197 protein-coding genes, 2 pseudogenes and 1 riboswitch (2 of these 200 only partly in view) are annotated in these 230,686 nt (G+C 47.9%); of the genes and pseudogenes, 43 read left to right on the forward strand and 156 right to left on the reverse strand.

Features of this window, described 5'->3' with window-relative positions; genetic code table 11:
* From LHUE1_RS00540 to LHUE1_RS00550, 3 genes are all read right to left on the reverse strand, one after another.
* Nucleotides 1-1,233 carry the 5' portion of a hypothetical protein gene (locus LHUE1_RS00540; RefSeq protein WP_390882703.1) on the reverse strand. The gene continues 459 nt to the left of window position 1, outside the view, so 1,233 of the gene's 1,692 nt are visible here — the first part of the coding sequence; its start codon is at nt 1,231-1,233; its stop codon lies off the left edge, out of view.
* Nucleotides 1,234-1,488: 255 nt separating this feature from the next.
* Nucleotides 1,489-3,564, reverse strand: coding sequence for a GW dipeptide domain-containing protein (locus LHUE1_RS00545; RefSeq protein WP_049170197.1), 2,076 nt, complete (start codon nt 3,562-3,564; stop codon nt 1,489-1,491).
* Between the two features lie 132 nt (nt 3,565-3,696).
* Nucleotides 3,697-5,184: a glycosyltransferase family 39 protein gene (locus tag LHUE1_RS00550; protein ID WP_049170195.1), complete on the reverse strand. Its 1,488-nt coding sequence runs from the start codon at nt 5,182-5,184 to the stop codon at nt 3,697-3,699.
* A gap of 265 nt (nt 5,185-5,449) precedes the next feature.
* On the opposite strand from LHUE1_RS00550, the gene LHUE1_RS00555 reads away from it, so the two are divergent.
* Nucleotides 5,450-6,490, forward strand: a complete 1,041-nt coding sequence (locus tag LHUE1_RS00555) for an acyltransferase family protein (RefSeq protein WP_049170194.1) — start codon at nt 5,450-5,452, stop codon at nt 6,488-6,490.
* Nucleotides 6,491-6,559: 69 nt separating this feature from the next.
* Here the strand turns inward: LHUE1_RS00555 and LHUE1_RS00560 are convergent, their stop codons facing one another.
* From LHUE1_RS00560 to LHUE1_RS00610, 11 genes are all read right to left on the reverse strand, one after another.
* A complete protein-coding gene (locus LHUE1_RS00560; RefSeq protein WP_049170192.1) occupies nt 6,560-7,567 on the reverse strand; it encodes a glycosyltransferase family 2 protein in 1,008 nt (335 codons plus the stop codon).
* A 74-nt stretch (nt 7,568-7,641) separates the two neighbouring features.
* The gene (wecB, locus tag LHUE1_RS00565; protein WP_049170191.1) at nt 7,642-8,784 is read right to left on the reverse strand and encodes a non-hydrolyzing UDP-N-acetylglucosamine 2-epimerase; all 1,143 of its coding nucleotides are present in this window, start codon (nt 8,782-8,784) and stop codon (nt 7,642-7,644) included.
* 141 nt (nt 8,785-8,925) lie between these two features.
* Nucleotides 8,926-9,807, reverse strand: coding sequence for a hypothetical protein (locus LHUE1_RS00570; RefSeq protein ID WP_049170189.1), 882 nt, complete (start codon nt 9,805-9,807; stop codon nt 8,926-8,928).
* A 232-nt stretch (nt 9,808-10,039) separates the two neighbouring features.
* Nucleotides 10,040-11,440, reverse strand: a complete 1,401-nt coding sequence (locus tag LHUE1_RS00575) for a sugar transferase (RefSeq protein ID WP_049170187.1) — start codon at nt 11,438-11,440, stop codon at nt 10,040-10,042.
* A 127-nt stretch (nt 11,441-11,567) separates the two neighbouring features.
* On the reverse strand, nt 11,568-12,308 hold the full coding sequence (locus tag LHUE1_RS00580; protein ID WP_049170185.1) for a glycosyltransferase family 32 protein: 741 nt from the start codon (nt 12,306-12,308) through the stop codon (nt 11,568-11,570).
* 21 nt (nt 12,309-12,329) lie between these two features.
* Complete coding sequence (locus tag LHUE1_RS00585; RefSeq protein ID WP_152902740.1) at nt 12,330-13,085, reverse strand: glycosyltransferase family 2 protein; 756 nt, start codon at nt 13,083-13,085, stop codon at nt 12,330-12,332.
* A gap of 83 nt (nt 13,086-13,168) precedes the next feature.
* Nucleotides 13,169-14,104: an NAD-dependent epimerase/dehydratase family protein gene (locus LHUE1_RS00590; RefSeq protein ID WP_047105697.1), complete on the reverse strand. Its 936-nt coding sequence runs from the start codon at nt 14,102-14,104 to the stop codon at nt 13,169-13,171.
* Between the two features lie 239 nt (nt 14,105-14,343).
* Entirely contained in the window at nt 14,344-15,006 is a 663-nt protein-coding gene (locus LHUE1_RS00595) for an amino acid ABC transporter permease (RefSeq protein ID WP_010491536.1), read from the reverse strand.
* Nucleotides 15,007-15,021: 15 nt separating this feature from the next.
* On the reverse strand, nt 15,022-15,666 hold the full coding sequence (locus LHUE1_RS00600; RefSeq protein ID WP_047105698.1) for an amino acid ABC transporter permease: 645 nt from the start codon (nt 15,664-15,666) through the stop codon (nt 15,022-15,024).
* Between the two features lies 1 nt (nt 15,667).
* Nucleotides 15,668-16,492, reverse strand: a complete 825-nt coding sequence (locus LHUE1_RS00605; RefSeq protein ID WP_047105700.1) for a glutamate ABC transporter substrate-binding protein — start codon at nt 16,490-16,492, stop codon at nt 15,668-15,670.
* Nucleotides 16,493-16,543: 51 nt separating this feature from the next.
* Nucleotides 16,544-17,281: an amino acid ABC transporter ATP-binding protein gene (locus LHUE1_RS00610; RefSeq protein ID WP_025012879.1), complete on the reverse strand. Its 738-nt coding sequence runs from the start codon at nt 17,279-17,281 to the stop codon at nt 16,544-16,546.
* A gap of 99 nt (nt 17,282-17,380) precedes the next feature.
* On the opposite strand from LHUE1_RS00610, the gene LHUE1_RS00615 reads away from it, so the two are divergent.
* Nucleotides 17,381-17,515: a hypothetical protein gene (locus tag LHUE1_RS00615; RefSeq protein WP_279280271.1), complete on the forward strand. Its 135-nt coding sequence runs from the start codon at nt 17,381-17,383 to the stop codon at nt 17,513-17,515.
* A gap of 129 nt (nt 17,516-17,644) precedes the next feature.
* Here the strand turns inward: LHUE1_RS00615 and LHUE1_RS00620 are convergent, their stop codons facing one another.
* The 3 genes from LHUE1_RS00620 to LHUE1_RS00630 form a co-directional block, all read right to left on the reverse strand.
* Nucleotides 17,645-18,634 carry a DUF6681 family protein gene (locus tag LHUE1_RS00620; RefSeq protein WP_049170180.1) on the reverse strand — a complete coding sequence of 330 codons (990 nt, stop codon included), beginning with the start codon at nt 18,632-18,634 and terminating at the stop codon, nt 17,645-17,647.
* A gap of 20 nt (nt 18,635-18,654) precedes the next feature.
* Entirely contained in the window at nt 18,655-19,113 is a 459-nt protein-coding gene (locus LHUE1_RS00625) for a hypothetical protein (protein WP_049170179.1), read from the reverse strand.
* 260 nt (nt 19,114-19,373) lie between these two features.
* A complete protein-coding gene (locus tag LHUE1_RS00630) occupies nt 19,374-19,826 on the reverse strand; it encodes a Fur family transcriptional regulator (RefSeq protein ID WP_010491549.1) in 453 nt (150 codons plus the stop codon).
* A 111-nt stretch (nt 19,827-19,937) separates the two neighbouring features.
* Here LHUE1_RS00630 and LHUE1_RS00635 point away from each other — a divergent pair, with 111 nt between their 5' ends.
* Nucleotides 19,938-20,051: a putative metal homeostasis protein gene (locus LHUE1_RS00635; RefSeq protein ID WP_010491550.1), complete on the forward strand. Its 114-nt coding sequence runs from the start codon at nt 19,938-19,940 to the stop codon at nt 20,049-20,051.
* 65 nt (nt 20,052-20,116) lie between these two features.
* Here LHUE1_RS00635 and LHUE1_RS00640 read toward each other — a convergent pair whose 3' ends face one another.
* From LHUE1_RS00640 to LHUE1_RS00670, 7 genes are all read right to left on the reverse strand, one after another.
* Nucleotides 20,117-20,719: a nucleoside/nucleotide kinase family protein gene (locus tag LHUE1_RS00640; protein ID WP_049170175.1), complete on the reverse strand. Its 603-nt coding sequence runs from the start codon at nt 20,717-20,719 to the stop codon at nt 20,117-20,119.
* 114 nt (nt 20,720-20,833) lie between these two features.
* Entirely contained in the window at nt 20,834-21,241 is a 408-nt protein-coding gene (locus LHUE1_RS00645) for a GNAT family N-acetyltransferase (protein ID WP_049170172.1), read from the reverse strand.
* Nucleotides 21,242-21,446: 205 nt separating this feature from the next.
* Nucleotides 21,447-22,640 carry a C40 family peptidase gene (locus LHUE1_RS00650; RefSeq protein ID WP_049170170.1) on the reverse strand — a complete coding sequence of 398 codons (1,194 nt, stop codon included), beginning with the start codon at nt 22,638-22,640 and terminating at the stop codon, nt 21,447-21,449.
* Nucleotides 22,641-22,939: 299 nt separating this feature from the next.
* On the reverse strand, nt 22,940-24,211 hold the full coding sequence (gene tyrS, locus LHUE1_RS00655; RefSeq protein WP_049170168.1) for a tyrosine--tRNA ligase: 1,272 nt from the start codon (nt 24,209-24,211) through the stop codon (nt 22,940-22,942).
* Between the two features lie 383 nt (nt 24,212-24,594).
* The gene (locus tag LHUE1_RS00660; RefSeq protein WP_049170166.1) at nt 24,595-25,368 is read right to left on the reverse strand and encodes an HAD-IIB family hydrolase; all 774 of its coding nucleotides are present in this window, start codon (nt 25,366-25,368) and stop codon (nt 24,595-24,597) included.
* Between the two features lie 85 nt (nt 25,369-25,453).
* Nucleotides 25,454-26,398 (reverse strand): cation diffusion facilitator family transporter, encoded by a 945-nt coding sequence (locus tag LHUE1_RS00665; RefSeq protein WP_049170164.1) that lies wholly within the window; start codon nt 26,396-26,398, stop codon nt 25,454-25,456.
* A gap of 146 nt (nt 26,399-26,544) precedes the next feature.
* On the reverse strand, nt 26,545-26,904 hold the full coding sequence (locus tag LHUE1_RS00670; RefSeq protein WP_049170163.1) for an ArsR/SmtB family transcription factor: 360 nt from the start codon (nt 26,902-26,904) through the stop codon (nt 26,545-26,547).
* Between the two features lie 147 nt (nt 26,905-27,051).
* Here LHUE1_RS00670 and LHUE1_RS00675 point away from each other — a divergent pair, with 147 nt between their 5' ends.
* Entirely contained in the window at nt 27,052-27,981 is a 930-nt protein-coding gene (locus LHUE1_RS00675) for an FAD:protein FMN transferase (protein WP_049170161.1), read from the forward strand.
* A gap of 104 nt (nt 27,982-28,085) precedes the next feature.
* Here the strand turns inward: LHUE1_RS00675 and LHUE1_RS00680 are convergent, their stop codons facing one another.
* The 7 genes from LHUE1_RS00680 to LHUE1_RS00710 form a co-directional block, all read right to left on the reverse strand.
* Complete coding sequence (locus LHUE1_RS00680; protein WP_049170159.1) at nt 28,086-29,864, reverse strand: glycoside hydrolase family 13 protein; 1,779 nt, start codon at nt 29,862-29,864, stop codon at nt 28,086-28,088.
* A 329-nt stretch (nt 29,865-30,193) separates the two neighbouring features.
* Nucleotides 30,194-32,611 (reverse strand): glycogen/starch/alpha-glucan phosphorylase, encoded by a 2,418-nt coding sequence (locus tag LHUE1_RS00685; protein ID WP_049169320.1) that lies wholly within the window; start codon nt 32,609-32,611, stop codon nt 30,194-30,196.
* Nucleotides 32,612-32,760: 149 nt separating this feature from the next.
* The gene (gene glgA, locus LHUE1_RS00690) at nt 32,761-34,206 is read right to left on the reverse strand and encodes a glycogen synthase GlgA (protein ID WP_049169318.1); all 1,446 of its coding nucleotides are present in this window, start codon (nt 34,204-34,206) and stop codon (nt 32,761-32,763) included.
* A complete protein-coding gene (glgD, locus tag LHUE1_RS00695; RefSeq protein WP_047105716.1) occupies nt 34,199-35,368 on the reverse strand; it encodes a glucose-1-phosphate adenylyltransferase subunit GlgD in 1,170 nt (389 codons plus the stop codon). Before glgD ends, glgA begins: the two co-directional genes overlap by 8 nt.
* Complete coding sequence (locus LHUE1_RS00700) at nt 35,365-36,507, reverse strand: glucose-1-phosphate adenylyltransferase (protein WP_049169315.1); 1,143 nt, start codon at nt 36,505-36,507, stop codon at nt 35,365-35,367. Before LHUE1_RS00700 ends, glgD begins: the two co-directional genes overlap by 4 nt.
* 340 nt (nt 36,508-36,847) lie before the next feature.
* Nucleotides 36,848-38,908 (reverse strand): 1,4-alpha-glucan branching protein GlgB, encoded by a 2,061-nt coding sequence (gene glgB, locus LHUE1_RS00705; protein WP_213291519.1) that lies wholly within the window; start codon nt 38,906-38,908, stop codon nt 36,848-36,850.
* A 174-nt stretch (nt 38,909-39,082) separates the two neighbouring features.
* Nucleotides 39,083-40,264, reverse strand: a complete 1,182-nt coding sequence (locus tag LHUE1_RS00710; protein WP_213291518.1) for an RNA-guided endonuclease InsQ/TnpB family protein — start codon at nt 40,262-40,264, stop codon at nt 39,083-39,085.
* A gap of 590 nt (nt 40,265-40,854) precedes the next feature.
* On the opposite strand from LHUE1_RS00710, the gene LHUE1_RS00715 reads away from it, so the two are divergent.
* Nucleotides 40,855-41,886: a branched-chain amino acid aminotransferase gene (locus LHUE1_RS00715; protein ID WP_049169294.1), complete on the forward strand. Its 1,032-nt coding sequence runs from the start codon at nt 40,855-40,857 to the stop codon at nt 41,884-41,886.
* A 199-nt stretch (nt 41,887-42,085) separates the two neighbouring features.
* On the opposite strand, the gene LHUE1_RS00720 is transcribed toward LHUE1_RS00715, so the two are convergent.
* The 6 genes from LHUE1_RS00720 to LHUE1_RS00745 form a co-directional block, all read right to left on the reverse strand.
* The gene (locus LHUE1_RS00720) at nt 42,086-42,931 is read right to left on the reverse strand and encodes a sortase domain-containing protein (protein WP_080978093.1); all 846 of its coding nucleotides are present in this window, start codon (nt 42,929-42,931) and stop codon (nt 42,086-42,088) included.
* Nucleotides 42,932-44,055: 1,124 nt separating this feature from the next.
* Nucleotides 44,056-44,886, reverse strand: coding sequence for a YitT family protein (locus LHUE1_RS00725; RefSeq protein WP_049169292.1), 831 nt, complete (start codon nt 44,884-44,886; stop codon nt 44,056-44,058).
* A 134-nt stretch (nt 44,887-45,020) separates the two neighbouring features.
* Complete coding sequence (locus LHUE1_RS00730; RefSeq protein WP_049169291.1) at nt 45,021-46,952, reverse strand: fructose-1,6-bisphosphatase; 1,932 nt, start codon at nt 46,950-46,952, stop codon at nt 45,021-45,023.
* 353 nt (nt 46,953-47,305) lie between these two features.
* Nucleotides 47,306-47,707, reverse strand: a complete 402-nt coding sequence (locus tag LHUE1_RS00735; protein WP_010491576.1) for a Spx/MgsR family RNA polymerase-binding regulatory protein — start codon at nt 47,705-47,707, stop codon at nt 47,306-47,308.
* A gap of 685 nt (nt 47,708-48,392) precedes the next feature.
* Entirely contained in the window at nt 48,393-50,546 is a 2,154-nt protein-coding gene (locus LHUE1_RS00740) for an AAA family ATPase (RefSeq protein WP_217774520.1), read from the reverse strand.
* A gap of 373 nt (nt 50,547-50,919) precedes the next feature.
* Nucleotides 50,920-51,684, reverse strand: a complete 765-nt coding sequence (locus LHUE1_RS00745) for a tyrosine-protein phosphatase (protein ID WP_049169300.1) — start codon at nt 51,682-51,684, stop codon at nt 50,920-50,922.
* Nucleotides 51,685-51,843: 159 nt separating this feature from the next.
* Here LHUE1_RS00745 and LHUE1_RS00750 point away from each other — a divergent pair, with 159 nt between their 5' ends.
* Nucleotides 51,844-52,737, forward strand: coding sequence for an LCP family protein (locus LHUE1_RS00750; protein ID WP_049169288.1), 894 nt, complete (start codon nt 51,844-51,846; stop codon nt 52,735-52,737).
* Nucleotides 52,738-52,833: 96 nt separating this feature from the next.
* Here LHUE1_RS00750 and LHUE1_RS00755 read toward each other — a convergent pair whose 3' ends face one another.
* The 11 genes from LHUE1_RS00755 to rfbB all read right to left on the reverse strand — a co-directional run bounded on the left by LHUE1_RS00755 (nt 52,834) and on the right by rfbB (nt 65,191).
* Complete coding sequence (locus LHUE1_RS00755; protein ID WP_390882699.1) at nt 52,834-53,517, reverse strand: sugar transferase; 684 nt, start codon at nt 53,515-53,517, stop codon at nt 52,834-52,836.
* Nucleotides 53,518-53,683: 166 nt separating this feature from the next.
* Entirely contained in the window at nt 53,684-54,481 is a 798-nt protein-coding gene (locus LHUE1_RS00760; RefSeq protein WP_049169286.1) for a DUF4422 domain-containing protein, read from the reverse strand.
* Between the two features lie 98 nt (nt 54,482-54,579).
* Complete coding sequence (locus LHUE1_RS00765) at nt 54,580-55,677, reverse strand: glycosyltransferase (protein ID WP_049169285.1); 1,098 nt, start codon at nt 55,675-55,677, stop codon at nt 54,580-54,582.
* 2 nt (nt 55,678-55,679) lie between these two features.
* Nucleotides 55,680-56,828: a glycosyltransferase gene (locus LHUE1_RS00770; protein WP_049169284.1), complete on the reverse strand. Its 1,149-nt coding sequence runs from the start codon at nt 56,826-56,828 to the stop codon at nt 55,680-55,682.
* Nucleotides 56,829-56,861: 33 nt separating this feature from the next.
* Nucleotides 56,862-57,926 (reverse strand): hypothetical protein, encoded by a 1,065-nt coding sequence (locus LHUE1_RS00775; RefSeq protein ID WP_049169283.1) that lies wholly within the window; start codon nt 57,924-57,926, stop codon nt 56,862-56,864.
* A gap of 52 nt (nt 57,927-57,978) precedes the next feature.
* Nucleotides 57,979-59,340, reverse strand: coding sequence for an O-antigen polymerase (locus LHUE1_RS00780; protein WP_277848154.1), 1,362 nt, complete (start codon nt 59,338-59,340; stop codon nt 57,979-57,981).
* 82 nt (nt 59,341-59,422) lie between these two features.
* Nucleotides 59,423-60,862 carry a flippase gene (locus LHUE1_RS00785; protein ID WP_277848155.1) on the reverse strand — a complete coding sequence of 480 codons (1,440 nt, stop codon included), beginning with the start codon at nt 60,860-60,862 and terminating at the stop codon, nt 59,423-59,425.
* A 39-nt stretch (nt 60,863-60,901) separates the two neighbouring features.
* Nucleotides 60,902-62,020 (reverse strand): UDP-galactopyranose mutase, encoded by a 1,119-nt coding sequence (gene glf, locus LHUE1_RS00790; protein WP_049169279.1) that lies wholly within the window; start codon nt 62,018-62,020, stop codon nt 60,902-60,904.
* 87 nt (nt 62,021-62,107) lie between these two features.
* Nucleotides 62,108-62,854, reverse strand: a complete 747-nt coding sequence (locus tag LHUE1_RS00795) for a CpsD/CapB family tyrosine-protein kinase (protein ID WP_277848156.1) — start codon at nt 62,852-62,854, stop codon at nt 62,108-62,110.
* 15 nt (nt 62,855-62,869) lie between these two features.
* Nucleotides 62,870-63,784: a YveK family protein gene (locus LHUE1_RS00800; RefSeq protein WP_049169276.1), complete on the reverse strand. Its 915-nt coding sequence runs from the start codon at nt 63,782-63,784 to the stop codon at nt 62,870-62,872.
* A gap of 429 nt (nt 63,785-64,213) precedes the next feature.
* Nucleotides 64,214-65,191 carry a dTDP-glucose 4,6-dehydratase gene (gene rfbB, locus LHUE1_RS00805; RefSeq protein ID WP_049169273.1) on the reverse strand — a complete coding sequence of 326 codons (978 nt, stop codon included), beginning with the start codon at nt 65,189-65,191 and terminating at the stop codon, nt 64,214-64,216.
* Between the two features lie 290 nt (nt 65,192-65,481).
* Between rfbB and LHUE1_RS00810 the strand changes: the two genes are divergently transcribed.
* Nucleotides 65,482-66,201, forward strand: a complete 720-nt coding sequence (locus LHUE1_RS00810; RefSeq protein ID WP_049169271.1) for an SGNH/GDSL hydrolase family protein — start codon at nt 65,482-65,484, stop codon at nt 66,199-66,201.
* Nucleotides 66,202-66,371: 170 nt separating this feature from the next.
* On the opposite strand, the gene LHUE1_RS00815 is transcribed toward LHUE1_RS00810, so the two are convergent.
* The 15 genes from LHUE1_RS00815 to LHUE1_RS00885 form a co-directional block, all read right to left on the reverse strand.
* Nucleotides 66,372-66,872 carry a QueT transporter family protein gene (locus LHUE1_RS00815; RefSeq protein ID WP_277848157.1) on the reverse strand — a complete coding sequence of 167 codons (501 nt, stop codon included), beginning with the start codon at nt 66,870-66,872 and terminating at the stop codon, nt 66,372-66,374.
* A riboswitch (PreQ1 riboswitch) is annotated at nt 66,870-66,968 on the reverse strand. Its footprint overlaps the gene before it by 3 nt.
* Nucleotides 66,969-66,987: 19 nt before the next feature.
* The gene (locus LHUE1_RS00820) at nt 66,988-67,701 is read right to left on the reverse strand and encodes a 3-oxoacyl-ACP reductase (protein ID WP_049169267.1); all 714 of its coding nucleotides are present in this window, start codon (nt 67,699-67,701) and stop codon (nt 66,988-66,990) included.
* On the reverse strand, nt 67,698-67,922 hold the full coding sequence (locus LHUE1_RS00825) for a DUF2829 domain-containing protein (protein ID WP_049169265.1): 225 nt from the start codon (nt 67,920-67,922) through the stop codon (nt 67,698-67,700). Before LHUE1_RS00825 ends, LHUE1_RS00820 begins: the two co-directional genes overlap by 4 nt.
* Nucleotides 67,923-68,223: 301 nt before the next feature.
* Complete coding sequence (locus LHUE1_RS00830) at nt 68,224-68,535, reverse strand: helix-turn-helix domain-containing protein (RefSeq protein WP_010491620.1); 312 nt, start codon at nt 68,533-68,535, stop codon at nt 68,224-68,226.
* A 265-nt stretch (nt 68,536-68,800) separates the two neighbouring features.
* Entirely contained in the window at nt 68,801-69,430 is a 630-nt protein-coding gene (locus LHUE1_RS00835; protein WP_049169262.1) for a histidine phosphatase family protein, read from the reverse strand.
* Nucleotides 69,431-69,755: 325 nt separating this feature from the next.
* Entirely contained in the window at nt 69,756-70,736 is a 981-nt protein-coding gene (locus tag LHUE1_RS00840) for an ABC transporter ATP-binding protein (protein WP_049169261.1), read from the reverse strand.
* Nucleotide 70,737: 1 nt separating this feature from the next.
* On the reverse strand, nt 70,738-71,790 hold the full coding sequence (locus LHUE1_RS00845) for an ABC transporter ATP-binding protein (protein ID WP_277848158.1): 1,053 nt from the start codon (nt 71,788-71,790) through the stop codon (nt 70,738-70,740).
* Nucleotides 71,791-71,801: 11 nt separating this feature from the next.
* Entirely contained in the window at nt 71,802-72,800 is a 999-nt protein-coding gene (locus LHUE1_RS00850; RefSeq protein WP_025012999.1) for an ABC transporter permease, read from the reverse strand.
* Nucleotides 72,800-73,723 (reverse strand): oligopeptide ABC transporter permease, encoded by a 924-nt coding sequence (gene opp3b, locus LHUE1_RS00855; RefSeq protein WP_010491629.1) that lies wholly within the window; start codon nt 73,721-73,723, stop codon nt 72,800-72,802. Before opp3b ends, LHUE1_RS00850 begins: the two co-directional genes overlap by 1 nt.
* A gap of 149 nt (nt 73,724-73,872) precedes the next feature.
* On the reverse strand, nt 73,873-75,495 hold the full coding sequence (locus LHUE1_RS00860) for a peptide ABC transporter substrate-binding protein (protein ID WP_049169257.1): 1,623 nt from the start codon (nt 75,493-75,495) through the stop codon (nt 73,873-73,875).
* A 431-nt stretch (nt 75,496-75,926) separates the two neighbouring features.
* On the reverse strand, nt 75,927-77,360 hold the full coding sequence (locus LHUE1_RS00865) for an MFS transporter (protein ID WP_049169255.1): 1,434 nt from the start codon (nt 77,358-77,360) through the stop codon (nt 75,927-75,929).
* Nucleotides 77,361-77,742: 382 nt separating this feature from the next.
* Entirely contained in the window at nt 77,743-78,306 is a 564-nt protein-coding gene (gene efp, locus LHUE1_RS00870; RefSeq protein WP_010491634.1) for an elongation factor P, read from the reverse strand.
* Between the two features lie 241 nt (nt 78,307-78,547).
* Nucleotides 78,548-79,255 (reverse strand): LutC/YkgG family protein, encoded by a 708-nt coding sequence (locus LHUE1_RS00875; protein WP_049169253.1) that lies wholly within the window; start codon nt 79,253-79,255, stop codon nt 78,548-78,550.
* A complete protein-coding gene (locus LHUE1_RS00880) occupies nt 79,248-80,732 on the reverse strand; it encodes a LutB/LldF family L-lactate oxidation iron-sulfur protein (RefSeq protein ID WP_277848159.1) in 1,485 nt (494 codons plus the stop codon). The genes LHUE1_RS00875 and LHUE1_RS00880 overlap by 8 nt, the downstream gene beginning before the upstream one ends.
* On the reverse strand, nt 80,729-81,511 hold the full coding sequence (locus LHUE1_RS00885; RefSeq protein ID WP_047105741.1) for a (Fe-S)-binding protein: 783 nt from the start codon (nt 81,509-81,511) through the stop codon (nt 80,729-80,731). Before LHUE1_RS00885 ends, LHUE1_RS00880 begins: the two co-directional genes overlap by 4 nt.
* Nucleotides 81,512-82,171: 660 nt before the next feature.
* Here LHUE1_RS00885 and LHUE1_RS00890 point away from each other — a divergent pair.
* Nucleotides 82,172-82,738, forward strand: a complete 567-nt coding sequence (locus LHUE1_RS00890) for a hypothetical protein (protein ID WP_047105742.1) — start codon at nt 82,172-82,174, stop codon at nt 82,736-82,738.
* Nucleotides 82,739-83,147: 409 nt separating this feature from the next.
* Here the strand turns inward: LHUE1_RS00890 and LHUE1_RS00895 are convergent, their stop codons facing one another.
* The 5 genes from LHUE1_RS00895 to LHUE1_RS00915 all read right to left on the reverse strand — a co-directional run bounded on the left by LHUE1_RS00895 (nt 83,148) and on the right by LHUE1_RS00915 (nt 86,771).
* Nucleotides 83,148-83,480, reverse strand: coding sequence for a PTS lactose/cellobiose transporter subunit IIA (locus tag LHUE1_RS00895; protein ID WP_049172224.1), 333 nt, complete (start codon nt 83,478-83,480; stop codon nt 83,148-83,150).
* A 38-nt stretch (nt 83,481-83,518) separates the two neighbouring features.
* Nucleotides 83,519-84,619, reverse strand: coding sequence for a DUF871 domain-containing protein (locus LHUE1_RS00900; RefSeq protein ID WP_213291515.1), 1,101 nt, complete (start codon nt 84,617-84,619; stop codon nt 83,519-83,521).
* A 91-nt stretch (nt 84,620-84,710) separates the two neighbouring features.
* Nucleotides 84,711-85,121: a DUF3284 domain-containing protein gene (locus tag LHUE1_RS00905; RefSeq protein WP_049172226.1), complete on the reverse strand. Its 411-nt coding sequence runs from the start codon at nt 85,119-85,121 to the stop codon at nt 84,711-84,713.
* 61 nt (nt 85,122-85,182) lie between these two features.
* The gene (locus tag LHUE1_RS00910; protein WP_191978418.1) at nt 85,183-85,347 is read right to left on the reverse strand and encodes a hypothetical protein; all 165 of its coding nucleotides are present in this window, start codon (nt 85,345-85,347) and stop codon (nt 85,183-85,185) included.
* Complete coding sequence (locus tag LHUE1_RS00915; RefSeq protein WP_049172228.1) at nt 85,344-86,771, reverse strand: PTS sugar transporter subunit IIC; 1,428 nt, start codon at nt 86,769-86,771, stop codon at nt 85,344-85,346. Before LHUE1_RS00915 ends, LHUE1_RS00910 begins: the two co-directional genes overlap by 4 nt.
* A 518-nt stretch (nt 86,772-87,289) precedes the next feature.
* Here LHUE1_RS00915 and LHUE1_RS00920 point away from each other — a divergent pair.
* Both LHUE1_RS00920 and yaaA read left to right on the forward strand, forming a co-directional pair.
* The gene (locus tag LHUE1_RS00920; protein ID WP_049169863.1) at nt 87,290-89,512 is read left to right on the forward strand and encodes an alpha-galactosidase; all 2,223 of its coding nucleotides are present in this window, start codon (nt 87,290-87,292) and stop codon (nt 89,510-89,512) included.
* Between the two features lie 62 nt (nt 89,513-89,574).
* Complete coding sequence (gene yaaA / locus LHUE1_RS00925; protein ID WP_049169865.1) at nt 89,575-90,318, forward strand: peroxide stress protein YaaA; 744 nt, start codon at nt 89,575-89,577, stop codon at nt 90,316-90,318.
* A 345-nt stretch (nt 90,319-90,663) separates the two neighbouring features.
* Here the strand turns inward: yaaA and LHUE1_RS00930 are convergent, their stop codons facing one another.
* The 4 genes from LHUE1_RS00930 to LHUE1_RS00945 all read right to left on the reverse strand — a co-directional run bounded on the left by LHUE1_RS00930 (nt 90,664) and on the right by LHUE1_RS00945 (nt 95,024).
* Entirely contained in the window at nt 90,664-93,228 is a 2,565-nt protein-coding gene (locus tag LHUE1_RS00930) for an ATP-dependent DNA helicase (protein ID WP_277848160.1), read from the reverse strand.
* A gap of 40 nt (nt 93,229-93,268) precedes the next feature.
* Entirely contained in the window at nt 93,269-93,874 is a 606-nt protein-coding gene (locus LHUE1_RS00935) for a hypothetical protein (protein WP_191978406.1), read from the reverse strand.
* Nucleotides 93,875-94,007: 133 nt separating this feature from the next.
* Nucleotides 94,008-94,562, reverse strand: a complete 555-nt coding sequence (locus tag LHUE1_RS00940; RefSeq protein ID WP_160312067.1) for a CPBP family intramembrane glutamic endopeptidase — start codon at nt 94,560-94,562, stop codon at nt 94,008-94,010.
* 240 nt (nt 94,563-94,802) lie between these two features.
* Nucleotides 94,803-95,024, reverse strand: coding sequence for a hypothetical protein (locus tag LHUE1_RS00945; protein WP_049169868.1), 222 nt, complete (start codon nt 95,022-95,024; stop codon nt 94,803-94,805).
* A 493-nt stretch (nt 95,025-95,517) separates the two neighbouring features.
* Here LHUE1_RS00945 and LHUE1_RS00950 point away from each other — a divergent pair, with 493 nt between their 5' ends.
* A complete protein-coding gene (locus tag LHUE1_RS00950; protein WP_049169870.1) occupies nt 95,518-96,132 on the forward strand; it encodes a WxL domain-containing protein in 615 nt (204 codons plus the stop codon).
* A gap of 767 nt (nt 96,133-96,899) precedes the next feature.
* On the opposite strand, the gene LHUE1_RS00955 is transcribed toward LHUE1_RS00950, so the two are convergent.
* The 8 genes and pseudogenes from LHUE1_RS00955 to deoC all read right to left on the reverse strand — a co-directional run bounded on the left by LHUE1_RS00955 (nt 96,900) and on the right by deoC (nt 106,663).
* Nucleotides 96,900-97,712, reverse strand: coding sequence for a PfkB family carbohydrate kinase (locus LHUE1_RS00955; protein ID WP_049169872.1), 813 nt, complete (start codon nt 97,710-97,712; stop codon nt 96,900-96,902).
* Nucleotides 97,713-98,416: 704 nt separating this feature from the next.
* Nucleotides 98,417-99,724: a phosphodiester glycosidase family protein gene (locus LHUE1_RS00960; protein WP_053091146.1), complete on the reverse strand. Its 1,308-nt coding sequence runs from the start codon at nt 99,722-99,724 to the stop codon at nt 98,417-98,419.
* 416 nt (nt 99,725-100,140) lie between these two features.
* Nucleotides 100,141-101,697, reverse strand: a complete 1,557-nt coding sequence (locus LHUE1_RS00965) for a hydantoinase/oxoprolinase family protein (RefSeq protein WP_277848161.1) — start codon at nt 101,695-101,697, stop codon at nt 100,141-100,143.
* 2 nt (nt 101,698-101,699) lie between these two features.
* Nucleotides 101,700-102,785 carry a DUF917 domain-containing protein gene (locus LHUE1_RS00970; protein WP_049169878.1) on the reverse strand — a complete coding sequence of 362 codons (1,086 nt, stop codon included), beginning with the start codon at nt 102,783-102,785 and terminating at the stop codon, nt 101,700-101,702.
* A 32-nt stretch (nt 102,786-102,817) separates the two neighbouring features.
* Complete coding sequence (locus LHUE1_RS00975) at nt 102,818-104,068, reverse strand: cytosine permease (protein ID WP_277848162.1); 1,251 nt, start codon at nt 104,066-104,068, stop codon at nt 102,818-102,820.
* Between the two features lie 466 nt (nt 104,069-104,534).
* Nucleotides 104,535-104,774 (reverse strand): annotated as a pseudogene (gene mazE, locus LHUE1_RS00980) (type II toxin-antitoxin system PemI/MazE family antitoxin); the annotation flags it as partial.
* Nucleotides 104,775-105,107: 333 nt separating this feature from the next.
* Nucleotides 105,108-105,818 (reverse strand): GntR family transcriptional regulator, encoded by a 711-nt coding sequence (locus tag LHUE1_RS00985; RefSeq protein ID WP_049169880.1) that lies wholly within the window; start codon nt 105,816-105,818, stop codon nt 105,108-105,110.
* A gap of 125 nt (nt 105,819-105,943) precedes the next feature.
* Nucleotides 105,944-106,663 (reverse strand): deoxyribose-phosphate aldolase, encoded by a 720-nt coding sequence (deoC, locus tag LHUE1_RS00990; RefSeq protein WP_049169882.1) that lies wholly within the window; start codon nt 106,661-106,663, stop codon nt 105,944-105,946.
* A 173-nt stretch (nt 106,664-106,836) separates the two neighbouring features.
* Between deoC and LHUE1_RS00995 the strand changes: the two genes are divergently transcribed.
* From LHUE1_RS00995 to LHUE1_RS01020, 6 genes are all read left to right on the forward strand, one after another.
* Complete coding sequence (locus LHUE1_RS00995; protein WP_049169884.1) at nt 106,837-107,250, forward strand: PTS sugar transporter subunit IIA; 414 nt, start codon at nt 106,837-106,839, stop codon at nt 107,248-107,250.
* Nucleotides 107,251-107,262: 12 nt separating this feature from the next.
* On the forward strand, nt 107,263-107,757 hold the full coding sequence (locus tag LHUE1_RS01000) for a PTS system mannose/fructose/N-acetylgalactosamine-transporter subunit IIB (RefSeq protein ID WP_049169885.1): 495 nt from the start codon (nt 107,263-107,265) through the stop codon (nt 107,755-107,757).
* Nucleotides 107,758-107,775: 18 nt separating this feature from the next.
* Complete coding sequence (locus tag LHUE1_RS01005) at nt 107,776-108,639, forward strand: PTS mannose/fructose/sorbose/N-acetylgalactosamine transporter subunit IIC (RefSeq protein WP_049169887.1); 864 nt, start codon at nt 107,776-107,778, stop codon at nt 108,637-108,639.
* A 14-nt stretch (nt 108,640-108,653) separates the two neighbouring features.
* A complete protein-coding gene (locus tag LHUE1_RS01010) occupies nt 108,654-109,490 on the forward strand; it encodes a PTS system mannose/fructose/sorbose family transporter subunit IID (protein WP_049169888.1) in 837 nt (278 codons plus the stop codon).
* A gap of 141 nt (nt 109,491-109,631) precedes the next feature.
* Nucleotides 109,632-110,411 carry a class I mannose-6-phosphate isomerase gene (locus LHUE1_RS01015; RefSeq protein ID WP_152902735.1) on the forward strand — a complete coding sequence of 260 codons (780 nt, stop codon included), beginning with the start codon at nt 109,632-109,634 and terminating at the stop codon, nt 110,409-110,411.
* Nucleotides 110,412-110,659: 248 nt separating this feature from the next.
* Nucleotides 110,660-111,751 carry a restriction endonuclease subunit S gene (locus LHUE1_RS01020; RefSeq protein ID WP_279280291.1) on the forward strand — a complete coding sequence of 364 codons (1,092 nt, stop codon included), beginning with the start codon at nt 110,660-110,662 and terminating at the stop codon, nt 111,749-111,751.
* Between the two features lie 47 nt (nt 111,752-111,798).
* On the opposite strand, the gene LHUE1_RS01025 is transcribed toward LHUE1_RS01020, so the two are convergent.
* The 8 genes from LHUE1_RS01025 to LHUE1_RS01060 form a co-directional block, all read right to left on the reverse strand.
* Entirely contained in the window at nt 111,799-112,725 is a 927-nt protein-coding gene (locus LHUE1_RS01025) for a site-specific integrase (protein ID WP_277848163.1), read from the reverse strand.
* Between the two features lie 127 nt (nt 112,726-112,852).
* Complete coding sequence (locus LHUE1_RS01030; RefSeq protein ID WP_049169892.1) at nt 112,853-113,518, reverse strand: hypothetical protein; 666 nt, start codon at nt 113,516-113,518, stop codon at nt 112,853-112,855.
* A 34-nt stretch (nt 113,519-113,552) separates the two neighbouring features.
* Nucleotides 113,553-114,770, reverse strand: coding sequence for a restriction endonuclease subunit S (locus tag LHUE1_RS01035; RefSeq protein ID WP_213291512.1), 1,218 nt, complete (start codon nt 114,768-114,770; stop codon nt 113,553-113,555).
* Nucleotides 114,763-116,373, reverse strand: a complete 1,611-nt coding sequence (locus LHUE1_RS01040) for a type I restriction-modification system subunit M (RefSeq protein WP_277848165.1) — start codon at nt 116,371-116,373, stop codon at nt 114,763-114,765. The genes LHUE1_RS01035 and LHUE1_RS01040 overlap by 8 nt, the downstream gene beginning before the upstream one ends.
* 21 nt (nt 116,374-116,394) lie before the next feature.
* Entirely contained in the window at nt 116,395-119,268 is a 2,874-nt protein-coding gene (locus LHUE1_RS01045; protein WP_049170350.1) for a type I restriction endonuclease subunit R, read from the reverse strand.
* A gap of 182 nt (nt 119,269-119,450) precedes the next feature.
* The gene (locus tag LHUE1_RS01050; RefSeq protein WP_277848166.1) at nt 119,451-122,447 is read right to left on the reverse strand and encodes a restriction endonuclease; all 2,997 of its coding nucleotides are present in this window, start codon (nt 122,445-122,447) and stop codon (nt 119,451-119,453) included.
* A 27-nt stretch (nt 122,448-122,474) separates the two neighbouring features.
* A complete protein-coding gene (locus LHUE1_RS01055) occupies nt 122,475-124,403 on the reverse strand; it encodes a site-specific DNA-methyltransferase (protein WP_277848167.1) in 1,929 nt (642 codons plus the stop codon).
* Between the two features lie 155 nt (nt 124,404-124,558).
* A complete protein-coding gene (locus tag LHUE1_RS01060) occupies nt 124,559-125,365 on the reverse strand; it encodes a hypothetical protein (protein ID WP_049170346.1) in 807 nt (268 codons plus the stop codon).
* A 291-nt stretch (nt 125,366-125,656) separates the two neighbouring features.
* Between LHUE1_RS01060 and LHUE1_RS01065 the strand changes: the two genes are divergently transcribed.
* The gene (locus LHUE1_RS01065; RefSeq protein WP_049170344.1) at nt 125,657-126,853 is read left to right on the forward strand and encodes a transcriptional regulator; all 1,197 of its coding nucleotides are present in this window, start codon (nt 125,657-125,659) and stop codon (nt 126,851-126,853) included.
* Between the two features lie 252 nt (nt 126,854-127,105).
* Here LHUE1_RS01065 and LHUE1_RS01070 read toward each other — a convergent pair whose 3' ends face one another.
* Nucleotides 127,106-129,838 carry a YhgE/Pip domain-containing protein gene (locus tag LHUE1_RS01070; RefSeq protein ID WP_049170342.1) on the reverse strand — a complete coding sequence of 911 codons (2,733 nt, stop codon included), beginning with the start codon at nt 129,836-129,838 and terminating at the stop codon, nt 127,106-127,108.
* Between the two features lie 445 nt (nt 129,839-130,283).
* Between LHUE1_RS01070 and LHUE1_RS01075 the strand changes: the two genes are divergently transcribed.
* Together LHUE1_RS01075 and LHUE1_RS01080 are read left to right on the forward strand one after the other, a co-directional pair.
* Nucleotides 130,284-130,859 (forward strand): hypothetical protein, encoded by a 576-nt coding sequence (locus LHUE1_RS01075; RefSeq protein ID WP_241484814.1) that lies wholly within the window; start codon nt 130,284-130,286, stop codon nt 130,857-130,859.
* A gap of 18 nt (nt 130,860-130,877) precedes the next feature.
* Complete coding sequence (locus LHUE1_RS01080) at nt 130,878-131,183, forward strand: hypothetical protein (protein WP_241484813.1); 306 nt, start codon at nt 130,878-130,880, stop codon at nt 131,181-131,183.
* 164 nt (nt 131,184-131,347) lie between these two features.
* Here LHUE1_RS01080 and LHUE1_RS01085 read toward each other — a convergent pair whose 3' ends face one another.
* From LHUE1_RS01085 to LHUE1_RS01235, 31 genes are all read right to left on the reverse strand, one after another.
* Nucleotides 131,348-133,312 (reverse strand): PTS beta-glucoside transporter subunit IIBCA, encoded by a 1,965-nt coding sequence (locus LHUE1_RS01085; RefSeq protein ID WP_277848168.1) that lies wholly within the window; start codon nt 133,310-133,312, stop codon nt 131,348-131,350.
* A 1-nt stretch (nt 133,313) separates the two neighbouring features.
* Nucleotides 133,314-134,978 carry a glycoside hydrolase family 13 protein gene (locus tag LHUE1_RS01090; RefSeq protein WP_049170337.1) on the reverse strand — a complete coding sequence of 555 codons (1,665 nt, stop codon included), beginning with the start codon at nt 134,976-134,978 and terminating at the stop codon, nt 133,314-133,316.
* Nucleotides 134,979-135,053: 75 nt separating this feature from the next.
* Nucleotides 135,054-136,055 carry a LacI family DNA-binding transcriptional regulator gene (locus LHUE1_RS01095; RefSeq protein ID WP_049170335.1) on the reverse strand — a complete coding sequence of 334 codons (1,002 nt, stop codon included), beginning with the start codon at nt 136,053-136,055 and terminating at the stop codon, nt 135,054-135,056.
* A gap of 243 nt (nt 136,056-136,298) precedes the next feature.
* Nucleotides 136,299-137,777 (reverse strand): sucrose-6-phosphate hydrolase, encoded by a 1,479-nt coding sequence (locus LHUE1_RS01100; protein WP_049170332.1) that lies wholly within the window; start codon nt 137,775-137,777, stop codon nt 136,299-136,301.
* A 771-nt stretch (nt 137,778-138,548) separates the two neighbouring features.
* Nucleotides 138,549-139,730, reverse strand: coding sequence for an SAM-dependent methyltransferase (locus LHUE1_RS01105; RefSeq protein WP_049171347.1), 1,182 nt, complete (start codon nt 139,728-139,730; stop codon nt 138,549-138,551).
* Between the two features lie 98 nt (nt 139,731-139,828).
* Nucleotides 139,829-140,659 (reverse strand): acetyl-CoA carboxylase carboxyltransferase subunit alpha, encoded by an 831-nt coding sequence (accA, locus tag LHUE1_RS01110; protein WP_277848186.1) that lies wholly within the window; start codon nt 140,657-140,659, stop codon nt 139,829-139,831.
* Between the two features lie 20 nt (nt 140,660-140,679).
* Entirely contained in the window at nt 140,680-141,492 is an 813-nt protein-coding gene (gene accD, locus LHUE1_RS01115; protein WP_049171341.1) for an acetyl-CoA carboxylase, carboxyltransferase subunit beta, read from the reverse strand.
* Nucleotides 141,474-142,856 (reverse strand): acetyl-CoA carboxylase biotin carboxylase subunit, encoded by a 1,383-nt coding sequence (locus tag LHUE1_RS01120; RefSeq protein WP_049171338.1) that lies wholly within the window; start codon nt 142,854-142,856, stop codon nt 141,474-141,476. The genes accD and LHUE1_RS01120 overlap by 19 nt, the downstream gene beginning before the upstream one ends.
* Before the next feature lie 37 nt (nt 142,857-142,893).
* A complete protein-coding gene (fabZ, locus tag LHUE1_RS01125) occupies nt 142,894-143,334 on the reverse strand; it encodes a 3-hydroxyacyl-ACP dehydratase FabZ (protein ID WP_010491726.1) in 441 nt (146 codons plus the stop codon).
* A gap of 426 nt (nt 143,335-143,760) precedes the next feature.
* Nucleotides 143,761-144,198, reverse strand: coding sequence for an acetyl-CoA carboxylase biotin carboxyl carrier protein (accB, locus tag LHUE1_RS01130; RefSeq protein ID WP_049169117.1), 438 nt, complete (start codon nt 144,196-144,198; stop codon nt 143,761-143,763).
* A 5-nt stretch (nt 144,199-144,203) separates the two neighbouring features.
* A complete protein-coding gene (gene fabF / locus LHUE1_RS01135) occupies nt 144,204-145,424 on the reverse strand; it encodes a beta-ketoacyl-ACP synthase II (RefSeq protein WP_080978082.1) in 1,221 nt (406 codons plus the stop codon).
* Between the two features lie 22 nt (nt 145,425-145,446).
* Nucleotides 145,447-146,175 (reverse strand): 3-oxoacyl-ACP reductase family protein, encoded by a 729-nt coding sequence (locus tag LHUE1_RS01140; RefSeq protein ID WP_049169119.1) that lies wholly within the window; start codon nt 146,173-146,175, stop codon nt 145,447-145,449.
* Nucleotides 146,172-147,095 carry an ACP S-malonyltransferase gene (locus tag LHUE1_RS01145; protein ID WP_049169120.1) on the reverse strand — a complete coding sequence of 308 codons (924 nt, stop codon included), beginning with the start codon at nt 147,093-147,095 and terminating at the stop codon, nt 146,172-146,174. The genes LHUE1_RS01140 and LHUE1_RS01145 overlap by 4 nt, the downstream gene beginning before the upstream one ends.
* 26 nt (nt 147,096-147,121) lie before the next feature.
* Nucleotides 147,122-148,111 (reverse strand): nitronate monooxygenase, encoded by a 990-nt coding sequence (locus tag LHUE1_RS01150; protein ID WP_049169121.1) that lies wholly within the window; start codon nt 148,109-148,111, stop codon nt 147,122-147,124.
* Between the two features lie 23 nt (nt 148,112-148,134).
* Nucleotides 148,135-148,374: an acyl carrier protein gene (locus LHUE1_RS01155; protein ID WP_049169122.1), complete on the reverse strand. Its 240-nt coding sequence runs from the start codon at nt 148,372-148,374 to the stop codon at nt 148,135-148,137.
* A 68-nt stretch (nt 148,375-148,442) separates the two neighbouring features.
* Complete coding sequence (locus LHUE1_RS01160; protein ID WP_049169123.1) at nt 148,443-149,402, reverse strand: beta-ketoacyl-ACP synthase III; 960 nt, start codon at nt 149,400-149,402, stop codon at nt 148,443-148,445.
* A 15-nt stretch (nt 149,403-149,417) separates the two neighbouring features.
* A complete protein-coding gene (locus tag LHUE1_RS01165) occupies nt 149,418-149,867 on the reverse strand; it encodes a MarR family winged helix-turn-helix transcriptional regulator (protein WP_005684753.1) in 450 nt (149 codons plus the stop codon).
* 70 nt (nt 149,868-149,937) lie between these two features.
* Nucleotides 149,938-150,375, reverse strand: a complete 438-nt coding sequence (locus tag LHUE1_RS01170) for a 3-hydroxyacyl-ACP dehydratase FabZ family protein (protein ID WP_049169124.1) — start codon at nt 150,373-150,375, stop codon at nt 149,938-149,940.
* Between the two features lie 417 nt (nt 150,376-150,792).
* Nucleotides 150,793-151,761, reverse strand: a complete 969-nt coding sequence (locus tag LHUE1_RS01175; RefSeq protein ID WP_049169125.1) for an alpha/beta fold hydrolase — start codon at nt 151,759-151,761, stop codon at nt 150,793-150,795.
* A gap of 47 nt (nt 151,762-151,808) precedes the next feature.
* A complete protein-coding gene (locus LHUE1_RS01180; protein WP_049169126.1) occupies nt 151,809-153,005 on the reverse strand; it encodes an iron-containing alcohol dehydrogenase in 1,197 nt (398 codons plus the stop codon).
* 243 nt (nt 153,006-153,248) lie between these two features.
* Nucleotides 153,249-153,440, reverse strand: coding sequence for a hypothetical protein (locus tag LHUE1_RS01185; RefSeq protein WP_010491756.1), 192 nt, complete (start codon nt 153,438-153,440; stop codon nt 153,249-153,251).
* A gap of 730 nt (nt 153,441-154,170) precedes the next feature.
* Nucleotides 154,171-154,584, reverse strand: coding sequence for a MarR family winged helix-turn-helix transcriptional regulator (locus LHUE1_RS01190; RefSeq protein ID WP_277848169.1), 414 nt, complete (start codon nt 154,582-154,584; stop codon nt 154,171-154,173).
* Between the two features lie 161 nt (nt 154,585-154,745).
* The gene (locus tag LHUE1_RS01195) at nt 154,746-155,510 is read right to left on the reverse strand and encodes a zinc ribbon domain-containing protein (protein WP_049169128.1); all 765 of its coding nucleotides are present in this window, start codon (nt 155,508-155,510) and stop codon (nt 154,746-154,748) included.
* 195 nt (nt 155,511-155,705) lie between these two features.
* Nucleotides 155,706-156,794 (reverse strand): zinc ribbon domain-containing protein, encoded by a 1,089-nt coding sequence (locus LHUE1_RS01200; protein WP_049169129.1) that lies wholly within the window; start codon nt 156,792-156,794, stop codon nt 155,706-155,708.
* 243 nt (nt 156,795-157,037) lie between these two features.
* Nucleotides 157,038-157,787: a zinc-ribbon domain-containing protein gene (locus LHUE1_RS01205; RefSeq protein ID WP_065425653.1), complete on the reverse strand. Its 750-nt coding sequence runs from the start codon at nt 157,785-157,787 to the stop codon at nt 157,038-157,040.
* Nucleotides 157,788-158,178: 391 nt separating this feature from the next.
* Nucleotides 158,179-158,763, reverse strand: a complete 585-nt coding sequence (locus tag LHUE1_RS01210) for a MarR family winged helix-turn-helix transcriptional regulator (RefSeq protein ID WP_049169131.1) — start codon at nt 158,761-158,763, stop codon at nt 158,179-158,181.
* 92 nt (nt 158,764-158,855) lie between these two features.
* Nucleotides 158,856-160,637, reverse strand: coding sequence for an ABC transporter ATP-binding protein (locus tag LHUE1_RS01215; protein WP_191978399.1), 1,782 nt, complete (start codon nt 160,635-160,637; stop codon nt 158,856-158,858).
* 197 nt (nt 160,638-160,834) lie between these two features.
* Nucleotides 160,835-161,296 carry an NUDIX hydrolase gene (locus tag LHUE1_RS01220; protein WP_049169133.1) on the reverse strand — a complete coding sequence of 154 codons (462 nt, stop codon included), beginning with the start codon at nt 161,294-161,296 and terminating at the stop codon, nt 160,835-160,837.
* A gap of 89 nt (nt 161,297-161,385) precedes the next feature.
* Complete coding sequence (locus LHUE1_RS01225; protein WP_049169134.1) at nt 161,386-162,759, reverse strand: MFS transporter; 1,374 nt, start codon at nt 162,757-162,759, stop codon at nt 161,386-161,388.
* 143 nt (nt 162,760-162,902) lie between these two features.
* On the reverse strand, nt 162,903-163,199 hold the full coding sequence (locus LHUE1_RS01230; RefSeq protein WP_010491770.1) for an ArsR/SmtB family transcription factor: 297 nt from the start codon (nt 163,197-163,199) through the stop codon (nt 162,903-162,905).
* 162 nt (nt 163,200-163,361) lie between these two features.
* Nucleotides 163,362-164,051 carry a 2,3-diphosphoglycerate-dependent phosphoglycerate mutase gene (locus LHUE1_RS01235; protein WP_047106419.1) on the reverse strand — a complete coding sequence of 230 codons (690 nt, stop codon included), beginning with the start codon at nt 164,049-164,051 and terminating at the stop codon, nt 163,362-163,364.
* A gap of 238 nt (nt 164,052-164,289) precedes the next feature.
* On the opposite strand from LHUE1_RS01235, the gene LHUE1_RS01240 reads away from it, so the two are divergent.
* Together LHUE1_RS01240 and LHUE1_RS01245 are read left to right on the forward strand one after the other, a co-directional pair.
* The gene (locus LHUE1_RS01240; protein WP_049169135.1) at nt 164,290-164,496 is read left to right on the forward strand and encodes a hypothetical protein; all 207 of its coding nucleotides are present in this window, start codon (nt 164,290-164,292) and stop codon (nt 164,494-164,496) included.
* Between the two features lie 369 nt (nt 164,497-164,865).
* Nucleotides 164,866-165,891, forward strand: coding sequence for a zinc-ribbon domain-containing protein (locus LHUE1_RS01245; RefSeq protein WP_049169136.1), 1,026 nt, complete (start codon nt 164,866-164,868; stop codon nt 165,889-165,891).
* Between the two features lie 68 nt (nt 165,892-165,959).
* On the opposite strand, the gene LHUE1_RS01250 is transcribed toward LHUE1_RS01245, so the two are convergent.
* From LHUE1_RS01250 to LHUE1_RS01260, 3 genes are all read right to left on the reverse strand, one after another.
* Complete coding sequence (locus LHUE1_RS01250) at nt 165,960-167,057, reverse strand: serine hydrolase domain-containing protein (protein WP_049169137.1); 1,098 nt, start codon at nt 167,055-167,057, stop codon at nt 165,960-165,962.
* Entirely contained in the window at nt 167,047-168,123 is a 1,077-nt protein-coding gene (locus LHUE1_RS01255) for an AI-2E family transporter (RefSeq protein WP_049169138.1), read from the reverse strand. Before LHUE1_RS01255 ends, LHUE1_RS01250 begins: the two co-directional genes overlap by 11 nt.
* A gap of 90 nt (nt 168,124-168,213) precedes the next feature.
* A complete protein-coding gene (locus tag LHUE1_RS01260; protein WP_049169139.1) occupies nt 168,214-168,915 on the reverse strand; it encodes a class A sortase in 702 nt (233 codons plus the stop codon).
* Between the two features lie 236 nt (nt 168,916-169,151).
* On the opposite strand from LHUE1_RS01260, the gene LHUE1_RS01265 reads away from it, so the two are divergent.
* Nucleotides 169,152-169,562 carry a GtrA family protein gene (locus LHUE1_RS01265; protein ID WP_049169140.1) on the forward strand — a complete coding sequence of 137 codons (411 nt, stop codon included), beginning with the start codon at nt 169,152-169,154 and terminating at the stop codon, nt 169,560-169,562.
* A gap of 88 nt (nt 169,563-169,650) precedes the next feature.
* On the opposite strand, the gene LHUE1_RS01270 is transcribed toward LHUE1_RS01265, so the two are convergent.
* On the reverse strand, nt 169,651-170,592 hold the full coding sequence (locus LHUE1_RS01270; RefSeq protein ID WP_049169141.1) for a diacylglycerol/lipid kinase family protein: 942 nt from the start codon (nt 170,590-170,592) through the stop codon (nt 169,651-169,653).
* Nucleotides 170,593-170,807: 215 nt separating this feature from the next.
* Here LHUE1_RS01270 and LHUE1_RS14320 point away from each other — a divergent pair.
* Nucleotides 170,808-171,024: pseudogene (locus LHUE1_RS14320) on the forward strand (hypothetical protein); the annotation flags it as partial.
* A 33-nt stretch (nt 171,025-171,057) separates the two neighbouring features.
* Here the strand turns inward: LHUE1_RS14320 and spxB are convergent.
* From spxB to thrC, 11 genes are all read right to left on the reverse strand, one after another.
* Entirely contained in the window at nt 171,058-172,818 is a 1,761-nt protein-coding gene (gene spxB, locus LHUE1_RS01275; protein ID WP_049169142.1) for a pyruvate oxidase, read from the reverse strand.
* A 253-nt stretch (nt 172,819-173,071) separates the two neighbouring features.
* On the reverse strand, nt 173,072-173,977 hold the full coding sequence (locus LHUE1_RS01280) for a glycine betaine ABC transporter substrate-binding protein (RefSeq protein WP_080978084.1): 906 nt from the start codon (nt 173,975-173,977) through the stop codon (nt 173,072-173,074).
* A gap of 11 nt (nt 173,978-173,988) precedes the next feature.
* Nucleotides 173,989-174,840, reverse strand: coding sequence for an ABC transporter permease (locus tag LHUE1_RS01285; protein WP_010491791.1), 852 nt, complete (start codon nt 174,838-174,840; stop codon nt 173,989-173,991).
* Nucleotides 174,833-176,056 (reverse strand): quaternary amine ABC transporter ATP-binding protein, encoded by a 1,224-nt coding sequence (locus LHUE1_RS01290; RefSeq protein WP_277848170.1) that lies wholly within the window; start codon nt 176,054-176,056, stop codon nt 174,833-174,835. Before LHUE1_RS01290 ends, LHUE1_RS01285 begins: the two co-directional genes overlap by 8 nt.
* A gap of 354 nt (nt 176,057-176,410) precedes the next feature.
* Nucleotides 176,411-177,142, reverse strand: a complete 732-nt coding sequence (sfsA, locus tag LHUE1_RS01295; RefSeq protein ID WP_049169144.1) for a DNA/RNA nuclease SfsA — start codon at nt 177,140-177,142, stop codon at nt 176,411-176,413.
* Between the two features lie 162 nt (nt 177,143-177,304).
* A complete protein-coding gene (locus tag LHUE1_RS01300) occupies nt 177,305-177,766 on the reverse strand; it encodes a universal stress protein (RefSeq protein ID WP_010491798.1) in 462 nt (153 codons plus the stop codon).
* A gap of 48 nt (nt 177,767-177,814) precedes the next feature.
* A complete protein-coding gene (locus LHUE1_RS01305; RefSeq protein WP_047106406.1) occupies nt 177,815-179,074 on the reverse strand; it encodes a carboxylate--amine ligase in 1,260 nt (419 codons plus the stop codon).
* 220 nt (nt 179,075-179,294) lie between these two features.
* A complete protein-coding gene (locus LHUE1_RS01310) occupies nt 179,295-179,576 on the reverse strand; it encodes a type II toxin-antitoxin system HicB family antitoxin (RefSeq protein ID WP_047106475.1) in 282 nt (93 codons plus the stop codon).
* Between the two features lie 12 nt (nt 179,577-179,588).
* Nucleotides 179,589-180,539: a hypothetical protein gene (locus LHUE1_RS01315; protein WP_049169145.1), complete on the reverse strand. Its 951-nt coding sequence runs from the start codon at nt 180,537-180,539 to the stop codon at nt 179,589-179,591.
* Between the two features lie 171 nt (nt 180,540-180,710).
* On the reverse strand, nt 180,711-181,616 hold the full coding sequence (thrB, locus tag LHUE1_RS01320) for a homoserine kinase (RefSeq protein ID WP_049169146.1): 906 nt from the start codon (nt 181,614-181,616) through the stop codon (nt 180,711-180,713).
* The gene (thrC, locus tag LHUE1_RS01325) at nt 181,582-183,093 is read right to left on the reverse strand and encodes a threonine synthase (RefSeq protein WP_049169147.1); all 1,512 of its coding nucleotides are present in this window, start codon (nt 183,091-183,093) and stop codon (nt 181,582-181,584) included. Before thrC ends, thrB begins: the two co-directional genes overlap by 35 nt.
* Before the next feature lie 109 nt (nt 183,094-183,202).
* Here thrC and LHUE1_RS01330 point away from each other — a divergent pair, with 109 nt between their 5' ends.
* Nucleotides 183,203-184,402, forward strand: a complete 1,200-nt coding sequence (locus LHUE1_RS01330; RefSeq protein WP_049169148.1) for a homoserine dehydrogenase — start codon at nt 183,203-183,205, stop codon at nt 184,400-184,402.
* Nucleotides 184,399-185,745: an aspartate kinase gene (locus tag LHUE1_RS01335; RefSeq protein WP_049169149.1), complete on the forward strand. Its 1,347-nt coding sequence runs from the start codon at nt 184,399-184,401 to the stop codon at nt 185,743-185,745. The genes LHUE1_RS01330 and LHUE1_RS01335 overlap by 4 nt, the downstream gene beginning before the upstream one ends.
* 111 nt (nt 185,746-185,856) lie before the next feature.
* Here LHUE1_RS01335 and LHUE1_RS01340 read toward each other — a convergent pair whose 3' ends face one another.
* The 5 genes from LHUE1_RS01340 to LHUE1_RS01360 form a co-directional block, all read right to left on the reverse strand.
* Entirely contained in the window at nt 185,857-187,428 is a 1,572-nt protein-coding gene (locus LHUE1_RS01340) for a flotillin family protein (RefSeq protein ID WP_277848171.1), read from the reverse strand.
* Nucleotides 187,429-187,439: 11 nt separating this feature from the next.
* Nucleotides 187,440-187,829, reverse strand: coding sequence for a hypothetical protein (locus LHUE1_RS01345; protein ID WP_049169150.1), 390 nt, complete (start codon nt 187,827-187,829; stop codon nt 187,440-187,442).
* Between the two features lie 125 nt (nt 187,830-187,954).
* Nucleotides 187,955-188,998 (reverse strand): PTS transporter subunit IIC, encoded by a 1,044-nt coding sequence (locus LHUE1_RS01350; RefSeq protein ID WP_049169151.1) that lies wholly within the window; start codon nt 188,996-188,998, stop codon nt 187,955-187,957.
* A gap of 15 nt (nt 188,999-189,013) precedes the next feature.
* The gene (locus LHUE1_RS01355) at nt 189,014-190,006 is read right to left on the reverse strand and encodes a D-2-hydroxyacid dehydrogenase (protein WP_049169152.1); all 993 of its coding nucleotides are present in this window, start codon (nt 190,004-190,006) and stop codon (nt 189,014-189,016) included.
* A 43-nt stretch (nt 190,007-190,049) separates the two neighbouring features.
* Nucleotides 190,050-191,213, reverse strand: a complete 1,164-nt coding sequence (locus LHUE1_RS01360; RefSeq protein WP_049169153.1) for an aminotransferase class I/II-fold pyridoxal phosphate-dependent enzyme — start codon at nt 191,211-191,213, stop codon at nt 190,050-190,052.
* A gap of 417 nt (nt 191,214-191,630) precedes the next feature.
* Here LHUE1_RS01360 and LHUE1_RS01365 point away from each other — a divergent pair, with 417 nt between their 5' ends.
* Together LHUE1_RS01365 and LHUE1_RS01370 are read left to right on the forward strand one after the other, a co-directional pair.
* Entirely contained in the window at nt 191,631-192,335 is a 705-nt protein-coding gene (locus LHUE1_RS01365; RefSeq protein WP_049169154.1) for a TIGR00266 family protein, read from the forward strand.
* Between the two features lie 24 nt (nt 192,336-192,359).
* Entirely contained in the window at nt 192,360-193,175 is an 816-nt protein-coding gene (locus tag LHUE1_RS01370; protein ID WP_049169155.1) for an alpha/beta fold hydrolase, read from the forward strand.
* A gap of 158 nt (nt 193,176-193,333) precedes the next feature.
* Here the strand turns inward: LHUE1_RS01370 and LHUE1_RS01375 are convergent, their stop codons facing one another.
* Nucleotides 193,334-193,735, reverse strand: a complete 402-nt coding sequence (locus LHUE1_RS01375) for a pyridoxamine 5'-phosphate oxidase family protein (protein WP_080978087.1) — start codon at nt 193,733-193,735, stop codon at nt 193,334-193,336.
* A gap of 447 nt (nt 193,736-194,182) precedes the next feature.
* The gene (locus tag LHUE1_RS01380; RefSeq protein ID WP_049169158.1) at nt 194,183-194,776 is read right to left on the reverse strand and encodes a TetR/AcrR family transcriptional regulator; all 594 of its coding nucleotides are present in this window, start codon (nt 194,774-194,776) and stop codon (nt 194,183-194,185) included.
* 252 nt (nt 194,777-195,028) lie between these two features.
* Here LHUE1_RS01380 and LHUE1_RS01385 point away from each other — a divergent pair, with 252 nt between their 5' ends.
* From LHUE1_RS01385 to LHUE1_RS01395, 3 genes are read left to right on the forward strand one after another with little or no spacing between them, the layout of a single operon-like run.
* The gene (locus LHUE1_RS01385; RefSeq protein ID WP_277848172.1) at nt 195,029-196,159 is read left to right on the forward strand and encodes a YhgE/Pip domain-containing protein; all 1,131 of its coding nucleotides are present in this window, start codon (nt 195,029-195,031) and stop codon (nt 196,157-196,159) included.
* Nucleotides 196,153-196,911 (forward strand): YhgE/Pip family protein, encoded by a 759-nt coding sequence (locus tag LHUE1_RS01390; protein WP_277848173.1) that lies wholly within the window; start codon nt 196,153-196,155, stop codon nt 196,909-196,911. The genes LHUE1_RS01385 and LHUE1_RS01390 overlap by 7 nt, the downstream gene beginning before the upstream one ends.
* Nucleotides 196,912-196,926: 15 nt before the next feature.
* Entirely contained in the window at nt 196,927-197,898 is a 972-nt protein-coding gene (locus tag LHUE1_RS01395; protein ID WP_049169159.1) for a cation diffusion facilitator family transporter, read from the forward strand.
* A gap of 34 nt (nt 197,899-197,932) precedes the next feature.
* Here the strand turns inward: LHUE1_RS01395 and LHUE1_RS01400 are convergent, their stop codons facing one another.
* The 4 genes from LHUE1_RS01400 to LHUE1_RS01415 all read right to left on the reverse strand — a co-directional run bounded on the left by LHUE1_RS01400 (nt 197,933) and on the right by LHUE1_RS01415 (nt 203,114).
* A complete protein-coding gene (locus tag LHUE1_RS01400) occupies nt 197,933-198,301 on the reverse strand; it encodes an HIT family protein (protein ID WP_049169160.1) in 369 nt (122 codons plus the stop codon).
* Between the two features lie 99 nt (nt 198,302-198,400).
* Nucleotides 198,401-200,305 carry an asparagine synthase (glutamine-hydrolyzing) gene (asnB, locus tag LHUE1_RS01405; RefSeq protein WP_049169161.1) on the reverse strand — a complete coding sequence of 635 codons (1,905 nt, stop codon included), beginning with the start codon at nt 200,303-200,305 and terminating at the stop codon, nt 198,401-198,403.
* A 791-nt stretch (nt 200,306-201,096) separates the two neighbouring features.
* Nucleotides 201,097-202,167, reverse strand: coding sequence for a metallophosphoesterase family protein (locus LHUE1_RS01410; protein ID WP_049169162.1), 1,071 nt, complete (start codon nt 202,165-202,167; stop codon nt 201,097-201,099).
* A gap of 32 nt (nt 202,168-202,199) precedes the next feature.
* The gene (locus LHUE1_RS01415) at nt 202,200-203,114 is read right to left on the reverse strand and encodes a 1,4-dihydroxy-2-naphthoate polyprenyltransferase (RefSeq protein ID WP_049169163.1); all 915 of its coding nucleotides are present in this window, start codon (nt 203,112-203,114) and stop codon (nt 202,200-202,202) included.
* Nucleotides 203,115-203,192: 78 nt separating this feature from the next.
* Here LHUE1_RS01415 and LHUE1_RS01420 point away from each other — a divergent pair, with 78 nt between their 5' ends.
* From LHUE1_RS01420 to LHUE1_RS01450, 7 genes are all read left to right on the forward strand, one after another.
* Entirely contained in the window at nt 203,193-204,161 is a 969-nt protein-coding gene (locus LHUE1_RS01420; protein WP_049169164.1) for a polyprenyl synthetase family protein, read from the forward strand.
* Nucleotides 204,162-204,499: 338 nt separating this feature from the next.
* On the forward strand, nt 204,500-205,705 hold the full coding sequence (locus LHUE1_RS01425) for an acetate kinase (RefSeq protein WP_049169165.1): 1,206 nt from the start codon (nt 204,500-204,502) through the stop codon (nt 205,703-205,705).
* A 190-nt stretch (nt 205,706-205,895) separates the two neighbouring features.
* The gene (locus LHUE1_RS01430; RefSeq protein WP_047106386.1) at nt 205,896-206,783 is read left to right on the forward strand and encodes an ABC transporter ATP-binding protein; all 888 of its coding nucleotides are present in this window, start codon (nt 205,896-205,898) and stop codon (nt 206,781-206,783) included.
* A gap of 3 nt (nt 206,784-206,786) precedes the next feature.
* Nucleotides 206,787-208,058, forward strand: a complete 1,272-nt coding sequence (locus LHUE1_RS01435; RefSeq protein ID WP_049169166.1) for an ABC transporter permease — start codon at nt 206,787-206,789, stop codon at nt 208,056-208,058.
* 13 nt (nt 208,059-208,071) lie between these two features.
* The gene (locus LHUE1_RS01440) at nt 208,072-208,464 is read left to right on the forward strand and encodes a GntR family transcriptional regulator (protein ID WP_010491847.1); all 393 of its coding nucleotides are present in this window, start codon (nt 208,072-208,074) and stop codon (nt 208,462-208,464) included.
* Entirely contained in the window at nt 208,454-209,320 is an 867-nt protein-coding gene (locus tag LHUE1_RS01445; RefSeq protein ID WP_049169167.1) for an ABC transporter ATP-binding protein, read from the forward strand. Before LHUE1_RS01440 ends, LHUE1_RS01445 begins: the two co-directional genes overlap by 11 nt.
* A complete protein-coding gene (locus LHUE1_RS01450; RefSeq protein WP_049169168.1) occupies nt 209,313-209,957 on the forward strand; it encodes an ABC-2 transporter permease in 645 nt (214 codons plus the stop codon). Before LHUE1_RS01445 ends, LHUE1_RS01450 begins: the two co-directional genes overlap by 8 nt.
* Before the next feature lie 286 nt (nt 209,958-210,243).
* Here LHUE1_RS01450 and LHUE1_RS01455 read toward each other — a convergent pair whose 3' ends face one another.
* Entirely contained in the window at nt 210,244-210,435 is a 192-nt protein-coding gene (locus tag LHUE1_RS01455) for a hypothetical protein (RefSeq protein ID WP_049169169.1), read from the reverse strand.
* 120 nt (nt 210,436-210,555) lie between these two features.
* Between LHUE1_RS01455 and ald the strand changes: the two genes are divergently transcribed.
* The 5 genes from ald to LHUE1_RS01480 all read left to right on the forward strand — a co-directional run bounded on the left by ald (nt 210,556) and on the right by LHUE1_RS01480 (nt 216,824).
* Nucleotides 210,556-211,674 carry an alanine dehydrogenase gene (gene ald, locus LHUE1_RS01460; RefSeq protein ID WP_049169170.1) on the forward strand — a complete coding sequence of 373 codons (1,119 nt, stop codon included), beginning with the start codon at nt 210,556-210,558 and terminating at the stop codon, nt 211,672-211,674.
* A gap of 12 nt (nt 211,675-211,686) precedes the next feature.
* The gene (gene tdcB / locus LHUE1_RS01465) at nt 211,687-212,706 is read left to right on the forward strand and encodes a bifunctional threonine ammonia-lyase/L-serine ammonia-lyase TdcB (protein WP_049169171.1); all 1,020 of its coding nucleotides are present in this window, start codon (nt 211,687-211,689) and stop codon (nt 212,704-212,706) included.
* Nucleotides 212,707-212,831: 125 nt separating this feature from the next.
* The gene (locus tag LHUE1_RS01470; RefSeq protein WP_049169172.1) at nt 212,832-214,757 is read left to right on the forward strand and encodes an OPT/YSL family transporter; all 1,926 of its coding nucleotides are present in this window, start codon (nt 212,832-212,834) and stop codon (nt 214,755-214,757) included.
* A gap of 14 nt (nt 214,758-214,771) precedes the next feature.
* On the forward strand, nt 214,772-215,134 hold the full coding sequence (locus tag LHUE1_RS01475) for a PqqD family protein (RefSeq protein ID WP_049169173.1): 363 nt from the start codon (nt 214,772-214,774) through the stop codon (nt 215,132-215,134).
* Between the two features lie 262 nt (nt 215,135-215,396).
* Nucleotides 215,397-216,824, forward strand: coding sequence for a C69 family dipeptidase (locus tag LHUE1_RS01480; protein ID WP_049169174.1), 1,428 nt, complete (start codon nt 215,397-215,399; stop codon nt 216,822-216,824).
* A gap of 388 nt (nt 216,825-217,212) precedes the next feature.
* Here the strand turns inward: LHUE1_RS01480 and LHUE1_RS01485 are convergent, their stop codons facing one another.
* The 9 genes from LHUE1_RS01485 to LHUE1_RS01525 form a co-directional block, all read right to left on the reverse strand.
* Nucleotides 217,213-218,547: a dihydrolipoyl dehydrogenase family protein gene (locus LHUE1_RS01485; RefSeq protein WP_049169175.1), complete on the reverse strand. Its 1,335-nt coding sequence runs from the start codon at nt 218,545-218,547 to the stop codon at nt 217,213-217,215.
* A 217-nt stretch (nt 218,548-218,764) separates the two neighbouring features.
* A complete protein-coding gene (locus LHUE1_RS01490; protein ID WP_049169176.1) occupies nt 218,765-220,183 on the reverse strand; it encodes a DHA2 family efflux MFS transporter permease subunit in 1,419 nt (472 codons plus the stop codon).
* Between the two features lie 50 nt (nt 220,184-220,233).
* Complete coding sequence (locus tag LHUE1_RS01495) at nt 220,234-220,800, reverse strand: TetR/AcrR family transcriptional regulator (protein WP_049169177.1); 567 nt, start codon at nt 220,798-220,800, stop codon at nt 220,234-220,236.
* Nucleotides 220,801-221,011: 211 nt separating this feature from the next.
* Entirely contained in the window at nt 221,012-223,801 is a 2,790-nt protein-coding gene (locus LHUE1_RS01500; protein ID WP_277848174.1) for a cation-translocating P-type ATPase, read from the reverse strand.
* A gap of 263 nt (nt 223,802-224,064) precedes the next feature.
* Nucleotides 224,065-225,516 carry a glycoside hydrolase family 1 protein gene (locus LHUE1_RS01505; RefSeq protein ID WP_049169178.1) on the reverse strand — a complete coding sequence of 484 codons (1,452 nt, stop codon included), beginning with the start codon at nt 225,514-225,516 and terminating at the stop codon, nt 224,065-224,067.
* A 19-nt stretch (nt 225,517-225,535) separates the two neighbouring features.
* Nucleotides 225,536-227,383 carry a beta-glucoside-specific PTS transporter subunit IIABC gene (locus LHUE1_RS01510; protein WP_049169179.1) on the reverse strand — a complete coding sequence of 616 codons (1,848 nt, stop codon included), beginning with the start codon at nt 227,381-227,383 and terminating at the stop codon, nt 225,536-225,538.
* A 162-nt stretch (nt 227,384-227,545) separates the two neighbouring features.
* On the reverse strand, nt 227,546-228,406 hold the full coding sequence (locus LHUE1_RS01515; protein WP_049169180.1) for a PRD domain-containing protein: 861 nt from the start codon (nt 228,404-228,406) through the stop codon (nt 227,546-227,548).
* Nucleotides 228,407-228,546: 140 nt separating this feature from the next.
* Nucleotides 228,547-230,166: an amino acid ABC transporter ATP-binding/permease protein gene (locus tag LHUE1_RS01520; RefSeq protein ID WP_049169181.1), complete on the reverse strand. Its 1,620-nt coding sequence runs from the start codon at nt 230,164-230,166 to the stop codon at nt 228,547-228,549.
* Nucleotides 230,166-230,686, reverse strand: partial view of an ABC transporter ATP-binding protein/permease gene (locus LHUE1_RS01525; protein ID WP_049169182.1) — the final stretch only. Its footprint extends 1,168 nt past the window's final position; 521 of the gene's 1,689 nt are visible here — the last part of the coding sequence; the start codon falls outside the window, past its right edge — the gene reads right to left on this strand; the stop codon is at nt 230,166-230,168. Before LHUE1_RS01525 ends, LHUE1_RS01520 begins: the two co-directional genes overlap by 1 nt.

Consider the following 230,686-nt stretch of genomic DNA (forward strand, 5'->3'; position numbering starts at 1 on the left):
ATAAGCTCGGTTAAATAAATCACGTATTTCTGCCTGATTTTGCACCGAGGAGTCCGCACTAACAGCCAATTGATCACTTTGCCAAGCCGTTGCCTTCTCGTTGACCCATGTGTAACCGTTGATTAGATTCAATCCTGCAACACTGACAAAAAGCGCCGTCATTAGCCGTAACTTTTGTGAAACGATGTTGGGGACAAATCTCTGAACAGATAGAGCGGTCCCTAAGATAATCATTGTGAGCGCAATCACGTTAAATCGTTGTGGAAATTGAACGGTCTGAATAACCGGAAAATGGGTGGCCAAGAAATTCCATGGAAAGAGTGGCGAACTTAGCCATAAAAACAAAAGGCCATCAAGGTTGATGAGCTTCTCAGCGATGGTCAATTGCTTCCAACTCAGCCCAGCAAAAACCAGTTGCAAAACGATGATCGCAGACAAAACTAATCCCAGATCCAACCGTGTCATATTGCCAAGCGACAATCGTGAAGCACTACCGAGGAGATCTTCAACCCGATATGGCATGACAAGGCGTTCACTATGTAAATCCATGATGGCCGCAAGCGTGACCGCATTTAAACCTACAGCAACCGCAACGGCGCTTCCCGCAGCAACGACTGTTTGCCAACGATTCTTCGCTAAATACAGCCCCGGAATAAAGAAAACTGCAGCGCTTAAAACATAGATCAACGCTGTAAAATTCTGTACTGCCATTAAGATTGCTGCAGATAGGCCAAACAAAATCGGATTTATAGGTTTTTGGTGGTTTGTCACCATTCGAATCAGCGGAATAGTTGTGATAGGCAATAGCGCTGCTCCCCAGCCCCTCAATGCGGCATCTGTTACATAGAAGATTACTAACGGTGTCCCCATGTATAAGACGCCCGCGGCAAACGCTATTTGACGTTTAATTCGACAATACCGTGCCAAAAAGTACATGCCGCTGCCTGCCGTAAACAAACATAAAAAACTAGAAATAAGTTCAGCTCTAAACCAAGTTTTAACGATAACCAAGATAATACCGTGCAGATAGGCAAACGCACTGCCATAGACGGCATTGACGATTCGGCCAGATTGCTTAAATGAATAAATCGATTGGAAGAAATTAAATTTGCCGGTTTTGATTTGCATGGCAGCTTCATAAAAACGATTCCAGTGAAATTCCCAATCATCACCGACTGCCAAGGCATGGTAATTGATTTGTGGCGATAAAACAATCAGTGCCACCACCATCATAGCAGCAATCCATATCACGTCATGCTTCCATCCTGGCTTACTTGCTTCTTGCACGTTTATTCCTCCCCAAAATCGCCAACTTATCCAAGTATTAACTTACTCCCAATAGTTTACACGTTTCGACGTAAGAAGATAACCCTATCATTTTCTAACAGCGCCTTTTTCTTCATCAAAAAACGCCCCGCATCAACTGTAGAATGAATCTACTCGTCTTTGCAGGACGTTAAACCTCATGTGAGATAATCAGGTTTTTAACTATTTAACTGTCAAACCGCCCTTGTCAATCCAATATTCATGACCATCAGCAAACTTCACCTTGACATAGGTTCCGCGATCGGTCTTTTGCTCAACCGAGGCGTGAACCTTCTGTCCATCGTATTGCTTGGCATTATCGTTGCCGACAAGCGTACTGATGCTGGTGTGATATGGTCCATCACTGTAAAGACCATCAACACGGTCCTTTTGATTGATCGTCGCATCGTAATTAACATTATTCGTTGAAAGAATCGGACTTAATGACGAAAAGCTTGTAAGCGCGAGTTTATCCGTCCAATAAGTCTGACCGTTTGCTAAACGAATCTGTACATAGGTCGAATGCGTTGAACGAGAAGTCGTTGCTTCGGTAAGCACCTGAACCAACTGACCGTTTAATGACTTAGCGTTGTCATTACCGATTGCGGTTGTAGCTGAGGTGTGATAAGGACCGTTTGCATACAACCCGTCGGCACGATGACTTTGATCAACGATAGCAAGATAGTTCACGGATTTTTTGAGAAGAACCTTGTCATACCCTGAATTATCGCCGGTTTGCAAACCACGTTTATCAATCCAGAAGGTCTGCCCATCAGCTAAACGTACCTGGGCATAAGTCGTGCCGCCAGCTCTGCTGGTAGTGGCTTCAGCAATAACCTGAACCTTTTGGCCGTCATACTTAGTTGCATCACTGTTACCACCAGATGTTGCGGCAGAGGTATGGTACGGGCCGGCGGTATAAATACCATCGCCGCGACCTTGTTGTTCAATTGTGGCTGAATAGTCCACTGTCTGTTGCGAAACAATGCTGTCAAACGAAAACTGTGCGGTACCATTCTTATCAATCCAGAAAACTTTGCCATCCTGGGCTTTAACTTGCAGATAAGTGCCACGTGATGTAACGGTTTCAGCTTGAACGTGGACATTCTGATTGTTGTAATTGACACCATTAAAGTTAGAAATAGCAGTGGAAGCACTGGTATGATACGGTGCATCAAAATAAATGCCGTCTTTACGGGTATCCTGATTAACAATGGTGACATCATAATTTACAGATTTGGTTGACAGAATTGGATCATACGAAGGTGCTGGCGCAGCAACTGTATTTGGTTGCGTCAACAGGCCTGTATAATCAACTGAGACGTCAACTGGCTTGGATGCACCAGGCAGATAAGCCAGTGAAGAAAACTGCCATGCACCAAAGTCTTGATTCCACATCGAATTTGCACTTGGCGTATACGGATACTGTGCAATCCAGGTCCGATTCTGGCCAACTGTATCAGCCGCAGCCTTCATATAAGCAAAGTTTTTAAAAGTATACACGACGTGATGAGTATAGCCGCGCTGATTAAGAGTTTGCCAAAATGCGTTCAAATTCGCACTAACGTCCCCCCCTATATCAGCGGCCTCGAGATCAGCAATAACATTAGTTTCCTTACCAACATTCAATTTGTCAAGCACATTAGCAAAGTAATTTGCTTCAGAGACTGCTTCAGCGTTTGAAGCAAAATGAACATAGTGATAAACCGAAACTGTCATACCGGCATTACGTGCAAATTGAATTTGATCTGAAGCGGAAGAGTTTTCATAAAATGTGCCTTCAGATGTCTTAACAACGGCTCCTTTAACCCCAAGTGCGTGCAGCGTATTAAAGCTATCTTGATTCATCCAGCTTTGCCAGCTGGACACATCTACGACATCTGTCCGTGGTACTGACTTATCCCCAATGGTAAAGCTCATCACTGTCGGCGTCTGGGCCGCAAATGTCTGTACATTTGTCTGTGGTAATGCTGCCTGTAATGCTGCTCCGCCAGCTTGTGTGCTTGAGAATGATCGAGCGCTTGTCGCCGCATTTGCACCAGATGCAGTGCCACTATCAAGATTAGAATGTCCATTCATAGCAGGAACTGATACGGTTTGGTCCTGACTCGTCTGACTTGTTTGGGCGTTTGCACCTGTGCCTTCATCAGCTGCAGATACTGGTGTCCCTAAAACAAGCTGCGAAAACAGAATTGACGATGCAATCGCCGCAGATGCCCAAAATAACTTATTCTTCATTTTTTTCTCCTTTTTCCCCATAAGTAAACTCCTCCCCAAATTTTTCAAATTTCATAACAGGCTCATTATACATGGAGATCAACCGCATTTAAAGAAACAATATGATTACAAATTAACAGTTTCTTTATATTACAGACGTTTAGAACGCGTTGCTTAGCGTAATTCTTCAGAAAAATCGCGCGTAAACATTTTTTTCTGTATCTTTGTGAGCCACCCATAAAGCGCTGGTACTGCTAATAAAAACAAAACATAGTACTGCTCAAATCGGTATCGTGCTTGGGTTTCCATGAAGATATAGGCGAAGAAGAACATGCCGAAAACCACTGCCGGCAAAAGGTAACTGATCCGACTCGTCAACCATTTTTCGGTGACAACGCGTTTAAATGTTGCCAGAATCGTACCTGCGTAAATGACCATACCGGAGAAATTTAGCGACGAAATCAATAAGGGATGTTGATCAAGAAATGGTTGATTGCCGCCAAGATTATACTGATTATCCACATTGCCAATAAAGCCGGTGAAGCGTTTCATGATTTCTTGTATGTCCAAACCATGGGTAAAGACATACCGGAGTTTTTCAGCAGCTGCTTGTTTGTAAAGCGAATAATTAAAATGATATTCCTTTAGGTCATAGTAAAGTTGTGATTTTCGGGCGCTAGTCGTGTATTTCCCGCTAACGCCTTTGCCTGTCAGCCCAATCAAGAACTTGTAGTATGGATTGCCGCCCTTGATGCCATAAGGCGCTATACCAGAAAGAATAAATAGCTGATTAATGAGCCAGCCTAAGCCCCAAAAAGCTACTAGAAATGCAACGGTCTCAAGCAAACGCTGGCGGCTCTTTTGCTGAACTGCCTGAATGGCTAGTGTTACAACAATCGCAATTGCCACTACGACCGCTGTTGGCCGTAAAACCTGTGCAATCGTGATGCAGACAGCGGCTATCAACAAATTAGGCCAGGATCGACGCTTTAAAACAAAATAAACAGCCAATGCTTCAAGCAACAATCCCTCATGCTGATTGTTGATGATTCCTACCCCAATAAACGCAAATGGGAAAAAGGTAAACAGCGCTGCACCAAAGATAGCTCGATGGCCATCACAAAACAGTCTGATTGTTTTGTATAGCACTAAGGTTGTTCCCGTCATGACAAGCATTTCAACAATTTTAAAAAATAGCAGCCGCTCGCCAAACACACGCATTAACAGCGAAAGGTAATAGGCATAACCAATCTGGAAATTATAATATCTAAAATAATCACTCGGTCTAGCGGCTTGAGCCTTAAACGTACCGTTGACGATATCATGTGCACCTTCAAGCAAGACCTGATAATCGCTAACTGGTACTGGCCGAAAGATAAAGTTCCAAAAACTCAGAAACACAATGGCAAGCACCGTTAACAAAAGCAACGCTTGACGATCAGAAAGCTCCAACTGACTCAGCTTAAAGATTAAGAAAACGCCGACCAGAATACCCATGCCACCCAACACAAAAGCCGGCGTATCCCAAGCCGAACCCTGTAGTATTTGTATCTTAAAAAGACACAGTAAACAAAAGGCAAAAACAGCAACAAGCAGATATCGCCCAAGTTTATTGATTAATGCATTAATACTCTCTAGAAGAACAATTGTACGTCGTCCCATTCTCCACTTCTTCCCCTTCTTCTCGCATTTTAAAACGCCTCGTCATCGGGTTCATATACCCCATCTTGAATATCTATGTATAAAGACTGGCATCCAAGGACAATTTATGCGTCGTCAAGCTTTAATAACCGCGTGACAACTGCAATTATAGTTTGAGTAGACACCTGCCTCCCGGATAAATAGCTTCAAGGCCACGATTAACTCATGTTATACTGGATTTCGGGCATCGATATGACATCGGTTTATTAACGGAGGAACGTTTACTTTGGATCTTATTCTATTACCATTCATCGGCTTTTTATTTGCTAGCATACGTCCAAGTCAGAACCTTGAAGAAGGCCACCTGGGAAAAAGTGCCACTAACAACCTAAAAGGCATCAGCATCATCTTTATCATTCTGCATCACATCAATCAAGAGCTCAATGGTGTTAGCGGTACTTTCTTTGCTTCGCGACTAACCATGGCTGGTCGACTCGGCGTTGCCATTTTCTTTTTTGTCTCCGGTTACGGTATTATGCGGCAGTATCAGATCAAGGGGCCATCTTACTTAAAGAACTTCCTACCCCATCGTCTGCTGCCCATTATTTTACTTTATCTACTAGCAATGCTGCTTATCTTCCCGATCAAACACCAGCTGATGGGACTGACTTTTAGCCAAGCTGCCATTTCGATGACCAATGGCGCGCCGTTCGTGAATGACAGTTGGTTTGTCTTAGCAATTATTTTTTTCTACTTTGCATTTTGGCTCGGTATGCAAATCTCGCGTGGTCACTCGCTACCATTATTTGCCATTTTGTTTTTGTTGACCGGTCTTTACACGGTTTATATTTGGGATAAAGGCATGGGCGAATGGTTAGTCAACGCAGCCTTTGTCTTTCCGACCGGTGTCCTCTTTGCTTTTTATGAAGACCGCTTCATGCCGCTTATCCGCCGTTTCTATTTGCCGATCATGTTAGGGACGCTGACGGCATTTGCGCTTTTCTTTACTCTAGATGAAATGCATAATCAGTTAAGGTTCCGATTCTTTAGCGAAGTCTTCTTCGCTTTAGCTGTCATGATGGTCAGCTATCGCGTTGAGTTTTCGAGCAAGCTCTTTTTAATCAGCAGCGCATGGTCGTTAAACCTGTATCTGTATCATCCCTTCATCGCCAGCTGGTTACATACGATTCCCGCGATTGGTGCCCATAGCGTCGTCTACTCAATCATGGTGATCTTATTAAGCTATTTCGTTGCCGGAATCATTGCCTATGTACAAGTTACCATCAAACAACTGAGGTCCAAACGACTGGCATCAAGAAGTGCTTGATAAGTAAGCAAGCAGAAACAATTCAGGCCGACTTATGGCCTTTTTATTTTGCTCGTTTTAAAAAACAGTTTATGGTTTCCGCTGCTTTTCAACATCTTTGTCTGCTTTTGGCTGCTTAGATGGTTCATCATGCCAAGTCTGATCACTGATAATAAACCGCGGGCGATGCTTGGTTTCCAGATACGTTTTCCCCACGTATTCACCGATCACGCCTAAACTGAGCAGCTGAATGCCACCCAAAAATGAAACAATGCAAACAATTGAAGCCCAGCCAGCAACAGTAGCACCCTTAATTGCCATGATGACAGCCCAGATCGTACCGATGAAGCCTAAGATACTGACGACGGCACCCAGTTCGGCGATAAATACGATCGGCTTGATTGACAGACTCGTAACGCCATTAATCGCTAAGGCAATCATTTTTGACAGAGGGTAATGGCTCTTACCTGCCAAACGTTCGTGCCTTTCATAATAGACTGACGTACTTTTAAAACCAACAAGGGGGAACATGCCGCGCAGGAAGAGATTGACCTCCTTAAAATCGGCTAAATGTTGCAACACCTTGCTGCTGGCCAACCGATAGTCAGCATGATTGTAAACAACATCTACCCCCATCACGCGCAAGAACCGATAAAAAGCTTGGGCACTGACACGTTTGAACCATGAATCACTTTTTCGGTTAGAACGGACGCCGTAAACAACTTCACAACCATCTGCATAAGCCGCTAGCATATCGGCCATCGCGTTAAGGTCATCCTGACCGTCAGCATCAATTGAAATGGTTACATCGGCATGGTCCTTTGCAACCATCAATCCGGCCAAAACTGCATTTTGATGTCCGCGATTACGACTTTGTTGAATCCCCAAATAATGCGGATCTGTTTGGGCAAAGTTTTGAATTAACGGCCACGTTTGATCTTTTGAGCCATCATCCACAAACAGGATCCGGCTGGTTGCTGCGACCTTTTTTGCTTCAATGAACTCAGAAAGCTTGGCTAGAAATCGCGGAGCCGTGATTGGTAAGACTTTTTCTTCGTTATAACAAGGAATCACGATCCACAACACAGGAAGTGCCATCTTGTATCCCCCCTTGACACACGTTCGCCACCACAAGAATCTGTGGTGGCGAGTATGACGTGCATGTAACTCATTTACTTGAACGGTGCTGGTCGCGTTTCACGTTTTCCGAATTCATACAAAATCGCATCTAAAATCCGCTGCGAGGCGTGCCCATCGCCATACGGATTCTTGGCATCGGCCATGCGTTGATATTCGACTTGATCATCCAGCAACTGCAACATTGCTTTTTTCACCGTTTGCGGATCGGTACCGACTAGCTTCAAAGTCCCGGCCTGAACCCCTTCCGGACGCTCAGTGGTGTCACGCAACACCAAAACCGGCTTGCCCAGTGAAGGTGCTTCTTCTTGCACCCCACCGGAATCGGTCATGATGAAATAGCTGCGCGCAGCCAAGTTATGGAAGTCGACCACATCCAGCGGTTCAATCAGATGAATCCGTTGGTGATGACCTAAAATCGAATCGGCTGCTTCCTGAACCACCGGATTTAAATGCACTGGGTAAATGATCTCAATGTCTGGATGACTTTCAACCACATCCCGCATCACCTTGAAGACGCGCCGCATTGGTTCGCCTTGATTTTCTCGCCGATGCATCGTGACTAAGATCATTTTCTTGTTGGGATCAATCAGGTCCAGAACCTCGTGATGATAATCATCCTGAACGGTTTGATCGAGCGCATCAATCGCCGTGTTGCCGGTCACAAAAATCTGCTTGTCAGGATGATGTTCTTGTAACAAATTCGCGCGACTCTGAGCTGTCGGCGCAAAATACAGATCACTCAAAACATCGGTTAACTGGCGATTCATTTCTTCCGGATACGGGCTGTACTTGTTCCACGTGCGCAACCCCGCTTCGACGTGACCGACTTTGGTTTGTTGATAAAAGGCCGAAATACTAGCCGCAAATGTCGTGGTCGTATCGCCATGAACTAGCACAATATCTGGCTCTTCCTTGGCAATGATCTGTCCAAGCTTTAACAAAACATTGCTGGTAATATCCGCCAATGTCTGGCGTGATTTCATGATGTTCAAGTCGTAGCTTGGCTGAATATGGAAAATCGTCAACACCTGATCCAACATTTCGCGATGCTGGCCGGTAACCACGGTGACCTCCTCAAACTCATCACTACGCCGTTTAAGTCCCAGAACCACCGGCGCCATTTTAATTGCTTCCGGTCGGGTTCCGAATACCGTCATAACTTTGATCTTTGCCAAGTTGGCACCTCACTCTTTTTCTTGATTAAAAACCGCCGCTTGATTGCGACGGATATTTTTAAACTCAGAAAAAGTATAACAGATTATCAGGTTAGAATCTAAACGACCTGAGGCTTTTGCAACGCAAATCGACTTGTCACCTTAGCGTGTTGCAGTCCCTTCCTGGATCGTTTGCATGGGTTCCAGACCGGAGATCATGTACAAAGCATTGCCTTCTGTCCACGTAATTTGATTTTGCCGGGTATTCGCATTCGTTACCGCCAAGTCCACTGTTCCGTGTCCATCCGGTACAGGCAAGGCATTTTGGGCAAACCAGGAGACTGCCTGCTTGGCGAGCGGTAACGGATCTTCGCCATTGACCGTAGATGCTTTAACGGTCACGGTCCAGCGACCTTCATTCCAGGTCAGGTAGGATGATCCGGCTGCACCTTGACTCGCGGCATAAATACCATCTCCAATGGCGACTTGGCGCAATCCCTGCGTCGATCGTGCTGGGGCCACCTGCGCCTGTGCGTCAGCTGCACTCGCATACGTTTTCTTCTGAATGGCCAACTCGGCATTGATATTCTGCAAAGTTGGATCGTTATATGGTAACGCTGACTGCCCTGGACTGAAGAAAATCGAATAATTCGCTTGATCACCAGTTGCAAAGATATTTAAATGCTGTGAGTTTGCAACCGGGTATGAAGCAGGCCACTTGGCATTTGGAATCTGGTTAAATACAGCTTGTTTCAGTGTTGCCAATCTCTGGTCATTTGACGTTGTACCACTCGAGGCCGCTGTTGCAGCTTTTTGCCCAGTCTGACTGGTAGTTGAAGCAGCAATCTGACTACTCGATTGCGCGGAACTTTGACTTGCGCTAGTCTTCCCATTAGACTTTTTTGCTGATGCTTTTTTGGCCTTATGACTCGTCTGGCTAGTCTTAACAGATTCTTTTTGGCTGGTACTGCTTTGATTACTTTGCCCGCAACCCGCAGCAAAGACCAGCAGCAACACCGGTAGTACTAACAGCGTCTTCTTCATTTAAAACGCCTCCCCCTTAATATAACTTAAGTATATGCTTTAATTATAAATAGTTCACTTAATTGACGCACCTACTGGCGGGGAGAGCCAAGTTATTAAGAAAATCGTTAAACATTTAAACGTATGCAAAAATCGGCTCCGGAATAACAAACTTGTCTTTCCGGATCCGATTCATTCGAATATGCTATTAGTTCCACCGCCATTGACCAGCTTAAACACCGGATTTAAGCTATTACGACAGGTGGGTGATGTCCTGCTGAACCACCAAGTCATGCAACTTCTGACGTTCCGGTTCCGTGTCTTCCTCAAGTCCCTGCGAGGAAACCTTGTCAAATAAGACCTTAATGGTTTGTAGCAAAATACGGGCATCTAGAAAAATGCTGTAAGTCTTGATATACAGCAGATCAAACTTCAATTTACTGTGGTAGTCGGAAGCGTATTTGCCATAAACCTGCGCGTAACCAGTAATCCCGGCGCGAACATTATGACGCAGATAGTAATGCGGTTCCTGTTGGTTAAACTGATTGACGAAATACGGACGTTCTGGACGCGGCCCAACGATGGACATGTCACCTTTTAAAACATTAAAGATCTGTGGCAATTCATCCAATCGGAACTTGCGTAAATATTTACCAACGGGGGTAATCCGCGAATCATGTGCTTTAGCTAACACTGGGCCGGACTTTGCCTCAGCAGTTGCCGACATGGTACGGAACTTCAAAATCTTAAATTCTTTTTGATTCAGCGTAATCCGTGTCTGTTTATAAATCACCGGACCTGGTGAAGTTAATTTCACCAACAAAGCCGTGATCAACATAAAAGGTGATGCAACGATCAGCATCAACAAGGCAACGACAATGTCAAAAATCCGTTTAAGGACGGCACTTTCGGGCTTAATGCGAAATTGTGTGATACCCATGACGCTTTCATCTTCGAAATTCATTAGATTTGGCCGTAACATCATCAAGTTATCAAACGTTGATGGCAACAAGATGGTCTTTTCTTTTTTAATGATGATATCGATGATTTCCCGCCGTTGTTCATCGGGTAAGCTCTTGGTGAGATAGAAAATATCCACCTTATCAATAATCTTTTTGGCGTTCTCAACAAAGTGATCTGAGATAACGTAGGTTACTTTATGTTTGTTGTTCTTAGCAGAATGGAAGTTCTCCAAAACAGCAGGTAATTCATGTTCATACGAAAGCACGGCCACCTTGTAGTTACTCGTAAAGTGGATGTACATGTAATATATGAAAACGCGCCAAATACCAAGAATCAGAATACTAAGCACAAACGAATATGCAAGCACCAGTCTTGGAAATGCAAAGAACCGTCCCATGAACGTGATCATGGTTAATCCCAATATGGTAATCGTCTGGGCCAATACCGTATTGAAAATAATGTCACTGATTCGCCGATTATAGTAAACGTAGACGCCTAAGAAAAAGTTAACGAACAGAAAGAGCAGCGAAATGTAAATGGCTGAACCTTCATACATCTTAAAGTTCCATTCGGGAATCTCCGCACCAAACCGCCAGTAAAAGGCGAGCAATATACTTAAATTAAAAAGACCGACATCGCCGATCATCGTCAACAGTCGTTTAAGACCGTTCCATTCGGCACTTTGTTTCATACAGCAACCCTCTCAGTAAATATCTTTGGTTGAAAACAGCTCACTCATTATAGCATATGTTCGGTATTTGTCTGCTGCCACGAACAACTACTGGCAAGGCACTTGCGCCGAAACTAACGGGACAACATCATCGTTGATAAGGAATGCCATCTCGTTCAGCGCTTTTAATCCCACGCCGCGCAGAAATATCCGCCCACAAATAGGGAAACAGCACTTTGAAGAGATGCTTTAGCCGACCACGTAAGCCGACATTGGCGCTTCCCCATGAGTTATCGAAGAGATGTTCCATGTAGTTAGCATTTTGATTCCGACTTGCATATGTAAAATAGTCGCGTGGATAAACCACGATTCCCGGTTCCAACTCTTGACGCTGCCCATTCATTCGAAAATCAGGATAAAGTCGCATCAGGATTTTTGTCACAACCGGATTACTGGTCATCCTCTGCATATCATCCTGCAACTCAGGAAATTTCCGCCCAGCATAGACATCCAGGATTTCGGCTAACAGCGGCGTTTTGGCTTCGGCGCCGATAAACGATGTCAAAATACTATTATCGTATTGAAAACCCCAAACCATCTTATGGTTCAAAAATGGTTCAAGATCCTTCTTGATAATCATATCGGTGTCAAGATAAAATCCACCATACTGATACAAGACCGCGTACCGCAATTCGTCTGCAGCATAACCGAGCTTACCCGCTTGGTACATTTTTTCAGAAAATGCATATTTTTTCAAATCAAAGTTTTTGTCGTTCCAGAACTTGAATTCCCAGTCCGGCAGCTTCTCTTTCCACTCCTGAACCCGATCCTCGATAAACGATGGCGGTGTGCTGCCAAACCAGGCATAATGAATAATCTTAGGTATCATAGGCTTCCCCCTCTTTAAATGTCAGCGTTTGTCGGTAATACCCATCAGTGAATAATGCAAAAAGTAATATAAACTTTTAAAAATATTGAGATGTTCATGCTGCCGATAAATCGTCCATGTCCACTGAGCCGCCTGCAATTTGTTTGAACTCAGCGATGTCTGATGCTTCCGATATTGAGCCAAGATTCGGTCAGACGCAAGGTAGGCAAGCGTTCCGCCACGGGCAATCGACAACCAGCAAGCGTAATCTTCATGATTTATTTTAGGAAATGGATACTTTTGGGCAATTTCCCGAGTCAACATGACCGTCAATAGTCCGATCCGATTGCCTTTTAGCATTTCGTGGTAATCCAGACGGGCTTCAGAAATCTTACGCTCGCCGATTTTAGTGCCATGATCGTCCACCACATCGTACGAGCAATAAGAGAAGGCTGCTTGATGCTGCTGCATAAATGCGACCTGAAGCTTTAATTTATCGGGAAGCCACAAATCGTCGCTGTCCAAAAAAGCAACGTACTGCCCCTCAGCATTTGCCACACCAACGTTGCGGGCATTGGCAACACCCTGATTGTCATCGAGGTGAACAAACCGGATTCGACTGTCGCTAGCGGCCAACTGTTGACCGACTTCCGCTGTCTGATCAGTCGAATCATCGTCAATAATGAGCAATTCAAAATCTTTAAAAGTCTGGTCTAAAACTGACTGCACGGTCTTCGGAAGATACGCTGCAGCATTGTAAGCTGGCATCACAACGGAAACTACTGGTGTCTTAACCAAAATATCTCTCCTACAAGCATCAATTAAAGCAAACAACACGAAAAATGACCAGCCATCCGTTACGCGATGACCGATCAATCTTACTATTGAACCGACGCCACATACTTCGCCAGCCCTTCAGCAAGCGGCGTATGGGTCATGAAATCAAACTGATCCAGTTTAGCTGTCTGGGCATACGAATCGCGAATGTCACCCAAACGTGGCGCTTTGTGCGTCGCGTGAAGCGTTTTGCCAGTGAGCTTTTCGAGTTCCTTAGCCACTTGATTTAGACTTGTTTGCTTGCCATTTGCCACGTTGAAGACATCATCGCGCGCGCTTGGCGTTTCTAGCAAGCCGCGAATGGCATGCACCACGTCGCCGACATAGATAAAGTCGCGGGTTTGTTCACCATCCCCGAAGAATGTGAATGGCTTGTCCGCTTTCAACGCGTCCATCATAATTGACAGAACACCACTGTACGGCGATTTTGGATTTTGTTTTGGCCCGTAAACATTGAAAAAGCGGGTGCAGACCATTGGCATATCATATAAACGCCCGTAGTTTAAGACCGCGCGTTCGGTTGCGAACTTGTCGACCGCGTATTGGGTCAGCGGCTTAACCGCCATGTCCTCTTTCTTTGGCAGTTCAGGCGAATCGCCATAAACAGCGGCTGAACTGGCAAAGAAAAGTTTCTTGTAGGCGATCTTTTGTGTCCGCAAGGTTTCAATGATATTTAAATTGGCTTCCTGGTTAACCTGGTGGGTTGCGTATGGCCGTTCAACGGAATCGGCAACACTGGCAATGGCTGCCAACAGCACGATGTAATCGAACTGGCCTTCCATCAGAAGTTGGGACATGAAGGCATGATCGGTGATGCTATGTTCATAGAATGTAATCCGGCTGGAATCAGGAATGTTGGTTCGCAAGCCCATCGACAAATCATCGACAATGGTGATCGTATTATCGGGATCCGTTAACAACAGCTCGGTTAAATTGGATCCGATAAACCCGGCGCCACCGGTCACTAAGTAACTACTCAAGATAATTTCCTCCGTCTTGCTGGTTTTATTTCTCTCCTATGGTATCACAGCCGCGCCCGAACCACCGCAGCTTATACCAAATGTTAGGAAAATGATAAGAACCGTTCCAGATGGCATCCCGTTTACCAGTACCGCACCCGGAAAAATGAATCCGTCCCGCCATATACTAAATCGACTCTGGCAGCGCACATGGATGTGCTGTCAGAGCCGATTTTGATGATGTTCACCTGCTTAAAAACCTAGTTCGACTGCACCAATCGCCGATCCAACCAGCGACTTGCCAACGACAAGGCATAGTTGACAACAAAATACATCACAGCTAACGCAACAAACATTGGAATCATGTAGTTAATGTTCTGCCCATATATGATTTGCGCATGGTACGTCGCTTCTGGCAACAGGATAATTGTAGCCAGTGAGGTGTCTTTGACCAGTGAGATAAACTGGCTGACAATCGGCGGAATCATTTTCTTCAGCGCCTGGGGCATGATGATGTAGCGCATGGCCTGATAAAACGTTAAGCCATTGCTGCGGGCTGCTTCCATTTGCCCACGCGGGACGGCGTTGATGCCTGACCGGACGATTTCAGCCAGCATCGCCGATTCGAAAATGCTCATTGCCACTATGGCCGCAATGATGACGTTCAGGCGAATGCCGATTTCCGGCAGCGCAAAGTACGTAAAGAACAAGATCAGCAGCAGTGGCAAGTTCCGAATCACGTCAATAACAAAGCCGACAATCGCGGAAAAGTATTTAATGTTGACATAACGCGCTAAGCCTAAAATCACCCCGAGAACGAAGCTGAAGAAGATGGAAGCAACAGAAACTTCCAAGGTCACGCCTAGTCCCTGAAGCAGGTAGCGTAAGTTGATCCAAGAATACGCGTCGATAAAATTATGCATCAGTCCTGCTCCTTTCTATGCGGTGACCCACTTTTTCTCAAGATAACGCATCAGATAACTTAACGGCATGGTCAAGATGAGATAAAGGATCCCGACGATCAGGTAAGTATCGAACGTCGAAAAGGTCGTTGCCGCAATGAGTTTGCCTTGATACATCAGATCGAAGCCGGCAACGAAGGCCAGAACCGAACTGTTTTTAACCAAGTTAATGAACTGATTGCCCAGCGGCGGGATCACAATTTTAAATGCTTGCGGGAAAATGATCTGCGTCATCGCTTGCGTATAACTCATTCCGATACTGCGAGCACCTTCCATTTGGCCGCTGGGAACCGCTTCGATCCCTGCGCGTACGGTTTCGGCGATAAACGCACTCGTATAGATTAACAGGCCAATGGTGCCGGCGGTGAAGCCATCGATTTTGACGATAAACTGCGGCACGATCACATAGAAAGCCAACGTGATGACCAGCAACGGAATGTTCCGCACCACCTCGACATAAATTCGGCCGATGATACGCAGCGCCTTGAATGGGGAAATTTCCATCAACGCAAACAAGGTGCCGATGATCAGACTGCCGATCAATGCAAGAATACTGGCCGCCAAGGTATAGCCAAGTCCGGAAAGAAAGGTGTTCCAGTTATTGGTAAGAATCGACCACATATCATTCCACCTCCTTAAGACTGAACCCTGGCACATCGCCAAACCACTTTTTGATTAGCTTGGCATAGGTGCCGTTTTGCTTGAGTTGTTTGATCGCCTTATTGACCGCCTTGACAAACGGCCGCTGCCCTTTGTTAATGGCAATCCCATAAGGCTCCTTGGTAAAGGTGCCACCAGTAACAATGTAGCGGTTATCCTGTTCAGACATCCCGTACAAGATCCCATTATCGGTAGTAAGTGCGTCTCCTTGCCCGGACTTCAACGCGGTAAACGCTTGAGCATAATCGGCCAGCTGAAGCACGGTTGTCTCCGGCGCGGCTTTTTTGACGTTGTCGACCGAGTTGGAACCCTGAACGCCAATGACCTTTGTCCCTTTCTTCAGGTCCTTCACGGTTTTAATGGGACTGCCTTTTTTAACCAAAAGACTTTGGCCGGCATTAAAATAAACATCGGAAAAATCCAGAATCTTCTGACGCTCTGGGGTAATCGTCATGGTAGCGATCACGGCGTCAACGTTACCGCCTTTGAGCATAGGTACCCGGGTATCACTAGTCACCTGAACCAGCTGGGCGTTCCCCTTCTTGCCTAAAATCTGTTTGGTCACAGCTTTGGCCATATCAACGTCAAAGCCTTCGATTTTATCGGTTTTAATATTCATCAAGCCAAAAAGTCGGGTGTCGGCTTTAACGCCCCACACAATGGTATTGGTCGCCTTGGCATGGCTCAAAATATCCCGATCCGCGACACTTTTCCCGCAACTGCTAAGCGGTATCATCATTAACAACAACACCAGCGGCAGGAGCATGCGTTTCCACATCTTTTTCATTTAACACACCTGCTTTCATAAAGTATCCCATCCGTAACTGGTCTTGTTGGGCTAATGATTGATGATCTTACTGATGAATTCCTTGGCCCGCGGTTCTTGCGGATCATCGAAGAATTGGTTGACATCGCTGGAGTCGACCAGAATCTGGCCATCATCCATGAAAACAATCCGATTGCCGACGTGGCGGGCAAAGCCCATTTCATGGGTGACTACAACCATTGTCATCCCTTGCTCGGCGATTTTTTGCATAACATCCAGCACATCACCGATCATTTCCGGATCCAGCGCACTGGTCGGTTCGTCGAACAAAATGGCTTTCGGCTTCATAGCAAGACTGCGGGCAATGGCGACCCGCTGCTGCTGACCACCGGATAATTCACCCGGAAAACTGTCCGCCTTGCTTTCCAGCCCGACCATCTTAAGCAAATCGCGGGCTTCCTGTTCAACTTCGGCTTTATCACGCTTCAGCACCAGATCAGGACCGAGCGTGACATTTTGCAACACGTTCTTGTTGGCATACAGGTTAAAATGTTGGAAAACCATACCGACATTTTTACGGATGCGGTTCATATCGGTTTTCTTGTCGGCTAAATCAAAATCATTGACAATCAACTGGCCTGACGTGATCCGCTCAAGCCCATTGATGCAGCGCAACAAGGTGCTTTTACCAGACCCGGAAGGCCCGATTATCGTGACCACCTCACCACGATCGACTGTTAGATTAATATTTTTTAATGCTTGGAATTTGCCAAAATACTTGTTAACGTCATGAAATTCAATCATTGACATTTTGGAGGACCTCCTTGGGTTCACTAGCTCTTATCATGGATTTTACATAGAAAACTAATGATGCGCAAATATTTCTTTTAAAAATTGAGCATTTATTCGGTGGAAAAAACGAAAAATGCCGGTTTTTGGGACTTTTGCGGATGGGACCGCGATGTGGAAATTTGGTGTGCAGATATTGCAGAAACGGATGGCTTGTTTCTCGGCATGACGAAAAGGCTTTCGCACGCAACATAATATTTTATCTGTATTCACAAACAAAGCCAAGCAAAAAGCCGCGGCACCTCACCTTGACTGATCGTCAACGTGAAATGTCGTGACTTGCTGACACTATTTTCGTACGGGAAGTGACACTGTGTCACTTCCTTATTTCTGATGCCTTCTACTTTCTCGGGTTGGAAATTGCTGGGACTCTTGCTGCTCCAGCTTGGTCGTCGCATCGTCATCAAGGGCGTGGCGTCCTTCTCTGGTCTCCTGTGGCGCTTCTGGCTGGCGACCCGCCACTGGATGCGTGTCAGTGTCTGCCTTTTCTTGAGACGCTGCTGGCGACTTATCCTGATAAGCCAGCTGCACTGTCAGGCTGTATGGCTGCGATTCTTTACGCAACCCACTGCGACCCAATAACTTCTGCTCGCCGCCAATCAGAAAAACGTTGGCCGCCACCAGATGATAGTCCTGCGCCGCTTTTTCAACCGGCAACAAACCCACCCGCTCCACAGTTGCGATGGGTTTGGCAGTCAGCGCGTTTAAGCCACCGGTAATAATCAGCTGATCGTTGACATGTTGCAAATCAAAAAACGGCAACGGATAGGGTGCGCCAATAGCGAGAACCGGTTGCTGCGTCTCCTGCGCAACCCGTTCAATCGCTTTGTCGTCCAAGCCCTGATAATTCAAGCTCAAAACGCCTTGCTTAACCAAACTGGCAACCAATGCATCAAGATTCGCTTGTTGGTCATCGGTTAGCGTAACATCGGCCGTCAGCAGTTGCTCTTGAGAAAACACGCCATTAGCCGGTGCCGCGCCTAATTGCGTTTTCAGCTCATTTTCAACAGCGGTTTTCTTTGCACCATTGCTGCCCAGCCATTTTTCAACTGCTGGCGAAATATCGAATCGCGTTGTTTTGTTCGTAAAATAATAAAGGAAGTTCAACCCAATAAAATACAAAAAGACAACAAACGCCAGCAGGAACAACGCCCCGCGGATCCGAAAGTCCGGATAGCGCAGGTTTTCAATGGCAACATAGAGCAAGTAAAAATTAGCGAAAAATGCCACCCACGTGAAGGCCTTGCCTTTGGGTTTATCGGCAATGTTAAAGTAGCCCAGCACGCGGTTGATAATATCAATAACAGTTAACATGATTTCATCCTTTCCGCGGCTTATTGGCCATTCGTGCCGGTTGTGTCAGTTCCTTGATCAGTACTTGTCTGGTTCTGATCAGTCGTTTGCCCATTATTGGTGGAAGCGGTGCTTGGTGTGGACGTCACAGAAGATGTTGACGCCTTTGAGGTCGAAGTTGCCGAACTTGGTGTCGACGGTGCACTCGCGGTACTGGTCGTTTCGTTGTTGTTCTCCTCATGACTCGGCTGCGTCTGCGACTGGCTGGCGGCAGACGGCTGGGACGCTGAAGTTTGACTGGTTTCAGGCTTTGACGATGCTGAACGCGCGGCCTTAGAAGCCGATTCGGATTTTATTTTGGATACCAACGAACTCTGATCTGTTGCCGATTTAGGCTGATTGACCGGGTTAATCGTATTCACAATGTTATACGCACTAATCAAAACAATCAGCGAAACAATGGCAGTCGGCGGTAATAATGGCGGTGTTCGATAAGCCATGTAGCCAGCTCCTTTCATTCATCGTTTCATTTTACCCCAAAAGTAGCAGGAAGCACCTTAAGTTACCGCTAAAATTATACGCTACTTATAGCGTTGGCCAAAGTGGTGCGCTTTTCAACAATCGTGAGATGCTACCAATGCATGAGCCACATTTGAAACATGCAACACGACGCATAACTAAAAAAGACATCAGAGAATGGCTATCTCTGGTGCCGATACATCTACGGAGCACATCTGCGTGATTTACTTGCAACTGTTCGTTAGGCATTAGCTTCTTTTAAACTGTTCGCCCGCTTTTGGCATTCCGCGCACAAACCATAAAGTTCAAAATTGTGGCTTTGAATTTTAGCGCCCGGAACCTGATCTTCAAAGTAATTCAGCGGACACATTTTAAGTTCAATCACTTTGCCGCAGTTCGTACAGATAAAATGGTGATGATGCGGATGCTGGAAATCACACTGCAGTTTAACCACGATTTGGTCATCTTGCATGCGACTTTCCAGAATGCCCATTTCGATAAACGATTTGACGTTGCGATAAATCGTATCATGTGACACCCCGGGAAATTGCGTGCGCATATACCGATCCAGAATCGTGACGGCCGTATACCGATGCTGGTTCCTGCCCAGATAGTCCACCATTGACTCACGTTGTTTGGTGACCCGGTAACCGTGTTGTTTTAACTGCTTTAATGCAATTGTTGTGTTATCCATGGAAATAAGCTCCTTTGGCTTGACACTTTAACTTAAGACGTGTAATGTATCAAATCGTACTGATTACGATTAGTACCACTCAGTGTAACACGCCTGACAGGAGGAAGCAATATGGCTGAAAAAACCGATTATGCATCTGCCGCACGTCGTTTGAAAAGTAAGAATCCCAAAACCCGTTCACGCGCTAAACGTGTGATTAAGGCCGTTAAGAAACCGACTAAATAACCATTGACAGATACCAAAATAGAGTGAACGTGGCCTTTTGCTATCACATAGCGAAGGGCCACGTTTTATTTTCGTTCCGGATTCAGCGATATTAACCCGCAGCTTTTCAGCGCCAGGTCCTTCATGAACCGATCAACCTGTTCCCGTGCTTCATCCCAACTGTCATTTTTGATCACCGTCGCAAACGGCTTGAGTTCATCCGGCAAGGTTAAATCGCGCTTATATTCAGGACTCTTCAGCCGCGCCGCCACCATCGCCGGATCATCGCCGCGACCCAGTAAGCGATCTTTCAAAACAGTCGGATCATCAATGGTGAGGAATAATACCACAACCTCTTTAGGGAGCTCCTGAACATAAGTGATCGCCCCTTTAGTATCCAGGACAATACTTAAAAAAGGATGCTTCGCCCAATTTTTCTCGAGTGATTCATGTGAGGAACCATATTCATAGCCAGCATAAGTGACCTTTTCGATAAAATGTTTCGTTGCAAAACTTGCCGGCGTTTCAAAATAATAATCGACACCATTCTTTTCACCCTTACGAGCCGGACGGGTGGTGTGCGTCATAACGCGGTGAATTCGGTAGTTATCGCGCAAATACGCGCTCACCGTTGTTTTGCCGGTACCTGTTGCCCCTGTGATCACAATCAACTTATGCGCCGCTTTCATGATCCGCCTCCTTGAATATTGCCTCGATTGTACCAAATCAGCGCCGATTCGTCAGCTGAAAATCAACATTGAGCGGTATTTAAACGCCGAACCAAGCTAACCTTTGACGATGCTTCAGGCCAAATCTTGATAAAAAGCGACCACACCAAAGTGATCACTCGACACAAAGCCGATCTTCTCGTAAAAGGCGCGTGTGTCTGGCTGATCATCCGTTAACAGAACGCGCTGCCGCACTTCCGGATATTGATCGACCAATGCGTTCACCAATTGGCGGCCAATCCCTTGACGTTGATAGTTGGGAAGCACCAGCAGATCCTGAATAAAAAGAATCGTTTCACCGTCGCCCACTGCCCGAATCAACCCAACTAACCGGTCCCCATCAAAGGCACCCAGAACCATGAGCGACTGTGCCAAGGCTCGTTTTAGTTTTGCGGGATCGCGCGTGTACATCACCCATCCAACCGCTTGATATAAGGCCAATACAGCTTCGTCATCAAGTTTGCGATTGTCAATCTTGATCATTCTTTGTCCCCTCCTAGTGAGCGTAAATCTACGCTTAGTTCAAGCAATGATTCACACATAATTATCAGTTTGAGCATATTGTCGCATAGAACGCCGATGATAGGCTCACGAATCGCCCGATTATTTTGAACTTATTTTAAAGAAAAAAGACCGGCCACCATGACCGATCTTTGAAATATATATTTTGCAGGATGTGAACAACTAATTAAAGACGACGGCCAAATTCAGGTGCAAAGTAAGCCATACTTTGAACAGTGACACTCTGACCCGGTGCCGGCGCATGGATGTACTGGCCATTGCCGATGTAAATGCCAACGTGATAGGCACTGCCAACGCCGCCCCAGAAGACTAAGTCGCCGGCCTGAAGATCAGAAACTGCCACGTAAGAACCGAGCGTGCTTTGGGCTTGCGAAGTCCGTGGCAGGCTAACGCCGGCTTCTTTAGCAGCGTAGTAAATCAAACCTGAGCAGTCAAAGCCCGAAGGTGAAGTACCACCATAAACATATGGCACACCGATGTACTTAGCAGCGTTACTTGCGATGCTGCCACCGGAAACAGAAACTGTGCTGCTGCCAGCTGAAGCGGGTGCCGTGGAGGAAGTTACGCTTGTGCTGGAAGCATTGTTGCTTGCAGAAGCAGTGCTGGTGCTTGATGCCGTTGACGTCGAAGTGGTGCTTGCTGCGTCACTAACAGCCTTTTGTGCAGCGGCAGTCTTGGCAGCTTCTTCAGCGGCCAATTCAGCTAACTTGTCTTTATTGGCATCAATCATCTTTTGTGCCTCGGCAGCCGCTTTATCAGCATCTGCCTTCAAGCCATCAATCTTGGCCTTATCGCTTTCAAGTTGCGCCTTGGTTGCAACCAAGCTCTTTTGCTTAGCTTCCTGGTTAGCTTTCAGATCCTTGACTTTCGCCTCTGAATCCTTGACTGCCTGCAAAGCTTCGGTGCTAGCCTGGCTCAACTTGCTAACGGTGAAGGAACGGCCTACCAAGTCGGTCAAACTACTTGAATTCAAAATGAAATCAAAATAGACATTGCCAGTAACCGAATTGCCGACCCGTTTTTGCAAGGAGATCAATTGATCTTTCAAGTTGTTCTTGCGCTGGCTGGCTTCCTGATTGGCCTTCGTCAGCTGGCCGTCAAGATCTGTGATCTTAGCCTGGGTATCTTTAATCTCAGCCTCGGCCTTTTGAATCGCCAAAACCTTGTTGGAAACGTCATTGCTCAGCTTCGCGCTTTTATCGTTGGCTGCCTGAAGCTGTTTCATCAAGTCGTCGTTCTTCGCTTGCAAACTTGACTTGTCGTCTGCCGCGCGAACGGTTGTTGCTGCTACACCCGAAACCCCAACACCAGCTAATGTTGCAACGGTGATAGCGCCCGTAACTAATTGCCGTAATCTCATCTTTATCGCCACTCCTGCTTTCATTTTGTTCACAATTGTCACATTAACACTGAACTATTACAGGCTTGTTACAAGGCCGTTACCATCAGAATACTTTCGCAATTAAATCAACATTATTTTATGATCATATTGATAATTAGTTTACGCCCTAGTTATATTTTCGCGTTTGCATGCAAAAAAAACAGGAACAAAGCGCGGCTTCATCCCTGACTTTTTGCAGTGTTTGTCATTTAATTTTTACTGGTAAATTTTTTAGTTGGCAACGTTTACTTAGTTGACCCAACCATCAACGACATCGTTTATTTGATCTTAACCAAGAAGTACCGCTTTTTCCCGCGCCGAACGATGACATATTGCCCGTCGAAATGGGTGCTCGGGTCAACTTCAAAATCCAGCTCGCGTTGGCGGGTCCCGTTAATTGTGATCGCACCATTCTGAATGTCCTCACGCGCCTGGCGACGACTCGGTTCGATTTTAGTGGTATCTACCAGCCAAGTAACGATATTCTCTGCAGTTTTCGGCGCTTCCACCTTTGGAAACTGCTTAAATCCCTGCTTGATTTCTTCCGCGCTTAAGTCCGCGACATCACCGGAGAAAAGGGCGGCACTGATGCTTTCGGCTTGATCCACCGCTTTTTGGCCGTGAACAAACTTCGTAACGGAACGGGCCAATTCCCGTTGTGCTTCGCGTTTTTCCGGATGCGTTTTAGTCGCTTCAACCAATTCCGCAATGGCATCCCGTGACAGGAACGTGAAGAACTTGAGGAACTTTTCAACATCGGCATCATCCTGGTTGAACCAGAATTGATAGAACTCATACGGCGAGGTCTTTTCCGGATCAAGCCAAACCGCTCCGCCTGCGGATTTACCAAACTTGGTGCCATCCGCCTTGAGCATCAGTGGATTCGTGAGGCCGTAAGCACGGGCATCCGGGCCTTCGATCCGATGAATCAGGTCAATCCCCGCTGTGATGTTGCCCCACTGATCGGCACCACCAATTTGCAGCTGAACGTCTTCGTGCTTGAACAGATGCAGAAAATCAACCGACTGCAGAATCTGGTAGGTGAACTCGGTGTATGAAATCCCGGTTTCCAAACGGCTGGCTACAACTTCCTTATTCAACATGTTATTGACGGAAAATAGCTTCCCGTAATCCCGCAAAAAGTCCAGCATCGAGATTTTCGATAACCAATCATAATTATCGACAATCCGGAAATCTTCCGTGCCAAACAGATTCTCCATTTGGGCAGTCAATTTCTTTTTATTGGTGGCGATGGTGTCCATCGTCTGCAAAACCCGCTCGGAATTACGTCCGGACGGATCACCAATCGAGCCAGTCCCACCGCCGATAACGATTACTGGACGGTGGCCCATCAGCTGAAAACGCTTGAGAATCATAAACGGGATCAAATGGCCGACATGCAAAGAATCGCCGGTCGGATCCGTACCGCAATAGACACTGACCGCCTTCTCCTGGGTCAGCTTGCGCAAGCCTTCTTCATCTGTCAGTTGGTTCAGTGCCCCGCGCCATTTTAATTCGTCTAAAATCTTACCTCGTTGTGTTTCTGTCATCAGTCGATTCCCTCCTATTTGTCATGTGCGCGAGCCGCAATGTTTACGCTTCTTCATAACGCGTTCGCTGGTGCAGAAGCCGGCTCACGCTCAAAAAAAGTCGTCCCTGATCTTATCAATAAGATCAGGGACGACTTTCACCGCGGTACCACCCAAATTATGCTATGCATCACTCTCATGGATATCGGCATGACCCGCGGCCAGTATTTTTTGAGTTGTAATTCATGCTGTTAAGCGCAACGGTTCGCAGCAACCACCGTTTTTCTGAAGTCTACTTAACACCACTACTGCGGCTCAACTGGTAAATGATATGTCAAATTTTACCACAGGTTCGTGATTTGTACAGACCAGACATTCTAAGCTGAGCACTTTCCTCAATCTGCCTAATTTTTAAAGGACTCGTCCTTGAGCAATCCGTCTAAAGCTTTTAGAACGCCCTCATTTGATGCAGGATACCACTGATCAGGATGATCGATGCCTGCGCGTTTAGCAGTCAATAACGAACCGATCCAAACACTTATTTTAGCGTGCAGCAATAAAGCCCGATCATTTGAGTCGTTACCAAATGCCACATAGTCACCAGGAAACAGTGATTGTGCAGTCGTATACTTATTTACGTCGCGAGTGGTTAAATCAAGGTTATGTTCACCGAGAGAAGCCACTATAGATAACGATGTCTCAGTTTGCAGACTGTCAAAAAGTTGCACCATCTGTTGGTCAGTTAGATTTAGGAGGATAATCTTGATCGGCTGTAGGATATCCTTTAAAGGGCGTCTATGCGCCAAGTGCCCTGGGTCTAACTGTTTAAAAATGGGACTACCCGAACTTAAGCATGCCGCATAATCCCATGACCCATCAACAATGTAATCTAGTTTTTCTTTTGCAATAAGCGTTTTCACGTATTGATAATCATCATTGTCGATTGTTCGACAAAAAGTGATTTTCCCATGTTGAGAGACAATGGAACCATTACCGCCAATTAATGAATCATTAGCGAAAGGCCCCACAATAGGAATGAGGTCCCGGATCGGTCGTGCAGATGCAAAAACGACTTCATGACGCCGTTCTTTGAGCCGTTCAAGCAACATTAGAATACGTTGGTCAATTTTTTGTCCGTCAAAACTGAGCGTTCCATCAACATCAAAAATAAACTTCACAGCAAATCTCCTATAGTCACTAGTCTCTCAAACATGATTCTTTAAATTTATTTTTCAACCCACTGGTATCGTTCTGATCGCCGTATTAATTTTGCGGATCTTGCGGCGCATCATTCGGCGGCAAGTCGGCCGGATACGTTTTGACATCAGCGTCGAGAATATCATACTTATCCATCAGCTTCCGCTCAACCTGCTCGCCTAACTCATAAGAATCGGCAACGGTCATCTTGGGATCAACCCGAATGCCAATCGTGAGCAAAACTGCATCGCCAGCGTACCGGGCTTCGATGCTTTGAACGCCGAGGACGCCGGGCACTTGGGTGATGGTTTGCCGATACGCCGCAATTTTCTTGGTATCAAAGCCATCTGTCAGTTCAAAAATGGCATCCCGCAAGATGGTCCAAGCTGCATACAAAATCAAGACGCCGACAGCAAGCGCAGCCCCGCCATCAAGCCACAACCAACCGGCTTTGGCCCCCAAAATAGCCAGTAAAGTCCCCGTGCTGGTTGCAGCGTCTGAAAAACTATCCTTGGAAGCCGTCCTCAAAACACTACTGTTAAGTTGTTTGGCGCGAATATGATTCATTAACGAGATGGCGCCCATGGCTATTCCGGCCGCCAGACTCACATAAACTGCCAGTATGCCCGGAACCTGAACTTTGCCCTGGGCCCAAGCCTGCAAGCCGTGGTACCCATCCAAGACTACATCCGCGCCAACCACCAGCATAATCAAGCCGGAAAATAAGGTCGCGATTGTTTGAAACCGCCAGTGGCCAAAACGGTGCTCATTATCAGGTCGCTGCTGAGAAATTTGCAGCCCCCAAAGCAAGATAAGTGCCGAGGCTACCCCGGTCAGGTTATTCAACCCATCCGCGGCCAAAGCTCGAGAATGCGCCAGCTGGGCAATCCACAATTCAGCCACCGTCAAACCGCCATAAACAAATAAATTTAACGCGGCGGCATGCTGGGCGCTTTTAAGACGCGCAAATCGGCGCTGTTCATCTTTTAAAATATTGCGGCCAGCATCCATGCTAATCCCCCTTGTTGAATAGACTATTTAATAACTATTATAAAGCATCAATGTGGCCGTACCACCGTAAAATACTTGCTTTAAATGACGTAAGCGTTTTCTTACAAAACTTTTACATTCATCACGCCAAATCGCGGATCAGCCTCTCAGCTATCCTGTGATTCACCTGTCTCATATTCTTCCGTCTGCCGCCTTAACGCACTGGCCAGACGTTCTAACCGCGCAATGGTGTCGTCTAACGTTAAGTAGTAATAAATCATATTGCCTTCATGCCGGGATGCGACCATACCGATGTCCTTCAGCCGTTTCAAATGATGCGACGTTGCCGGTTGCGACAACCCAATCGCATCGGCCAGATCGCTGACCTTAACGCCTGAGTTATTCTTAGCGGCGCCAAGCATCATAATGAGCCTTTGACGATTCGTATTTGACAATGCGTTGAGATGACCGATATCTTGCTTAAATTCTTTTAGTGCTTCCTGTTGTGCCGAACTGTACGCCATGATTTACTCCTTCTAGTGACTTCCACTGCGAACCCCACATGAATCCGTTACCATTCACATCGAATATTACCTGAAATCGTAACGATTGCAACAAATATGCAAACCGTTCATACTGTAACCAAGAACTATCAACGACTTTGGAGGTGCACTATGACAACGACCACAACCTTTCACGGCTTAGGGGCGGATAACACGCTGACCATTTACACAGACGGCGCCAATGAACTTCTGAATCAAAGCGTCAGCATGATTCGCGCTTATGCCCATTTACTGTCGCTTTATGACGAAGAATCGCTGCTCGTCATGATCAACAATCAGGCCGGCAAAACGCCGGTTCACATCCCTGTCCGTCCGGTCTTCAATCTCATTGCCCAAGCGATTGCCTGGAGCAAGCGCGGACTTGGTTATAATGCGTTAATCGGTCCGATTGTTAAGCTGTGGCGAATTGGCTTTGCCGATGCCCGCATTCCATCGGCCAGTGAAGTCAGCGCTGCTTTAGCCTTAACCGATCCGAATCTGGTTGAACTGGATTCGGAAAATCAAACCGTTTTTCTACCCAAAGAAGGCATGGCGCTTGATCTGGGTGGGATTGCTAAGGGATTTATTGTGGATCAGGTTTACGACTTGTGGGACAAAACCGGTGTCGAAGGCGGTCTGATTGACTTAGGCGGCAACCAACGACTGGTCGGCAAAGCAGCCAGCGGGATTCCGCTATGGCAGTGGCCAATCGCCGATCCGCGGTATCCTGAAAAGCGCAGTATCGCGACCTTGACAACCGAGCCAAAAGCGGTGGTCACGACCGGCATTTTTGAACGCCAATCCAAAATCGCCGGCAAGGAATATCACCACTTAATCGACCCCAACACGGGCTATCCGGTTGAGTCCAACATGGCCAGCATCACGGTGGTTGCCGATAATGGCCTCCTGGGGGATGTGCTGTCCTCCATCGGCTTTTACGCCGGCATTCCGGCTGGGTATGACGCCGTCGAGGCAGAAGGTCAGGAAGCCATTTTCGTCACCAAAGAAACCCGCGTTTATCAGACTAGCGGCCTACGCGAAACCTTGGCCATTACGGTATAGTGCGCCGAAACAACATTAGAACACAAAAACAGCAACCAACTGCCGAAAAGCTGGGTTGCTGTTTTTTTAATGCCTGGATCAGTTATCAAAAACCAAACTTGCACCTAAAGTTCCTGCCAAATCACACTGCACGGTGGCACCATGGTTCCCACCGGTAACAATGCACGCAGATTCGCCGGAACTAGCTTGGTATTGGCGTCCTGTAACGCTTGCGGTGAACAAGTTGGGTTGGCCAGCACCACCAGCGTTTGCTCTTCATTCTGACGGACAAAGCCGAAGCTGTCCTCAAAAGTAAACGGAAAGAACGCAGCATCTACCGCCAATGCTGGTTGATCGATGCGGGTCTGAATCGCAATCTGATACAAGTCCATGATCTCATGATCTTCATGCCCCCAAGGATAAAAGGCACGGTTATCGGGATCCTTCCCTCCAGTCAGCCCGGCTTCGTCGCCGTAATACAGACACGGCACCCCTGGTAACCAATAGAAAAGCGAAACCAGTAATTTCAGCTTCTGACGATCGCCATTCAAAACCGTTAAAATCCGCGGCGTATCGTGGGTTCCGATGTTATTAAAATTAAAATCAAACGCATTCGGTGGATAATTTTCTTTTAACGTCATCAATTGCCGAACAAAACCGGCCGCGTTGAGCTTGCCACCGACAAAATCGATCAGCATCGACCGCAATGGGTAGTTCATGACGGCATTCAGTTCGCCACCTTCAAAATACTGGCGCCGCTTGCCATAAGCCTGCTTGTTAGACGCATCTTCCCACACCTCGCCAATCAAAACACGCTCCGGAAACTGATCAAGAGTACTTCGAATCTGCCGAATAAAGCCATCGGTCAGTTCGTCAGCAACATCCAGCCGCCAGCCATCAACGCCCATATCCGTCCAGTAACTGATCACGGAATCCTTTTTGGCGGCAATAAAGTTATGAAAATCCTGATTGTCTTTATTAATCGCCGGCAGATCCTTCACGCCCCACCAGCTATTGTAATCGTCCGGAAACCGTTTAAACGAAAACCACGATGCATACGGCGAATCCAGACTGTTGGCGGCACCGACGTCATTGTATTCATTCACCGCATTGAAATACCGACTATCCGCACCGACATGGTTAAAGACACCATCGAGAATGACATGCATCCCCTGCCGATGCGCCGCTGCCAAAAACTGTTTAAAGTCATGCAACGTGCCCAAGACTTCATCAATCGCGTAATAATCGCCGGTGTCATAACGATGATTGCTCCGCGCCTGAAAAATCGGACTGAGATACAACGCATTGATCCCACGCGCGGCCAACAGCGGCAACTTTTGCTGAATGCCAGCCAAATTACCGCCGTAAAAATCCCACCGGAGAACTTCGCCGTTATTCCCACGAATATACATCGGCCGATCCGACTGCCGCCCATAGATAAATGAATTAGCCTTAGGAGCATTCACATGCCCATCGGCGTTGCCATTCTGAAACCGATCCACAAAGATATGGTAAAAGCGGGCATTCTTGTACCAATCCGGCACAGGATCAAACGCATGCACCACGGTCAGCTGATAGCTAACCACATCCGCATTATCCGAATAAGTCTGCCCCAAGCCGCCATAACCACCGTCAACCGCACCAAACCGCTGACGACCTTCATCGGTTTGCAATTCAAAATGATAAAACCACAACCCCGAAGACGGCGGGGCAAAAGTAACCGTATAACCATTCGGACTCTGCGTCATCGGCAACGACTGCGCCTGATCCCACTGACCATCCGCAGCAATCACCAAAGACGCCTGCGTCACAGCACCATCAGCCTTAGCCGAAAAATGCACCAGCGTCCCCTCCCGAACAGCCCCAAACGGCCGCCGATCGGTAAATGAATCGAATTGAAACATGTGAACCTCCTGTTAACATAATAAGGCAACGCGCGATTAAACGCAGAGTGCCAAGGCGGAGCAATCGGAGGCCATATGGGGCTCAGCTGTGAAATTGTTGTTGGTGGGGCGCCCTTTGCCCCGCCTACAACAAGGCTGAGCTTTGAGACTCAGCGGGCTTTGCTGAGGCTCAAAGTCGTGCCCACAGCGTTCCAGCCCCATATGGCCGGAGATTGCGGAGTTTGGCGCGGAGTATAGGGTAGCACTGTCACACACACCAAGCTGAGTTGCCAGTGCCAAAGCGCCGGAGACTGCGGAGTTTGGCACGGAGCATCAGAGAACAAGTGAAACTAGCCTTCAGTATCCGTGCCATCATCTTCAGGCGTCTGCGGAACCACATGCCAAATCTCACGGCCATACCGCTGAACCGTAAAGTCCGCCGAGAACCGGCCACTCTCCGCAATATTAACCAACGCCTTCTTCGCCCAAAGCTCCGGCTGCTGATAAAGCTTATCCAACCGCGCATTAGCCGCCAGATAACTCTCAAAATCCGCCAGCACGAAATACTCGTCATTGTACATCAACAGCGCATTGTAAATATCGCGGCCTTCCGTCTCAATCCCCGGAATCTTCCCATTCACGAGCATATCCAACACGGCATGCAACCGCGGATCCTTTTCATAAAAGTCCCGCGACCGATAATCGCCGCGCTGGTAATACCCGGCAATCTCCTTTTCGGTTAACCCGAAGATCTCGATATTATCATCGCCAACCGCATTCTTAATCTCGATATTAGCCCCATCCAACGTCGCCAAGGTCAACGCCCCGGCACTCATCAGCTTCATGTTACTCGTGCCGCTGGCTTCCTTACCGGCAGTTGAAATCTGCTCGGAAATATCCGCCGCCGGAATAATCTTTTCAGCCATCGAGACACCATAGTTCGGCAAAAAGACAACCTGCAAATAAGGACTGACTTCCGGATCACTATCGACCATATCGGCCACTGCATTCATAACCTTAATGATTTCCTTGGCATACACATAACTAGGCGCAGCTTTTGCTCCAAAAATATGCAGCCGCTTCGGTCGTTTCTCGCCGCGCTTAATCGCCAAGTATGCGTCCAGAATTCCTAAAAGATGCAGCAACTGACGCTTGTAAGCATGCAGTCGTTTAATCTGCACGTCAAAAATGGCATCGGGATCGACTTTGACGTGCACGGTTTGGTCAATATACTTAGCCAATTCCCGCTTGTTCTCCGCCTTGGTCGCATTTAAATCAGCCAAAAACCGCGTATCGTCAATGTAGTCATGTAATTTACGCAGCGCCAATGGATTCTGCCGCCACGCCGTTCCGATTTTCTTATCCAACAAGTGCGCCAGCGGCCGATCGCCGATTTGAATCCAGCGCCGCGGCGTAATGCCGTTGGTTTTATTGTTAAACCGCTCCGGAAAAATCTGGAAAAGATCATGCAGCACATCTTTTTTCAGCAATTCACTATGAAGCGGCGCCACCCCATTCACCGCGTGCGAGCCGATGGTTGCCAGATACGCCATACGCACCTGCCCGTTACCCAGCGGCGCAATGCGGTCAATCATAGCTTGCCCAAACTGCGGTACAAACGCCAACCGGAAGCGGCGATCGATTTCCTGCACAATCTGATAAATCCGCGGCAATAACCCGCTGAACATATCAATCGGCCAGACTTCCAGTGCTTCGGAAAGCAACGTGTGATTCGTATAACTCATCACTTTGAGCGTAATGCGCCAGGCTTCATCCCAGCCCACATGCTCATCGTCCATCAACACGCGCATCAACTCGGGAATCGCCATCGCCGGGTGGGTATCGTTAATATGAATCGCCACTCGATCGGCAAACCCGGCCATGCTGTTGTGAGTTCGACGATAATGCCGGACAATGCTTTGAATCCCGGCACTCGTAAAAAAGTATTCCTGCCGCAATCGCAATTCCTTACCAGCATTATCCGAGTCATCCGGATACAGAATCTGGGTGATCTGATTAATCCGTTCGCGCTGTTCCAAGGTAAAATGCGGGCCAGCATTAATCGGCGCCTCAGCCGACCACAGCCGCAGATTATTGATAACGCCATTGCGATACCCAACCATCGCCACGTCATAAGGCACGGCCAAGACATCATCGGTATTATGATAAATCACCCGCAAATGGCCGCTGCGACTCGGCCGCAATTCGACCCAACCGCCAAACTTCACGGTGACGGCGCGGTTTTCCTTACGGGTCTCCCAAGGAAAACCATTGCGCATCCAATCATCCGGCAATTCGACCTGATAGCCATTCACAAACGCCTGCTTAAACAAGCCGTATTGATAGCGAATACCATTCCCGTTGCCAGCCATACCAACACTGGCCATGGCATCCATAAACGCCGAGGCCAGCCGGCCCAGCCCGCCGTTACCTAAGCCGGGATCCGCTTCCGCAGCAAAGATCTTTTGTGGATGCAGATCCAATTCCTCCAAGCCAGCTTCAACTTCATCCAGAATTCCGAGATTCAGCAAATTTGATTGCAGCAGACGGCCCGGTAAAAATTCGATCGAGAAATAAAAGACCTGTTTGGTTTCTTCCTCGTCATAACGCTCCTTGGTGTTAGCCCAGGGCTGGGCGATATATGACCGCGTCAGTAACGCAAGCGCCTGATAAAGTTGCTGCGAAGACAGATCTTCAATCGGCGCCGCATACAATTTCAAGGCCATATCTTTGAATTCCGTGATGAATTGTTCCTTCGTTAATGACATCAAATATACACCTCATCAAAATAAACAACCGTAATCGTTCGCCTAAACATGAATAACGAGGCCCAATCAAATCTCCGCCATCTTGGGTTAGACGTTGCCCGCCTTACCTGCTTCGCGTGCGATTCGACCCGACCTCGTTGATTGCCACCTCATGCTTTGCCTAAAATTCGGTCATACCCCTTCAAATACGCAGCTGCCGAATGATGCCAGTCAAAATCCATGGCCATGGCTTGTTGCTGCAGTCGAGCATAAACCTTAGGCTGATCCGCGTAAACATTTTTGGCCATTCGTAAGATTTTCGCAAAGACACCAGCATTGTACTCCCAGAAACTAAAGCCATTGCCGGCACCGGTTTCCGCGTTATACGGCGTCACCGAATCCCGCAGTCCGCCGGTTTCATGCACGATTGGCAACGTTCCGTACCGCATCGCCATCATTTGCGCTAAGCCGCTGGGTTCAAACGCACTCGGCATCATGAAGAAGTCGGCTCCAGCATAAATCCGCTGCGCCATCGCTTCGTCAAAATTAATCCGCACGGCTAACTGCCCCGGGAAGCGATCCTGCATCGACAGTAAATCTTCTTCAAGATCGCGATCGCCAGTTCCCAAGATCACAACTTGGACATTATTCTGCACCAGGAAGTTTTCCAAGGCATCGACCAGTAAGTCAGCACCTTTTTGCCGGGTTAACCGACTGACCATCGCAAACAGCGGATCGGACCGCTTCGGCAAATGCATCTCTTCTTGCAAAACGCGTTTGTCGTTGGCTTTGCCTTTTAAATTCTTGGCGTTGTAATGATACGCCAGATGCGGATCGGTTTCCGGATCATACACTTCCGCATCGATCCCATTCAGGATCCCGACTAATTTACCACTTTGTTTGCGTAACGTGCCATCCAAATGCTCGCCAAACGCCGGCGATTGAATTTCCTGCGCATAACTCGGGCTTACCGTCGACACTAAATCGGCAAAATTGATGCCGCCCTTAAGCCAGTTGACCGAGCCATCCTGAGCAAACCCATTGTCATTAAAACTCTGGCGGCCAATTTGAAAGACCGTGTCCAGAATTGACGGCGGGAACCATCCCTGAAACTGTAGATTATGGATGGTCAACTGAGTTTTAATGTTTTGATACGGGCGAATCCAGCCATACTTCTCCTTCAACAGCACCGGAATAAACGCCGTGTGCCAATCGTTGGCATGAATGATATCCGGAATCCACTCAATGACCTGCAGCATTTCGATCACGGCCATCTGGAAGAAACCGAACCGGCCGCCATCATCCCAGTAACCATACAGGCCATCGCGATCAAAATACTGGCGGTTATCGATCAGATAATACGTCACATCCCCCAGTTTAATCGTTTTAAGACCCACGTAAACCGGGCGACCACCCATCTCAAGTGTAAAATGGGTCAGGTTCTTAACCTTAGGCAGATACTTAGCCGGAAACTTTTTTTCGTAAAACGGAATGGCAACCCGAATGTCGACGCCTTGCTTTTTAATTGCTTTTGGCAAGGCATACGTGACATCACCTAAGCCCCCGGTTTTATAAAACGGAGCACTTTCTGCAGCAGTAAAAAGAACTTTAAGCACGAGCCGTCACTCCCTTACCATCTGGCTGAAAGACTTTCTGATTCTTGGCGAATACAAGCGGTTCTTCCGGGGTACCTTCCAAAGCCAGGTTTGGCCCGATAATCACGCCTTTGTCCAGAATCGCATATTTCACGCTGGAGCCAGTGCCAACCTTGCTACCTTGCATGACAATGCTGTGATCAACCAACGCATCGCGATGAATGTGGACATTGCGGAAAAGAATCGAGTGGTTGACGTCGCCTTCAATGAAATCACCGGTGCCGAGCAAGCTGTTCGTCACTTTCGATTCGGTTGAGAAATACGTCGGAATTTCGTTCTTATTCTTGGTTTCAATCGAGTTGGCACTGTAAAGCAACGCCTGATAATTCTGATCCTCCAACATGCTCATGTTAGCGTCATAATAACGCTGAATCGTATTGAGCTTCGCCAAAAAGCCGGTGTATTCAAACGCATTGGCATTATTTTGCAACACGGCTTCGCGCATGATCTGCGGCAGGCGCTTGAATGTCGGTGCTTCGGAAGCGTCGATCAGTAAATCAATCAGGTCAATGGTGCCAATGAGGTAAATGTCCATGAACGCCGGGATTTTGCCTTCTTTAAGGTGACCGCGGTTTTCCGATGCTGGCACAACTGAGCTGGCAGTCCCCAACTCGGTCATGTCCAACGTGAGATCCTCCGGCTGCATCGCCGTTTCGGGTAAATTCTTGTAAACGGCGGTGACGGGACTTTCACCGGCTTGATGGTACGCCACAATCGCGTCCACATCGACATTAGCGACATTTTGGGTGCCCATAATGATCGTGTACTGGGCGCTGCTCTTGCGCAGAAATTGCAGATAGTCATCATAATAACGGGCCCGCAGCTGCGGATCTTCGTAATCGCGGCCAGCCATATACGGATACGTGAAAATACCGCCCGTGATCTGATCCATGTTCCAGGTGGACCCGCTGCGGATGTGGTCGGTCACACTGCGCCCGGATTTAGGCAGGAAAATCGCCACACTGCGAACATTGGCGTGATCCAGTGATGACAGCGGAAAATCAATGAGCCGGTAGCGCCCTGCAAATGGCAGCGTGCCGATCGGGCGGGCTGCCGTCAATGGCTGAATTTGGTCGTCTTTTTCATTCAGATCAATGATTGCTGCTAAATCGCCTTTTCTCATTCTTTTTCAGTCCTTCCTAAAACTTCCCCGTAACCGACAACACTAATTTCGTTTGGTTTCCCGATGACTTTGCCATTATCGCCAATGATCGCATTTTCGCCGACAATCGCATGATCCACGGTGACGTTCTTGCCGATCACGGCGTTTGGCATGATCATACTATCTTTAATGACTGAACCTTCCCCAATCTTGACATTTTGGCTCAAGATGCTGTGTTCAATGGCACCGGCGACATAGCAGCCGTCTACGATCATCGAGCCGGAGACTTTGGCGGTTTTGGTCAGGAACATCGGTGGCAGTGCTTCGTTTTGGCTGAAAATACGCCAGTTACGATTGCCGATATTGAGTGGGTTGTTCGGATTTAGAAACTCCATGTTAGCTTCCCATAAGCTCTGAATCGTCCCGACATCCTTCCAGTAACCCCGAAACGCGTAAGCATAACTGGCTTCGTTATGGGTTAGATATGCCGGAATGACGTCATGACCGAAGTCTTCCATCGCACCATCTGTCGCGTAACTTTCGGTCAGGTATTGCTTGAGCGTTGGCCAGTTGAAGATGTAGATCCCCATGGATGCCAAGTTGCTCTTTGGCTTGGCCGGTTTTTCTTCGAATTCGATAATCCGGTCAGTGTCGTCGGTGTTCATAATGCCAAAACGCTTCGCTTCGTCTTTGGCGACGGGCATGACGGCCACGGTCAGCGATGCTTTCTTGGCTTTGTGGTAGTCCAGCATGGCTTGGTAATCCATTTTATAAATATGATCGCCGGATAGAATTAAAAGGTATTGCGGATTATAAGAATCGATATACGCAATATTTTGGTAGATCGCATGCGCCGTGCCTTCAAAGAACTTTTCGCCTTCGCTTGAGGCATATGGCTGCAGGATCGTGACGCCGGCGCCGCGTTCGTTCAAGCCCCAGCTAGCACCGTTTTGAATGTGGCGATTCAGTTCAAGCGGCTGGTACTGGGTGATGACCCCCGCGGTGTTTACCCCGGAGTTGGCTAAGTTGCTCAGGGTAAAATCGATGATGCGGTAACGGCCTCCGAACGGCACGGATGGCTTGGCAGTGGTTTTGGTTAATTTGCCTAAACGCGTGCCTTGACCTCCGGCTAGAATGATTCCCAACATTTCAGTACTCATGATTGCGGCGCATGTGGTGCGCCTTCCCCCCTTACTTCTTTATATAAAAAGGTTCTCTGATACACCGTGCCAAACTCCGCGATCTCCGGCCAGCTGGGGCTGGAACGCTGTGGGCACGACTTTGAACCCGCAAAAACCGCGGTTTCAAAGCTCGGCCTTGGTCTAAAACGGGAAAACCACCCGTTTAAGACCAATTTCACAGCTGAGCCCCATCTGGCCTCCGATCGCTCCGCTTTGGCACTAACTGATTCCCGACGCTTTTATTATTTTCTGTCTCATGAAGATGTACGAAAACATCCTGATAATCTATAGACAGTGGCACGAGCGAGCACGGAGAAGCTCAGAAGCTCTTGTTTTTCTTCACACTCAGCGATGTTGTCGGCGGCTGCGCCCGCGCTGGGGTTGTTCCCCAATCTTTGTGGTGACTGATCGCCTCGCGTTTTTGAGTGGCGATGGCTTTGGGTGATGGGCTGCCGGTGATTGCTGGCTGGTGCTTGCTTTGTTGTTTTGGTGGCTTGGGCAGTGGTGCCAGTTTTTTAGGAGCGATGAGCAAGGCGCCCATGGCTGGTAAGATGACGTCGAGCCAGGCCGGTTCGCCGTGGGTGTTGCCTTCTTTTGCCGTCAAAGTTGCCTGCCACTTGGTCCAGGTGCCGCCGAAGTCGATGTTTTCTGTGTTCAATAACACGGTGTACGTGCCTAGTCTTGGCACCGGGATCTTGAAGTGGTCTTTTTGGACTGGCACAAAATTCATTGCGACCACCGTAAAATCATCTGGTTGTTTACCGTAGCGGATGTAGCTCATGACATCTGGTTCGTCGGCCATGGTGATCTTAATGCCGGCTGGTTGATGATCTTGTTGCCACAGGCTTGGACGGGCGGTGTATAAATGATTCAACGTCTTCGTGAACCCTTGCATCTTCTTATTCATCGGATCTTTCAAGTCAACCCACTCAAGCTGGCTCCAGTCGCGCCATTCGAGGAACTGTCCCCATTCACTGCCCATGAATAATAGCTTTTTCCCGGGGAATGTCGTTTGCCAGACATACATGGTGCGTAAGTTAGCGAACTGATTGTACCGGTCGCCTGGCATTTTGTGCATCAGGCTCTTCTTACCGTGCACCACTTCATCATGTGAAAATGGTAAAACGAATTGTTCGTTGTACATATACATGAATGAGAACGTCAATAAATTCATATCACTGTGGCGATACACCGGATCTTCTTCAAAGAACTTGAGCGTATCGTTCATCCAGCCCATGTTCCACTTGTAATTGAAGCCTAGGCCGCCGGTGTTGATCGGCGCCGATACCTTTGGATAAGCCGAGCTTTCTTCGGCCATCATAAGCACATCGGGATGCTTAGCGAACACTTTGGTATTCAACCGCTTCAAAAAGGCAATGCCTTCGAGGTTGTCACGGCCGCCAAATTGATTGCGGTCATTTTCCTTGCCGGCGTCATAGTCCATGTACAGCATGTTGGAAACGGCATCGACGCGCAGCCCATCGAGGTGGCAATGATCCAGCCAATACATGGCGCTGGAAATTAAAAAGCTCTGAACCTGTGCCTTGCCTAAATCAAAATTCCAGGTGCCCCACCGAACATTTTCCGCACGGTGAGGGTCGGTGTATTCAAAGGTCGGCGTCCCGTCGAATTGTGCCAGCATATCGGTATTTTTAATAAAATGACCTGGTACCCAGTCCATGATGATGCCAAGCCCGGCTTCATGTGCGGCATCGACAAATCGCAGAAAGTCTTCGGGATCGCCGAAACGGCTGGTCGGGGCAAAATAGCCCATCAACTGATAGCCCCATGAGGCATCGAGCGGGTGTTCCATTAATGGCAGAAACTCGATGTGGGTGTAGCCCAAATCCTTCACATACGGGATCAACTTATCAATGGCGTCCTGATACGTCATGTACCCGCCATCCGGGCCGGCATTGGTGTCGCGAATGAACGAGCCTAAGTGCACTTCGTAAATCGTCAGGGGTTCGTCATACGGCCGCCACTTGCTGCGCTTGGCCAGCCAGGTATCGTCATGCCAAGTGATCCGGGGGACATCAACCAAACGTGCAGCACTGCCGGGTTTACGTTCAAAACCGAAGCCATAAGGATCGATCTTTTCGTGGGTCGCGCCGTCCGGACCAACAATCTGGTACTTATATAACTGATGTTTCTGGGCAGACAATTCACCGTACCAACAGCCGGTTTGCCCTTGGAGCTTCAGCGGGCTGCCATGCCAATCGTTAAAATCACCGACAACCTGGACCTGCTTGGCGTGCGGCGCCCAAACGAGGAATGACCATTTACCTGGTTCCACTTCATGTGCCCCAAACCGGTTGTAACTTTGAAAATCCTGTCCTGTGTTGAAAAGATATAACCAATCTTTTAATCCTTGGATCATGATCACTGCTATACAAAATGTGGAAGAATGTCTCTTTGACACCAATAAAAGTTTTATATATTTCCTTTCTTGATTGACAATCCTACATTTCATTTAGTCCCGTCAACAACGGTATTCCCACTCTGAAATAATTCAGCATGACAGTGACCGCCTCCTGAACTTTAAGGGTATAGCCTACCCCGTAACCTTTGATTTTGCATAAGCCACCAGATTCTCAACGGCGTTTTCGTCTCGCCGCAACTTCACCCCACACTGGTAACAATGATAGTCATCATGACCAGTTCGGTGTTTCAAATTGCCCCTCAGTGTGACGCGTTCATCAGCCGTTTTAACATAACCACAGCGGGAACAGCGTTGCGTACTGGGGTAAAACCGATCCGCTAGCACTAACGTATTGCCATACCAATCGGCCTTATACTGCATAATCACTTTGAACTTACCAAACAATGATCGATGCAGGTTCTTCGCGAGACGTTTATTCATGCGCATATGGTGATTGTCCAGATCCTCAATCCCAATTAGGTCATAATCAGTGACGAGCATAGTCGTAAACTTTTGTAGTAAATCCGTTTGAATCCGTTCAACTCGTTGGTATTGGCGCTTCAACTTGGTTCTCGTTGTGCGATAAGCCGCGGAGTTAAAACGCTTGGGATTTACTTTCCGTTTGCGGGCTAATTGGCGCTGATAATGAGCAATACGAGTGTAAAGCACTGGCAGACGGTCAGGCAGGGTGGGTTGAGTCGCATAACCAGTTGACGTTTGATAGTCAAACTTGCCGATGTTGGCATCAACCCCAGTGACAGTTAGAGCCGGCCGCTTTTCAACAAAAGTCTGAACCTCAATTGAAAAGGAGGCATAGTAACCATCAGCGTCTTGAACGACGCAAACTTGTTTCAATTCTCCTTGCCAGCGCGGTTGTTCGGCTAGTTTGATGTCATACCACGTTCCAGCACCATGAGGTTTATCTAAACGTAACTTGCCATTCACAAGTTGCGCCCGATCCGTTTTGAACGTTTTGCGAGATCGTTTCTTAGATTTCCAGTTGGGCTTATCGTGATCTGGCATCTTCGGATTGAAGTAGTTCTTCCACGCTTTGCTTAAATCATTTACCGCGAGCTGCAAAACTCGGGCGGACTGCTCATACTGCCAGTCGGCTTTATTCCAAACCAGCTCATTACGCACCTTGCGTTCGTTAGGCCGCAACGTTTTATCCGCCATCACTAGAGATGCGTCGTACATGGCATTCCAAGTTTCAAGAGCTTGATTCCAAACAAACCGCCGATAATTGAAAAGCCTTTCCAGTTCACGCCGCATGGTTGCATTGGGATAGAGCTTAATCTTATGCGTTTTAATCAAAAGTTGTCACCTCCTCTCAATTAGCTGGCTAAACACTACTCGGGAGAAAGCTTGAAGTAGACGTTCAAACCAATGCTAAATAGCGGTACGATGCAAGCCCAATAGATCACTAGAACTAAGTCTCTTAGCAATATATTTCGCTAGTTGGCTTGATTTGAACACATGAACACCTTCCACTTATTTATTTTGTTCACGTTGTACCGCTTAGTTCAATGTCCTTCAAAATATTTGAGTGTTGTTAACAACCTCCCCCATTCACATGATTCGGCGTGCTTCACCTTCATCACGTATCGCGAATATTCCCTATCGCCCCAAGTGTAACAGCAAGACATTCAAAAGGCTCAAGAAACGCTCACCTGAACACTTTTATAAATAAAACGATTAGCTACCGCCAAGAGGAATATAATCCCCCTACGCGTCTAATTGTAACCGCTTACGGGAGATATTAACAGTAAATACAATTTTTTCGGTTGAGTTATTTGTGAGAATCGCCTAAGATGGAACCTATATTATTTAATGGAATCGCAATGTTAACCAAACTGACCAAATCTGCTGGTCTAGTTAAGCACCCAACCACTGGAGGGATGACGATGAGCGTCGATATAGATTGGAACAACCTAGGATTTGATTACATGCAACTGCCGTATCGCTATGTTGCCCACTGGAAGGACGGTGCCTGGGATGAAGGCACCTTATCCACTGACCCAAATCTAAGTCTCAACGAAGGCTCCCCGATTCTGCATTATGGCCAAGGCGCCTTCGAAGGACTCAAAGCTTACCGTACCAAGTCCGGAAAAATTCAACTTTTCCGCCCTGATCAAAATGCCCACCGGCTACATAACTCTGCGGAAAAGTTATTGATGCCACCGTTTCCTGAAGACCGGTTCGTGGACGCGGTCAAACAGGTTGTAGCTGCCAACCATGACTACGTGCCGCCATATGGTACCGGCGCCACGCTCTACTTGCGGCCAATGCTCATTGGGGTTGGTCCCAATATCGGCGTTGCACCGGCAAAAGAATACATTTTTGACGTCTTTGCCATGCCAGTTGGTCCTTACTTTAAAGGCGGCATGGTGCCAACCAAGTTTATTGTGGCCGATCAACATGACCGCGCCGCCCATTATGGCACCGGTCAGGCTAAAGTCGGCGGCAACTATGCGGCTTCCTTGCAAGCCGGTAAGTTTGCGCATGAACACGGCTATGGCGATGCGATCTATCTGGATCCAATTGAGCATAAGTACATCGAAGAAGTCGGTTCGGCTAACTTTTTTGGCATTTCCAAAGACGGTAAAACTTTGAAAACGCCAAAGTCTCCTTCGATCTTGCCAAGTATCACGAAGTACTCCATTTTGACACTGGCGCATGACCGGTTCGGCATGAAGACCGAGGAAACCAAGATTGCCATTACAGACTTAGATCAATTTGGCGAAGCCGGCGCGTGTGGCACCGCCGCAGTCATTACGCCAATTGCCAGCATCACTTACAATGGCCATGAGCATGTCTTTTATTCCGAAACTGAAGTCGGTCCTTACACTAAGAAAATTTACGATGAGCTGACCGGCATCCAGTTTGGGGATGTCCCGGCTCCGGAAGGTTGGATTGTGGACGTGCCGGTTGACTAGCTGAGTTTTTGAACTTGTCATCACCGTGCCGTGCCAAACTACGCAATCTCCGGCCAAATTAAAAGCAGCCGTCAAGTTTTTAACTTGACGGCTGCTTTTTAATTCATGAGTATCGCGATCTTTCTAATGATGAAGGCTTAAAATAACTGCCTAAATTTCCTGTCATATTTTGGTGTCGATGTCCGTGCGGCGCTTTTCATTAGCGTGCAAAGGCAATCAGGCGCCAGTAGTCACCGACACATGTTTGTAAGGTGATGCGTTGACCACCGCCAGTACCGGTGATGTCATCCCACAGATCCTGACCATCCGCGGTGACCGCGTTCGGGTTAACGGTTGCTAACCGATAAACGTGATACGTGCGGGCTTGGCCGGCTGCATCCGTAACGGTGATCGGCGAACCAATGCCTAATGACAGCATTGCGGCAAACGCTCCAGGGTTGTGCCCGATAAAGTGCGTATTTTCGCCGCTGTTATTGCTGTAGTTAGCTTGACCGCCCCAAGTAGCAGCGCCATTAGCCGGCGCAGCATCCATGCTTTCGTTACCAATAATATACGGTACGGTCACCCCAGCAAACATTAAGACCCGACTCGCATAAGTTGGTGCGGGTTGAACTTGTGGTTTAACTGGTTGCGCTGGTGTAACGACTGGTGCTGGCTTTGCCTGTTGAACCGGTGCTGGTGTTGCTGCCGGTGCAGAGGCTTGCCTTGTCGACGGTGCGGCAGCTGGTTTAGCGGCTGGTGCTGGTGTGGAAGCAACTGATGCCTTTGAAGCTGCCGGTGCTGGTGTCGAAGCCTTGACTGCGGTTTGGGCAGCTGGCTGTTGACTAGCAACGGTACCTGAAGCAACTGACCAGCTCGGATGGGCAACCGATTGATTAGCCGGTTGTGAAGCTGCTGTGCTATTGAGCAAATCAACCTTTGTCGATGAACTCGTTGCGGCTGGTGTTGATGCTTTTGCTGCCGGCGCAGGAGCTTTCGTAGCTGGGGCTGTCGTCGTACTTGCGGCTGGTGCCGAGGTGGTTACCTTGGCTGGTGCTGCAGGCACACTGGAAACTTGGGTCTCGGTTGTTGCCTTGGTCGTTGTCACAGCGACAGCGGAAGAAGCGGTTGCTTTGCTAGTCGAAACCTGCGTTGAAGTTGCAGCAGGCTGCTTGGTCGTTGTTTTGCTAGTAACACTGGCGACAACGGACCACTTCGGATGGGCAACTGCCTGTCCAGCCGGTTGAACAGCCGCCGTCGCGTCAAGTAAATCAACGGCAACCGTCGTCTTCTTGGCCACCGCGGTAGCTGTTTGTTTGACAGTTGCAGTTTTAACGGCAGATACGGTCGATGCCGTTGTCTTAACAGCGGCGGCTATAGATGCGGCCGTTGCGCTTGCCTTAGTGGTAACAGCAGCTGTTTTAACTGCCGTTGTCTTAGCTTCGGTTTGACTTGCCGCTGAATTTGAAACCTGTAAACCAAAATACTTGAGTGAACTTACCGGTGCGTTTTTAACAACGGATACATGATATTGCGGTGTCGCCTTAACTTGCGTCGGTGACGCCGTTTGACTCGTCGTAACGCCTGAACCACTTGCTCCGTGCGCCAGCGCCCCTGTCTGTTCAACAGGCAGCGCCGCCAGTTTTGCATTGAGCAAATCGCTTGAAGCACTTACAGCATTAACTTTCTCCCTTGTTGTGATACGCGATCCGGCCACGTCTTGGTGCTGCATGTGAAAGCCGACAGCTGATGTTACCACCAGTCCGCTTGCCACAAGAGCGAAAGTCATCAGACTCTTGCGTAACATATAGACTCCCCCAGTCCATATTATGAAACTGACTTACCACATAAATTCTTTTTTAGAGATGGCCATCTCTTGTTTTAGATTATGCACAAATTAATATAGCGGGTAAACAAATACGCTTACCTTTTAAAAGTGTCTTTGTTATTTATAATCAAAATAATACCCAATATTTCGCTATTTTCGTTTTATTTGACCATATTATAAAAGAAATATTTTTGAAAGTTGGTTATGGGCGTTGACTAACGGCCGTTGTTTTTCGAGTACAGGTGCGCTTTTGAGGCAGACAAAGGTTAGCGTGATCTGTCCATGAAAAAACTCCCAGATGACAATCAAGTTTGTCACTGGAAGTCCCGTTCACATTGATATCATGCCTACAAATTGCTTGCTCAGATACTGCCGCCGTGCACTTCAGTCGCGGCGACGGTCAAAATAAATGCATGCGGATCGACGGCATGGACTAATTCAATCAGCTGCTTGAAGTTGCTCTGCTCGACAACCACCATCAGCATTTCTTTAGCTTCATCGGAAAAGCCGCCGACAACTTGCTGAACGGTTAAGCCATGGGACGTCTCATCGCGAATCTGCTGTTTGATTAGTGGCAGTTGGTCGCTCATGACATAGACCACCTTTTTGCGATCAAAACCGGTCTCGACATAGTTCATGACAAGGCTGGTGATCGTCAAGGCAAACACTGCCAAGATAAACGCTTCGACGCCAGAAACCGGGATGTTAAACAATGACACCACAATATCGGTGACTAACAACATCAGCGACGGTTTCAACCCGAAGTATTTTTTAAAAATCAGCGGCGGCACCGTGGTCCCGCCGCTTGAGGCATCCATTTGGTACAGCAACCCAACGCCGAACGCGAAAACGACACTGCCAACAATGATGGCCAGCAAGCGATCGGTCACTAGGTTGATCTCAGGCGTGAGCCACAACAACAGCGGCAACATAAAGCTGCCGAATAGAATCCGCTTAAGCGTGCTGCGATCAAGGAAAAACCATGCCAACGCCAGCATACACAAATTGACGCCCATCGTGGTGATTCCCACCTGAACACCGGCTACTTCCTGCACCAGAATGGCAATACCGGTTGCTCCACCTGCTGCCACCGCATGCGGCGCGTAAAACATATTGATGCTCACCGCAATCAGCGTGAGCGCAAGCATGATCCACAGCCATTTCAGCACAGGATGCCGCATCGTTTTCTGCATCAAGCCACCCTTTCCGTTTGGGGTTCATCCGTTTCTTATCATATTAATAATATACGGGAAAAGTAACTTGTTGACAAACGCGTTTGTTCAGAGCGCCAACATGTACGTTGTTTTAACTGATAGACGAGTTCTGTTTAATCTTCGTTACGCAGTTCAGCCAACCGCTGTTTCAAAACTTCGACTTCTGCTTGAAGCGCCGTGCCAATATCGGTTTCTGCCACCGTGCGACGGCGCGCCTCAGTTTCAACAACCCGCCGCGTGGAAATAATGTCGGTCAGATTGGCAATGGCATCCGCCTTCGTGGTAAACGGCTGATGGGTCACCAGCTGCATCCCATATGAATTGTCCAGCAACGTATAGCCGCCGATCCCAGTCGTCTTTTGATAAGGTTTGGAAAAGCCACCGTCAATGACAATCATTTTGTTATTCGCCATAATCGGATCGGTACCCTTTTTCACCGGCGTATGGCCATTAATCACGTGCCCGACTTCCGGATCGAGGACGAACTCCTCCAAAATTTTCTTGATAAAATCCGGATCCTTGCGCAAATGATAATAAGGATTGCGGCCTTCCACATGGGTCGCAGGATCCTTGATAAAGTACCGTTCAAACGTCGTCATGTCGTGCTTGCCAAAAAGCGGTGAATTCGGTCCGGTCCACAAATACCACAACAGGTCGGTCGCTAAGTCAGCCTTTTCATCTGGTTGACTGTATGCCAGGCGCAAGTTGGCTTCCAGCATGTCAAATAATTGGCGGCCGGCATAAGTGGTGCCGTCAATGGTCAAGCCGATAAAATTGCCATCTTCGTCCACAGGCACACACCCATGCAACAGCAGATTGCGATTGTAGCGCAAATACATACTGCCGCGATTGATCAGGAAATCCATGTGACGATGCAGCTTTTCGGAATGCGTGAACGACTCCACCAGCGAATCAATGACTTCCTTTTCCTCTGGCAATAAACGGTACGGATAGGCGGGATCGACCGTGGCAAAGCAGCCATTTTCAATCGGATAAGTATGGCCATTAAGGTCGATCGTAGTAAAATCCGGTGCGAGTTTATCCAGCAACAAGCGGTGATCCATCTCAAACTCGGGTCGCCGTTTAATCGTTGGACCCTCAAGCTTAAACTGAATCATCGCGATTGCTTGATGAATTTGGGTAATTTGCAGGCGCTCCGCCTCGGTAATTGGGCGATCTGACCGCCCCAACTTTGGTGAAAATGCCGGGTTATCCTGATAATATTGCTCCGCCAACCGCGCCAGGTGCCGCAAATTAATCCCATAAACGTCTTCCAGAATACTCAGGTTGTTATACCGCGCCGAAATCCGCACAAGATTGGCAATACACAACGCCGATCCCGCTGCGCCGCCAATCCATAAAATATCATGATTGCCCCACTGAATATCCACCGAATGCCGTTGGTCGCGCCGAATCAGACTTTCAACAACCTGATCCGGGGCCGGTCCCCGATCGTAGATATCCCCGACAATATGAAAATGGTCAACGGTCAGACGTTGAATCGTTCGGCAGGTGGCCTCAATCCATTCATCTGCCTGCTCCAAAACAATCAGGTTATGAATAATCTGCCAATAATAGGCCAACTTGTCCTGCATCGAAGCATCGTTATACAGCAGCTCTTCGGTAATATAAACAAACTCCGGCGCCATTGCCTTACGCACCTTCGAACGCGTATACTTCGTCGCCGTAAAGGCCAACAATCGGATCAGGCGCCGAAAAGTGGTCAGATACCACTGCTGCAGATCGTCACCATCCATCTCTTGATGAATCGCAGCCAACCGTTCAGACGGGTAATACACCAAAAACGCAAAGCGCTGCAATGTCTTCTCAGTCATCTCATCCCGAAAACAGGACCGAATCTTGCTTTTGACATTGCCGCTGCCATTGCGCAAGACATGCTGAAACGCATTATATTCCCCGTGGATGTCACTCATAAACGCCTCTGTCGGCTTCGGTAGATTCAAAATTGCCTCTAGATTGATAATCTCGGTTGCAATGGCTGGAATCGTTTGATATTTTGCCGTCAGCTCACTGTACAAATCCATGAAATAGCTTCCTTTCACGTAGACCAATTTTTGGCTCATGGCAATATGATAGCATATTTCAGGAAATTGTATACGGTTTCACCACTTTTTGAAGGAAATTCATCATATGACGGTGGTAGCACCATTAGCAACCGGAACATAACCACTGCTTTTTAATTGGAACTTTTCGAAAGATAAGCTGATTAAGGCAAACCGAAAACTATACCAACGATTCCAAGCTCAGTCGCTAAGTTTTGTTGATCCACTATTTTCAAAAGCGTACGCAAACAAAAAAAGTCTCATCTGCCAATGTCACAGACGGGACTCTTTAATGCATAAACCTAACTTATCAAAATTGTTCGTTGCCGAACCCTTCACACACTCGAAGTGTTCAGCAACGCTGCCCACAACTTTTGCCGCCGAACCTCGCGCGGTAGGAAGACGCGGACTGAATCTTGGTTAAACCCGAACAATAAGCGCCGATCGTCCACGATGATCGGCCGACGGAGAATGGCTGGCTGCTTAGATAACAAATCAACCGCTTCTTTAAGTGACAATGCATCAAAATCAACATCAAGGGCCTGAAACGCCTTTGAACGCCGTGAGACTAAACTATCGATGCCATCTTCCGATCGGGCCAACAGTTCCAAAATCTGCGCTTTGCTGATGCCTTGTTTCGACAACGAAATCTCCTCAAACGGCAGTCCGTTGGCTTCTAACCACGCTCTAGCTTCGCGACTCGATTTTGACGAACCTGATGTATACAACTTGATCATCCAATCACCCCTCAACAAAACGATAATATATCATTATCGTTTCTCTGCTAATACCACCCACGTGTTCAATGCTAACAACGTTCACAAGTCCTATGGTGATTTACTTACGACACCATTTTATTATCCTAATAATAATTTAACACATTCAGGCACTTATGACAATAAAGACACTCTCATGCTATGTGACTGGGATTTCAATCATTCAGGCATGCTGACCAAAATGAATCAGGTCGTTAAAAAATGAACGGTTGAAGTCAAAGTCCTGACCTACAATAATTAAATAACGGTGATAGTGCCTGAACGAGGGCTTGATTTAATTGTGAATTTTTAGCATGAAATCTGATATTTCAGTTTCATATCACCGGTTGGCTTACATCAAATTTAGCACAAGCTTATATCGCTTTCAATAACAATTTTTAAAAAAATAATTTGCGATTACTAACATTTAAATATTTTTGCCAAATATCAGTCCCTTAAAAGCCTTGTGCACAAGGCTTTTGCACTCCCTCAAGCAGACAAAAGATAAGATCTTCACCTGAAAAAGGACGTGCACAATTTATTTTAAAATTTATTATACAACTTTTTTGAGACCAAAAAAAGCCGCCAAGCGTTTTCACGCTTGACGACTATGAAGCATACCCAATCTAACGGGCGGTTTTAATTTAAATGTTTTGGCGAGATACGATTACTTTGCGCCAACGGCTTCTTTCTTAGGCTTGCCGCTGGTCGGCTGGGCTTCGCTGATGACGATGGTGTCGTCAACCAGATCCGCTTGCAACTTCTTCGCCTTGAGATGATCCAGATAGAAGTCAGTTACCTTATCACGAATATTACGTTCAATGACCCGCCGTAATGGTCGTGCACCCATCGCTTCATCGTAACCTTGGGCAATTAACCAATCCTTAGCTGCCGCAGTCACTGTTAATGTGATGCCCTTCTTAGCCAGCGTCTTGTTGACGTCTTCAAGCATCAGGTCAACAATCTTGCCTAAGTCCTTCTTGGTTAAGTGACTGAATTCAACGATGCCATTGAACCGGTTCAGGAATTCAGGACGGAAGTAAGGCGCCAACCGCTTCATTAAGTCTTCGTCCTTTTCCTTCTTGCCAGTTAACGCTTCGTTGCCGAAACCAGCGTTGGAAGTGGCAATGATGACAGTGTTCTTGAAGTCCACGACATTGCCTTGGCCATCGGTTAACCGACCATCGTCTAAAACTTGTAACAACAACGTCAAGACTTGTGGATCAGCCTTTTCGATTTCATCGAGCAGAACGATCGAATATGGATTCCGGCGTACTTGCTCAGTCAGCGTGTTCTTGTTGTCGTTGTAGCCAACGTACCCGGCACTAGTACCAATCAACTTGGATACCGCGGTACGATCGCTGTACTCAGACATATCTAAGCGGATAATCGCATCTTTGCTGCCGAAAAGATCCAGTGCCAACTGCTTGGCTAATTCAGTTTTCCCGACACCGGTTGGTCCAACGAACAGGAAGCTACCAATTGGCCGATTGCCTTCATCAAAACCAGCCCGATTCCGACGAATGGCCCGAGCGACCATATCAACGGCTTCATCCTGGCCAATGACCTTGCCCTTCAGACGCTTGCCAATGCCCTTCAGCCGTTCAATGTCAGACGCACCAAGCTTCGATACCGGAATCCCGGTCAAACGCTCAACCGCCGCAGCGACATCATTCGGCGTTGCCACAACAGGCTTCTCGTCGTTCGTTCCTTCAAGCTGATGTTGCTTGTCGGCAATCTCCTTCTTAAGGCTGGCGGCCTTTTCAAAGTCTTCAGCCTTCGCCGCTGCATCCTTTTGGGCGTTCAGATCCTTGATTTGTTTTTCCAGTTCAACCTTGTCGACAATCGGATGCTTGCTTGCCAGATGTGCCGCGGTCATATCGATCAGATCAATCGCTTTGTCAGGCAAAGAACGCTGTGGAATATACTGAATGCTGTAATCCACCGCTGCCTTTAAAACATTTTCCGGCAACTGAACGTGATGGTGTTGTTCGTAAAGCTTCTTGACGCCATCCAAAATCTTGACCGTGTCCGCAGCGCTTGGCTCGTTGATGGTGACATCATTGAACCGACGTGCCAACGCGCTATCCTTCATGATGGTATTGCGATACTCGTCTTGGGTGGTCGCGCCAATCACGGTAATCTCACCGCGAGACAATGCTGGCTTGATAATGTCAGCCAAGCCTTTGCCTCCGGATTCTTCGCCGCCAGTTGCACCGGCACCGAGAATTTGATGGATTTCATCAAAGAACAGAATGACATTGCCAGCAGCTTTCACTTCTTTGATCAGATTCTGAATCTTCTCTTCAAAGCTGCCACGATATTGTGTCCCAGCTTCCAGATTCGACAGATCAATCGACCAAATCTGCTTATCCTTAATCGCTTCAGGAACGTTACCCTTCACAATCGCTTGCGCTAAGCCTTCAACAACCGCCGTCTTGCCGACACCGGCATCTCCGACCAAAATCGGATTATTCTTCGTGCGCCGGCTCAGAATCTCGGCAGTCTCTTGAATTTCGTGCTCCCGGCCAATAACCGGATCAAGCAACCCATCCTTGGCTTCCTGCGTCAGATTGCGACCAAGCTTCTCAAGGATACCGCCCTTCTTGACGGCCTGTTCACCAGTGGTCGCAACCGGAATTTCATCGCCCTGCTTCGGCAACTGACCAGTCGCACGATACTGGGCAAATTCATCAGGCGTCATTTCGTGGCCATTGACCACATACCGGGCTGATTCACCTTTACCCATACCTTGAAGCATCTGATTAAAAATATCGTCCATATCATGATTGTTGAAAAACGGATCGTTAAAGTTTGCCATAGCTGAATTCCTCCTTGTTGGGAATGTGCGGGGAAAAGGCGGTGCGTTTGCGCGGAGAAGCTTGATACTTCTCTGAAACGCGCTCACCAGCCCAGAGACCTCCGTGTAAGGACCTTGGTCGCAATGACCAAACCCGGGTCATCACGCTCAAGGCCACTTACACTCCGACGCCTAACCGCGCCAGTTCACGCTCTACAAAAAAGTACTCCCAGACGCACTGGCAGTACTTTCGTGTCGAGCTTATTCACTTGGTGGCACTGATGCCGTTGCGCCTTTTCCTTGTTTACATAATGTATTATAGCACGAAATTAGCACTCGAACAAGGCGAGTGCTAATTATTTCAGAAATATTTTTATGCAAACAACTTAAAGTATCAATACCGCGACAGCAGCCGCTTTTCGACTTTCCGCTCATTAAACCGCACTAGCGGATCACCATTGACCAGCGCTCGGGCGTTGTCTTCAAAAATCTTAGCCTTCTTTTCACCACGTTTACGCTCCAGACGCTTGAAAGCTGCAGACATCTCATAACTACGACCAGGCAAGTGATGCGCGTCAGAGGCAAAGACATGTGCCAGTCCGGCATCAATAATATCCTCTGAAAATTGCTGAACCTTTTTGCCGAACGTTCCGACATAGCTGCTAGCAGTCACCTGTGCAAACGCGCCACGTTCAATCATTTGATATAGCAAACCCGGATGCTTCATTAGTCGTGTATTACGTTCCGGATGCACAATCACGGGCACCATTCCGCGTTGCATCACTTCGAACAACATATTTTGTGTGTAAAGTGGCACATCATCTGACGGAAATTCAATTAGGATATAATGGCCAGTCACATCACAAGTCAAAATGTCATGGTGGTCAATTGCTTCTAACAAATCGCCATTAATTCGAACCTCTTGGCACGGAAAAACAGTCAATGGAATATGCCGCTGCTCCAGCACATCCTGAAACTCATCAGTCAGCCGAATCACATCCGCTGCATGATTCGTATACCGTCCATTCATATGATGCGGTGTCATCAAGGCATGTGTGATCCCGTCAGCGACCGCTGCTTCCGCTAATTCCAATGAAGTCGTTAAATCTTTTGAGCCATCATCAATTCCTGGTAACATGTGGCAATGCACGTCAATCATCATTCAGTTCCCCTTCCAATACTCTCTAGTATCTAATGAAGCGCTGCCAACGTCAAATCGTTTTTTTGTAACAGTTTGTTAACGATTCGCAATAGATCAGCGAGATAGCACACTTTGCGGTATAATATCAAAAGATTACGGAGGAAATGAGGTCTAGAAATGAAAAAGATCCTAGTACGCGTTCTACTCGTCGTACTCGTTGCCGCTCTTGGGTTTGGCGGTTTCGTGTACTACATGGTTCATAATTCAACATCCCAAATTTATTCCTATAATAAGAAGACCAACAAATCTTCAGACGACAAAACCACCAGCGGAAAACCCGTTGCTTACTTACTACTCGGTACCGACACCGGTGAACTTGGCCGCTCCTATAAAGGCCGCACCGATACCATGATTGTGATGGTTCTAAACCCAAAGTCAAAGACAACCACCATGCTCTCGGTACCGCGTGACACCAAAGTTACTTTCGATGATGTCACCATCAAAATCAACGCCGCCTATTCCTACGGCTCCTCTGACACGGCCATGGAAGCCGTTGAGAAGCTCTTGAACATCAAACTAGACGGTTACCTACTTGTCAACATGAAAGGCCTAGAACAGATGGTAGATGCCGTTGGCGGCGTCACTGTCACCTCACCACTGAGTTTCGACTATGAAGGTAAGTCCTTTGTTAAAGGACAGTCTTATGACCTCTCAGGTAGCGATGCGCTGAAGTTCTCACGTATGCGGTATGACGATCCGCAAGGCGACTATGGACGGCAAATGCGACAACAGTTGATCCTTGCTTCAGTTATCAATAAGTTGAAGAAGAATCCCACGACTGTATTGAGTCAAAAGTTCCTTAACGCTGTTGGTAAGAACGTTCGAACCGATGTATCACTTGGATCGGTTAAGAATCTAGCAACAGCTTATCGTGATGCAGGTAGCAGCATTAAAAGCGATCAGCTGCATGGTACTGGTCAGAATATTGATGGACAGGCTTTTGAGGTGATGTCAGACACTGAGCTTGCCCGGGGACATGATGTGATTCAGAAGGCGTTAGACGCAAAGTGATGTGATACAAAAAGAGGCCGACGACTTGATACAGAATATATTCTGTATCAAGTCGTCGGCCTCTTTTTAGCGCAACCATAAAAAACAAACTGTAAATTAAAAAGCTCCATCAGCTTTGAAAATTGAAACAAGGTTTTTGCAAATAATCAATAAATCATAACTAAAGGAACGATTGGCAACATAGGAAAGCTCTAAGTCGGCTCTCTGCGGGTACCCGATCTTACTCCGCCCGCTAGCTTGCCAAAGTCCCATAGCGCCCGGTTTAGCAGTAAGCAGTTGATCAACATGCTGGCCATACTCGCGTAATTCACTTTCAACAACTGGCCGAGGGCCCACCATACTCATGTCACCCTTAAGAATGTTGATGAATTGTGGTAGCTCATTCAACGACGTCTTCCTGATAAAAATACCTAGTTTAGTGATCCGTGGATCTTTCTTAGGAGGTAACTTATAATTATTACTTACGTATTTATCGTAAAGAGTAGCGTCTTTATGTAAAACGTCCTCCGCATTAACAACCATGCTTCTAAACTTATAAATTTTGAATTTTCTACCATTCTGCCCAACACGAGTTTGTTTAAAAAACAATGGCCCTTTATTTCTACCGACTAAGCAAAAAGGTTCTAATATTAGTGCTGTCACAATGACTAACACCATTCCAAAGAGACCGCAAATAATATCAAACACCCTTTTTTCAAACAAATAGACTGACGAAACGTTAGCCGGCTCACTCTCTAAAACTTCGACTCGATGTTGAGTCTTCTCCAATTGTTTTTCCAAACTAATCTCCTCCAATATTAAAAGCGTTGGTGCTGCGAAACCCCCCAAAGATTTCCTCCCCATTTTAAGATATTCTTAACGAATGAGCAAGGTCTCCATTCAATGAAATGGAAATGAAATTCACGCCGAATTTCTAACAACTGGCGCAATTGCTATACCGGCTATTCTACTTGGTTCCGATGTGTGTGTCCAAATTAACATGTGTTCCCGTCAATTTATTTAAAATAAGATTGCGCGCTTTTCTGACGATGTGCTCGTTCTCCATAAAGATGACTGGGCATTCCAGGTACGTTTTGTTATTAGCTAAAAGCCAAGTATCCATTAGTAACTCGGCGAGAAAGCCCATCACGCGACTTTCATTGCCTTGAAGCTTAGAGAAATCAATTTTTGCTTCAACTGCAAACAGGATCGAAAACAGCCAAGAAGAATATGCCTTGAACTCTTCTCGACGCATGATAAACATATTAAACATGTGGGCTTGTTTCGAATGCATGACTTTTGAGAAGCTCTCGCGATATTCAGCTGGTTGCTGCGCAATAACCTCGTACAAAGCATCAATACCAATGGCACTATGGCTATGTCGATAATGGGACTCGATTGTTTCAATGTAATAGTTTCGTGGTTTAGGTACGATAATGCTAGATCGCTTTAGGAGATCTTCAATCTGAGACTCACGTAGGATCGATGAGAAGTCTTTTTTTTGTGCAAAAGAACGATTAGAAAAATATCGGCGATAGTGAACCAACCCAATTGCGTCTGCATTAAGATTTTGAGATGCCCAGTATATAGCAGTTACCTCGTTATAATGCGGATTCTTATCCGATATATTGATACCTTGGTCATCACGTTGATACCCATTTGGAATTTCTGAATGAAGACTGCTACCCACAAATATCGGCAAATACGCAGGATCTGAAGGCATATGGTATGGTTTATGAGTTGCAATAAGGACACTGATATGCATTTTTATAACGCTCCTTAATGATTGGCAAGCTTCTTGCAAGAAGAATAGCTTTATATCAAAATTTCAAGCAATTAAGCTTATAAAGCTTTAACATCTGCTTATTCAGAAAAAGCCACAAGAAACTGTTCGAGACGATTAAAATATGACTTAGAATAAAATTTAGAAACCGTACTAGGTAAGTCATCATGATTAAAGACTTTTTCTTTATTAATGATAGCAATCATCTTCTCTGTCAACATGCTTACATCACCAGGTCTGTAAAGATAACCATTGCTATCATTTACAATATCGGCAGGCCCGGTTGGACAGTCTGAACTAATGACTGGAATGCCTCTTGCAATTGCCTCGGCAAGCACCATCCCAAATCCTTCATACGTTGAAGTTAACACCAAACAATCAGCATGAGCTAGTTTATCGAGTGGTTGAGTCACCCAGCCGTGTAAAGTAACTTGGCTTGCAATACCTTTTTGCGCAATCAATTCTTTAAATTCTGACATATCTGGTCCGTCACCAAAGACATCCAAAGTCCATTGCTTTGTTAACTTATTTAGTTTGTTCAAGCCAAGCACAAGTTCTCTCAGATTTTTTTCGCCATCAACAAAAATTCGTCCACTATAAACAAACCTAGTAATACCATCCGTGGATGCTGGGATTACGTTTGTTGTTGGGGAAACGGGGTTTCCAACTACTCCAATTCTCGAAGCCTCGATGTTAATGTCATGCATCTGTTGCTGAATGCCTGTGCTAATAGCCAAATGATAATCCGCTTTTTGGAGATCATCTAGACTTACATCTTGTCCGTGAAGCAAGGAAAAATGAATCCAAGAAATTATTCTAAACTTTTTGTGAAATAGCCTTTTTAAAAATGCCACCTCATAAATTAGCTTTGTACTTAAACAAACTACCTCATCAGCAGACGTAAATAAAACTGCGAAAGCAAGCCAGATCGCTCCAAATAAATTCCGAATAGAGCGCCTATTTCTAAAGAGTTGAGCGAATTTAAACACTTTAACTTTCTTAGAGAAGGACGGGTACCAATGATCGCGCATTGATCCTTGTGGTAGGAGGAATGACATCTCAAAATCAGACGAGTGTTCGAAATGAGATATCCACTCATTAACGACTGTTTCGGTACCACCTTCACCAGATAAAAAAGGAAGGATTACAAGTGTTTTGATTTTTTCTTTGTCACGCATAACTATATGCTCTCCTCCTGAAGCAATAATTTATCAAACCATTGCTTTAAGATAGCTGCAGATGACACAATCGAGTATCCTGCCAAGTCAATTGATTCTATGTTTCGTTCACTGATATCATTACGGTTGACGGGTAATTTATCTAAGTATGAGCGTAGATTTTTGATCCACATTTTGGGCTCATTAAGTGGTAACGCCACAATACTATCAGTCAACATGACATCATGCGGAATCTGATCAGAAGCAACCACTTGAAGCCCAGAAGCCTGCGCTTCAAGTGGTACAAAACCAAACCCCTCAAACAGTGAGGGAAAGAGTAGGACGTCAAATGCTGTGTACCAATCATTCATAGCATCAGTATGTTTTATAAAAGAAACATCAGCATCTAGGCCTTTCTGATGGACTTCCTGTTCGAGTTTCTCACGAAGTTCGCCATTGCCGATAATTACCAAATGACTTTCCAAATGCCTATCATGCAGTTCTTCGAATATTTTTAGCGAGAAAAAAGGATTTTTGCGTTCAGTTAAGACACCCACCATACCAACAACCCATGTCTCATTACCTAATCCAAGTGACTGTCGCAAGTCATGGCGTGGCTTCTCTGAAAAAAGGAATTTGCGCAGATCGATGCCATTCTTCAAGACAATGCCTTGATTGTCTTTGCCAAACATCCATGCCAAGCTTTCATTTGACACACCTAACTTTAAATCACTGATCCTAGAAAAAATATGCCGACCTAACCTGTTCACGGTGTCTATGGTAGCCTTGAAAACATGCGATTTAATTGGTTTGCTGTAGTCAGTGTTATGCGATTGTACAACTATTTTTGCATTCGTAAAATAGTGTGCAAACACAACTGGCAAGAAATTCCAGGATGACGAAAAGTTGAAATGGATAATGTCATAAGATTGTTTATGCTGCTTACAAAATCGAGCCCAATCTATCCAGTGCTTCATAGGATTCTTTCCAACACGTGTAACATAATACACTGGCCAACCTAATGCGTTCGTTTCCTTTTCAAAGTCATGCTTGCCAGAATAACTAACACACTCAACTTTAACACCTTTTTTTGACAGCTGCTTGTATGTATTCATCATATAAACGGTCATGCCACTGCCGTATTGAAAATCCCCCACCAGCAAAACTTTCAACTATAAACTCCTCCTCGGATTCAACTTCCGTATTTAGACGAACGTGAGAACATCTTCGAGTGCCTTTTTAAACTGGGCACCTTGTCTCAATTGAAGTCCAAAAGAACGAACACTAGCGGTGAGTTCTGCATATTGTTCATCTGTTACCTGCTTTATTGCCGATTCTGCTTCGGCTAATGAGTTAACCGTAATACCAAGACGATGTTGGCTAACAAAATCAGCGATAGCAGCATTCTTCCAAACAACTACAGGAATGCCGCTTGCCAAGAACATAGAAGCCTTGAAAGGACTGTTGTACCGCAAATAATCACCCATAACGCCAGATATACCGTCAACCGATGATCCATCCCAAACCAGTCCAAACCCTCCCGAGAATTGCGCGGCTAATTCGTCTGAAGGGAAAGAACCGCGATAATCAAGGCTTTCAGGTAAAGCAAACTTAGAAGGTTTATTCCCGTATATCTCATAGTGAAATGTGGAATGAGTGAGTTTACTTAAAAAAGAAGATTTGTCCAAGTTACCTGCAAATATCATCGTTCGTTGATTCTTAAATGTTGGTACGTCAAGAGAATCAGCCAAGTGCTCATATAGTCCGAAAACGACAACTTTAGCGGATACTTTATTTGTATTTTCAATGAACTTGCGCATCGCATTTGTTGGCACCAAAATCCCCGATGCGAGTTTAAGTATCCTGAGTTCATTTCTTAGTGAACGTTGAGCATTGTTTGTATGCCCCATCCCCCCCAGCCCGACCGTTGGATCGATACGTAAAGAGTTGACATCATGGATAATGAATACAAGTTTGCAGCGTTTAGCGAATCGCAAATAATAAACAACCTGCAAGAACGCAGGATAAGAGATATACAAAGGATATTGTATAAAGATTGTATCTCCGGAACTAACCTGCTTAAAATAATTTGCTAAGGAACTGTAAGAAATCACTTTCCTACCAAGAAGATTCGGCAAAGAATCAATTGACCCCATATCAATAGACCCTAATGTCGAAAGTGTTTTAATAGTATCAGCAATCGGCTTACTTGCCGCAAATGCTTTGCCCCCTGCAGTGTTGTTAATAGATTGAATGTTAAAGTAGCTCATAAGTCCCCCCTACTTCCTGTCCTACCCAAAATGTTCATGTTTTTATGATTATCTATTTGCCCCTTGACTGCCGTAGTCCGGTCTCGAAGATAAAGAAATTTAAGAAGACCCAGAAAAAGATGATCAGCACAAACTGACGTGCAAATATCTGCTCAAAGAATTTATTTGAAAAAAACGAAAGTACAAGTGAGCTAACGATATTCGAATAGATTAAAATGCTGTATGGCACATGATTGGGGTTTTTTGTCACCCGAATGCGTTCAAAAAATAATTGGCTAATTCCTGCCATAATAGGAACTAACGTAAACACGCCCCAAATTCCAAAATCATACAGATAAGCATAGTATGTGGTATAAACATTTCCCAGATAGACACCGTTTACAGTTTGGTAAGGTAACGTTAACCCTTCCGGCGGTAACGTAAAGTTGAAGATCTTAGCAAACCATGGAAGAATGTTTACAAAAGTTTGGCTCCCCCAAACTGAACCCGTAACAGGAATAGTTGTAGTTCGTAAGAATATATCCAAATTTTTTATTTCTGCACCAATATAAACCGACAAGTAATCTAGACTATTAGAACCCGCATCACTTTCTCGTCCTAACATATTAGCGATTGGTGGAAATACCAGCAACACGATGGTACCGACAATCACAATACCGGCAATGAATTTCTTGTTGTTTGGTTTGGACCAGTTGCTTTTGGTTCTCAGTAAGCAATAGTAATAACAGAAGATTGCAATCAACACAACAACCATTTCTGTTCTGTCGCCCATTAACAACGTCGTCACAATGGCCAGCAAAACTATAAAGACATTTGAGAGCGAGAATTTATGAAAATAAACAAACTCACGGACTAGTAGATAACCAAAAAAGAATCCGCAACTTAACGAAAAATTCCTAATGATACTTACTGAACGGGGCAAAGTATTCCCATTAATTGTAAAGATCGTTTGCACCCTGACATAGTAAATGGCATCTCCTAATGACATACCACCGCCAATTTTTTTAATTTCATAAATTGTATAGAAAATACCAACTATCAATACAACCAAGATAAGAACGAGTTTCCATGTGGCAACTGTCCACTCCTCGATCTTTTCTTTTCCAACATTTAACTTTTGATTGTCTACTGCACGCGTTAGATCGTGCTCGTTCACTACCTGTTTTGACCGTATTGAACTAAAAAAAAGGTGGATAAACCATGTCACAAAAATGAATTCGAGACCGCCACCGACTAAAACCAGAACGGTTAACGAGGAAGGCTCTAAAAACCATTTTCCTGCATAAGCTAATGCCCATAAGCCACTAAATGCAAATGCACCTGAATATAAGACGGCAGGGGACATTAATTCTCGATTATTCAAAAAATACGCTGCAATTAGAATCAGAATTAAAGTAAAGGCTAATGGGAGCATTCTTTCTCCTTACATTCTCTATACTTATTTTTTACCATCATGTTTTGGGCCCGACGTAGGATCTTTCCTTGAAGCCAATCGATTAATGAAGCTTTTTTAAAGACGTGAGCATTCTCATCAATACCACCGGTCGAAACATGAACAGTGCTACCGTGTAGATCAAAGCGCCATAGATGATAGCTCCAAACAAAGCCGTAAGACTAGATAACGACAACACACTGATGAAAATCCGAACACTTACACCCATCACAAGAGCAGCAACCACGTATTTCCAAACTTCACGGAAAATGATATGAAGTCTGATCTGGTTTTTGACCTTTAAAAGTTGATAAACTGTCACGAGTAATTCTGACAGGACTGTCGCTATCATGGCTCCGTTGCTTCCCAAAATTAAAATGAGCGGGACATTTAAGATTATATTCGAAATTGCACCTAAAACAACCGAAGTCGCAAATGGTTTAAGTTGATTTGTTGGCAGTAAATATTGAACGCCTGTTGCATTACTAATTCCTATAAGAACAATAACAATTGATTCGATGACCAACAAATCTGAAACAGGGTCAAACCCTTTACCAAAAAAAATCCTTGTAAACACAGGCGCGATACCTGCCAGCCCCGTTGCCAGCGGGAATGCAATAACCAGAATAAAGTGCATCGACTTGTTTAGTGATTCTTCGACCTCATCGTGCTTTCCCATCGCAAAACTGTGCGCTGTGTGGGGTAAAAGAACCGTCCCAGTCGCAGTCACAATCGCTAGTATAATTTTTACAATCTTATCCGAGTTGTCATAAAAACCTGAAGCTTGGACACCGATTAATGCACCTAACATAGTCTTGTTAAGCTGCAAATAAACTTGCGTCGCAATTTGCGGTATAAACATCTCAAGTGTTGGACGCAAATGATTTATTAATTTTAAGTCTGATAGGTGAGGGAACCTAACATACCGTTTTAGATACGGAAGTAAGGTCATGTTCCCTAACACTTGTGAGCCAGTCAGAATCAAAATATACAAGCCAAGATCATTTTTAGTTTTGATCAATACAAAGATCAATATCAAAGAAATTATCTTCACTAAAGTATTTCTTAGTACAGTAATCCTGAATTCCTCAAGACCCTGGAAGAACCAGGAAACGTCAATGGCAGTTGCAACCAGCAAAAGGCCCTGGATCAAATAGAAAGTTTGATATTCCCCTGCTATTATGATGAAACCAATGTAGCATATCGTGGCAATGCTCGTTGTTCCGACACGAATCAATGTTAATTCCCAAAACAGACTTGAGAGTCTCTTAGGATGATCACGTTGGTATGCTACTTCGCGATTACCGTACATCGTCAGCCCAAGTGTGCCAAACAGCACAAAGTACTGAACAATTGAATTTGTGAAGGCGTTAATTCCGATTCCGGTTGGTCCAAGAACACGCGAAACATATGGGATCGTAACGATTGGCAATAAAAGGATAAAAACTTGATACCCCATGTTCCACAGGAGATTCTTGACAACTTTCGTGACGATCCACCTCATTTCCACGTATTATCAATTAAGAGTCAGTTAATTAGCAGTTTATTTCTTGTTAAAGAAGTCCCCTTGCAGAAACTGCAAAGCTGCTGCAATAACCTGATCCATATTGTAATAGCGATAGAGGCCCAAGCGTCCGCCGAAAGCAACCTGTGGTGTTTCCTTGGCAGCTAATTCGCGGTAACTAGTAAATAAGTGGTTATTTTCTGAGTTATTTACCGGATAATATGGCTCATCACCTTTTGACCAACTGGCAGGATATTCATGTGTTATAACCGTCTTGCCAGGATTACCTTTCCCAAATTCGAAATGTTTATGTTCGATGATCCGCGTAAATGGCGTTTCTGCATCTGTATAATTGACAACGGCATTTCCTTGAAAATTATCCATATCCAAAACTTCGGTTTCGAATCGTAAACTGCGATATTCCAAAGTCCCCAACTGGTAATCAAAGAACTGATCGATCATACCTGTATAAATAACCTTATCGTATTGGTTCAAGTATTCCTGTTTGTGATCCAAAAAATCGGTATTGAGTTCGACATGAATATTAGGCTGATCCAACATCTTCTCGACGATCTGAGTATAACCGCCCTCCGGAATGCCTTGATACCGATCGTTAAAGTAGTTGTTGTCATACGTCAACCTGACAGGCAAGCGGCGGATGATGAACGACGGCAGTTCTTTAGGGTCTCTCCCCCACTGCTTAGCTGTATAGTCCTTGATTAGCTTCCGATAAATGTCAATACCCACTAGCGAAATTGCTTGTTCTTCAAGGTTTTCTGGCTTTTTGCCAGCCATAGCCGCTCTTTGTTCGGCGATCTTTGCCTCTGCCTCAGCAGGTGTGATGACGCCCCACATTTTATTAAAAGTATTCATGTTAAAGGGCAGGTTGTAAATCTCACCTTTATAGTTGGCAATGACTTCGTTTGTATAACGGTTGAAGGTTGCAAACTGGTTGATGTACTCCCAAACTGCTTGATTGCTTGTGTGAAAAATATGGGCACCATATTTATGAACCTGAATGCCTTCAATATTTTCGGTATAAATGTTACCAGCAACATGTTCTCTTCTTTCAAGAACATCAACTTTGTCACCTTTTAGTGCGCGTTCTCGTGCTATAGTGGCCCCGAACAGGCCAGCACCAACGATCAATAACTTCATCGTTAATCCCCCAAATTAAACTAATGCGTATTTATTTTGAATATTGAGTTTGTTTATTCTGCTAGCAAGTCTCACTTTAAAAAGAGGTTACACGTTACTTTGATAGCCGTAGCCATAACCGTATCCGTAGCCTTTGTCACCATGTCGTGCTTTTACACGCTCGACTGATCCGAGAATTTTAGCTTTTGCTAATTTTAAGACTTCAACAGTTCGGCGCAAGTCGCTTTTTTGTGTCTGACCGATTTTAGTCACAATGACAACCCCATCTGTCTTTGGAACTAAAACCTGCACATCTGACACTGCTAAAACAGGCGGAGCATCTAAAACAACAATATCAAAGTTTCCCCGCGCCCAATCTAATAAATCTGACATCCGCTTGGAATTTAGCAATTCAGATGGGTTAGGCGGAATTGGACCTGAAGGAATAATGCTTAAGTTATCAACAAATGTTTCCTCTACAACTTCATCTGGCTTTGATTTTCCAGTTAGTACCGTTGTCACACCATCCAAGTTAAGCTTTCTAAAAGTTGCGTGAACGGTTGGCCGACGAAGATCTGCATCGAGCAACAGAACTTTTTTCCCTGCTTGGGCCCATGTAACCGCAACATTTGCTGAGACAGTAGATTTCCCTTCTAACATTGTAGAAGACGTAAACATCACGACCTGACACTTGTCTAAGGCAGCTGCTGCAAATTCAATGTTCGTGCGAACGGTCCGATATTGTTCAGACACGACATGTTTAGGTTCAGCATACGTAACTAACATAACCCCGTTTTTTTGGGATTCTTGGTCTTCTTGATTTCGTTTAAAACCAAACTTAAATAGCCAGTTCATTAATATCTTCCTCTCTTAAACTCGACGACGACTTCGCTGGGGAAGATTTGGTCCGTCAAAACTATCTACATCATCGTCATATTTTGCTTTTGTCGCCTGAATGACTTCATCAATATCTTTCATTCGCTGAACATAATTCACAGCACCCAAATCTACCAGTCCTAGTGAATCTGTTATGAAGTCGAGATCCTTAACGGTTTGGTCAGTTAGTTCACGAATCAATCCCCACATGAAGGCAATCAGAACCCCGATACCCAAGCCAACAATTGCAATTAAATTTAATCGTGGTGAAACAGGCGTCGAGTTAGCTGTAGCTTTTGAAACAACCGACACATTTGATATACTCATCATTTTTGCAATTTTTTGTTCAAACACTTTGGCAACTTCATTTGCAATGTCCCGAGCTCGAACCGGATCATTATCCTTAACATTGACCGTAAATACTTGAGAATTTTGTTGTGTTGATACGGAAACCATTTTAGCTAAATCGTCTGCTGTTAAGTTAGTATATTTTGCCGGTTCCAACTTGTACTTAGCCGGCTTAGCTTTTTCAACAACATATCGTTCCCGAACTCCTGTCGTCGCATTATACCGGGTGCCGTAAACAGCTTTTTCAGCTTTTTTTGTTATCACACGTTGCGGGCTTGTCAAATCATCAGCTACTGCCTGTAAGACGACTGGACGCGTAATAATATCTTTATATGTATTAATGATTTGCACATCAGCTTGTTGCGCATTTAATTGCATATTCGGATCATTATCCTGCTTCCGGTTAACCAAAAGCGACGTATCAGCCTCGTATTTCGGTGCTATAAGCGTCTTAGCACCAAAATAAGCCACAGCCATACCTAGAATGCCGAGAATGATCATTGCTAGAAAGCTGCGCTTGAGGATCTGCCACAACTGCGAAAGGTCGATCTGTTTGTTCATGAACTCTTTCCCCACCTAATTCAAAATTAAAAACAAATTTTTTTATGCGGACATGATAAGATGGTCCGCACTGAAGACAAAATCTAAAAAGCCACTCCTGAGCATAATACCTTAGCAAGTGACTTCAAGTCCACCCATTTTAAAATAGCTAGACACTTTTTGAACTGAATCAATTGTCGTCAAGTCAGAAAGGCACAAGCTATTATGCCATTATAGTAATCCTTGATAACGATTGTGTTACAGTCTCTTTACATTTTTTACGACGGTTGTCAAAATGACTGCGCGCTTTAATTATTTCAGCTTAAGTTCTGGCTTAAAATACAATCACGAATTCTAGAAACACCAAACCTGCATGCCATCAATGAGATCTAATTTACTTTTTCTCGTGAACTGGCAATGCCTGCCTGTTTTTGTCCTTCATATGCTTTTTTAAAACTTTGCTTTATCTAACAGTAAATTCCACCAGTTGCGATGTGTTATATACCAATTGATTGTATTGTCCAAACCTGCGTCAAAGGAGGTAATCGGTTTCCAGCCTAATTCAAGACTGATTTTAGTCGAATCAATGGCGTAACGCTTATCATGACCAAGCCGGTCCTCAACATATTCAATGCGATCTTTTGATAATCCCAAATGATCGACGATATTTTGCACGATCGTATTGTTGCTGCGCTCATTATGGCCACCAACGTTATAGATCTCGCCAGCCTGACCCTTCCTGAGAACTAAATCAAGTGCACGACAGTTGTCTTCCACATACAGCCAGTCGCGAATATTCTTGCCGTTGCCGTATATTGGTAGCTGTTTTCCAGTTAGCCCATGGGTAATCATCAAAGGAATCAGCTTCTCTGGAAATTGATATGGACCATAGTTGTTAGAGCTACGAGTTATGTTGACGTCGACCTTATAAGTCTCATAAAATGCACGCACACTCATGTCAGCGGATGCTTTACTAGCGGCGTAAGGTGAGTTCGGCTGTAACGCAGACTTTTCGGTAAAATAGCCTTGCTTACCTAATGAACCGTAAACTTCGTCTGTCGAGATCTGCAAAAACTTCAAATGCTTCCTTTTGGCTTCGGACAACAGCGTCAATGTCCCTTTAACGTTGGTTTCATAAAACACTTCAGGATGTTGGATACTGCGGTCAACGTGAGACTCGGCCGCAAAGTTAACGATGGCATCAATATGATACTGTTCAATCACATATGCCACCAACTCCCGATTAACAATGTTTCCGTGAACGAAGATGTAACGGCGATCATTTTGTAGATCCGCCAAGTTCTGTAAATTTCCAGCATAAGTTAATAGATCAAGATTGACGATAAGATCCTCGGGATGATTTTGTCGCTGAAATCGGACAAAATTACTACCTATAAAGCCAGCGCCACCAGTAACCAGTAAATTCATGGATGCAGCACCTTCCTTCCTGCCACTGTATGTCTCAGTAGTGTAACTCTAAACTGAAATTATTAAATCGTCTTAAATTTTAACACGGAACGCCTTTCGAAAAATCCTGGCCAGAAACTATTGGCTACAATCGAAGAGAGCCTTACGGATAAATACGCTCGAATTTGTCGATTATGACAATCTCTTTACAATTTCCCCCAAACCCGTCAGAATGACCCTAACTTGTAACCAGACTCATCTGGATTTTAGTTTAAAATAAAAGCAACGTAACTTTTGGGGGCTTACGGATCATGAAAAAACATACGCTGCGTTTGCGGGACTTGATATTGTGTATCGCGTTAGGTTTGTTGATTGCCGGCGTTGGTGGCTTCTTTTATTTCCGCCACTATCAATCTGAACAGGCGATTGCCGTTAACCAGCAGACGCGTCAACGCATTCAAAACGATTCCAAAGCTAAAGTTAAAAAAGAGAAGGTGCTGAATCAGTACCGGCTTTTTGGGCTAACTGATAGCGATATCACAGCGGCTAAGAACTTGCCTGTGACAGCCATCGGCGACTCAGTCATGCTAGGTAGCTCGGCTTACCTCAAGGTGTTGTTCCCGAAGATGTCGATTGATGCCGAAGTTGGCCGGCAAGTGCAGGCAGCGCCCGCGATTATCAGTCAGCTTAAGTCGGAAGGCAAGTTGGACGATACCGTCGTGATTAGCCTTGGTACGAATGGTCCGATGACGGAATCGGACATTAATGGCATTTTGGACCAGCTGGGCAGCAATCGCCAAGTGTTTTGGGTAACGGCGTATGCGCCGGGTAAAGCGTGGATTGATCCGGTGAATAAGCTGATTCATTCGGCGGCTAAGTCGCATAGCAATCTGCATGTGATTGACTGGTATTATCTGGCTGGCGGCAATGATGACTGGTTTGCCGATGATGGGGTTCACCCTAACGATGCCGGGCGTGTGCATTATTACACGTTGATCGCCAAGGATGTCATGCAGACGCTTAAGAAGTAGCGTGCCATCTGTTTTTACCTACAGGCGTGTTTCACATAAGCCTCAATTTCAAAAATAACACCGAGATGACGGAAATCTTCTCGGTGTTATTTTTGATTGATTCTTAATTCTGCCGGCGATCAGTGTGAACTTTTTGCTTCACGGCACTAGCCAACAGGTTTCTGCTAAGTTTATTTATCCAAGTCCACATAACGTGTCAGCACCATCATCACAACGCCGCCGACTGCCATTGAGACAGCCTCTCCCAAGGCAATGGTGGCGTAGGAGGCCCAGAATGGTGCCTTGCTCATGATTGTGAGCTCACCGGCGACTGTGAACATCGAGAAGGCGAAGAGAACGCCCATGATAGCGAATTTGGCCCATTTTTGGTGGACGAATTTGGCTGCCCAGCGACTGATCACGAGGAAGACGAGGGTGCCAAGTGTGCCGACCGGGACATCGAGTAGTGCGGTTGGCGAGGCTAAATTGGCCAAAAAAACACCCAACGTAACCGCCCAGACGTACCGGCGATTGAAGAGCGCCGTGTAGTTGAGCATCTCGGAGAACCGGACCTGGACGACCCCAAAGCTTAGCGGGCTGAGCATCAGGGTCATGACCACATAGATAGCGGCGACGATCGCGGTTTTGGTGAGACTGACGATTGAACGATGGGACATTGATGTTGTTTGCATATTGTTCTCCTTTGTGGCTTTGCCAGTAATAACGACGATCAAAGGAAATAAGTATCGTCGTGGAAGCGGTGTGCGCTTCCGATTCAATTAACATCATCTTAACAATGTTTCAAGTTTACTTTTCTAACCAACCGCCGTCAATAGGAATGACGGTGCCGTGAATGTAATCGGCGGCATCGCTGGCTAGGAAAAGGGATACCTGGGCGACTTCTTCTGGTTTGGCCCAGCGTTTGGCCGGCGTTTCCTTAGCTACCCACGCGGCCATCTTCCCGTCACCGGCAAAGTCTGCAGCGTTCATAGGCGTATTAATAGCGCCTGGCGCTAATGCGTTGGCGCGAATGCCTCTTGCGGCGTAGTCAAGGTCTAACTGCTTGGTGAGCCCGATAACGGCGTGCTTGGCGGCTGTGTACGCCACGCCTCCACCGCCACCGACTAATCCGGCGATGGAGCTCATGTTGATAAAAATTCCGTGTCCACGCGTGAGCATCCCTGGCAACAGTGCCTTGATCATTAAGAACTGGCTGGTGAGATCGACATCAATAATGTGCTGCCAGGTTGCCAGATCCGTGGCAGCGACGTCTTGGTAGCCGTCCAGAATCCCAGCCGTGTTGCAGACAATGTCGGGCTCATAGTTACGGGCGATAGTTTCTGCTGTCGCGGCCTTACTGACATCTGCCTGAATGGTGACGGCCAGCCCTGTCATGGGTTGCAGATCGACGCCAATAACCCGCGCACCAGCTGCTGTAAACGCCGCTGCCTGAGCCGCGCCGATTCCCGATGCCGCACCAGTCACAACAACCGTTTTGCCGCTAAAATCGAATGCTATCATGCGTCAACAAGTTGCCAGTCTTCAGCGAGAATGTCACAGTCAGTCGGGGACCACAAGCTGAACGCTTCATCCGCGGTTTTGATCAGAAAATACGGATTTAATGTGTCGCCTTCAAATTTGCCTTCCGGAACTAGCTGAACATACAACTCGGTGCCTTCCCAACCGGTACGAACGGCTTTTTGGCCATTTTTCAGTGATGGTAGAACTGCTTCGAATGTCATGAAGTTATTTCCTCCTTTTTACTTGGCAGGCAGCCAACAGCCTTTGTGCGGCTTAGCGGCTTCCTTGGATGTGAATTCAGTGCACTAAGTATACGCGATTTTTTGATTAGCGAACAGCCCCGAGCGCAAAATGCCTGATTGGGGGAACGGCCATCAAGAGTGCTCATCCTTTTGACACTACCTGCACGCTGCCAATCAACAACAAAGAAAATCGGTGCTAGCAACAATTGCCGCTAGCACCGATTTTCTAATTACCCAGCCACTTAACCGCAACTGGCGTATTTTCAACCTATGACCGCACTCAAAGATTAATCACCTGCATGAGTACCTCGGAAACGCGTGCTCGCTCGGTTTCCGGCAAGCCAGTCAAGTACTTCACCAACGCTAACGTATTGATGTCGCTCATTTCCGGTGCGATGAAGAAATCACCGACCTCCATGTCTAAGGCTTGTGCAATGTCAGTCAACTTCTTAACGCTGATGTTGTTGACATCACCGCGTTCCATACGGGATATCAGACTTACTGAGACCCCCGAACGCTCGGCCAGCTTTTCAATCGTTAGGTTCAAACTGCGGCGTTGTTGATGTACTAATTTTCCGATATTATCTAACATCATGTCCCCCACCTTTAATGTACGGCGTTATGCTTTAACATTAAATGAAACGAGCGACCATCAAAAGATTTTATATTATTATTTAATAATCTAAAGACGGCCTATTCTCACACAACGCTGGTGTACGAACCCCACATTAACGCGCCAATACATCTCCACTACTATTGTAAGCGCTCACGTGGGGGAAGCGCCAAATATTGGCTTGATAAGCGGGAAAAAAGAGCACATTCCGGCGGGGACAAATGATTAACTGATCCTTCGTGTTCTATAACGCGCTCGGGACAAATGCCCACAAGGTGCCGCGGGTAAATTCTTCGCCGTCATCGGTGTCGATTTCGCTGATACTATTATTCGGCGGCATGGCCATTTCATCGCGGGCGTTGTTGAGGTCTGCGCCAAGGTAGGTGCTCAGTAGCAGCATCCCCAGCAAGCCGTGGGCAACCACGAGCACCTTGCCATCCGGATGTTGATCATAAATTCGCGTGATCACGCGCCGTCCGCGAGTCAACGCATGCTCAAACGACTCAGCGCCGATTCGTTTATAATCAAATGCCTGCAGGTTATGATAATAATTATCGATTTGGGGATCATCTTGGACCTTTGTCAAGGGGCGACCGTCCCACTGACCCAAATCGACTTCACGTAAATCTTCTTCCGTGATGATCGCCGGTTGCGCCACCTTGCTTTGAGCCACAATCAACTTTGCGGTGGTTTGTGCCCGCGGCATTGGACTCGCATAGATGCCAGCAAAACCGGTTGTTTCAAAAAATCGTCCCACTGCCTTTGCCCCAGCGCGGCCAGACGGTGTCAGCGGCGTGTCGGTACGCCCACCGTTAAAGCGGCGTGCCAGATTCGTCTCGGTCTGTCCATGCCGCACAAAATAAAACTTGGTCATTCCTTGCACACTTCCTTTGAGGATAGTGTAGCAGACCCGCGACCAGAAAGCGCCATCTTGCAGTCAAAATTCGATTCAGCCTTGGCAATATTTAGCGAATGTTAACAAGTTTCGGGATGCCGTATTAGCGCGCTCACAATTGCAAAAGCTACGTAAACCGGCGGACCCACGTCCTTGCGATTAACTTACATACCGATTTCTAAGTCATTCCTGCTCACGCCAAAAAGCCGGCAACACTTTTACGTGCTCCCGACTTTTATAAATCAAACGCCACTTTAATAAGACTTGCCGCAGACAAGACTGGCGCAAGTGAAAATGCATTTTTTTAGTCCGCAGCTGTCCCAGCTGGCGTCTTATGATCCTCTTCAGCCTCAGCCTTGTACGCTGCCACCTCGTCGTCAGCGGCAAAGATGTAATGATCGGGATAAACCTCGACCATTTTACGTTGCTTGTTGTCGCCTTCGACCTTGCTGGCGTCGTATGGAATCGGAATACGCTTCCGCTCGACATCTGGGTCAGGGACAGGAATGGCGGACAGCAGACTCTTCGTGTACGGATGCAGCGGATGGGAATAAACTTCGTCGGCACTGGCCAGTTCGACCAGACGGCCATAGTGCATGACCGCAATGCGATCGGAAATATACTTCACCATCGACAGATCATGGGCAATGAACAGATAGGTCAGCCCTTGGCGATCCTGAATGTCCTTCAGCAAGTTAACCACCTGAGCCTGAATGGACACGTCCAGCGCACTGATCGGTTCGTCCGCGATAATAAACTTAGGCTGCACCGCAAGCGCCCGGGCAATCCCGATCCGCTGGCGTTGACCGCCGGAGAATTCATGGGGATAACGGGTCGCATGGTCGGCGTTCAAGCCAACTTCTTCCAGCAACTGTTCGACTTGGTGATCACGATCCGCCTTGTCCTTGGCGAGATGGTGAATATCGATGCCTTCCGCAATGATGTCTTTGACTTTCATCCGCGGGTTCAACGATGCATACGGATCCTGGAAAATCATCTGTGTGTCCCGGCGGAAAGCCAACATCTGCTTGGAACCATTTTTGAGCTTGGCGATGTCCTGGCCGTTGTACAGAATCTCACCGCTCGTTGGATCATATAGACGAATGATGGCACGGCCGGTCGTGGTTTTCCCGGAACCGGATTCGCCAACAAGGCCAAGGGTTTCGCCTTCGTAGATATCAAACGAAATATCCTGAATCGCTTTAACTTCGTCTTTCTTGCCGGCGTTGAACGTCTGAACCAGATGCTTAACGGAAACAAGGACTTTTTTCTTATCGTCAGCCATGTCAGTTCACCACCTTCTCGTTTGGATGCTTACTTGCCCACAGTGCATGCCGCCGCGCGATTTCCGGGGGCAACTCCACTTTCGGCGCACCCGGCGCTAACAGCCAGGTCGCGGCTGAATGCGTAGGCGAGATCTTGAAGAAAGGCGGTTCCTGTTCAAGATCAATGGCCATCGCATACGGATTACGCGGAGCAAACGCGTCTCCTTTTGGCGGATCAAGCAAATCCGGTGGCGTGCCGGGGATTGCGTACAGCCGATCGCTCTTTGTTTCCAGTGTCGGCATTGCTTCCAGCAGGCCCCAAGTATACGGATGCTGGGCATTGTAAAAGATTTCGTCAACGGCGCCGTATTCGACAATTTTACCGGCATACATAACCGCCACGCGATCAGCGATCCCGGCGACAACACCGAGGTCATGAGTGATGAAAATGATCGACGTATCGATTTTGGACTGGATTTCTTTTAACAGATGGATGATCTGTGCCTGAATCGTCACGTCCAGCGCCGTTGTCGGTTCATCGGCTAACAAGATTTGCGGATGATTGATGATCGCAATCGCAATGACGATCCGTTGGCGTTGGCCGCCGGAGAATTGATGCGGGTAATCTTTCAATCGGCCACCTGCGTCCTTGATGCCGACCAGTTCGAGCACACGTTCTGCTTCTTTCAAGGCGTCGGATTCGCTAATCTTGTTGTGCAGCATTAATGGCTCAGCCACCTGTTTGCCGATCGTCATGGTCGGATCCAACGATGTCATCGGATCCTGGAAAATCATGGCAACATCATTGCCGCGCATGGCATTCAGCTGTTTCTCGGACTTTTTGAGAATATCGACGCCATCGAAGAGCACTTCGCCGTGGGTAATCTTGGCATTAGGCGCCAACAAGCCCATCACGGTACGTACGGTAACAGATTTCCCGGAACCAGACTCACCAACAATCGCCAGCGTCTCGCCTTTGTTAAGGTCAAAACTGACATCCCGAATGGCGTGCACCGGTCCAGCATAAGTGGCAAAGTCGATTTCCAAATCTTTAACTTCCAGAATTTTAGTCATTTTGCCACCTCCTAATGTTCACTACGCGGATCAAACGCGTCACGCAAGCCATCAGCTAGCAAGTTGAACGCCAGCATCAGGACAACGATGACAATCGCCGGATACAGCAGTTGATATGGTAGAACTTGCAGGTTCTTCTGCCCATCGGATAACAACGTCCCAAGACTGGCAGTTGGCGCTGGCAGCCCGATCCCGATGTAACTCAGGAAGGCTTCAAAGAAGATGGCCGTTGGAATCGTGAACATGGTTTGAATGATGATAATGGAGCTCAGGTTCGGGATCAAATGCTTGAACGCGATTTTGACACTCGACTCGCCAAGCGTTCTGGCCGCCAAGACAAATTCCTGATCTTTTAACTGCAGTGTTTGCGCCCGAATCAGGCGGGCCATGGTGACCCAGCCAGTCAACGCAATTGCCAAAATGATGGACGTCATCCCTGGTTTGAACACTTGCAACATCAAGATAACAACAACCAGGTTTGGCACACTGGAGATGATTTCAATAACACGCTGCATCAAGGTATCGGTCATGCCGCCGCGCCATCCGGAGATGATGCCGTAGAAAACCCCGATGGTCAGATCGAAGAAGGTTGCGACAATCCCGATGAACAGTGAAACGCGGGTGCCGACCATAATACGGGATAGCAGATCACGGCCGAGGTAATCCGTGCCAAGCAGGTAGTAAACATTTTTGCCCATGCCGGCGTATTTATTTTGGCCATTCAGGTAACCGTTTAATCCTGGCAAATCAACGCCTGGCCATTTTGGTGGCAAATTGGAATAGTTCAGGTTCTGCTTGTTAGGATTCGAAGGTGACAGCCACAAAGATAGAATCGAAATGACCGCAATAATAATCAAGATCCAAAGTGAGATGAGCGCGGCTTTGTTCTTCTTCAATCGCCGCATCGCATCTTGTGAGAACGTCAGCGCAGGCTTGGCAATGCGTTCCTGTTCAGCCGTATTCACTTTGACATGCTTGAATGCGTCTGGACTTAATTTTGTTGTTGCCATTAGTTTGCCTCCCCGCTCAGTCGGATTCGTGGATCAATGAAGCCGTAGAGAATATCAACGATTAAGATGATGACGGTCAACATTGCACTGTAAAGAATTGCCAAAGCCATGATAACCGGATAGTCGTTGGTCGTGATCGACTTGACGAATTGTTCACCAATGCCGGGGATCGCAAAAATATTCTCGACAACCAGTGAGCCGACCATCAAGTCAACCGCCATTGGTCCGATGATGGTAACAATCGGAATCATGGAGTTACGCAGCGCATGCTTGGCAACGACCTGCCAGCGTGATTCGCCTTTGGACCGCGCGAGCTCGATATAGTCCGAACTCAGCACATCCACCATTTCGGTACGCATAAACCGCGCCGTCTGAGCCAGTGGTGCAATGGCAAGAGCGATCGTCGGTAAAATACTGTACGTAAATCCGCCCCACAATGCGACTGGGAAGGCACCAGTTTTATAAGCAAACAGTTGTAACAACGCAGCGAACACGAAGTTAGGGATGGACCGGCCGAGAATTGCGAAAATTGTCGCGGTCGCATCCACCCAGGTATTCTTCCGAATCGCCGCAATTGCACCAAGCACGATGCCGGCGAGTGTGCCAACAACCATGGCTTGCGCACCAATTTGCAGTGACGGTCCCATTCGCGAAACGATCAGGCCGGACACGGTTTGACCGGGATACTGATACGACATCCCGAAGTCACCATGCGTGATCCCTGCCATATACGTGAGATATTGCATCCAAACCGGCTTATCCAGTCCATACTGTTTCTTTAAAATTGCCAGTTGATCTGCCGGAATTTTAGGATTATTAAACGGGGTCCCCGGCAGTAACTTCATTAGGAAGAAAGTAATGGTGGCAACAAGAAACAGCGTCAGGAGCAGGAAGCCGATCCGTTTTAAAATATATTTAGCCATGATTCACTCCTGTTTTTTGGGTTTTTACTCAAACGGCGTTGTCCCGCCGCAAAACACGTGACAACGCCGTTTGTGAAGAATTAGTTATTGAGCCGACAACTCACAGTACTAGAAATGAGGTTTGAGTTCATCTTAGCTTCTGCCGATCCTCACTTGACCGTTGCATTAACGAAGTCGTAAGCACCTGTTGGGTTGTATTTCAAATTAGAAATTGTCTTACGTTGCAAGGTTGTTTCAACCCGTTGATACAGTGGCACAACACCCTGTTCTTTGGTCAGGATTTCTTGGGCTTTCAACAACGTATTCCAACGAGCAGTCGGATTAGTCGCATCCGTTGTCTTGGACTGCTTGATTAACGCATCATATTGTGCGTTAGACCACTTACCATCGTTATAAGTGTTGTCAGTGGTGAACAGATCCAAGAAGGAAATGGCATCTGGGAAATCAGCATTCCAACCGGAGTAAACCATATCGAACTGACCGTTTTGGGCTCGTGATAGACGTGTCTTGAACGGCACCGTCGAAATATTGACCTTAAAGCCTGGCAATGCTTGTTGGAAAGCACTCTGAAGGTATTCTGCAGAACGCTTAGCACCAGTCGTATCATCGGTTAATAGTTCCAAGGTCGGTGCTGACTGGCCAGTTTCCTTCAAACCTTCTGTCCAAAGCTGCTTGGCTTTCGCCGGATCATACTTGGTAGCAGACCCATCGTTTTTCGCAGCTTCCTTGGCAAAGTCTTGACCATTTTTGGTGAATAAACCTTCTGGTGTTGCGTTGGCGGCAGGAATTGAAGAATCATTAAGAACTTTCTTGATGTATTCTTTACGATTAATGGCTAAGGAAATTGCCTGACGAATCTTGGCATTCTTGAAAATCGGATCTTTCTTCTCGTTTAATTCAAGGTAGAAAGTTCCGTTTTGCTTGAGCCCGCGATAATCTGCCATCGTTTTGGCTTGAGCCGCCTGCTGTCCACTAATCTTTGTTGCAAGATCCAGCTTCTTGGACTGATACAGGTTTAATGCCGTCTGGGAATCCTTGACCACTTGGCCATTAATGGTATCAATATGCACGTTCTTTGCGTTCCAGTAAGTCTTGTTCTTGGTTTCCTTCCAAGTGTTACCAGTTCCGTTCCAGTTCTTCAACTCGTAAGGGCCATTGGACAAGAGATACTTAGAAGCCGTCCCATATTTCTTACCAGCTTTCTCAACAAACTTCTGATTTTGCGGGAAGAATGCCGGGTTAACCAACATCGTCTTCAAATAAGGAATCGGATGTTCCAGGGTGACTTTCAAGGTTGTCTTGTTAACTGCCTGAACGCCTAACGTGCTAGGTGCTTTCTTGCCCGCCGTAATATCATCGGCATTCTTCACACCGGAGTATAAGTAAGCGTATTGCGACTTGGTCTTTGGCTCAACCGTCCGTCGCCATGCAAAAACAAAATCTTGAGCCGTTACCGGGTCGCCGTTGCTCCATTTAGCATTGCGTAACTTGAAGGTGTAGGTTTTACCGCCGTCAGTTACCGTTGGCTCGCTTTTGGCAATTGCCGGTTTCAGTTTATTGCCTGAATAGCGATATAACCCATCCATCGTATCAATCAACGCTTGGCCACCAATGACGTCCGTGTTGGTTGAGGGATCCATCGTGGAAATAACATCAGATTCCATCCGCGTAATGGACTTGCCGTTACTGCTTGCTGAATTAGAACCACAGGCTGCTAACACCCCAGCGAGCGCAATTGTTGTGCCCGCAACCATTGTTTTTCTAAATTTCATCTTGTTCCCTCCTAAAATGATTGAACTTACCTTACATTAGAATCTCATTAATGTAAATAAGTAAACCCTCAATTTCGGATAAAAAAACCGCGATGTCAGAAAATGTCTCGTAAAAAGGTTAAACCTAGTATCAAATAACAAATCGTACAAGGCTTATACGAATGTTTTAGATAGCGCATTAAATCCAGAAATAGCAAAGTTTGTTTCGCTGGCAAGGAGTGACATTGAAAACTCGCTGCAATATTGGAAGCTGCAGCAACCCAAATATTAAATAACACGCACTTTTGGCATAATTTCTTCCAGTTTTCATGAAATTGTGTGTTTTGTTCGAATAATTTTCGCTTCTGTCAAACAACTTGCTATTCATGTGCTCACTAAAAAAGCAAGAACCAGCTCTGCTGCTAAGTTCTTGCTAATTATTTTCAAAGTAATTACTTATTATTAGTGAGTGTCTTACCATTTTTGCGGCTGCGGATGCTTCGGAATACCACAATCACCAGGCCGACGACGGAGACCAAAGTGGCTAACCAAAAGACCGTAGCCAGTGCGTGTAAAAATGGTTCGCCGGATTGTGGCGAGATGCGGGTCACGCCAGGAAGTTGGGCAAATAGCAAGGTTGCGCCGAAACTGATGCCGATGGTCAACCCGATCGTGCGGGCCAGTGAGTTCATGGAACCGGCAACCCCGGAGAGGCTACTGTCCACGGCGCCCATGGTTAAGGCGTTATTCGGCGACAGGAACAAGGCCATCCCCGCACCATTGGCGACAATCGGCCAGATGATCGGCGCCATGGTTATTTTGGCGGGATAACTGGCATACCCGATTTGCGAGATGATCAGGACGAATAAGCCGAGAATCGTCAGATAATAGCGATTCCAGTGATCGGCCAGCCAACCGGCAAATGGCGTAATCATCAGCATCGTGACACTCTGCAACATCATCAGCAAACCGCTGGCGAACGCGGAAATGCCGCCATAACTCTGCAGGTAGAATGGGAGGAGAATATTCGATACCGAATTGACCAGCATCACAATCAACAACACGCTCACCGAAATCAAATAGTCCGGATTGTGCATAATGCTCGGCGCAATCCACGGCGAGCGTGAGCGTTGATCCTGAATAAATGCCAGAATCGTTAATAGGATCCCGCCTGCCAAAATGCCTGCGCCCAGCCAAAGCTGTTTTGGCTGTTGCAGCCAGTACCCACTGGCGAACATCAAAATCATCCCACCGGTGAACAGGTTCTGCCCGGTCCAATTAGCTTGTTGCCAGACGCGCCTGATCTCACCATGCGCTGGCCGTCGTAACGGCAACAAACGCATACCGGCCAAAACAATCATGATTCCCACCGGTACATTGAACAAATAAATCCAGCGCCAACTCGCCCAAGTAATGAGGATACCACCGAATGCCGGGCCGGAAATTGATCCCAGCGACACGAACATCGAGATGACAGCAAGGGCTTCTGCGCGATTAGCGTCCGGAAAATATTGGCTAATGATGCCCATCGAATTGGCCATAATCATTGCCGAGCCAACCGCTTGAACCACCCGACCTGCCATAATAGTCAGATAGGTCGGAGCAATCCCCGTCAACAGCGAGCCAACGATAAACACAACTTCGCCAATCAGGAAGACCAGATTCTTGGAGACTAAATCGCCGATATGCCCGAACATCACCAACAAAACCGCTGTCGTGATGAGACCAATGGACACAATCCAGGTCGCCGCACTACTGGAAATCATCAAGTCTTCAGAAATCCTGGGCATGGCTAGATTGGTGCTCGATCCGGATAGCGCCGTCAATAACGACATCATCCCTAAAACAATCAGAATTTTAATGCGTTGCGCCCGCGACATTTCCATCGTCCCCACACCCTTTCGAGTGTATTCTATGCTCATTGTTATTTTGTAACAATTAATTAGCCCAGAGCGCGAACTGGCCCGGTTAGAAGCCGGAGCATAAGTGGCCTCAAGCTTAAATGGCTGGTCTTTGGCCATTTAAGCTTGAGGTCCTTATGTGCAGGCTTCTGGGCCAGTGAGCGCGTTTCGGAACCGGATTGCCTGCCCCCAAATACCCCCAAGTTTGGCTATCAAGCCCAAGGCCCTTACACGCAGGTTTCTGGGTCCAGTAAACGCGTTTTCTTTTGCCAAGCATGGTCATCCAATGCTACCCTTGCCCATCAAAACCCAACTAGACTTTTCGGCCATTAAAAAAGCGCCCCTTTAACTGGACGCATCTTGCTATTTACTTCTGAGCACGGCCTTTGTAAGTACCGGTATCGGTGGTGACCAAAATCTTTTCCCCAGCCTTAACAAAGTCGGGTACAGTAACGACCAAGCCAGTTTCAAGTGTGGCTGGCTTGCCACCTCCTGCGACTGTGCCGCCTTTGACCGCTGGCTGCGTGTCGGTGACTTCAAGCTCGACCGTTCCCGGCAGCTCGAGGCCAATCACTTCATCACCATAGAACTCAATTTCGACCGGCACATTTGGCAGCATATACTTAAGTTCACGCGCAATGCTGGCAGTTGGAACCTCATACTGCTCATAAGTATCACTGTCCATGAAATAAGCGGTGTCGTCTTGCGTATACAGATAAGTGGCCTTCTTACGATCCATGATCGCAATTTCGACCTTTTCACTCGGCCGCATCGTCGTGGTCACGTTGGCACCGGAACGCACATCATACAGCTTCATCTGCATCACGGTATTACCCTTGCCTGGCTTGTGATGATTCGATTCCAAAACCTTAATCAACTTGCCATCCTTAACAAAGACCATTCCGGCCTTCAAATCGATTGCTTCTGTCATTGAGCTATCCCCTTTATTATGAGCAAACCGGCGCCAGCAAAATGTGTGAGCGCGTTTACAACCTAAGTGTTCACTAAGCACCGGTACAAATCGTTTCATCAGCAAGTATACCATATCTGTATGAACGGTCACTTAACTGAAAAAAGTGGCATAAACCCCGCCGCACCAAAAAACGGCCACAGAGACAACTGCTGTCCCTAAGACCGTTTCATTCAGGCATCTCGCATTAACGAGCTACCTGCTACATATCTTCAACCACCAAATAAGTCATATCCAGCGGCCCGTGCACCCCAACAACCAACGTCATTTCAATATCGCCCGAGTTCGATGGCCCGGTGATGAAGTTAATGTTACTGGTCTGCAGTTCACCAGCTTTGATGGCGGCATCGTAACGATCCATCGCCTGCCGTGACCGTGGCAAAATGTTGCTTTTCTTAACAATGGCGAGATAATGCGTTGGCAAAAAGTGGAACCCGCGGCCCTGCCCAGGCGTTGTCGCAATGGTAATGGTCCCGGATTCAGCCAGCAGGTAATCGGCAAAGCCAATTGCAACATCAGCCGCAGCCGCCTGCTTCAAGTTGAAGTCGCGCCCTTTTCCCGGCGTCCAATACATCGGCTTCGGCACAACGGTTCCCGTCCAGTCACGCAGGCCAAAATCCTCATACTGATCCGTTGTCGGCAGAATAAGCGTTTTCGGCGCGTCGTGTTCAATGTAAGCATTCAACGCATCGGCCAGCCCAGCCTTGTCCGTCGTGGAAAAAGTCACATGCACGGCCTCGCTATTTTTCTTGGCGATCGCTTCCAGCTCGTCTTGCGAATGGCCAGACAACGTGGTTTCCGGCAGATCATTCAGTGGCTCAAACGGGTGATCCTGAAGCTGGTGGCGCGGGCGACCGGCTTTTTCGGCAATAGCATTTAAAAAGTCTTCGCGATTACTGTGATCAATCATGTTTTTGCGCCTCCAATGCTGCTTTGTGTTGTTTGAACCAGTGCCGGAAGTTCTCATTCTTCTTCGGCGACCGCGGTAAATCACGCACATCGGTCCAACCGCGCGCCAGCTTCGGCATCATACCGGTTTGTTTGATTCGGCCGCTGTTGTATTCATTTTCAACGCTGCCTTGGTCTTTGGTAGCCAAAACGCCCATCATCGCATGATCCATATCAAGCGCCATGTTGAAGAGAACCGGCGCGCTGGTGCCGACACCGACCATTTTCATAATTTTGTCGCTAAAACTATGATCCATCTTCAGCTTGTCCATCATGACTTCACGGTGCTTGATCAGCAGATGGTGCAGCGGAATGCGGACAGGACAGGTTTCGGTGCAGGCGGCACAAAGGCTTGAAGCAAACGGCAAGTCGCCGAACTTTTCATAGCCGTCTAGCACTGGTGACAGCACTGCGCCGATCGGTCCGGGGTAAATCGAGCCGTAGCCGTGTCCGCCGATATGACGATAAACCGGGCAGACGTTGAGGCAGGCCCCGCAACGGATACACTGCAGCACCGGTTCAAACGGGGTGCCGAGCGCATTGCTGCGGCCGTTGTCGACAATGACTACATGGAAGTCTTCGGGGCCGTCTGCTTCGCCTTCGACTTGTTTACCGGAGAAGGAACAGTAACTGGTCAGCTTCTGGCCAACCGCCGACCGCGACAACATGTTATCCAGCGTCTCGGCTTCCTTCAGACTCGGCACGATCCGTTCCATTCCCATCACAACCACCTGCGTCTTCGGGATAGCCATGGTCAGATCAGCGTTACCTTCATTGGTTACCAAATTAATCAGCCCGGAGTCGGCGATGGCAAAATTACAGCCGGTAATCCCAAAGTCTGCCTGTAAGAAGTAACGGCGCAGGTATTCCCGGGCAAACCGCGCCAGATGTTCCGGATCGTTGTCGCCTTCATAACCGAGTTTGTCGAAGATTTCTTTGACTTGATCGCGGTTTTTGGCTAATGCCGGAAAGACAATGTGCGTTGGTTCGGCCCAATCGTCTTCTTGCAAAATAAATTCCGCCAAATCGGTTTCCATCAACTGGGTGCCCGGAATTTTCAATAATTCCTTGTCCAGGTTGATCTCCGTGGTCACCATTGACTTGGACTTCACAATTTTATGTGCCTGCTTTTCCTTGGCGAGCTTCGTAATATACGCAGCCGCCTCTTTGTCGGTTTTGGCAAAATAAACGTGACCGCCGCGCTTTTCGATGTTATCGCTAAATTCTTCCAGATAATCCGGTAAGTACTTAATGACATGTTGGCGAATCTGTTCGCCTAGATCCCGCCATTGCGGCCAGTTTCCGAGCTCCTTACGTGAAGCTTCCCGCTTGTCCCACTGGGCATCTTGCGACTTGGCAACGCTGGCCTGCATGAATTTGTCTTGTTCTGATTCCTTAACCCGCTCCAAGAACGGCTTGTCACTGGTTGAAATTGTCATGGGCGCACCTCCTGTTCGACCCCAAGCGGTTCATGGAATTTGATCCGCTCCGGATTAACATTGTGGTTCAAAACTTCCGCGATATGCATGATCTTGATCTTTTCATTTCGCCGGGAAAAACGGCCGGCAATGTTCATCAGGCAAGACGGATCGGCTGAAATCAGAACCTGTGCGCCGGTGCTCAACACATCGTCAACTTTTTCATCGACCATTTGTTTGGAAATTTCCGGCTCCTTAGCAGAGAACATCCCGCCAAAGCCGCAACAGTTTTCGATGTGCGGCAACGGTTCCATCTGCAAATCCTTCACATGATCCAGCAGCTTAAACGGCGCCGTGCGCTCACCGAGCAACCGCGTCATGTGGCAGGAACGATGATAAGTTGCCTTGGCATCCAACTCGGCTCCGGCATCGATGACATTCAGCACGCGGTATAGAAATTGGGAAAATTCGTACGTCTTGTCCGCGACTTGCTTAGCCTTTTCCGCATATTCGGGATCATCCTTTAACAAAATCCGGTATTCCCGCAACATGTTCACGCAAGAACCGGCTGGCCCGACAATATAATCGGCGTCCACCGACAACAACGCATCAATTTCGTTGCGGAACACCTTCTGGCTGGCTTTCACATAGCCAGAGTTATAGGTTGGCTGACCGCAACAAATCTGTTTGACCGGCATAAACGTTTCACACCCAAACCGCTCAAGCACTTCGGTCATCGCCGCCCCAACATTGGGAAAGAAAAGATCCACGATACAGGTGGAGAAAATAACGACTCTCATAATGCACCTCCCATATTACAATGATTCCAATTTAACTATACACCAGTGGCGCTAAATGCAACACCGAAAACGCTTCCAAAATGGCAAATTGTTATTTTGTGATCAAGTTTTCCTGCCAAGACAGTCAGCAAAAGCCTTGGTCATACCGCGTTATTGTGACATACGCCACTTAGCTTAAAGCCAGATTGCGCCTAGCTTTAAGCTGTTTTAATCGTACAACGCTTATGCAATCATAAGCAATGATTGGTTGTGGTCAATTCAATGATATAAAATCACAATTATTTAAATGGCGCTGGTCGTGTCGAGGATGGTCAGCACTTTAACTTTTGCCAAGTTGATGACCTCTTTTCCTCTGTCAAAATCCCTGTTCCTCTGTTGCATCCATTTCTAAATCAGGACGAGTATAGCAGGTTGTTCCGATCGAGCCACATGAAGACACTTGGGATGTTGGGTGTTAACGATCACTAACTTTTTTGCGCGCAATATTCGTTTCTTTTACAATAATATCGATTTCGACGAACAGCCTTGCATATTTTCCCTGTTCCACATTGATATATCAATGTTTCTCGATGTTTCACGGCCTTGATTTTTTGTCTAAAAGGACTAACATTAAAGGTGAGTTAGGTTTACCTAAAATAACTCAAAAATGGAGGCGGGTTTATGCGTAAGCGATATAGGGCAACGTTGCGGGCACTTAACTCGGATTGCATTGGCCGCCAAGCGCACGGATTTGCAAATTTTGAAGTCACTGATGATGATGCTTTGCAAATCCGAATAGAGATGTTCAATACGCCAGCGGATATGAACCATATGGCAGTATTGGAAAGTACCGGATCGGATGCACCGGTTGCGCCGGCGACTAGCGCCCAGGATCAGAATCATGACGGTGTGGTTGATGAAGAAGAAGCCGAGCAAGTTTCCGGCAAGGTCTTTGTGCCGCTCGACAATGCACCGGATAAGCTGAAACTGGTCGGCAGCAAATACCCCGAGGCCGATGACAATGGCTTTTACATTTATCAACAGCGCGTCGTTGTATCCGCACTGCGCGACCAATTGCGCAAGCGCTATGGCCGCGACGTGCTCAACCTCGACAACACGGTTATCTATGTCAACGGCGTGCAAAGTGATGTTATTCTGCCTAAGACCGTGGCAAGTGATCTAGACAAAAGCAAGCCATATCTTACTTTGCCGATTGCGGTTGGTAAACTGCGGAAAGTTATGGGTTAATTCTGTCCCAGACTAGCAATCGAGTTATCGCGTCTCACACGTCAATCTAAAAAGACTGGAACAACGCGCCTGATAAGTTCAGGTTCGCGTTGCCCCAGCCTTTTGCTGAGTTCCGATTCAAATTTTGTAAAGCGCACGCAATAGTTTTTGCGCCGTACCAAACTCCGCAATCTCCGGCCAGCTGAGGGCTGGCGACAGCGAAGCTAGAGTGGTGGGCACGACTTTGAACCCGCAAAAACCGCGGTTTCAAAGCTCGGCCTTGGTCTAAAACGGGAAGATCGCCCGTTTTAGACCAACTTCACAACTGAGCCCCATCTGACCTCCGATTGCTCCGCTTTGGTACTACGGTTTACACGTGCCTAACGCACTATCTTCCTGGACATGAATGATACTTCACGTACCACTATTGTTAATCAGTCACTGCGGTTACTTCCGCCAAGCGCTGATACACCGCCACGACTTCGCCAGCTAAATCGCGAAACGTGATCGCATTCATTAAATGATCCTGAGCGTGTACCATCAGCAACGAAACCGTCGCATGCTCGCCGCTTGCCTCGGCCGTTAGCAATTCGGTCTGCACATTGTGAGCCGTTACCAATGCTTCATCGGCCAATTTTAAATGATGATCCGCTTCGCTAAAGTCACCGGTTTTCGCTGCCTGAATGGCTTCAAAGGCCTCGCTCTTAGCGTTTCCGCCAGCCATAATCAAACCCATAATCGTTTCTTCGTTTACTTCATTCATTAATTTATTTTCTCCTCGGATTAATCTTGAATAAGTTGCTACTCGGCAACACGTTTTAGCATAAACGTCCGCCACGGCTTCAACAATGGCAACAACGTCAAATCTTCATCAGTCAGTTGGCCGATTTTATTGCGGCGCCCATCGTTGGGCAGATCACGCAACACGATTTGCAACTCGCCTGCGTAACGCTTGTAAGTTTCATTGACCACCACGACATCCCCGCGGTGCAAGATTCCGGTGGCATCATGTGCAGGAAGCGGTTGCCCGGCGTAACGCACACGCGGTTGGGTATCGCGAATCAGGTAGTCAGACGCATCGCCGCGATACAGGTGAGCTTCACTGAACGCAATTTTGGCCTCGAGATCCGCAAGCGATGGCTCAGTGGTCATCCGCAATGTCGGATAAGGACAAAAGAATGCCAATGCCGCTGCTTTTAAATCGGCCTCACTTGCCAACGCGTTACCAATGAGGACGTCATCAATTACCTCAGTCAAGCGCAGGTGATGCACTTGACTGGCGATCGAGCGGTGACGATCGCTTTCCAACGTCGGCAAGCCTTCGCTGACCGGCCACGGCCCGTGATCCGCACTCGGCGCACTGATAAAAGCGGCTGTTCGGAGTCCATACTGCCGAAACTTCTGGGAATAAGCCACCATCCGTTCATCGCCTAAGCCAGTGTATTCTTGCGGATAAAAGTTGTGACAACCTAGTAAGTTCGACCGCCGCGGACCAAAGGACATGATCGCATCAATCGCATTCGTCCCGGCGCTCATGTTGAGTTCAATTTTCAGACCATATTGATTATGCGTCATCAAGGCTTCTTCCTGACCGGTGAAGCCTTCATCAAGACGCAGGCCCCAAACGCCTAAGTCATGGAAGAAACTCAGATCATGATAGTCAATGCCCAGTTCCTTAAACAGCGGCGGCGCAATATCGACAATGGTTTGAAAACCGAGTTGATTGGCCTTGGCCACCACGGCTTTGAAAACCGCAAGCTGATCGCGACCGTGGTCTCCTGACAGTTGTAGCAGTGACGTGAAAAGCCGGTGGTAACCGAATTGCTGCGCAGCTTCTAAATAGGCAGTTGCCTGCGCGACCGTTGTTTGTTCCGGATAGAGGCTGATGCCAAGTTTGCCCATAGTTCCTCCTTTTAGCGTTTGTTGCGCGTGATCTTTCAGCGATTATGGCGCAAAAGATCTCGCTTCATTTTTGTAAAGACCGATTAAGCCCTCAGGTGATACACATCTGGCGGGCCATTTTTTTAAAGCGGCGTTTACGGAACCAACCGAGCAAAAACCCGCTGGCACGATTATTGGCGGCACCACGCGCACTTTTGGCGACAAGTGACTCTTCATAGACGAGCCGACTTTTACCGCTTTCCAGTGGGGTTAACTGATAGCGGACTTTAAAATCATCCCGCGGCGTTGCCAACTCATACGCATAGACTGAATTAGGTTCGAACTCGGTGATGGTCAACCGCGCCGTGCGTCCATTCGGCCAATTTTTGGCATAACTGTATCCGCGCAGACTTTTAGGCAACGGTTCACGCCCCGTATGCTGACGAATATCGGCTAAGGCGGATTGTTGCAGTTGATTGAAAAAGACGTTCGGTGCCACCGGTAAATTCATAATAATTTTCATCTCGGCCTCCTTTTAGCACGATGCAGTGTGGTGGATCAACCCAGATCGTGACTGCGTTGGTTTATTTTGCTTTGGCCAGACCGACGTACCAGCGCGTGCAGAAAATGGTGGCGATGACGCCTAGAAGACAGCCGCCAATGCGCCAAGGGGTCGGCATGAACGCGCTTAAAACGATGATCGCCATACTGATGTTGATCAGAATTAGCGCGGTGGTTGCGGTTTTCAAATCGCATCACCTTCTAAGTTGCGATCGTCATCAGCTGTTTCTTTGTTTTTTTCTGCTGGCGGTTCGGTCATGTGCAGCTCCGGATCCAGCTTATTGGCAGCCTTGACGAACGGTACATAAATCAGGAAGCCGATAACCATGTTGACGGCCTGTAAAATCGGTGCGCGCCAGTCCATGGTGGCGATGATCGAGTTGATAAATGGTGGCATGGACCACACGATTTGGTTCTTGACCGGCGATACCCAGCCTAGCATGTGTGCGCCGTACGCGATTGAGACCATGACAACCGGTGCCGCGATGAATGGAATGAAGTAAATCGGATCAAGCACAATTGGCAGTCCGAACATCACTGGTTCGTTGACGTTAAAGCAGCCGGGCGCGATCGAGAGTTTTGCCACGGTGCGCTGGTCGTCACGCTTGGAGAACATGAGGATGGCAATCAGTAATAGTAAGGTACTGCCGGCGCCACCGATCCATGCATACAGATCGAAAGCGTTACGGGTCCAGACAAACGGCAGTGCTTCGCCTTTCATAAATGCATTCATATTGGCGATTTGGGCGGTTAACCAGATCGAGTCCAAAACCGGTCCCAAGACGTTGGTGCCGTGGAGACCGAAGAACCAGAAAATCTGCACCAGTAGCGTCATCAGTAACACAGCCCAGAAACCTTGGGACATATTCAAAAGTGGTTCCTGAACAATCGTGGCGATGAACTCGATGACGGTGGTCTTGTTGACGCTGAAGAGGTAATTCACAACGCCAGCCAGGTATAACGCGGCGGTCGCGGGAATGATCCCGGTGAATGCCTTGGCAATGGCTGGCGGCACCGATTCCGGCATGCGAATCGTGACGTTTTTCTTCATTAACCAGATGTAGAGGGTCATGGCAAGGGCGCCCATGATCATGACGGTGAAGAAGCCATAGGAGCCGAAGAACTTGTTGAAGTTGAAGAAGCCCCACATGCTGACGTTTTTGCCGTCTACAACGCCACCGGCATCGGTGATCAGTTTGGCCGCGCTTTTACCCAATGTTCCTTTTAACGCTAAGGTAAAGTTCTGCGGCAGGCTCATGATGAACGTGCCGAGAACAACAATCCCGCCGGTCACCGGTTCTACTTGGTACTGAACGGCCAGGTGGTACCCGAACGTGAAGGCGAAGAGCAGACCTAAAATGGCTAAGGTTCCGGTCCACACCATGGCGTTGATGCCGATGAGCCATTGCATGCTGTTGACGATACCCATCCACTTGAACTGTGTCGGGATGTCCCGAATTAAAACGTTCAAGACGGTGGATACCGCACCGGCCATCATCGCCGGCATGATCGCGATAAACGCGTCACGTAATGCGACTAACCAGCGAATCGATCCAATCTTTGCTGCTACCGGGACAATATGCCGGTTCAGCCAACCAATAAATGCATTCATACTATGCACTCCCTTCAAAAATTTTATAATGTCGTTATTAGTGCTTAACTACAATTAAAATTCTACGGGAGTGCCAGATGGCAGGTCAAAGATTATAGTAGTTATTGTTTATAATTTTTATAAGCAAAATGTTTGACTTTATCAACAATGATTTCTGGCAGAGGGCGTTAGTAATGATCGCGCTGCTGCACTGTGCGGTCCTTATTGGAATTATCAGTTCGCAAAGATCCCAAGCTGGCGGAGCGGCGATGGGCTCAGTGGTGCAATTGTACTAGCCGGGCGGTCTTCCCGGCGTAGTACAAGGCCGAGCTTTAAGACTCAGCCGGTTTTGCTGAGGCTTAAAGTCGTGCCCACCACGTTCCAGCCCAATCGCCGCGTAGCCAGCTTGGCGTATCGGGAGCCACTTAGTCATCGCAGAATCTCAAAATGTCAACCATTGTTTGGCTAAGGATGCCAAGCAAAACACCAGCCATTTGCTTATAATAGATTAAAACCAGAGATTTCTCAGGAGGCTCCCCATGGCAAATATTGAATATGATCCGCAACGCCAGCTTTTTCACCTGCATAACGCCACTTTTAGCTACATTATTCAGGTAATTCGCGGGTACCTTGTGAAGCGTTATTGCGGTCCAGCGCTGGAGCAGTTTTCGGGGACGGCGAAGCTGGAAGATTTCAGCCATGCGTTTAACATTCAAAATGATGCTGCGCCGTTTTCGCTGACGACCCTGCCACTTGAATACAGCACGCTGATGGGTGGCGATTATCGCACGCCTGCTTATGCCGTACGGAATGCTCATGGCCAGTTGATCGGTAATCTCAAGTTTCACGATTTTCAGATTCTGGCCGGTAACGAAAACTTCAACGGCACGCTGCCGACTGCGCGGACGCCGCATGGTCAGACGCTGATTATTACCATGCATGATGAAACCGATACGTTGGCGGTTCACCTTAAATACACGATCGTTGGCGATTTGCCGGTGCTGCTTAAGCAAGTGGCTTACCGCAATTTGAGTGACAACACCCTGACGATTACCCATGCAGCCAGTCTTCAGCTTGATTTTGACGATCATGCCTACGACCTCATTACCTTGACCGGGGCGCATCTGAGCGAAGCCAGTGTGACCCGTCAGCCGTTGACGCCTGGTAAAAAATCAATTGCCAGCAATTATGGGGCGAGTGGACCTCAAGGCGTGCCGGCAACGATTTTGGCGGCACCGGCGACCGATGATTTTGCGGGTGAGGCGCTGGGGGTTACGCTTTTGTGGAGTGGCAATTTTAATTACACGGCGCAAGTAGATCAGTTTGGCAATAGTCGCCTGGTGATGGGCTTGAATCCGGAACTCTTTTCCTGGCAGCTTAAGCCCGGTAAGCCGTTTGTCACTCCCGAGGCTGCGGTTGCGTATACGACTAAGGGCCTGAATGATCTGAGCCATATTTTCCATCAATTCTTCGCCAATCACGTCATGCCGGTGCCGCGACAGAATCTAATTGAATATAACACGTGGGAATCGACTTATTTTGACGTGAGCGAAGCCAAGGTGCTGGCGGAGATTCCCAAGGCGGAGGCGCTCGGCGTCGAATTGATCGTGGTCGACGATGGCTGGTTTAAAAATCGGCCCAACGATGCTGGCCAGCTTGGCGATTGGGTGCCGGATCCGGTTAAGTTTCCACGCGGCTTGCGGCCAGTTGCCGATGCCTTGCATGCGCGGGGGCTGGCGTTCGGCTTGTGGGTCGAGCCGGAAATGATCAGCGAAAATAGCGAACTGTATGCGGCACACCCGGATTGGGCCATGCAATATGTCGGGCAAAAACCGTTGCGGTCGCGTAACCAATTGGTGTTGGACCTCAGCCAGCGCATCGTGCAGGATCATTTGATTGCCGTGTTGACTGACTTGGTCCGGACGAATCACATCGACTATCTAAAATGGGATTACAATCGCCACTTCAGTCAGCCCGGCAGCCCGGTTTTGCCGCCGGATCAACAAGGTGAAGTTGGCTACCGGTATACCCGTGGCTTGTATCGCGTGTTGAAAACGTTACGCGATACTTTTCCTAAACTCATCATCGAAAATTGTTCTTCCGGTGGTGGCCGGTTGGATGGTGGGATGCTGGCGTACACCGATCAGACGTGGACCAGTGATTTCACCGATCCGGTTTATCGCATGAAGATCATGAATGGCTTCTCGTTATTCTTCCCGCTTAAAACGTTCGTCTCCCACTTTACGATGTCACCCAACCTGCAGGATTCGCGGGTGACGCCGCTGCGAACACGGGCACTGCTGAGTCTGGTCGGCGTGACCGGCATCGAGTGTCCGCCGAGCCAGCTCAGTCCGGCTGAAGCCGCAGCGGTCAAAGCCAGCTTTGCCTTTTACAAAGCCAATCGTGCCGAATTGCAAAACGGCAGCCTTTATCGCCTCCATCCCAGCCATCCGAATCAGGATCAGGTCTGCTGGCTCATCACCGACGAGGCGAAAACCAAGGCCATCGTCCTGACGTCAGCCGGAGTCATTGCGCCGATTCCCCACTATCAGCATGTCCTGCTGCACTATCTGCGCCCGACCATGTCGTATCAGATTAACGACAAAAAGACCGCAACCGGTGCGGAGTTGAACTTTGCCGGCGTGACCTTGCCGCTTGCGCATGGTGACTTTTCTGCAACCTTGATGACATTGCAGGCTGTCAGTCATCTGCCGCAAACAACGACGCAAGCGAATGGCGATATTGCGAAGCTGCCGTTTTAACAGTGTCAGCACTGCCATTTTTTGAAAATGGCTCATCCTACTCAGAAAGTTTGGTTTTCTCTATGAAGTTCATCATTGCACCGGCCAAGAAAATGGTGGTCGCCCAAGACGATTTCCCGGTTCAAAGCCAGCCGCAGTTCCGCGATCAGGCGGCAATGTTGCTTAAGCGGATGCAACAACTTTCCCAAGCGGAAATGCAGGCGCTGTGGCAAACCAGTGATCGCCTGACGCAGGCGGCTTATCAACAACTGCAAAGAAGTGACGTCACGCGCCAGCAGTCACCGGCAACTTTCAGCTATGTCGGCATTCAATACCAATACATGGCACCTGATCTGCTAGACGATGCGGGCTTGGCTTACATTCAGCAACATCTGCGCATTTTGTCCGGCCTATATGGCATTCTGCGACCATTCGACGGCATTGTTCCTTACCGTCTGGAAATGCAAACGCGCTTGGTCATGCCGCCTTACCGTCATTTATACGATTTCTGGGGCGATCGGCTTTATCAAGCGCTGGCAGCCATCCCCGGCCCGATCATTAACTTAGCCTCCGATGAATACGCCAAAACCATCCGCCCTTATTTACAGCCGGACGACACCTTCATCGACGTCCGCTTTGCTCACTTAGTTAAGGGCAAGCTCAAAACCCGCGCCACTTATGCCAAAATTGCTCGCGGCGAAATGGTCCGCTATGCGGCGATGCATCAAGTTTCGACAGTTGCGGAATTGACGCAGTTTGATTCGCCGACTTATCGTTACGACCCGGAGCGTTCGACGGAGACGGAATTGGTTTTTGTGGCGAAATAGGCCATGGCGTGCACAAACGAGTTGATAAACTAAAGGACTGCTGTATATTGTCAAATAATTTGGCAATATGCGGCAGTCCTTTGTCTGGTTCATTTATATTCTTGAGAATGCGATCAAATTCCAAGTGCCAAGGCGGAGCAATCGTAGGCCAGATGGGCTCAGCTGTGAGATTGGTCTTAAACGGGTGGTTTTCCCGTTTTAGACCAAGGCCGAGCTTTGAAACCGCGGTCTTTGCGGGTTCAAAGTCGTGCCCTCCGCTCTAGCTTCGCGGTCGCCAGCCCCGTCCTGGTAGGAGATTGCGGAGTTTGGCACGACACACTTTAAATCGGTATCAACGTTCCCTTGTCACCTTTTCACCGGCAACTTGGTAACTTCCTCAACAACCTGATTGAGAATATCCAACTGCTCGGCATACCTCACACTAAATGGCTGGGTGGCAGCTTCAGGTTTGGCGGCGGTGACAGCAGCGCGGGGCTGAATGCCTTGGTGCCGCTGATGATCCAGCCAGGCCAGGATCTGTTCGAACGTGAAACGACTGAACGTGTCGACCGTTAATTGCCCTGAAAGCAGACTGCCGAGCAGGTCATGGCGGGAGTCAATCGGATAAATTTTGGTGCGCGCCAGCAAGACCCGGAAATCGCCAAAAAAGATAAACTGTGACTGGGTTCGCGTCAGCGCTGTATAAAAACTCTGCGCATTTAGCATGTGATCCGCGCCGTTGACGATCGCAATCACCGTATCGGCTTGACCACCCTGCGCCTTGTGCACCGTAATCGCATACGCCAGCGTCAAGGCACGCGGTACACTGCCAAAACTGTAATAACAATATTGATCGCCGACTTGAACCACCAGAAAATGCCGCTTGGGATCGATATGTGCCACAACACCCGTATCGCCATTCGCCATGATCGTCTCACGCCAGCGCTTCGTTCCGAACTCATCGGTTTTCTGGAGGCCATTTTCACCTAACACAGCGCGGCGTTCCCAGGTTTTCGGGTCAACCAAGGCCACATGTTTGTCATTTTTCAGAATCATCACCCGGTCGTTAAGACGCAGGTGGTGTTTTTGATTGGTCACCGGATCAACGTAGCTGCTGACGTACTCGGGCTCGCCCGCCTTGGCAGGGTTAACCAGCGCCTGAAGTTCCGCATTAAACCGCAAACGCCCGGTCGCACCGATGTTCTTGTTGACTATCAGCAACTGCGAATCCGGCTGGTGGCCATGCTTGGCAAGCGCCTCTTGATACGCTTTGATGCCGGCGTCGAAAACCCGGCCTGCATCGCGCTGATTGTATAGCGCCACATTACCACTCACATATCGGTCGTCATCCGGCCCAAAAGGCAACGCCAACCGATCACGAATGCGGTTAGCCAGCGCCAACACACCTGACTGGCTGTCCTGCCGATAAACCCGGGTCAGCGTCGTTGCCGCGACGTGCTCATCTGCCAGACAATCCTTCAAAAAGTTTCCCGGACCAATCGGCGGCAACTGAAACACATCACCCACGAACAGGACGTGCGACTTCTTGAAGTTCACATTTTTCAACACCGTATACGCAAGCGGCGTCGTTAACATCGAACTCTCATCCACAATAATCAACCGCGCATCGCCAAACGTCTCCCAGTCAGCCTCAGAATCAAACCGATCGAGTTCTTCACCAGGCAAAAGATGCAGATACGCGTGAATCGTCGCCGCCGGTTCGTGAGTATAGCGCGCCAGCACCTTTGCCGCGCGACCGGTTGGCGCCAGCAGCACACTTTTTCCTTTAGCCTGCGCATTGAAAAAGTGCACCAGCAAGTTCGTCAGCCAGGTTTTCCCAGTGCCGGCACTGCCATTGAGCACACTTAATCCATGTTGGTTAACGTTTTGAAAAGCGGCCCGCTGCTGATCGTTGATGACCAGCTGGTGGCGATCCAGAAACTTATCCAATTTTTCATCCAGTTCCGCTGGCTTAATCAAGGGTTCGGCCGTTTTCTGCGCCACGGCCATGATCCTGGCCACCGAACCTTCTGTCGCAAACATGTCGCAACTGGTGACCAGATCGTATTGCTCGTTTAACAAAAAGCCATACGCCAACGCCTGTTTGGGATCAGCAAACATGGTTAAGTCATCCGTGCTGACGCCCAATAAGGTAGCTGCCTGCTCCTTGAACCAAGTAATCGTAATGTAAGTCAGTCCCTGCGTCAGCACCGCCGTACGGAAAATATATTGCAGCCCGGCCGCGAGTCGATGTGGATCATTCGGCGCCACCCCGCGACTTTTCGCAAAGGCATCGACCTTTTTGAAATCGAGTTGCGCCACCTGCATCAAAACATACGGATTGGCATCCACGTGCTGCATCGCCAACTCGGCATCTTTATACGCCAACCAGATTTTTTCGTACGTCATGGAACTGAGCGCTTTGCCCCAGTGGTTCGCCAACACCGCGACTTCAAGTTTGCCGCGAATGGCAGTAGCAATTTTTTGAATCGTCGCCGGCCCAACGCCGGGAATTTTCGCTGTCTTAATCTCATCTTTTGAAAAAAGGGTCAAAATCGGCGCGTCATCCGCAAAATAATCGTGCAGCCGGCGCAAAACCGTGGGCTGATGTACCAGCAGCGTGTCGATCAGCTGCCACTGCCGCCGCGGTTCTTTGGGCAAGCCAAAATGCAGCCGCGCAACCTTATAGGAAGGTTTGCGATAACGCAGGGAATCCGCGTCATCATAAACCAAGTCAGCCGTGATGATGGCCCGGCGATTGTAATAGCCCATATCGCCAGTCACAGTGACTTCCTGCGTCAGCGTCATTTTCAACTTAGGATTCGAATTTAAAATTCGCACGGCATACACTTTATAATCGCTGCTATCGCTGTTAAAAAGTAACTTGATAATCTGCAGGTCGACATTTTCATAAACTTGGGCTTGCTCCACGGTACACCAGCCTCCTTTCAATTAGATTTCGCAGTGATTGTCACAACTGCATTCGTAGCTTGGTCGTTTCATGGGTGGCATCACGATCCAGTTTGGTGGCAATGCGAAACCGAAAGTCAGACGGCAGCGTCTTGAGTTGTTGCTGCGCCCATTGCTGGAGAAACGTGGCTTGATGGCGCGGTTGGTAGAACGTTAAGTCATGTCGGTGGGTGCTATAAACCACCACGTCTTGGCGTTCATGCTGCGCCGCCCACTGCAACGCTGCCACCAACGCGACCAGCCCAGCGGAAGGAACATAGAAATTGCGCGCCGGCTTGTAATCATCCGGTGTTAACTCGGCATTGGCTGGCGCATCGGCGTAGGCCAGCTCCTTAATTGCATCATCCAAAAATTGCGTATGCCGCAACAGCTCATGGTCAGCCGCATCAGTTATTTTGATGCCAAACCGATTGCCATTCAAATCGTTCATCCACGCCAAATAAGCCTTCGTCTGGGCGGGAAAATCCGCCTGCTCGGCTTCTTTTTGGAGATTCACCATCCCGCGCTGCAGCAAAACACCTTTTGCCGTCACGCCATTCGGCAATTTGATCAGCTGCTGGTGCTCAGGCGATGTTTGATCGGGTTGTTCATGTTTTTCTGTCATCATTGCCTCACTTCTCAATAAGCTTACCTGCGCAGGCGGTGGGATGCAAACGGGATTAAGGCAGTTTTTGAATTAATAGTCTGAAAATATGTAGTGATCTAAGAACCCTGAACAACTCAGGAGCTTAAAGTACTTCTTAGAAAAGAAGGATTATTAGTGTTCCGACGATATTATTAAGAACGTGAAGGACAATGGTGTTCTGCAGCTTACCGGTTTTTGAATAGACAGTTGCAAATACAATGCCAGAAAAGGCGTATACCAAGAAACCAAAGACGGTATCGGTCGCATGAACCGCGGCAAACAAGCCGGCACTTAACAATGTTCTAAGCACGATTCTATTTGGGCTAAAAAACAAGTTGAAAACAACGCCTCGGAAAATCAACTCTTCCGTAATCGGTGCGATTAGAATTATTTCAACAATAAGCAGAACCGTGACTGTCCAGTTAGCGTCCATAAAAGATTCTCTAATCATTTGGCTGTTAGGCGTTTCTGACTGATGGTAAATCAGATCGTTTAAAGCCAATAGCCCTTCGTCCGCGATTACAGTAATGACATATCCACCAAGAATGTACCAAATGTCGCGAAGCTCAACCTTTTGTATCATTCTTCTCCGCGTATATTTAAAGACAATCCGATACGTAATGTAAATGACGACCGCACTTGACAAAATAAATGCAGCGGCCAGCATCATTGATGACGAGATCCTTAGTATGTTTGGCATGATCTCTAAGAAGATCGAAGGAACCTGCCACAAAAAATAAAGTAATACAACGTACGCCATTCGTTTAACCAGAGAATCTTTGCTGCTATTCACAAATTATCACAGTCCTTCACTATTTTTTGAATAAGCTGTTGATCGTCAGAGTGAGCGATCCATGAATCGACCCACGGATTTTTGCCAGCTTTCCATTTCTATCAAAACTTCTTGTGGTCAGTGCAACTCATCGCAAAATTCATTTTCAGAATCACCAAACTGAACGGCCATCAATTTGCCGACAGTTTCCCATGCATCATTAATTGCATCATCAGTATCTTCAAATTTAATCCCCTGTCTGTCAGCCCACTCCCGTCGATTGATGGTCCCAAGAAGATCAAGTATGCGGGCAGCTCCGGTCAAAAAGTTACAAAAGCCACTGCGATTAATTTTCAACATCTGAGTTCGTCCCGCCTCCCTTTTCAGCCGTAAAATCAGTCTACCATATGGCGTTTTTAAATCGGCCTATTTTGCCTGAGCCAATTTCCAAACGTGCTTTTTCGGTGTCCTTTTCTCGAACAGACTGAATTCTCGACTTGGCAACATTCTTTTTGACTCGGCTCACATGTAAACGCCATGTTTCTCAGCGGCAATCTTTAGTCGCACGCCAGAATTCCATCACTTTTTTAATAAATCTGCGAATTTGTTCTTGTTTCTCACTGAAAGTCGCAATTTTCGGCAATTATTTTACCGAATTTGAGACAAATGACAGCTTTTTTGCGCTGCTTAATTTTGATCTTACCCACAGTTCGGAGCGGATTGCTGCTAGACCGGTTTTGGGTAATTATTCACAATATTAACGAAACAGATTAATTAACTTAACAAGTATCTTGCATACAATTAAAAGTGTTCCAAAGAGTTTTTCATTTTGACATTGTCTGGGGGGACTTTTATGTCAAAGAAACGTTGGATCAGCGGAATCACTTTTGCTGGCCTTCTTGTAGGGAGTTTGACAACCGGCTCCGTCGTTTTAGCTGCAGACGAAGATACCGGAACGACTAATACGTCAGTCACAGTAACCGGTGGCACTATCGGGCTTTCCGCGCCAAGTGCGCTCGCTTTTCCCGGTGTCACGGTTGAAAGTATTGTAAAAGGCAATTTGAATGATCCAGTTACCACTGCTGATAGTTCACTGCTGACGGTGAGCGATTTTCGCGGTACCGGCGCGGGCTATACGGTTTCGGCAAAAGAATCACCGATTACGAATGGTAGTGGTGCGACATTGAAAGGCGCCTTTGTTCAAATGGTGCCGGACACTTTGGTAACGCCTAACGCTGCGGCACCGGCATGGACAAAGTCGGTTGATTTGGCAACAAGCGATCAGCCGCTATTTGCGACCGGCACGGGCCAGGACGGCGGCGGGATCACGAGTTATGACCTCAACAAAATCACATTGGACGTACCTGAGGATAATGATGTTAAAGCTGGCAACTACAGCGGCGTGATTACCTTTACACTGACACCCGGCCAGCCGGCACAAGCCGCAACGTCCAATCCAGTTCCGTAAAAACGCGACCGCAACGACTGATTAATGAAGGGATAGACGTTTAGTCACGCCCATTCCCCCCGATGATCTGCCTTGAACAGAAGGGAGGTGGTCACCGGCGACCGCAATGCATCTATATTTTAAAGCAGGCGCGGGGCTGATCCTGATCACGTCAGCCAAACCCGCCTTTGAGACCGCAATCGACCTAACTGTTGGTAAAGGTTTAGGGTAAACTTTCTCACATTTCCTCTGGACCGCCGAATCGGCTTTGGGGAGCCGAGGATGGCCATGGGGTTTTAGGAACGTTATTAAAAATAGTTAAGTTAATGCTCAGCTTAAGGTTGGCCACCCGCCTTCCTCCGTGGCTGCCAAGTTGCGACAAAAGTTAGATCAAGACTAACGCGCCGTCAACAGAACTTGGTCAGGCCACGACTGAGACGCTCGCAGTCTATATTGATCAAATCTCAAAAATGATCACAGACTAACCACGTCAAGGTACAAAGGAGCCGCCGATTACAAGTCGGCGGCTTCTTTTGTGTTGAGCGCGAACAGGAGCGCTTAGAAATCGGAGTGTAAGTGGCCTTGAAACCCAAATGGCTGGGCTTTGGCCATTTGGGTTTCAAGGTCCTTACACGTAGATTTCTGCGACTGTGAGCGCGTTATAGAAAGCGCAAGGAAACTTTTTACTTGCCTTCAACAGAACATTCTCCACGTGGTCAAGCTTTGTCCATTTAGTCTCGAAAACCCTTACTTGCGGAACTCCACGCCAACACCTACACCCTGCTTCCTCATGCGATCAAAGCCGCCCCATGCCCAAACGACCCTGGCACACGCACCTGCGCCGACGAAAACTTCGTGGCATGACTCAACGACTCCGAAACTTTCGCATCAAGCGTTGGCTTCGCGGAGGAATAAAGCGTGGCTGCAAACGAAGTAATATACGCATCCCCCGCCCCTAAAGGATCCACCGCTTTAACGCCGAGCGCCTGCTGCCAAGACATCGTATCCTTGACCAACGCTGCCGAGCCGCGAAGTCCCCGCGAGCAAACCACCTGATCGCAACCAGCTGCCGCAACCCGCCGGCACAAAGCCTCTACATCATCGTCAGACTTGGCTTTCCCGGAAAGATAGGCAAGGTCAATCTGCGGCGCAATTTTTTTGAATACTCGATCGTCATCAATCGTTGAAAAGTCATAAATTTTAGGCGCCGTGATGGCTGACAAAAAGGCATCCGCACCACTTTCATTATTCAAGTAAACCAAATCAAAAGTATTAATGTACGCGATATCATCAGGGCTCAACTGAAGCTCCTGAACCGGTTCGCCAACTGTTTTCTGGCGTTTGCCGTCACTGAGGCGCATCGTTGTGAAGGCATTAGGGCCGTCGTACTGCAGCGAATGGCTGATATCAACCCCAAGTTCGCTAAGCGTCCGCCGCGCAAAATCACCGCGCGCATCATTACCAAACGTGCCAAGGTAAGCAGCCTCAAGCCCCATCATAGTCGCAAAAACCGCCGTATTGGCAGCATGACCGCCAAGAAACATCTTCTTGTCCGCTGGATAAAGGTCAACGACATTGTCTCCGATCGCGATGATTTTCAAGAGTCTTTCCTTCTTTCCCACACGAAGCGAAATTGGTTGTGTCAGTGCAAGGATAACTGGCAATAGCACTACTAAAGCAAGTTTACCACAGGTTGTTAGAGGGAGGCGGCTTGCTTCATGATAGCAAAAACGATAGCCGGAAGCCTTCCTCTAAAAGGTGCAATTAAAAAGCAGCCCATGTGGCCAAAAGTGAGCTGCTGTTCTGGTACGATTAATGAGGCTGCTGCCCCCAAGGGGGGGTGTCTTCATGACGTTAAAAGAATTCTTTGTCTTGGTTATCGTACCGCTGATTACTAGCATCATAGCGGGAATAGCCACAACGCTATTCGCCCGTTGGTGGAACGGACGACGGTAGCCATGCAGTGGCCTCATCCACCCACACGCCCGTCAGTTGCAGCGGGTGAAAAAAATAGCCGTATCCCCTACCCGGGATACGGCTATTGTGCTCTCATGACTATTAGAATTCTTTGTCTTGTCGCTACAAATATAGTATCACGAGATTTCAAATAGATCAATTTTCAGAGATGTAAAAGTTGACATTTTTGGGGCAACAAAAACAACAGCTCATTGGGTGCTGCTGAAGAACTCGATAAAATGTAGGTTAGGTAGTTGTGTGGTCTTCAATCCCACTTTTCAGCATATATTCGCTATAATATAGCATGCCAATCCCATATAAGCAGTAAATATAAGTTCATTGTGGCAGACTACCTCGTCCGCCGATAACCACTGATAAGATAAGTGGCAGCGCTTGCGACAACGAGGATGAGGCCGAGGATGCCAGTTGCTAGATCATTCTCGCCTGTCGCTGGTAATGTGTCACCTTTCTTTTTGCTCGAAGACGACGATGATGTCTGACTGTCTGATGCCTCGCTGGATTGTGAACTGGAAGTGGCCGCTTTTTCAGACGAAGATGCTTGGTTGTCCGACTTCACCTGTCCTGATGCCGTCTGATTATCCGGAGCCGTTTTCGAAACGATTAACCAGGCGTTCGCCACAGCGCGCTCGTGGCCATCAGAAGGATGATTTTGCACTGTTAATTGTGTGGACCCCGGTTCGCGGCTCACATAGGTCGCAGAACCGCCGCCGTCTAAGTTCAAAGCGGTGACCGCACCACGTTGAATCATTAAATTGGCCAAGTCTGCCATCGAAATCCCGTTGGAGGTAGGTGCTTCCCGTCCATCGATCACCACGAAAAAGACAGTGCCATCAGCCTTGATGCCAACAGCTGTCCGCGGTTCGTGATCGGTGCCCATAGGCTTAGTATCATTCACTTTACCGTTTGCCACCAAAATGTTCCGCCCGCCAAGTGCCTGTTGAAGTTGGCTTTTCACCAGAAGATAGGTGTGTTCGTTACCAATGATCGGCGTACCATCTTTTTCAACGCCAAAGAAGGCTTCACTAGCACTGGTGGCCGCATGTAACTCAACGCCATTCTTCACGACATTGCCGGTGGGGATACCTGTCGCCATTTTGAAAAAGTCTGCGTTAACAGCCGCAACAACCGGCTGGCCCTGTTGAATCACAGCGTTAGCCTGGTCGCGGACTGTCTGCACCGGTAAATTCGTTGTGGTGGCAGCGGTGCCCGCTACCAGTTGGGTTTGCGGATTCTTGGGATTAAGCGACACCGAGTAATACTTCGTTTGTTCATTGCTCCGGTTAAGATATGTAAGCATTTGCTCCGTGATACCTGGTGCGAGTGTGTTTTCCCGATGAGCAATGATGGATTTGATGACCGCGGTCCTGGCATTGGGCAGCGCACTTGAACTACTGGACGCCGTACTGTTTGTGGTGCCAGTGCTTGATGCCGTGGCGGATGAGGACGCCGAGGAGTGAGTTGCCGTAGAGGATGCTACTGATGAGCTTGGTTTCTGCGTTGACGCCAGCGCCGCCGAACTCACTGTTGTGGTGACACTAGAAGGCACCGCAGCTGCGACCGGTGCCGACGTTGCGCCCATCAATAAAGCCACCATTAAAAATGGGCTACTAACCACTTTCCATCTTTGTCTACCCATTATTCAGCCTCCACATACAAAACAGAATCATTATCGGTGTATATCAATTCATTTATACACAGGGGATGTAAAAGCGTTGTGGTGGTTTTGAAAAGTTTGGGTATTGGTTGTGTAAAAGGCTGTTCGGCAAAAACTTTGAACGTAAAAAAAGCCTGCCTTACTCAGGCAGACTTCGATTTGTTACTTATCTGGCTCAACTTCTTCTAATTCAAATGCTTCTGCAAGCTTGCGGAATTCTCCGTCGCTAAGTTCATGAACAGTTTTTTGGATATCCTCCTTGGAAAATTTCGGGATAAGTTTAAGTACCCTTTCCTCTGGCATCAGCTTTTTTCTAGTGACTGGCACCAATTCAGGCTTTGACGTTCAAAGAAAATCTAACATTTCTGGTTACAAAATACACGTGGTTTATCTGAAACTTACCGCGCCAAATTCCCCACCACTTTAATCTTCACCCGATTTGCATTCTCCGGATGGTAGGCCAGCGGCACCTCATCGACTTCGACTACTTCAATCGTGGCTTCATCTGCACCTGATTCGATGGCCGCAGCGATCGCCTTTTTCTTGGCGTCCGCCATGGCTTGATCGCGGGGAATCTGGTTGTATGGATAAATGCGGCCGTATTCGCCGGAGACCTGACTGATCGAAGCGCCGATCGCATTGGCCACGCCGCCGAGCGGATCGCGCACCAGTTTCCCGACGCCGTCCAGATGCCGCGGCGCAATGATCGCACCGCCGCCAACCAAAATGACGGTGGCCGGCTCGGCGCTGGTTTTCATTTTATCAATCGCCACTGCAATCATCTCACCGATGGTCTTTAATGCAGCTTGGGCAAACTTAAGCGGAATTTGCTTCACCAGCTCGGGATCGCCGACCTCGGACAAGCCGAGGCGCACGGCAATGTCGGTCGCCGTGATGATATTGCCGCCAAACGTCAGCGCCTTGTCGGTAATTTGGTAGCCGACCGAATCCGGCCCGACCGTGACACTACCATCGCGCTGCTGGCGGACGATGGAACCGCCGCCCAAGCCGATTGACATAATATCCGGCATTCGAAAGTTGGTTGCCACGCCGCCAACGGTCACCGCAATCGACGACTCGCGCGGGAACCCGGCTTGCAGCACGCCCAGGTCAGTCGTCGTCCCGCCAATGTCGACCACAATCGCATTTTTCAGGTGCGACAGATACGCCGCGCCGCGAATACTGTTCGTCGGCCCAGAACCAATCGTCAGAATCGGAAAATGCCGAGCATACGCCGCCGTCATCAAGGTGCCGTCATTTTGGGTCAGATATAACGAAGCATGCTTAATGCCCGATGCCGCCAGCGCCTGCTCGAAGCCGTCCACGGTATTTTCGATGACGCGGAAAAGGCCGGCGTTCAGGATCGCGGCATTTTCGCGTTCGATTAAGCCAAGTGACCCGACTTCATGCGACAACGTGACCGGAAAATCGGCGCCATAAGCTGCGTGCACCAGATCGGCAGCTTGCTGCTCCTGATCGACTCGCAAAGCAGCAAACACCCCGATGATGGCGATCGAGTCGACTTCGCCGCGCCACTGTTCCAACACTGCGTTGATTTCAGTCGGATCGATTTCGTTCAGAATCTGGCCATCATACTCGTAACCGCCCTTGACGATCGCGTACTTACCTGACAATTTGTTCACCAAATCCTCCGGCCAGGCCGTGTACGGCGGAATCGCCTCAGTTGCCGGATACGCCAGACGCAACACCCCGACGCGGGCAATATGCTTACGCTCCACAATCGCATTGGTGATTTGGGTCGTTCCAAGCATGGCCTTGTTAATTTGATCGCGGTCCAGCGGTTGATCGGCCAGCACCGCTTGAATGGCGTTGCTAATGCCGGTTTGAATATCTTTGGTCGTGTGGCGCTTAACCGAATTGATCACGTGATGCTGGTCGTCCAAAAGAATCGCATCCGTATTCGTACCACCGACGTCAATGCCTAATCGATACATACTTAGCCCTCCTTCACCAATTCTTCAACCGGCCGATAATCGTAATCGAAACCAAAGTAACGCGGCCCGGCCGTTTTGATGCCTGCTTCCGTCCGCCAGCGCGCATCTGCCGGGGTGGCCAACACTTTCACGCGCTTACCGTATTTAATGACCTCAGTCGTGACCGGCAATAACGTGTCCGCATCGACAATTTCAATCAAATCAGGCGTCATGACTAGCGGCTTCCCGTTGCGCAATGCCAGAAGGTTCTCGTTTTGAATCAAGACACTGAGATGCTGATCCTGAAAATCATTGAAGCCATCAATTTTAATATCGCCAACGTTGAACCCGCGCTCGGTGCGCCGCTCGACATCGATGACTTTTCCTTCAAAAATTAAATGCCCATTCGTGACTTCAAGAATTTCCGCCAACGCCTTGGCCGGATTCAGATGGGCATCACGAATCCGCAAGCCGACCTGTTCGCACAGCGTCACAATGCCGCGAATCCCGTTTTGCTTAATCTGCGCGCCACTTGACGGATACAAGGCCACCGTCGCACTGCCGCCCATCTCCACGGTTTGGACCCGGGCCAAGCGTTCCGCCCACTTCGCGTCAATCGTTTTGATCACGCCGGCGTTCCCTTTTTCATCCGTGATCACCATGGGCGTGGCTGCCACGCCGCCTAGGTAGAACGTCACCATCTGCAACTCGGGAAACGCCCGCCCCATACCGTCGCAGTCCACCAAGGGGATGCCCAGCGACGCCGCCAGTGCAATCGGCACCATCGAGTTCACCCCGCCTGCCTCCATCGGAAATGTGCCGACGAACCGGTGCCCGGTATACTGACTCAGCATGGTGAAAACCCGCTCAAACTCGTCGCCTTTGGGAATCTTCTCCATCATCACAGCCGGCGCGCCCATAATCGCCGCGGGACAAAAATAATCATCATCATCAATTTCGGACACGTCCAGCAACTTCACGGGGCCATTTTTCTTAATGGCTTCCAGCGCCATCAACTTGCCTAAAAAGGGGTTGCCACCACCGCCTGCGCCAAAAAAGGCCGCGCCAGTCGCGATGTTTTCGATTGATTCTTCGTCTAATAACCGCATAATTGCCTCCTTAACATTCATCAGTACACGTTTTAGTCCAATTCAGAAGCTTTATCCCACTCCGGATGCAATTTCGCGCCGACGTAATAAAGTACAAACGCGAGGATGATGCCTAACACCGGAATATTCGGGACCGCCGGCCACACAACCGGCAAAACGCCAACAACCGCACCTAATGCCCACGCGGTCAAGCCAAGCCAGTTCACCCCAGGCACCGGCTGCCAGCTATGCAAATCACCGTGATGAATCACCCAATAAGACGCCGCCATCGCACCAGCCACCGGCGGAATCATGGCAGAAAAGATGTTCATCACTGGCTCGAAATAATTCAAAATGCCGATAATCGACAAAATCGTGCCGCCCACGCCGACCAGAAACAGCGTCAACTTGCGGTATTTTTCCGGAATGTTGAATATATTCGCCACGGCAATCCCACCAGAATAAGCATTCACCACGTTGACTTTCCACGTGCCCAAAATCAGCGCCAAGCCACCAATGACCGGCGAGCCGATTTTCATGAAAAGGCTGCTAATGTCATTCGACTTAAACGCAATCGTCAACACCGCGCCCACCGCAATCATCAAAACGCCCGCGGGAATGACGCCGAAAATCGCCGCCTTCACCACATCGCTACGCTTTTTGGAAAACTGCGCGTAATCCCCGACAATGACGCCCGCCATCGCGAACGAGCCAACCGTCGACGAGAAGCCATTGACAAACGACACTGCGCCGCTCGGATGATACGCCGCAATCATCGCCGCAGCGTCCTGCTTAGCAAACGCGAACCACAGGCCATACAGAATGACGATCACCAAATACGGAACGGCGACATACGCGAGCAGCCGAATCAGCTTCACGCCATACATCGCGGTCACCACCATCAGCAACCCCGTCAACAGCGAAGCTAACCAAGCGGGAATCGGCAAACCCAAATACTTCAACAAGTTCGCCACGGCCAAGCCGCCAACATTCGCCTGAATACCAAACCACCCCAGCGCCGCAATCGCGATGATAATCGAAATCACTTTCGACGACCCAACTTTTCCAAACACCTGTTGCGCCACCACGACCGCCTGCTTACCTTGATCAACACTCTGCATCCCCTGCGACACCATCATCAAGACGATGAACCCATACCCGGCCAGTCCGGTCAAAATTGCGGCCGGAAGCGACATTCCCGAAACCAGGCTGCCACCCAGAATCAGGCTGGGAATCGAGACCAACGCCCCACAAAGAATCATGGCTAAACCGAACCAAGTTTGATCACGTTTGTTTTCTTCCATACTCGGCACCTCACATATTTTTCTAATAATTGCGGATTTCCCAGCTGAGTTCGCGGGTGAATTCGTGAACTCGGCTGAAATGTAATGGTTTGATTATAGAATTATGAGATTCGTTGTCAATGGGTTCATTTAATTTTTAGGCTAAAACTTGGGTGAGGTTTTGGCTGATGTGCGTGTGTTTAAGGGTGTTCTGGTGGTGATTGGGATCGCCGATAGATCTTGTGTGCGCCAAGGCTTTGCGGCGGAAAGGTTCTGCAGAAATTAAAAAAGCCCGAATCTGTATATGATTTTTGCAAATTCGGACAGTTAAATTTTAATTTTGATATGAAGATAAATAGGGATGTGCTTTGCTGGCTTGAAGGCCACTGTCAGACTACTTTTAAATGATCGGTCGATTAAAGGATCGCCGTCTCAGTACTCGCAAGAGTTCATGACTGATCCAAATAAGATCACTTATGCATCCTCTGTCATGCCACATGTTTTCGCGCCCCACCGCCGGACCATTATCGCCAATATTTTCTCCCTTGATGTCCTTTCGCAGATCATAATCCGGGTTGCTGTCAAAAATATGACGCTTTATTGGGATTAGAGTGATGACGCCGTTTTTATCGATCGTTGGTTGGTATTCGACGTTTTCGCCAATGTTGAACGTAGCGGGGACGGGGATTAGGATTGAATCTCCTTGGCGCTGTGTTTTAACTGTCATGGGTATCATCCTTTCTCTTTTTCGTCATTGTATGAACTTGCTCGCAGTGCCAATGCTGCACTGCCTGTAACCTTCCCTAATGGTTTACATTGGACAATCAACTGAAGTGTAAGTATTCGATTCAAAAGTGCGGCACTCTAACAAACTTAATCGTTATAAGCGTCGCACTTTAGTGTGGAAAAAATTTTTTGCCTTAAGTCGTTTGCCAGCAGAGAACGAAATAACAAGGTACTTTTAAGAAACAGCCGGTTTTATCATGACAAACATTGATCATTAATTCTATATCGCTTCGACACCGTTAGTTACCCGAACAGTTAGTAACAGAAGATCTGCCTACTGATCAATGTCAATAACAAAATAGTTGAGATCTCCTCTATACTTAGAAATCGAATACTCCACAATTCTGTTCTTATCCGTAATTCCCTGGGTATGGAAATAGAAGATCGGCGCGCCTTCAGAAACGTTCAACATGTCCCCAATGGTTTCATCAGCGACCGCCACTTCAAGCTTACGCCGAACACGCGTAACAGCGTACCCGCTTTTCTTGAGCAAACTGTAAAGCGATGTCGTTTCAAAATCAGTTTTAAGAAATTCTGAGTTTACGTCTACTGGGATATAAGACGTAACAAAGACAATAGGTTCTTCATTTGCATAACGAAGTCGCACAAGTTTATAAACCTTCTGGCCCTTTTCAATTTCAAGATGCTTTTGTACTTCTTCGTTGGCCGTTTCTTCAGTCAAATTAAGAACTCTCGTCTCTGGCTGTAATCCCTTTTCGCCCATCTCTTGACTATAGCTTTGCAACCGATGAGTGAATTCTTGTGCAATTTTCTTCTGTTTGACCAAGGTCCCGCGTCGTTTCTTTTTTTCTAAATAGCCCTTATTCACTAATTCTTGAATGGCCTGGCGCACAGTTGGTCGGCTTACTGAATACATTTCGACCAAGTCTAACTCCTTAGGAATTAACGTGCCAATAGGATATTGATCATCTTGAATTCTACGCAATAGATCGGCTTCAATCTGTTTATACTTTGCGGCTTTCATGGCGGCCTCCTTACAGAACTCGTACTAAAAGTATACAGCAAGGTCGCAGATGTTCACCATCATCTTAAAAAGTGTGAGTCCGATATCCACGTAACAAAACAGAATCTGTCAGTGTCTAAAAGACATTAATTCCGTTGGAGCGAAATGAATTGCGCATCACTTTTTGCTATGCGTTCTCTTAGTTCCTCGATGATCTTAACCCCAGCACTCGTGCCTATACGATCAGCTCCGGCTTCAATCATTGAAAGGAAGGCACCGGCATCACGAATGCCCCCCGCGGCCTTAACGGATACTCGGTTCCCGACCACGCTTTTCATTAGTTTTACATCTTCCACTTTGGCACCACTTGGACCAAACCCTGTTGAAGTTTTGATAAAATCCGGCTTGACTTTCTTAGCAATCTCGGCCACTTTTTTAATTTCCTCTTTAGTTAAGTAGGCATTTTCGAAGATGACTTTGCAAGGAACATTGTGATTGTGACAAATCGTCACAATCTGACTCATCTCATCCTCAATGTAGTGGTAGTTTTTAGCTTTAAGTTCAGTGATATTAATAACATAATCGATTTCATTTGCGCCATTGTTAATTGCATCTTTGACATCGAAAAGCTTTGACTCTATGGTCGTTTGCCCCAAAGGAAAACTGATTGCTGCACCAGTATCGATGTCAGTTCCCATTAACAGATCTGAGCAAAACTTCGACTGAGTCTGGTTGATAGCTACCATCTTGAAATGGTAGTGTTTTGCCTCATCACACAGTTTCCGCATATCTTCCCTTGTTGCATCAGCATGTAAATTAGTGTGATCAATCATCCGTGCAAAATCATCTAACGTATAGTCTTTCATGTGAGTGTCCTCCTAATATGTCATTACATATTACATAGTATTCTGCGAATTGGTTTTTGTCAAATAAAAAATCAGACTCATATCATGACCGGTGTTGACTTTTTGGTAGCGCATACATATTATAGTAAGCGAACAAGGATCCTCAAATATGTATTTACAAGGAGGAATTAGCTTTGATTATATTAATTACAAGCCACGCAAATCTAGCGGATGGCTTAGTCTCAGCTTTTGAAATGATTGCTGGCCATAAGAATTACATTCAGGCTCTTAGTCTGAATACGAGTGGGGTCAACGAATTTCGTCGACGGCTACTCGCATTCTTGAATAACGCACCATCTCCTGTCCTTATCTTAGCTGATGTGAAAGGAGGAACCCCATACAACGAAGCTTACAAATACTACTTAGCACATTCCAATAAATGCAGCCTAGTCAGCGGCGTTAATTTACCCATGCTGTTGGAGATTGGCACAAATATTGAAAATTGTACTGATTTAGATGACGTGAAGGCAAAAACTAAGGCTATCGGACAGCAAGGAATAGAAATTGCTGAAGATATAGTTGAAGACAATGATGATTTAGACTTTTAGGAGGAATCAATTATGACAATTTCAGTAGTCAGAGTGGATGACCGGGTTATACATGGTCAAACAATGACGCGGTGGACTAAAGCCCGACCGGTAGATGGTATTCTCGTTGTTGGCGATAATATCGCAACCGATACGCTTCGTAGAAAGGTACTTAAAGCCGCTGCTAATGATTTGAAGGTTGGTATTTACACTGTTGCGGAAGCACCTACCAAAATAAAGAAAGGAATCGAGTCAAAGAAACGTTTCTTTTTAATCAGTGATTCACCGCAGACTTTTTCCAAATTAGCTGATATGGGCGTTGAATTCGGTTCTGTCTTAAACGTCGGACCGATGAATACGCGTGCTGGCGCCAAGGTATTAGGTCGCACCGTCGCAATTGATCAAGCGGATTATAACGCGTTTGAAAACTTAGAGAAGCATGGTATCGATGTCCAGTTCCAATTACTGCCTGATGATGAAATTAAGCGTTGGAAAACTATGAAAGCAAAATATGATGAAATGAGCTAATTCTCAGGAGGGGCAATTATGAACACCAGTCTATTTATTTCAGCGATGTTAACTGGGATCTTTTGTTATCTAGGGGCTATCGAATCCCCATGGCTGTTCGGGATGTCTGGAGGCTTTTATATTGTTGGTAGACCGTTAGTTGCTGGCTTATTGGTTGGACTAGCTTTTGGCGATGTAAAATCAGGCATTCTTTGCGGACTAGCGGTACAAGCAGTCTTCATCGCCAATCTTTCTACAGGAGGTGCCACAAATAGTGAAATCACCTACGCGGCTTATGGCGGAATCGGTCTAGCCATGGCAACAACGCGCAACCCAGCTATCGCAGTAACACTGGCAATTCTGATTGGCCAAACTTTTGGCTTGATTTTCTATAATGGTCGAATGGCACTTTACTCTTTTTGGAACGCCCGTGCTGACAAAGCCGCGGAAGAAAATAATGATCGCGGAATTGTTTTAAACCACCTAATTTACCCTCAGATTACTACTTTTCTGTTGCGTGCAGTGCCAGTATTTTTCGCCATTTATTCAGGAAAAGGTTTGGTCAACTGGTTAATTCAAAGTATTCCCGATATTGTAACACACATTATTCAGGTGCTCGGAGGCGTTTTACCGGCACTTGGAATTGCAATGTTAATGGCAATTGTTATCAAGAGCAATGCACACCTGATATTCTTCTTTGCCGGTTTTGTTCTACTGGCATTTGCAAAATTAAGCATGATTGCAATTGTCTTTATTGCCGCACTTGTCGCCTACATGTATTATTTGTCCTCTAACAATCATGGCGCGAAAGGTGTTAAAACTTCAGAAACGTCAAAAGATGATGGAAGTCACGAGGCCACAGTAAATACTGACACAGAATATGAAGACGAGGATCTTTTCTAGAAAGGTGAATTAAGATGCCAAAATCAACTCAATCAACAAGTGGCGACACCATGCTATCTAAACATGAACTAAATCAGATTTGGTATCGCTGGGGTTTTACCCACCTCAGCTCTATGAGTTATGAGAAGTTACAAGCACATGCATGGGCTTATTCCTATATTCCATTTGCAGATAAATATTATAAAGATGATGAAGACGGTAAAAGGCGGCTGCTAGTCCGGCATTCAATGTTTTACAACACTGAACCCCAAACCGGACAATTGATTAACGGCATTGTTGCATCCTTAGAAGAACAAATTGCTATGGGCCGGAATGTTTCAGAAGAAATGCCTGTCAATATTAAAGCAACATTAATGGGACCATTGGCTGGAATTGGGGACTCTATTATTCAGGGAATTATCGTACCAATCCTGCTCTCCATCGCCATGAGTTTAGCCAAGGGTGGCAGTCCGTTAGGCCCAATGTTTTACATTATTGCGTATGGCATTATTGGCCCTACGATCTCTTACATTGCTTTTCATAGCGGCTACCGTCTTGGCGTCAATGCCATTGACGTCATCGTTGGCGAGAACTCTAAAAGAATTACCGACGCTTTTAACATCTTAGGGATCATGGTCGTGGGCGCATTAGCAGCCAATACTATTGTGTTGAAGACGATTGCAAAAATTCCATTAGGGGGAAAATCAGCGCCTTTAGAGAACGTCTTAACTGGAATCTTCCCAGATTTGTTGCCATTAGCTATGGTAATGTTTGCATGGTGGTTAATCTCTGCAAAACAAATGAGCGCAACGAAAGTTATTCTCATCATCACTGCAATTGTTACAGTTGGCTGCCTGGTTGGTTTCTTTTAGAAAGCGGTGGAAGTTTTGTATCTCCTGAAGAGCTTATCCAAAGATCGCATTTGGGGTACACCACGACTCCTTCCCTATGGTGCCACCTCCGATCACACCGGATCCGTCTACAGTGTTGCCGGAATATCATATCTGGATTGCATGATCGTTGACGCAGCAACTGGGATTGCAACAAGTTTCTTTCTCGCCACTCAACAAAATCCGCAGAAATTCGGATTAATTCCCGGAGAAGTTTATCCGCTAATTATCGATATGCTCGGTGCTGACGCAAACTTAAGCATTCAAGTTCATCCAACAGATTCATATGCTAGAGACAAAGGATATCTGTATGGAAAATCGGAATCCTGGTATTTCATTCAGCAGCCCCTGGATCAGCATGTTTATTCTGGCCTATCAGATACTTCGATGTTAAATGAGATTACCAGTTATCCTTCATTGACTGAACAAATAGCTGGATGTGAATCAGTAACCACTGGTGATTACTTGTTTGTCCCCGCGGGAACCTTACATGCTATCACTGCTGGATCACTGGTTTATGAAATTCAACAAGCCACAGACGTCACATATCGCTTGTACGACTATGGACGTAAGGGATTAGACGGTAAGCCTCGAAAGTTAGATGTATCTGACGGTCTAAGCACTCTTAACCCAGAACAAACGGTTCAGAAACAACCGTTCACGATAAACCAAAGTATTCAAGAACGTGCTTATCAACTGCGGCTAATTAAACTTGTTCATGATCTGGTTGTTACAAACTTTAGCGCTATCGCTTCCGCTTTGACCCTTATAAAAGGAACCGCAACAGCCGACCATCATACTCTTCATCTAGGTCAAAGTCTCCTACTACTACCAAATGAATCTGTCAATTTAGAGGGAAACGGTGAATTAATCCAGGCAACACCAAACCCTTACTGGAGGTAACTTGCAATTTAAAGACAGGAGTTAGCTGATCTACTGATATAGCTGACTCTTATTTTGTTATCTAATGAAGTGTTGTGGTCTCACTATACCAACAGGTCACCCACAGAAAGCGGCATTATAATATACCCTGTATTACAATGCTTAGCATGTGGACAACACAAGAAGGATTTGCCGATAGACATTTTCAAACCATTGTCTATTAAGGAGCACATCTTAACTAAAAACATTTCCTAACATACCGACTCTTGATGGCAATTAACGCTTGGGAAAAGCGTAAGTTGGCAAGCTTAGTGCATTTTATTGGAACTGGGAAAAGCACATTTACATTGCACCCAAGTAAAGACAAAATTTTCCGTTTTCCTGTTTTGGGATCAACTTCTATCATAGGCTATGACTCGAGTTACGATGTAGAAGGAAAGATGATTCTGACGGCGCGTGTAGGGGCAAATGCTGGAAATCTATATATTTATTCTGGGAAGGCTAAAATTACTGACAACACTGTTTTTTTGGTCACGGATACACCTAGCTTCTTAAAAGCTTTGCTAGATCATTTTGATTTAAAAAAAATCAAATTTGGCACCGGTCAACCATTAATTAAAGCCAGTGAACTAAAGAGGCTTAAGCTTTTTGTACCATGTGACCCTACAGAATTGGACTCAATACAAGATTGCGTTTTGAATATCAATAACCTTATCGCTGCAACTCAAGGTAAACTTGATCAACTTGAAATGGTTAAAAAGGCTCTATTACAGCATCTGTTTGACCAGTCAATGCGGTTCAAAGGCTACTCTGACCCGTGGGAAAAGCGTAAGTTGGGTGATTTGGGACAGGTCGCCATGAATAAACGAATTTATAAGGATCAAACCTCGTCAACTGGAGATGTCCCTTTTTATAAAATTGGAACTTTTGGTAAAGAAGCGGACTCTTTCATTTCGCGTGAACTTTTTGAAAAATATAAAAAAATGTATCCATTTCCTGAAGCTGGAGATATTTTAATTTCAGCATCAGGGAGTATTGGCAGAAAGCTTGTTTATGACGGGGAGGATGCCTATTTTCAGGATTCGAATATTATTTGGATTAAGCATGACGAACGCCTTGCTAATTCATTTTTGAATCAGTTTTTAAGTATCGTTCACTGGAATGGAACAGAGGGTACAACCATTAAAAGGCTGTACAACAAGAATGTTCTAACAACAAAAATAAACATTCCGTCAAGAAAGGAACAGGACACAATAGGCAGTTGTCTAACTATATTTGACAACCTTATCGCTGCAACTCAATCCAAACTTTCTGGCCTCGAATCATTAAAAAAAGCCCTGTTACAAGGACTTTTCATTTGAAAGGGGTCGCCTAACGCGGTAAAGCTGCGTGAAGCGATCCTTTTATGTCACATCAATGAGGTGAGGTAGCGCATAATCTTATCGTTGTCTTGGTTTTCTAATTCTTGGATGATATGGAGGTAGGTCTTCTGGGTCGTGCTCATATTGGCGTGACCGAGGCGTCTTGCCACCGAACCAACCGAAACACCCGCATACAGAAGCAGTGATGCGTGCGTGTGGCGAAGACCATGAATGCTGATGACAGGGATGCGTGCGCGCTTGCATTTGCGCTCTAGGATGTCATTAGCGGTTTCGTTGTACACGCGCTGTCCAGCGGCGACGAAGATTGGTTGATCTTGAGGCAGATGCTTGATCAGGGTAGCGAACTGCATCGCAACTTGCCAGTCAAGTGGCACCTTGCGAACAGAGGCAGTGTTCTTGGTTTCGGCGAAGCTGCCTGTAGCGCTCTTATAATCCCAAGTTTTGTTGATGGTTAAGGTCAACTTAGCCATATCAAAGTCCGCTGGTGTCACTCCAAGTGCTTCGCCAAATCGCAAGCCTGTTTTCGCAATCAGCAGGAGGAAGTAGTCCCATCCCAAACCGCCATCCAGATCAAGCAGCGCCAATAGCTTCGTGAGTTCATGCTGGTTCAAAAATTTGACCTTATGAATGCGAGAAACGGTGCCTTTGATCACGACTTTGCGCGTTGGATCCTGTTCAAGCAGCCCTTCATCAAGCCCGTCAAGAATGGCCGCTTTCAGGTGGTGATGGAAGTCCAATGTCGTCTGCTTTTCGTGATTTGCGGCGAACTCATTGATTAGCTCTTGATAGGTTCGTCGCTTCAGCTCGTCCATGTGCAAGTCCGGCGCAAGTGTCACTAGATGCTTGTGTGACATCTGATACTTTTGGTAAGTAACAGGACGAACTGCCCCTTCTTTGTAAAGCTCGATCCATTGTTTGAAATACATGTGGAACTTCTGCGTGCGTTGTTTCATTCCGCACCTCCTGGATTTAGTTACCCTGTTGGGCAATTAAATCTTTATCATACGGAATGGGAAAAGTCAGCCAAACGCACTGTGGAGAGGTGACAGTAGAGAAATTTGAACCAGAAAATATTCCGCCTTAATTTTGTGCTTGCTTTTGATCCACATATGCCCTTGCCTGTTCATCAAAATTGACTTTACTGGTAAGTGTATGCCCTTCGAAATCAGTACTGAATGCCTTAAGAAGTACAGTCCCATCAACATTCAATGTGTATGGTATAACCTTGGTTGGTACCGCACTGTTACTTAGTTTGAGAACAATATTGTGGTTGTCAACCGTGTAATTTGCACTGTAAGAGCCTACGTATGCTCCGAGACCAGTGAGCCTTGCAGTGTTGGCGTCTTTAAAATAACCATACAAAACCCCATCGTGTACGCTGTTTTGTGGTGCCTTATTCTCGGTCATTGCTTGATTAACGTCTTCTCCGTCGTAAAGTTCAGGAACGATACTGAACCCTTTACCGATAATATATGAATGTGCCAGCGATACAGGATCTTGATCCTGTACTTGTTGCTGGGAAGCTTTGGAGGGACTACTTGTCGTGAAGCTCTCTGGTTTGCTTTGTTTCGACTGTTGTGATGACTTGGTAGAGGATTGACTCGATGCCCTTGAAATCTGACTTTGATTCTGAATCGATGTTGCATATCGACTTCCAACATAGAAGCTCGCACCAATTATTGTTAAGAGGACTATCACAATTCCAACAGTTTTCCAGTGACTTTTCTTTCGCCTTTCTCGTCTCATAACAATCTCCTATCTAAGTTTATGAACTCTTTCTTCATACAAAGAGCTCTTGTAGCAAAGACTTCTTTAATTGCCGGTAACCGACAAGTTTGGACTGAGCTGCAGCAATAAGGCCATCGAGTGTTTGTAAGGATGAAGCAATGTGTTGTTGCTCTGCAACAGACGGAATAAGAATTGGCATTGTCACAAATACAGAATCTTTGATTGCAAAACGGTCAGAGCGTGCTCCAGTGTCGCCATTTCGTGTCATAAAACGGTGCCAGACATTAGCTAAGAAATATTGCTCTAAGAACCCATGATTCACACCGTGCACCCGAAAAACAAAATACAACGGAGACATAATTCCTATACGTTTTAACCTGTTACGCTTGATCGGGCCAACAGGAGCCGAGTTAGATATTCTCGGATTGTAGACAAAGTCATCTGGCCGCACTACGTAATAGCCACTTAAACTTTCTTTGTTCGCGATGTCCTTATCGAAAAAGTCCCGCTGGCTAACAATACCGTTCTCCGCCGAATTAGTTAGTACTTCTTTAAATTCACCAGATTTGTTCTTCTCAGTAACTTTTTCAGCTATATCCCCCAACTTACATTTTTCCCACGGGTCAGAGTACCCCTTGAACCGCATTGACTGGTCAAAGAAATGTTGTAATAGCGCCTTTTTGACCATTTGAAGTTGATCAAGTTTACCTTGAGTTGCAGCGATAAGGTTGTTGACTTTCGAAAATAGTTTTGCGATTGTTCTTTGTTCATCTAAACATGGCCAGTCTATGTGTAAACTTGCAACTTGAGTCAGTGAAATGTTAGGTTGTGCTCCAGTGGTTGGGTTCCTTTTAATATATTCATTAACGGCCGTTCCTGATAGATAAGTAGCGACAAACTTTACGTCGCCGGAGCCAAGGCGAATGATTGCTAAAGCTTGATTAGTATTGGCTGGTAACAGGGATTTGGAAATTATTGCAGTACGTCCAAGTGAGCCGGCAATAGAGAAGAGAATATCATTTTCTTGTAGAACTGACCTAGCTAAATAACCTTGATGTTCCTCAAAAGAAATTTTGTTGGTAACTGATATATTTCCGCCTTTTGAAATATTTTCGACCTTAATAAAATTGATAGTCCCCTGTCCATTTTGCTTTCTTGGAGTTGTACCCTTTGTTATTAGTTTTGTGACATCTCCCAACTTACGCTTTTCCCAAGCGTCCGAAAACCCCTTAAACCGCAGTGCGGGAACATTATTAGCATCCTTACTCATTTTTAAACAGCTCCTTCAAAGCGGTTAGTTGTTTGGCAGCTTCGTCGTTATTAGCAACCAAATCATCAAAATCCTTGGCTAAAGCCTGACTTAATTCGGCAATTTGTTCATCCGCTTTCTTAATGTTAGCTACTACCTTAACCACATCAACAGGCTTTTCTGGCTCAGTTGTGTCTACATATCGGGGAATGTTCAGGTTAAATTCGTTTTCTTTGATTTCATCGAAGGAAGCAACATGAGCATATTTGTCGACGTCTTTGCGTTTGTCGTAGGTTTCCACGATTCGCTTAATCTGATCATCTGTAATGGAATTCTGATTCTTCCCCTTTTCAAAATCCTTGGACGCATCAATAAATAGCACATCATGAACATTGCGCGCGTCGCGATCTTTTTTGAAGATCAAAATAACCGTGGGAATACTTGTCCCATAGAAGAGATTCGCAGGTAGACCAATGACGGCATCTAGAACATTGTCCTGTTCCAACATAAATTGGCGAATGGCGCCTTCTGCCGCGCCACGGAAAAGTACGCCGTGGGGTAGAACAACACCCATAATGCCTGTTTCATTCAAGTGATAGAGCATGTGTTCAACAAAGGCAAAATCAGCCTTTGACTTTGGCGCTGTTCGGCCATACTTGCGGAACCGTTCGTCGTCTATCTTATCGGTTGGATCCCAGTTAGCCGAATATGGTGGGTTAGCTACAACAGCGTCAAACTGTTTGTCACCAACCTTATCGTTTTCGAGGGTGTCTCCTTGGAATAATTGGAATTGGCTAAAGTTCACACCATGCATCAGAAGATTCATGCGTGCCAAATTATAAGTTGTCGTGTTAAGTTCTTGACCGTAATACTCGCCAATTCGATCAACATAGTTACCTACCTGCAGCAGCAAGGAACCAGATCCCATCGTCGGGTCATAAACTGATCGTAATTCGTGCTTATGCAAAGTGACAATCTGCGCCAGAATCTTAGAAACCTGTTGTGGCGTATAAAATTCACCGGCCTTCTTACCTGCACTGGCAGCAAATTGGCCAATGAGGTATTCATAAGCATCACCCAGAACATCAATCTGCATGTCCTGACTGCGAAAATTAATGTCAGCCAATGCCAACATGACTTTAGCAATCATTTTGCCACGTTCCGAGACCGTTGCACCAAGTTTATTCGATCCAAGATCCATATCGGCAAAGAGTCCACGGAAATCATTTTCTGATTCATGGCCCACAGTTGATAGCTGAACCTCGTTAATCGCATTTTGGAGCTTTTCAGTGTCAAAATTGCCGGCCTTAATATCCTTGATTAAGCTGTCAAATAAATACTTCGGTTCGATAAAGAAACCAATGTATTCGATGACCGCTTGTTTAATATCCTCCTGGTCATCTGGGTTCTGATAAGCTGTCTCAAAATCAACTGGGTCATTCTTGAACAGCTCTTCGCCTTCGTCGCTGACCTGATCGCTAAGGAAGCGGTAAAAGATGAGCCCTAATATATAATTTCGGTACTCACTGGCATCCATGTTGCCACGAAGGTCGTTAGCAATGCTCCAAAGGCGCTTTTGTAATTCTGCTTGTTGCTGTGCTTGTGTGTTGTGCGTGTTATCCAAGACTATTTCTCCATTTCAGCGTTAAGATAATGAATATTTTTCGCTAACATTTTCCAATAACTGCTGCATCTCAGCACTAAGTTTACGCTTCTCACGAAAACCAAAGCCAAGATCATTGAATTCCTTCTGCATTGATTGTAAATTGGCGCGACCCGTAAAGTTATAATCAGACAGTTGATCCTTGACAACAGAAATCGGCAAGTTGTGATTTTTAGAGAAGCCAACTAATGCATTTTCGCGCGAGTCTGCTAAGAATTTGTCCAATTCATTACCAATGTCTGACTTAGCGTTGAGCTTTGGCACATTCTCATCTAAGAACCGTTTCAACAGCTCCGCCTTCGACTTCAGGTGATCGTCTGTGGCATTGTTCAAAAATCGCTGAATCTTTGCAATGTCAGAATTACGACTCTTGTCATCATCAAGATTAATCGACTTAATCAGATTAACGATATAAGTTACGTCAATCGTATCCGTTTGAACTAATGTCATATCGAAATCAATGTCGTCAAGAATATCAGCCTTTTCGCCAGGGTTGTCCGGTTTGAGGCGTTTATATGCCGTGTAATACTTCCCCTTGAAATCTTCAAAATCCTGATTCGTAAAGATGTTCTTGAACTGTTCCCAATCAAATTCATCGTAAACGCGAACTTTATTGTAAATCCGCAAGACGCTGCGAAATGCGAGGACAAACTTTTCAAGGGCTTCGTCGCCTTGATTGTATAACGGATCAACATCATCTTTAGTTGGTGTGACGACCTGCAACGCTTGAATCGCTTTAATGAACTGATTCTTTAACTCAGGATATGGCGGCGCAAAGAATGCCTGCTGATCGCCATCAGAATACAATGCTACAGCGTCATCAGTCGCCCTTTTAAGATTACGATAGCAAACAATGTTCCCAAAAGGCTTATTGTTCGTATCAATCCGATTAGTTCGTGAGAAGGCCTGAATAAGCCCCTGCCAACGCAACTTCTTATCAACATAAAGCGTTGACAGCCGCTTCGAGTCAAATCCCGTCAAGAACATGTTTACAACAATCAACACATCGATGTTTTCCTCAGGAGTTGCATCGTTGTGCGCTTTCATCCGTTTAGACACGTCTTTAAAATAATCGCTAAAATGATCCGTCGAAAAGTCGGTATGATAGCGCTTGTTGTAGTCTTCAATGACTTTGTCTAGTCCCTGACGCGACGTAACATCGTCTTGCCCCTGATGAGCTTCGTTGTCAACCTCATTGGCTTGCCAAGTGAAGATCGTCGTCACGTTTAGGCGATGATTTGTATCCAGCCGTTTGAATAAGTCATAGTAAGCAAGAGCTTGACGGGTACTCGGAACTGTGAAAATTGCGTTATAGTGCTTTAGCTTTGTAAATTGTGCGTGCTTATTAATAATATGATTGACTATATTCGCCATGCGTTCTGGCGCTTCAAATACAGATGCCTGATCGATCCCCTTAACCAACTCACCATCATCGTTCACAATGCTTTTTCCTTGAAACGTCTGGATATATTGCACAGTAAAGCCTAATACATTGTGATCACGAATTGCGTCTTTAATAAGATACTTGTGGAGCAGTTGATCATAAAGATCAGCAGTGGTGCGTCCATCAATACCGGTGTTTTCCTTGAAGATTGGTGTTCCGGTAAAGCCAAAATGCTGAGAATTTTGGAACCAGCGATTCACGTTTTTACGCATGTCGCCGAACTGACTGCGGTGAGCCTCATCCTCGATAAACACAACTTTGCGATCGTGATACGGTGTTAATTCTTTTTTGTATTTATTGTTCTGTACTGCATTGTTTAACTTCTGAATGGTACTTACAATTAGTGGACTATCATTGGACACAAGCTGTCGGACGAGTTCACGTGTATTGTTAGTCCGATCCAACGCACTTTGGCCGTTAACATCTGCTGGCAAATACGCAGCAAAGTTCCGCGCCGTTTGTTCATCTAGGTCAGCACGATCAATTAAGAAGATAACCTTCTCTGCCTTCGTCAAACGCGCCAAGAGCTGGCTAGCCTTAAAACTTGTTATAGTCTTGCCGGACCCGGTAGTGTGCCAGACATACCCGTTTTTATGACTATCCTTCTGAGCATGATCAAGGATTGCTTCCGCAGCGTAGATCTGGTAAGGCCGCATGATCATCATCTTTTGCTCCACCCGATCAAAGATCGTGTACCGCGCAATCAAACTATGAAACCTGGCTTGATCAAAAAAAGAAGCAGTAAAAGCATCAATGTCATTTAACCAATTGTTCTCTTTGTCTGTCCAATAGAACATGAAGTTCGAGTTCAGCTGGCCATCGCCATTTGCAAAATAGCGCGTTTCACTTCCATTCGAGATAACATACATCTGGATTAACGAAAGCAACCGCGCGTATTTCTCGCTTTCACTTCGGTAACGAATGATTTGATTAAATGCTTCGCTGAAATCGACACCTCGACGTTTTAGTTCAAACTGTGTCACTGGCAACCCATTAATCAGTATTAGAACGTCATAGCGATTTTCGTGTCGACCATAAATAGTCATCTGATGAGTGACTTCAAAAATATTATTCTTTGGGTCTGTGCCATCAAATAATTGTAGAAACACTTTAGAGTTGTCATCACGTTGGATTTCAATTTTCCCATAAGGCTGAATATCAGAGCCGCGCAAAATTTCGGCGATTTGATAATGGGTTCGTGCGCCAATCAGTGCGTTCAAGGCCGCAGTAAACTCACGATCACTCAAAGACTTCCCCTTCAGGTTCTCGCTATTACGTTGATTCAACACATCGCGAAAATGTTGATCTAATGTCTTAACATCAGGTATTGAAATTTTGCGATATCCTAGCCCCTCTAGACGGCGAATCAGCTGATTCTCCAGCTCAGCCTCGCTTTGATACCCAACTGCCATGCTGTTTCCCCTCTTTAACCTCACATATTATTTCTTTTATTGTATCAGGAATTCTGACTGTTCGCTGATCTTTGGTAAAACTGTTAAACCGACCTCACGATAGTCGTTTCAAAACTTAAAGGATGACCTTCCTAACTTTGTGAGAGTTATGTCCAAAGCTATGATCTGAGAGCCAAAATTCTTTAGTCAGTCTTGAAGTTCTGAATCAAACTTAAGAGACTCTTCTCATTCTTGATTACATCAAAAATTATGCCAGTTTTTAAGGAACGGAAATGTGCTCGGCCGGATTTAATTTGGAGAAGTTCATGACCCCGAAGGGCCTCCTCATCTGGATTCGCTTTCGTGTCCGCAACAAAGTATAGACGAACCCCGTCTTCTCGCTTATAAATAACTGCCCAGTCTGGATTATAAGTACCAAGGGGTGTCGGCACTTTGAACCAAGCTGGCATTTTTATATAGAACAAAACATTATCATCTTGTTCACAGTCACGCGCAAACTGCTTTTCTGTTTCGGAGTCAGTCACTATATAATTATAGATAGTCTTATTACTGCTTACTTTTACTGCATTACCTCTTAAGTCTCCATGATCCAAGTATGCATAAAGTGTTTCCGTAGAAAAGAGGCTTTGCTCGAATACTGCACCATTTTCTTTATATTCAATCCCCGCCACCATTAATTGTTGCTTTTCCCAGTTGATTAATTTTGCCGCTTGTGTTATACAACTCTGCGGATTTGTTTGAAAAGCAGTCAAATCATCAACTTGCCTAAGGATCTTGGCTAAAGTTCTTCTAGTTAAATGAGTCTCATTCTGTAAGAAAGTCAAGATGTCGGGCAGTTCATAAGGAAGCATATCGTTATTAGAAGTATAGCGGCCATGTGGGTTCTGAACTTCAAAGCCAGCTATCGTATTTACGATTTGTGCCTTTGTGTAAGTGAAATTTCCTTGATGTGTTGTAATATTCTGAAGCTTTCTTACTGAATGATCTATTAATTTATCAGTATCAAAGTTTACGCGATACGTTGTTTTTGATTTAATCCGATCCCACAACCCTTTAAAGTCTTCGCTAGGCTGGCCTTTATTGATAGAAACTAGCTTCCTGTCCGCACGATTGTATATTTGCAAAGACTTAACATACTTTGTGGCAATTGCAAGTATCTGATCTTGATATTCACTGAATTCGTTTGGCAATACTATGCTTTGACTTTGTAAAGCCAATACTAGCTTGTTTGTTGCTTTGCGTTCAGCAGTTAGGTAACCACTTGCAATGAGGCTTTGGATTAATCTACGAGATAGGCCTTTCCCCAAAGGCTTTTGTTCCCCCGTATCATCGTCTACACTGGTAACTACGGCAGCAAACACGTCATCCGTAAAGATGCCAAACTTCACACCAGCATCAGCGTACTCCGTCTGTAGTGTCTCAGCAAAATTCTTGTAGCTTTCATTTGCCATGATAGTCAAAGTATTAATCTCAAAGCCGGGAACGCGATGGCCGTCCTGGTCCACAGCAATACGTAATCCACGACCGATCTTTTGGCGTTTCGTCATGGTATCTTGTGTGTCTACTAGTGTGCAGATTTGGAAGATATTAGGATTATCCCATCCTTCACGTAAAGCAGAGTGAGAGAAGATAAATCGCAATTTATTCACTGAATCTGTATTCCCCTTACCCGGATCGTATGATGTCAGTAATCCCTCTTTATCGCGCATAATCATGCTATAAGTCGATTCATCAGCCATTGTATTGCCACGGGTATTTTTAAAATGATTCTTCCCATCACGAGAAAAATAGCCGTCATGAACCTCATTGACTGGGACACTTGCATCACGTAACCCCTGATACCTGCTGGACTTAATTAGTTTTCTGTATTCATCTTCAAACATATGCGCATATCTTCCGCGGTGGTATTTTCCGTTTTCATCATACTTGCGATAGTTCTCAACTTTATCTAAGAAGAACAAGCTTAATACTTTTACGGGAATTTGCGCTTTTTGAAATCGAAGTTCTTTTTCCAAATGTTCCCGAATTGTCTGCTTTATTTGTTCGCGTTTTACCGCCTCATCCTCTTCATCTGAATAAGATAGTGTTAATTTTCTAGGTTCACCAGTAAAATAAACTGCTTCTAAACCCGGTGTTGTATCGATATCTGTTACAAAACCGACTCTACTGTATATTTGTAGCTTTGTCTTAGATACGATGTCAGAATTCTGCTGAACTGTAATAACTTTCTTATCAGCACCTTCCTTAGTCTTTTTATAGACTTCAATACGAGCTGATATTCTACCCTTTCTATTTGCAACACTTATTAAGCGCAAGTATGCTCGGTTACCATCTTCATCATTTTGAAGAGCTGCAACTTCCACTTGTTTCACAAGCTGTTGATCATAGGCCTCAACAGGTCCCAGACGATAAATAGTCGAATAGTTCTCTTTATGGGTGGCAGAGTAGCAGAAGGCGACGCTTGGGTTCAAACTATTGATGGCTTTTTTTGCTAAATCTGTAGCATCTACAGATTGAGGCTCATCGACGATTAAAATAGGACGGGTTTCAGCCAAGAAGTCAATTGGTCGCTCCCCATCAAGTTGATCTCGCTGTTGATTCATAACATTTGAGTCTTTATTAAATGCCTGAATTGTAGTGATCATGATCTGCAATGTATTGGCAATAGCAAACTCACGAATACGATTCAAGTCAGAACTCGAATAGACAAACGCTTCGTATACTTCACCATCGTATTGACCAGAGAAATATCCACGAGTCATTTGAATTGATTTAATGACACCTTCGCGGATTGCTACAGAAGGAACAACAACGATGAACTTTAGATACCCGTATTGTTTATTCAGTTCGAGAATTGTCTTCAAGTAAACGAATGTTTTACCAGTTCCCGTTTCCATTTCAATGTTAAACTGTGGGAACCGTTTGTTCTCACCAACCAATTTGTCATCTGGGGCTATCCCATTTCTAATTTGAATTTGTTGCAAATTTTTTAAGAGTCTCTCTTTAGAAACACTAATATTATTTCCAATACCTACCCCGTCTTTTGCAAACAACGAGCTTTGGAAACCCGGCTTTCCAAACAGGTGATTATTTGACCGCAAAGCTTGGCCCTTAAACAAATCAACGGCTGCATTAACGGCATCGTTTTGGTATTTTAATTCATCGAATCTTATTTGCAAGATACTCTCCCCCTGCGTTGTTAAATCTTATATTGATTTGATGTTAGCATATTGAAAACCCGCATCATTCAAGATTTTTATTGAGTTCAGTTTTTCGCTATCGCTGGCAAACCCACTGTCTTGAAATATCACTGTTGAGTGTTCCATCTTCGACTTGACATATAAATTTGCAATTTCATCAGCGACTGTGGACTTGATGCTTTGATCCCCAAGAACGATATAAACTGATCCACCAGATACAGAATAAATTGTTGCTCCCTCGATCTCACGAGAAATAACACTAGAGTTCAAATCAAGGCCTTGTTTTAGTATAATCTCAAACAAAATATCTTCTGACGATCTATCAGCTTTGAAGTTCTCATCCAATAATAACAGCTGATTCCTTTTCAGATCGTCCCACTGAACTAAATTGGACGTATCCAATCGAAACACCCGAAAACCAGCATCTATAGATCGATTGGAGTCACTCGCCCGTAATTCATCACGCACACGACGAATTCGTTCCTCTCCAATGTCTGTAATAGTTTTAAATCCATTGGTCCTGGCGACTGAATCCTCTGGTGTCTTTTCAGGCAACTGAATCATGATAAATCGACGATCTCCACCATCTTTGATATTTTGTTGTAGCACCGCCTGTGCCATCGTTGCAGATCCACTGAAGAAGTCCATTACAATACCGTGTCTGTCCGTGCCCATCTCAACTAATAATTGTAAGAGATCAACAGATTTTGGAGACTGAAATATCTTATCCGTGGATCCAAATAGGGAATTAAGAACCGCTTGTCCTTTCTCTGTATGAAAAGCCTTGTCAGTTAACAGCGTCTGCACCTTGGTCAATGTTTGACCATCTTGCTTAACATAATCTTTTCGATAAATCTTCCAATTTTCTTGCTGTTTCTTTGCTATCAGAAGATTTTTCTCCTTTAAAAACTTGTCTTTTCCCCAAGTCCAGCAACCTTCGAATCCGTCATTCCAAATGGGCAATACCGCTATAGACTTATTGTCTTCTTCTTCAAGAACTTTCCCATCTCGGTCGATGTATATTGGATAATATAAATTTGGACGATTGTATTTTCCAAACTCCCTATGCGTATTTCTTAATTCTATTAACCGATACTGTCCCGCCTGATCCTTGTATGGATATTGCTTATCAATTTTATGATGTCCTTTTGATATAGAAATTGCTCCACTAGGAAGCACTGTCTTTGAGAATAGTAATATATATTCTGAAGAGGTGGCTAAGTACTTATCTTGGGATCTTCCTTTTGGGTTGTTAAGATATGTTATTTGTCCCAGGAAATTATTTTCGCCAAATATTTCTTTCGAAATCTTACGTAAATTTTCGAGTTCGCCATCGTCAATACTCATGGCAATCACTCCGTCTTCTCTTAGTAAATTTCGCGCCAGTTGAAGACGAGGATACATCATACTAAGCCAGTCAGAATGAAATCGACCAGAAGTTTCCAAATTGGTTGATAACCTATTTCCTTCCTGATCCACCTGTCCAGTTATTTCAAGATAATTTTGAATACTATCCCTGAAATCATCGTGATATACAAAATCATGACTAGTATTGTAGGGTGGATCAATATAAATAAACTTGATTTTTCCAGAATAACTTTTTTGTAGCAATTTAAGCGATTCCAGGTTGTCGCCTTCAATGTAAAGATTTTTAGTCTTATCCCAGAGAAGAGACTTCTCCCTTTGGGGACGAAGCGTTGCAGTACTCATCCTTTGTGCCAAGCGCATTGCGGCTTGTTTACCATGCCAAGTGAATTTATATTTTTCCTCTGAATCATCGACAGAATCTCCGAGCAGCACTCTAAGTTGATTAAAATCAATCTTTCCATCGCTAGCAATTTCAGGAAAGAGCTTCCTTAGGGACTCAATATTTTGCTTGATTAAATTGACTGAGGTCCCTTCTACTTTTTTGAAGGGCATCTTTGAATTATCCATGATCTTCACTCCTCGGATCTAAATTAAATTTCTTTTTTTGCAATAACTACATCTGAATTTTCTAAATGATTGACCTAGAAGAGACTCTCTGCTAACTACTTTACAATTACAGTCTCTTTACAGCTATACCATACATTGTTCTCGTAACCTTAAATTTACCCTACAACCTGTCTAACCGCCACCCAAATCAACCCAGCAGCCATCAGCCCCATCGAAACATTCACCACCCGCGACGCAATCCGCCGCTCGCGCTCATCCATGTCTTCTAACATGCCAAGGGTATAGTCATTATACGGCCCGGCGTCCCAATAACCGACATAGTAGCTCAGGATACCTTTTTCGCGGAAGGTTAACGGTTCGCTACCGTCGTGTAGAAGCAGCTTATCGTCGAATAGCGCGTATAGATCGTCGCTGAACATGGCGGCGCGGCGGTTGTGTTCGGCTTCTGCCTTGACGCGTTCCAGAAGTTCGTGAAATCTGTCCTTTTCGCGTTGGTCGGCGTCGTCTTGCGGGGTCCATTCGTCTAACTTTTTCTGGAAGATGCGGAGGACGTCGTCGAAGTGGCGGCGTTGGTAGTGGTTGGCGAAGGTTAGGTAGCGGTTGTCTTCGTTGAGGTGTTTGGTTTGCCAGGTTTGGAACAGGAAAAGGCCTAGCAGTCCGAGGGTTGTGATAGCGTTTAAGAGGTTGCTGAAGTTCCATTGTGCCATGAGGTGTTGGAGGCTGCTGATGACCCAGAAGGTGGCGATGAGCAGCGTGACGGCGATGGAGAGTAGCTGCTTTTGGCGGATTTGCGGATTTTTTTGCATTTCTTCGTAGATGGTTTGCCGGTATTTTAAGTACATGATGATGTAGTCTAACAGGTTCAGTGAGCGGACTTGCCGGTATGTCTTGACGATAGCAAATAACAAAACGACCAGGCTGACGAGGTTGATGACCTGGTTGATCGCATCAATTTGCGCCATAGCATAACTCCTTTGCAAAAGTATCGGGCACACATTTTTCCAGCCAGAAAAATTGGCCACTGTTGCCCGCTGACTTTCCATTTTGCCCCTGTGTGCCAGCATAGTTCGATTTTAAACGGAATCCCATTAAATTGCGAGGTTAACGAAAGTGTCCTGACTAACTTATTTTAACGAAAAAGTTGTGACCGACCTGCAATGACGTGCAAGTTGCCTTTTCCCCTTCGCGCTGGATGTGCTACAGTTAGGTTTTGTATAGAAGTAACATTAAGAATCTTTGGGGAGCAGAAAAAATTGACCAAACAAACACATCACATTGTCATTCCTGACGCTATCATGGACGATTTGGATATTAAGGATGGCGAACAAGTCGAGGTGACGTTAAAAGATAAGGAAGCAGTGATTCGGCCGAAGCGGGCGGATACGGGGACGCAGACGATTTCGCTGCGGTTCTTTCTGATTCCTACTGTTCTGGCGGGGATCGTTTTTCTGGCGTATTTCTTCTACTTTAACATCTTGCAAGTGCCGATGACGGGCAAGAATTCGATCGCGCAGATGGTGATTGTCCTTGGCGAGTTGAGTGGCATGGGCACGTTTGCGGTGACATATATTCGCAATCACCGGCAGATTCATGGGCGTGATCATCGACGCCGCTATTGGCGGATTTTCCCGACGTTGCTACTGTCGTTTGCGATTATTCTTGCATTCGTGGCGTCGGTGTTTTTCTGGGCAATTGGCTATATGTTTGAAGGCGTCAGTTTTGATATTTACACGGCGACCGGACTGTTCCTGATTTTTATCAGTATTGTGAACTATCTGATGATTTATTCGGCGTTGTCGATTTCGACGTCGTTTATTACTACGCTGTTTCTGTCAACGTTTGTCGGCGGCGTGGTGGGCGCGATTGTGACCAACAGTTCGCGTCAGTGGTGGCAGCACAATGTTAGCTTTTTAGGCACCAGCAAGGCCTTGAACGCGTGGCAGTTCAATCTGACCATCGCGGTGTCGGCCTTGCTGTGGATCGCCTTGGTGGACTACCTATTCGTACCATTGATGGCGCATCGCAAAAACGACTGGCGGCTGATCACGCTCCGCATTTTACTAACCGTCGCGGCCATCGCCTTGCTGGGCGTCGGCCTGTTTCCGAATAATCGCGGCATCCTGCATGTCCTGCACACCCAAAGCGCGTGGTTCCTGAACTACTTCCTGATCGGCATGATCATCGCCGTGCGCTGGCTGCTGCCGGGCGTCTCGCGCGAATTTCTCAGCACCAGCTACACCATCGGCGGCATCATCGTCCTCGCCGCCATCCTGTTCCAATTCGTGCACTACCTGTCGCTGACCGCGTTCGAGATGATCGCCTTTGCGCTGGCCATGTCATGGATCATGCTACTGCTGCAAAACATCCACCGGCTTTATCAAAAAGATGAGTCCACCTTTGTCGTGACAGTGACGAGTGGAAAAGAGAAATCACCTAAAAAATCGGCCTAGAAAAGACATCAAATGGTGAACCTCAGCGCATAAACTGAAGTTCACCATTTTATTTTGCTCCAATCATCGACATCTTGAACTGCCATACCCATCCCAATTGACCTCCATTAGCGTAACCAAACACTCCATGACTGAATCGTGACCGCCTTCTATGTAAAAAACAACCTCACCAGCAAATCGCCAGTCAGGTTGCCTTTTGTCGGTCATCAAACGACCTAATTTCGTGAAACCGTTATCCCTAGCACCTCAACATCATTCAATAATTTTTGACCTCCGAGTAATGCTGTGCATTTTCTCAATCCACGGGTGAATGGGTTCCTTCAAGAAGAGGCCCAACAAGAAGAAGCTAATGCCGAATGCAGCCAGAACGGCGAGGTCAAGCCAGAGATTAGGCCAGTAGATGCCGCCGACCGTTTCCCGTAAGAGATTGACGGCGTAAGTGAATGGCAGCCACGGGTTGATCATCTGGAAGAATTTGCCAGAAAGTACGACCGGGAAGTTCCCGCCGGCTCCGGAAATGGATAGGACCAGAATGATGATGCCGATGCCCTTTCCGATGTTGCCGAATAGCGAGATCAGCATGTAGAGAATCGAAACGAAGACCACGCTTAGCATCATGGAGAATAGCAGGTAGAGCGGCTTGTCGACGACGTAAGTGCCAATCAGAAAAAGATTGCCCAGTGCCGCAATGAGACCTTGCAACATCCCCAGCCCGACGAACGTCAGCCAGCGCGCAACGTACATTTGTTTGACCGTGGCATCGCTGAGTGTTGCCGGCAACTGGTATTCGGTGATCAAAATCGCGCCAAGTAATAACGCACCGACCCAAATACACAAGGCCAGATAGAACGGCGCACTTTGCGAACCATACGTTGGAATCGCGTAGAAGCTTTGTTGCTTGAGTTCGACCGGTTTAGCCAAGAACCCGGCCTCTTTTGTCGCGTCCCGCCGCAAGAGTTTGATCAGCTGCGATAAGTCAACCGACTTTTCACCTTTTTTGATGGCAGCGGCGCCTTTTTGAATGGCATCTTTTAGTGTCGGCCAGTCGTTTTTGATGAAGGTATGCGCATCATCCAGCCCACTCTGCAACTGTGGCATTTTTTCGTTTGCCAGTGCCAAGGTATTGGTCAGATCCTTTTCAATGCCCGGCAGATCCTGGTTAATAAAGTCGGTCGCCTTGGTCAATTTGGCTTCAAGACTAGGAAAATCGTTTTGGTACAAATCGGCAACGGTCGTCACGCCACTGGTGATGAGGTTCATGTGCCCATTCAGTAGGGTGTTGGCATCGGTTAGTTCCTGCTTCAGCGCTGGCAATTGCTGCTGAGCCTTGACCAAAAAGCTATGCGCCTGCGTGAGCAAATCTTTGGTGCCACTGAGAAGCGATGGCAGTTCTGGCAGGATCTGATTGTTGATGGTGGCAAGCGTGGTGCTGGCGTCCCCAAGCGCGGCTTTAAAGTCGTTTAACACTTGTTTGACACTGGTGCTGATATCAAGTGCTTTGAGCGCAGCAGCAGCGGCAGCAAACTGATCAGCCGTTTTGGCTAACGCTTCCAAGCGTGCCTGGATCTCACTGGTGCTCAGATTAGGCACGCCCTTGGCTAGCGCTTCGGCACTGTCTTTCACCGCGGTTGCCGTTGCTGCGACTTCTTTTAGTTGAGCAATGGCACCGGCCAAGACCTGGTCGTCTTGACTGGTAAGTTTGTTAAGGCTGGCCTGCACCCGTTCAAGCATTTCGGCCAAACTGGTGGCATTGTCCGCCACCTTGCCCTGCCGCTTTGCCAAGGCCGTCAGTCGTTCGACCATAGCCTGCTTGACGGCGGCCGTATCCTGACTATTGTCAAGTTGCTGAAGCTGATTCTGCAAGGTCGTCAAATCCGCACTTAGGCTGGTATTGGCTGCCGCAATCAGCGTCAAACCGGCATCGGTGGCATTTTGCACGACATCCAGAGCGGTACTGATTTTCGGCAGCACCTCATCTTTCGTGGTTCCCACTGCCGCCTGCGCTTTTTGGCCGAAATCCGTCAGCGCTGGTAAGGTGCCGTCAACCTGATTAATCACCGTGATGCCCTGATCGGTTACCTTCACCGCTTGACTGACGCCGCTTTCCAGTTGGTCAAAATTGGTGACCACCGTGTTCAGCTGGGCGCCGGCTTGCTGAACTTCCGGCAACTTGCCTTTCACCGCGGTTGCCAGTTCGCCAGCATCTTGAACCATGGGCAAATAACCATTCGCGGCGGTTAGCTTCTGCGCCATTTGATTGACTTCTGGGAGATACCCAGCGATTTCATTTGCCGTTTGTAACTTCGCCCGAATTGCCGGCATTTTTCCTTGCAAGTCATCCACTTCGGTTAAGTACTTTTCAATGGTCGGCAACTGCTCATTGGTATTCGTGACCAGACTGGCGAATCGCCGAATCATTGGCAGGTTTTGATCCAGCTTGATGCCGGCTTTATTAAACGTCTTGACCAGCGTTTTGGCGACGGTTGCGCCGAATTCATCCGAAATGGTGTTTTGCAGCGTGCTTGCGCCGGTGCTGGTAATTTTCGGGGCAATCGCATTGATTTTCTCGTTTACATAATAATCTAGCTTAGGCTTATGGATCTTCCCGTCAACAAAGCTCAGCAAATCAGTGGAAAAATGCTTTGGCACCACGACACCGGCGTAATACTTGCCGCTTTTGACACCTTCTTGGACGGCCTTTTTAGAATCCACAAACCGCCAGCCAAGCTGTTTGTTGTGCTTCAGCTGATCCATCAGCTCGTCCCCGACCGCAATTTTCTGATCCCGAAAAGTCGCCGGCTGATCAGCCGAGTATACCGCGACCGTCAGATCCTGGGTATTGCTGTAAGGATCCCACAGCGCCCAAACGTTAAACCAGCAATAAAGGCTGGGAATAATGACCAGGGCTGCGATCAGCAGAAAAGCGAACGGACTTTTCACAATCCGTTTCCAGTCCAAAGCAACTAGTTTACCAATGTTACGCATAACTTCCTCCGAATGTCAGATTGAAATATTGGTCGATTATATCACAGGTGTTTGCTTGTGCCATTGGACAAAATGCGGGATGTGTTGGGTTTAAAAGCGATTATGTCGTTAACAAGCGCTATCTAAGACCGTGCCAAAGCCAAAAATCAGGGGAGAAATATTTGGGCATAATATTTCAAGATACTTAAAAGGTTTAAAAAATTAAATTCATAATTTTCTTTCACTTTTGGTTGAATATGATAAACGTAAAGCCTTAGTATATTAATTATAATAAAAATAATTTCAAATAAATCATCCTGCGTTTTAACCTCAATTTATATCCTCCCTCAATTATTATTTGTATTAATTAATAGAATTTAATATCATAAAGTGCTTGATTGTATGCGCTTTCTCGTGATATTATTTATTACAACGTATAATTGCAATAAACATTGGAGGAAAACAAATGAAACTGGGTTTTTACAAAAATGGAGGGCTGAAAGGGGCTATCAGGTTCCTCATACTCTTTACCGTTGCTTTAGTACTAGGAGGGCCCCTTGTAACAGCTGGCTCTGCTGTATATGCATCAGAAGACACACTCGATATTACAAAAGAAGAAATTGATCAAGCTACAGATAATCTCTCTACCATTTTGGCAGAGGCATACTCTACTGACCCTAATATGTCAGAAGAGACAGTTGCCCAGAATGTGATGCTATACAGTTTTTCAGAAGCACCCGATACTTCTGAAAGAACTAAACGCTCGCTTTCCAGTTTTAGTCAGTGTATGGTGATTAAAATGGGGCTTGGTGAATTAAGAGACGTTGCTAAAATGGTCTTTAATGAACAGGTAGTTAGGTACCTTAAATCCCAAGCTTGGAAAAAAGCCTCGGCAATGATTGTCCAAAGAATTACGAGATTTGCTGGCAAGAAAATCGCAAGCTTTGCTGTAAAGAGACTCGCTCATTTTGCGCTTCCCGGAATTGGCTGGGGATCTCTAGCAATTATGGGTGCTCAGTGCGGTTGGGCCGAAATTCATTAGGATAAGCGGTGGTCTCAAGTGCCAAGAAACAAGTTGTCTAAAAATAAAAAGGGGTCCGTCATTGTCTCCTTATTGCTAACAAATATCGTTGCGTTAATTCTCATCGGCCTAGAATTTGGCTACTATGACTTTGGCCCTTACTTTATTGGTGCTGTTTCTTTCGAGCACGCTTTAAAAGGCTTCCTACGAACCGAAATCGTTCTCGGCGGCGGCTTTCTCATCTTGTTTAACGGCTATGTTATCATTTGGAATCTTTTTCTGAAAAAGAAAGAGAGATCATCTGAGAATAAACGGTCCACAAAACACACTAACCGCAAAAAGTGACCTGTGACAGCAATTATATGTTGACCTAAACAGTCCGTTTACGCGGACTGTTTTTGATTTTTTCTGAAACCAGCATTCAAACAACATAAAAAAGCCTTAACCCTACCTTATCAGGCATCCAAACACCCAAGGTAGCATTAAGGCTTATTTCAATGCAATTTTCCTTACAACGACGCCGGCGAAACCGACTCAACCTTCACATCTTCCCGCTGAACCGCGAGAAGATCAGCGCCGGCTTGAACGGTTGTGTCCGCAACCGGCTCGATACGCGCGTAGGATTTGCTGTTCGTGATCAGTACAATGGTGGTCGGATCAAGTCCGGCCTTTTTTATCGCCGCTTGGTCAAAGGTGCCGAGTAAGTCGCCTTTGTTGACATACTGGCCGGCTTTGACCGCCACCGTGAAAGGCGCGCCTTTCAAGTTAACGGTGTCGATACCTAGATGGACCAGAATTTCCATGCCATCGTCGGTCGTCATGCCATACGCATGGCCGGTATCGGCAACCACCGATAACGTGCCGGTTTGCGGAGCATAGACGTTGTTGACGCCTTTTTCTGCCGGTTGAATCGCCAGTCCGTCGCCCATCATGCCGGAAGCGAAAACCGGATCGCTGACCTTGGCCAAGGCCACGGTTTCTCCGCTGACTGGCGCGTAGACTTTGTCGTCGCTGACGGTGGAGGAAATCAAGGCATTGGCCGTCTCGACGTTTTCGTCAGGCTTCAAAACTTCTTTAGGGATTGCGAAGGCGTTCGTGGCGACGAAGGCAACCACCACTGTCCCCAGCGACACCACCGTGTACCATAACAATGCATGGCCGTTATAGATGTACATCAGGTAAGACGGCACCACCGCAAGTCCGTATGAGTTGGCCGCGACGTTGAGCATGCTGAGAATGGCCGCCCCGATCCCGGACGTCAGCACCGTAACGATCAGTGGCCGGAAGTTGTAACGAATCAGAACCCCGAACAATGTCGGTTCCGAAACACCGAACAGTTGTGACGTGAACGCCCCCATCGACGTGGCTTTTGCCTTACTGGAACGGGCCCGCAGGAAAATGGCGAGCGCCACGCCTAAGTTCGCGAATCCATACATAGCTTCCAACGTGATCAACGGGTTCAACCCGGTTGACGCCAGCAAAGATGTTTCGATGGCAATCATGGTCTGATGAATCCCGATCAGGACCATCAGCGGATATGCGGCCCCGATCAGGAAACCGCCAATCCCAAATGGCAAGTGGATCACCGCTTCAACGCCGACCAACATCCCGCTTTCAATCGCATGGACAATGGGACCGACACCCAGGATCATAATGGCAAACGTGACCAGCATGGTGAGAAACGGCGTCAGGATCTGTTCCAACACATTCGGCATGTGCCGCCGGAAAAAGAGTTCCAATTTTGCCCCGATAAAGCCAGCCACCAGTGCAGTTAACACCGACCCTTGACTGCCTTCGACCGGTAACCAGCCAAACAGCATAATCGCCTTGGCACTGCCGTCTGCCACCGAATAGGCATTCGGCAAAATCGGCGACACCAGCATCAAGCCAATGACGATCCCGATAATCGGCGTCCCTTTAAAATATCGGAACGTTGACCAGACGATCAGCGCAGGCAGGAACGCGAAAACCGTGTCGGTCAAAACCGAAATCACCGAGGTTAGGCTCGCGGGGATATCGCTGGGAACCGCACCGAAAAGTTTCAAGACCTGAGCGTTCGTGGCGGCACTTTTTAACCCTAAAAACAGACCTGTTGCAGCAATGACCGGAATAATCGGAATGAAAATGCCAGATAGCATCGCCATCAAGCGTTGCACGAGCGTTTTGTGCTCACCTGTTGCCGCCGCAGTCGTATCGGCGTCGTCCTTGCCATAAATGGCATTCACCGTGCCCAGCTTGGCGATGGCTGCATACACATCGTTGACAACGCCAGTGCCGATAATGACTTGATACTGGCCGGAGCCGTAAAACACCCCTTTGACTTCCGGCAATTTTTCCAGTGCCTTGTCGTCAATTGCCTTGCGATCCTTGACCACAAAGCGCAGCCGGGTTTGGCAATGGGTCACGGAATCAATGTTGCTCTCCCCAACCAGCTTCAGAATTGCTTTTGCTTCTTGTTCATAATTTTTTGCCATCTTAATTCACCTCAATGAGAATCGCTTGGTAAGGTTGCAACGTTGGTGTGGCATCTGGGTAGTTATTAAGCCAGATCCGGCCGGCCGGTAAATCGATCTTAGCTGTTTGTGCGCTTAAGTTTACAAAAACCTGCACGTGCTGCCCGCGGGCATAGGCGATAACATGATCGTCTGCGACCTTGATCGGAGCATAGTCACCTTCGATCAGATCCGGCCGCAATGGCGAATCGTTGCGCAACCGGCAAAGCTTTTGGTAAAAGTGCCAGACCGAGTTTGGATCCGCATGCTCGTCCTGCCAGTTGACACCAGGGGCCTGCTGGGCGATCGGCAGCCACGGTTGATGGGTGCTGAAGCCGCCATTAGCCTGATTGTTCCAGGGATACGGTGTGCGCGCATTATCCCGCGACCGCCGATTAACACACGCCAGCGCCTCCGCTTGGGAATAGCCTTCCGTAAGCGCCCGCTGATAGTTATCATGTGTCGGCAGATCGTCAAACTGATCGATACTGGTTCGCGTCGCATTGACCATCCCTAATTCCTGCCCTTGATAGATGAACGGACATCCCCGCAAGCAGAAATACAACAACGCCAGCGCTTTGGCCCCGATGGCATTGCGATAAGCCGGATCCTTAATATACTTACTCAAGCTCCGCGGCTGGTCGTGATTTTCCAAAAAGTTCGCGCCCCAGCCAACTTTTTGAATCGCCAGCTGGCTTTTAGTAATGGCATCACCTAACATTTTTGGCGTCCAGTCCGTTTGCTTGAACCACTCGGAACCGGAAGCCACATCGATATCGGCGTAATGAAAATCAAAAATCATGGAAAAGTAGCCGTTGGGACCGATGAAATCAGCCAGCTGATCGTAAGCTACTCCGGAAGCCTCGCCGATGGTAACGGCATTGGCCGGGCCAAAAGTCGCGGCATTTAATTCTTTGAGGAATCGACCCAGACCCGGGCGATTTTCTGCCTTACGCTTGACCTTGCCGAGCCCGTCACTGCCATCAGGGGTCAACGCCGCGAAGTCCTGATCCTTTTTGATAAACGTGATCGCATCGATGCGGAAGCCGGCCAACCCTTTTGCCAGCCACCAATTGATCATCTGGTAAATGGCTTGCCGCAGTTTGGGATTCTCCCAATTGAGATCCGGTTGTTGCGGCGAAAAGACGTGCAGGTAGTATGTGTTCGGTTCACCCGGTAGCGCGGTCCAGGCCGAGCCGGCGCCGAAGTTCGAGCGCCAGTTATTCGGCGGCTGACCGTCGTGGCCTTGGCGAAAAATATAAAACTGCCGATACGGCGAGTTTGGATCTTTCAACGCCGCCTGGAACCATGGGTGCTGATCCGATGTGTGATTCACCACTAGATCCATCACGACTTTAATGCCGAGCGCCTTGGCCGTTGCCATGAGCCGGTCAAAATCGGCCATGGTGCCAAACTGCGGATTGATGGCTTGATAATCCGAGATATCATAGCCGTTGTCCACCATCGGACTTTTATAAATCGGCGACAGCCAAATCGCCGTCACGCCTAATTCCTTGAGTTTTGGCAATTCTTCAATGATGCCAGGCAAGTCACCAATGCCATCGTCGTTACTGTCTTTGAATGACGCCGGATAAATTTGATAAAAGATTTCCTGTTGCCACCAGGTGCGGCTGGTTGGATTCGTCACGACTGTTTCCTCCTGCTGATTGATACGTCGATGTTCAAAATGTGGTATCGATTCCATATTGCGTAAAAATAAAACTCAGGCGCTTTGCCTGATTTTTAACGATAACGCTAATGTTGCCGGATCCTTTTGGTGGTCGACGCGGCCAAGTCCGTGCAGCAACATATCGGTGGCAACCTGGGCCATCTCGGTCACCGGTTGATGAACGGTGGTCAGTGGCACGCGGGCGAACGGCGCAAACGGCTGGTCATCATAGCCCATCACCGCGATGTCGTCCGGTACCTTTAAATCCGCCGCCAGCAAACTGTCCAGCACGCCAACTGCCACTTCATCCGAGTTGGTAAAAATGGCGTCAGGCCGCTTGACTGGTGCTAATGCGGCTAATTGCTTGCCAATCACTTGACCCTCTGCAGCGGTATGCACATGATCGAAAAGTAATACCGGATCAACTGCAAGCTTATTTGCCGCCATAAAGTCAAAGAACGCTTGGGTACGGGTCTTCCCGTGCCGCGCGCTTTGAATGGCACCACCTGTCACATAGGCAAATCGGCGATGCCCCTTTTCATACAAGTAGTCGAGTGCATCCCTCGTTGCCTGATAATGCGGCAGCACTAAGGAAGTCGCATGTGGAATCTGCACATCGGCATTCACCACTACAACGCGGCCGGGAAAAGCTTTGGCAACGGCTGCAACCCGCTCCGGTGCTTCAACTGAGGCCAAAATGATGCCATCCAGTTTCCGACTTTTCAATTGATCCAAAAACCGCTCCTCGGCATCCGGATCATCATATGTCTGCGAAATCATCACTTGATAGCCTTGCTCATGCAGCGTCCGCTCAATCGCATCGAACAACCCAGCGAAAAACGGATTCGTCACCCGCGAAACCAAAACGCCGATATTGCCAGTAGCCTGAGCCCTTAGCGAAGTCGCCGCAGCACTCGGCGTGTAGCCAAGCGTCTGAATCGCCGCTTCGATCCGCGCCTTCTTGTCCGCGGAAATATACGGATGATGATTTAAGTACCGTGACACGGTTGTCACGCCAACCCCCGCTGCTGTCGCAATTTCCCGAATCGTCGCCATGGACCTGTTCTCCTTTTTATGGAATCGATTTCATAAAACGAGTATACAGCGCTTTCAGAGAATGTCAAGTTGTCATCCTGAAATTTTACACGTACTGTCGACGGGAATTCCCCACACCTCTTGCGTACAGCCACCCTCACTAAACGCGGTGCTTAGACAAACAAAAACTCCAGCTACAAGACCAATTAAGGCCACATAACTGGAGCAAGGACATGACTTCTTTTAATCAGGCATTCGCCGGTCTCACAACCCGCCGTTATCCTTCCGCAAGTTCCACGCCTGCACCGCGCTGACCGCAGCTGCCGGGGTGACGCGCACGGCACTGGGACAGGTATCGCCAAAGAACCGGCCGGAAACCACGCGATAGCCATCGTCAATAAACAGCTCGAAAACGGAAACGTCAATGAACAACCGAATCGTCACGTTCTTACCTGCTGGAAAACCGAATTGCCGCAGACTACCGCCATTGTTGCGATTCTCCCGCTGCACCATGCCTTGCCCGCTATCGGAATCAAGGTTAATCAGCAGCTGATCATGATCGCCATCGGGAATATGCAGCGTTGTCTTCTGCCCGGCTGCCAGCGTCATCGTGAGTTCGAAGGCACCGGTTAAGTCTGCCACTGACCAGTTATCATCAGTTTTCGTCACAGTTGGCAAGCTATCATCTGCAGTCTCACGCAACGTCTCAACGTTTGGATGCGGCACAAGGCAAACATGCCCATCGCGGAGATCCAACTTCCGCACGTAACTCAAAACGCCTTCCCAGCCATCGTCATCAGTTGGATAACTCGTGTCCGGCAAGCCTAACCACGAAATCGCAAGCGTGCCATCTTTTTCCGTATTTGCCAGCCGCGTTGCGTAAAAATCGAATCCCTTGTCAATATTCTGCAATCGCTGATGCGTCAGCGTGCCCGTTTCCGGATCGAAACTGTCACCCACCAGCGCAATGTTAGGATAAACATTTTCATATTCGAAAAAGTCCTGATCCAAGCCTTGCGGACAATAAACCAACACGACCTTACCGTTGATGAACGCAATGTTAGGACACTCGACCATGTAGCCACAGAATTCGTCCGGAATGCTGAGCGGCGCAACGAAACGCCAGGTCTTATCCGTTAGCTTTTCGTATAACAAAATAGCGCCGGTATGATCAGCCCGCTGGCCGCCCACTAGGACATAGGTTTTGTCTTGATATTTGAAAAGAAACGGATCACGAAACTCTTGGGTATACCCAGCTGGTGGCGCGGCAATCAACGGCTTAGGATCCTTAAACAGCCGACTATCCGCACCCAGCACCGCACCCAATTGAGTCGCATGCCGATGCCATTGTTCGTCACGGACATTGCCAGTGTACATGATCCGTAGCGTGCCATGCGTCACCAGCGCAGAGCCAGTATAAGCCCCTTGCGCATCATGCTCGTCCTCCGGCAAAAGATCTCCGGGAACCCGCCGCCAGTTAAATAAATCTTTTGAGACCACATGCGCCCACGACTTCAGGCCATGCACCGGCCCAAATGGAAACTGCTGGTAGTAAAGATGCCACTTACCATTGAAAAAGTTCAGACTACACGGATCATTGATCAAGCCGGTGTCTGGTTGAACATGGGTTTTGGTCCGCCACTTACTTGCGGCGACTTGAGCTTTCAAGCTAGCCACGTATTCCGGTGTCCAAGCTGAATACGGCTGATAACGCTTTGCCATATGCTCAATTGAATCGGTCATGTACTTACCACCTTGTGTTTGAAATAATACCCTTATCTTATCTGAGTTAATGGCAATGTCAATGAAAGCGCGAACAAAATAACTTTAGTTTTTTCGTCATGCTTGATGTGCTGGGATTTAGCGGCAAAGATGTGACTGCTTGTCAACATTCACTAAAGTAGAAATTTGCTTATAGTTTGAAGGGAGTTAGTGCGGCTCTCCATAACAAGTTTACAGTGGCAAAAGAAATCCTTCGTCAGGCATATTGAGATCTTAGTGCCAAAGCGGAGCAATCGGAGGCCAGATGGGGATCAGCCGTGGAATTGTTGTAGGTGGGGCGCTCTTTGCCCCACCTACAACAAGGCCGAGCTTAGAGACTCTGCCGGTTTTGCAGAGGCTCTAAGTCGTGCCCTCCGCTCTAGCTTCGCGTCGCCACCCCAGCTGGCCGGAGATTGCGGAGTTTGGCACGGCTCGGAACATCATACCCCCTAAGAGATCATTCGTAATATAACTCAATAACTCGCACTGACAAACAAAAACCCTCACAACTGCTTGCTGCGAGGGTTCGGGCTTGGCCAATCGGATGGAGTCCGATCGGCGACTTCACTTTGGAGGAGTAGAAATGAAAAAGTTGGTTGGGGTTTAGGAATGAGTGGGTGGCTCACTTCTATGCTGTTAATACTACCGACCATGTTTGAACATTTTGTGACGCTAAGTTGTTCTTTGTGTTAAGCATCATTCCAGCTTTCAGATCGCCCATGTCCGGCCAAAAAAGTCGCTACAACCGACTCATTAATCGTACATATAGTCACGGGTCGCCGGCAGATCCTTGCCTGAAGGGCCTTTACTGATCAAATACTGCATGACGTCGATATTGCCGGCCTCAAAACTGGCAGCTGCGGCCTGCAAGTAGACATCCCACATCCGGGTGAACTCGTAACCGAACTTTTGCTGAATCGGATTCCGGTGATTGTTGAAATTCGTGTCCCAGATTTCGAGCGTACGCTGATAATGACGCCGCAACGGTTCAAGATCATCCAGCTGCATCCCTGCATCGATAATATGACCCAGATTTTCCGTCATGCCCGGAATATAGCCATCCGGGAAAATGTACTTATCAATCCAGGCATTTGATGCGCCGCCTTGTTGCCGCGTGATGCCATGGATCAAGGCAACACCATCATTTTTAAGTAGTTTAGCAACATCTTTGAAGTAGCCTTCCAGATTTTCCTTGCCGACGTGTTCGAACATGCCGACAGACGTAATGTAATCAAACGGCTCGCGATCGAGTTCGCGATAGTCCATGTACAGCACTTCAGCTACATCGGTCAGATGCTCGGCTTCAATGCGATCGGAAACCAGCTTGAATTGTTCCTTGCTCAAGGTAATGCCGACGACATGCAGGTGGTAAATCTTGGCCGCCCGCAACATCAGCGTTCCCCAGCCACAGCCGATGTCCAGCAAAGTGCGCCCGGGCTGCGGATTCAGTTTACGCAGAATATGGTCGATTTTATTCAGTTGGGCAGTTTCCAGATCGTCATCCCAGTTTTCAAAATAGGCGCAGGAATACGTCAGCGTCGGATCCAGCCATAATTTATAAAAGTCATTGCCGAGATCGTAATGCGAATGAATATCTTCCTTCGACTTACGCTCGGTGTGGCTTTGTTTAGGCAGAAAGTGTCTGAGTTTGCTGCTGCGCATAAAACTGCCGGCATTGGCATAAGCCGACGCAATCAAGCGCTGCAACGGTCGGTTACTACCCAGCACCTCAATGTCACCACGCATATAGCCTTCACCCAAAGCCAGCGAAGCATTCTTGATCAGCTGACGGACGGGAATGGCTTTTTTCATTTTAATCGTAATCGTTGGCTCGCCGGTGCCAAAGGTCTCTTCGGTATGGTCCCAATATTCAACCCGGACCGGAATATTAAAAGATTGACTGAACATGGTATGGTAGAACTTTTTTTCGAGCATGATGGCCTCCGTTTCGAAAAGTTACAAAAGTAATTATAAAACTTTTTAACCAAAGAAAAAACACCGCCGTAAAAATGGACGGTGTGGTGCCGTTTTCATTAGAATTGTCGGAACCGCGCCTGGCGTTTGGCAACCAGACTTTGCGGATCCATGGCCGTCAGCTCGGCCAGTTTGGGCTTCACTGCGGCTTTGAGCGCTGCCGGAAAATCCGCACCAGTATCGGGAACGATCCGATCACAGACCCCTTTTGCCAATAAATCCTGCGGTGTCAGCTGCATCACTTCTGCTGCTTCTTTCGCGCGACTGGCATCTTTCCACAAAATCGCGGCAAAGCCTTCCGGTGACAAAATGCTATACATACTCTTATCGGTCATCCAGACTTCATCCCCAAACGCCAAGGCAAGCGCGCCACCTGAACCACCTTCGCCGACTAAAATAGCCAGAATCGGCGTCGGTAAATCCGCACAGGCCACAAGCAAGTCAGCAATCGCTGCTCCTTGCCCGTTGGCTTCGGCTTCTTTACCAGGGTAGGCACCCGGCGTATTGATCAGCGTGACAATCGGCCGGTGAAACTTAGCAGCCTGTTTCATGAGGCGCAACGCTTTCCGGTATCCCCAAGGTTCAGGACTGCCAAAATGCGTCTGCAGCCGCTCTGTCAAATCATTGCCTTTGTCGGTCGCAATGACAGTCACAGCCTGCTGATCCAGCCAGCCGATGCCGCCGATCACTGCCGGGTCATCATGGCTCTGCCGATCACCGTGGAATTCATGAAAATTGGTGACCAGACCATTGATGAGCTCACGAGTTTGATACGGCCGCGGCGCCCGGGCCGCTTGAACGGTTGCGTAGGCTGAAGTTTCTTTTTTTGGCATGCGAAAAGGGCCTCCTTGTTTCGATTGGTGCTTGGGTGGGAATAGGTGGTGCGGGATGTTCGATGATATAAACACGTTCACTGATGCATCGCTAACAATTCTCCAACATAAGCTTCCTGCTCACTCCGCTGTACAATAGCATCAATGAAACCACTTTGCAGCAAAGTTTCGGCGCGTTGGAAGTTTTGCGGGAGTTTTTGGTTAATGGTCTGTTCGATGACGCGACGGCCCGCGAAACCGATTAAGCTGTGGGGTTCAGCCAAGGTGATGTCGCCTTGCATGGCAAAGCTGGCAGTCACGCCACCCATGGTTGGGTCAGTGAGAACACTGATGTATAGCAGGCCGGCATTGCTGTGGTTTTTAACGGCCGCACTGACCTTAGCCATCTGCATCAGTGAATGAATGCCTTCCTGCATCCGGGCACCGCCGCTTGCGCAATACAAGACAACCGGCAAGTTGGCTTCCGTGGCTTTTTCAAATAAACGAGTTAAACGCTCGCCAGTCACGGTCCCCAGAGAGCCCATCATAAACTTAGGATCCATGATGCCTAGGCCACAGACTTGTCCGCCAATGTTAGCTTGGCCAGTCCAGACGCTATCTTTTAAGCCGGTCGCCTGCCGTCCCGCTGCGAGTTTCTTGTCGTAGCCGGGAAAATCAAGCGGATCGGTGGTCACCAGATCGGCGTCCCATTCAGTTGTCTCGGTTGCCACCAGCGCTAACCGCTTCTTAGCCGTGATGCGAAAGCCATAGTGGCAATGCGGACAGACTTGAGCATCGCCTAAACTTTCTCGATAGCTGCCTTGCTTACAATATGGACATTGAATCCACAGATTTTCGGGCAAGGCCGCTTCACGAGCAAGTGCTTCTTGGGTTAGTTGTGGTTGGAACATGCAGCATCCTTCCTTTCATCCTGCCATTGCGGCAAAAAGTCGCGGTTAAGATAAGCGGTATCGGCTTTACCGGCCAATACAACGGGTGCCTGGAAAAGTGCCAGCGCAAAGTCGCGGTTGGTTTTAACGCCTTGAACATCCAGTTCGGTCAATGCGCGGTGCATTTTTGCCAATGCTTCTTGGCGGGTTTGCCCATGGACGATGATCTTAGCAATCATCGCGTCGTAGTATGGACTGATTTTATCGCCAGGCGCAACGCCGGTGTCAACCCGTAAACCTAAGCCGCCGGTCGGGAACCGCAATTGATTCAGCGTGCCAACATCGGGCATGAATTGATGGTCGGGATCTTCGGCGTTAAGGCGGCATTCAATCGCAACACCAGATGGCTCCGGTGTCGTCAATTCGACGTTTTCGCCAGCAGCAATCTGCAACTGCGCGCGAACCAAATCGACGCCGGTCACCATTTCGGTAATCGGATGTTCGACTTGAATCCGCGTGTTCATTTCCATGAAATAAAAATGATGCTGTTTGTCCATCAAGAATTCAATGGTCCCGGCATTGAGATAATCAACGCCATTGGCAATGGTTTCTGCCAACTGCAACAACTTGGACCGCTCGGTTGAATTTAATACCGGGCACGGACTTTCTTCGATCATTTTTTGACTGTGGCGTTGTAAGCTGCAATCACGTTCCGGGAACACGCTCACATGGCCTTGCTGATCGCGCAGCACCTGCACTTCGACGTGTTTCGCTGGCACGATCACCTTTTCCAGATACATGGTCGGGTCGCCGAACGCGGCTTGCGCTTCTGCCTGGGCACCGGCAAATTCGGCAGTCAGCGCATCGGCGTCGGTCAGTTTACGGATCCCTTTACCGCCACCGCCAGCACTGGCTTTAAGCATCAATGGATAACCGATTGCCTGAGCCGCTGCCAATGCCGTATCGACATCCTGTAGCGGACGGCTCCCCGGAATAACTGGCACGCCAAGATCAATCATGGTCTGGCGGGCAACCGCTTTATCACCCATTTGCTCAATCGCGGTTGGCTTAGGGCCGATAAAAGCCAGGCCGGCATCGGTCACCAACTTAGCAAACTCGGCATTTTCGGATAAGAAACCGAAACCCGGATGCACAGCTTCAGCCCCGCTTAAAATGGCGGCGCTGACAACATTGCGCATATTCAGATAAGAGTCGGTTGCCCGCGGACCGCCGATGCAAATCGCTTCATCTGCCAGCGAGACATGTAGGCTGTGGCGATCGGCATTCGAAAATACCGCCACCGAGGTGATACCCATTTCCCGCAAGGTTTGGATGATGCGGACCGCAATCTCGCCACGGTTGGCAACGAGTACTTTTTTGAACACAGTTCCACTTCCTTACACGAGTCTGAATCCGGCGAATTTAGCCAATGGCAAAAACGAGTTCGGCACTGCAGGCCATATCTTCGCCGACGTATACCTTGCCTTTACCTAAGCCAGCGTGGTCAATCAGTTTTTCCAAGGTGACTTCGATCCGCAAAACGTCGCCTGGACGAACCATGTGGCGGAACTTGGCTTTTTTAATGCCGCCAAGATATGCGGTTTTGCCTTTGAAGTCTGGCATTGACAACAAAGCAATTGCCCCGGCCTGCGCCATGGCTTCGATTTGTAAGACGCCCGGGAAAATCGGATTGCCCGGAAAATGACCTTGGAAAATCTGTTCGTTGATGGAAACATTCTTTTGGGCCACAACTGATTCGCCGGGTTTAAGATCCAACACCCGATCGATCATGAGCATCGGATAGCGATGCGGTAAAATTTGCTGAATTTCTTGTGCTTCAAGTGTTTTCTTGGTTTCGAGCATGGAATAAAATTCCTCCTTAAAACGCGTTTGTTAGGTTTGCGGGATTATTAAGCGCTTTTCTAAACACAGCTAGGGCCGTTCCATAGTTTTGCCAGCACAGAAGGATTTAGGCAATGTATTCTGTGCCGTGCCAAACTACGCAATCTCCGGCGTTTTGGAGCTGGAACGTGGTGGGCACGACTTTGAGCCTCAGCAAACCCGGCTGAGTCTCAAAGCTCGGCCTTGTACTACGCCGGGAAGAACGCCCGGCTAGTACAATTTCACCACTGAGCTCCAAAACGCCTACGATTGCTCCGCCTTGGCACTAAGATCTTAAGGTTCCTGATAATTGCCTGTGACGAACCAAAGAGTGAACAACGCTTCTATCTTCGAAATTAACGTTCACTTTTGCATCGTGATCATGAACTACGCCCTTGCCTATACCGCTTATTCTTCGACCGTAAACAGCGGTTGGTCGTATTCAACCAAGCTCTCGTTGTCAACTTCGACAGCCTTGAGCGTGCCACTCACGGTGCTTTTGATTTCGTTCATCATTTTCATCGATTCGATGATGCAGACAACTTCACCTTTTTTGACGTGATCGCCGACTTTGACATACGGATCGGCGCCTGGTTTGGGTGCCAGGTAAACGATACCGACTAGCGGAGCCTTGATGGCGGTGCCGGCGGGTTGTTCAGGTTGGGCAGCCGGTGTCGGGTTGACCGGTGTGGCTGGCACCGGATTGGAAGCCGGAGCAACCGGTGCCGGTGCGACCGGACCCGCTTTGACGAGATGCAGGGAATCCTCGCCGAGCGTCAGTTCCAGCTCGTTCAAAGAACTTTGCTCCAACTGCTTAATCAAGGATTCGATCATTTTGGTGTCCATGACACTCACCACCTTTTGAAGGCCAAGACCGCATTATGGCCGCCAAAGCCAAAGGAATTGCTCAAGGCATAATCAACTGTGGTATCACGATTGTCTTGGTTGACCAAGGTGACGGGGCAGTCTTCATCTTGTGCCGCGTCCACGACGTTCATCGGTAACCGACCATCCTGCAACGCGCTCAAAGTCATAATTGCTTCAATGGCACCGGCTGCACCCAACAGATGGCCGGTCAATGCTTTAGTCGAACTGACCAGCACGTTGTCGCCGAAAAGATCATGAATGGCTTTACTTTCCATCGCATCATTGGCTTTGGTAGCCGTACCGTGGGCATTGATGTAGCCCACTTCACTTGGCTTAATGCCGGCCTCTTCGACAGCCAGTTGCATCGCACGTGAAGCCTGAGTACCACTCGGATCAGGTGCGGTCATGTGATAGGCATCACTTGTCGAACCGTATCCAACGATTTCGCCTAAAATTTTGGCCCCTCGTTGCTGTGCATGCTCAAGGCTTTCCAAAATCAATGCACCGCCGCCTTCGCCAAGCACAAAACCGTTACGATCGGCGGAAAACGGCAAACTGGCTTTGGTCGGATCCGTGGACTTGGATAAAGCCGTTAATGCCGCAAACCCTGCAATGCCGATTTCGTTAACCGATGCTTCAGCACCACCGGTAATAGCAACATCAACGTTACCGGTTTGAATCCGCATCGCTGCTTCACCAATGGCGTTGGTGGCTGATGCACAAGCCGTGACGACCACATAACTAGGACCATGGGCGCCAAAGTATTGGGAAATGGTTCCGGCAACCATGTTACTGATGGCTTCAGGCACAAACAGTGGACTAACCCGATCCGGGCCTTTCACATACATCTTCGTCACTTGTTCCTGAATGGTTGTCAAACCACCAATGCCTGACCCGAAAATAACCGCCATCCGATCGGCGTCAACGTTGTCTTTGGTCAGCCCTGATTGTTCATAAGCTTCAATAGCGCTGTAAAGGCCATATTGGGTAAACAAATCCATCCGCTTGCTGAGGCGCTTTTGCATGCGCGCTTCAGGCTTGAAATCTTTGACTTCACCAGCGACTGTGATTCCGGTTTTTTCGGCATCAAATTTGGTAATAGGTTGAATCCCGACTTTACCGGCATCCATCGTCGCTACAGTTTCAGCGACTGAATGGCCCAGCGGATTCACAGTACCCATTCCGGTTACGACTACTCGTTGCAATGTCATTCCTCCGTTCATGTCCTTAACCTAACCCGCCGGCGACTGTCAAAGTCTGTCCGGTTATGTAGGCATTTTCGACCAGAAAGCGGGCCGTGTGCGCAATTTCTTCGGGCTGGCCGAAGCGCTTCAACGGAATTTCCGCTAAGATCTGGTCCTGACTGGATTGGCTCAATGCTGCGGTCATATCCGTGGCGATCATCCCTGGCGCAATCGCATTCACGCGCACACCACGCATCGCCCCTTCACGTGCCAGTGTTTTGGTCAAGCCGATAATGCCGGCTTTGCTGGCGGCGTAATTCGCTTGCCCGATGTTGCCGGTCAGTCCAACCACACTGGCAAGGTTAACGATGACCCCGGCACGCGCCTTCATCATTTTCTTGAAGGCAGGTTGAGTCACATAAAAAGTGCCATCTAAGTTAACTTGGACGACCTTGGCAAAAGTGGCCGGTTTCATCCGCATCGCCAACATGTCATCATTGATGCCGGCATTATTGACCAAAATATCCACACTGCCAAATTGATCCAAGGCCGCTGCTACCAGCTGCTCACCGGTTGTCGGATCGTCGACACTACCTAAGACGGTGACGACCCCGTGGCCAAAGCCTTCTAATTCTTTGATCAAAGTTTCCGGAAATTCATGGCGCGCATTCAGCACCAAGTTGGCCCCTGCCTGCGCAAAATTTCTGGCAATCGCTTCACCGATGCCACGTGAGGCACCCGTGATGATCGCAGTTTTATCAGTTAATTTCAATCTGCCTTCACTCCGTTATTCAAATCGGCGACCTCATTGAGGCTCGCTGCATCACTAATCAGATGGGTCGTCATCTTGCGGTCAATCCGCTTGATCATCTTGCTAAGCACCGGTTTGGGACCCAACTCAACGATCGTATCGACGCCTTCAGCCTTCAGTTGCGCGATAACCGTCGCAAATTTGGTTGGTTCCGCAACCTGGGCTGCAAGCACGGAACGCATATTGCGAGCCGTAAACGGCTTGAGCGCGGTCGTGCTGATCACCGGAATGACCGGTTCAAACACATTGGCCTGTTTCAACGCTGCCTGCAACTGTGGTTGGGCACTTGCCATCAAGGGGCTGTGGAACCCGCCAGCCACATGCAGCGGAATGGCGCGAACGCCTTGTGCTTTTAGCCATTTTTCGACCACGGCCAAAGCATCATGGGTGCCGGACAGAACCGTTTGCTTGGGACCGTTGTAATTAGCCGGCCAAACATCCGGTGCCTGTTCGCACGCTTCCTGAATGACTGTCTGATCAGCGCTCATGACCGCCAACATACCGCCAGGCTGATTCTGACAAGCCGCCGCCATCGCTTTACCGCGCGCCGCGACTAATTTAAGCCCGTCTTCCAGACTCAATCCGCCACCAGCAATCAAAGCACTGTACTCGCCCAGACTCAATCCAGCCAAGGCTGTTTCCGGCGGCAATTCGGCTGACGCTACTTCATGCATTGCCACGCTGTAAGCCACCAACGCCGGCTGCAAGTCATCCGGATGCGCAGCAAAATCACCATTGGCCAAAAACTCAGGCAAGTCAAAGTCCAAAACGGCGTCGGCACGGTCAATAATCTCTTTGAATATCAAAGTATTCTGGTAAAAATCGATCCCCATTCCGGGGACCTCGGCACCTTGGCCGTTAAACACATAAGCAAATTGCAACAGATGGAACCCTCCTTGTCATGTGTTTACTGACGTGGAAATGCATCCGCAGTCGAACTCGTGAGAAGGTCAGCCATTTTTGACCCAGCCAAAATCTCTTTCGCCTGCTGCATGACTTCTTCAACGATGTCCTGGCTGCTTTCTTCGCGCTTGACCAAACCGGAAATCTGACCGGCCATGAATGAACCATGATCGCGATCGCCTTCCAGAACAGCTTTACGCAAACTGCCATTACCTAATTCTTCAACAGCGGTAAAGTCAGTCGTACCGGACAAGGCGATTTCCTTTTCCAGTTTCAGGTAGTTACGACTCATCGGGTTTTTCAGCACGCGGGCTGCATGACCGACATACATGCCGGTAACCAGCGTATCCACGTCTTTCGCCTTGATCACCGCATTCTTATAGTTTTGGTGAATCCGGCTTGAAGTTGATGTCAGGAAGCGAGTGCCCATTTGAACGCCGATCGCACCAAGACTGAGCGCTGCGGCAACACCGCGGCCATCGCCAATCCCACCAGCCGCAACGACCGGAATATCAACGGCATCAACGACTTGCGGCACCAAGGCCATGGTCGTGATACTGCCAATGTGACCGCCGGATTCCATGCCTTCAGCAATCACACCGTCCACGCCATCACGCGCCATGCGCTTGGCCATGGCAACAGACGGCACGACCGGCATCACAACGGTACCGTTTTGCTGGAGCCGTTCCAGATAACGGCTAGGATCGCCAGCGCCTGTGGTGACCAAGGCAACCTTGGCATCAACGATAACATCAATGACCTGTTCAACAAAAGGCGATAACAGCATCACATTCACACCGAATGCCTTGTCCGTCATTGATTTTGCAACTTCGATCTGTTCCTTAACCCACGAAGCAGGGGCATGACCGGAGCCAATGATACCAAGACCACCGGCTTCAGAAACCGACGCAGCTAATTTACCGTCAGCAACCCATGCCATGCCGCCTTGAAAAAGCGGATACTTAACGCCTAAGCGTTCCATTAATGGACTCATTGGCCCACTCCTCTCCAGTTGTCTTAAGCTTCGGTCCTTTCAGTGATGAAGTTTACCAGATCAGCAACCGTTTCGATGCTTTCATCGGTTTCGATCTTAACGTCGAATTCGTCTTCGATTTCGTTGATGATTTCGAAAATGTCCAGGCTATCTGCATCCAGATCATTCTTGAAGTTCGTGGTCAAAGTCACATCTTCAGCGTTTTTGTCCAATTGGTCAGCAATGATGTTTTGTACCTTAGGCAATACTTCTTCGTTAGTCATGTTTAAATGTTCTCCTTTAAGTTAAATGGTTTGACCGTTTTTTCGGTCAGTCTACAGGGAAATTCGAATTAATACGTCATAATCAGCGAGCCGACTGATAAGCCGCCGCCAAAACCGCTGAGGACCAATTTCTGGCCTCGTTTCAGGCGACCGCTTTCAGCTAATTGTGCCAACAGAATCGGCACGCTGGCTGCGCTGGTGTTGCCATACTCATCAATGTTGATGGGAAACTTGTCGGCAGTAACTTTCAGTTTTTTGTTCACGGATTGAACAATGCGGGCATTTGCCTGGTGAAGCAGGAACCAATCGATATCATCCGTGGTCATCGCCGCTTGATCCAGCGCTCGCTGAATCGACCGTGGGACTTCACTGATGGCAAATTGGTAAACCGCCCGGCCGTTCATTTTGAAATAAGCTGAAGGTTCCTCAGTTGCATCCGCAAACGGACTTTGATTGCCTTGAGCCCCAGCTGACAGTACCATCTCGGTATCGCCGAAGCTTTTGAGGTCGACTGCCTGCACCGGCGCGCCTTGATCACTGATCAAAACGCCGCCAGCACCATCTGCGAATAACACTGCTGTGCGTCGATCATGCCAATCAACCAATCGAGAAAGCACTTCGCTTCCGATGACCAAACCTTGGTGAACCGTTGGACTGGTCATCAGTCGATCGGCAACGTGCAACGCATACTCAAAACCGGCGCAGGCAACGTTGAGATTAAACGCAAATGCATGATCCGCATTCAGTGCTGCTTGCAGGCGATTTGCCTCGGCCGGGGTTGCATAGTCCGGGCTCATGGTCGCCACGATGATGAAATCAAGCTGGTCGGCAGTGGTAGCTGACTTCGCCAAAAGTTGCTGGGCAACATCATACGCTAGATCAAAGTTACGCTGATCGGTGACCACGTGGCGGGTTTTAATCCCCGTACGTTCTCTGATCCAACTGTCGGATGTATCCATAAATTGACGTAACTGCTCATTTTCAACACGCGTGGCAGGTACCGAATAAGCACTGGCCAGAATCTCCAAGACGGGGCCTTCTTTCTAATGACGATATTCGTCAATAAATTCATTGAGATTATCCAGCGCGCGTTCGATTAACTCGATTTGCGGCTCGGTAAATCCTTTAACAAAACTTGCAACCATTTTCTGGTGAAAGGCAAGGTGGGCGCGATACATTAAACGCCCTTTGCGGCTAAGTCGCAGATTCACGACTCGTTTGTCCGACTCAAGATGCAGTCGTTCGACATACCCTTTGCGTGCCAGATTGTTAATGGCCACACTTAGGGTTCCTTGCGTCACATGCAGCTTTTTGGCCACATCACTTGAGCTGGGTGTCGCATGAATACCAATCGCATCAATGGTGTGCATTTCTTTAATACCTAAATCCCGGAACTGACTTTTGCGCAGTTCCTCTTCTTCCATTCGTAGGATATCTGAATAAACGCGAATGAGTTTATCATTAATCCGCTTGACGCTTGGCTTTTGGGACATTGGTGTGCCTCCATGTACAACTGATTTGATATTCAAAGTATCAGTTGAAAAAAAAAGCCTGTCAAGTGAACTAAGCATTTGCTTCTACCACAAAATGCAATTCTGCGTGGCAGACGAGCTCATCACCGATACTGGCGGTCGTTGTGACCACCCCCATGTTCGCCCGAACCTTGCCCATTTTGACTGCTAGCGTCAAAACGCTGCCAGTCGGGACAGGCTTCAGGAATTCTGTTTTGCCGATACTTGCCAGATAAGCGGTTTTACCAGCAAACTTTGGTGATTTCAAAATCAGGATTGATGCCGCTTGGGCCAGCGTCTCAATAATCAACGTCGGCGGCATGGTTAGCTCACCCGGCAGATAAGCAACCAGATGATCCTCTGCCACGCTAACATACTTCTCCGCGACAATGGATTCATCCGGTACTAATTCGGTGACCCGATCGATATAAAACAACGGATAACGATTCGGAATCAGCGTCTGTATGGTTGAGGTATCCAAAGTTGTCATAGCCTCGCCTCCTTTAACCACGATTGCAATTGAGCATTTGCAGAAAAAATCATCTCATCGCGAAACGAAATAAAAATTTCCGCTTGGATCAGGTGCTCACATGCTTTCGCTCTTTTGTCCAACCAGATTAATTGGATGTTCAAAGCATATGCAGAACTGTTTTGATTGTCAAACCTTTTTCGCCTATATTCTTTTGTGAGAATATAGGCACAAGCGAATGAAGGCGGTCCCAGATAACTTTGTTGCGGGATTTAAGGCGTGCCATAAACTGTGAACGGATACAAAAAATAATTTTTGAAAAATTGAGTTTTTGCGACCGCTGTTTTAATTGAAACAAAAAAATGCGATGACCGTTGGCAGGCATCCGATCATCGCTAAAAATATAATTTTTTTGTTGGAACTCTGGTACCCGATCAATTACTGACGGCCAAGAGCGGCGCGTAACCGACTATCCTTTAACTTCAAGCGGATAATGGTGCCCACTTTTTCGGGTTCGTCAATCCACGGCTCGTGGCCAGCACCATTAATGGTCACCAGTTCGCCGCGCTGCACCACTGCGGCAATTTCCTGGCCAAGCTCCGGTTTGGCCAACGCGTCATTCGTCCCCCAAATAAGCGTGGTGGGTACGGAAAGATGCCGTAGTTGATCTTCACCGAGGCCATTATGCTTTTTCTCTGAGTTCATGCTGCGCAACAGGGACAAGGTCGATACCGTGTAATTCGGTAAGTGGTCAAAGGCATAGACGCACGCGGCAAAGCTTTGCGGCAACTTGCTGACCGCCACTGGATCAGTGCCCATGCGGTGCAGCGGTCCCCAAGCACGCTTGGCAGATTTGGGGATCTGGCGCTTCATAAACCACTGCCCCAAACCCGGCATCATCGCCATTTTGAGGATGCCAGGCGTTTTGGTCATTAACATCCGCCCTGGGTTTCCCAAAAGAATCAACTGATCAACGCGTTCCGGATGCGCTAATGCAAACCAGGTTGCCCAATGTGCGCCCATGGAATGCGCAATGATCGGCGCTGACTTCAGATCAAGCTTGTCCATGATTTGGCCGATTAAATCAACTGCAAATTGGTGCACGTCCACCTGTTCATGGTCAAATCCGTCGCTTAAGCCGCCACCTGGCCGTGCTAGCACAAACAAGTGATAACCGGCCAATTGCGGTAAAAGCGGTGCAAACGGGTAGGGATCGCCGGTATTGCCCGGAATGATAAGCACAGGATCCCCATGGCCAAATTCAAGCACCCTGACTCGCAAATTATCTGGTGGCAATTTAAACCAACGCGCCTTGGGTTTCAGGTTAAAATCCGCCCATAGTTGGTTCTCGGCGTTACGCGCTGCTTGAAAAGCGACGGAATCATGTTCAAGAATCGGTTGCGTCACAAACTTTCCCCCTCGTCAATCATCAAAAAATCACTCAAAACCATCAGCTATGCCGTTAAGCCGTCAGTCATAGCGGCTTGATAGATAGCCTTGACATCTTCTTCTGACAACGGAACATAAGCACGCGTCTCGAGTCTGGCATTAGCCACAGCAGCCGTCGCCATCGCATCAAAGTGGCGCTCATCTGTAATGCCGACTTCCGGCAGTGTCATCGGAAAACCTAAATGCTGGATCCAGTCAAAGGTCTCGTCAATTGCCGCTTGCGCAACGGCATACGTTTCGTCCCCTTCAAGATCCCACACATGGCGGCCAAAGCGGGCAAACATTTCAGCCGTTGTTGAATCCTTGGTCAATGCATATTCCATCCACCGCGGGGTCAAAATGCCCAGACCGACCCCATGCGTAATGTCATAATAAGCCGACAGCTCATGTTCAAGGCTGTGCACAGTCCAACCGTTTTCGTTGGCAACGCTCATCACGCCGTTAAGCGCCATCGTCGCACTCCACATCAAATTAGCCCGCGCATCGAAATTGTCCGGCTCTTTAACCGCAATCGGGGCCCACTTAATCACCGTTCGCATGAGGCCTTCCATCATGCCTTTGCTAGCGTCATTATTCTTGGAACGATCAAAATACTGTTCAAGCAAATGGCTGAGAATATCCATCGAACCGGCTGCGGTTTGGCGATGCGGAACGGTATATGTCAGTGTCGGATCAAGAAACGACACTGCGGGCGTATTCGGTCCGTTCGTGCCTAGCTTTTCGTGGGTTTCCGGATTAGAAATGACCGAACCGCTATTCATTTCACTACCGGTTGCGGCCAAGGTCAAAATGTCCACGACCGGTAACTGGGGCAACTTGTGCCGGGTCACGCCGCGATCTTTCACTAAGTCCCATGGATCACCGTCATAAAACTTTGCACTGGCGATGACTTTAGCTGCGTCAATTACCGAGCCGCCGCCGACTGCCAGCACCACTTCAACATCGTTACCTTTAACCAGTTGCTGGCCTTCACGAATCGAAGCGATTTTAGGATTAGGTTCAATCCCCGGCAATTCGGTAAGCTGCAAATCTGCGAGCAAACCTTTTACCGTATCGTAAAGTCCGGATTTTTTGGTTGAGTGTCCGCCATAAACAAAAAGAACTCGCGAACCAAATTGACTCACAGCATCGTGCAGTTCAACGTCAAGCCGACCCGTCCCAAAGCGTATATCAGTGGGATTCTTAAACCGAAAGTTCTTCACAGTGCCATCTCCATTTCTTTCACCTGTTATCAATTTAATTGTACCTTTATTGTGATTGAAATAGAAATGTTGATGGCGCTTTTTGTCGCCTTTATTAAATGACGTTATGGTAACGCGTTCAGCGGCGCAGGAGCCGATTCACGTTCAGCTCCCCATAAAGTGCTCCCGGCGCAAAGCCGGAGTGACTTGCGCTCACAGAAAAAAAGCCCGACCAAATAGTCGGACTCAGAGGTAAAACTCGTTTTAATGGCTGACTTTGACGGCATAAACCACGTGTATCGGCGTTGACCGGACACGTAATAGTCGGGCTGCTTCCTGGTTGCCGTGCGCGGCACGAATACATAACATGCGCCGCGCCTGTTTGGCCACTAGCAGTGTCGGAAAGTCTTTAGGAAATAATAGTGCAAATAACGCTTCATTCGACGCGCCAATCAATGATAAGGGACACCTTTCTGCTTGCTGAATTTGTGCATAGTGTAGCATGTTTCTTTGCAAGCGCCAAGGGGGTATTTGAGTTTTTTGTTATTTAAGTTAATCACATACTGCTAACAACGGTGTTTCAGTAGGTACATCCTGCAAATCTTCAATATATTGAGCTTCTTAACTTTGTTCAAAGATTTAGAAACAGCTTCCATCATTCAAATTCGGTTAGCAACTGTGACGTCATTTTAACTGGGTATTTATAACAACACCTGTGGCCTAGTTGATTCTTATTAACGGTATACGCATCAACCTGTAGACTATGTTTACGACCTAGAAAAGGACTAATCACCCATTTTCTTGGTCTAGCGGATTGGATGGCACACCCCTCAACACTTTTCTAGCAGTGGAGGTGTCAGCTATGCCAAATTCAGGAGAGGAAAGGGGTTCGCCGCGTTGGATGTGGCGTCGATTATCATCGCGCTAAGCCTACTGATCACCAGTAGTGCTAAAGCGTATGCGATAATCAAAAAAGCTAACCGCCAAAGTTAGCTTTTACCCTTGTCATCTGAGCCGTGTCGAGGTCATCGGGGGTCCATCCCGGTGGCCTCTTTTCAACCCCTAAGTTATACGTTAAACCTGGCCAATTCGTCAACAAGTCTCTTCTCAAACAAAGTAGACAAATAAACGCTAGCTCGCCTTCTAGCCCCGTATCTGATAGTTGTAATTGGCCCCTTAGTCGGTCTCACTGTAAGGCTACTAAAAGTTGCTTTAGCGTCTGCGTAAGCGCCTCAGGGTCCTTAACGTTCGTTGCAAAAGCCTTCTCCAGTACCTGAAATAGCTCGTGGACCTCTGCCGCCGCGGCTTTGCCTGCTTCGGTTAAAAAAAGCTGCCGCTCACGATCACTGTGCGGCGCCATGCGCTTTTCCAGTAAGCCTTGTTGGATCAACCGTTTCACCAAGTTGGACACGCTAGCCGGCCCGCGGCTCAAGTCGATACTGATTTGGCGTTGGTTCGTGCCAGGATGGGCGGCAACAAACGTCAATACCTTGGCTTGATCACTATTTAAGTCTAAATCGCTTAGGTGCTGGTTTAAAAAGTACTTCTGTAACTTTGCCAGCTGATAAATTAAGCCGGAAATATTCGATTCGGTTTGCATACATAACCCCCATGTCTACTAACATACGCTTTTTGGTTTTAAATGCAACAGTTTCATTAGCGCTCCTTCAGCCGACTTTTTAGCCAATTTAAAATCTACCTTGGTTCAAGGTAACAAAAAGGCATTTCACAAGCAGACTTTGCGAAACACCTTCTTAAAAACTAATCATCATCGTCTTGAATCAGTTCCCACTTACCAGAATCGTCGTCGTATTTGCTCATCTGATCATGAATTTCGTCATAGCGGTATTTGTTATGCAACTCACCATCATCTTTATCGTAAACATCAACTTCTTTCATATTGGTCGCCGGTGACGTTACTTCCACGCGATAGTCATCAAGGTCAAAGTCGTCGAGATCCGCAGCCATTTTGGCAACTTGGCGATTGCTCAAGTCACTACCGCCCGTTGTTGTGGTACTTTCGTGACTCTCCGCTGCTGCCGATTCACTCGCGTTGGCAAGTGATTCACTGGCTGCTTCTTGCGAGGCCGCGAGTGAACTTGATGCAGACGCTTGCGAAGTTGACGCAGACGCTGAAACAAATGAGGCTGACGAAGCATTCGCGGCTGAGGCGCTGGCGGAACTTGCCGCAGCCTCTTGCGTTTGCTGACTTTGATTCTGGAAAAATAGCACCGCGATGACAACGATAACGGCCGCAGCCAGAACCAAACTGACCATCAGCCACGGGCGGCGCGGTCCATTTGGCGCACTGCCATGACTGCGCTGCCGTCTTGAGTTTGGCGGCACAGCACCTTGCCCGGTTGGCTGTGACGTTGGGCCGACCGAAGATGCATTGGCATTGCTTGATCCGTTTTCCGGGTCCGTTCCCTGATGTTGTGACCGGTACTGAGCGAGATTAAACCCGCATTGATGACAAAATGTTTCATCGGCACTGACTTGCGCGCCGCAATTTGGACAAAACGCCATGATTGTTTCCCCTTTTTGATTGTGAGCGTGAGCCGGCGCGCTTAGAAGCCGGAGTATAAGTGGCCTTGGGCGTAATGGCCCGGGCTTAGGCCATTGCGACCAAGGTCCTTATACGCAGGCTTTTGCGCCGGCGAACGCGTTATGGTGATCGATCAATCACCTGGTTGATCCAAAAGAACTATTCAGCTTCTGATGTCAGTCTCGTGGCAACAGACGGGCCGTTACAAACATCACTAAGGCAGCCCCGATCCCAATCGAATAACCGATACCTGGACTCAATAATCCTTGGGTTTGATTACTGCCGCTACTCATCAGCGGCGCGTAAGCAAAGTAAAGCGATGCATAGCCAAGCAAGCCCAACATGCCACCCAACCGCATCATGCCGCGTGACCGGAAGAAACCAAACAACAAGCCCAATGCCGGGCCCAAACCTGCTAACACCAAGGCCAGATAAGGCAAATTAGCCTTCGCCGAACTGACGGTACCGGCAGCTGCAGCGGTTTCTGCTAACGTATTCGCACTGCGCACCAAATCATACAGGCTGCCGCCAACTGCAGTGGTTCCCACACCGCTGGCACCAAATGGCCACACATAGGCAGCAATCAGAGCTACAAAAGCAGCCAGTAAATAAGCAATCCAAATCACGCCACCGCGTCGTCGCGGTTTTCCGGCTAGCCGTGTCCACCAGTGTTGCGGCGCATTCGTCGTCATCCCCTGTGGCCACGGCGAGGTTGTCGATTGACCACCCGCTGCTGCAGTATAGTTTGCACCTTGCCCCGGCGCAGCGGATTGAGGCATCGTCCAAATATCATCATCATCTGGCGACTCATTACTGAATTTGCTTTGGTAAGGTGTCACCACTCGACGATTGGCGACGACATAAACTGCGACCGTGCTAATGACCGCCAGTAGCCAACCAATCCAAACGGAAAAACTGAAGACGCAAAAAAGGACCAGCGCCCCAATCAAGGTATACACGATATGTGTTGCCAGCCAGTCGAGAAAATGTTGAAAACTATCGTCCGTCAACACAAGGCTTTTCTTAACGTTCGCCGTTTTCTCCTGTTGGCGCCGTGATCGGCCTGCTGTTTCCCGTTGCGCCGCACGTGTCGTATCGCTTGCCGTCTGCTGCATTGTCGGATGGCTTTGCGTTTGCTGCGTTGCTGATTGAGCGGCTAAGCGCGCATCAAATTGCACCAAATCCATACCGCAATTCGGACAAAACTTCACCCCAGCCGGTATTCTAAAGCCGCAATTTGGACAGTACCGCATTTTTTCAGCCAAATCGGTGACCTCCATTCTGATATGTTTAATTCCATATTGCCTGCTTGGGGTGAAATAGTAAAGTTCCCGCAAAAGGTTTATTAAAAGTTCAAGTATAAGAGCCTCGTTCTCGAATGATTCAGAATTTTATCATTCTCAAAATTAGGTTGTCCATCACTAGAGAGATTGATGGCAGTGTATGTTTACCTTAAGTAACTATCGCTTCTGTTGACATACAGTTGCCTGATATCGCAACGAATAGTATCAGTTATCACCATCCTTGATCAACTCCCACTTGCCAGTTTCATCACGATACTGGCTTATCTGACCATGAATTTCATCATAACGGTATTTGCCATAGAGGCTGCCATTGGTTTTATCGTAAACATCAACTTCTGTCATACTGCTGGCTGGCACACTGAATTTAACCCGGTAATCTCGCAAGTCGAAGCCGCCATACTCTGCTATAGTTTGTGCTATCTGGTCGTTGTCAAGATCGTGATCTGTTAGATTTGCATTTCCAGATTCACTAGCATCTATGGCAGATTCATTAGCCTCTACTTCTGAATTTAGAGAATTCTCTGCCATTGTGGAAGCTTTTTCAGCAGAGCGTGATTGGGCAGAATCCTTGCTAGCCTCTTTCATGAATGAAGACACGTCAAAATACTCGCCGCTTTTAGATGAATCAGTTGCGTTGCTTACACGATCAAGGCGTTTTTGCGAATAAAACACACCTAATAAGAGCAAAACAAAAATACCAATCACGATAGCACCCATCACCCATGGACGATTCTTGTTCGGCCGATTAGACCGCTGTGGCGGAAGCATTTGACTTGCTGAATCCTCGCTTGTTTGTTGATGAGTTCGTGTCTTCAGCTGTGATTGCCGCTGCTTTTGTTGATTAACTGATGTCGAAGTTCTTCTAGCTCGAAACTGAGCCAAATTAAAACCACAATTATGACAAAAAAGTTCTTCAGAATCAACCCGCACCCCGCAATTTGGACAGTATTTCATTTTCAAATAACCCCTCCGTTATTTTAGCTAATACTTTTCCGGCGTTCTTCCAGAAGACTTCGTAAATATCTACAGCTTAATGTATCGGCCTAAAAGATTTGGCAAGACAATCTTACAACAACTTCGCTCATTGAAAACACTAATTATTTCAAGTGATGCTTTTAGCTTCTACATTTACACTGATAAGCAGTTAAAGTATTTGTAGATGTAGTGTCCCCTAAGATTGGCGGATGCGCATACAAAAAAATCGGCTTTAGTGACAAAACTCGCCCTTAAAGTCGATTCTTCAGCACAATTAACGAAATACAATATCAAGCACAGTACGCTTAGCAAAATACAACAGCGGAATCCTTCTTAAACCAGTGATATTACCATTTGCAAAATTTGATTTTTAAAACCGCGGCTCAAACCCCCGCGGACCGCCAGCACCAAAACTGCCCGGATAACCACGGCGAGGGCCATGATGACCGTGATGGAACCGTTCTGCCCACGCACGCATGTCATCAAATTGTTTGCCTTCTGGCCAGGTAAGGTCATCACGCGTGGCAAGATCCGCTGTCAGTTTATCGATTAATTTCAGTAAATCAGCCTGTTCCTCTTCAGACAGACCAGCAAAAATCTGGTCAGGTAAATCCGTCTTAAGTTTGCCAGTCGTTTCGATAAACTTTCGGCCATCATCGGTGAGGGCGATCAGTTGAACTCGCTTATCAGTTTCCGATTCATGCCGCGCGAGCAATCCTAATTCTTCTAATTTCTGAACCAGTGCAGAAACAGAACTAGGACGAATATCCAAAGCCTCAACCAAATCCGAGTTGGTTAACTCGCCCTTATCGTCTAATAAGCGCAACAATCGCAATTGATTGGGTTGCCGTTGCCGATCGCCAAATCGCAAACTGCTGGTCACGGCGCCAATAAACGCCCGTTTTTGAAGCAAACTGCCAAATGCTTTTAACAATGCTTCCGAAGTCTTTGTCATATTAAAACTCCTTTTTAGTTAGAAAACCATATGCCGAACTAACATCTTAACAATACTCCATTAGTTAGCCCTTGTCAACACTACCTATCTTTTTAGTCGCCGACTGCTTTTTGCGCATTTATTGGCACGGCTTGTCCAAATTGGTCCTGAACATATTCGCGATAAACTGGGTGCGTGGCGACTAATTCGTCATGAGTACCGCTGCCACTAACCGATCCATTTTCAATAAAATAAATGCGATCAGCGTTAACAATCGTGCTTAATCGATGGGCAATCACGATGGTCGTGCGTCCATGCATCAACTTATTCAAAGCTTTTTGTACCATCATTTCGGATTCGGCATCCAAGCTGGCAGTCGCCTCATCCATGATCAGAATCTTGGGATCCCGCAAGAACGCGCGGGCAATGGCGAGCCGCTGTCGTTGTCCGCCAGAAAGTTTCTCACCCCGTTCACCAACATTGGTATCTAATCCTTGGGGCATTGCGATTACAAAATCCTTTGCATAAGCCATGTCCAACACGTGCCATAATTCAGCGTCTGTGTAAGTTTTGGCGGCACCGTACGCTAAATTATAGCGAATCGTTCCTGCCATCACCGTTGCGTCCTGTCCCACCAAGCCAATCTGTTCGCGCCAATCATTAACATCAAGCTGCGCAATATCCTGATCTCCGATTAAAATGTGGCCACTGTCCGGCTCATAAAAGCGTTCCAAAAGACTGATGATGGTTGATTTACCACCACCGGAAGGACCTGCAAACGCAATGACCTGATTCGGTGCTGCCTCAATCGACACATCCTTTAAAACCGGCGTCTTGTCGTCGTAACTAAAGTTAACATGGCTCATGGTCAAGGCCTTGCCGCTTGCATCTGCCAATGGGCGACCTGATCTTTTTTCTTCTTCTTGTTGCAGCAATTCTTCCAGACGGGCGGTCGAGCCACTCGCCTTAGACGCTTCCGTGGAGAACTGCCCCAACGTTGAAAATGGTCCGATAAGCTGTGTCAGATACATCAGGAAAGCAAACAAGGTTCCCAAATTCATCGAACCCGTTGCCACCCGACTAGCCCCATACGCCAATATGCCAACAATCAGTGCCATCATAACCGTTGTCATCACTGGTTGGGCAATCGCGTCATAAACCGCTTCTTTCAAGCCTAAATGATACAATCGCTTAATTTGCGCATGTCCTGTTTGTTTCTCCGCTGCTTCTGCATTAGAACTTTTAACCAACCGGATTGCCCCTAAAACATCGCCTGCTTCTCCACTGAAAGCGGCCAGATTCTCTTGCCGGGAAAATGCGATTTTACGTGCTTGCGTGGCCACGGGTAAAAAGATCACAATCATCAACGGCACCGCTGCAAACATAATGATGGTCATTTTCCAATCCATCATCAACATGAAAATAAGTGCTCCCAGCAACTGCATCAACGCTGTCACCATTTGCGGTAAGGAATTAGCCAATAAATCTTTGACTTGGGTTGAATCGTTTACGAGTCGCGAAGTGATTTCGCCAGATTTGGTTTTGTCAAAGTAACTAACCGGCAACACCAGCAATTTTGTCCACAGTTTCTCTCGCAACTTAGCAACCACGTCTTCGCCGAAAAAGCCCAATACCGCGCCAGATCCAGCACTTAACAATGCTGATCCGATAAACAGTCCCAGCATGCCTATAACCAGCTTGGTATCAAGCGAATGGCCCAGCGTATTGATCAAAGATTTAGCCATTGTCGGTACGAGTAACTGACCAAGCGTCGCGACAATCCCTAACGTGAAGCCAAAAGCCAGTTGCCAATAATGCGGGTGAATAGCACTAAAAAGGTTCAAAAAGCCTTTTAAATTAAGTCCCTTTGATACTGCGGAATGTTGACTAATCATTGTCTCGTTTGCAGAACGTTGCATGATCACGTTGCCTCCTTAATCAGGATTCATATTAGTTAGTCTTTTAAATTTCTAACTAACAAGATACACAATAAACGCTTTGTTAGCCCCTGTCAATAAAAGCTAATAAAAAGGCCGAGGCACGCCTCAGCCCAATGTTGCTATTCAAATAAATAACCGCGGTACGCTTACTGCTAAGCCTGTGTTTGCAAGTAATCCCGGACGCAATCGATCATGTCACGCGTTTGCTGACTAAACAATGGCGGTAACGCATCAAAATCAAAATACCGTAACGCCAAAGTTTCCTTAGGGTCGGCATCTTCCAAACTTCCGCCAACAGGATTGACCAGATAAAACCGGCAGACAATCTGCGCCTGATCGCCATTCGGGTAAGTCGTAAACCCGCGATCAAAGGTATGCAGGACCTTGATCGGCTCAACCAGCAGACCGGAGTCTTCTTTCATTTCGCGTTTCAGCGTCTCAAGAAACGACTCGCCATATTCCATCATGCCGCCGGGAACGCTCCAGTTGCCGGCATCGGTCCGCTGCTGCAACAATAACTGCCCCTGATCGTTAACAACCGCACCAGCCACTGCATTGAGAAAAATGGGCATATGCCCGACCTTGCTGCGAATTTCTTTAATATAGTTTGCCACTTAACTGCCTCTTTTCACGAACTGTTTAAACTGATTATCAGACAGTTGAGCTTCAGGTGCAAGATTAGGCCACATACCTTCACTGACGTTTAAGCATTTTGACGCCATCTTAATGCGGACAAAATACCGATTAACGAAAGTCCGCCCGCGCCGACCATAGCCGCTTGAAACCCCCTTGAAAATTCAAGTGATGTGTCTGCACTGCCAATTGCATAGAAAATCAAAACTGAAATGGTGACCCCAATGGCACCGCCAAACAATCGAAACATATTGTACAAACCTGAAGCTTTTCCCAGATTCTTTGGGCTGACAGCACCCAAGACCGCTTTTTGCAATGCTGGCCCTGCCATTGAAAGACCAATACCTGCCAGACCAAGCGGCACGATCGTTAGACTATATGTATAACCATCGTGAACGATTAAGCCAATAAGCAAATAACCAAGCCCTTGCAGAAATAGCCCAAAGATCGCAATAAGCTGTTCTCCAAAACGATCCACGGCGCGACCCGCAAACGGGGCAACAAGAACCAGCATGCCCGTCCATGGCAGCATTTCCATTCCCGCAATCATGGCATTGACATGTCCAACCACCTGGAAAAATTGAGGAAGGAAGAACACGACTCCGTACATTGCGGCATATAGAAGCGCCGTCGCAAGATTAGCACCGGTAAATTGCCACCGCTGGAAAAAGCTTAAAGGAATCAAGGGAAAGTCTTCGCGTTTTTGTCGCCATACGAGTAACAACGCAAACAAAATACTTAAAACTGCCACAATGATAGCTGCTGTGGGGATTTTGACTGATTTACTTGCCGAAAGCGCCCAAATCAGACCTGCTGAAGTTAAAACCACTAAAAGTGAGTCAAGAATATTGATCTTTTGGGATCCGGCTTTGGTTTCAGGAAGCTTCTGTTGTGATAATAAGATGCAAATTAAACCAATTGGCACATTAATCCAGAAGATCCACTGCCACGCAATCTTGGCGACGATGATACCACCTAATGCCGGTCCGACAATAAGCGCCAGTCCCCCAATGCCGCTCCAAATACCTAGCGCTTTGCCGCGGCTTTCCACTGGTACGTTTGCTGTCAAGATGGCCATTGACATCGGCGTGATAACCGATGCGCCAACACCTTCAACAACCCGGGCAACAATCAACGACATAATATTCCCGGACAAGGCGCAGAGAATCGATCCAATAACAAAGATGAGCAACCCCAGTTCATAAACTTTGCGATGTCCCAGCCGATCGCCTATCGCCACACCAACCAGTAATACGGCAGCAATCGCAATATTATAGGCATTTAAAGCCCACTGCAATTGATCAACAGAAATAGAAAAGTCACTTCTAATAGCCGTTGAAGCAGTCGTCACAATCATTGAATCCATCATTGACATAAAAAAGCCAAGCGATGTCAAAAATAAGATCCAGCCTGTCTTTGGTTTTGCCTTTTCAGCATTTAACATACGAGCACGCTCCTCAATATTTAATAGTTAAACGATTGTTCAACTATTAAACCTTAAAGCTTGCTTTCGTAAATTGCAATACATAGTTCAAATCTTTTTGAACTATTTTGTATAAAAATAGCCGATAGACATCTACCGGCCATCTACAAATTTTTATAAAAATTCGTTACATAGAGATCAAAATTTTCAGCATTAAGCGAAACATACTTCTCGCGCGAAGATTTTCGCGTCTTCGTCAATCCAGCTTCACGTAACAAGCGAAAATGATAGGATCCCGCCGACTTGCTCATTTTAATTGCCTCACCGACTTCGCCACAGGTGACCTCCTTGTTCACCTTTTTTAAATAGCGAATAATAGCCAGTCTAACTGGATCAGCCAATGCTTTAAAAACCTTAACCTGAATTTCATCAACTTGCGCGCTACTTAGTTCAATAATCATACAACTATTATAACTTATCTTTGCCAAACTACAAACTTAATCAGCTTTAAACTCGGTTCGCTAGATACTAAACACCAAAAAAGACAGGCATCCTCGCACAAATACAAAATCTGCACGAACAATGCCCGTCTTATACGGATTGTTTAGCCAATCAAGCTAGAATTAATCCAACTTGGTCTTGCTGTTAACGTTCAACTTTTCATCAAAGTCATAAACAACCGGTTCGCCAGTTGCCATTTCCAAGTTCATGATGTCAGCGTCGGAAATGTTTTCGATGTACTTGGTCAAAGCGCGCAGTGAGTTACCGTGTGCCGCAATGACAACGTTCTTGCCATCCAACAGATCCGGTGCGATATGGTCTTCCCAGAATGGGATAACCCGTTCCAGCGTGACTTTCAGGTTTTCGCCGCCAGGAATGATCCGCGGATCAAGGTTAGCATAACGACGATCCTTAGCAGCAGAGCCTTCGTCAGTTGCTTTCAACAATGGTGGCAAAACGTCATACGAACGGCGCCAGATATGAACTTGGTCGGCACCATATTTATCAGCCGTTTCCTTTTTGTTCAAGCCTTGTAATGCGCCATAGTGACGTTCGTTCAGACGCCAGGTCTTCATTTCCGGAATCCACAATTGGCCGGATTCTTCCAAGACGTAGTGCAGGGTCTTGATCGCACGGGTTAAAACTGAAGTGTAAGCCTGATCGAATTCAAGGCCGGCCTGCTTGACCAATTGCCCAGCATGCTTTGCTTCTTCGACACCTTTTTCACTCAGATCAACATCCACCCAGCCGGTGAATTGGTTGGACAGGTTCCATTCACTTTGCCCGTGACGGATCAATACTAATTTCGCCATATCAGAGAATACCTCGCTTTTATGATTTGACAGTCTTCTGTCTGTTTACAGAATCTCATGTTACACCATTTTCAGTAAGTTCGCACCCGCTTTCTCTGGTATATTGGAAACATAAGGGAAAAGAAAATGATTGAGGTCACCTGAACGGCGTGTAAAAGTGGGTCGCGCTCCGGTGGTGATGACCATCGTCTAGTGTGCCCACTGCATCGCGGCAACAACCCACTACTTGGAGGTTATCTTGAAAAAAATCTGGTTAACGATCGGCGGCTTCTGGCTGATCAGTGTGATTTATTTTTTGGTCTATGTAAGCACCACTGCCTTTCAAGTGGCCGTGAATGAAAACGGCTTCTTGTCCTTGGTTCACGGGGTCATGGATTTGATCTTACTCGGCACCACCTTTGCCTTGGTTGCCGGTGGTCTTTATCGGCTCTTCCATCGCAGGTGATTTTTTGGTGGTAGCTTAAGGCATTCGCCAATTCATTTGGTATGATTAGGTGACGGGTGTTTTCATAACTGGGGATTCGGCTCAATGCGTGAACTGGGTCGGACCATAACGCGTTCACCGGCGCAGAAGCCTGCGTATAAGGACCTTGGTCGCAATGGCCAAAACCCGGCCATCACGCCCAAGGCCGCTTATACTTCGGCTTCTAACCACGCCGGTTCACGCTCATCTTAACGCGCTCGCCAGCCCAGAAACCTGCGTATAAGGGCCTCAGGCGCAATGGCCAGACCCGGGCCATCACACCTGTGGCCACTTACACTCCGGTTTCTAACCGGGCTGGTTCACGCTCACTTTTACTTTGGAGGTAATTCTATGTTTAAAATATGTCCTAATTGCGGCGCCCATAATCTGGTAACCGCCAACTTCTGTGTCAAATGTGGTACTAATTTAGCTGACGTTGCGGTAACGCAAGAACAAGCTGATACGGCATCTCACACTGCACCTGCTGAAAAGCCGGCCACAAGTTCAGCCACACCAATTTCTGCTGCAAAAGAAGCGGTGAAGGATGAAACGGCTAATTCAGCCTCAACAGCAGCACAAAGCGCTACTGCCAATCCTTCTCAAGCGCCACAGAAGCCGGCAACATCAACGGCAACCGCATCAACCGATACAAATACAAATTCTGGCGCCGAGAACAGTCAACCGGTCGCACAGGCACCAGCAGCACCCAAGCAGCCTAATCCAACGGTTGAAGCAGGCAAACAGTATGCTGGCAGTTACTGGCGTTATCTAGTTGACAGCATCAAGCATCCGGCGCACATTGATCAGTCTTATCACCCTTATTTTGGCTTTACCAGCTTGGCCATTACCATTATCAGTCTGGCCTTAACAATCGCGTTGCGGGTTAGCAGTACGCTATCGTCACTTCCAGGTGGCGTTGCCAGTATCGTTTTAAGCACCTTCATCAAACTGTTTGTCATGGTCGCCATTCTTGCAGTTGCTATTATTGCGATTTATTATCTGGCGATCCGCGGTATTCTGGGCGATCGGCGGCGCAATTTTCTTGAGTTCACCACCGACTATGCCTTCCACGCTAACTGGATGGTGTTCTTCTCGCTTTTCACGCTGCTGATGCAGATCGTGGGCCTTATCAACGTCGGATCGGCCATGCTGCTCACATTGCTCGTCGCGTTAAGTCTCGGACTCTTCCTCTTGGCCGGACCCTATATGCTATTCACCGCGCAACCAACAAATCAGTTCGATAAAATCTATGCATACTTAATTGCCAGCGCATTACTCTTCCTGGTCTTCATGGTGGTTGGCATGCTCGGACTCTCAAGTATCATTAGCAGTCTTTACCAAGGCATCAACGATATTGGCCGCTCTTTCAACTACTAGCAGTTTCATTTAACGTTGCAAAAAAGACGACACTGGATTTTTTCCTCTAGTGTCGTCTTTTTGTCGCACTATCGAACCAATGCTTCCAGATTCTGGGCTAACGTCACCGTATCTGTAGTCATGGTGTGATTGCCAAACAGCACAACGCCACTCGCTGCATTGGCGCGGAAATAAGCTAACGTACTGAAGCTTTCCGGATTGTCGTTGTACATGCCTTGCAATAACCGCTGATCATCTAGCCAGGCCACCCCGCTGGCATACCGATTACCGTCGGCATAATTGGCGCTGATCAGCTCGCGGTAAACTTTAGGCGGAATGATCTTCCCGGTTTCTGCAGCAATGATGACTTTCGCCAGGTCAGTCACACTCATGTACTCGCTGCCGCTGCCAAGTAAGCTCGACAAGAGTGCCGGGCTAAGATCATCTGGCTGGTAGTGGTCATCATCTTCGGTGAGATAGCCTTGCGCTACGGGCATTTTTGCGGTTAGTTCATCAAAATTGCGGGTATGTTGAAGATTTAACGGCGTCAGGATCGTTTCTCGCAATGTCGTCGCAAAACTTTTGCCGGTTACCTTGCGAATGATGCCGACCAACAGCGCATAGTTCGCATTTGTATAGAAAAAGTCATGCTGACCGGTCGACCCTAGTTGCTGCAAGTTCCAATCCAGGGCCTTCGACTCCGATGGCAAAATATTGTCTGGCATTAACTCGTCCATCTGAATCCCGGAACGGTGATCAAGCAGTTGGCGAACCGTGATGTCCTTGCTATGGGCAATCTCCGGATAAAACTTCGCCAGCTTCGTCGTCAGCTTCAACTGGTGATTGGCCACTAACCGGCCGATCAGCAAGGCGGTCAGATACTTTTCGACCGAGGCCAACGGAAACATGGTATCGCCGGTATTGGCCAATTTGCGATCGTGATTCGCCTCGCCAACGCCACCGCTATACACCACTCGCCCCTGTTTGATCAATGCGATGCTGCCTCTGAAGTCAGTCTCGCGAATGAGCTTGCGGGCACTTTTACCTAACTGTGCTTGGGGAACCGGATGTGCCGTAATCTTAGTGGCATCGCGTTGATGTTGGATCCACGCCATCGTCAAGCCACCTGCTGCAAGCACCGCCACGAGCACCCCGATCACGATCAACCAACGTTTTTTATGCGCCATCGCCGTCGTGCTCCTTTGGCTGCGGGATGCTGGCATATGTCGAGTGACTGGATTTCGTTCCGGCAATCTTTTTGACGCCTAACACATCGAGGAAGAACGTAAAAATCGGAATACCGACAATCAGACCCCATGTGCCAAAAAGTCGTTCGGCAACTAGCAAAATCACGAACGTAAAAAATACCGGCAGCTGCGTCCGACTGCTCATAAATTTCGGATTCAACACATAAGCTTCCAGTACGTGGATCACGGCAATCATGATCAAAATGGTAATCACATCCTGCCAGCCGCCGACGGTATAGCCGATAATGGTCAGCGGAATTAACGATATGATCGCCCCGGCCACCGGAATCAGTGACAACAGAAAGACCATAATGGCCAAACTAGGAATGTTCGGCATTTTCAGGAATAACAAGGTAATCGTCGTAATGACCGTGTTGACTACCGCAATAAAAATCTGGGCTTCCATCACCACGCCAAAGGTATTGATGAACTTCATGGCAAAATAGCGCAAGTCTTTGAAGTACCAGCCAAACGGCGAATCCAGGAACAGTTTGCCGAACTCAGGCAGGCTGTCGAGCTCGATCGTAAAGAAGAAACTTAAAATAAATGACAGAACCAGCGTCAACCCCATGGCGCCAATATTGCCGGCATATTCGAGAACCGTCGACAGCCCGGTTTTAAGCTGTTCGGTCAGATTCAGGCTCTTGGTGCTCGACAATATCCACTGCATCACTTGATTGTTAGCAAAGGCATCACTGTTATAAAAATTCTGCACTGAATTAAACAGCGTGATGGTTTGCCTGACAATCGCCGGTACATAATGTACAGCCGCATAAACCAGCCCCAAAAGGACCAATATGTAAACCGGCACCACAATGATAAACGGGCGAATGTGAACACGCCGTTGCACCGCATGAACCAAGCGGCTGACCAAAAAGGCAAAAATAAATGTCAGCAAAATATCGCTCATAATACTGCGGGCGAACCATAAGACTAGAAATACCGAGAATAAAACAACGGTACGCCGAACCGGCACGTTGTTGATAAATTTTTCGTAAGCTGACATAGTCTCCCCCATTTAACATTCTTTACTCATTAAACTTTAGCCTGCCGCAAAAAGAAAAAAAGTGCAAGCATTCGCTCACACTTGCTTAAATTATAAGAAAATTTTCAAATTATGACTGTTGGCATCTTTAACTGTTTGCAGCTCGCCTTGAACAATGATCCGATCGACTTCGCCTTCAGTCGGTGACGCACATGTGACCAACGTGATCAGTTTCTTGCCCGCCACATCATCGATCCATTGGACTTGGGTCTCATTAACAATCTGTTTAGTCGTCACCTTATACGTGTAGATGTGCTTCATATTCGTGATAACAACCGTATCGCCTTTTTTAACGTTCTTTAATGGCGAAAAGAGGATGCCTTGATTGGTCATATAGTGACCGGCTAACGCGTAATTCCCTTCGCCCATCTTCTGATCGGCCTTCATCGTTCCGGCACCGGCACTCAGGTTATCGTTGGATAAACCCTTGAGAATCGGCAGCTTCAGGTTGACGCTGCTAATAGCAATTTTGCCGATAGGATGCAGATTACGCGTGATCGCTGCATTGCCGACCGTATTGATATCCAACGCCTTGACGCCTTTAAAATCAAACGTCGCGTGCTTCTTTTCATTTTTGTCAACCGTGTCCCGATCAATATGCGCCATCGTTGTCTGACTTAAATGATCAACCACAAATAACTTAATCGGTTCATTGAAGACCAGCGCTAAGCCAAGAAGGATACCGAGCGTGAAAATCGTCCGCCAAAGCCAACGATGCTTGCGCGGCGGTTGTTGCTTACTAGATTTTGTCATCGTCACCCTCCTTGGGAAAAGGATACCCTGAAATTTGTCGAGATTCAAGCACACCTATCGTACAAAAATAACGTTTCAATGTTGCTTATTAATTGTAAGTCATACCCGTGCAAAAGTGCAAGTCACTTGATCATTCGCCGGCTGACGCATTCCTGCCTTGCATGGTATACTGTGACGAGTTGCCATTATTCGGGCAGGCATACGTGCCAAACCTAATACTAGAGGAGCACTTCCCTTTGAAAACCCTGATTCAACTTTACCTCCGCTATGAAATGATCATCAACTACTTATTCATTGGCGGCCTCACGACCCTTATCAACTTTGTCACTTTTTTCGTGATGCGCTACTTTGGCATCGGTTTAGTGTTAACCAATACTACCGCGAATATTGTGAGTGTTATCTTTGCGTTTTTTGCCAATAAAAGTGTCGTCTTCCACAGCGATTATTCCAGCAAGAAAAAGTTTTGGTTCGAACTGACTAGCTTTCTGATTCTTCGCGGCGTGTCACTGCTGCTGGACAACTTCATCATGATCGTCGGCGTTGACTGGCTGCATGGCAATGAGATTCTGGTCAAAATTCTCGATCAAGTTATCATCGTGGTGGCCAATTATCTGTTCTCAAAATTGATCTTTGTGCGCAAGCGTTAACCGGCTGGCAAGCCCACACCAACAGCAACTTGAGCAAATCGCAAGTCCCCATCAACAGTCTGAAACATCGACTGTCGATGGGGACTTTTTAGTTGGTCATTGGCAATAAGAACATCTGTGTCGTTTGCCGCAACGTAACCGCAATTGGCGTCGTGTACTCCTCACCATCCATTTGAATCGGCACCGTAGCCTTCGTGACAAAATCAAATTGATCGGCCTCGAGATGGTGGATAGCATTATGAACCGATCGGCCGCTTAAAATGGCAACCGCGACTTGAAGCAAGGTGCCAAGCTTTTCCCGGCGCACTTGAACCAGTGATAACCGCTGGCGTTGATCCATTGCGTCCGGAAAAAGGCGAATACCGCCGCCGAGAAATGGATGGTTGGTAAAAACATTCAAATAGGCGTTATCAGCGTGTTTCTCAGAGTGCCCGGCGACTTGCCACGTTGCCGCGAAACCTTTCTGCACCCGCAGCGCTTTTAAAATGCTGGCGCCGTAAGCAAATTGGCCCAACTTGAGGGCATTTAGCGTCCCTTTGTGCAGCGAATGATTGGTTTGGTAAACAATCTGCGCGTCCATGCCAATCCCAAAATTATTGATGAAATACTGAGTCCCATATTTGGCGGAAGTCGCAACCCCGATCCGCACCGGTCGCGGCATAGCGGTGACCAGTGCCGCCGCGGCCTTTTTCGGATCCAAGGGTATCTGCTGGGCGCGCGCAAAGTCATCGCCCGTGCCCGTCGGAACATAGCCAATGGCCACTTCGGGATGACCGCGACGTTGTAAGCCATTCACAACGTCATGCAACGTGCCATCACCACCGATAACAATCAGTTGCAGTTCATCAAGGTGATCATGATAGGCTTTAAGCAATTTCTCGATCACAATCTGCGCGTCACCCGGCTGTTGGGTCCGGTTCACCCGCAACGGCGCAAAGTGCGATTTAAGCAGCGCCAACAACGCCGGCAACTCCTTCTTCCAGCGTGCATTACCCGCACTTGGATTCATAATAATTTCAGCAGAAAACATCCGGTTAGGCCATCCTGTCATTTAAGTCACGAGACAATTCATGCCATAGACGAATTGCCCGGTTAAGTCACATGATACCATTTTCGGGCGGCGCAACCATTGATTGTGCTTTGCGTTCGTCGTGACATTAAAATTGAGCAGCAGGCAACAGCCCCGCAACATAAAAAAGAACGTGCAACCATTACGGCGCACGTTGATTTACAATTTACGTTCAAATGATTTGTCTGACTGTTCAATCACTAGTTCCAAAGCGGAGCAATCGGAGGCCTGATGGGGCTCAGACTTGCAAACAACACAGCGACCGATCTTGTCGCTGATGTTGTTAGGCGACTTTGAGACAGCGGTTTTCTGGCTCAAAGCGCCGTCTCCGCTCTAGCTTCGCTTCGCCACCCCAGCTGGCCGGAAATTGCGGAGTTTGGCACGGCACGAAACTCATTGCCTGAGTTTTTCCCTACTCACACACAATTATTCAACCGGAACGTGATGCGCCTGCAGGAACTCACTGAACGGCACCAACTTATCCGCATAGTAACGCTTCTTGAACGCTGCAATGGTCGCGGCATCGAAGCGGTCAGGATCCAGTTGCAGGTGCTCAACCGGAATTGGCCGTTCATTGGTAATTTTGGCATCAATCAGCGTCGGTTTGCCGGCAATGCGATTAGCCTCGGCTTCATCAAACGCGTCAGCAAGTTCCGATACCTGCGTCACCGTGATGCCCGTCATCCCCATGCCTTTAGCGACCGTCGCAAAATCAATCGGCGGCATGTCAATACCGAACCACTCATGACCGTCATCTTCCTGCTCGTCTTCGATATAACCTAAAGCATTATTGGAGAACACCACATTAATAATCGGCAAATGGTACCGCACTTCGGTATCGAGATCCTGCATGACCATTGCTGCCGCGCCGTCGCCAGTCAAATTGAATACCTGCCGCTTAGGGAAACTCAACTGTCCCGCCAAAGCTGCTGGCAAGCCAGCGCCCATGGTGGCAAACAAACCACTGGTAGTCCAAGCTTGACGGCCCGTGACTTTCAGCAGCCGCACGGCATTCTGCGTTACATCGCCGACATCAATGGCAAAAATCGCATCATCCGTCGCTAACCGGTTAATTTGACCGAAGACTGGTTCAAACCGCATGTCACCAGTGGTCCGCTGCATCATGTCATCGTTGTATTGATGCCAGTTTTTCACGTTGTCGACGTTCGCCTGATACCAGCCGCTGCTTGGGGCATCATCGCTGCGGGCAATCATTTTCTCCAGCGTTGCCGGTGCATCTGCCAAAATGGCCACATCGGTGTGATGACGCTTGCCAAGCGTTTTTGGATCCGCTTCAATCTGAATGAACTTTGCTTTAGGCGAGAACATCACTTCGGAAAATGGATAGTTGGAGCCGACGAACATGATGAGGTCCGCAACTCGTAACGCTTCATTAGCCGGCTTCGACGCAACCCGAGCAGCCGATCCCAGCAACGCTTCAAACTCATACGGAATGATCGGTTTACCGAGTGCGGTGGTAATGACTGGCATCTGTAACTTTTTGGCTAGCGTCATGACGGTATCGGCCGCACCGCGAACTCCTTGGCCGACATACAACACGGGCCGGGAAACCGCACCGATTAGCCGCAAAGCTGCATCAACCTGCTCATCACTGCCGGCCGCCAAAACCGGCGTTGCATGCGTTTCAGCGGCGCTATAATACCCGTCAGCCGGGATTGATTCTGCTGGCAAGTCGTTGGGGATGATCACCACGGCAGCACCACGACCGGCATAAGCGCGGCGAATGGCCTCATCGATCACGTGGGGTAGACTGCGCGCGGTAGTCACGGTGCGAGCATAAACAGCGCCGTCTTGAAACATCGGATCTTCGTCCAATTCCTGGAAGAAATCGGCATTCATAAACCGTTGTTCGACCTGCCCCACCAAGAATAGCGTTGGCACTTTATCCATTTTGGCATCATAGATTCCTTGGAAAAGGTGCGTCGCTCCGGGGCCAGCTGATCCAAATGCCACGCCAATATGACCGGTGAGCTTACCATCGGCAACGGCTGCCAGTGCCCCGACCTCTTCATGCCGGACATGAATATATTTGATCCGCGCCTGCTCTTCGTCCAGCGCATACATCATGTTATTAAACGTACCGCCGGGAATGCCGTATAGATGGGTCACGCCCCAACTTTCCAAAGTCCGCAATGCAGCAATTCCGGCTTTTATCGTCTCAGCCATCAGAAACCCTCCTCATTTAAGTGAGCGTGAACCGGTGCGTATATGAAACTGCGCCGATGAACGCGTTATGGTGAACACTTCAAGAAAAACTGTTACGAATGAGTTAACTTTTCATAACATTAGATACTTCTTCGCGGTTATCGTAGTCATTAAAAGCCTAGAAGGCAAGCCATCTGCTCATTAACCCGCCCAACAAAAAAACAAGGAGGTCATCCGCAATCTTGCGAGCGACTCCCTTGGCGTTAACGATCTTCTATTTCTTCAAATCTTCAATACTGTTAATGTTCTTCATATACCTCGGCACAGCCAACCCAACGCGGGCACCGTCCATGTTGACGCCAAGATCAACGACTTGGTTCTTGTAATCGGCGTATAACTTGGCCGCCGTGTTCGGCAACCACGCGGAAACCTGTGCGTCTGCGGCCTTGGTGGCCACCGATGCCCAGACTGGCTGCGGCTCCATCGCCCTAATCGTGACCTTATAGCCAACTTGGCGCAAGACCGTTGCCACGACATTGGTGGAGGCAATTTCCGAATCCCAGGCAATGTACGTTAACGTCAACTTAGGATGTCCGTTGACATGACTCGCACCTTTTGTCCATTCAGCAACCTGCTTGGGATGCTTCTTGACGAAGTCTTTGGCAGCATCAGCCGGATCCTGACCATTGTTGACGGCGAGCATCACGCTGGAAATTTCTTTTGGCGTCCAGTGGAATTGATCCAATACCTGATAGGCTTGCGGGTCATCCTGCTTGAGTCCTTTACGCACAATCGTATGGATCTGCTCGGTTTTACCATAAACATTTTTAGGATCCTTCAGAAACTTCAACGGAAACTTCGTGAACATCCAGTGCGGCGTCCAGCCGGTGACCACAATCGGCCGTTTGTCGGCAATCGCCTTTTTCAACGTACTGGTCATGGCTGCGGTTGAACTCGGCTGCAGCTGCCAATTTTTATCTGCCAGGCCGTATGCTTTCAGCGCCTTATCCGTGCTGGTCATAATCCCGGCACCGGCATCAATCCCCGTAATCGTATAGTTGATCTGCGGCCCTAATGGCTTGTTGGCATCGTACTTAGGCTGGGTGCTGCTGCAAGCCGCCAGCAGCAAAACACTTGCCATCATCGCCAAGGTTGCGATGATCTTTTTATAAAAACGCAAACGACCACCTCCTAGCGCGTGCGATTGAGGCTTTGGGTGATCCGGTCCAAAATGATCGCCAAAATGACAATCGCAAGGCCGGCGACAAAGCCACCGCCAGCATCATTACGTCCAACGGCAAAATAGACTTTGGTTCCCAGGCCCATCGCCCCGATCATGGACGCAATGACGACCATCGACAGCGCCAGCATCATGCTTTGGTTGATGCCGGCCATAATCGTCCCGCGGGCAAACGGCAGCTGCACCTTGATGAGCTGCTGCCAACTAGTTGCGCCAAACGCAACGGCTGCTTCGTTCAGATCGGCCGGTACCTGATCAATGCCAAGCTGGGTCATCCGAACGGTTGGCGGCATGGCAAAAATCACCGAGGCAACCACTCCGGGCACCATCCCGATGCCAAAGAACGCAACCGCCGGAATCAAATAAACAAAGGCTGGCATGGTCTGCATGAAGTCCATCAGCGGTTTCACGATGGCAGACACCGTTTTGCTTTCCGCGGCCCAGATACCGAGGGGAATACCGATCACAATGGCTAACAGACTGGCTGTTAACACAAGGGTGAGCGTTTGGGTCATGTCGCGCCAGAAACCGAGATTCCAGATCAGCAGTAAGCCCAGCAGTTCAAAAATCAACAGACTCCGATACTTCTGATCCCGTTTCAAATACCATGTCAACGCCATAATCAGCACGATGAACAGCCAAATCGGAATCAAATCAAACACCGCCTGAAAAGCGTTCACAATGCTGCCGATGAAGTTCGTCAGCACCCCGAAGAACCCGGAAAACTGGGTTAACCAGGCCACGAACGAATCGATCCAGTGGGCCAACGGTAAAGTCGGAATATTCATGAAAAGATTAAACATTGACATTGACCTCCTGTCCTGCCAGTGCCCCTAACACGGCACCGCGAATGATGATGCCGCGTAACCTGTCACGATCGTCGATAACGGCATACGGAACCGAAGTCGTGGAAACCGCGTCAAGCAGATCGGCCAGTGGCGTATCCATTTTGGTTGTCGGCACATCGGTTTTAACGATATCCTTCAGATCCTTCTTGCCGGCATCAATCGCCGCTCGTACATCATCCGCATCCAGAATCCCGACCAGTTTCCGTTGGGTATTCACCACACACAAACTGGAAATCTCGTTATCCCGCATGCGCCGTGCCGCCAACCGCGGACCATCCTTGTCAATGTTGACCGTATTGGCCCGAATCATGACATTAGCCGCCGTGTAAACCTGACTGCGGTCCACGCCTTCGATAAATTTCTCAACGTAATCGTCAGCTGGCTGACTCAGGATTTCTTCAGGGGTACCGATCTGGACGATTTCGCCGTCCTTCATGATCATAATGTGATCGCCAATCCGCAACGCCTCGTTCAGGTCGTGCGAAATAAACACAATCGTCTTATGCATGTCTTCCTGCAAATCCAGCAGTTCATCTTGCATATCCCGCCGATTCAACGGATCAAGCGCGGAAAAGGCTTCGTCCATCAGCAAGATCTCGGCATCACTGGCCAAGGCACGCGCCAAACCAACCCGTTGCTGCATCCCGCCAGATAGTTGGTCCGGATATTGATCGGCAAAACCGTTTAGGCCAACCAAGTCGAGGGCTTTATTGGCTTTGGTTTCGCGTTCATCTTTATCCATACCTTGAATTTCCAAACCAAAGGCGGCATTTTGCAACACGGTTCGATTCGGCAAGAGTGCAAACCCTTGGAACACCATGCTGAGTTTCTTACGCCGAATCTCGCGAATACCTTGTTTGTCCATTTTGGCAATATCGTCACCGTCAATCAGCACCTGACCGGCAGTCGGTTCAATTAACCGATTCAACATCCGCAAAGTCGTTGATTTCCCGGATCCGGAAAGTCCCATAATCACGAAGATTTCGCCGGTTTTAATCGAAAAGTCCGCCCGATCAACGCCGACCGTTGCGCCGGTTGCTTTTAAAATTTCCGGCTTGGTTTTGCCATTTTTCAGCATTTCCTTAGCGCGGTTAATTCGTTTACCAAAAATCTTGGTCAACCCGCGGACTTCGATTTTGGTTTCTGCATCACTTTCAATTTTGTGTTGCATCCGTTCACTTCTCCTCTCGGGGTCACCGCTTTTTGACAAGCGTGTACCCAGTACTGTTTGCTTAAAGCTATTTGCTATGCCTTGTGTTACTTGGCGTCTTATTTAAGAAACAGTTGTCATCGAATTGAAACAATGCTAACCATTGTAAAGATCATTTGTGTGTGATTCAAATCACGGAATCTCATTTTCATTTTTCGCCAAGAACTCAGTGTCTTCGAGTCCACGATTTTTCCGCCATCAAAAAAGCCCTCATCTGCATAGGATTGAGGGCTAGGGACGATTAATGACCCGGTAGCAATGCCTAAATAAAATTGTCAAGTCAAAATGAAATTTTTATGAACGAGTTTTCATTTTTCACAAACTCGCCAAGTCGATTTCTGTAAACGGAAGCTGTTCATCAAAGGCAATTTTGTGTCCTAACGTAATGGCATCGGGACCGGTTACCGTATCATATGCCAACACCCGAACGCCGGCTTGCTTAGCGTTGGTGATCGCGGTGACCAGCTCGGGAAAACGATCCCGATAAATGGTCATCTCCTGAATATCTGGCAACTGTACGATGAACACCAAAAACGCCTGGTAGCCTTCTGCCTGCGCCATCATCAAGGTATGGACATGCTTCAATGCGCGAGTCGTCGGGGCATCGGGAAATGCGGCTAACGAGCCATTCGCTAACGTCACGCCTTTGGTTTCGACAAACCATGGCTGCCCATCTGCAGCTGTGCCGGCAAAATCCAGTCGGGAATCCCGCCAAGTCGTCTCCGGATGAACCGTATACGGCAACGTCAACCCCGGCAGTATCAAGGTTCCTGTTTCCAAGCATTCCTTGGCCACATGGTTCGGTGCCAGACTGTCAATATTGATCCAGCGATTTTGCCGCTGCACGGCTAAAAGATCGTAGTGCGTTTTGCGGTTAGGATTGGCCACATGGCGAACACTGGCAAGCGAACCGGGAATCAGAATTTCCTTATTGCGGCCGGTATTGTTCATGTGAACTGGCGTCGTCACGCCCTCTAATTCAATTTCGACCGTGAAACGGCTAACCCGGCGAATAAGTTTGCCGACGCTGACGTTTTGATAATGCATGGGATGCCTCGTTTCTGTTAGTTAAGGGGTGGTCTTCCAGCAATTGCGTCGAGCGTACGCTGGACTGTTTGCTTGCTATCCGTCGCCAGTCTGCGCTCAAAAAGCAGCCCCGAACTCTTTTTTGGAGTCGCGACGGCTGCTTGTTGTGATGCTTTTACAATATTAGCGAACGATAATGACAGATACCGACGCATCACGTGCCACTTCACTTGCCACGTGTCCGAGACGTAACCGACCACGGCGCACGTGCGAACCCATAATAACCAGGTCCGGCTTGAAAGCAGGAATCACTTCATCAAGGATAGCAGCAGCCGGACGACCTTCTGCCACAATTGGCTGCGCTTTTTGAACGCCGAAGTCGCGGGCCTTTTCAACATAAGTATTCAGGTTTTTGGCCATCTTTTCCCGTGCTGCATCAACATCGTCAGGTGTCAATGACTGGAAAATATTCAAATCGCCGGTTTCCAGAACCGAAACAATCCCCAGCGGAATATCGTAAATCTTGGCGACCGTGCAGGCGTAGTTCAATGCCTTGCGCGAGGAGTCGTCGTCATCATCATCGACCGCCAACAGCAGTCGATTATAATGCACGGATTCAATCGTTAAATCATTTTCAGTAACCAACAGAAATGCCCCCTTGCAAGTTTAGGTATCCCTAACAAAACTATTCTATCACACATTACCTTTGTTTTCCGAAAAATACTGCTTAAACCGGCCGACATAATTGTGAAACATGTACTTAAGCAATATCCAACGCTTGAAGGTCATATCCGGCTTGTAAAAGACCGTCGTCCCGTAACGCTTTTCTTTGATAAGCTGCAATGCTTCCCGCTTGGCCTCATTATCGGCAGAATATTGCTTGAAAACCCGCTCCGGCACGCCCAGCCATAGCTTGTATTTGCTGCGGTCAGCATTACCGAAAACTGTTGGAGCATCCTTGAGATCGCCGACGATATAATCACGAACCGGCCAGCTGGCAAGATTGTAGCCATTTAACGTGACAAAGAAACTGCTGCGTCCCTGGCGGATGTTGATTTCAAACAACTTAAAGGTGTTGTCGCGGTGATCATATTTCATATCAAAGTTGGCAAAACCCGTAAACTTGATGGCTTCCAGAAAATCCTTGATCTGATCGTATAGCTTCTGATCAAATGCCGGCATAATGGCGACATAATTACCGATTGAAGCCGGCGTCGGATCTTCCAGCAGCGGGTGGCCCAAACACATCATTTTAACGTGATGATATTGATCCACGTAACAGTTCATGGTGCGCATGTTGCTATCATCGCCGGGAACAAAATCCTGCAAGATCAGATCCGACGTGTAGCCATTGTCATAAATTTTGGCAATCGTGTTGGTCAGCTCAACCTGTGAGTGGATCGTGAACGCCTTCTTACGTCCTTCAAAATGGATGTTCAACCACTCCACCGAATCAGTCGGTTTAAGCGCCACCGGAAATTCAAACGGTGCGGTGATGGTGGCGTTGCTTTCGTACATCGACTTGGTGACAATTTTGGTCGCCGGATATGGCAGATGATATTCCTCGCAAACCTGATAGAAGCTTTCCTTGCTATTCAGGCGCTTCAGCAAATCATAGTCAACATAAGGGCAGATGAACCACTGACTCAATTCGTCTTTATGTTTGGATACCAGTTGCGCATATGTATCGCCGCACGCAATTAAGAGTAGTCGACCTGCCGAAGCCGCATGCAGGTGCGCGATTTCACGCATTTTTTCGATGAACGTGGGGTCGGAATCAAACTGCTTAATCAGATGGACATTCACGATACGCGAAAAACGCGTCGGCGCAAGCTGTTCACGTGCATAAACATCAATCGCACCGCCGATCATCTCGTGGAACGAACGCGCCATCCCGTACACGTTCATATCACTGCCAAGCAGAATGGGGGTAAAACTGGGTGCATCTTTCATCTGGATGATAATCTCCTCGTTCGATAGGTTCAGGCTCGTTACGCCTGCGCCTTGAAATTTTCATTGAAAATGCAGCGGCGATCAGTGACGTTGTTGTTGCCGGCTGCATATGACATTTCCGAAGCGATGGTTGAAGCGGTTCAACTTTTCGCTCGTCGCTCTCGAATTATACCATACTGGCAATATGCATTCATGAAGATACTGGTAGTGTGGTTCAAAACTATTTCAGCTGCGCCATATCGACCGTGATGTACACAATGCTCTGATTAGCTGCCAACGACCAATTCGACGGATCTTGAACTGGTGGATAAGGTTCACCATCCAGCATGGTTGCGATGGCATCCACAGCCTCTATGGCCGCTTCTTCACGCGTTGTTCCTTCAGTCACCATTCCTTTAATATTTGGACTGGTGACTGTAAAGTAATGGCCGTCTTCATCATTAAATTCGGTGAAAATGGTTGGATAGACTAGAACCGATGATTTGATAGGCTCTTGTTTCATGGCTGTACTCCTTTAATCGGAGATCTCTGCTTGGCTCGCCTTCTCAGCCAGATACGCAGCAATCTCTTCTTCCGTGGGTGGATGCTTACTGACCCACCCCATGTGAACGGCTAATTGTTCTTCCTTCGGGACAGTTGTTAATTCCGTGATACAGGCAAGCGCGCGCTGCCGATACGAGGCCCTTACCGCGATGATTTGCCCGACTTTCAATTCACCTCTAAGCCGCCCAGGAATACTAAAACGGTGCGGTTTGCCTTTTAGACCCACCGCAACCGCTGTGTTATAAGGACTGATCATATTGAGCTTTTCTTCTTTTGGCAAACCGGTTGCAAACACTTCCAGGATAGTTCGAATTGAAAAGTCAAGCGACCCATCGCCGTGCCACAATTGTAAAGTTTCTGGCGTCGTCAGGCGTTTTATCACACCCTCGCCTAGCGCAGTGACAGCGGTGGCCCCCGTTTCTTCCGCCGTGATCAATTTCAGTTGTTTTAGCTGGTCCAGCAGCATAGACAGACGCTTTAGAGACAAACTGATGACTTGATCACCAACCGCTATTTGAACGTTGTGCTGCACGTCTTCCATCACCTCGGCATGCTTGACAAGCAAAAGCATGTAAGCAAGGCCACCCACTCGCAGCGTATTGTTGGGGCTGGCTAGACAGCTCCGAATCATTTCACGGAGTTCGCCGAAGTTAGCAGTATTTCGCAGATCAAAGTTGAAACCTTGGTAACCGGCTTGGCGATGATCGCTAATTCTCAAGTGCCAAAGCCGTTTGCCATCAGTAATCAGGCTGTACCGGCTGTTGGTGGTAAACGAATAGACGAATAACAATTCATGCTGATCAGGCCCCAACGCCGCTTTAATCGTGTCATGAATAACCTGCGACAGGCGACTCGCGGTCGTGTAATACCAGTGCTGGCCGATGTTGATCAGTACCCGCTCGTTAGACTTAATCCGCTCCATCCGTTCCGTCCTTTCTGGTCTTGATCATGACAGTTGTCTGCCTTTATATTACCAAAAATAGCCGTCAAACGAGACGATGATATCTTGTTGCCTGCCCTCTAACGATCTTTCTCGCCATATAACCACATTTGGCGTAGAAAAAACAATCATGGCGCGTAAAAAAGCCAAGCTTCAATGCTCGGCCTTTTTTGAAAGTTCCCCCGTTTTTACCACCTGTACGCCTTGTTCACTCGGCGTCACGATTCTAACTTGCCATTCCGGCCACCGTTGCGCGGCTGCCTTTTGCAGTTGTTCGGCTCCGGCAGCATCGCCAACAATGGCCAGCATGGTCGATCCCGAACCGGAAATCAATAAGACCCCGTCGTGTGCGGCCGTCTCTTGGCGCGCTGCCTGATAATCTGGAATCAGCGTGGCGCGATACGGCTCGTGCATTCGATCCTGAGCCACCAGGCGTAACAGCGATAAATCACCGTCCGCCAATACGCGGGTCATCAAAACGCAGCGGCCCATTTGATAAGTCGCATCCGCATAACTCATGGTTGCCGGCAAAATATTGCGAGCTTCTTCAGTGCTAACCGCGTATGGCGGAATCAACACAACAAAGTGCAGCTGCTGACTGACGGGATACTGTCGGACAATCGGCTCGTCACCTACCAAAATAGTCGCACAAACCTGTCCATAAATGGCCGGCGCCGCATTATCCGGGTGCCCTTCCAACTGAGTCGCCAACTTCAAAAGTGCGGCCTGATCCCAGCCGGCGTGAAACCAGGCATTCGCCGCAGCAAGACCGCCGACCACACACGTTGCCGAACTGCCTAATCCCCGCGCACTAGGAACATCCGAATCAACGGTGATGCGTAAATTGGGAACCGGTTGATGAATGGCATCCGCAAACGTGACAAAGGCGCGATAAATTAAATTTTCCGGGGTAGCGAAAGCGGGCTCATCACCGATGATCTCAAGCTTTTGGGTGCTCGGTTCAAAAGTAAACCGAGCTTTGAGATCAAGGGCCATCCCCAACACATCGTAACCAACGCCTAAATTAGCGGTTGTTGCCGGAACGGACACGCGAATCATCGTCAAAAACCTCCTTTGCCGCATCGAGAATGGCGGCACCCATTGCTGCTGGTGCAACCACGTGTTTCGGTTGCGGTGTCATCGCTGCCAGACGGGCCAGATTTGCCGGAATCGCAACGCCACTCAGCTGTTGCAATTGTGCCATCAACGAAAAATCGTCGCCTGACACCGGCAAGTCAAGTGCCTTAGCCACCGCGCGCGGAAACTTATAGGGACTCGCCGTTGCCAACAAGACATTCGGCGTGGCATCTCCCGTGGCACGATACTGTTGCATGACACTATAACCGACCGCTGTATGCGGATCCATCAGGTAACCATCTTGCTGCCAGACTTTGGCAATCGCTCCTGCTACCTGTTCGTCAGTCGCAAAGCCACCGGCAAAATCGGCTTGAATCGTCGCCAGTACATCAGAACGGACTTGATAGCGTCCCGTTTTTGCCAAATCTTTCATCAGCATGGCCACATAGGCACTATCTTCGCCGCTCTTATAATACAGCAGGCGTTCCAGATTACTTGAAATCTGAATATCCATACTTGGAGCAACGGTTTTTAAAAACGGCCGGTTACGATCATAGATGCCGGTATCCAGGAAGTCTGCGATCTCGCGATTGGCATTGGCCGCAGCGATCAGTTTATGAATCGGCAAGCCCAGTGCCTTGGCATAAAAACCAGCCAGCACATCGCCAAAGTTTCCGGTCGGCACTGTGAAATTAACCGGTTCCCCTAACTGGATTGCATGGCTGTTAACCAGTTGCAGATAAGCGGCAAAATAATAAACCACTTGCGGGATCAACCGACCAATATTAATGGAATTGGCTGCCGACAACGTAACCTGCTCAGCCTGCAACCGCGCAGCAAAACCCGTATCGGTAAACAACGCCTTGACAGCACTCTGCGCCTGGTCAAAGTTACCGGCAATCGGGAACACCCGCGTATTGGCGCCTGTCGTTGTCAGCATCTGCCGTTCCTGAATCGGGCTAACCCCATGATCGGGATAAAAAACCGTAATGCCCGTTTGCGGCACATTTTTGAACCCTTGCAAGGCTGCGGTGCCGGTGTCCCCACTGGTTGCCGCCAGAATCATAATGCGATCTTCCGGATCAAGGGCCAACCGCATCAACTGGGGCAATAATTGCAGTCCCACGTCTTTGAACGCACTGGTCGGTCCGTGAAACAATTCAAGCACGTGGAAATCGCCGACTTTTCGAATCGGTGTGATGCGTTTGTCGGAAAAATTTTGCCGATATGCTAAATGGATCGCTTTTTTCAGTGAAGCAGTGTTAAAATCAGGCAACAGGGTCATGAGAACATGCTGAGCGATCGTTTCATAATCTGCTCCCAGTAAATCCTGAAGCGCAATCCGATAATCCGTTAAATGCGGCAAAACGAATAAACCGCCTTCTTCGGAAATACCTCGCTTAATGGCTTGCTGACTCGTTTTGGTTACTCGTTGATCCCGTGTGCTCGTGTATCGCATGTGAACGATTCTCCTATCTGATCCGACTTGTTTTTACGATATGGATATGATAATCTGTTCGCATTAGAAAAACAAGTGTCTATATTTTATAAACAAGGAGCTGAGAAATATGAATATTGCCATCTTAGGTTTTGGTACTGTCGGTAGCGGCGTTTACGATATTGTTGCGAATGGTGATCGCCGAATGCGGGTCACTGCGATTTTCATTCGCCCAACCCACCCTGCCACCATGCCTGAGATGACAACTGATTTCGATGCCATTCTTGCGGATCCTTCTATCGATGTGGTGGTTGAGGCAATCGGCGGGCTACATCCCGCTTACGATTATATTCTTCGGGCCTTGCGCCATGGCAAGCATGTTGTGACGGCCAATAAAGCGGTTGTTGCCCGTTATCTGCCTGAATTTATTGCCACTGCCGAACAGCATCATGTTCGCTTCTATTTTGAAGCAACAACTGGCGGTGGGATTCCCTGGATCCGTAATTTGGAGCGGGCGGCGCGGATTGATCAGGTTGATACGATCGAAGGGATCTTTAATGGCACCAGCAATTACATTTTAGACCAGATGCAACGCGCCCACCTCGATTTCGATCCTGTCCTTTTGGCGGCCAAGGATATGGGCTATGCCGAAGCCGACCCGAGTGCCGACATTGACGGCGATGATATTGTCAACAAGCTCAAAATTTCTGCAGCTTTAGCTTACAACATGGTACCGCCGCGTGATGTGCCTAAGTTTGGTATCCGTCACGTCAGCAAGGCCGACATCGACTTTTTCGCCAAACACCATCAAGTGCTGCGTTTAATCGGTAAAAGTAAGCGAATCGGTGATCATTATAGTATGGTCGTTGAGCCGCGGCTTTATCCAGCCACCGCTTTGGCTGCGAATACCTTTGAAAACTTCAACCTCATTCGCTTGCACGGCCAAACCATTGGCGATTTGCAATTTTATGGCCAGGGCGCAGGTAAATATCCGACGGCCAACGCCATTGTCCAAGATCTTTTTGATATTCTGGAAAACGTCACCCATCTAAAACGAGACTTCAAACAAACCTTACAATTTGATCCTGACCTCAGTGTTGCCGACTATCTGTTGCGCGCTGATCCATTGACCTTTGCCATGTTTAACGACAAGCAAACCGAAGTGATCGATCACCGGCTGCTGATTAAGCAAATCCCAGTCGGCGAAATGCATCGACTCATGCGCGGTGTTTTGGCAATTGACGCCCATGCATTCATGGCGGCGATTGGCGATAGCGAACTCGTCGCGCGCGATGTCAAACAGCAATTAGATCAGGAGGTCATCGGATGAAAGTCGCAAAATTTGGCGGCAGTTCCGTTGCCACAGCCGATCAATTTCAAAAAGTCAAAGCCATTATCGATCAGGATCCCCAGCGTCAGCTTGTGGTCGTCAGCGCCGCCGGTAAATATGGCCCGGCCAGCCAAAAACTCACAGACACCCTCTACCTTATTGCGGACGGCATGGAAGCCGGCCGCGATGTGACGCAGATGTTCGCTCAGGTAGAGGCCAGATTGGAAGCCATCAATCACGCATTACAGTTACACGTGCCTTTAATTAAATTAATGAACACGATCCGTCATCGGCTTGCCACGCGTTACTCGCGCGATTATCTGGTATCTCGCGGCGAATTTTTGACCGCTCGGCTGATGGCGGCGTATCTGGGTTATACCTTTGTGGATGCCACCGACTTATTCTTCTTTGATCAAAGCGGCGCCATTGACGAAGCCAAAACTCAGGCGGCTTATCGTCAGCTTCCTAAGCATCATGGCTTGGTCATCCCCGGGTTTTACGGACAGAATCAAGCCGGACATGTTCAACTCATGCCCCGGGGCGGCTCCGATATCTCTGGCGCATGGCTAGCACGGCTAGCTCAGGCAGATTTATATGAAAACTGGACTGATGTGTCTGGCATTAAAATGGCGGATCCGCGCATTATCAAGGATGCCGACAGTATTGACGTGATGAGCTATGATGAGTTGCGCGAATTGACCTATATGGGCTTTAGCGTGTTTCAGGAAGAAGCCGTCCAGCCGGTTCGTGAATGTAAAATTCCAACCCGCATTCTCAATACCAATGCCCCACAGGATCCAGGAACGTTGATCATTCATGATGACGACCCCAGCGATGAGCTGCGCATTATCACCGGCATTGCTGGGCGAAAACATTATCTTGTCATTACTATTCGTCAATACCAGCTTGCTTTACACTTGGAAGTCATTCAACGCGCACTGGGCGTCATTGCTGCCCATCACTTGGTCGTAGACTACCTGCCAACCGGTATCGACAGCTTCAGCTTGTTGATTCGGGAACCCCGCCACCAAATCTCGGTTCGTGAGTTAACAGCAGCGATTAAAACTGCCTGTCAACCAGATAAACTGGAAGTCACAGAAAATGTCGCCTTAATTGCGATGGTTTCCCGCCAGCTGCGGAAACGACCGGCGATTGCCGGAAAAGTGCTCGCTTATTTGGATGACAACCTGTTAAATGTTCAGCTGGTCAGTCAAACCAACGACGATATCAACTTACTGATCGGCGTCAATGATAAGGATTACGACAAAGCCGTCCGCGTCATATACAGCAGTATCCACCAGAACTTTCACCGGCCAGCACCTTATATTGAAGGCATTGCTTGAGGTATATGGTGTTTGCTGATCTATCAAAAAAGGCTCCTGCTTCCCAGTTCAATGACTGAGAAGCGGGAGCCTTTTTTACGTGACGCAGCCGCTAATGACACCGGCGCATCACTATTTCTTCCACGGCTTATCTGCCTCTTTTGTTGGTGCACTTGCTGCCGATTGACTGGTAGCGGCTGGCTTAGCGGCTGAGGTTGCCGGTGCTGCTGGTGCTGCCGGTTGCTTTTGCGGTGCTTCCGACTGTTTTTGCGGCGCCTTTTCGGCAGTGTCTGCGTGTCGACCCTTGATGGCATCGACCACTGGCTGATTGCCAGCTTGATGCATGAGGGCGCCATTTAACATCCCGCGAATGTCAATGCCTGCTACTTCCTGAAGCATGTCCAGCTCCTTCACCAAACTGCCACTGGTTTGCTTGGTGAGGTCGCCGTCGCCATAGAGCTTAATCGAATCAACGTTGGCGTATGGACTCATGGCAGCTTCAATGATCTTCGGCATTGCCTCGATGGTCATCTTGAAGCGACCGGATTCATCCAATTGGCGAGCCGCTTCAGCCTGCTTCGCGATCGCTTCCGCTTGGGCCAACCCGATTGCCCGGGTCTTGCCGGCTTCGGCTTCCCCAATTGCCTTCGTAGCATTGGCATTCGCTTCAGCAGCCAATTCGACTTGCTTAGCTGACGCTTCGGCTGCAGCAATCTGGGTCGCCTTCTGCGCTTCAGCCGCGCGCTGAGCTTTATACAAGTCAGCATCCGCCTGCTTACGCACGGTGGCATTCAGTTCCTGTTCCTGCAGTTCCGCATTCTTCTGGGCCAGTTCAATATCTTTTTCCTTTTGAACCTGCTTGGCCTTCATCTGCTCAACAATCGCTGCCTGATCGGCTTGGGCCTGAGCAATTTCCTGTTGCTTCTTGAAGTCAGCCATTTTGACTTGTTGCTCGCGTTCGGCATCCGCCACCTGCGTCTGCCGCTCGATTTCCTGCTGTTTGGCTTCCTGATCGGCCTGGGCTTGCTGAATCCGCGTGTCACGGTTAGCCGCCGCTTCAGCAACTGCCGCGTTTTTTTTGACCTCGGCAATCTGCTTCTTACCTAATGAATCAAGATAGCCGTTCTTGTCGGCAATATCTTTGATCGTAAATGAGATAATCTGCAGGCCCATTTTGGCTAAATCGGAACTCGCCACGTCCTGGACTTTCTCGGCGAACGCATCCCGGTTTTGGTAAGTATCCTCAACCGTTAACGTTCCTAAAATAGCCCGCAGATGGCCTTCAAGAATCTCGGTCGCTTCGGCATTGATCTGCTCGTCATTTTTGCCTAAAAATTGTTCGGCAGCGGTCGCGACTTCTTCCTGACTGGAGCCGATTTTCAAAATAACCGTTCCGTTGACGATAATCGGAACGCCCTGCTGCGTGTAGACTTCCGGGGTCGCAACCTCAATCGTACGCGTGTTGAGGCTCAAAACATCCCAGCGCTGCAGAATCGGCAGGATAAATGATCCGCCATTCGTGATCAGCTTCACCCGATTCCCGTTAATATCCCGAAAGCTATGCTTACCGGATATCAAGGCACCGGAAATGATCAGGACTTCGTTAGGTAGTGCAGTTTTGCGGTGCGTTGCCAAGAAAATAAAAAGTAGCAGTAAGACAACGATGACAATGATCCATGGCATATAATCAGCTAAAATTTCCATTCGTCCCCTCCTTAGGGTTGGTTATGTGCGGCGACTGCATCAACATATGCGACGCCTTGTGTGAGTTCGATAATCACGACTTTGGTGCCCTGTTCAAGTGGACGATGCGTGCCTGACCACAATTTAGCCGGGTAAGTTTGCCGCGCCCGGCCGCCCCCCGTCACCATGACTTCGCCTGTATGATCAGGGGCAACCGCCAGTGTCAACGTGCCCAGCAGATAATCCTGAGTGCTCATGGACGTTGTGTTCTCCACCGATGACAAAACGCGCTGTAAAACCGCCAACAGCGGTAACAACACCAACGACAGCAACATCCATAAAAGACCGGCAACGATCACCAACGCAACCACGCCCACCACCAACTGCAAACCCAATCCTTGTTGGGTCCACCAAGTAACCATTCCGATCGCCTCGCTTTCAACAGGTACAAACGTCTCTTTTATTCTACCATGCAAACGATTCCCAACCTATACCAATCGAAACGAAACGAGCGTTTTATTTTGCGCAATCGATTTTATCAAAATGATCAGTCATAATGCAGTGCGTAATCTTCTGGCACCTGATACCGCAGCGTCTTAGTGAACAATAAATAACTGATGTAAGCTAATCCAATTGGCAAGACAAAGAACAGCAGCGTCAGTTCCAAAATATTGCCTACTGTCACGGTCTTCATCGCATCCAACGCCGCCAATGGCCCCACCAGCCCGGAAAAACCGAAGCCGGCACTGGCCGGGGTGCCTTGAATGTTCAACGCTGCCCCAACCCCACCAAGAATGCCGGCATTGATCGCCATTGGTAAGAACAGCTTGGGTTTAGACAAAATATTGGCCATCTGCATTTTAGGCGATCCCAGGAAATGGGCCAAAGACGTGCCAAGCGGATTCGCCTTCCAACCGTAAACTGCCAGCGCAAAGCTTGCCCCGACAATCCCCAGATTCGCCGAACCGGCACCGATCCCGCTTAACGAAATAGCCGTGGCGATTCCCACCGTGCTGATCGGAGTCACAATCAAAACCGCAAAAATGATGCCCATCAAAACGCCCATGACGATCGGTTGCAAGGCGGTAATGTCATGCACGAGCACCCCGATGTACTTGGTAATCCCGGAAACCGGCCCCAGCGTCAACATGCCAGCTCCGCCTGCAATGAGTAAAACCAGCGACGGAATCAGCAGAATCGTATAGGCTTTCAACGCATTCCCCAGCAATAAAATCACCAAATAGCCAATCGCAAGCGTAATTGCCAGATTGATAACATCTCCGGTTCCGGCAACCGTTAAGCCGGTTTTGGTCAAATGGTAATTCCCGGCGCCAATAATTGCGGCCAACGCTAACGAACTCGTTTGAATCGGTGTAAACTTCGCGATCATCCCCACACAAACCGCCGACAATGCCGGCAACAGCGTCATGGCGGCCGTGGTCATATACGTCACCACCGCCAGTTGCGGAAAGCTCGGCAAAAGCAACTTCACAATGGCGTTCAAAATAGCGCCAGGCACCAGCGCCACGATGATCCCCACAGACAAACCATTCAAAATGTTCATCGTCACCGTTTTCGCGTCTTGTTTCATGCATTTTCCTCCAATTTAGTTAACTTGATGCGGTGAATGACCGCCTTCCAAAATGAGCTTGACATCGTCCAACGAAATATCAATCATGTTTTTCACTGCCGCATCGGTATAAAAGCCGATGTGCGGCGTCACCTCAACGTTCGGCATTGCCTTCAACGTCTCAAGTTCAGGATTGTCGACCAAGGTCTGACTGCGGTCTTCACCAAAAATACCGGCTTCCCCTTCGATCGTATCCAACGCTGCTCCGGCAATGACATGATCCTTCAACGCCTGAATCAAGTCACCGGTATCAACAATCGGACCGCGGGCAGCATTAATGAGATAAGCGCTTGGCTTCATTTTTTTCAGTGCATCTGCATCAATCAGATGGGTGGTGATTGCATCCAACGGTGTATGCACGGTCACAATATCAGCTGTCGTCAGCAACGTGTCCAAATCTACATAGCTAACCGTATCCGCCAGCTCAGGCCGCTTCACCGGGTCACTGACAATGACCGTTGACCCCAGCGCGCGGAAAATTCGCGCCACCGCACTGCCGATTTTGCCGGCACCAATAATGCCGACGGTCAGATTGTGAATTTCCGCAGCTTCCAAACCACCCCAGCTGTAATCATCTTTCGCTTCGCGGGCACTTGCTTCTCCTAAGTGACGGATCAGCCGCATCACTTGCGCCAACACCAGTTCGGAAACCGACCGCGGCGAATACGCCGGCACGTTGGTCACAGCCAACCCATTGGCGGTAGCGGCTTCAAGGTTCACAATGTCAAAGCCGGTAATCCGCAACGTCAGCTGCTTGAGGCCAAATGCCTTCAGCTTTTGATACACAACGTCATCAGGAATGGCCGCGTGTTGCTGAATCACAATGCCGTCATAACCCTTAGCCAAGTCAACCGTCTTGGGCCCAAGTTCAACCGTGTTCGTATCTACCTCAATGTGATTAGCGGCCACCCAGTCATCAATGGCAGCTTGCTCATCGGGACGAACGGAATACATCAGAATTTTTGTCATCTTTGCCTCCATGTTGTTTGTCGTTACTTTTCCTATCTAGCCATTAATGACTCGCCATGTACTTTGCAATGCGATCTGTCGCTAGTTTGAGATCTTCCATTGACGCCGCATAAGAAATCCGCACATAACCTTCGCCGCCGGGACCAAAACTGGCACCCGGAATAACCGCCACTTTTGCCTCGCGCGCCAACGCATAAACAAACTTCCAGCTATCATGCATGCGCTCCGGTAATTTAGCAAAAATGTAGAAGGCCCCATCCGGATGCGGCACCGTCAATCCGGCATCGGTCAAGGCTTTGATCAAAAAGTCCCGCCGCTTCATGTAAGCTTCCTTCATCGGCTGCGCATCATTCATACCATTTTTCAGTGCTTCTTCAGCGGCACGTTGCGCGTTCGTGGTCACGCTGGTGATTGTGAATTCGCTGACTTTCCCGACTTGGGCAATGACATCCGCTGGCCCCGCCGTGATACCCACGCGCCAACCGGTCATCGCGTGGGACTTCGACACCCCGTTCAGAACGATCGCCTGATCCGGCAAAACTTCACCCAGCGAAACGTGGGTGCCGGTGTAAGTTAATTCGGAATAAATCTCGTCGCTAAGTACAAAAATCTCATACTGCTTAATCACCGCTGCCAGCGCTTCGAGGTCGGCGCGACTATAAGTTACCCCGGTTGGATTCGTGGGGTAATTCAACACCACGGCTTTCACCGTATCTTTATTTGCCTCAATCGCCGCCTGTAGCTTTTCCGGTTTCAAAATGAAGCCGTCTGCCGAGGTGTCAATAAAAATCGGCTTGGCACCATTCAACATCACAATCGGAATATACAACGGGAAAATCGGTGTCGGAATAATCACGGTATCGCCCTTGTTCAACATCGCCGTCAAACTCGAATAAATCCCGCCAGTCGCGCCAGCTGTGATTAGAATCTGGGTCTCGGGATCATACTTCGTGTTGTACTTTGTCGCCAGATAGTGACTAGCTGCAGCCCGCAATCCTGGCAGCCCTTTACTCTGGGTATAGTGGCTTTCATTATTTTCAATCGAGCGGATACCCGCAGCCTTGACATGTTCTGGCGTGGGAAAATCCGGCTCACCTAACGTCAGCTTGACAATGCCGTCGATTTTGCTGATTTCCGCATTAAACTGTAAAATATCGCTCGGCTGAAGCTGTAGAACTTCCTGATTCATACGATCAACTAATGCCATATCTCTTACCTCCAGTATTTTTTGCCAGTATTCTTAGCAATTAACCCGATAGACGCAAAAACCCGCAGTCGATATGACTGCGGGCAAGGAATTGGGAATGATTCTCCTGATTTCAGCCACACAGTCAATTGCTTGATCTGTGTGACCGCTCACTCAAAGGTAACTGGTCTCACAGATCGCGTCTGAAAAACCAGAAATAAAATGATTGTGCGCTTTGAGTCAGCTTCATCGTCATCATGAGAACCTCCTAAGAATTGGATTAGCTAAAGATTACCGGTTACTTGTGCATTTGTCAACTAATTCGAGTTAAATTATTTGACTTGTTTCAAGTCTCCACTGACTTTTCCGAGGATAAATGCCGCACTTCAACGGTTGAATACGTTACAATTAAATTAATTAAGAAGGGAGCTTTTATCGATGAAATATACCATCACGGCCAACAATACTTTCCCGGTTGTGGATATTGCCATGGAACAGGATGAAACGATCCAGATCGAATCAGGTTCCATGATTTATCACAACGGCTTAGTGGAACTAAGCGGCCATATGAACAGCAATGGCAAGAAAGGACTCGGCGGTCTCATGAGCGCGATTGGCCGGTCGGTGACAAGCGGCGAAAGCTTTTTCATCACCACCGCTACCGGCACCGCACCCAATGCCGAATTGGCCATCGCACCCGGCAATCCCGGGGTCATTAAAGAATTAACGCTTGATGACGGCCATCAATATCGCCTGAATACCGGTGCTTTTCTGGCCATGGACAGCTCGACCAGCTATCACATGGCCAGTCAAAAGGTCGGCGGCGCTTTGTTCGGCGGCACTGGCGGTTTCTTTATTATGGAAACAGCCGGCACAGGCACTATGCTGGTTTCGGCGTATGGCGATATTATTCCGATCCAACTCGACGGGAGCCACGAATACGTCGTTGACAATAGCCATGTGGTGGCGTGGGATAGTCAGCTGGATTACAACATTCAGCCAGCCAGCGGCGTCATCGGCTTCACAACCGGCGAAGGCCTAGTCAACCGCTTCACCGGAACAGGAACGGTTTACATCCAGACACGTAACATTCAAGCTTTGGCTAACCTGATTAAGCCATTTATCCCGACTAAGAGCGACTGATCATTAACCAGTAAGGAGACATTGATGCCAGAAAAATTCGGATTGCACTATCAAACGTTTGGAAACGGCCAACCGATTGTCTTTTTACATGGCATGGGATTGGATGGTCACAGCATGGCAGCCTTTTATGAACCGCGGTTAACGGCGGATGAAAAAGCCGGCTATATGCGGATTTATCCTGATTTGCCCGGCATGGGTAGTTCGCCTGCCGCGGCAACATTACGCAATGCAGACGATGTGTTAGCGCAACTCCACCATTTCATTCAAGCTGCCAATCAAGGTAAAAGTTACCTCGTGGGCCATTCTTACGGCGGCTACTTGGCATTAGGCTTGCTCGCACGTTTCCCGACGGATTTTCTCGGTGCTTTTTTAACCGCACCGGTTGTCATTGCGGATAAAGCAAGCCGCCACGTTGCAAAGCTGAAGCATGTCGTGAAGGATGATGTGACAAGTGAGGACGTCGATTTTGCTGACTACCTCAATATGAACGTGGTCATCAGTCACGCTACCTGGCAACAATATCAACAACTGGTCCGACCGGCTGTGGCCCATTTTGATCGGCCATTCTGGGATGCGATGAAAATGCGGCATGACTACCGTTTTTCTTTCGAATCTCATTTAGCCAGTATGCTTCAGGAACCTGTCACCATGTTACTGGGCCAAAATGATAATGAAGTCGGCTATCAAGATCAACTTGATTTTGCCAAGGAGCACGACAATATTCACACGACGTTGATTCAAAACGCCGGGCATAATTTGATGATGGATGCGCCTGATCAGGTGATGCAAGCTTATCACCGGTTCATGCAGGAATCGAAAAAGGACGATATAACCGAATAGTATCTCAGCAAAAACAAGGGATGGTGATGGCAGCGATTTGGGCGGCGGAACCATTCCTCTTTCTTGATACAAACACCAAAAGACGGCTAATCCTTTCGCTGATTGGCCGTCTTTTGGTGTTTCAGATGTTATCCCATAGTTATATTGAAGACATTGGCTTACGCTTCAAAAAGCTTGCCTGCCTTAGGACCGGGATCCAATGTCCAGATCTTATCAATGGTAATCACGCCGGCTCCTTTGGGCACGGGGAACTTGCCTTCAGCCCACTTTGCCGCTTGATCATAGTAAGGGCCGTCCGTGTACAGCTTGGCGGTGCCGCCAAAGCGGAAGCCTTTCAACGCCTTGGCATTAGCGACCGCGACGATTGCTTTCCCATTGTCGTTAATGTTGGCTTGGGTCTGGCCACCTGTCATTTCATTGTAAATAAGGTGCTCATCGTCCAACACCCGCATTGAGATCTTAGGCCCAACATCCGGGTTGCCATCTGCATCAACGGTTGAAATATAGGACAACTCACCAGCAATCATGTCTTTCATCGCTTGATTCAATTTTGCCACTATGACACATCCCCTATTCATTTCAGTACAGCCATTTTAAGGCCATGAAAGGTTTCAAGCAATTATTGTGTCTCGATGGATGCCATGTTCATATAGATGAATACAGTTGAATATAACGATTCAATCAAACTTCTAGTGCAGAGGCATGATTCAATCTGCGGAATGTTTATGCTTTTTCTTCCGTTGTCCGAACCAGTAATCAACTATCAGACTTCCAAACGCGCCAGCAACAAAGACCCACCATCGAAATGGGCCTCTCACCCAGATTGAAATAATAAACGCCAGTAACATTGCAACGCCAAACGTTAAGAAGAAACTCCGCCAGTATTCCATGCCTTTCCCCCGTTCATCGGTTTGCCGCCTTAGAGATCAGAATTTGAAAGCTGATGATGCCACGCCCTGCAAATAGACGACATGAATGTTCTGCGTTACCGAGTCTATCAATAATTGTTACTTAATCTGCCGCGTCAGTTCTTCTGGCGTTAGCATTCGGGTTTGGCGAAAAATACGATAAGCATCTTCCGGAGGCAAAACCGGTAATTGATTCAACCAATAGACAATGATATCCAAGACACCCTGACTTACAATTTCCTGCGCATAATCACTCGGCACCTGTTTTGATTGTTCAACTGAGTCCCCTGCGCCTTGGCGTAAAACCGCCACAATCAATTGTTTGACCTTGGTGACCAGTTGCGTGCCACCTTCATTTAAGAGCAAGGCTGCCAACTCGCGCTGGTGATAAAGATATTTAAACAACTGGAAAAACGCATCATTTTCATGAGTCGTTTTTGACCGGTCGTTTTGGGTAAACGGTTTGGGAAAACGTTCGAAGATGCTGTTGACATGGCTGACAATTTCATCTTCGTAATGATTCAGTAAGTCATACTTATCAAAATAGTGCAGGTAAAAAGTGCCGCGACTGATACCGGCAAGTTTGACCAATTGTTGCACGCTGATTTTTCCAAAACCCTCTTGCTGCAATAGTTGAATAAACGCCTTTTGAATCTTAACCTCTGTTTCAAGCATCTTTGTATTTGTTGCCACGCTAGCTCGCCTCCATTGACAGGTTGTCAATTTCCAACTTCATTTAACAATAAATATTAAATATTTACAATTGACAAATTCGTCTCAAATGTTCATACAAACAATATTGTTCTGGTCACATTTTTAGAAGAACTTGCCCACAACAAAGCGATTTTTGACTGAACAAATTCACCAGATTGTCGCTTGCTTGAGGTCTAATAAGCCCCTATGATCGCTAATGAACAGGATGTCAATTTGAAAGGCGGTCATAAAATGTTAAAAAGCGAATGGCGCTATCTGTTTCAACACAAGATGATGCTGGTTGTGTTGATTGCAATTGCATTAATTCCAGCAATCTACTGTTTTATCTACCTGTCCTCAATGTGGGACACCTATGGCAAAATGGACGACATCCCAGTTGCAATCGTTAATCACGATCAATCTGTGACTTATCACGGCAACCACATCACTATCGGCAAAACTTTGACCCAAAACTTGGATAAGTCAAACTCGCTTGACTTTCATCATGTTTCAGCCAAAACAGCTGATCGGCGATTACGGCAAGGAAAATATTACATGGTTTTAACGATCCCCAAGAATTTCTCGAAAATGGCAACCACGATTTTGACTGCTAAACCCCAAAAAATGAATCTTTATTTTTGCTTTAACTCCGGACAGAATTTCATTGTCTCCAAAATGACAACCGGCGCGGCAACGGCAATTAAGGCAAAGGTCTCAGCGCAGGTCACTAAGCTGGATGCGACTGTTGTTCTAAACGCATTGCACCAGGCAGCTAAAGGGATGACGAAAGCAGCAAATGGCAGTCAAGCGCTGGCCAGCGGAGCACAAAAATTAACAACAGGTGAGTCGCAACTACTGACAGGGACGACAGCTTTATCTGCGGGCGTCGATAACCTCGCGGCTGGTAATACCAAGCTCATCGCCGGCAACACAACGATGACAAACGGATTCAATCAGTTAGAAGATCACGCCGCAACTCTTACCACTGGTCTTGATCAAATCCAAAACGGTTTAAATCAGTTGGCACAGAAATCACCTGCCTTAGCACAAGGGACTATCAAACTGAAGCAGTTAGCTCAAAATATGCAAAAACAGCTAGCATCCGGAAACACTGACCAAAAGCAACTTGCTGCAGAATCTTCCGCACTTACGAGTGGCCTTCAATCCATGACAAGTGGTTCGCAAGCAATTGACAGCGGCAGCTCAAAGCTAGCCACAGGCGCCGCAACGTTGAACAATGGGCTAACCGTGTACACGAATGGAGTTAGTGCACTCGCAACTGGTAATCAGGCAATTGCCCAGGGACTTGCAACTGTACAAACCAATCTTCCTGCTTTGCAATCCGGCACTGAAAAACTGAATACGGCGTGTCGTCCTTGTTGAGTGGCTCACAGCAACTTGGTCAAGGCAGCCAAACACTTGCAGAGAGCCTCACCGCCGCAGTTCAAAAACTAAGCGTCATTCATACGAAGGCAGGAAATGCATCGGCTTTAGCAACACCAGTCCATGAAGTCACAAGTGATATTGCCAAAATCCCAAACAATGGTACTGGCATGGCGCCATTTGCGATTGCAATTGGCCTTTATGTTGGTGGCATCGCACTAGGAACCATGTACGAAGGCTTCCTACCACACAAAAAGCCTCGCCATGCATTGACCTGGTGGGCTAGTAAGGCATCGGTTGTCGGATCAGTTGGCTTATTACAAGCAATCCTGCTTTATTGGACATTGACTTCAGGCAATCATTTACATGTCACTTCGCAAGGCGCGTTTTTCGGAACGATTTTGCTTGGATCAGTTCTGTTTCTATCGCTTATTTTCTGTCTTCGTTTGCTACTGGGCGGTTTTGGCACCTGGCTGGTTTCTATTGTTCTAGTCTTGCAGTTGGCCGGCTCCGGTGGCTTATATCCGACTTATTTAGTCAACAGTTTTGCTAAAGCCATCAATGCTTGGTTGCCAATGACTTATCTAATCGATGCTTTGAGAAGTCTGATTTCAACCCACCAAGCCATCACGACTAACATTTGGGTTATGATAGCCCTCATCGTTGGCTTTAATCTTGCGATGATTCTTCGCTTCCAGATCGGACTCCATCAAAGCTTTATTGAAATTGAAACTGCCGCCGAAGATAACTGAAGAAGGTGTCGAATCATGTTAAAAAACATCAAACCCATCAGTATCTCGAACTTGATTACAAAAGCTAGTCATCAACGAATCGAGACTTCGCGAAGAGTCCTTTTTCTAAATTTAATTGTCTATATCCTGATTGCCGGGGCCGAGTTAGCGATCGGTACAGCCGATCATTCAACCGCATTGATTGCCGACGGTCAAAACAACCTAACAGGTATTGTGTCCGTAACGGCTTTAATCGTAGGCTTAACCTTTTCAAAAAGGCCTTCCGATGGTTTTCATCTTGAAGGTCACTGGCAGTTTGAAAGTCTGGCTGTTTTTCTAGCCGGGCTCGGGATGTTCTTAGTGGGTCTCGTCTGTGTCTGGAAAGGCATCACGCAGACGTTCGGTTTTTTGGCTGGCCACTACACGGCGCCACTTAAAGGCCAGGCAGCTTATATGGCAGCCATTTCCGGTGTCACAATGCTATCGCTATGTGCGTTTAATCATTTTATCGCTCGCAAAACTCAAAGCAGTTCCTTAGCAGCATCTGCCAGGGATTTTCTAAGCGACGCGCTCACCTCCACTGGCACCATGTTGGCGATTATCGGTGCATCCTTGTTTCGCATTCACTGGATCGATCCAGTTGCAGCACTGTTTCTGGGATTCTTTATCATCTGGAATGGATGCCAGATTCTCAGCACAAGCGCCGAAAAGCTATCTAATGGCTTCAGTCCCAAGCTGCGCACAGACATCATCGACAAAATACTCACTGTCAGTGGTGTAATGGATGTTACTTTTGTTGATGGCCGCTATTCAGGCAATAATATTATTATCGAAGCAGAAATCACTTTAGCTAATGATGACAGCCTGACCAAGTCTTACCGCGTTTGCAAGAGCATTGAGCAGATCCTGCAAGCTTCTTTTCCGGTCCTTTACTGCTGTATTCAGGTCAAACCCGCTCCCAAAAGTGCCAGCGCACAGCCTCAAGCGATTATCTGGAAGCCATTCTAGTTCGATCACCGATTTCTGACAAAGAGTCTAATCTTCATCTTCTTCGCAAAAGTTTCCGGACACCGCCAGCAGGATTAGGGTCATCGCCTTGATATCTTGGTATCAAATGTATATGGCAGTGCATCACCGTTTGGCCGGCATATTGCCCAACGTTAGTCCCGATATTGTAGCCATCGGGATGAAATTGCCGATCAATCAGCTTCTTACCGGCATGAATAAGGTCATTAACGGCTAGCAATTCCTCTTGGCTGAGTTCAAAGTAGTCTTGCCGATGCGCCCGTGGAATGATAAGTAGGTGACCTCGACTCACAGGATGAATATCCCAAAAAGCAATCGCCAAATTGTTCTTGAGGACTACCTTAGACTTAGGAAGCTGGCAAAAGATACAATCGGTGTGCTGCATGATGACTTCCCCTCTCAAACACCCTGAAAAAAAATAAGCACAAGGCACCCACAGCATGATGCTGCCAGTTGCCTTGTGCTTATTATTTATTAAACCGGACTAAGCTTCAATCTTATCTTTATTCGAATCGGCAATGTAATGCGGAATCTCGGTGTCGATAAAGTAAACTTTGTACCAAACCAAGAAGGTGTAAATGGTCCAGACTTTCCGCCGGTCGTCACGTTCTTTGCGATACGTCTTGTCGAGAATGTCCAGAATCGCATCCTGATCGAAGAATTCCTTGACCCAATCCTGTTCAAAGGTTTTGCGCACTTCTTTGTAGAATGGTTCGTCTTCAAGCCATTGCTTGACCGGAACCGGGAAGCCGAGCTTTTCCCGGCTGGCCCATTCTTCTGGCAAGTGGCGGTTGGCCGCTTCGCGCAGCGCGTATTTGGAGTTATGGGAGTTGATCAGATACTTGGTCGGGATACCTGCGGCGACTTTGGCGACTTCTTTATCCAAGAACGGTACCCGCAATTCCATCGAGTTTGCCATCGAGAGCTTGTCAGCCTTCAACAGAATATCTTTCGGCATGAACTGATGGATATCCAGGTACTGCATCTTTTTCACTTCATCGTCGTAGTGGCGAACCTTCTTGTAGGATTCGGTGACAATGTCGCGGACGCTCTTACTTTGCCGGAATTCAGGTTGCAGAATCTCATCAGCTTGACCTTCGTGGAACACGAGTGCTTCGCCGATGAAGAATTCTTCAGCCGGGGCTGTGGATTCATACAAATGCAGGCGGCCGTGGAAGTTAGGCATTTTCTTCAAGCCATGGGCGATTCGATACTTCACGCCACGCGGCAACTTCCGCAAACCATCCGCAAACACGCGGATCGCGTGGCTACGGGTGTGGAACCCGTAGTTGGCGTAACCGGCAAACAGTTCGTCAGCACCTTCGCCAGACAGGATAACGGTGACGTCTTTATGCGCCATCCGCGTCAGGAAGTAAAGCGGCACGCAGGATGGATTGGAATCCGGCTCGTCCAGATGATATTGGATAAGCGGGAAGTTGTCGAGCGCTTCTTTTTCCGTCACGATATCGCTGGTGTTGTCTAAGCCGAGTTTGTCGCTCAACTCTTTGGCTGCCGTTCCTTCGTGATATTTCTTGTTGTCAAAACCAATCGAGAAAGTATGCTCCGGCCGCAACAGCGCGGTGATATACGAAGAGTCAACGCCGGATGAAAGCAAGGATCCGACTTCAACATCAGAAATTCGGTGCGCTTCAACCGATTCGGAGACACTCTTGTCAATCGCAGCCACGGTCTCGTCGAAACTGAGATGATTGGCCTTGAAGTCCATATCCCAGTACTTCTTGATCGTGAGCTTGTTATCCTTCAACGTGAAGTAATGACCTTCCGGAATGCGATAGACACCCTTGAAGAACGTCTCGTCCAAAGCGGAATATTGGAAGGTCAAATACGGCTTCAACGCTTCTTTGTTTAATTGCTTTTTAAACTTAGGATGCTTCAAAAATGCCTTGATTTCACTGCCAACGATGAACGTATCGCCATCGTGATAGTAATACATTGGCTTGATGCCAAAGAAGTCGCGGGCACCGAACATTTCTTTTTTATTGTCATCCCAAATCAGGAAGGCAAACATGCCGCGAATCTTCTTGAGTAATTCTTCCATGCCATATTCTTCATAACCATGGAGTAGAACTTCAGTGTCACTGTGGGTCTTAAATACATGTCCGGCAGCGATCAAATCTTTGCGAATGCTTTGGAAGTTATAGATTTCACCATTGAAGATAATAGCAACCGTGCCATCTTCGTTTAGAATCGGTTGTGAGCCACCCTTTAAATCAATGATGGACAACCGGCGGAACCCTAAGGCGACATCATCATTGATATATTCACCGCTAGAGTTTGGACCCCGGTGCTTGATCATATCCATCATGCCATTAATAACTGGCTTTTTGTTTAAAATTGTCTTGTCCGCAAACGCGATGATTCCGCACATACAGTTAACCCCTTTTCACGTGAATGACCATCATTACTTGTTTCAGTATAAAGATTTGGCGGCGCAAGTCAATTGAAGCGCGCCGGTAAAAGGGAGCCTGAGCGACATCGGCAGATCGGCTTAATCGGGACATATGGACAACTGCTGACTGGTAATTGCGGGCGCAAACAAAATTCAAATCTTTCAGACAATGTGATGGCAGTTTCTGAAAATTAAGAAAAAGGCAAAAAAATAGAGATCCAGATTCCTACAGGTGAACCTGGATCTCCTAAGTTAAGGATTTGACCGATGCAGCAGTTTTGTTACATTTACTGGTGCTAATTGTAAAACCCTCTTCAATAAATCTAATACTGCGACACCTCTACAAAAAACTTATTCACTTGTACGGAACGACGAGTGTTGAAATGATGTTGCCAGATAACTTGGCGTTGTTTGGTGGTCCTATGACACACCCGATTGAACATCTATGGGAAGCTCATTGTCCCGCTTGGATTACTGAGTCTGTTTATAAGCCTCATACCTCCATGTGTGTTCATCTTTGGATCTTGTGGAACATGAATCTTACGATAAGTGGCGCAGATACTTACTGCACCAGTGCTCTATTCGCTTTTCTCGTGCTTTGCGACACACACTTTCGAGCCGGTTCGTCTTTGTGCTGCTAGACAAAGGATCGTGATTCTCGGTTCCTGCATCGACCTTTGGTTCTTCCTTAACTTCAAATACAGTGTACCATGTAAGCGTTATCTTGACAACCAAAATGGCCAGATTTTTCGGCAAAAATTTCTAAAGATTTAGTAAACGAACCGGCGGACACGGCTCGCTGCTCCATAGCCATAAAGACTCAGCAGACGCCGCTGTACATCAACACTGACAACATACCCGGCATATTCGCTCGGCGTCCCAAAGCGCCGGTCATAACGGCGATTGAATTTAGTGGTGAGCCCATGATGCCGTCCCATCAAGGCACTGGTATTCTGCAGGCTATAATGGATGCCATTCACTTGATAATCAGCTTCCAGATGGTAGTGTCCCGCCAGATAAGCAATGATTTTGCCAGTTGTTTGGGTAAAATCAAAGCATAACTGCCCGCCGAACTCAGGCGTTTTGCCTGTGTTTAGCAAGCCACTGGCATGTAAATTGAACGCCCGTAGCAACTCGTGCACCGCGCGGCCGTTGAACTTCAACGCTGGCTGTCCATTTTGCTTCATGGCTGGCGCATGGCTCATGACTAAGACATCGCGGTTTTGAGCCCCTTTTAGCGCTAAGACAAAATCCCGCAACTGTGCAAACGAGACGGCTAATGTCTTTTTGACGTCATAAATTTTACGTCCGTCATGCAAAGGCACGTCTGCCGTATTTAAAACAATGATGCGCAGTCCGGGAAAGTCTTGCACAAGCAAACCTTCACGCGAAACCGCAACATGGCGTTGGGTTGCGTCGGCCGCAAAAATCAACTGCTGCGCCACATCCGGCAAAAAGCTGCCACGATGACCCGGCTGCTTTTCGGCAAACTTGTCATTGTCATCGTGATTGCCTTTGGTGACCAGAAATGGCACTTGGCCGCGGCGATAATCAGCCATAATATTGCGCAGCCGCAATTTTGTCAGCCACGGCGATTCCGACCCATCAACCAAATCGCCTAAGTGAACCCGCAGTGCAAGCGGTAACTGGGTACTCAGCCACCCTTGTTCCCGCACGTGCCAATAACCGGTTGGCCCATAATAAGTGGTCGCAAATTTAGCCTTGTCGTGCGTATCAGTGATCAAAGCAAAATTCACCGCTGATGCCGGTAATAATGGCGCCACTGCGTTAATAAAGCGACCGAGATCCTTTTTAACAAATGGACGAATCGTGATACTCATGACGGCCTCCCCTCAAGAACCGAGTGTGAGCTTCAAATATTTAAAAAGACACCTAATGCCAAGAAGATGACTTGGGCCAAGGTCGTTACAAATAAATTCTTGATCGCATTGGGAAAAGTCAATTTTTTCACTGGATTAGCAGCAAAGCCCCGCGCATTTTTAATCACAAATGGAATGGTTATCAAGGTGAGTAACGTCAGCTTCGGCAATAGACCAAGCAGCACCGACGCAATGAGCATCAGGAAACCCACCGTGTACAAACCATAGAAAAAAATGATACTGCGATCGAGACCGAGATAATGCACGATCGTTCGACGTTTGAGTGTCTCGTCTTCTTCCCGATCCGCAATATTGTTTGCCAGTAGCAGCGCCGAAATCGCACACTGGGCCAAACCGCTGGCCAGATAAACCGACAAAATCAACGGCCATGAAAAGTCCGCGACATTAAAGACATTGACATAAACCGCGATCAGAAAAATTACAAAGCCCATCGTAAACCCGGAGAAAAACTCGCCATAAGGTGTCGCCGAAATCGGCCGCGGCCCACCAGCATAGCCGTAACCGACCGCAAAGCTAAACAACCCCATCACCAGCAGCGGCCAACCGGTACGACTAACCATCCACAAACCCAGAACGGCGCTGGTGGCCATCATAGCGACCACCATCCAGCCAATCATGCTAGGATTTAAATGATGCACCCCGATGATGTTGGTCTTTTCGCGAAAATGCAGTGCTTCCGTCCGCTCCGATCGCCGATAATCCTGATAATTGTCATTAGCATCGACTGACATGTTGAACAAAAGCATCGCAACAAAGAAGACCAGCAACTCTGGAATATGTAACGTATGATAGTGATACCAGGCATACAACGTCCCCAAAAGAAAAGGAAACACCGATGCCGTTTTCGCCTTAATCTCAACCAACTCAAGAAATACAGATAATGACATAACCCAACCTCCAATAATTGACTTTTAAGAATCAGGTACAGTAGAGTAAATATGTCTTTAAGGAAAGAGAGAAAATGCATGATTCATCCCCTGTGGCACCGATTCCCCACGGTCTATCACCAACTCGAACAAATCCAACAACGACTGGAGCAGGTCGCCGTTTTGCGCGAGCCGCAAGTACACACCCTCATTCAGCAACAAATCAACGCTGGCGGCAAAATGTTACGCAGCGGGCTAATGCTTATGCTAGCGCGTTTCGGCCAACCTGACAACGGTGATCTTGTGACAGCTGGTGCGGCAATTGAGGCACTGCATCTGGCTACCCTTGTCCATGATGATGTTTTGGACCATGCCGACATTCGCCGGGGCATGGCCACCGTCTCTGCTGAATCCGGCAATCGCGAAGCCATCTATGCCGGCGACTTTTTGTTTGCCATTTATTTTCAGCTGCTCAGCGAACAAAATCCGGAAGTTGTCGATCTTGGCGCCAATGCCCGCATTATGAAGCGCATTTTCATGGGCGAAGTGGATCAAAATGGGCCAAGCGCGCCGTTGATTCCCACCATTGATGCATACCTTAGTGCCATCGCTGGCAAAACCGCCGCCTTATTTGCTTTAGCGACTTATACAGGCGCTGTCATCGGCCATCTGTCACTTGAGCAAAAAAAGGCCGCCTATCGTTTTGGCCGCCAACTCGGCATGGCTTTTCAGATGATCGATGATTTACTGGATTACACGCAGACAAGCTCAACGCTCAACAAACCGGCACTTGAAGACCTACATAATGGTATCGTCACGCTGCCATTAATCTACGCTTACCAGATCGTCCCGGATCAACTGGCGCCGCTAACCCAAGATGCCACCCACATTGCGGCCAACGCAGAGAAAATCGCCGCGATCGTGCGCATCCACGGCTTGCCGCAAGCCCAACAAATGGCAGCTACTTATACTAATCGCGCCGTTGCGGCACTGGCGCCTTTCCCGACATCAGCCACTAAATCGGCGCTGGTCAAACTGACTCAGCAAATGTTGAAGCGGAGCCATTAGTCGTTGCGACTGCGGCATCTCGCCGAGCACCGCACACCATATTCAAATTTTCAAAAAGCATTAAGTCTTCTTTGGCTGCGTTGTGCTTTTGGATCGCCCATGCCAACATTGATACCTAGCCAATTTTAAAAATTGACCATTAAAACAGAAAATGAGCTGTAACCCGCCACGGTTGAGAGACACTTTTTGGCGGGTTACAGCTCATTGTTTAGTCTTTTTAAACATGTGATATGGAACGAAGATGTATTTAAAAAACCAAATTTGCGTAATATTTCACAAACATAACACCCGTTCAGTGGTATGATACTGATATAGCAATCGTGAAAGAGTGATCAAACATGGTAAAAATCCTCTCTATCAATGCCGGCAGCTCGTCCCTTAAATGGAAACTGTTTGACATGCCAAGTGAACGCCAACTTGCAGAAGGCGCGACTGATATTTTACGAAACTCTACTGTTAAAATTAAGTATGGCACTGATCAGGTGTACGAAAGCACAACCCCTATCCATAATTACCGGGAGGCAGTTGCAAACACGCTGTCCGACCTTCAATCGCTTGGCCTCGTGCATCACCTTAATGAAATTACCGGCATCGGTCATCGAGTTGTGGCTGGCGGCGAACTCTTTTCCGCGCCAATTGTAATCGATAACCGGGTGCTGGCGCAGATTCGGGCCTTGCGCGATTATGCGCCGCTGCATAACCCAGTCGAAGCGGACTGCATCGAGATTTTCCGCACCATGATGCCGTGGGCGCTTGAAGTGGCCGTTTTTGACACAGCCTTCCATCAAACCATGAAACCCGTTAATTATCTCTACAGCATCCCCTATGAATATTACCAAAAGTTCGGCGTCCGTAAATACGGTGCGCACGGCACCAGTGTTCGCTATGTCAGTGCCCATGCAGCCAAAATGCTTGGCAAGCCGCTTGAATCAATGCGCATGATTGTCATGCACCTTGGCGCCGGCTCGAGCATTACCGCCATTCAAAATGGAAAATCCATCGACACGTCAATGGGCTTCACTCCGGTCTCCGGCGTCACAATGGGTACACGCTCCGGCGACGTTGATGTTTCGCTGATCGCCTACCTGATGAAAAAATTGGCCATTCCCGATGTTGATCAAATGATTGACATTCTGAATACCCAGTCTGGCCTGCGTGGCATTTCCGGCATTAGCCATGACGTGCGCGATCTTGAAGAAGCGGCGCCACAACATCCCCGTGCCAAACTTGCACTGGATATTTTCGTCAATCGCATTGTGAAATATGTCGGTGCCTATGCCGCTTTGATGGACGGCGTTGATACGCTGGTCTTCACTGCCGGCATTGGCGAACACAGCAGTGCCGTTCGCGCTCGGGTCATGCAATCACTCGACTACCTCGGCGCCCGCATTGACCTGCAACGCAATGAGCAAACCTGTCATCAGGCTGGCGACATCACGGCGCCAGGCGCGCGAGTTAAAACGCTGGTCATTCCGACTAATGAAGAACTGATGATCGTCCGTGATGTTATGTCACTATCGCATGCGGCACAGCAAGCTGAATAGTGATTCAAGGCCTCTACTAACCAAGTGTCAATGATTTTCGCCTAAATGAACCTGTCCCCAAAAGTTGAGTCTCGGCTTTTGGGGATATTTTTGTATAAAAACCAATAAGAGCTTGCATTTTATCAGCCCACTGCCTATACTGTGCATATCATACATATACAGTATAGACACATTAAAGGAGATGCGCGCCATGCTCAATGTCACGAACTTAACCAAACATTTTGGCAAAACGACGGCCGTTCGCAACGTTTCATTGTCCGTTCGCCCAGGGGAAATTCTGGGTCTGATCGGTCAAAACGGTGCCGGCAAAACAACCACTTTTCGAATGCTGCTAAATTTATTGCAGCCAGATAGCGGCACGGTGACCTGGCAAGATCGGCCACTGACACAGCTCAGCCGGGAAATGATCGGCTATCTCCCTGAGGAACGCGGGCTTTATCCGAAAATGACAGTGGCTGATCAGATTAGCTTCTTCGCCGAACTGCATGGCATGAAACGTACTGAAGCAATGGCTAGCCTCGATCAGTGGCTTGAACAGTTTCAGGTCAAGGGAAAACCGACCGATCTCATCAAAGATCTGTCTAAGGGGAATCAGCAAAAGGTCCAACTCATTGCTGCCATGATCCACATGCCAAAGTTCATCATTTTAGACGAACCATTCTCAGGATTGGATCCCGTGAATGCTAGCTTACTCGAAGCCGGGATTCGGCGGCTGCGGGATGCCGGCAGTGCCATTATTTATTCAAGTCATGATATGGGCAACGTCGAGGCAATATCCGATCAGCTAGTCATGTTAAAAAATGGTGAAGTCGTCTTATCCGGCAAACTTGACGCCATTCGCGAACAATTTGGCCAAACCCGGCTACACATCCAATCACCCCTGACGCAGCAAGAACTTCAAGCATTCCCGGGCGTTGTGTCTGTCACCCCGCAATCGCGCGGCTTCTTGGTGAAACTCAATGATCCGCAAGTTGGCCGGGATATTTTCGCCGCTGCAACCCATCAAGGTTACATTCCAGAGTTTAGCCAACAAGCACCTTCTCTAGACGAAATTTTCCGCATGAAAGTCGAGGCCTAAGCCATGAAAAAAATGGATGTTATTTTCCGTCAAGTTTTCTTCAAGAATCTCAAAAGTAAAACCTGGCTCTGGATCGTTCTTGGTCCGCTAGTTCTGGCAGCAGTTTTTGGCGGCGTTTTCTGGCTTATGAACCAAACCAACCAAACGACCCGTATCGGCGTGGTAACGTCCAGTCCTGCGCTGACACAGACTTTTAAAGCCAACAGCAATGACGATCAAAAATACATCAGTTACAAGACCCCCAGCGCGGCCAAAAGTGCCTTAGCCGCTGAAAAACTTGACGGGGTGTTAACCATCACCAGCCATCCGGCCTTGGAAGCCAGCCTAATGAAACGGACAGACGGGGAAAGTATCGATCGTACCCAGTTGCAGTCGATCCTCGCCCAGGCACATACCAAGGAAGTCGCGACGCAGCTGAACCTAACGCCTTCCCAGTTGCAGCAGCTTTTTGCCACACCGAAATTCACCACTAACAATGTCACGATTGACAACGGTAAATTGGTGACACGCTCGGCTAAAAGCCAAGCGTCAGGCTCGGCAGCCGGATTCATTGTCGGTCTCTTGATTTATACGTTCGTGATCAGCTACGCCTCCATGATGGCCCAGGAAATCGGCACTGAAAAAGGCTCGCGAATTGAAGAGTCGATTTTAACGGCCATTACCCCGCAAGCACAATTTTTCGGTAAGTTGCTGGGAATCTTGACGTTAATGGCAACTCAAATCGCAATTTACGCAGTGGTGGGACTCGCCGGCATGGTCGTCTTGCGCCAGTTGCCTTCAAACCCGCTGTCTTCACTCATCGGTCAAATGAACCTAAGTAGCATTACTCCGAACATGCTGATTTTCAGTCTTGCCTTCTTCTTTGTGGGCACGCTGACGTATACCGTATTAGCTGCACTCACCGGCTCGCTGGTCGCGAATCAGGAACAAATCGGCCAGGCAACAACGCCAATTGTGATGCTTGGCATGGTCGGTTACTTCGGTGCCTTAATTGTTAGTTCCGGCACCTCACCTATCCTTAATATCGCCAGCTATGTCCCGTTCCTTTCCACCATGATGATGCCGGTACGCCTTGGCGCGGGTCAAGTCAGTGCGCTCGCCGCATGGTCGGCATTCGGCATTAATCTGATCTTTTTAATCATCTTCACTTGGCTGACGGTCAAGCTTTATCAGACGAATGTGTTAAGCTATTCAGATGGCGGCATTTTAAAAGCGTTCAAGCGCTCGCTGCAATTGCAACGGACCGCCCGCAAAAATAATCCGATCAAGTCATGAAACGAGGTCAGCCATGCGGATCGTCATCTCAAATCAATCGGGCAAGCCGATCTATGAGCAAATCGAAGATCAGGTTAAAGCCGCGATCCTTTCTGGTCAGTTAAAAGTCAATGAGCAGCTGCCATCCATTCGCAGCCTTGCACGGGATTTGCGTATCAGCGTCATCACCACCACACGGGCTTATCACGAACTTGAGGCAGCCGGCTTTATCACCAATGTCCAAGGAAAAGGTGCTTATGTATTAGGGCAAGACAGTGCGCTGGTTCGGGAAAATGCCCTACGAGATATTGAAGCTTCACTCAATCAGGCAATTGATACTGCCAACATGGCGCATATTGCCCCCAGCGAGCTACACACCATGCTGGATACCTTATTACAAGCGGAGGAGACCGATCATGGGCGCTGATTTACTTACCGTCACAAATCTGAACAAACAATATGCAGAATTTCAGCTGGCCGATGTTAGCTTTCAGCTTCCTGCCGGCTATATCATGGGGTTCATCGGTCCCAATGGTGCGGGGAAAACAACGACCATCAAAGCCATTCTGGATATGGTTCGTCCGGATACCGGACAGATTGATTTGCTTGGTCAGACAACACCGCAAGGCCGAGAATCCGTTCGGGATCAAATCGGGATTGTTTTAGACGGTCCGGTTTATCCTGACTCATGGCGCGCAGAAACCGTGAGCCGGTATGTCGGTCCTTTCTTTCCCAGCTGGGATCCAGACAAGTTTAAGGAACTCCTCCAAGATTTTGCGATCCCTACCAAACCCAAATATCATGATTTATCCACGGGTGCCAAAATCAAACTCCAACTAGCGGCAGCCTTCGCTCATCATCCTCGCTTACTGATCCTGGATGAGCCGACTTCGGGGCTGGATCCGATTGCCCGCGATGAATTAATTGGCATTTTGCAGGATTTCATTAGCGATGGGCAACGAAGTGTACTGATCTCGACCCACGATGTCCTTGAACTTGCAAAGGTAGCGGACTATGTCACTTATTTATTAGCGGGTAAAGTCACGTTTACCGGTTCACTAGACGAACTCCTCGACCGGTATGTCATGATCAAAGGCGGGCCTAATGACTTAACACCGGCCATTCAAGCTAATATTATCGGCTTTCAACGCAGCGTGGTCGGTTTTGCTGGTATCTGGCCTACCGATCAAACTGCTGTCCTGCCTGCCAGCATCATTCAGGAACCGGTTGACTTGGAGTCCTTGATGATTGCCTTTGGTAAAGGAGGTCGGCCGCATGCATGATCTGGTCAAACTTGTCTGCTTAGATTTAAGCTCGTTGTATGGCAGCAAGCGTCTATATTTTTGGGCTACGCTTAATTCAATCGTTATTTATTTCATAATCTTTTTGAATGGCAACCTAGCCATGCCATTTGCTGGCGGAACCATTGGCGCCAGTATCGGCATTTTGATGATGCCATTTGTCGTTGCCGATCGTCATGGTCTCGAAAAGGTATATACCATGTTGCCGGTTCGACGTCAAACCATTGTCGCTAGTCATTATTTGTTTGGTTTGATTATGATGGTATTGATTGATCTTTCCAACATACTAACAATTGGCATTGGCCTATTTGCACGATCCAATCCCGTGCGTGATTTTCAAGATGTTGGGTGGTTGATGCTAATCGGAACTGCTTTTATTATCTTGCAGATCACCTTGTCATTTCCGATGATGATTGGCATGGGATTTCAGCGCGCGCCACTTGCGGCGTATCTTCCGATGGTGTTTGTCTTAGTCGTTGCCGTTTTTCTCGATAAAAGCTTAAATTTCACTTTAGACAGTTTGCGTCCTTGGCTTGGCTTAATAGCACTCGCGCTCATTTTGTTATTCGCACTTTCCTGGTGGTTAAGTATCCAATTGTATCAAAAAAGGGAATTCTAACGGCTAAGTCAGTTAGGAAATACGTCCAGAGGTACCGAGATCTCGAGTTTTACCTTGAGACCCCGGTACTTTTTTGTTGTGTGCCAAGTCAAGATATGGGACAAAAATTCGCACACTTGCGCTTAAAAAACCGGAAAATGAGTCAAAAAGACATTATGAGAATGGTTCACCATTCGTGCACAAGTGTCTTCTCAAGATTAAAAATAAAACCTATCGATGCCCACCGCTTTCTTTCATTCAATAAATCACAATGTTACCGACTTTTGAGATTTCTGTTTTCTTTGTTTTAAATGCCATTATATTGCCGTCTCATTTTGCTTCTTTGATTAGCGGTTCCGTCACCTTGAGTTAAATTTGTTCTCTCAGCAATCATCATCCTTGGTTTTTCAGTTGAATATCCACCATTAATTCGGCCAATCTGCTTCCCACTGGCTGTTTTTTTATTGGCACCTTCTAGCATTCCAATTAAGTGATTCATGAGATTCTCCGCGGAAATTCGTAAGCGCTAACATTTATTTTGTGAGAGTTGTCACATAGCTGTTGTTTTGGTAGCTGTGAAGTATTTAACATATGAGTGTAAGAGAAAGGAAGGATCATCATGCGTGTTGGGGTTGTTAAGGAACAAAAGGCTGGCGAAGGTCGTGTTGCTGTAACGCCTGCCAATGTGAAGAAATTGACTGCGGCCGGCGCAGAGGTTTGGGTTGAGCATGCTGCGGGGATCGGAGCCGGATTTTCGGATGCGGATTATGAAGCCGCTGGCGGTAAGCTGGTTAGCCATGCGGCCAGCTGGGATGCCGACCTAGTGGTTAAGGTAAAAGAACCGGATGCTGAAGAATATCAGTATTTCAAGTCCGGTCAGGTGATTTGGGGTTTTCAGCACTTAGCATCTGCGCCGGAAACCGTCCACGCCATGCAAGCTGCTGGTGTCACGGCAATTGGCGGCGAGACGATTGTCAAAGATGGTGAGCTGGCTTTGCTAAAGCCGATGAGTGCGATTGCCGGGCGGCGTTCGGTGATCATGGGGGCCTATTATCTTGAAGCGCAACATGGTGGCGAAGGTATTTTGCTCCCTGGCACACCAGAAGTAGCGCCTGGCAATGTCGTCATTTTTGGCGGCGGCACGGCAGCGTTCAATGCAGCTACCCTAGCATTGGCTATGGGTTGCCACGTCACCATTATCGAATTAAATCCAGAGCGGCGCACATGGCTTGAGCAAAAATTTGCGGGGCAAGACCTGACTGTATTGGCTTCCACACCGGAAAACCTTGCCGCTGCGATTAAAACGGCTGATGTGTTCATTTCGACGATTTTGATCCCAGGGGCTAAACCGCCGAAGCTTGTGACAACAGCGATGGTTCAGTCCATGAAACCGGGCAGCGTCTTGGTTGATGTTGCCATTGACCAAGGTGGCACGGTCGAAACCATTGACGCGCCGACAACAATTGAATCACCTGTGTTTACCAAATACGGCGTCATCCATTACGCTGTTCCGAATCAGCCTGGTGCGGTGCCACGAACTGCAACGCTGGCGCTGGCAAGTGGAAATATCCCTTACCTACTGGCGATTGCTACTCAAGGCATTGACCAAGCAATTGCGGCAGATCCTGCCTTGGCATCCGGCGTCAATCTTTACCATGGCAAGATCACGAATCAGAGTCTTGCCAACTCGTTGTCACTACCTTTCACACCGTTGACAGAAGTACTGGTCAGAAATTAGGAGGTGGTTTTGATGCTAACCATGACCCCACCCGTCACGATAAAAGATATTCGGGAAGCAAGTCAGCTGATTCACAAGGTCGGCCGCGTGACGCCACTGATTCAATCCATGTTTCTCAGTCGCACCGTCACGCATGGCGATGTTTATCTCAAACTTGAGAATATGCAGCTGACCGGTTCATTCAAGTTTCGCGGCGCCTACAACAAGATCCACCACCTCACCGATAGCGAAAAGCAGCGAGGCGTCATCACTGCCAGCGCCGGTAATCATGCCCAAGGTGTCGCATTGACTGCACATTTATTGGGAATTAACGCCACCGTCGTGATGCCGGAGACCGCACCACTCGCCAAGCAACAAGCAACCAGCGGCTATGGAGCCCGCGTGATCCTGGCTGGTCAAACGTTTGATGAAGCGCGCGCGTTTATGGAAAAAAAGGCGGCCGCTGATGGCCTCACGATTGTCGATCCTTACAACGATCCGCTCGTCATTGCTGGCCAAGGCTCAATTGGCCTCGAGCTGTTGGAACAACTGCCAACCATCGATACTGTCATTGTGCCAGTTGGTGGCGGCGGTTTAATCTCCGGCATCGCCGTGGCGCTCAAGCATGTCAATCCGCAAATTCACATTATCGGAGTGCAATCCGAAAACGTTCACGGCATGACTGCCTCCTTGCAGGCCGGACACCTGACACGGCAATGCGCCGGCTCGACATTGGCTGATGGAACTGCCGTGGCAATGCCTGGTGACATCACCTTTGGCCTCGCTAGCGACCTTGTCGACGAGATGGTATTGGTTTCGGAAGAGGAAATTGCCGAAGCCATGAAGGATCTCCTGCAACGCGCTAAAACCGTTGCCGAAGGAGCTGGCGCGTTGCCAACCGCGGCGCTCGAAGCCCACAAAATCGCTGCCAAATGGCTCACCGACAAGCAAGTTGTCGCTTTGGTATCAGGCGGCAATGTTGATTTGGAACGGGTCGCCCAAAATATCGAACATTTCTTTGACCATGATCCAACCGGCCATTTTGTCGGTTAATGTTTTTATCAAGGTGCCTGCTAGCGTCTGTCAAAAATTAGCCTCGAACTGAACGAACATCTTTTCATCACGGCTAATGTGCAATTGTTGCGGCACCAGAATATGCGTTAATTGGGGGTAACACAATGGAAAAGACGATCTCGAAGCGAACCGCGGCCAAGACGAAATATGTGCCGTATGCCACGGAACGCACACAGGAAAATAGCGGCGGAAGTACGGCTATTTTCATCATCGGTGCCGTTTTGGCGACCATCTTTGCCGCTTCTACGGCTTATTCAGGCATGAAGGCTGGCTTGACCGTTGCCGCCGGAATTCCCGGGTCGATTATCGGATCAGGGTTGGTCGGCGTTTTCGCTAAGAAAAAAGGACTTTTTGGCAAGAACCTGCTGCAAGGGATGAGTTCCGGCGGTGAGTCGATTGCTAGCGGGATGATTTATGTCTTGCCAGCCATTATCATCATTGGCGGCCGGGTCAACTTTTTTGCCGGCATTGTTGTCGGTGCGCTGGCGGTTTTATTCGCAGTCGGCATGGCCAGCCTTGTCGAGAATTATTTGTTAGTTGAAGAAGACGGTAAACTCATGTATCCGGAATCGACTGCCATTTCCGAAGCGCTGGATGCCAGTGAAGCCGGTGGCGATGCGCTGAAGCATATGGGCATCGGTTTTGGCATCGGCGGCGTGATCACGTTGCTCACCACGCAGGTTTTCGGGTGGGTCAACAGTGTGATGACGTTTGTGGGTAGTGCATCCTACCGCTGGAAAATTTCGACCGAAGTCAATCCGATGTTGGCCGGCATTGGTTTTGTTGTTGGCTTGGACGTGTCCTTGACCATGTTTGCCGGTTCGATACTGGCTAACTTTGGCATCACGCCATTAATTGCTTACTTCACGCAAATGGCTGGCGGCCACGCCCATGTCTGGAATGACGCCCACATGTTGATGTCACAGATGAACATCGATACCGTGGCCGGTTCCTATACCAAGTACATCGGCGCCGGGATGATGCTCTGCGGCGGTATTATCGGCGCCATCAAGTTAATTCCGGTCATCGTAACGTCCATCAAGAAAACGCTCAATGCCCGTAATAACAGTGGCGAAGAAAAGAACTCACTTGGCATCATGGCACTTTTGGTTGCTACAATTGCGATCTTCATAGTCGGTGCTTTTCTGACCGGCAACATGGTGATCACCATCTTGGCCGGTATCATGTCCCTCGTCTTGGCCCTGTTGTTTGTCATTGTTTCAGCCCGGCTCGCCGGCACGATCGGCTGCTCGAATGCCCCGGTTTCCGGCATGACGATCGCCAGTCTGGTTGTCATGACGCTGGTGTTTGCGCTAATGGGCTGGACGTCCAACACCCACAACGAGATTCTCCTGTTGTTCGGCGTTTTCATTGTCACCGCGATTTCTGTCGGCGGTGCCTATATGCAAACCCAAAAAGTCAATTACCTTGTCGGCGGTCGGCGCTCCGAAATGATGAAGTATTTTCTGCTCGCCGCACTTATCGGTGTCGTCGTTGTTGTCGGCACCACGGTGATTCTCTCCCCGCAACTAGCCGTTAAAAGTGCCGATCCGCCATTCGGTCTGCCACAAGCGAACCTCATTGCCACGCTGACCACCGGCATTTTATCCAGTAACCTGCCGTGGATCATGATCATTGTCGGCATCATCATGGCGCTTGTCTGCTGGATGCTGAATCTGCCGATCATGACCGTTGCCTTAGGATTCTATCTACCGATTTCAACGACTTCGATTATTCTGGTCGGTGCGTTGTTAAAGCTTTTCATCCAAAAAACCACGCAAAACAAGAAACTTCGCGAAACGCGCCTATCCGCTGGAGTCTCACTTTCTAGCGGCCTGATTGCCGGCGGTTCCATCATTGGCTTGATCGGCATCATTTTACACGTCACCGGTGTCTTGCAAAACCGGGTTCCTGCTGGTTTTGCCGGCAGCAACGCCATGGCCGTCGTGTTACTCATCATCATGGCAGCAGCGATTATTGTGCCATTGATGGCCATCAAACACCCTGCCGCCAAGAAGCAGGCCGAGTAGGAGGCGTTTAGACAATGACACAGACTGACATGCTCACCACCGTCATTTATCGGAAAAATTCCCAGGTGCAGTACACCAAAAAGAATGGAAAGGTTACCATTATCCGTCCGCAAAACCACGCTATTCAGCGATTTTGTCGGAAAGTGCTGCATATGAAAATTCCCGAAGTCAGCTACCTGCATCTTGATGCTTATGGCAGCTTCGTTTTTAGCAAAATCAATGGCCGCCGAACCGCTGCCATGATTGGCAAAGAACTGGCTCAGAAGTTCCCGGAAGCCGACGATCAGCGTGACGCGCGGTTAGCCCTTTATCTCAATCAAATCGCTGAAAAGGATCATTTAATTCAACGGCTGGATCACCACCCAAACTTTCTATAACGCGTTCCCCGGCGCAAAAGCCTGCGTATAAGGATCTTGGTCGCGATGGCCTAAGCCCGGGCCATCTCGCCCAAGGCCACTTACACTCCGACTTCTAACCGCGCCGGCTCACACTCACATTAACGCGTTCCCCAGCGCAAAAGCCTGCGTATAAGGACCTTGGTCGCGATGGCCTAAGCCCGGGCCATCACGCCCAAGGCCACTTATACTCCGGCTTCTAACCGCGCCGGCTCACACTCACTCAAAAGATGGAGGAAATAAAATGATTGATCGAATCGAAATGTCTGCTTGTACTTCAATGATGGTCGGCAAAAAAGCTTCACTTGACGGTGCCACTTATATCTCCCGCAACGAAGATCGGCTTGTTGCCATCTATCCCAAGCGTTTCATCGTCCAGCCAGCCGTCACTGGACGCAAAGAAACTTATGTCTCACCATACAATCAGCTGACAGTTCCTCTGCCGGAAACCGGCTATCGCTACACCGCAACGCCGGATGCCGACCAAAGTGCCGGGCCAAACGAAGAAGACGGCTTTAACGAGAAAAATGTCGGCGAAAGTGCCACCGAAAGTGTTTATGCCAATGAACGCGTTCTTGCCTATGATCCCTTTGTCAAAAATGGCTTGGCTGAGGACTCCATGACGACCCTGGTTTTGCCTTTTATCAACAGTGCACGTGAAGGCGTCCGGTATCTCGGCGAACTCGTGAAACAATATGGCTCAGCTGAAGGTAACGGCGTGCAGTTTAACGATCAAAATGAAGTCTGGTACATGGAAATCGTGACCGGCCATCAATGGGTCGCCGTCCACATCCCCGATGATTGTTATGCGGTTGCGGCTAACCAAGTTGCGATTCAAACGATTGACTTCAACGACCCTGACAACTACATGTGGGCAGACGGCATCCAGGATTTTGTTGATCGCCATAACTTGAATCCTGATGATGATCAATGGAACTTCCGCCACATCTTCGGCACCGATACCGAGAAAGATCATCACTACAACACGCCGCGGGTTTGGTTCGCCCAACGCTACCTCAATCCCGAAACTATCCAAGATCCGGAATCGCCGGAGTTGCCTTTTATCCGCAAAGCCAACCGCAAGATTTCGATTGAAGATATTCAATATGTGCTCAAGTCACACTTCAATGAAACCCAGTTCGACCCATTAGGAAGCGACAGCGAACATGACCGCAAAACATATCGCGCCATTTCGCTATCCCGCACCGCCAACTCTCACATTCTACAAATGCGCCCGGCCGATCAGCACCCCGCTGCCGGTGTCCAGTGGGTCGGCTTTGGCATCCCCGCCTTCTGTCCGCACGTTCCCTTCTTCACCGATGCCAATGACACCGATGAAAGTTACCGCGAACTACCGGCCAAAATGGATCTCAACGCTGCATACTGGCTTTACGAAGCGCTAGCGATGGTCGTCGAGTCCCACTACGCCGACTTTATCGAAGACGACTTAGCCTACCAAAAAGAGCTCAATGAATGGGCCCGCCGCAAAATCGCCGAAGTCGATGACGCCACCGCCAAAATGAGCGGCTCGGATCTAACCCAATATCTCACCGAGCAAAACCATCTGATTGCGCAACATTACAACGACGCCACCCGCGAGTTGTTGTTTAAACTCATCACGATGGGAACCGGCTTATCGAAACTGACATTCAAAATGGATCCGAATCTCTAGCGCTGTGTCCTGCGCTTAAGTTGCGATCCAGTATACTGAAAACCGAAAATATGATCTGTTGCGACCAAAAGTCTGAAACATAATTAACAGCCACATTATAAAAGTGAGCATACTCCCAAAAATGATAGACGGAGAGTATGCTCACTTTGTTTTCTCTAGAATAATTCGTTGGCGTTATTACGATACGAGTGCCAAGGCGGAGCAATCGTAGGCCAGAGGGGGTTCAGTGGTGCCCACCCCTCTAGCTTCGCGGTCGCCAGCCCCGACCTGGCCGGAGATTGCGGAGTTTGGCACGGAACAGAACCCGTTGCCTAAATTTTCCCAAACCGTTCGGAATTAAAAACCAAGTCAACAAAGTTATGACTCAACTCGCGCTTTTTTCTCGAAGTCACCGAATCTTATGCCATGCTGCTGCACCCTCAGCCGGGAAAATGTGCGCCATTTGCCACATCTGATCACGGCTTAAATGGTAGACAATCGCCGGCAATAACGTGTTGATCGCATCTTCGGCTTGAGCACTGTACTCCGTGGCGCCGACAAGATGATGTTCCTGATCGAACACCAAAAGGCTATCACCCACCGTTTCCTGATCGGTTTGATGATACCAGTCATCCGGAATGTGGTTGTGCACGACTTTGTAAGTATCATCCTTGACCGCTTCAGGTGCCACACCGACTTTGGCAATTCTTGGCGAGGTGTAAACCGTTGACGGAATCGCCGGATAATCAATCGGCGCAGTTGTTTGGCCGCTCAGTAACTTGTAAAGGTAATAGGACTCAAACGTGGCTGTTGGCGTCAATTTGGGTTGTGGCTTGTCTAAAACATCGCCCGACGCATAAATATTGGTCACGTTCGTTCGCAGATAGTCGTCCACGGGAATACCGTGCTGGTTAAACTCAACGCCGACATTTTCTAACCCCAGTTGCTCAACATTCGGGATTCGGCCGGTTGCGTCCAGCACCCAATCGACAACCAGCTGCTCCTTGTCACCATAGTGAATCACAATGCCATCATCGGTTTTCTCAAGCGAAGTCACCACCGCATTCGGCGTGAATTGAATGCCCCGTTTCGTCATGTCAGCCATCACATCTTCGACAAATGGCTGGTGGAATTCCCGCAAAGCACGGTCATGATGCATCAATACGTGGACATCGGCGCCGGCCGCATTGGCAATCGTTGCAAATTCCATGCTGATGTAGCCTGATCCCAAAATACCGATCCGCTTCGGCAAGACATCCAAGTCCATAAAGGCCCGACTGTCATGCGCTAATTCAGTTCCCGGCACATCAAGGCGATGCGGGCGCTGGCCAGTCGCAATGACAATTTTGTCTGCGGTATAAGTCTTTTCACCCACAACAATCGTATGTGCATCCTGAAATTTTCCATAGCCATGGATGATCGTTACGCCGTTTTGGGTTAATCCCGTACCGATAGCATCCGGTAACGGCTTAATCACAGCTTGTTTGTGAGCGACTAACGCCGACCAGTTGATCTTGATATTGCCAGACACAACACCCTGCATCCGTTCCGCCAGCCGTTGCAAAACCACCGGCGTATCAAGCGTAATTTTCGCGTTACAGCCATAATTCGGGCAAGTGCCGCCGATCATGTCGCCTTCAACCACAGCTACTCTTTTTCCCGAAGCTGCCAATGGGCCGGCCCCGTCAAACGCGCCATGCCCACTACCTAAGTACAAGACATCAAAATCATATGGATTCTTCAAACTATCATCCTCCTTATGACACTGCCTACTAACAACGAAGTAAGCATAACAGATGGTATACAAATTAGTCACGGACAATGCTTAGCGGCGGAAACATTTTTGCACCACTTCTATATGACGCTTTCTACAAAAAGTCCGCTTGATAGCAAAAAAGTTCCGGTAAGAACGACTGTTTTCGCAATCACTTACCGAAACTCATTAACGTGCATTTGTGGAACTAAAGATCACGGCTCACTTGGGGCTTTTTAACTTGGAAGGCAACGATCAGGCCAACCACGGCAAGAATTAAGACGAACGCGAAACCATAGTGCGAACCGACTGTCAGTCCTGATTGTCCGGCTGCTTGAGCGGAACCCAAGGCGAGCATGCTTGTGGCAACCGCCGTTGAAACCGCACCGACAATTTGCTGCAAGGTGTTCAGCAAGGCACTGCCGTCTGCACTTTCGGCGCCGCTCAAACTGTTTAAGCCATATGTCTGCGCCGGTGACATCGCAAGCGGCGCTCCAATCATCAAGGTCACATGTCCCAAAATGATCCACCACAACGGACTTTGTGCCCCACTATTCAGCAATATCAGGATCCCGAGAATGGCAATCACAAATCCGCCACGGGCTAACCACTTCGCACCATGACTGTCATACATTCGTCCGGCAATCGCCGACACCGCGGCGTTGACAATCCCACCTGGCAACATCACGAGACCGGTCATCGCGACTGGCAAGCCAATAACGCGCTGCAGGTACATTGGCAACAAATACATCGAAGCCAGAATCACGCCAAAATCAAGCATGACCAGTAAGGTACCAACCGTAAACTGCTTATTGGCGAAGACCCGCAAGTTCAACATTGGTTTTTCCAACGTCAACTGTCGTCGGGTATAAAATGCCAAACCGGCAATACCGATCAGCAGTGAAACCGCTACTGTGAGCGATAACCAACCCGAATCACTCGCCATGGTTGTGCCAACGACAATCCCGGCAAAACCGATCGATGAGGCAACAATCGAGATCCAGTCGACCGGTGTTTTGGTTTGGTGATAGACATTTTCCATTGACGTCAACGTAAAAATAAATGCCAATACCAAGAACGGGACGAATAGCCAGAAAATATCATGCCAGGTGAACTTGGCTAGGATGAGTCCGGTAATGGTCGGGCCAATTGCAGGCGCAAACATGATTACCAACGCCGCCAATCCCATTACCGTGCCCAGTTTATACGGCGGGAAAATCTGCATCGCTACCGAAAACATCAGCGGCAGAATCAAGCCGGTCCCAATACCCTGAATGAGGCGACCGATTAAGACAACGGCAAAACTGGCGCCCATCGCGGAAACAACGGATCCAAGAATAAAGGCGCCTAATGCAAATAAAATAATTCTTTTCGTATTAAACCATTTGGACAAAAGACTGGAAATCGGCATGCAGATCCCGATGACCAGCATATACCCAGTGACGAGCCATTGAATCGTGCCTTGTGAGACGTTCAGCGCCGTCATCAGACTAGGTAAGGCGATATTAAGCGATGTTTCTGAAAACATGCCGACAAATGCCCCGATCATCAGCCCAATCATGGCCAAGGCCGGATGCGCGATATGAACGCGTGCTTGTGGCATTGCTTTTGTTTGTGATAATTGCATGAATAACTTCCTTTTCTACTTTCGAATCAATCAACAGTTGACAGGCATCTTCAAGACGTCAGTGCCTGTTTAATCAGGTAAGACAGGTGAGCCGCGGTTTGCCGTAACAAGTCAGGATTCGCTTTGGTAGTCGCGATCATAATGGTGCCTTCGATCGTTGCCTGAACGAATTGTCCCAGTTGCCGCGCCGGGACCACTGACATCCCCGCTGAAACCAGTTTGTCGGTATATAAATCTTCAAGTTGCGTATAAACCGCACTGCAAGCTGCTTGCAGTTTCGGATCATCGCGTGTTTCTAGTGCGATCAGGCTGATTGAATGGCTGCTGAGCCGACCATGCTGTTGCATCTCCTCCGCCATTTCCGCCAGCTGTCCGGTCAAGGCAATTTCCGGCGCCGCATCCCGTTCAAGCGCTTGTTTAACCCGCACCAAAATTTGCGCACCCGCATACTCAATGGCGGCTTCAATCAGCTGCACTTTGCCTTCTGGGAAATAATAATAAAGTGATCCTTTCGGGGTCCCACTGACGGCCAGAATTTTTGATAATCCCGTCGCCCTGACCCCTTCTTCCTGAAAAAGATCTGCAGCCGTCGCGACTAACTTTTCACGTGTGTTCATCGTCAACCTCCAAATTATAACAACCGGTCTATATAATACTGCTATTTTCTGGAAAAAGTCAATTTTATTTTTGGAAACATGAAAATCAATCATGCGTTGCATCTTCCACCATCTGCTGTTCACCGGTGTAGAAGCCGCGAGCGCTAACGAAAAAAGCCGCCCATTGAATGAGCAGCTTAACGCAATCAGCACCGGTTTATTTGAAAAGACATCATTTTTTCCCAGCCACTGCCAACCAAGCCTCTTTAATCCCCGAAAGTACAAGCGTAGGAATCGCCGGCAGCACAGTGACTAGCAAATATTGTTGCCAGGTCAGCATTTGGGTACCCATCACCACGTTGAAAAACGGTAAAGTAGTGACCAACAGCGAACTCACCGCCGCAAAACTCACCGCCGCAAGCAACTTAATATTGCTAAATGGATTGCGTCGATATAACGTCGTCGTGCTCCGGGCATCAAAGACGTGCCATAATTGGCCAAACACCAGTGTCAGGAACGCGATCGTCTGGGCTGCAGCAGCTGGTAAACCGGCACTGGCCGCCCAGATAAACGCAACATACACCGTGCCACCCATGACGGTTCCGCGAACGAAGATGCGGCCCACCATGCCTTTTAAGATTGAAGCACTGGTATCACGCGGTTTTTGCTTCATCTGGTCTGCCTGTGGTTTGTCATACGCTAAAGCAAAGCTTGGCAACGCGTCCGAAATCATGTTCACCCACAAAACCATGAGTGCGGTCAGCGTTGGTGTGGTTACGCTGACGTGACCAATGGGACCGGTCATCAAGATGACGCCTAGCAGTAACGCCAGCACTTCCGCAACGTTGGTCGTCAATTCATGGCGCATGAAGTTCTTAATGTTTCCGAAGATCGTCCGGCCAGCTGCCACTGACTTTTCGATGGTAGTGAATTTATCATCGAGCAAAATCAAATCAGCCGCGTCTTTGGTGACCTCAGTGCCATTGATGCCCATAGCGATGCCAATATCTGCGGCCCGCAACGCCGGTGCATCATTGATCCCGTCACCGGTCATAGCAACCACTTGGCCGCGCCGTTGCAAGGCTTTAACGATCCGTAGCTTGTGCTCTGGGGACACGCGCGCATAAACCCGCGCTTCCAAGACCACATCATCTAACTCTGCATCAGGCAGTTTGTCTAACATGGCACCTTCAATAACTTGGGCATCTTTTTTCTGAACAATTCCCAGTTTATAGGCAATGGCACGCGCAGTTGCTGCGTGGTCGCCGGTAATCATGACGACATTCACCCCAGCCGCGTGTAATGTCTGGATCGAACGCTTCACTTCCGGGCGTGGCGGATCAATGATGCCGGCGATCCCAAGCAGTGTCAGATGTTGCTCCAGCTCGGCCGTCTCACCGTGCAACGCCAGCGATTCATCAATAGCCCGTTCCGTGATTGCAATGGTTCGCAACGCATCATTGGCAAAGTCCAGAATCACTTTTTCCATCGTCGCCCGCGCGTCTGCAATTGGCACCAGCTGATCATGATCCACCACCTGGTCCGTTTTCCGCAAAATAACATCCGGCGCACCTTTGGTTAATACTTTGAATTGACCATTTTCTTTAATGACAACGCTCATCATTTTCCGCGTTGAATCAAACGGCAATACCCGTAAAATGTCAATGTCGCGTTGGTCGGTTTTTTCCAGTATAGTTGCCCGGTCAATGCCACCTTTTGCGCCAGCTACGACCAACGCCACGTCGGTCGGATTGCCAAACGGCTGGAAGCGACCATCTTCGTCTTGCGTGACATTAGCTTCGTTGTTTAACACCGCTGCCTGCAAAAACCGCTCAACTGCAGGGGTGTCCTGTTCATTTACCGGCAAAAAGTCACCGGTTGTGTCGTATCCATTGCCTTCAACTTCATAATGCGCGCCGTTAGCAAAAAAGCGCGTCACCGTCATTTCGTTTTTCGTCAGGGTGCCGGTTTTATCTGACGCAATATAATTCGTGGCGCCTAAGGTTTCAACCGAGTTCAGTGACTTAATCAAGCCTTGATTCTTGGCCAACTTGGTCGCACCAATGGTTAAAACAATCGACAAAACGGCGGGCAAAGCATCAGGTATTGCCGCCACGGCAAGGGCAATCGCGGTGGACAGTGACGCTGCCAGTATTTCAAAGGAGAGGTTACCGGTTTGCTGATAAGCTTTAAACAAGGCCAATCCTAATGTCAGGAAAACAATCCCGATCGCAACGATCATCAGCTTTTTGCTCAAGCTGTGAACGACGCGCTCGATCGGCGTCTTTTGCGTTTGCACGTCATTCATTAACTTGGCGATTTTGCCGAGTTCGGTTTCCATCCCCGTAGCAACCACAACGCCATATCCGTTTCCGGCAGTTATCATCGAACCGGAAAAACCCATGTTAGTCTGATCGCCTAATTCGACTTTTTCGGTCAAGGCATGGGACTGCTTGCTCACCGGTTCTGCTTCGCCGGTTAAGTGCGCCTCAGATGTTTGCAGGTTCGCCACCCGCAGCCACCGCACATCGGCTTCCAAAAAGTCACCGGTCTGCACCCGAACGATATCGCCTGGTACCAGCTCCGCAACCGGCACATCTTCCCAAACTTCATCGCGCAACACCCGCGCCTGATGATCGGCCATATTCCGTAGCGCATCCATCGACTTTTTCGCCGATTGCGCCTGCCAGTAGCCCAAGCCGGAATTAACGCCGATAAGAATTAAGATCGCAATACTTTCATAAATCGCCGCCATCCCATGACTACGATTACCGGTTACAAAAAAATCATACGCCGCACTCAACAATGCCAAGCCGACTGCAACAAATAAAATAATGACAAGGGGTTCCTTGAGGGTCAGCAAAAATTGGCGCCAGGCCGGGATCGTCGGTGCTGCTTTCAATGCGTTCGGGCCGAACTTTGCCAGTCTCGCCTCAGCCTCTGCGCTGGTTAAGCCATGTGTCCGATTCGTTGTCAGTGCGGTCAAAACTTCTTCTTTGTGCTTTAAATAAACTTTGTTCATGGTCATCCCTTTCTTGATATAAGTTCTCGAATTCGGTTGGCGGCGCTTTTTTGAGCACGCCATAACGCGCTCCTCGGCCCAGAAACCGGGCTGGCTCACGCTCACGAAAAAAGAGCGTACGCCTCAACGCCCTTTCTTCCCCAGGAAAGGCATCTTGAAGCATACGCTCAACCGATTCGTTGCTATTCACTATAGCTAATATTAAAACATAACACCGTTAACCTTGTCAAGTTGGACTCAGGCACCCTAACGCCAGCCGTCAATTAGGAATCTAAATCAGCTCCGTTTGACACAATCACCTGCCGATACCAGTCGAAGGATTTCTTCTTGGAACGTTTAAGCGTTCCTTGGCCGGCATCGTCGAGATCGACATAAATGAAACCATAACGTTTCGACATCTGGCCGGTTGACGCGCTGACCAAATCGATGCATCCCCATGGCGTATAGCCCATCACATCAACGCCATCATGAATGGCTGCACCGATCTGTTCGATGTGCTGCTTTAGATAGTCAATCCGGTAATCATCGTTAATCTCGCCGTTTGCATCCGGCTGGTCTACTGCCCCGAGGCCATTTTCAACGATGAACAGCGGCTTGCGATAACGATCGTATAACTGATTTAAGGCAATGCGTAAGCCGGTCGGGTCGATCTGCCAGCCCCATTCGCTCGCATCCAGAAAAGGATTCTTAATGCCGCTTAACAAGTTCCCGCCGACCTCAGCATGATCCTTCTGAACCGTTTCAACAACAGCAGACATGTAATAACTGAAGCCAATATAATCAACTGGATGCTGCTTCAACATTGCCAACTCGGCAGCCGAAAAGTCCAGATCCGTTAACTTAATGCCATATTGATCCAGCAACGCATCCGTGTAGGCTGGATACTCGCCGCGCACCTGAACATCGCCGCAGAAGAAATTGAACGCTTGATTTTGTTGCAGCGTCGCCAGCTGATTGACCGGATTCGCGTCATAGCTGTAAGTGGTGGCGTATAACAACATACAACCGATCTGAAGATCCTGATTCAACTGGTGCCCGATTCTGACCGCCTCGGCTCCAGCCACAAATTGATTGTGCCAGGCTTGGAAAATGTTGCGCTTATCGGCCGCACCGTTACTGGTCACCAAGCCTTGGCTCATCACTGGAAATGCCAGCGCACTGTTAATTTCGTTAAAAGTCATCCAGTACTTAACCTGTTTGAAATACCGGGTCAAGACGGTTTCGGCAAATCGCTTGTAAAAGCCGATAAGCTGCTTATTCTTCCAACCACCGTACTTGGTAACTAGGTGCAGTGGCATCTCGTAATGGGAAATCGTGATAATCGGTTCAATCCCATATTTCAAGCACTCTGCAATCACCGCATCATAGAACGCCAGGCCAGCCATGTTAGGTGTCTTTTCATCACCTTCTGGAAAGATTCGTGACCAGGCAATCGAAAAGCGATAACATTTAAAGCCCATTTCACTAAACAGCTTGATGTCTTCTTTAAAATGGTGGTAATGATCGATCCCCCGATGATTCGGGTACCGATAGTTGCTTTCATCGATGGTCCAATCAAAATCCGGCTCATTCACCAGATCAAACCGTGCTTTTCCTTGGGGCAGGACATCAGCAATCGATAATCCCTTGCCGTCTTCAAGATAGGCGCCTTCCAGCTGATTGGCCGCGGTTGCACCGCCCCACATAAATTGTTTGGGGAAATTCAAATAAGTCATGGTTAAATGTTCATCCTTTCTAAGCTAGCGTCATTAACGCATCGTCTGCGGTTGCCCCGTCCGCCCGAGTTTCAACCTGATAACGGTCGGAATTCGTCACAATCATCATCACGGTCGGTGCATAGCCCGCAGCTTTAATCGCTTGATAGTCAAATTCTACCAGTGGCGTGCCGACATCCACCTTCTGTCCTTGTTTAATCAAGGGTTTGAAATACTTGCCTTTTAGATTCACTGTGTCGATACCAATGTGAATCAGAATCTCTGCGCCTTTTTCAGACGTGATCCCAATAGCGTGCGCGGTTGGATACACCAGACTGATCGTCCCTGCGATTGGTGCCTTGACCAAGTTGTCTTCTGGTTCAATCGCGATGCCTTGCCCCATGGTGCCCGAGGAAAAAACTTCATCTGGCACTTCACTGAGCGGCACCAAGGTTCCTTTAACCGGTGCTGTCAACGTTTCTGCATGATCCGCTGCGATCTGAGTTGCTTGCGGCTTGTCTTCTTTAACACCGGCGTTAATTCCGCCAAACACCAAGGTAAGCGCAACGCCGAGGACGAATGCCACAATATCGCCGATCACCGAAATTCCGAACCCTTTACCGATATAAGTCGGCAACGATAAGATGCTGGCCAATGATGCCACATTCGAGCCGGCGCCGGACATGGCCACAATAATCCCGCCAACTGCCCCCGCGACACATGCGCAATAAAATGGCTTTTTCAGTTTTAAGGTGATCCCGTAAATAGTCGGTTCCGTGACGCCGAAAAGTGCCGTAATCGTGCTTGAACCAGCCAGGCTTTTCATTTTAGCGTCACGGGTTTTAAGAAACACCGCAAACGCCGCACCAGCCTGCGCTAAAACTGCAGGCAAAAGAATCGGCATCATCGGATCCGTCCCATACTGGGCAATGTTGTTCATCATGACCGGCACCAACGCCCAGTGAACGCCGAAAATCACAAACACCTGCCAGAAGCCGCCAAGAACCATCCCCGCTAAAGCCGGTACACTCTTGTTCAGCGACACAATTGCGGTGGCCAGACCATTACTGAGAATGGAGCTAACCGGTCCAACCACCAACATGGTCAGCGGCACAATGATCACTAACAAGCATAACGGTGCCAAAATGTTCCGAACCGACTGATGCCAAATTTTATTGAAAAATGGTTCCAGAAACTTCTGAACCACGACGACCAGCAAAATCGGCAAGACCGTTGCCGTGTAATTAGCCGCCACCACCGGAATACCAAAGAAATCAATACTCGGTTTGCCAACGAGTCCGACGATGTTGGGATAAACCATCGCGGCAGCAATTGCCATCGCCACAAATGGATTCACCTTCAGATGTTTCGCGGCCGTAAAGGCTAATGCGATCGGTAAAAAGTAGAAAATGCCGTCCGCCGCTGCCCACCAAATCTGATAGGCGCCGCTTTTGGTCGTTAACCAGCCAACCGCCACGGCCAGAGATAGTAAGCCTTTTAGAATCCCGGCACCGGCCATCGCTCCCAAAAATGGTGTGAAAACGCCGGAAATAAAGGTCAATAAGCCATTGAAAGCGCGTTTGAATGTCATTTTCTCCTTCGGCTGGTCATTGGCCGCCTGCGCACTGTCACCTAAACTCGGTTCAAGTTTAATAATTGCCTGATAAACATCACTTACGTTATTGCCAATAACCACTTGATACTGGCCGCTTGCTTCCACGACCGTGATGACCCCGTCCAACGCCTCGACTTTCTGTTTGGCCGCGGTCGCCTTTTGCGGATCCTTCAATGTGAAACGCAGCCGCGTCGCACAGTGCCAAACCTGTTCAATATTCTGCTTGCCGCCAACCAACTGCAACAGTTGCTTCGCCAGTGTTGATTCTCCCATTTTTCTTTCCTCCAGACTTTGGGCAATAAAAAAACCAGAAAGACGAAACCTAGGGTGTGCCTAAGTCAAGTCTTTCTGGTTTTGCCTAATTCAATAGTAACAAGCCAGATGGTACTGTATTCGCTTTCAATAACCACATCTTATCTGATTCATTAGCCGTCGTCAACTACTTTTTAAATTTTGTCCGTGACTGGCAGCTAACCGAGAAATGTGCAGCGTTAAATAAATCTGCTCGTTTTTGGAAACAGGTACGTTGACCTTCTGCTCGATAAACTGAACAACATCCTCCATACACTGATAAGCCTGCACATAATCCTCTTGCAAATGTGCAAATAGGGCATGGTCGTAAGTCGCTTCCTGCTTATCTGTGTGCGCGTAAACCCGTTGAAGGAAAAACTTGAGATGGATCGCCAGTCGCTGGTACTCCGGCGTTTTGGTGTTCATGTCCAGTCCTAAGCGATAGAAAATTATTTTCGTAACATTCGCCAGCATCTGCGTAAACGCCAGCGAATCAACCGGCTGCTGATGATTGAGATCGTTGCTGACAAACTTCAGAGCGATGAAACCGGCCTCATCTTCCGGTAACGCTTCACCTAACTGCTCAGCCACCGCTTCCAACGCCCACTTGCCCATTCGATATTCCTGCTCATAGGCCATCTGAATTTCCCACAACAGTCGGTTATGCAATAATAAATTGTCATGCAACCGCATCACCGCAAAATGCAGATGATCAGCCAATTCAATCAGCAAATAACTGTTAAATGTTGTCTGCAACTGAACTTCTGCCTCTTGCACAATCCGCGCCGCCAGCGTCAAATACTCGCTCGGTAAGCTGGCAATCGTTTCCGCCGCGATTTTCAACTTGGTTTGGTCTTCCGGAACATACACCTTCATGCTGTCCCGCAATGTCAGTGTCTCCCCTTTTTTGGCATGAAACCCGATACCGCGTTCAACGATAATCGTCTCACGCTGCTCATGCCGAACCACAACGGCATTATTGTTCAGAATCGTTTCAATGATCATCGCAAGCCCTCCTCCAAGACGGTCAGACCATTTGCTGATCCGTGTTCAAATTCAGGCTATCAATCTTTGGGGAAAATGACAACGGAAATGTTTTCGCGCGCTCTTTTTATCGAAAAATAGCAACCTAAAGTGCCGACAAATTACTCTTCTTCCACAACCTGCCGATTACTGAAGCGATAAATCCGATCCGCGTAGGCTGCTGATTCTGCGCGGTGTGAAATCAAAATGACGATGCCGTGATAATAGGCTTTGATCGTATCCAGAATCAGCCGCTCGTTTTCAGTGTCGAGATTGCTGGTGGGTTCATCTAACACCAAGACGCTGCTTGAATGCAGCAAGGCGCGGGCCAATTCGAGCCGTTGCTGTTCGCCACTGGAAAAAGGCACATGTCCGGCAGCAATCTGCGTATCCAGGCCATTTGCAAGCTGTTTTAACCGGTCACTTAGTTTAACTTGCGCCAATACCGTCCAAATTTGATCATCCGTAATCGTCGGATCATGTAACGTCAGATTATCACGGACCGTTTCGGAGAAAAATATCGCGGTCTGCGGCAAATAATTAATTTGTGCCCGCAGCGATTGGGGATTGATGGTTGCAAGATCCGTGCCATTGACCAAAATCTGACCGCTCGTGACCGGATACCAACCCATGATCAATTTAGCTAACGTACTTTTGCCCGACCCACTGGCACCTACAAAACCGGTGATCTCGCCAGCCTTTAAGGTCAGCGTCACGTCGTTTAAAACCTCTTCGGGACGCGCTGGATAACTAAATGAAACCTGCTTCACCTGAATCTGCTTAATCGCATCGACTGTCTGACTTGCAGTTGCGGGCGCTGCCATTAACGGCTGCTCCTGCAGTAAGTTGAATAGATTTTTAGCCGCCGCAAACCCGTTAAGTAACGACCCGGGAAGATTGTTTAGTGCGAGCAACGGGCCGAACGTCAGCGGGAAGACTGCAAGAACCGCTTGTTGCAAGGCGGTTGCCTGCTGCCAGCCGCTTATCCAGACCATGACCAACCACGTTGCGACCATGACGAACGTTGCAGCGACATTTTTTAATAATTGACTGAATTGGGCTTGTTGAAACGCGGCGGCTTCGCGGTCAAAGCCGACATTGCCTTGATCCATGCGTTCTTTTGCAATGCCCAGCTGGCGCACTGCCCCCATCCCGCGGACCGATTCTAGTAAGTACTGTTGGTTGGCCGCCTTCAGCTGATCAGCCGCCTGAGTTTTAGCGGTCAATTGCTGATGCCGCGCATACGGAATCAGCCCGCCCACGGCCACATAACCGACCAGCGCGACCACTGCCGCCAAAATACTGACACGACTATAAACTGCCGTCATTAAAAGGCCATATGTTAACCCGATTGCGACTGGCACAATGGTATGGGCATAAAAAATTTCCATCGCTTCGATATCACTGCCAATTAACTTGAGCAACTTGCCGCTCGATTGCGTATCCAGTTTTGCTGGGGCCAAGCGCACCAGTTGCTGATAAACGGCGCCGCGCAGGTCAGCCAGTACATGAAAAGCCACAAAATGTCCGGCATATTGCTCGCCGAAACTTCCGAGACCTAAGAGAATAACCGCGATGACGCCCGGCAACAATAATTCTGTTGCATGTTGCGGATCAAACAGCATCATCGCCGCAAGAATCAAGACAACGGCCTTGGCCAGTTCGGCGACCATGCCAATCAAGAAACTAATCACAATGGCGCCAGTCAAATGATGAGTGTACTTTAATAACCCTCTGATCATCAGCGTGCACCCTCTTTCTGCATCGTCTCCGGATTATCCACCAAGCGCCGATACGCCGGCTGATCTTGGTAAAGCTGCGCGTGATTGGCGACAATTAAGTGATGATCATGAATAAACCACACCACATCAGCTTGCGCCATTGCAGCAAGGTCGTGGGAAATGAACAAAACAATTTTCTCTTGGCTCAACTTCTTAACGGCCGCCAAAATCGCCGCAGCGTTGACTTTATCAATACTGGACGTAATTTCATCTAACAGGTAAACGGTCTTGTCCGCCAGTAACATCCGCGCAAACGCTAACTGTTGCCGCTGCCCCGGCGAAAGCAGCCGACCGCCTTCGCCCACCTGTGTGTCGTACCCTTTTTCCAGCTTAGGGACAAACTGCATCAGCCCCAAATCATCAAGTTTCTGTTGCCAAGTGTCGCCAACTCGATTTCCTAACAACAGATTTTCCTGAACGGTGCCGGAAAAAAGGTATTCATCTGCCGTGACGTACCCAAATACTGCTGCTTTTTGCGCGT

It is taken from the genome of Lacticaseibacillus huelsenbergensis, from assembly GCF_029726355.1.
Classification (GTDB): domain Bacteria; phylum Bacillota; class Bacilli; order Lactobacillales; family Lactobacillaceae; genus Lacticaseibacillus; species Lacticaseibacillus casei.

Bases quoted from the DNA above. Each gene is read 5' to 3' on its own strand.
- LHUE1_RS00545 (WP_049170197.1), bottom strand. From the start codon at position 3,564: ATGGGGAAAAAGGAGAAAAAAATGAAGAATAAGTTATTTTGGGCATCT.
- LHUE1_RS00550 (WP_049170195.1), bottom strand. From the start codon at position 5,184: ATGGGACGACGTACAATTGTTCTTCTAGAGAGTATTAATGCATTAATC.
- LHUE1_RS00560 (WP_049170192.1), bottom strand. From the start codon at position 7,567: ATGGCACTTCCTGTGTTGTGGATCGTGATTCCTTGTTATAACGAAGAA.
- LHUE1_RS00570 (WP_049170189.1), bottom strand. From the start codon at position 9,807: ATGAAGAAGACGCTGTTAGTACTACCGGTGTTGCTGCTGGTCTTTGCT.
- LHUE1_RS00575 (WP_049170187.1), bottom strand. From the start codon at position 11,440: ATGAAACAAAGTGCCGAATGGAACGGTCTTAAACGACTGTTGACGATG.
- LHUE1_RS00580 (WP_049170185.1), bottom strand. From the start codon at position 12,308: ATGATACCTAAGATTATTCATTATGCCTGGTTTGGCAGCACACCGCCA.
- LHUE1_RS00595 (WP_010491536.1), bottom strand. From the start codon at position 15,006: ATGCATAATTTTATCGACGCGTATTCTTGGATCAACTTACGCTACCTG.
- LHUE1_RS00600 (WP_047105698.1), bottom strand. From the start codon at position 15,666: ATGTGGTCGATTCTTACCAATAACTGGAACACCTTTCTTTCCGGACTT.
- LHUE1_RS00605 (WP_047105700.1), bottom strand. From the start codon at position 16,492: ATGAAAAAGATGTGGAAACGCATGCTCCTGCCGCTGGTGTTGTTGTTA.
- LHUE1_RS00610 (WP_025012879.1), bottom strand. From the start codon at position 17,281: ATGTCAATGATTGAATTTCATGACGTTAACAAGTATTTTGGCAAATTC.
- LHUE1_RS00620 (WP_049170180.1), bottom strand. From the start codon at position 18,634: ATGTTAACTGTTATTGATATTATCAACCGCGTGCTGGGCTACTTTAAC.
- LHUE1_RS00625 (WP_049170179.1), bottom strand. From the start codon at position 19,113: ATGGCTTATCGAACACCGCCATTATTACCGCCGACTGCCATTGTTTCG.
- LHUE1_RS00630 (WP_010491549.1), bottom strand. From the start codon at position 19,826: ATGGATAACACAACAATTGCATTAAAGCAGTTAAAACAACACGGTTAC.
- LHUE1_RS00635 (WP_010491550.1), top strand. From the start codon at position 19,938: ATGGCTGAAAAAACCGATTATGCATCTGCCGCACGTCGTTTGAAAAGT.
- LHUE1_RS00640 (WP_049170175.1), bottom strand. From the start codon at position 20,719: ATGAAAGCGGCGCATAAGTTGATTGTGATCACAGGGGCAACAGGTACC.
- LHUE1_RS00645 (WP_049170172.1), bottom strand. From the start codon at position 21,241: ATGATCAAGATTGACAATCGCAAACTTGATGACGAAGCTGTATTGGCC.
- LHUE1_RS00650 (WP_049170170.1), bottom strand. From the start codon at position 22,640: ATGAGATTACGGCAATTAGTTACGGGCGCTATCACCGTTGCAACATTA.
- tyrS (WP_049170168.1), bottom strand. From the start codon at position 24,211: ATGACAGAAACACAACGAGGTAAGATTTTAGACGAATTAAAATGGCGC.
- LHUE1_RS00665 (WP_049170164.1), bottom strand. From the start codon at position 26,398: ATGGATGCTGGCCGCAATATTTTAAAAGATGAACAGCGCCGATTTGCG.
- LHUE1_RS00675 (WP_049170161.1), top strand. From the start codon at position 27,052: ATGACAACGACCACAACCTTTCACGGCTTAGGGGCGGATAACACGCTG.
- LHUE1_RS00680 (WP_049170159.1), bottom strand. From the start codon at position 29,864: ATGTTTCAATTCGATTCATTTACCGATCGGCGGCCGTTTGGGGCTGTT.
- LHUE1_RS00685 (WP_049169320.1), bottom strand. From the start codon at position 32,611: ATGTCATTAACGAAGGAACAATTCATCACGGAATTCAAAGATATGGCC.
- glgD (WP_047105716.1), bottom strand. From the start codon at position 35,368: ATGAGAAAAGGCGATTTAGCAGCAATCATTGATCTGAATGAAAAAGAC.
- LHUE1_RS00700 (WP_049169315.1), bottom strand. From the start codon at position 36,507: ATGAGTACTGAAATGTTGGGAATCATTCTAGCCGGAGGTCAAGGCACG.
- glgB (WP_213291519.1), bottom strand. From the start codon at position 38,908: ATGATCCAAGGATTAAAAGATTGGTTATATCTTTTCAACACAGGACAG.
- LHUE1_RS00715 (WP_049169294.1), top strand. From the start codon at position 40,855: ATGAGCGTCGATATAGATTGGAACAACCTAGGATTTGATTACATGCAA.
- LHUE1_RS00725 (WP_049169292.1), bottom strand. From the start codon at position 44,886: ATGCAGAAAACGATGCGGCATCCTGTGCTGAAATGGCTGTGGATCATG.
- LHUE1_RS00730 (WP_049169291.1), bottom strand. From the start codon at position 46,952: ATGGATTTGTACAGTGAGCTGACGGCAAAATATCAAACGATTCCAGCC.
- LHUE1_RS00735 (WP_010491576.1), bottom strand. From the start codon at position 47,707: ATGATCAAGTTGTATACATCAGGTTCGTCAAAATCGAGTCGCGAAGCT.
- LHUE1_RS00740 (WP_217774520.1), bottom strand. From the start codon at position 50,546: ATGGCAAACTTTAACGATCCGTTTTTCAACAATCATGATATGGACGAT.
- LHUE1_RS00745 (WP_049169300.1), bottom strand. From the start codon at position 51,684: ATGATTGACGTGCATTGCCACATGTTACCAGGAATTGATGATGGCTCA.
- LHUE1_RS00750 (WP_049169288.1), top strand. From the start codon at position 51,844: ATGAAAAAGATCCTAGTACGCGTTCTACTCGTCGTACTCGTTGCCGCT.
- LHUE1_RS00760 (WP_049169286.1), bottom strand. From the start codon at position 54,481: ATGCATATCAGTGTCCTTATTGCAACTCATAAACCATACCATATGCCT.
- LHUE1_RS00765 (WP_049169285.1), bottom strand. From the start codon at position 55,677: ATGCGTGACAAAGAAAAAATCAAAACACTTGTAATCCTTCCTTTTTTA.
- LHUE1_RS00775 (WP_049169283.1), bottom strand. From the start codon at position 57,926: ATGAGCTACTTTAACATTCAATCTATTAACAACACTGCAGGGGGCAAA.
- LHUE1_RS00780 (WP_277848154.1), bottom strand. From the start codon at position 59,340: ATGCTCCCATTAGCCTTTACTTTAATTCTGATTCTAATTGCAGCGTAT.
- LHUE1_RS00785 (WP_277848155.1), bottom strand. From the start codon at position 60,862: ATGAGGTGGATCGTCACGAAAGTTGTCAAGAATCTCCTGTGGAACATG.
- glf (WP_049169279.1), bottom strand. From the start codon at position 62,020: ATGAAGTTATTGATCGTTGGTGCTGGCCTGTTCGGGGCCACTATAGCA.
- LHUE1_RS00795 (WP_277848156.1), bottom strand. From the start codon at position 62,854: ATGAACTGGCTATTTAAGTTTGGTTTTAAACGAAATCAAGAAGACCAA.
- LHUE1_RS00800 (WP_049169276.1), bottom strand. From the start codon at position 63,784: ATGAACAAACAGATCGACCTTTCGCAGTTGTGGCAGATCCTCAAGCGC.
- rfbB (WP_049169273.1), bottom strand. From the start codon at position 65,191: ATGAATTTACTGGTTACTGGTGGCGCTGGCTTTATAGGTAGTAATTTT.
- LHUE1_RS00810 (WP_049169271.1), top strand. From the start codon at position 65,482: ATGAAAAAACATACGCTGCGTTTGCGGGACTTGATATTGTGTATCGCG.
- LHUE1_RS00815 (WP_277848157.1), bottom strand. From the start codon at position 66,872: ATGCAAACAACATCAATGTCCCATCGTTCAATCGTCAGTCTCACCAAA.
- LHUE1_RS00820 (WP_049169267.1), bottom strand. From the start codon at position 67,701: ATGATAGCATTCGATTTTAGCGGCAAAACGGTTGTTGTGACTGGTGCG.
- LHUE1_RS00825 (WP_049169265.1), bottom strand. From the start codon at position 67,922: ATGACATTCGAAGCAGTTCTACCATCACTGAAAAATGGCCAAAAAGCC.
- LHUE1_RS00830 (WP_010491620.1), bottom strand. From the start codon at position 68,535: ATGTTAGATAATATCGGAAAATTAGTACATCAACAACGCCGCAGTTTG.
- LHUE1_RS00835 (WP_049169262.1), bottom strand. From the start codon at position 69,430: ATGACCAAGTTTTATTTTGTGCGGCATGGACAGACCGAGACGAATCTG.
- LHUE1_RS00840 (WP_049169261.1), bottom strand. From the start codon at position 70,736: ATGGCTGACGATAAGAAAAAAGTCCTTGTTTCCGTTAAGCATCTGGTT.
- LHUE1_RS00845 (WP_277848158.1), bottom strand. From the start codon at position 71,790: ATGACTAAAATTCTGGAAGTTAAAGATTTGGAAATCGACTTTGCCACT.
- LHUE1_RS00850 (WP_025012999.1), bottom strand. From the start codon at position 72,800: ATGGCAACAACAAAATTAAGTCCAGACGCATTCAAGCATGTCAAAGTG.
- opp3b (WP_010491629.1), bottom strand. From the start codon at position 73,723: ATGGCTAAATATATTTTAAAACGGATCGGCTTCCTGCTCCTGACGCTG.
- LHUE1_RS00860 (WP_049169257.1), bottom strand. From the start codon at position 75,495: ATGAAATTTAGAAAAACAATGGTTGCGGGCACAACAATTGCGCTCGCT.
- LHUE1_RS00865 (WP_049169255.1), bottom strand. From the start codon at position 77,360: ATGGAAATGTCGCGGGCGCAACGCATTAAAATTCTGATTGTTTTAGGG.
- efp (WP_010491634.1), bottom strand. From the start codon at position 78,306: ATGACAGAAGCAATCGATTTGAAGGCCGGAATGGTCTTTGTTAAGGAT.
- LHUE1_RS00875 (WP_049169253.1), bottom strand. From the start codon at position 79,255: ATGATTGATCACAGTAATCGCGAAGACTTTTTAAATGCTATTGCCGAA.
- LHUE1_RS00880 (WP_277848159.1), bottom strand. From the start codon at position 80,732: ATGACAATTTCAACCAGTGACAAGCCGTTCTTGGAGCGGGTTAAGGAA.
- LHUE1_RS00885 (WP_047105741.1), bottom strand. From the start codon at position 81,511: ATGAGAGTCGTTATTTTCTCCACCTGTATCGTGGATCTTTTCTTTCCC.
- LHUE1_RS00890 (WP_047105742.1), top strand. From the start codon at position 82,172: ATGCGTAAGCGATATAGGGCAACGTTGCGGGCACTTAACTCGGATTGC.
- LHUE1_RS00895 (WP_049172224.1), bottom strand. From the start codon at position 83,480: ATGAATGAAGTAAACGAAGAAACGATTATGGGTTTGATTATGGCTGGC.
- LHUE1_RS00900 (WP_213291515.1), bottom strand. From the start codon at position 84,619: ATGGGCAAACTTGGCATCAGCCTCTATCCGGAACAAACAACGGTCGCG.
- LHUE1_RS00905 (WP_049172226.1), bottom strand. From the start codon at position 85,121: ATGAAAATTATTATGAATTTACCGGTGGCACCGAACGTCTTTTTCAAT.
- LHUE1_RS00915 (WP_049172228.1), bottom strand. From the start codon at position 86,771: ATGAATGCATTTATTGGTTGGCTGAACCGGCATATTGTCCCGGTAGCA.
- LHUE1_RS00920 (WP_049169863.1), top strand. From the start codon at position 87,290: ATGGCAAATATTGAATATGATCCGCAACGCCAGCTTTTTCACCTGCAT.
- yaaA (WP_049169865.1), top strand. From the start codon at position 89,575: ATGAAGTTCATCATTGCACCGGCCAAGAAAATGGTGGTCGCCCAAGAC.
- LHUE1_RS00935 (WP_191978406.1), bottom strand. From the start codon at position 93,874: ATGATGACAGAAAAACATGAACAACCCGATCAAACATCGCCTGAGCAC.
- LHUE1_RS00940 (WP_160312067.1), bottom strand. From the start codon at position 94,562: ATGATGCTGGCCGCTGCATTTATTTTGTCAAGTGCGGTCGTCATTTAC.
- LHUE1_RS00945 (WP_049169868.1), bottom strand. From the start codon at position 95,024: ATGTTGAAAATTAATCGCAGTGGCTTTTGTAACTTTTTGACCGGAGCT.
- LHUE1_RS00950 (WP_049169870.1), top strand. From the start codon at position 95,518: ATGTCAAAGAAACGTTGGATCAGCGGAATCACTTTTGCTGGCCTTCTT.
- LHUE1_RS00960 (WP_053091146.1), bottom strand. From the start codon at position 99,724: ATGGGTAGACAAAGATGGAAAGTGGTTAGTAGCCCATTTTTAATGGTG.
- LHUE1_RS00965 (WP_277848161.1), bottom strand. From the start codon at position 101,697: ATGTATCGATTAGGCATTGACGTCGGTGGTACGAATACGGATGCGATT.
- LHUE1_RS00970 (WP_049169878.1), bottom strand. From the start codon at position 102,785: ATGCGGTTATTAGACGAAGAATCAATCGAAAACATCGCGACTGGCGCG.
- LHUE1_RS00975 (WP_277848162.1), bottom strand. From the start codon at position 104,068: ATGGAAGAAAACAAACGTGATCAAACTTGGTTCGGTTTAGCCATGATT.
- LHUE1_RS00985 (WP_049169880.1), bottom strand. From the start codon at position 105,818: ATGAAAGCCGCAAAGTATAAACAGATTGAAGCCGATCTATTGCGTAGA.
- deoC (WP_049169882.1), bottom strand. From the start codon at position 106,663: ATGAAAGACTATACGTTAGATGATTTTGCACGGATGATTGATCACACT.
- LHUE1_RS01000 (WP_049169885.1), top strand. From the start codon at position 107,263: ATGACAATTTCAGTAGTCAGAGTGGATGACCGGGTTATACATGGTCAA.
- LHUE1_RS01005 (WP_049169887.1), top strand. From the start codon at position 107,776: ATGAACACCAGTCTATTTATTTCAGCGATGTTAACTGGGATCTTTTGT.
- LHUE1_RS01010 (WP_049169888.1), top strand. From the start codon at position 108,654: ATGCCAAAATCAACTCAATCAACAAGTGGCGACACCATGCTATCTAAA.
- LHUE1_RS01015 (WP_152902735.1), top strand. From the start codon at position 109,632: ATGATCGTTGACGCAGCAACTGGGATTGCAACAAGTTTCTTTCTCGCC.
- LHUE1_RS01020 (WP_279280291.1), top strand. From the start codon at position 110,660: ATGGCAATTAACGCTTGGGAAAAGCGTAAGTTGGCAAGCTTAGTGCAT.
- LHUE1_RS01025 (WP_277848163.1), bottom strand. From the start codon at position 112,725: ATGAAACAACGCACGCAGAAGTTCCACATGTATTTCAAACAATGGATC.
- LHUE1_RS01030 (WP_049169892.1), bottom strand. From the start codon at position 113,518: ATGAGACGAGAAAGGCGAAAGAAAAGTCACTGGAAAACTGTTGGAATT.
- LHUE1_RS01035 (WP_213291512.1), bottom strand. From the start codon at position 114,770: ATGAGTAAGGATGCTAATAATGTTCCCGCACTGCGGTTTAAGGGGTTT.
- LHUE1_RS01045 (WP_049170350.1), bottom strand. From the start codon at position 119,268: ATGGCAGTTGGGTATCAAAGCGAGGCTGAGCTGGAGAATCAGCTGATT.
- LHUE1_RS01055 (WP_277848167.1), bottom strand. From the start codon at position 124,403: ATGGATAATTCAAAGATGCCCTTCAAAAAAGTAGAAGGGACCTCAGTC.
- LHUE1_RS01060 (WP_049170346.1), bottom strand. From the start codon at position 125,365: ATGGCGCAAATTGATGCGATCAACCAGGTCATCAACCTCGTCAGCCTG.
- LHUE1_RS01070 (WP_049170342.1), bottom strand. From the start codon at position 129,838: ATGCGTAACATTGGTAAACTAGTTGCTTTGGACTGGAAACGGATTGTG.
- LHUE1_RS01075 (WP_241484814.1), top strand. From the start codon at position 130,284: ATGAAACTGGGTTTTTACAAAAATGGAGGGCTGAAAGGGGCTATCAGG.
- LHUE1_RS01085 (WP_277848168.1), bottom strand. From the start codon at position 133,312: ATGGCAAAAAATTATGAACAAGAAGCAAAAGCAATTCTGAAGCTGGTT.
- LHUE1_RS01095 (WP_049170335.1), bottom strand. From the start codon at position 136,055: ATGGCGACGATTCGGGAAATTGCGACAGCAGCGGGGGTTGGCGTGACA.
- LHUE1_RS01100 (WP_049170332.1), bottom strand. From the start codon at position 137,777: ATGACCGATTCAATTGAGCATATGGCAAAGCGTTATCAGCCGTATTCA.
- LHUE1_RS01105 (WP_049171347.1), bottom strand. From the start codon at position 139,730: ATGCTCGAAAAAAAGTTCTACCATACCATGTTCAGTCAATCTTTTAAT.
- accD (WP_049171341.1), bottom strand. From the start codon at position 141,492: ATGTTCCAACCACAACTAACCCAAGAAGCACTTGCTCGTGAAGCGGCC.
- fabZ (WP_010491726.1), bottom strand. From the start codon at position 143,334: ATGCTCGAAACCAAGAAAACACTTGAAGCACAAGAAATTCAGCAAATT.
- accB (WP_049169117.1), bottom strand. From the start codon at position 144,198: ATGGACACCAAAATGATCGAATCCTTGATTAAGCAGTTGGAGCAAAGT.
- LHUE1_RS01150 (WP_049169121.1), bottom strand. From the start codon at position 148,111: ATGAGTCCATTAATGGAACGCTTAGGCGTTAAGTATCCGCTTTTTCAA.
- LHUE1_RS01155 (WP_049169122.1), bottom strand. From the start codon at position 148,374: ATGACTAACGAAGAAGTATTGCCTAAGGTACAAAACATCATTGCTGAC.
- LHUE1_RS01165 (WP_005684753.1), bottom strand. From the start codon at position 149,867: ATGTCCCAAAAGCCAAGCGTCAAGCGGATTAATGATAAACTCATTCGC.
- LHUE1_RS01170 (WP_049169124.1), bottom strand. From the start codon at position 150,375: ATGACAACTTTGGATACCTCAACCATACAGACGCTGATTCCGAATCGT.
- LHUE1_RS01190 (WP_277848169.1), bottom strand. From the start codon at position 154,584: ATGCAAACCGAATCGAATATTTCCGGCTTAATTTATCAGCTGGCAAAG.
- LHUE1_RS01195 (WP_049169128.1), bottom strand. From the start codon at position 155,510: ATGGCGTTTTGTCCAAATTGCGGCGCGCAAGTCAGTGCCGATGAAACA.
- LHUE1_RS01205 (WP_065425653.1), bottom strand. From the start codon at position 157,787: ATGAAATACTGTCCAAATTGCGGGGTGCGGGTTGATTCTGAAGAACTT.
- LHUE1_RS01210 (WP_049169131.1), bottom strand. From the start codon at position 158,763: ATGACAAAGACTTCGGAAGCATTGTTAAAAGCATTTGGCAGTTTGCTT.
- LHUE1_RS01215 (WP_191978399.1), bottom strand. From the start codon at position 160,637: ATGATTAGTCAACATTCCGCAGTATCAAAGGGACTTAATTTAAAAGGC.
- LHUE1_RS01225 (WP_049169134.1), bottom strand. From the start codon at position 162,759: ATGTTAAATGCTGAAAAGGCAAAACCAAAGACAGGCTGGATCTTATTT.
- LHUE1_RS01230 (WP_010491770.1), bottom strand. From the start codon at position 163,199: ATGATTATTGAACTAAGTAGCGCGCAAGTTGATGAAATTCAGGTTAAG.
- LHUE1_RS01235 (WP_047106419.1), bottom strand. From the start codon at position 164,051: ATGGCGAAATTAGTATTGATCCGTCACGGGCAAAGTGAATGGAACCTG.
- LHUE1_RS01245 (WP_049169136.1), top strand. From the start codon at position 164,866: ATGTTTAAAATATGTCCTAATTGCGGCGCCCATAATCTGGTAACCGCC.
- LHUE1_RS01250 (WP_049169137.1), bottom strand. From the start codon at position 167,057: ATGGCGCATAAAAAACGTTGGTTGATCGTGATCGGGGTGCTCGTGGCG.
- LHUE1_RS01255 (WP_049169138.1), bottom strand. From the start codon at position 168,123: ATGTCAGCTTACGAAAAATTTATCAACAACGTGCCGGTTCGGCGTACC.
- LHUE1_RS01260 (WP_049169139.1), bottom strand. From the start codon at position 168,915: ATGACAAAATCTAGTAAGCAACAACCGCCGCGCAAGCATCGTTGGCTT.
- LHUE1_RS01270 (WP_049169141.1), bottom strand. From the start codon at position 170,592: ATGTTTTCTGCTGAAATTATTATGAATCCAAGTGCGGGTAATGCACGC.
- spxB (WP_049169142.1), bottom strand. From the start codon at position 172,818: ATGGCTGAGACGATAAAAGCCGGAATTGCTGCATTGCGGACTTTGGAA.
- LHUE1_RS01285 (WP_010491791.1), bottom strand. From the start codon at position 174,840: ATGTTTAATCTTTTCATGAATATTCCGACTTTACCGTTGGCCCACTGG.
- LHUE1_RS01290 (WP_277848170.1), bottom strand. From the start codon at position 176,056: ATGCAACACAAAATTGAAAGTGATGCAGAAACCAAAATCGAAGTCCGC.
- sfsA (WP_049169144.1), bottom strand. From the start codon at position 177,142: ATGCATTATCAAAACGTCAGCGTCGGCAAACTTATTCGCCGGGTTAGC.
- LHUE1_RS01305 (WP_047106406.1), bottom strand. From the start codon at position 179,074: ATGAAAGATGCACCCAGTTTTACCCCCATTCTGCTTGGCAGTGATATG.
- LHUE1_RS01310 (WP_047106475.1), bottom strand. From the start codon at position 179,576: ATGAAACAAGAGCCTATCAAATCATCGGTTCTAGTCTATCCAACCATT.
- LHUE1_RS01315 (WP_049169145.1), bottom strand. From the start codon at position 180,539: ATGGAGCGGATTAAGTCTAACGAGCGGGTACTGATCAACATCGGCCAG.
- thrB (WP_049169146.1), bottom strand. From the start codon at position 181,616: ATGATTCGCGTGTCCGTTCCGGCAACAACCGCTAATTTAGGCGTTGGT.
- thrC (WP_049169147.1), bottom strand. From the start codon at position 183,093: ATGCGATACACGAGCACACGGGATCAACGAGTAACCAAAACGAGTCAG.
- LHUE1_RS01330 (WP_049169148.1), top strand. From the start codon at position 183,203: ATGAATATTGCCATCTTAGGTTTTGGTACTGTCGGTAGCGGCGTTTAC.
- LHUE1_RS01335 (WP_049169149.1), top strand. From the start codon at position 184,399: ATGAAAGTCGCAAAATTTGGCGGCAGTTCCGTTGCCACAGCCGATCAA.
- LHUE1_RS01340 (WP_277848171.1), bottom strand. From the start codon at position 187,428: ATGGAAATTTTAGCTGATTATATGCCATGGATCATTGTCATCGTTGTC.
- LHUE1_RS01345 (WP_049169150.1), bottom strand. From the start codon at position 187,829: ATGGTTACTTGGTGGACCCAACAAGGATTGGGTTTGCAGTTGGTGGTG.
- LHUE1_RS01350 (WP_049169151.1), bottom strand. From the start codon at position 188,998: ATGAAACAAGACGCGAAAACGGTGACGATGAACATTTTGAATGGTTTG.
- LHUE1_RS01355 (WP_049169152.1), bottom strand. From the start codon at position 190,006: ATGACAAAAATTCTGATGTATTCCGTTCGTCCCGATGAGCAAGCTGCC.
- LHUE1_RS01360 (WP_049169153.1), bottom strand. From the start codon at position 191,213: ATGGCATTAGTTGATCGTATGAATCAGGAAGTTCTACAGCTTCAGCCG.
- LHUE1_RS01365 (WP_049169154.1), top strand. From the start codon at position 191,631: ATGAAATATACCATCACGGCCAACAATACTTTCCCGGTTGTGGATATT.
- LHUE1_RS01370 (WP_049169155.1), top strand. From the start codon at position 192,360: ATGCCAGAAAAATTCGGATTGCACTATCAAACGTTTGGAAACGGCCAA.
- LHUE1_RS01385 (WP_277848172.1), top strand. From the start codon at position 195,029: ATGTTAAAAAGCGAATGGCGCTATCTGTTTCAACACAAGATGATGCTG.
- LHUE1_RS01395 (WP_049169159.1), top strand. From the start codon at position 196,927: ATGTTAAAAAACATCAAACCCATCAGTATCTCGAACTTGATTACAAAA.
- LHUE1_RS01400 (WP_049169160.1), bottom strand. From the start codon at position 198,301: ATGCAGCACACCGATTGTATCTTTTGCCAGCTTCCTAAGTCTAAGGTA.
- asnB (WP_049169161.1), bottom strand. From the start codon at position 200,305: ATGTGCGGAATCATCGCGTTTGCGGACAAGACAATTTTAAACAAAAAG.
- LHUE1_RS01410 (WP_049169162.1), bottom strand. From the start codon at position 202,167: ATGAGTATCACGATTCGTCCATTTGTTAAAAAGGATCTCGGTCGCTTT.
- LHUE1_RS01415 (WP_049169163.1), bottom strand. From the start codon at position 203,114: ATGTCATTATCTGTATTTCTTGAGTTGGTTGAGATTAAGGCGAAAACG.
- LHUE1_RS01420 (WP_049169164.1), top strand. From the start codon at position 203,193: ATGATTCATCCCCTGTGGCACCGATTCCCCACGGTCTATCACCAACTC.
- LHUE1_RS01425 (WP_049169165.1), top strand. From the start codon at position 204,500: ATGGTAAAAATCCTCTCTATCAATGCCGGCAGCTCGTCCCTTAAATGG.
- LHUE1_RS01430 (WP_047106386.1), top strand. From the start codon at position 205,896: ATGCTCAATGTCACGAACTTAACCAAACATTTTGGCAAAACGACGGCC.
- LHUE1_RS01435 (WP_049169166.1), top strand. From the start codon at position 206,787: ATGAAAAAAATGGATGTTATTTTCCGTCAAGTTTTCTTCAAGAATCTC.
- LHUE1_RS01440 (WP_010491847.1), top strand. From the start codon at position 208,072: ATGCGGATCGTCATCTCAAATCAATCGGGCAAGCCGATCTATGAGCAA.
- LHUE1_RS01445 (WP_049169167.1), top strand. From the start codon at position 208,454: ATGGGCGCTGATTTACTTACCGTCACAAATCTGAACAAACAATATGCA.
- LHUE1_RS01450 (WP_049169168.1), top strand. From the start codon at position 209,313: ATGCATGATCTGGTCAAACTTGTCTGCTTAGATTTAAGCTCGTTGTAT.
- LHUE1_RS01455 (WP_049169169.1), bottom strand. From the start codon at position 210,435: ATGAATCACTTAATTGGAATGCTAGAAGGTGCCAATAAAAAAACAGCC.
- ald (WP_049169170.1), top strand. From the start codon at position 210,556: ATGCGTGTTGGGGTTGTTAAGGAACAAAAGGCTGGCGAAGGTCGTGTT.
- tdcB (WP_049169171.1), top strand. From the start codon at position 211,687: ATGCTAACCATGACCCCACCCGTCACGATAAAAGATATTCGGGAAGCA.
- LHUE1_RS01470 (WP_049169172.1), top strand. From the start codon at position 212,832: ATGGAAAAGACGATCTCGAAGCGAACCGCGGCCAAGACGAAATATGTG.
- LHUE1_RS01475 (WP_049169173.1), top strand. From the start codon at position 214,772: ATGACACAGACTGACATGCTCACCACCGTCATTTATCGGAAAAATTCC.
- LHUE1_RS01480 (WP_049169174.1), top strand. From the start codon at position 215,397: ATGATTGATCGAATCGAAATGTCTGCTTGTACTTCAATGATGGTCGGC.
- LHUE1_RS01490 (WP_049169176.1), bottom strand. From the start codon at position 220,183: ATGCAATTATCACAAACAAAAGCAATGCCACAAGCACGCGTTCATATC.
- LHUE1_RS01495 (WP_049169177.1), bottom strand. From the start codon at position 220,800: ATGAACACACGTGAAAAGTTAGTCGCGACGGCTGCAGATCTTTTTCAG.
- LHUE1_RS01500 (WP_277848174.1), bottom strand. From the start codon at position 223,801: ATGAACAAAGTTTATTTAAAGCACAAAGAAGAAGTTTTGACCGCACTG.
- LHUE1_RS01505 (WP_049169178.1), bottom strand. From the start codon at position 225,516: ATGACTTATTTGAATTTCCCCAAACAATTTATGTGGGGCGGTGCAACC.
- LHUE1_RS01510 (WP_049169179.1), bottom strand. From the start codon at position 227,383: ATGGGAGAATCAACACTGGCGAAGCAACTGTTGCAGTTGGTTGGCGGC.
- LHUE1_RS01515 (WP_049169180.1), bottom strand. From the start codon at position 228,406: ATGATCATTGAAACGATTCTGAACAATAATGCCGTTGTGGTTCGGCAT.
- LHUE1_RS01520 (WP_049169181.1), bottom strand. From the start codon at position 230,166: ATGATCAGAGGGTTATTAAAGTACACTCATCATTTGACTGGCGCCATT.